159 protein-coding genes, 2 tRNA genes and 8 pseudogenes are annotated in these 192283 nt (G+C 43.1%); 92 read left to right on the top strand and 77 right to left on the bottom strand.

Going from position 1 to position 192283, the window contains the following annotated elements:
• Positions 1-94 precede the first annotated feature (94 nt).
• Positions 95-337: a hypothetical protein gene (locus AB4512_RS16185; protein ID WP_017059085.1), complete on the bottom strand. Its 243-nt coding sequence runs from the start codon at positions 335-337 to the stop codon at positions 95-97.
• A gap of 406 nt (positions 338-743) precedes the next feature.
• Between AB4512_RS16185 and AB4512_RS16190 the strand changes: the two are divergent.
• Both AB4512_RS16190 and AB4512_RS16195 read left to right on the top strand, forming a co-directional pair.
• A pseudogene (locus AB4512_RS16190) lies at positions 744-1793 on the top strand (HlyD family secretion protein).
• Between the two features lie 12 nt (positions 1794-1805).
• On the top strand, positions 1806-2828 hold the full coding sequence (locus tag AB4512_RS16195) for a DUF2955 domain-containing protein (RefSeq protein WP_372175178.1): 1023 nt from the start codon (positions 1806-1808) through the stop codon (positions 2826-2828).
• Here AB4512_RS16195 and AB4512_RS16200 read toward each other — a convergent pair.
• Positions 2825-3709: a LysR family transcriptional regulator gene (locus AB4512_RS16200; protein ID WP_017059087.1), complete on the bottom strand. Its 885-nt coding sequence runs from the start codon at positions 3707-3709 to the stop codon at positions 2825-2827. The two genes, AB4512_RS16195 and AB4512_RS16200, sit on opposite strands and share 4 nt — an antisense overlap.
• Before the next feature lie 164 nt (positions 3710-3873).
• Between AB4512_RS16200 and AB4512_RS16205 the strand changes: the two genes are divergently transcribed.
• Both AB4512_RS16205 and AB4512_RS16210 read left to right on the top strand, forming a co-directional pair.
• Positions 3874-4374, top strand: a complete 501-nt coding sequence (locus tag AB4512_RS16205; RefSeq protein ID WP_372132510.1) for a nuclear transport factor 2 family protein — start codon at positions 3874-3876, stop codon at positions 4372-4374.
• A gap of 197 nt (positions 4375-4571) precedes the next feature.
• Positions 4572-5318, top strand: coding sequence for a nuclear transport factor 2 family protein (locus tag AB4512_RS16210; protein ID WP_017059089.1), 747 nt, complete (start codon positions 4572-4574; stop codon positions 5316-5318).
• 224 nt (positions 5319-5542) lie between these two features.
• On the opposite strand, the gene AB4512_RS16215 is transcribed toward AB4512_RS16210, so the two are convergent.
• From AB4512_RS16215 to AB4512_RS16265, 11 genes are all read right to left on the bottom strand, one after another.
• On the bottom strand, positions 5543-6613 hold the full coding sequence (locus AB4512_RS16215) for a diguanylate cyclase (RefSeq protein ID WP_372175179.1): 1071 nt from the start codon (positions 6611-6613) through the stop codon (positions 5543-5545).
• Positions 6614-6799: 186 nt separating this feature from the next.
• Positions 6800-7177: a hypothetical protein gene (locus AB4512_RS16220; RefSeq protein WP_231625616.1), complete on the bottom strand. Its 378-nt coding sequence runs from the start codon at positions 7175-7177 to the stop codon at positions 6800-6802.
• 249 nt (positions 7178-7426) lie between these two features.
• Positions 7427-8596: an MFS transporter gene (locus tag AB4512_RS16225; RefSeq protein WP_102333225.1), complete on the bottom strand. Its 1170-nt coding sequence runs from the start codon at positions 8594-8596 to the stop codon at positions 7427-7429.
• A gap of 128 nt (positions 8597-8724) precedes the next feature.
• The gene (locus AB4512_RS16230; RefSeq protein WP_102333226.1) at positions 8725-9633 is read right to left on the bottom strand and encodes a LysR family transcriptional regulator; all 909 of its coding nucleotides are present in this window, start codon (positions 9631-9633) and stop codon (positions 8725-8727) included.
• 200 nt (positions 9634-9833) lie between these two features.
• A complete protein-coding gene (locus AB4512_RS16235; RefSeq protein WP_017059095.1) occupies positions 9834-10013 on the bottom strand; it encodes a hypothetical protein in 180 nt (59 codons plus the stop codon).
• A gap of 63 nt (positions 10014-10076) precedes the next feature.
• Positions 10077-10802, bottom strand: a complete 726-nt coding sequence (locus AB4512_RS16240) for a metallophosphoesterase (RefSeq protein ID WP_372073996.1) — start codon at positions 10800-10802, stop codon at positions 10077-10079.
• A 79-nt stretch (positions 10803-10881) separates the two neighbouring features.
• Entirely contained in the window at positions 10882-11376 is a 495-nt protein-coding gene (locus AB4512_RS16245; protein WP_372115178.1) for a YcxB family protein, read from the bottom strand.
• Between the two features lie 467 nt (positions 11377-11843).
• Positions 11844-13838, bottom strand: coding sequence for a choice-of-anchor X domain-containing protein (locus AB4512_RS16250; RefSeq protein WP_050645342.1), 1995 nt, complete (start codon positions 13836-13838; stop codon positions 11844-11846).
• A gap of 12 nt (positions 13839-13850) precedes the next feature.
• On the bottom strand, positions 13851-15368 hold the full coding sequence (locus AB4512_RS16255; protein ID WP_372052219.1) for an esterase/lipase family protein: 1518 nt from the start codon (positions 15366-15368) through the stop codon (positions 13851-13853).
• A 488-nt stretch (positions 15369-15856) separates the two neighbouring features.
• Positions 15857-16900 carry a nickel/cobalt transporter gene (locus AB4512_RS16260; RefSeq protein WP_372175180.1) on the bottom strand — a complete coding sequence of 348 codons (1044 nt, stop codon included), beginning with the start codon at positions 16898-16900 and terminating at the stop codon, positions 15857-15859.
• A gap of 137 nt (positions 16901-17037) precedes the next feature.
• Positions 17038-17760: a DUF1007 family protein gene (locus AB4512_RS16265; protein WP_372175181.1), complete on the bottom strand. Its 723-nt coding sequence runs from the start codon at positions 17758-17760 to the stop codon at positions 17038-17040.
• Positions 17761-18235: 475 nt separating this feature from the next.
• On the opposite strand from AB4512_RS16265, the gene AB4512_RS16270 reads away from it, so the two are divergent.
• On the top strand, positions 18236-18682 hold the full coding sequence (locus tag AB4512_RS16270) for a NifB/NifX family molybdenum-iron cluster-binding protein (protein WP_017059102.1): 447 nt from the start codon (positions 18236-18238) through the stop codon (positions 18680-18682).
• Positions 18679-18876 carry a (Na+)-NQR maturation NqrM gene (gene nqrM / locus AB4512_RS16275; protein WP_009846971.1) on the top strand — a complete coding sequence of 66 codons (198 nt, stop codon included), beginning with the start codon at positions 18679-18681 and terminating at the stop codon, positions 18874-18876. The genes AB4512_RS16270 and nqrM overlap by 4 nt, the downstream gene beginning before the upstream one ends.
• A gap of 63 nt (positions 18877-18939) precedes the next feature.
• Here nqrM and AB4512_RS16280 read toward each other — a convergent pair whose 3' ends face one another.
• Complete coding sequence (locus tag AB4512_RS16280; protein ID WP_029235478.1) at positions 18940-19218, bottom strand: DUF134 domain-containing protein; 279 nt, start codon at positions 19216-19218, stop codon at positions 18940-18942.
• Positions 19219-19252: 34 nt separating this feature from the next.
• Between AB4512_RS16280 and AB4512_RS16285 the strand changes: the two genes are divergently transcribed.
• Positions 19253-19702 (top strand): PaaI family thioesterase, encoded by a 450-nt coding sequence (locus AB4512_RS16285; RefSeq protein WP_017065470.1) that lies wholly within the window; start codon positions 19253-19255, stop codon positions 19700-19702.
• A 34-nt stretch (positions 19703-19736) separates the two neighbouring features.
• Positions 19737-19865 (top strand): annotated as a pseudogene (locus AB4512_RS16290) (ABC transporter substrate-binding protein); the annotation flags it as partial.
• A gap of 42 nt (positions 19866-19907) precedes the next feature.
• On the opposite strand, the gene AB4512_RS16295 reads toward AB4512_RS16290, so the two are convergent.
• Positions 19908-20111 (bottom strand): hypothetical protein, encoded by a 204-nt coding sequence (locus AB4512_RS16295; RefSeq protein ID WP_017059106.1) that lies wholly within the window; start codon positions 20109-20111, stop codon positions 19908-19910.
• A 364-nt stretch (positions 20112-20475) separates the two neighbouring features.
• Here AB4512_RS16295 and pnuC point away from each other — a divergent pair, with 364 nt between their 5' ends.
• From pnuC to AB4512_RS16310, 3 genes are all read left to right on the top strand, one after another.
• The gene (pnuC, locus tag AB4512_RS16300; protein WP_017069647.1) at positions 20476-21210 is read left to right on the top strand and encodes a nicotinamide riboside transporter PnuC; all 735 of its coding nucleotides are present in this window, start codon (positions 20476-20478) and stop codon (positions 21208-21210) included.
• An 8-nt stretch (positions 21211-21218) separates the two neighbouring features.
• Complete coding sequence (locus AB4512_RS16305) at positions 21219-21947, top strand: nucleoside phosphorylase (protein WP_372175182.1); 729 nt, start codon at positions 21219-21221, stop codon at positions 21945-21947.
• Between the two features lie 125 nt (positions 21948-22072).
• The gene (locus tag AB4512_RS16310) at positions 22073-22753 is read left to right on the top strand and encodes a Crp/Fnr family transcriptional regulator (RefSeq protein ID WP_372175183.1); all 681 of its coding nucleotides are present in this window, start codon (positions 22073-22075) and stop codon (positions 22751-22753) included.
• Positions 22754-22898: 145 nt separating this feature from the next.
• Here the strand turns inward: AB4512_RS16310 and AB4512_RS16315 are convergent, their stop codons facing one another.
• The 6 genes from AB4512_RS16315 to AB4512_RS16340 form a co-directional block, all read right to left on the bottom strand.
• Positions 22899-24602, bottom strand: coding sequence for an FAD-dependent oxidoreductase (locus tag AB4512_RS16315; protein ID WP_065583695.1), 1704 nt, complete (start codon positions 24600-24602; stop codon positions 22899-22901).
• Between the two features lie 268 nt (positions 24603-24870).
• A complete protein-coding gene (locus tag AB4512_RS16320; RefSeq protein WP_372175213.1) occupies positions 24871-25773 on the bottom strand; it encodes a VirK/YbjX family protein in 903 nt (300 codons plus the stop codon).
• Between the two features lie 320 nt (positions 25774-26093).
• Complete coding sequence (locus tag AB4512_RS16325) at positions 26094-26237, bottom strand: hypothetical protein (protein WP_017059112.1); 144 nt, start codon at positions 26235-26237, stop codon at positions 26094-26096.
• Positions 26238-26262: 25 nt separating this feature from the next.
• Positions 26263-26538, bottom strand: a complete 276-nt coding sequence (locus AB4512_RS16330) for an HU family DNA-binding protein (RefSeq protein WP_017059113.1) — start codon at positions 26536-26538, stop codon at positions 26263-26265.
• A gap of 356 nt (positions 26539-26894) precedes the next feature.
• A complete protein-coding gene (locus AB4512_RS16335) occupies positions 26895-27590 on the bottom strand; it encodes a VC0807 family protein (RefSeq protein ID WP_017065484.1) in 696 nt (231 codons plus the stop codon).
• 321 nt (positions 27591-27911) lie between these two features.
• Positions 27912-28484 (bottom strand): YceI family protein, encoded by a 573-nt coding sequence (locus tag AB4512_RS16340; RefSeq protein WP_372175184.1) that lies wholly within the window; start codon positions 28482-28484, stop codon positions 27912-27914.
• A 276-nt stretch (positions 28485-28760) separates the two neighbouring features.
• On the opposite strand from AB4512_RS16340, the gene AB4512_RS16345 reads away from it, so the two are divergent.
• Positions 28761-29477 (top strand): DUF1826 domain-containing protein, encoded by a 717-nt coding sequence (locus AB4512_RS16345; protein ID WP_372175214.1) that lies wholly within the window; start codon positions 28761-28763, stop codon positions 29475-29477.
• 344 nt (positions 29478-29821) lie between these two features.
• Positions 29822-31708 (top strand): methyl-accepting chemotaxis protein, encoded by a 1887-nt coding sequence (locus AB4512_RS16350; protein ID WP_372175185.1) that lies wholly within the window; start codon positions 29822-29824, stop codon positions 31706-31708.
• A gap of 106 nt (positions 31709-31814) precedes the next feature.
• Here AB4512_RS16350 and AB4512_RS16355 read toward each other — a convergent pair whose 3' ends face one another.
• Both AB4512_RS16355 and AB4512_RS16360 read right to left on the bottom strand, forming a co-directional pair.
• Complete coding sequence (locus AB4512_RS16355; protein ID WP_102547849.1) at positions 31815-32216, bottom strand: ACT domain-containing protein; 402 nt, start codon at positions 32214-32216, stop codon at positions 31815-31817.
• 145 nt (positions 32217-32361) lie between these two features.
• Complete coding sequence (locus tag AB4512_RS16360; protein ID WP_372175186.1) at positions 32362-33255, bottom strand: LysR family transcriptional regulator; 894 nt, start codon at positions 33253-33255, stop codon at positions 32362-32364.
• A gap of 160 nt (positions 33256-33415) precedes the next feature.
• Here AB4512_RS16360 and AB4512_RS16365 point away from each other — a divergent pair, with 160 nt between their 5' ends.
• From AB4512_RS16365 to AB4512_RS16375, 3 genes are all read left to right on the top strand, one after another.
• Complete coding sequence (locus AB4512_RS16365; RefSeq protein ID WP_136978813.1) at positions 33416-34315, top strand: Vmh family MBL fold metallo-hydrolase; 900 nt, start codon at positions 33416-33418, stop codon at positions 34313-34315.
• 310 nt (positions 34316-34625) lie between these two features.
• Positions 34626-35441 carry a TauD/TfdA family dioxygenase gene (locus AB4512_RS16370; RefSeq protein ID WP_017059123.1) on the top strand — a complete coding sequence of 272 codons (816 nt, stop codon included), beginning with the start codon at positions 34626-34628 and terminating at the stop codon, positions 35439-35441.
• A gap of 256 nt (positions 35442-35697) precedes the next feature.
• Positions 35698-37746, top strand: coding sequence for a response regulator (locus tag AB4512_RS16375; protein ID WP_372175187.1), 2049 nt, complete (start codon positions 35698-35700; stop codon positions 37744-37746).
• A 211-nt stretch (positions 37747-37957) separates the two neighbouring features.
• On the opposite strand, the gene cqsA is transcribed toward AB4512_RS16375, so the two are convergent.
• Both cqsA and AB4512_RS16385 read right to left on the bottom strand, forming a co-directional pair.
• Positions 37958-39139: an alpha-hydroxyketone-type quorum-sensing autoinducer synthase gene (cqsA, locus tag AB4512_RS16380; RefSeq protein WP_372124755.1), complete on the bottom strand. Its 1182-nt coding sequence runs from the start codon at positions 39137-39139 to the stop codon at positions 37958-37960.
• Positions 39140-39414: 275 nt separating this feature from the next.
• A pseudogene (locus AB4512_RS16385) lies at positions 39415-40701 on the bottom strand (PLP-dependent aminotransferase family protein); the annotation flags it as partial.
• Here AB4512_RS16385 and AB4512_RS16390 point away from each other — a divergent pair.
• Positions 40692-41423, top strand: a pseudogene (locus AB4512_RS16390) (DMT family transporter); the annotation flags it as partial. The pseudogenes AB4512_RS16385 and AB4512_RS16390 overlap by 10 nt on opposite strands.
• A gap of 117 nt (positions 41424-41540) precedes the next feature.
• Here the strand turns inward: AB4512_RS16390 and AB4512_RS16395 are convergent.
• Positions 41541-41678 (bottom strand): annotated as a pseudogene (locus tag AB4512_RS16395) (GTP-binding protein); the annotation flags it as partial.
• Positions 41679-42127: 449 nt separating this feature from the next.
• On the opposite strand from AB4512_RS16395, the gene ihfA reads away from it, so the two are divergent.
• On the top strand, positions 42128-42424 hold the full coding sequence (gene ihfA, locus AB4512_RS16400; RefSeq protein ID WP_004734853.1) for an integration host factor subunit alpha: 297 nt from the start codon (positions 42128-42130) through the stop codon (positions 42422-42424).
• Positions 42425-42596: 172 nt separating this feature from the next.
• Here ihfA and AB4512_RS16405 read toward each other — a convergent pair.
• Both AB4512_RS16405 and AB4512_RS16410 read right to left on the bottom strand, forming a co-directional pair.
• Positions 42597-43591 (bottom strand): annotated as a pseudogene (locus tag AB4512_RS16405) (ABC transporter substrate-binding protein).
• Positions 43592-43784: 193 nt separating this feature from the next.
• Positions 43785-44561: a RelA/SpoT domain-containing protein gene (locus AB4512_RS16410; protein WP_017059130.1), complete on the bottom strand. Its 777-nt coding sequence runs from the start codon at positions 44559-44561 to the stop codon at positions 43785-43787.
• Positions 44562-44885: 324 nt separating this feature from the next.
• On the opposite strand from AB4512_RS16410, the gene AB4512_RS16415 reads away from it, so the two are divergent.
• Entirely contained in the window at positions 44886-45539 is a 654-nt protein-coding gene (locus tag AB4512_RS16415) for a thiopurine S-methyltransferase (protein ID WP_372175188.1), read from the top strand.
• 108 nt (positions 45540-45647) lie between these two features.
• On the opposite strand, the gene purT is transcribed toward AB4512_RS16415, so the two are convergent.
• The 7 genes from purT to AB4512_RS16450 form a co-directional block, all read right to left on the bottom strand.
• On the bottom strand, positions 45648-46823 hold the full coding sequence (purT, locus tag AB4512_RS16420) for a formate-dependent phosphoribosylglycinamide formyltransferase (RefSeq protein WP_017069826.1): 1176 nt from the start codon (positions 46821-46823) through the stop codon (positions 45648-45650).
• Positions 46824-46990: 167 nt separating this feature from the next.
• Positions 46991-47878, bottom strand: coding sequence for a cytidine deaminase (gene cdd, locus AB4512_RS16425; RefSeq protein WP_017086319.1), 888 nt, complete (start codon positions 47876-47878; stop codon positions 46991-46993).
• A gap of 357 nt (positions 47879-48235) precedes the next feature.
• The gene (locus AB4512_RS16430) at positions 48236-48913 is read right to left on the bottom strand and encodes an LrgB family protein (RefSeq protein ID WP_017059134.1); all 678 of its coding nucleotides are present in this window, start codon (positions 48911-48913) and stop codon (positions 48236-48238) included.
• Between the two features lie 2 nt (positions 48914-48915).
• Entirely contained in the window at positions 48916-49287 is a 372-nt protein-coding gene (locus AB4512_RS16435; protein WP_108100047.1) for a CidA/LrgA family protein, read from the bottom strand.
• Positions 49288-49312: 25 nt separating this feature from the next.
• On the bottom strand, positions 49313-50737 hold the full coding sequence (gene sbcB / locus AB4512_RS16440) for an exodeoxyribonuclease I (RefSeq protein ID WP_372175189.1): 1425 nt from the start codon (positions 50735-50737) through the stop codon (positions 49313-49315).
• A 206-nt stretch (positions 50738-50943) separates the two neighbouring features.
• Positions 50944-51792 (bottom strand): sterol desaturase family protein, encoded by an 849-nt coding sequence (locus AB4512_RS16445; protein WP_017059137.1) that lies wholly within the window; start codon positions 51790-51792, stop codon positions 50944-50946.
• Between the two features lie 87 nt (positions 51793-51879).
• Entirely contained in the window at positions 51880-52893 is a 1014-nt protein-coding gene (locus AB4512_RS16450) for a DUF2804 domain-containing protein (RefSeq protein ID WP_372175190.1), read from the bottom strand.
• A gap of 170 nt (positions 52894-53063) precedes the next feature.
• Here AB4512_RS16450 and AB4512_RS16455 point away from each other — a divergent pair, with 170 nt between their 5' ends.
• Complete coding sequence (locus AB4512_RS16455) at positions 53064-54098, top strand: AraC family transcriptional regulator (RefSeq protein ID WP_372175191.1); 1035 nt, start codon at positions 53064-53066, stop codon at positions 54096-54098.
• 4 nt (positions 54099-54102) lie between these two features.
• Here the strand turns inward: AB4512_RS16455 and AB4512_RS16460 are convergent, their stop codons facing one another.
• Together AB4512_RS16460 and AB4512_RS16465 are read right to left on the bottom strand one after the other, a co-directional pair.
• A complete protein-coding gene (locus tag AB4512_RS16460) occupies positions 54103-55053 on the bottom strand; it encodes a chromosome partitioning protein ParA (RefSeq protein ID WP_372175215.1) in 951 nt (316 codons plus the stop codon).
• A 39-nt stretch (positions 55054-55092) separates the two neighbouring features.
• Positions 55093-56427 carry a sphingomyelin phosphodiesterase gene (locus tag AB4512_RS16465; protein ID WP_372175192.1) on the bottom strand — a complete coding sequence of 445 codons (1335 nt, stop codon included), beginning with the start codon at positions 56425-56427 and terminating at the stop codon, positions 55093-55095.
• A gap of 415 nt (positions 56428-56842) precedes the next feature.
• Here AB4512_RS16465 and AB4512_RS16470 point away from each other — a divergent pair, with 415 nt between their 5' ends.
• Positions 56843-57364, top strand: coding sequence for a DUF2058 domain-containing protein (locus tag AB4512_RS16470; protein ID WP_010441213.1), 522 nt, complete (start codon positions 56843-56845; stop codon positions 57362-57364).
• Positions 57365-57492: 128 nt separating this feature from the next.
• Here AB4512_RS16470 and AB4512_RS16475 read toward each other — a convergent pair whose 3' ends face one another.
• The 4 genes from AB4512_RS16475 to AB4512_RS16490 form a co-directional block, all read right to left on the bottom strand.
• Positions 57493-57714: a hypothetical protein gene (locus AB4512_RS16475; protein WP_017059142.1), complete on the bottom strand. Its 222-nt coding sequence runs from the start codon at positions 57712-57714 to the stop codon at positions 57493-57495.
• A 218-nt stretch (positions 57715-57932) separates the two neighbouring features.
• Positions 57933-59405 carry an aerolysin family beta-barrel pore-forming toxin gene (locus AB4512_RS16480; RefSeq protein ID WP_372175193.1) on the bottom strand — a complete coding sequence of 491 codons (1473 nt, stop codon included), beginning with the start codon at positions 59403-59405 and terminating at the stop codon, positions 57933-57935.
• A 477-nt stretch (positions 59406-59882) separates the two neighbouring features.
• Entirely contained in the window at positions 59883-60644 is a 762-nt protein-coding gene (locus tag AB4512_RS16485) for a YdcF family protein (protein ID WP_017065514.1), read from the bottom strand.
• A 366-nt stretch (positions 60645-61010) separates the two neighbouring features.
• The gene (locus tag AB4512_RS16490) at positions 61011-61895 is read right to left on the bottom strand and encodes a LysR family transcriptional regulator (RefSeq protein ID WP_136974859.1); all 885 of its coding nucleotides are present in this window, start codon (positions 61893-61895) and stop codon (positions 61011-61013) included.
• Between the two features lie 132 nt (positions 61896-62027).
• On the opposite strand from AB4512_RS16490, the gene AB4512_RS16495 reads away from it, so the two are divergent.
• Positions 62028-63038 (top strand): aldo/keto reductase family oxidoreductase, encoded by a 1011-nt coding sequence (locus AB4512_RS16495; RefSeq protein WP_017059146.1) that lies wholly within the window; start codon positions 62028-62030, stop codon positions 63036-63038.
• A gap of 9 nt (positions 63039-63047) precedes the next feature.
• Positions 63048-63439 (top strand): annotated as a pseudogene (locus AB4512_RS16500) (GlcG/HbpS family heme-binding protein).
• Between the two features lie 112 nt (positions 63440-63551).
• Here AB4512_RS16500 and AB4512_RS16505 read toward each other — a convergent pair.
• The gene (locus AB4512_RS16505) at positions 63552-64925 is read right to left on the bottom strand and encodes an L-cystine transporter (protein WP_017059148.1); all 1374 of its coding nucleotides are present in this window, start codon (positions 64923-64925) and stop codon (positions 63552-63554) included.
• Positions 64926-65110: 185 nt separating this feature from the next.
• Positions 65111-65806 (bottom strand): NAD-dependent epimerase/dehydratase family protein, encoded by a 696-nt coding sequence (locus AB4512_RS16510; protein ID WP_372175194.1) that lies wholly within the window; start codon positions 65804-65806, stop codon positions 65111-65113.
• 718 nt (positions 65807-66524) lie between these two features.
• Here AB4512_RS16510 and AB4512_RS16515 point away from each other — a divergent pair.
• The 11 genes from AB4512_RS16515 to AB4512_RS16565 all read left to right on the top strand — a co-directional run bounded on the left by AB4512_RS16515 (position 66525) and on the right by AB4512_RS16565 (position 77781).
• Entirely contained in the window at positions 66525-67136 is a 612-nt protein-coding gene (locus AB4512_RS16515; RefSeq protein WP_017065519.1) for a flavin reductase family protein, read from the top strand.
• Positions 67137-67193: 57 nt separating this feature from the next.
• Positions 67194-68258 carry a nicotinate-nucleotide--dimethylbenzimidazole phosphoribosyltransferase gene (gene cobT, locus AB4512_RS16520; RefSeq protein WP_108194207.1) on the top strand — a complete coding sequence of 355 codons (1065 nt, stop codon included), beginning with the start codon at positions 67194-67196 and terminating at the stop codon, positions 68256-68258.
• The gene (locus tag AB4512_RS16525) at positions 68258-69064 is read left to right on the top strand and encodes an adenosylcobinamide-GDP ribazoletransferase (protein ID WP_372175195.1); all 807 of its coding nucleotides are present in this window, start codon (positions 68258-68260) and stop codon (positions 69062-69064) included. The genes cobT and AB4512_RS16525 overlap by 1 nt, the downstream gene beginning before the upstream one ends.
• 9 nt (positions 69065-69073) lie before the next feature.
• Complete coding sequence (cobU, locus tag AB4512_RS16530) at positions 69074-69694, top strand: bifunctional adenosylcobinamide kinase/adenosylcobinamide-phosphate guanylyltransferase (RefSeq protein ID WP_017059154.1); 621 nt, start codon at positions 69074-69076, stop codon at positions 69692-69694.
• Positions 69695-69703: 9 nt separating this feature from the next.
• Positions 69704-70321 carry an alpha-ribazole phosphatase family protein gene (gene cobC, locus AB4512_RS16535; protein WP_017059155.1) on the top strand — a complete coding sequence of 206 codons (618 nt, stop codon included), beginning with the start codon at positions 69704-69706 and terminating at the stop codon, positions 70319-70321.
• A gap of 139 nt (positions 70322-70460) precedes the next feature.
• Positions 70461-72257 (top strand): M3 family oligoendopeptidase, encoded by a 1797-nt coding sequence (locus AB4512_RS16540; protein ID WP_372175196.1) that lies wholly within the window; start codon positions 70461-70463, stop codon positions 72255-72257.
• A gap of 278 nt (positions 72258-72535) precedes the next feature.
• Positions 72536-73564 carry a succinylglutamate desuccinylase gene (locus tag AB4512_RS16545; protein ID WP_017059157.1) on the top strand — a complete coding sequence of 343 codons (1029 nt, stop codon included), beginning with the start codon at positions 72536-72538 and terminating at the stop codon, positions 73562-73564.
• Between the two features lie 133 nt (positions 73565-73697).
• Positions 73698-74693 carry a vitamin B12 ABC transporter permease BtuC gene (gene btuC / locus AB4512_RS16550; RefSeq protein ID WP_017096955.1) on the top strand — a complete coding sequence of 332 codons (996 nt, stop codon included), beginning with the start codon at positions 73698-73700 and terminating at the stop codon, positions 74691-74693.
• A complete protein-coding gene (gene btuD / locus AB4512_RS16555) occupies positions 74680-75438 on the top strand; it encodes a vitamin B12 ABC transporter ATP-binding protein BtuD (protein WP_017059159.1) in 759 nt (252 codons plus the stop codon). The genes btuC and btuD overlap by 14 nt, the downstream gene beginning before the upstream one ends.
• A gap of 29 nt (positions 75439-75467) precedes the next feature.
• Positions 75468-75827 (top strand): DUF6559 family protein, encoded by a 360-nt coding sequence (locus AB4512_RS16560; RefSeq protein ID WP_372175197.1) that lies wholly within the window; start codon positions 75468-75470, stop codon positions 75825-75827.
• Positions 75828-76314: 487 nt separating this feature from the next.
• A complete protein-coding gene (locus tag AB4512_RS16565; RefSeq protein ID WP_372175216.1) occupies positions 76315-77781 on the top strand; it encodes a lytic polysaccharide monooxygenase in 1467 nt (488 codons plus the stop codon).
• A 224-nt stretch (positions 77782-78005) separates the two neighbouring features.
• Here AB4512_RS16565 and AB4512_RS16570 read toward each other — a convergent pair whose 3' ends face one another.
• The 3 genes from AB4512_RS16570 to AB4512_RS16580 all read right to left on the bottom strand — a co-directional run bounded on the left by AB4512_RS16570 (position 78006) and on the right by AB4512_RS16580 (position 79956).
• Positions 78006-78239, bottom strand: a complete 234-nt coding sequence (locus tag AB4512_RS16570) for a hypothetical protein (protein WP_372175198.1) — start codon at positions 78237-78239, stop codon at positions 78006-78008.
• A 59-nt stretch (positions 78240-78298) separates the two neighbouring features.
• Positions 78299-79018, bottom strand: coding sequence for a hypothetical protein (locus AB4512_RS16575; RefSeq protein ID WP_102333261.1), 720 nt, complete (start codon positions 79016-79018; stop codon positions 78299-78301).
• Between the two features lie 98 nt (positions 79019-79116).
• Positions 79117-79956 (bottom strand): LysR family transcriptional regulator, encoded by an 840-nt coding sequence (locus AB4512_RS16580; RefSeq protein WP_017068280.1) that lies wholly within the window; start codon positions 79954-79956, stop codon positions 79117-79119.
• 193 nt (positions 79957-80149) lie between these two features.
• Between AB4512_RS16580 and gntH the strand changes: the two genes are divergently transcribed.
• The 4 genes from gntH (at position 80150) to AB4512_RS16600 (ending at position 83716) form a co-directional block, all read left to right on the top strand.
• A complete protein-coding gene (gene gntH / locus AB4512_RS16585) occupies positions 80150-81775 on the top strand; it encodes a guanitoxin biosynthesis MBL fold metallo-hydrolase GntH (protein WP_017068281.1) in 1626 nt (541 codons plus the stop codon).
• 126 nt (positions 81776-81901) lie between these two features.
• Positions 81902-82417, top strand: coding sequence for a hypothetical protein (locus tag AB4512_RS16590; RefSeq protein ID WP_017068282.1), 516 nt, complete (start codon positions 81902-81904; stop codon positions 82415-82417).
• Between the two features lie 185 nt (positions 82418-82602).
• Positions 82603-83112: a hypothetical protein gene (locus AB4512_RS16595; protein WP_017070904.1), complete on the top strand. Its 510-nt coding sequence runs from the start codon at positions 82603-82605 to the stop codon at positions 83110-83112.
• 115 nt (positions 83113-83227) lie between these two features.
• Entirely contained in the window at positions 83228-83716 is a 489-nt protein-coding gene (locus AB4512_RS16600) for a GNAT family N-acetyltransferase (protein WP_017068284.1), read from the top strand.
• Between the two features lie 156 nt (positions 83717-83872).
• Here the strand turns inward: AB4512_RS16600 and AB4512_RS16605 are convergent, their stop codons facing one another.
• Entirely contained in the window at positions 83873-84448 is a 576-nt protein-coding gene (locus AB4512_RS16605) for a nucleoside triphosphate pyrophosphohydrolase family protein (protein WP_017059167.1), read from the bottom strand.
• A gap of 213 nt (positions 84449-84661) precedes the next feature.
• On the opposite strand from AB4512_RS16605, the gene AB4512_RS16610 reads away from it, so the two are divergent.
• The gene (locus AB4512_RS16610; protein ID WP_372112782.1) at positions 84662-85732 is read left to right on the top strand and encodes a diguanylate cyclase domain-containing protein; all 1071 of its coding nucleotides are present in this window, start codon (positions 84662-84664) and stop codon (positions 85730-85732) included.
• A gap of 38 nt (positions 85733-85770) precedes the next feature.
• Here AB4512_RS16610 and AB4512_RS16615 read toward each other — a convergent pair whose 3' ends face one another.
• Positions 85771-86337: a DUF1415 domain-containing protein gene (locus tag AB4512_RS16615; RefSeq protein WP_065584218.1), complete on the bottom strand. Its 567-nt coding sequence runs from the start codon at positions 86335-86337 to the stop codon at positions 85771-85773.
• An 85-nt stretch (positions 86338-86422) separates the two neighbouring features.
• A complete protein-coding gene (locus AB4512_RS16620) occupies positions 86423-87622 on the bottom strand; it encodes an MFS transporter (protein WP_372175199.1) in 1200 nt (399 codons plus the stop codon).
• Positions 87623-87732: 110 nt separating this feature from the next.
• Here AB4512_RS16620 and AB4512_RS16625 point away from each other — a divergent pair, with 110 nt between their 5' ends.
• On the top strand, positions 87733-88605 hold the full coding sequence (locus AB4512_RS16625; protein ID WP_017065533.1) for a LysR family transcriptional regulator: 873 nt from the start codon (positions 87733-87735) through the stop codon (positions 88603-88605).
• An 89-nt stretch (positions 88606-88694) separates the two neighbouring features.
• On the opposite strand, the gene AB4512_RS16630 is transcribed toward AB4512_RS16625, so the two are convergent.
• Positions 88695-88931, bottom strand: a complete 237-nt coding sequence (locus AB4512_RS16630) for a glutaredoxin family protein (protein ID WP_016786183.1) — start codon at positions 88929-88931, stop codon at positions 88695-88697.
• Between the two features lie 137 nt (positions 88932-89068).
• On the opposite strand from AB4512_RS16630, the gene AB4512_RS16635 reads away from it, so the two are divergent.
• Together AB4512_RS16635 and rlmF are read left to right on the top strand one after the other, a co-directional pair.
• Complete coding sequence (locus AB4512_RS16635) at positions 89069-89566, top strand: YgjP-like metallopeptidase domain-containing protein (RefSeq protein WP_004734935.1); 498 nt, start codon at positions 89069-89071, stop codon at positions 89564-89566.
• Positions 89567-89570: 4 nt separating this feature from the next.
• Positions 89571-90893, top strand: a complete 1323-nt coding sequence (rlmF, locus tag AB4512_RS16640) for a 23S rRNA (adenine(1618)-N(6))-methyltransferase RlmF (protein ID WP_372175200.1) — start codon at positions 89571-89573, stop codon at positions 90891-90893.
• A 90-nt stretch (positions 90894-90983) separates the two neighbouring features.
• Here the strand turns inward: rlmF and pilW are convergent, their stop codons facing one another.
• Positions 90984-91751 carry a type IV pilus biogenesis/stability protein PilW gene (gene pilW / locus AB4512_RS16645; RefSeq protein WP_017065536.1) on the bottom strand — a complete coding sequence of 256 codons (768 nt, stop codon included), beginning with the start codon at positions 91749-91751 and terminating at the stop codon, positions 90984-90986.
• Between the two features lie 168 nt (positions 91752-91919).
• Positions 91920-92861, bottom strand: coding sequence for a homoserine O-succinyltransferase (gene metA, locus AB4512_RS16650; protein WP_017066439.1), 942 nt, complete (start codon positions 92859-92861; stop codon positions 91920-91922).
• A gap of 275 nt (positions 92862-93136) precedes the next feature.
• Here metA and AB4512_RS16655 point away from each other — a divergent pair, with 275 nt between their 5' ends.
• A complete protein-coding gene (locus AB4512_RS16655; RefSeq protein WP_102479099.1) occupies positions 93137-93505 on the top strand; it encodes an ATP-binding protein in 369 nt (122 codons plus the stop codon).
• Positions 93506-93579: 74 nt separating this feature from the next.
• Positions 93580-94002: a DUF3859 domain-containing protein gene (locus AB4512_RS16660; RefSeq protein WP_017065538.1), complete on the top strand. Its 423-nt coding sequence runs from the start codon at positions 93580-93582 to the stop codon at positions 94000-94002.
• Between the two features lie 108 nt (positions 94003-94110).
• Here the strand turns inward: AB4512_RS16660 and AB4512_RS16665 are convergent, their stop codons facing one another.
• On the bottom strand, positions 94111-95217 hold the full coding sequence (locus AB4512_RS16665) for a M20/M25/M40 family metallo-hydrolase (RefSeq protein WP_017059177.1): 1107 nt from the start codon (positions 95215-95217) through the stop codon (positions 94111-94113).
• Between the two features lie 260 nt (positions 95218-95477).
• Between AB4512_RS16665 and AB4512_RS16670 the strand changes: the two genes are divergently transcribed.
• The gene (locus AB4512_RS16670) at positions 95478-97436 is read left to right on the top strand and encodes a GGDEF domain-containing protein (protein ID WP_102427817.1); all 1959 of its coding nucleotides are present in this window, start codon (positions 95478-95480) and stop codon (positions 97434-97436) included.
• Between the two features lie 135 nt (positions 97437-97571).
• Here AB4512_RS16670 and AB4512_RS16675 read toward each other — a convergent pair whose 3' ends face one another.
• Positions 97572-97757, bottom strand: a complete 186-nt coding sequence (locus AB4512_RS16675; RefSeq protein ID WP_017059179.1) for a hypothetical protein — start codon at positions 97755-97757, stop codon at positions 97572-97574.
• 273 nt (positions 97758-98030) lie between these two features.
• Here AB4512_RS16675 and AB4512_RS16680 point away from each other — a divergent pair, with 273 nt between their 5' ends.
• Positions 98031-98690, top strand: coding sequence for a DUF2726 domain-containing protein (locus AB4512_RS16680; protein WP_017065541.1), 660 nt, complete (start codon positions 98031-98033; stop codon positions 98688-98690).
• Between the two features lie 127 nt (positions 98691-98817).
• Here AB4512_RS16680 and AB4512_RS16685 read toward each other — a convergent pair whose 3' ends face one another.
• Positions 98818-99831, bottom strand: coding sequence for a porin (locus AB4512_RS16685; RefSeq protein WP_136974913.1), 1014 nt, complete (start codon positions 99829-99831; stop codon positions 98818-98820).
• Positions 99832-100589: 758 nt separating this feature from the next.
• On the opposite strand from AB4512_RS16685, the gene AB4512_RS16690 reads away from it, so the two are divergent.
• The 4 genes from AB4512_RS16690 (at position 100590) to AB4512_RS16705 (ending at position 102610) form a co-directional block, all read left to right on the top strand.
• A tRNA-Val gene (locus tag AB4512_RS16690) sits at positions 100590-100666 on the top strand.
• Between the two features lie 69 nt (positions 100667-100735).
• A tRNA-Val gene (locus AB4512_RS16695) sits at positions 100736-100812 on the top strand.
• A gap of 186 nt (positions 100813-100998) precedes the next feature.
• Positions 100999-102240, top strand: a complete 1242-nt coding sequence (locus tag AB4512_RS16700; RefSeq protein WP_017104409.1) for an integrase domain-containing protein — start codon at positions 100999-101001, stop codon at positions 102238-102240.
• A 178-nt stretch (positions 102241-102418) separates the two neighbouring features.
• Positions 102419-102610 (top strand): AlpA family transcriptional regulator, encoded by a 192-nt coding sequence (locus AB4512_RS16705; RefSeq protein ID WP_012604100.1) that lies wholly within the window; start codon positions 102419-102421, stop codon positions 102608-102610.
• 38 nt (positions 102611-102648) lie between these two features.
• Here the strand turns inward: AB4512_RS16705 and AB4512_RS16710 are convergent, their stop codons facing one another.
• Positions 102649-103605, bottom strand: a complete 957-nt coding sequence (locus tag AB4512_RS16710) for a hypothetical protein (RefSeq protein WP_017104408.1) — start codon at positions 103603-103605, stop codon at positions 102649-102651.
• A 392-nt stretch (positions 103606-103997) separates the two neighbouring features.
• On the opposite strand from AB4512_RS16710, the gene AB4512_RS16715 reads away from it, so the two are divergent.
• Positions 103998-104636, top strand: a complete 639-nt coding sequence (locus AB4512_RS16715; protein WP_017104407.1) for an inovirus Gp2 family protein — start codon at positions 103998-104000, stop codon at positions 104634-104636.
• A 39-nt stretch (positions 104637-104675) separates the two neighbouring features.
• Here the strand turns inward: AB4512_RS16715 and AB4512_RS16720 are convergent, their stop codons facing one another.
• From AB4512_RS16720 to radC, 6 genes are all read right to left on the bottom strand, one after another.
• Positions 104676-106148, bottom strand: coding sequence for a hypothetical protein (locus AB4512_RS16720; RefSeq protein ID WP_017104406.1), 1473 nt, complete (start codon positions 106146-106148; stop codon positions 104676-104678).
• Between the two features lie 56 nt (positions 106149-106204).
• A complete protein-coding gene (locus tag AB4512_RS16725) occupies positions 106205-106891 on the bottom strand; it encodes a hypothetical protein (RefSeq protein WP_372175201.1) in 687 nt (228 codons plus the stop codon).
• 107 nt (positions 106892-106998) lie between these two features.
• On the bottom strand, positions 106999-107334 hold the full coding sequence (locus AB4512_RS16730) for a hypothetical protein (RefSeq protein ID WP_004734952.1): 336 nt from the start codon (positions 107332-107334) through the stop codon (positions 106999-107001).
• 576 nt (positions 107335-107910) lie between these two features.
• Complete coding sequence (locus AB4512_RS16735) at positions 107911-108351, bottom strand: DUF2787 domain-containing protein (RefSeq protein WP_004734954.1); 441 nt, start codon at positions 108349-108351, stop codon at positions 107911-107913.
• Positions 108352-108400: 49 nt separating this feature from the next.
• A complete protein-coding gene (locus AB4512_RS16740; RefSeq protein ID WP_017104403.1) occupies positions 108401-108829 on the bottom strand; it encodes a DUF2787 domain-containing protein in 429 nt (142 codons plus the stop codon).
• Complete coding sequence (gene radC / locus AB4512_RS16745; RefSeq protein ID WP_017104402.1) at positions 108826-109296, bottom strand: DNA repair protein RadC; 471 nt, start codon at positions 109294-109296, stop codon at positions 108826-108828. The genes AB4512_RS16740 and radC overlap by 4 nt, the downstream gene beginning before the upstream one ends.
• Positions 109297-109444: 148 nt before the next feature.
• Here radC and AB4512_RS16750 point away from each other — a divergent pair, with 148 nt between their 5' ends.
• From AB4512_RS16750 to AB4512_RS16785, 8 genes are all read left to right on the top strand, one after another.
• Complete coding sequence (locus tag AB4512_RS16750; protein WP_029223194.1) at positions 109445-109630, top strand: AlpA family transcriptional regulator; 186 nt, start codon at positions 109445-109447, stop codon at positions 109628-109630.
• Between the two features lie 77 nt (positions 109631-109707).
• The gene (locus tag AB4512_RS16755; RefSeq protein WP_017104400.1) at positions 109708-110148 is read left to right on the top strand and encodes an RNase H family protein; all 441 of its coding nucleotides are present in this window, start codon (positions 109708-109710) and stop codon (positions 110146-110148) included.
• Between the two features lie 349 nt (positions 110149-110497).
• The gene (dptF, locus tag AB4512_RS16760; protein ID WP_017104399.1) at positions 110498-112090 is read left to right on the top strand and encodes a DNA phosphorothioation-dependent restriction protein DptF; all 1593 of its coding nucleotides are present in this window, start codon (positions 110498-110500) and stop codon (positions 112088-112090) included.
• Positions 112087-113499 (top strand): DNA phosphorothioation-dependent restriction protein DptG, encoded by a 1413-nt coding sequence (gene dptG / locus AB4512_RS16765; protein ID WP_017104398.1) that lies wholly within the window; start codon positions 112087-112089, stop codon positions 113497-113499. Before dptF ends, dptG begins: the two co-directional genes overlap by 4 nt.
• Positions 113480-118612: a DNA phosphorothioation-dependent restriction protein DptH gene (dptH, locus tag AB4512_RS16770; RefSeq protein ID WP_017104397.1), complete on the top strand. Its 5133-nt coding sequence runs from the start codon at positions 113480-113482 to the stop codon at positions 118610-118612. Before dptG ends, dptH begins: the two co-directional genes overlap by 20 nt.
• Entirely contained in the window at positions 118602-119471 is an 870-nt protein-coding gene (locus AB4512_RS16775) for a phosphorothioated DNA-binding restriction endonuclease (RefSeq protein ID WP_017104396.1), read from the top strand. Before dptH ends, AB4512_RS16775 begins: the two co-directional genes overlap by 11 nt.
• 45 nt (positions 119472-119516) lie before the next feature.
• Complete coding sequence (locus AB4512_RS16780; protein ID WP_017104395.1) at positions 119517-120797, top strand: ATP-binding protein; 1281 nt, start codon at positions 119517-119519, stop codon at positions 120795-120797.
• Positions 120797-121780: an O-methyltransferase gene (locus AB4512_RS16785; RefSeq protein WP_017104394.1), complete on the top strand. Its 984-nt coding sequence runs from the start codon at positions 120797-120799 to the stop codon at positions 121778-121780. The genes AB4512_RS16780 and AB4512_RS16785 overlap by 1 nt, the downstream gene beginning before the upstream one ends.
• 108 nt (positions 121781-121888) lie before the next feature.
• Here the strand turns inward: AB4512_RS16785 and dndE are convergent, their stop codons facing one another.
• The 5 genes from dndE to AB4512_RS16810 form a co-directional block, all read right to left on the bottom strand.
• The gene (gene dndE, locus AB4512_RS16790) at positions 121889-122236 is read right to left on the bottom strand and encodes a DNA sulfur modification protein DndE (protein ID WP_017104393.1); all 348 of its coding nucleotides are present in this window, start codon (positions 122234-122236) and stop codon (positions 121889-121891) included.
• Positions 122236-124254, bottom strand: a complete 2019-nt coding sequence (gene dndD / locus AB4512_RS16795; protein WP_132968427.1) for a DNA sulfur modification protein DndD — start codon at positions 124252-124254, stop codon at positions 122236-122238. Before dndD ends, dndE begins: the two co-directional genes overlap by 1 nt.
• A gap of 8 nt (positions 124255-124262) precedes the next feature.
• A complete protein-coding gene (locus tag AB4512_RS16800) occupies positions 124263-126068 on the bottom strand; it encodes a DNA phosphorothioation system sulfurtransferase DndC (protein ID WP_017104391.1) in 1806 nt (601 codons plus the stop codon).
• The gene (gene dndB / locus AB4512_RS16805; protein ID WP_017104390.1) at positions 126065-127144 is read right to left on the bottom strand and encodes a DNA sulfur modification protein DndB; all 1080 of its coding nucleotides are present in this window, start codon (positions 127142-127144) and stop codon (positions 126065-126067) included. The genes AB4512_RS16800 and dndB overlap by 4 nt, the downstream gene beginning before the upstream one ends.
• A gap of 184 nt (positions 127145-127328) precedes the next feature.
• A complete protein-coding gene (locus tag AB4512_RS16810) occupies positions 127329-129356 on the bottom strand; it encodes a DNA phosphorothioation-associated putative methyltransferase (RefSeq protein ID WP_017104389.1) in 2028 nt (675 codons plus the stop codon).
• Positions 129357-129526: 170 nt separating this feature from the next.
• Here AB4512_RS16810 and AB4512_RS16815 point away from each other — a divergent pair, with 170 nt between their 5' ends.
• The 3 genes from AB4512_RS16815 to AB4512_RS16825 all read left to right on the top strand — a co-directional run bounded on the left by AB4512_RS16815 (position 129527) and on the right by AB4512_RS16825 (position 140963).
• Entirely contained in the window at positions 129527-130420 is an 894-nt protein-coding gene (locus AB4512_RS16815; protein WP_017104388.1) for a YeeE/YedE thiosulfate transporter family protein, read from the top strand.
• 324 nt (positions 130421-130744) lie between these two features.
• A complete protein-coding gene (locus AB4512_RS16820) occupies positions 130745-138295 on the top strand; it encodes a sacsin N-terminal ATP-binding-like domain-containing protein (RefSeq protein ID WP_017104387.1) in 7551 nt (2516 codons plus the stop codon).
• On the top strand, positions 138288-140963 hold the full coding sequence (locus tag AB4512_RS16825; RefSeq protein ID WP_017104386.1) for a DEAD/DEAH box helicase: 2676 nt from the start codon (positions 138288-138290) through the stop codon (positions 140961-140963). The genes AB4512_RS16820 and AB4512_RS16825 overlap by 8 nt, the downstream gene beginning before the upstream one ends.
• A gap of 771 nt (positions 140964-141734) precedes the next feature.
• On the opposite strand, the gene AB4512_RS16830 is transcribed toward AB4512_RS16825, so the two are convergent.
• From AB4512_RS16830 to AB4512_RS16840, 3 genes are read right to left on the bottom strand one after another with little or no spacing between them, the layout of a single operon-like run.
• Positions 141735-142043, bottom strand: a complete 309-nt coding sequence (locus tag AB4512_RS16830) for a hypothetical protein (RefSeq protein WP_102321029.1) — start codon at positions 142041-142043, stop codon at positions 141735-141737.
• Positions 142044-143255, bottom strand: coding sequence for an Arm DNA-binding domain-containing protein (locus AB4512_RS16835; RefSeq protein WP_372056573.1), 1212 nt, complete (start codon positions 143253-143255; stop codon positions 142044-142046). It lies immediately after the preceding gene.
• The gene (locus tag AB4512_RS16840; RefSeq protein ID WP_102321027.1) at positions 143248-143484 is read right to left on the bottom strand and encodes a hypothetical protein; all 237 of its coding nucleotides are present in this window, start codon (positions 143482-143484) and stop codon (positions 143248-143250) included. The genes AB4512_RS16835 and AB4512_RS16840 overlap by 8 nt, the downstream gene beginning before the upstream one ends.
• Positions 143485-143544: 60 nt before the next feature.
• Between AB4512_RS16840 and AB4512_RS16845 the strand changes: the two genes are divergently transcribed.
• The gene (locus AB4512_RS16845) at positions 143545-143775 is read left to right on the top strand and encodes a helix-turn-helix transcriptional regulator (RefSeq protein WP_102393890.1); all 231 of its coding nucleotides are present in this window, start codon (positions 143545-143547) and stop codon (positions 143773-143775) included.
• A gap of 201 nt (positions 143776-143976) precedes the next feature.
• Here the strand turns inward: AB4512_RS16845 and AB4512_RS16850 are convergent, their stop codons facing one another.
• Positions 143977-144831 carry a WYL domain-containing protein gene (locus AB4512_RS16850; protein ID WP_102321025.1) on the bottom strand — a complete coding sequence of 285 codons (855 nt, stop codon included), beginning with the start codon at positions 144829-144831 and terminating at the stop codon, positions 143977-143979.
• Positions 144832-145052: 221 nt separating this feature from the next.
• Here AB4512_RS16850 and AB4512_RS16855 point away from each other — a divergent pair, with 221 nt between their 5' ends.
• The 8 genes from AB4512_RS16855 to AB4512_RS16890 all read left to right on the top strand — a co-directional run bounded on the left by AB4512_RS16855 (position 145053) and on the right by AB4512_RS16890 (position 159965).
• Complete coding sequence (locus AB4512_RS16855; RefSeq protein WP_372154881.1) at positions 145053-148712, top strand: ATP-binding protein; 3660 nt, start codon at positions 145053-145055, stop codon at positions 148710-148712.
• The gene (locus AB4512_RS16860; protein WP_102321023.1) at positions 148709-149347 is read left to right on the top strand and encodes a hypothetical protein; all 639 of its coding nucleotides are present in this window, start codon (positions 148709-148711) and stop codon (positions 149345-149347) included. The genes AB4512_RS16855 and AB4512_RS16860 overlap by 4 nt, the downstream gene beginning before the upstream one ends.
• A complete protein-coding gene (locus AB4512_RS16865; RefSeq protein ID WP_102321022.1) occupies positions 149347-150645 on the top strand; it encodes a hypothetical protein in 1299 nt (432 codons plus the stop codon). The genes AB4512_RS16860 and AB4512_RS16865 overlap by 1 nt, the downstream gene beginning before the upstream one ends.
• Positions 150642-151487 (top strand): hypothetical protein, encoded by an 846-nt coding sequence (locus AB4512_RS16870; protein ID WP_372175202.1) that lies wholly within the window; start codon positions 150642-150644, stop codon positions 151485-151487. Before AB4512_RS16865 ends, AB4512_RS16870 begins: the two co-directional genes overlap by 4 nt.
• A gap of 286 nt (positions 151488-151773) precedes the next feature.
• Positions 151774-153420 carry an N-6 DNA methylase gene (locus AB4512_RS16875; protein ID WP_372175203.1) on the top strand — a complete coding sequence of 549 codons (1647 nt, stop codon included), beginning with the start codon at positions 151774-151776 and terminating at the stop codon, positions 153418-153420.
• Positions 153410-154684 carry a restriction endonuclease subunit S gene (locus AB4512_RS16880; protein WP_372175204.1) on the top strand — a complete coding sequence of 425 codons (1275 nt, stop codon included), beginning with the start codon at positions 153410-153412 and terminating at the stop codon, positions 154682-154684. The genes AB4512_RS16875 and AB4512_RS16880 overlap by 11 nt, the downstream gene beginning before the upstream one ends.
• 169 nt (positions 154685-154853) lie before the next feature.
• Positions 154854-156536, top strand: a complete 1683-nt coding sequence (locus AB4512_RS16885; protein WP_102427826.1) for an SWIM zinc finger domain-containing protein — start codon at positions 154854-154856, stop codon at positions 156534-156536.
• Between the two features lie 132 nt (positions 156537-156668).
• Positions 156669-159965 (top strand): type I restriction endonuclease subunit R, encoded by a 3297-nt coding sequence (locus AB4512_RS16890; RefSeq protein ID WP_372175205.1) that lies wholly within the window; start codon positions 156669-156671, stop codon positions 159963-159965.
• Between the two features lie 85 nt (positions 159966-160050).
• Here the strand turns inward: AB4512_RS16890 and AB4512_RS16895 are convergent, their stop codons facing one another.
• Positions 160051-161310 carry an adenylosuccinate synthase gene (locus AB4512_RS16895; protein ID WP_050612858.1) on the bottom strand — a complete coding sequence of 420 codons (1260 nt, stop codon included), beginning with the start codon at positions 161308-161310 and terminating at the stop codon, positions 160051-160053.
• A 218-nt stretch (positions 161311-161528) separates the two neighbouring features.
• On the opposite strand from AB4512_RS16895, the gene AB4512_RS16900 reads away from it, so the two are divergent.
• The 4 genes from AB4512_RS16900 (at position 161529) to AB4512_RS16915 (ending at position 166408) form a co-directional block, all read left to right on the top strand.
• Complete coding sequence (locus AB4512_RS16900; RefSeq protein ID WP_017068305.1) at positions 161529-162401, top strand: LysR family transcriptional regulator; 873 nt, start codon at positions 161529-161531, stop codon at positions 162399-162401.
• A gap of 276 nt (positions 162402-162677) precedes the next feature.
• On the top strand, positions 162678-163673 hold the full coding sequence (gene dmeF, locus AB4512_RS16905; protein ID WP_017059184.1) for a CDF family Co(II)/Ni(II) efflux transporter DmeF: 996 nt from the start codon (positions 162678-162680) through the stop codon (positions 163671-163673).
• Positions 163651-164067 (top strand): MarR family winged helix-turn-helix transcriptional regulator, encoded by a 417-nt coding sequence (locus AB4512_RS16910; RefSeq protein ID WP_017059185.1) that lies wholly within the window; start codon positions 163651-163653, stop codon positions 164065-164067. The genes dmeF and AB4512_RS16910 overlap by 23 nt, the downstream gene beginning before the upstream one ends.
• A gap of 616 nt (positions 164068-164683) precedes the next feature.
• Entirely contained in the window at positions 164684-166408 is a 1725-nt protein-coding gene (locus tag AB4512_RS16915) for a methyl-accepting chemotaxis protein (protein ID WP_372175217.1), read from the top strand.
• A gap of 145 nt (positions 166409-166553) precedes the next feature.
• Here the strand turns inward: AB4512_RS16915 and AB4512_RS16920 are convergent, their stop codons facing one another.
• Positions 166554-166793, bottom strand: coding sequence for a PAS factor family protein (locus AB4512_RS16920; RefSeq protein WP_004733935.1), 240 nt, complete (start codon positions 166791-166793; stop codon positions 166554-166556).
• 239 nt (positions 166794-167032) lie between these two features.
• Here AB4512_RS16920 and AB4512_RS16925 point away from each other — a divergent pair, with 239 nt between their 5' ends.
• The 4 genes from AB4512_RS16925 to AB4512_RS16940 all read left to right on the top strand — a co-directional run bounded on the left by AB4512_RS16925 (position 167033) and on the right by AB4512_RS16940 (position 174070).
• Complete coding sequence (locus AB4512_RS16925; RefSeq protein ID WP_102321015.1) at positions 167033-168031, top strand: acetyltransferase; 999 nt, start codon at positions 167033-167035, stop codon at positions 168029-168031.
• A gap of 487 nt (positions 168032-168518) precedes the next feature.
• Positions 168519-170708, top strand: a complete 2190-nt coding sequence (locus AB4512_RS16930) for an immunoglobulin-like domain-containing protein (protein WP_372175206.1) — start codon at positions 168519-168521, stop codon at positions 170706-170708.
• A 229-nt stretch (positions 170709-170937) separates the two neighbouring features.
• Positions 170938-171858: a LysR family transcriptional regulator gene (locus AB4512_RS16935; protein ID WP_048611266.1), complete on the top strand. Its 921-nt coding sequence runs from the start codon at positions 170938-170940 to the stop codon at positions 171856-171858.
• Positions 171859-172039: 181 nt separating this feature from the next.
• On the top strand, positions 172040-174070 hold the full coding sequence (locus AB4512_RS16940; RefSeq protein WP_372175207.1) for a TonB-dependent receptor domain-containing protein: 2031 nt from the start codon (positions 172040-172042) through the stop codon (positions 174068-174070).
• A gap of 130 nt (positions 174071-174200) precedes the next feature.
• On the opposite strand, the gene AB4512_RS16945 is transcribed toward AB4512_RS16940, so the two are convergent.
• Entirely contained in the window at positions 174201-174944 is a 744-nt protein-coding gene (locus AB4512_RS16945) for a class I SAM-dependent methyltransferase (RefSeq protein WP_029235856.1), read from the bottom strand.
• Between the two features lie 459 nt (positions 174945-175403).
• Here AB4512_RS16945 and AB4512_RS16950 point away from each other — a divergent pair, with 459 nt between their 5' ends.
• The 7 genes and pseudogenes from AB4512_RS16950 (at position 175404) to AB4512_RS16980 (ending at position 183370) form a co-directional block, all read left to right on the top strand.
• On the top strand, positions 175404-175928 hold the full coding sequence (locus AB4512_RS16950) for a GNAT family N-acetyltransferase (RefSeq protein WP_017059192.1): 525 nt from the start codon (positions 175404-175406) through the stop codon (positions 175926-175928).
• A 14-nt stretch (positions 175929-175942) separates the two neighbouring features.
• The gene (locus tag AB4512_RS16955) at positions 175943-176539 is read left to right on the top strand and encodes a LysE/ArgO family amino acid transporter (protein WP_017059193.1); all 597 of its coding nucleotides are present in this window, start codon (positions 175943-175945) and stop codon (positions 176537-176539) included.
• 13 nt (positions 176540-176552) lie between these two features.
• Positions 176553-176726: pseudogene (locus AB4512_RS16960) on the top strand (porin family protein); the annotation flags it as partial.
• 213 nt (positions 176727-176939) lie between these two features.
• Positions 176940-178193, top strand: coding sequence for an exonuclease subunit SbcD (gene sbcD / locus AB4512_RS16965; protein ID WP_017067000.1), 1254 nt, complete (start codon positions 176940-176942; stop codon positions 178191-178193).
• A gap of 5 nt (positions 178194-178198) precedes the next feature.
• Positions 178199-181915: an AAA family ATPase gene (locus tag AB4512_RS16970; protein WP_372175209.1), complete on the top strand. Its 3717-nt coding sequence runs from the start codon at positions 178199-178201 to the stop codon at positions 181913-181915.
• A gap of 275 nt (positions 181916-182190) precedes the next feature.
• A complete protein-coding gene (locus tag AB4512_RS16975; RefSeq protein WP_081324519.1) occupies positions 182191-182325 on the top strand; it encodes a DUF2256 domain-containing protein in 135 nt (44 codons plus the stop codon).
• Positions 182326-182485: 160 nt separating this feature from the next.
• The gene (locus AB4512_RS16980) at positions 182486-183370 is read left to right on the top strand and encodes a PA4780 family RIO1-like protein kinase (protein WP_029235559.1); all 885 of its coding nucleotides are present in this window, start codon (positions 182486-182488) and stop codon (positions 183368-183370) included.
• 147 nt (positions 183371-183517) lie between these two features.
• Here the strand turns inward: AB4512_RS16980 and AB4512_RS16985 are convergent, their stop codons facing one another.
• The 3 genes from AB4512_RS16985 to AB4512_RS16995 all read right to left on the bottom strand — a co-directional run bounded on the left by AB4512_RS16985 (position 183518) and on the right by AB4512_RS16995 (position 186545).
• On the bottom strand, positions 183518-184258 hold the full coding sequence (locus AB4512_RS16985; protein WP_372175210.1) for an SDR family oxidoreductase: 741 nt from the start codon (positions 184256-184258) through the stop codon (positions 183518-183520).
• Entirely contained in the window at positions 184258-185829 is a 1572-nt protein-coding gene (locus tag AB4512_RS16990; RefSeq protein WP_372175211.1) for a cryptochrome/photolyase family protein, read from the bottom strand. The genes AB4512_RS16985 and AB4512_RS16990 overlap by 1 nt, the downstream gene beginning before the upstream one ends.
• A 293-nt stretch (positions 185830-186122) precedes the next feature.
• A complete protein-coding gene (locus AB4512_RS16995) occupies positions 186123-186545 on the bottom strand; it encodes a universal stress protein (RefSeq protein WP_017063967.1) in 423 nt (140 codons plus the stop codon).
• Positions 186546-186780: 235 nt separating this feature from the next.
• Between AB4512_RS16995 and AB4512_RS17000 the strand changes: the two genes are divergently transcribed.
• The 6 genes from AB4512_RS17000 (at position 186781) to glpQ (ending at position 192115) form a co-directional block, all read left to right on the top strand.
• A complete protein-coding gene (locus AB4512_RS17000) occupies positions 186781-187911 on the top strand; it encodes a PcfJ domain-containing protein (RefSeq protein ID WP_017059201.1) in 1131 nt (376 codons plus the stop codon).
• A gap of 23 nt (positions 187912-187934) precedes the next feature.
• Positions 187935-188069, top strand: a complete 135-nt coding sequence (locus AB4512_RS17005; protein ID WP_017059202.1) for a hypothetical protein — start codon at positions 187935-187937, stop codon at positions 188067-188069.
• A gap of 66 nt (positions 188070-188135) precedes the next feature.
• Positions 188136-188570 (top strand): GNAT family N-acetyltransferase, encoded by a 435-nt coding sequence (locus tag AB4512_RS17010; RefSeq protein WP_017059203.1) that lies wholly within the window; start codon positions 188136-188138, stop codon positions 188568-188570.
• A gap of 242 nt (positions 188571-188812) precedes the next feature.
• Positions 188813-189067, top strand: coding sequence for a DUF3297 family protein (locus AB4512_RS17015; RefSeq protein ID WP_017059204.1), 255 nt, complete (start codon positions 188813-188815; stop codon positions 189065-189067).
• Positions 189068-189608: 541 nt separating this feature from the next.
• Positions 189609-190982 (top strand): glycerol-3-phosphate transporter, encoded by a 1374-nt coding sequence (gene glpT, locus AB4512_RS17020; protein WP_029235174.1) that lies wholly within the window; start codon positions 189609-189611, stop codon positions 190980-190982.
• A gap of 77 nt (positions 190983-191059) precedes the next feature.
• On the top strand, positions 191060-192115 hold the full coding sequence (gene glpQ / locus AB4512_RS17025) for a glycerophosphodiester phosphodiesterase (RefSeq protein ID WP_372175212.1): 1056 nt from the start codon (positions 191060-191062) through the stop codon (positions 192113-192115).
• Positions 192116-192283 lie beyond the last annotated feature (168 nt).

The raw sequence follows: 192283 nt of genomic DNA on the forward strand, positions 1-192283 counted from the left end.
GCTAATCCGCGATGAACCATAAAAAAGCACCCAGCTGACTCAATAGTCGGTAGGGTGCTTTCTCGATGATCATATTGGTTTACCAAGTCACTTACTATTTAGGCTGGTGGCCTGTCTTCTTCGCAAGTTCTTGCATAGCCTCGGCAAACGTAGTTGTTCCGCCTTTCGCTTTAACCTGAACCACCTTATATCCTTGGCTTTCCAGCGCTTGGCGCTCTTCTAAAACGGCTTTGTCATCTGGTTGACTGCCTTGCACAGGCTGATGAATGTAATACCCTTCTAATTGACCATCTTCGACCAGTTGGTGGTGTTTCAGTGCATTGATATCAAAATTCATAGTAAGTCTTTTCGCTTTAAATGGAGAGTCTCTGTGGCAAAGGCCGCGAGTCTTTATAATTTTATGGTTTGTACAATAGGCATTTTAACCATAAGAAGCTAGCGAAAATTAAGCAATCCAATGGAATGAAGTCGGGTGGTCTTACTTCTTCAATCTCTTATTGAACGCTGGGAAGGAAAGGGGAGGAACTGAATGCGAACGTTTCAATACACCCTTATCTGACCTTTTCGTTCAACCATTGAGCGAAATCGGTACAAATCATCAACCTTTCCAAATGTGGAATCCTCACTTCTTTTATTGGCTCTGTTTTCCATTTGTGAATGGTTGTAACCTAGTTTTCGTAGAAAAGAGAATCGAATAAGCCGTGAGCGCGGCGCTTTATAACGAATGAAAACTAGGTACAAGCATGAACGAAAACTTTTATAGATACGCGATTTACACTGTTTTTTCAGCGGCAGCATTGTTCTCCGCTTTTTTAGTCACCTCAGATAATGTTTCCCCTTTTACCACTCAAGCGACTTTGTATCGTAACGTCGCGACCATTGCGCCAGAAGTGTCCGGCGTAATTACCGACGTCATGGTTAGTAATGGCGAGTTGGTTGAAAAAGGTCAACCATTATTTGCTATCGATGCCAGTAGCTACCAATTGAAAGTGGCACAAGCGCAAGCCGAACTGCATCAAGCGCGTGATTCTGACTCAGCGAAATGGCAGCAATTAGCAGCAGCGAAACAAACACAAAGCCAACGAGAATTCGAATATCACAACGCGAAACAGAAACTCGCACGTAACCAAAAACTGCGTAACAAAGGGCTTGCGACTGAACAAGATCTTGATGATGCAATCACCAATACATAAGTTGCGAGTAGTGCGGTTGAAGCTGCGAACGCGGAAGTGAAACGCATTGAGGTTGAGTTATCGACCCAAGACCGCACAGCGGCCATTGAATTAGCAGAAGCAAAACTTGCCAGTGCGGAACTGGATTTAGGCCACACTCAAGTCGTCGCGCAAACGGAAGGTGTCGTGACCAACTTACAATTGCAATCGGGCAGTTATATCACTCAAGGCACTTCATCATTGCTGCTGGTGGACGAAGCTCATGCGTGGATCAGTGCAGACTTCAATGAGAAAGGCATTGATAAGCTTACTAATGGCCGCGAAGTTTTGGTCTCTTTTGATGCGCTACCGGGCAAAGTCTTTACGGGTGAAGTGAGTAGCCAAGAGCGTGCGATTTACGACACCAATAATGCCAATGGCAAGCTGTCTAGCGTGACTAATGATACGCGTTGGATCCGTGAGCAACAGAAAGTACGTACCCGCATTACAGTTAACGAACTGGATCCTTCGATGATCTCAGGTTCACGAGCGAGTGTGATTGTTGAAAGCGGTAACCCAATAATGCACGTTATTGGCTCGGCTTGGATTCACTTGGTTTCAACATTTCGCTACATCTATTAATAGGAGATGACTATGTGGACATTCGAAAACACTGCACAGGGTCAGTCTCAACGTAATGAAGCGCTGCGTGTCGCACTTACTGTGACGATTTGTATGGTGTTGGGAAAGCTACTAAACCTAGACTCTCCCGTTTATCTGGCGTTGTATCCAACCATCATCATGACCAAGAATAAAGATTACTCTTGGCTTGGCCTGATCCGTACTTTGTCACCCACTTTATTGGCTGCAAGTACAGCGCTGGTGGTGACTGAGGTATTTTCACAGCATCCGTTTGTGGTGTGGACCATTAGCCTGTTCTTCTTCGATTTTATGCGTCGTCGAGCTACTACACCGGCAAAGAAAGGTCAAATGTTGATGCCAACTTTCAACTGGATTTTGATTGTCGTGTTTGCTCAGCACACCACCATGGATATGCCGATGCGTATTCATGAAATTTTGTTATCCATGTTGATTACCATGGTAGTAGCAAAAACCATGGTGGCTCTGTTCCCTGTTGAGCAAGGAAGCAAGCCTCCTGTATTTAAAGAACAGCCTGTCACATTTGAGAACAGAGCAATTTCACTCGCGTTGATTGGTCTTGGTTTGGCATTCTTGATGATTGTCGACATCATCTCTGCAACGTTCTGCATGGTGCCAGTGATTGCTGCTGCAACCCAAACCACACACAAAAGCTTTATCGACGTGGTTGACCGCCGTTTTCAAACTCAAGTAGGCGGCTGTGCAGTAGCCGCGGTGTTCACCTTGTTGATGGCAGGGCATCAGTCTACATTCGGTTACTACACCATAGTGTTGGGTTTATTTGCCTTTATGATCACCGCATCAATGGCCAAAGCGAAAGGTTCAGCCAGAGACGTTCATGCCGATGCGTTATTAGCGACCATGCTGCCGATTCAGTTGTACATGACCAGTAGTAATTTGGGGTTGGAAAGTACCTTCCTACGCGCTTGGGAGCTGACTGTGACTTTGTTTGTGCTGTGGGCTTTGTGTCATTTTGTTCGTAAGTCTAATGGTGAAGAGCCGGCACTCGTTCTCTAATAATCAAATCCGGCCAACCGATTATGGTCTGATTTGATTGCGCCTTTCATAAAATTAAAAAATGCTTTTACTTTGGCTGAATCTTCTAAATCTTTATGAGTCATCATCCATAGGTCTGTATTTTGGTGCATCACTTCCATATCTACTCTTTGCAGAGTTCCCTTACTGTTACCTAAAAAGCAGGGTAAGTAGGCTAACCCCATCTGATTTTCAGCCGCGATGATCAGGGGCTCAAAAGAGTCGGCTTTCATGACAATTTTGTCTTCCGAAATCAGTTCAGAAACCTGTAGCGAAGCACTGCCTCTATGCATCATTAACCAAGATGCAGACTTTAAGGGGTGCTTACTCTTAAGGCCATTTATATATTCTGGCGATCCGTAAACACCAAAGGCAATTTTACTTAACTTGGTCCCAACTAAATGGGCTGGCAACTCATTTGCCGGGCGAATCGCGATATCTGCATCTAGGTGTGAAATATCCAATTGACGAGATGTGAGGCTGAGTTCTAACTGAATTTTTGGATAAAGCCGATGAAAAGCAGCCAAATGAGTACCCAGAATGAGGCGAGATAACGCATCGGTCGTCGTTATTCTTAGCGTACCTTCTAGCTTCAATTCCTGTCCAAAAACCTTGTGCTCCAATTCTCTTACTGTGGATTCGATAGCGAGAGCTGACTCCAGAAGCTTTTGCCCTTCAACCGTTAGTTTGTATCCGGTAGGAAGTTTATGGAAAATTCGTAATTTGTGACGATACTCAAAGGTGTCAATACGACGTAAAACGGTGCTGTGGTTTACACCAAGTGCTCTTGCCGCGGCCGACAGGGATCCTTCATTCGCCACTGTTAGAACATATTGCAGGTCATCCCATCTTATGTTGTGCATTTGCGCATATCCAACGTGTTCAATTAGTGAGTTTACCAAAAATTTAGCACAGCTATAGTTATCTCAACAAGGCAACAAACAGAACTGAAGTTCAAAGCATGCACTGATGGCACTTTTAATCTCCCACGCATTGAGCTTCAAAATTGACAATCAGGAGAAAGAAAATGTTAAAGAAAAATCTACTTATCGGTCTAGCGAGTCTTCTGGCTTTCTTTCAATTCACTCCAGCCCTTGCAGATGAAACAAAAGCAGTCGATTCAGCAAAGACACTAGAAACGGCTCAAGCATTCTTATGGGCGGCAGGCTCAGGTGATATGGCAAAACTCGAGTCATTAATGGCCGATGATTTTGTCTGGCACAACGAAGGTGACGCCGACATCCCTTGGATCGGTAACTGGGAGTCAAAAGAAAAAGTGCTCAACACTTTCTTTCCTCTATTTGGCGCAGGTTTGAAAGTCACAAGCTGGTCAACAGACTATAGTTTTGTAAACGGCGACCGAGCAGTATTCATGGGCAGCATGAGTGCCATTGCGAATGAATCTGGTGTAGACACGGGTAAATTCAGCTGGGCGGTTCGAGTTCAGGTTGAAGATGGCAAAGTGAAGAGTTGGAACTGGTTTGAGGATAGCTACGCAGTATCTAAAGCTTATCACGCCAAACAGTAACCACAGTGACCAATTAGGTTGTAAAGGCTCGATATGCTGTAGACGTATATCGAGCTTAACTTGGTTTTGAATAGCGACGCGAAGAGCCTATTCAACAATCCGACTGTTAAAAGGACACCTGAGACAATCTAGTTCTGAGTTTCAGTGTACGAGCCAAATAACGTACTTTGGCACTATTAAGTTTGGAGAAACTATCTATGAGCAATAAGCTAGCGAATGCGACTAATCTGTATATGGAAGGTATCCGAGATGGTCATGCATTAGAGGCGGTAACGAAGTACACCGGTCAACGTTATACTCAACATAGCACTGGGGTTCGCAACGGTATTGATGGTTTTGTTGAGTTCTTCGAACCGTTCTTAAAACGCTGCCCTGTTAGAGACATAAAGATCATACGTTCAATCGTCGATGGCCAATTCGTGTTTGTTCAAGCATTCCAAGATATTAATAATGGCGAATATAAGTGGGTGACTACGGATCTATTCGATACCGATAATGACGATAAAATTATTGAACATTGGGATGTGATTTCTGCCTTCGAAGCTCAACCGACGGAAGGGGAAGGTCGACTGCAAGGGCCAATCAATCATACTGACTTAGATAAAACAGAGGAGAATAAGAACCTTATCCGTGATTTTTTATGTGATGTCATGGTACTAGGGCAGAAAGACAAGCTATCAAAGTATCTCCAGCACGAAGAGCTAGCCGTTTATCAAGCCTCAGATGTGAGCCCTTTAGATAGCTATATTGGTGGCTATGACCAAGTGTTCAAGATTGTCGGTCAAGGTAACTTCGTAGCAGCTTACAGCCGAGTTATTGATAATGGTCTCGAGGTTGCGCGTTTTGATCTATTCCGAGTTGAGGGAGGTCAAATTAAAGAGATATGGGTAAACCAAGAGCCCGTGCCACCAAAAGCAGAATGGGTAAATGGCGGGAAGTTCTAGAGTCGCTTTAAGGGAGTTACGCCAATAATGCTATCGCTAAAACAAACCGAAAAAGCGCATCCTTGCTAACCTTACTGGTTGTGTGTGTTTAACCTCTTGAATCTTAGCCAACATGTTTTGTGATGGAAGAATATTTACACTGTTTTACAACTCGGCTTAACGCTCCACAATGCAATCGCGCCCTTGAGATTTTGCGTCGTATAGGGCGTTATCCGCTCTTTTAATTAATTCCAGTCATCGTTTATGAGGGCTTGAGTCACTCCAATGCTGACAGTATACGTGCCAGAAGAGAGCTCTTGATTGGAGTTGTGTTTTGCGTGGTTTCTTATTCTTTCAGCTATCTGCATTGCTTGAACTTTATTCGCTCTAGGTAACATGACAACAAACTCTTCTCCACCATAGCGAAAACAGAAATCGCTTGTGCGGCATGTATCTTCAAGAATTTGACCAAAGTGCTTAATCACATCATCTCCCTTGTCATGACCATAGGTATCATTAATTTTTTTGAAGTGATCTAGGTCGGCAATCAGTACAGAAATGTCACTCTCTCGGCCTGGTTGAACAAGCTTGGGTATCAGTTCTGCTAGGCCTCTACGGTTATAAAGGCCGGTTTGTTCATCAGTGATCGATGAACGATAGGTCTGCTTCAACAAACGATCAGTTAAGATCCAAAACACTGAAAATGCGAGGCTAACAATTGTGATTGTCATGATAACGAAAGACAATTTATGAATATCTGATATCAGGTAATAGTTCGAATTCGTTCCTTTGGTATGAGCAAGTACGCCCCTAATTGCCATATAGAGAATGTTGATAAACAGGGTCAGATTCAACAGACACTTTGCTTCTCTGTTATCGTGCTTTTCCCCTGAATAGTTTGCACAGAGGGCTAAGATACATATCGTCACAACGAGAATACTTCGAGCCTCGATCCTAGAAGTAACAGAAGGCGCAATTAGGGCGCTATAAAGGAAGAAGCTAATGCCAAGGGAGCTAATGATGATTGATATTACGAGAAAAGATCGACTTGCTCCTCGTAACACGGTTATGCCGACGAGTAGTAAACCAAAAGCCGTTGCGTATGCACCATTGGAAAGAAAAACGATGGATTCTGAAGATTGAGTAACGCCGAACGAAAGTGGGGTAACACTGGCTCCTAACAGCAAAGCAGCATAAGCAATATAATTCACCCCTAACGTGGTGCCTGCGAGTATATATTTATGCGTTAACAACATAGCGCTCGCAACCGTGGCTGCTAACAAAGAGGTATATATAGCTAAGGTGTGAACATCCATGAAATCACCAACAACGTAAAAAATGAACTCCTCAATTCAGTATTGCGCAATTTGTATTATGAATGTTTAGTAGTTAATCATTATTAAACCATATGCTAATGCAGATCAATTTTTGCTCAGGTGCATTTGTAAGCGTTGGGCAATGTACGAGTTGTTCCAGAGCCCGACCTTGGCTTTGTTATACTTTTATTTTAGATTCTCTAAACCCGATGTATCGACGCCTTTTAAGGTGTCTTTTGCTACTTCATCTAAATCTGTCGTTGTCGATTTTTGAGGATAACCAGCAGCGGCACCTTTACCGATCGCTGTTGCTTCTGCTTGTAGTTTTTTCCCCTCAGATTCACCCGCGATCCAGCCTTGTTTGTAGTCACTGTCTGACTCAAAACGCTTCCCATCTTTTATGTAGTTTTCGAAGCTATTGCCGCTTTCTTGCATGCCGCTATGCCTACCGTCATGAAAGCCCTGTATGTAAGAGGTGTTGTGACCACTCTCAATCAAAGCACTATCACTTGTTCCGCATCCGGACAAAATAAAAACTAATAAGATTAAAAACAGTTTATTCATACTCAAAGCCTCGGAACTCAGTCGTCTAAATGATAAGAATAGACCAAGATCATCTCGCAAAGGCATAACAGCGCTCTAGGCGGGAAAGCTTGTTTGAGAATCATGATATTCAAAACTTGAGAGAGTAGAGTTACTACTGCCTTATTAGATCTAGAACGATAGCAAATCACTGGGTGGTAATTTGCTATCAATTACAGAGTGAATATCCGTTGTGCATATTGGTAAGTTCAAGAATTAAGACGAGGTGACTTATTGCTTATTTGAACGGTTAACGATAAAACTCAATATCACGACTGCAATACTAAAGCCCACAACACCAATCCAACCCGCACGTTCAAATACCTGAATTCCCACAAATGAACCAAACGCACCACCGAGATAGTAGCCAAGCATATAGATTCCGTTGATACGACTTTGAGCTTGTGGGTCAATTGAGAATACGCGTACTTGGTTCGATACTTGAGCGCTAAATACCCCAAGGTCGATGAGAATGATACCGACGATCAATCCAGCCAATGTGTCAGCGAAAAGCCCCGATATAATAAAACCAGCAGTAATAATAACTAACGCCATACTGATCATGTTTCGAGAGCCAAACTTGCTCACCAGTGACCCTGAAACTTTTGCTCCAATGACTCCAGCAAGAGCAATAACACCAAACATTCCTGCCTGTTGTGCATTGTAGTTAAACGGAGATTCACTGACATGCAGAGCTAACGTCGCCCACAGCGCATTGAACGAAGCAAACCAAAGCGCGCCAGTTAAAGCGGAAGTACGCAGTGTCGCATGCTGCTTGATTAACGTGGCCATGCTCGCAACCAGTTTAAGGTAAGGTATTTTCGTTGTCGGCGTGTTCGTCGGTAAAAAGGCATACAGCAACACACCAAAGACCATCGCAATAATTGCTGACATCATAAATACCGCGCGCCACCCAAACTGCTCACCGATGAACCCACTGAGTGTACGCGAAAGCAAGATGCCCACAGTTAGGCCTGTCATTAATGTGCCAATGACTTTTCCTTTCGTTTCTGGAGTACTTAGTGACGCTGCAAATGGAATCAGCTGTTGAGTGATGTTGGCACTCAAACCAATCGCAAAACACGCAACAACCAGAGCCACTAAGCTAGATGCAGTAAACGCGACAAAAGATGACAACACCAACATGACAGACAAGATCGCTATTAGGCGTCTGCGGGGTAACGTGTCTCCTAAGGGCGATAAGAATAGCAATGCCACGGCATAACCAATCTGACCGGCAGCTGGCACTGCGCCTAGCTGTTCGCTTGTTAACCCTAGCTCTGCGCCGATCTTAGGTAAGATGGGTTGGTTATAATAAAGGTTTGCAGCAGTTGCCGAGACTGCGCTCGACATCAGTAATAAACGTCCTGTGCTCAACACTTCTGTAGTCAATTTTGACATGGTGACACCTTAACTTTGGTTCATCGTTTTAATGAATGATTTCGATGAGCTAAGTCTAAGGTTAGCGATTGAATAACAAAAATAACCATTTGATTTAAATTCTATACGAATATGGTATAGATAACTTTCTAAGCCATGTTTTGTTGAATCGCCTCAATTTCACTCTGTACGACAGCAACAAAGACACTGGCTGTAGGGGATAGAGTATGCGAATGGTGTGTCATCACTAATGGCATTTGTACGTCCACAGATTCAAGATTAACAAATACACATCCCTCACTGCGTAAATCACGAATTGCATGCGGTGCGATAGATACACCTAAGCCAGAAGAGACTTGGGTTAACACGGTTTGCATGTTGTTGGGTTGTTTTTTTATATTTGGAGAGAATCCAGATAGGTCACATTGAGTAATGATGGAGTCAAATAATCCTACCGCTTGTTCACGTTCAAATAAGATGAAAGGGTCTTGCTGCAGTTGTTTCATTTGAATGGTGGAGTATTTAGCCAACTCGTGGGTGACGGGCAAAACAGCAACAAGCTTATCTGTATAAATCGTCACCGAGGTGTAATCATCAACAAGCAGGTTCGGCAGTGGGCGAGAGAAGCTAATATCGATCTCTCGTTTGTCCAGAGCTTCGATCTGTTCAGAAGCCGTCATCTCAACAAGATCAACATCAATATTGGGGTTTTCAGCAATATACTGTCGAACTAAACGAGGCAAAAAGCTCAGAGTTGCGCCTCCAAGATAACCAATAGTTAAAGTACCAATACAACCAGAAGAAGCTCGAATCGCGGACTGTTTTGCTTGTTCCGTTTGTTCGATGAGTCTAATCGCATCTTTAAGTAAGTGCTGCCCTGCGGCGCTAATGACGACTTCGCGAGATGTACGGAAAAATAGGCTCACTCCAAGTTCGTGTTCAAGGCTTGTGATATGGCGGCTAATGGCAGGTTGAACGGTATTTAACTCTTTTGCAGCTTTTGAAAAACTGCAATGTGTCGCGACAGCCACAAAGCTTTTTAGTACTTTGATTTCCATATAGCCTCAATATAAACCTAGGTGATAAAAAAGCGCTAACTTGCGCCTATATTGCTTTTATTATCAATCACCAAGACCTTGCTAGCAAACCTTAGGGTAATAACGTTTGCAAGGCTCTGGTCACTTGTGAGAGTGGGGCGATAATCCTACGTATTCAGCTTTCAAGCTTTCTGTTTTCTAGATAATTCTTTTTCAAACTTTTAGTTTTCGAGCTCTTCGTTTTCGAGATTGCGCCGAACTAAATCGTGCATTTGTTTTACAGTCATCAGTGCTAACCAGGTAATTTCTTCTACTGAACGTTGACCCGTTGTGGAAGTTGGGTTGTGGGCTTCAATCACAGATTGATAAATTGAATCGCCGCAAGCCTCTTCTATTGGCATAGCTCTATATAGTTTGGTTTATTTGAAAGCTAATCTATGAGGTTTAAGACAGTAAGATAGGGTTCAAAAATAGACAGCTTGGTAGTTGATGGAATCAGTACAGAACGAGATTCGACTTAATCCTATCTTCTCGCTGCGATTGTATTCATTGATCGAGTGGTCAAAGCCATAGGCTGTCGACGGGGCCATATATTGAGTTATGCCTTGCTGTGTCGCTGTTATTTCATCATGGCCATGACCGCAGAACACGTCACGAACGCGATATTTTCGAAGCACTTTCATCACATCAGTATCGTTCTCTAGGCGGATCGCTTTCATCCAATCTGCACCGACTTGAATGACAGGGTGGTGAACAACCACGATAGGATCATTGGCCTTTCTCAATTGTTGTTTTAGCTGAGCCATGCCGCGGTTATCAATACGCCCTGAACCAAGTGGGTGGCGGCTGTCTAGCGGCTTGAAGCTTGAGTCTAGGAACACAAACTCTCGTTCACCGATGGTGGCTTTGTCGGTGACATAAATCGTCGAGCCTTTTAGCTCTGTGCGCATTAAGCGAGAGTCATCATGATTACCCGCAATCACGTAAATGGATTGGTCGCTAATGTGTTGCCTAATGAATGCCTCTAATCGAACGTAGTCGCCATACTTTGGGTTACAACAAATATCACCAGTCAGAAAGATGGTCTTGCATGCCGTGTCTTTGTTGACGTATTCCAGTGCTCTGCGCAGGTTCTCATAGCTGGATTCATCGGAAAGGTGGCAATCACTGATTTGGTACACGGTATTCATTGTTATTGTCCGGTAATTCGATACGTAGAATTAAAAGTGATAGAAAAATGCCTGCTAAATCAGCAGGTATTTATTGGTGTTATTTCGCTTTTGATGCGGCGTGGTGTTCAATCATGAAGGCAATAGCTTCATCGTTTAAACAAGATTTACTCACATATTGGCGCTGTTTACCGATATGCAGGATAAAACCAAGATCGGTCTGCTCAAGTTGGTCGATGTCACTCCACGCGATGGTGTTGGTCGCTTTGTGGTTTTTGTAACTTACTCCGTTAGCGTCACCTTGAAAGACGATTTTGCTGCCTGCGCCTGAGCTGATTTTTTGTCGCCATAACCACCAGGTTCTTTTGCAGTACACACTGAATGCTTCAATCACACTCAAAACAATAAAGAACCAGCCAACATAGCCGTTAGGTAATAGTTCAAATTCCAGTAGAACCACACCAAAAATAAGAAACAGTATTCCTTTTAAGTAGGCTTTTGGAAATTGAGTCGTAAGGCTAGTTTGATCATAACACTCCGCGAAAAACGTCTTGTCGAGTTTGTATTCTGTAGTGAAACCGGGTTCTTTAGACATGTGAGGCTACTTTATGGTTCTCTGTGAATGGGCTGTCAGTGGGCAGGTGTCCCACGCTGCAATTTTACAACTTGATTATTGTATCGCTTCTCACTGTTTTTATTTAGATATTTTGGCTCTGTTTTGTAAATCGATGATACTTAACGGGTCTATTCTAACTTTAGCTATCAGACTAGTGTAGGGGCATCTTTAAAGTCACCTAAAAAATTGGTGATGGGATGGATAGATCTGTGGAGTCACCCGGTTGTTGGGACTACTGGCCTTTTTGGATAAAACTTCGATCTCATTTTGTTGGTTGATGGAGTCTATAGTGATTAGCGTGCTTTATCACTACTGTTGAGGGGCTGGCATAGTCTGCTCTAACAGAATAAACATATGAAGCTTGCAAAGTTCATCACTGTTCACTCTGAGAGGCCATGCCCAAAGCGATACCTTGGGCATGGCCTTATTCTATTTCAGTTTTAGGATCAGTACTCGATGAATAATGACACCTGCTTAACGTTAATGAAGAAACTTCTTTCATAGGGAGAAGAGGTAAGAGCAATATCTAGTTTGTTCAACCCAGACACTCTCTTCTCATTTAATGCTTCTAATAGTTTAGAGTTGGTAAACCTAAGCGTTTGACCGGCTTCTACGTTGTTGAATGTAGTGAGTGGATTACTCCATGCTGCACATATTGTAAAAGACTCACAGAACGTGTCGTAATCCAGTGTGTTTGGAGACCAAGTTTGATTAACGATATGCGCAGTTACATTGTTGAATGGAAATTGAAGAGTTGAATCTCCGAAATCAACAATAAGCGTTGCCTGTTTAATTTTCCCTCGAACCTCACTTAAGTCAAAACTCGCTAGTGTTTCGTAGTCGTATGGGATTGAAGCCCCCGCTCTCAAGTAACCACCGACACGATGTTGCGTGACTTGTGTTGCCGGGGTTGCTTGCCAGTTTTCTCTTTCCAAACCGAATAGGTTAGAGGGGAGGGTCACATTCACTGGCGGACTGAAATCAGAGGCTTGGTATGGTGGAGTTTGACCGAGAACTCCTTGTCGATAGGAGTCAACGCCACTGTAGATTAGCAGTGCGTTCAGTTCATAAGGACCATCGGCTTGCTTAAACGTGTCACCAGGAACGGTAAACTTGATGGTGTTTTCGCCAGCCTCAAGCGGTTCTTGGAAACTCACTAGCTCTAAATACTCTCCGGCTGCACCAACGATATTTACCGAACCTGTGTAAGTTCCACTGCGCGTAACATGGATAGGAAACTCAAAACTCAGCGAATCAATGTAGGTTCCATCTTGCGACATAGTCGGTGTGGTGACTAAACTCCCCGTGACTTCAATCGGTTCGCGGCAACGCTCAAAAGATGCTAAATCAATAAATTCTTCAAACTGAATTCGAGGGGCTGAAATTCGTATGTCATCTTGAGTGATTGCGTAGATGATCGTCGGGTTGGAGGTCAAAGTAGACGCTGAATCAAACGCGCCAAAAATATCTTCAGTTGAGTACTGTAGAGTGACGATTTGCTTCGCAGGTTTGAGTTGCAGACGTTTGCTTGTGTTCAGCTCGTCAATTCCATCGGTGAGGTAACCATGAATGGCAAAATCCCCCGCGGATTTAACATCAAGTTCCAAGCGCTGCTCTAAGGCAATAACACAGCCTTCAGAGGAAAACAGTGGAGCGAGTGAGAGGCTGACAAATTCAATGTCAGAGGGTAGTACGTGGATTTTTTTACTTGTCTGGCGAGTGATAGTTGTTCCATATTCTTCAAAAGACGTTATGCCTTCAATTAGATAATCCCCTTCAGCGGGTGGAACGAAAATATTGCTGTAGACACCATCTTTAGCAATAGCATCGAAATTGACACCCTCATCTTTAAGCGTCAGGCGTGTTTTTATTCCAGCTTCATCAATGATCACTGCGCTGGTTTGGGCACCTGTGATTGGATTCCCTTTGTTTGTCAGTAATGCAGAAACGGGAACTGGTTCACCGACCACAAATTGGTTTGCAGCTATCGCCATGCCAAACGCAATAGGGGATTGGATCGCAACCTGAGCAATAATTACTGTGTTGTAACTTGGGTTTGGAAAATCAACGACGATCTTCCATTCGCCAGGTTCAGGGTTAGTTACTTCAGGCAAAAATAAATAGCTGCCCGGTAGCGGCGGACTTTGTGTGTCACCTGAAAGTATGTTCGCTTGCACATCATTGGATGATGTTGCGACTTGCCCGTTAGGCTTGACTAAATATACGGTTGCATCATCCAACGGCACGATGATTTCTGCTTTTAGGGCTTCCGCTTTGTCGATGGTAAATAGCATTGTGACTTCGTTATCGTTACTAGTCACTGGTTGAGATAGTGTCGTGCTTGTACTCATCCCAACGGGTATTGCATTACTGGCGATAGCCGGTGTGATGAAGGTACAGAAAAGACTGAACACCATCACTAATTGCTTGATGAATTTCATTGTGGCCACTCCTTAGCGCATTGAAATAATTTGTTGTAGAAAACGTTCAACGTTTTGTCCCGTTTTCATTGTTGAGTGGTTAGCCAATACGTTACCCAATGCATTGGTATAACTTGGGTTAGCGCTTGCCAAGGTCACAACAACATCATTTTCTTGCGGTACTGTTTGAATGGCTTGGTAACTGACTATGGTGATTGGATGAGCTTGTGGTCCATGCACACTTGGCATTGTGACCGGTTGAGTTTGAGTATCGAGGTAGGCCGCAGAACTAAAGCTTCTTAGCGCCTGCCAAGCGGTAACGCCTGCCCAACGCGATCCCCATGGGAATAGGCCAACGATATCGGGATCTTTCTCAATAACACCGTCTTGGTTGAGATCGGCATTTGCCCCAATAGAAAATGTATTTGCAATATTGCCGCGAGTACGCATTTGGATCGCGTTTGATGCTGTATCCGTTGTTAGATCACGGATACCAGGCATTTTAGGACCCGCAAACGGAATATTTGGGAGTTGCATGTACTTGCCAGCGTAATTATTTGGATCGGTACTGACGTTACTGTAGATATCGGCGTAGTGGTCCATTTTTATCACCGACAAATCTGCTGCGACGCTACCAAGGTGAGGTGTGGAGAAAGTAGAAAGGGAGGTTATCTCAAAGGAAGGGCTAAGTGCTTTGAGGTTTTGGGTATCTAGCCCGCCTTTACTGTGTGCAATGACGTGAACTTTGTCGGATTTCAACTCATCGAGAAAACCCTGAATTTTGTTGTTCAAGATATTAGCGTTAGTCGCTGTGGTTCCATTTTTGTCAGCAGAGAAACGAGTATAACGAATGCCATAGTCATCAAGTGTAGAAAGCACGCCTGGAGCCGTATCATCATCCCAAGTGTCTGATTGTGCAGCAATGCCATGAGCAAGAATCACAGGAATGGCAACATCAAACTCGATTGAGACCCAATCGACAGACATACACCAGTTGTCTCCCGTATTGCCAGTATCAATATCGACGCGAATCTCATTGTTTTGGCCGAACTTGACATCACTGATATCGACTTGAAGGTTAGTATCCGTCCAACGGTTATCAGCGCCTTGCAGCGTACCTAAAGACTTTCCGTTAAAAGATACGATATCTATTTCTGGAGCAATATTACTGACGTTGGCATTGGAGTCTATGTCGAAGACCGGCATGCTGATCCTTGCGTTAGAACCGATAACGCCTTTTTGCTGCATATCGCCCAGTTTACTCGGAGCAATTCTCCCGTCACTTTGTAAAACGTTGGGGCTGACGACCATAGGAACAGGTAAAGAGATAAGTAGAGGTCCGCCAGAAGCATAGGTACAACCGGTATCCAGACCAGGACCCGAATTCACAACATAAACGCCGAGTTCTTCTTGCGGTGGGGCTATCCCAGAGCTTTGTGAGCGCATCGAAAAATTACGCAATTCGTATGAATCAGGTATATCTTCGGCACTCGCGAAACTCGGAGAAAGTAACAAAACACTGAGCGTGGCGCTCGGAATGTATAGTTTCATTTGTTTACCTTTGAGTATAGGTTATCCAAGAATTTGGTTGAAGAAAGCTCTATCTGTAGTTGTAAGGTAAAGGCTTGGAGTTTGATGTGAAATTTATTGGGTATAATTTCGGCTTGTTACTCAATTGATAAAACTGCTGCTCTATTTTTTTCAAAATAGGAAGAGTGCGATCGCAGTTTCTGGATTGCGGAAGTTATGTCCTTATTTTCAAAAGGAGGGGGATAGTGCTCTAATATTGTTAGAACAATCTAAGTTAGTTTATGAAAGAGTAGCTAAGAATAGGAAAATCAAAGTTGGATGTAGGTTTGTTACAGAACTACATAGAGCGCGCTGTTCTGAATGGCTGACTACTAACCTAACTGGCTGTGCAAAGTTAGGTTAGTAGAAATTATGTGGCTGTTAATTCAGATTTGAGAGATAAGGGCTAGTGTTTTTTAGTAAAAATGGTAAAGGTCGCAATAAACTGAGGTTTGTTATTACATCGTTCGCTACATAGTGAAAACAGGCGACATACCGCTGTCTTGTCCACTCATTAGCAACAAGCCAATTAAGACAAGCAAAACCCCACCAAAGAGTTGTAAATAATGACCTGCGGCTTTCAGTGTCGCACTGTTACTCTTGCTACCTGCAGCCAAATAGCGTTTTACCAAGTTCTTGCCTGTTAGTGTCATTATAGCAATCGTCGAGGTTGTGAAAGCAGTACCAATCGCCATTGCAAAGGCACTGACAACCCCCATCCAATATAAGCCAACCATGTTTGCGAAAAGCAGAACCATAATCGCGCCAGTACATGGTCTCACGCCTATCGTCACGATGATTCCCGCATATTCTCGGAGCGTTGAGGCTTTGTTAATTGCGTCTGCATCGGCAACATGCTGGTGGCCGCACCCACAGTCGGCGTGAGAATGATCTGCATGAGTGTTAGCTGCGGCTTGCATTGTGCTAGTAGCGTCGATTATCGGAGAAGGGGCTGATATTGATGAACGAAGTGCCATTGGCGAACGCGCTGAAATTGTCGCAGCTGTGTCTGTTGCGAGTGTAGTGATGGCTTTCACTTTCAGCTTAGGCTTACGCATAGCGGTGTAGATGTTTTTCAAAGCCTTCCAACATATAAGCGCGCCGACGACCGCGACTAAGGCAAAGCTTAATGAAACAAACATATTCGCTTTGTCATTCACTACTCGCATGGAAGCACTAAAGCCCCACAGCAACACGCTTACTAGTAAGATTGCGACCAATGCTTGTAAAAAAGCGGAGACGACCGTAAGCACTAAACTCGCCTTGGCTTTGGTTGGGTGAGTCGCTAAGTAAGTCGACACGATAACTTTGCCGTGCCCAGGCCCCAAAGAATGAAGCATGCCATAGATAAAGCTGAACCCGATAAGGTAACTGCCTGCGCCCCAAGGGTTGGATTTAGCTTCATAGAGCAGGTCTGCAAGTTCTGAATTGACTTCTCTTTGCCATTGAATGCTAGAGATAACTAACGATGGCCACATGGACCACAGTTGATACGCACCAATAGCAATAAGCACGAACGCGCCAGCACCAATGAGGTAGTGATTGATTTTTCTTCATTTAACAAGAACCTATATCTGAAATCTTTCTGTTAATTAGTTGCCATGCTTAATCAGCTAGACGCTGACTTAAAGGCTGAAACGAATCACTGCGACTAAGAAGCGGGAACCGCCGCACAATGAAGCTCAACCGATTGTGTAAACAGTTGGCCTAGCGTGTTATCTGGATCTGCATCGACAGGTAAAGACATTGCATAACTCATTTGCTCTGGCGTCGGGTTAGGCTCGATTAATTCTAAATGGCATTGTCTTGCTAGTTCAGGTGACAATGTCACGTCGCTGCTGGATAGCCACGACATGTCGACAAAGTAACTAGGGTCAAAAATCAATACGCGAAGCGAGTTTCGTGTCACAGGCTTAGGTTTAGAAAGTGGTAGGTCAAATGTTAGAACCATCTTGGCTTTATCACGCTCAAACTTTGCGTTCTCAACCACCTGATATTTGATGGGCTCTTCACCATCATAAAAGTACGTGAAGTAGTGCTCGTACATCATGTTTTCGATTACAGACGCAGCGAGCTTTTTGAATGTTTCAGTTTCTGTATCGGCAGAGACGTCTTCTCCATCCAACATGTACATCGAGGTCATTGCATCAAAAGACCACTCCATAGAGAGACCGGTGATCATGCCATTCTCTCCCTCAATATGAGTTTTCATCTCTATCCAAGAGTGAGGGTGGGCATATAGATTTGGCGCAAAACACAATAATGCTAGGCCAACAGTCAAGCCCTTGAGAGAGCGAAAGCATGTCGAGAAACGGCTTACATAGCGTGTGGAGAGGCGATTGATGGCATCGATTAGAATAAATGGCTGTTTCATGAGAAATGATGGTAATTTAGTGTGATGTTATATTATAACAACTCGATGCGTTGTTCACTTCAAATTATAAGCTTGTTTACATTGAAGCCGACTGCAATTCTTGATTTTCAATCCAACCTATTTTTCCTATAAACATCTTTGATTGGTCCCTAATTCGACATTATTCAGACTAGTGTGTGACGTTGAATAGTCGATTAAGCTCTCGGTTGTGCGAGGCCTTTTTGTAATGGGTTTGAGCTTGGCTCTTGATAACAGGCATTAACAACGCAAAAAATACCCCCAATAAAAATACTACCCCCTAGTATATATGGTTATTTGAAAGGTAACTGAGATAGGCTGAAGATGACGGTAAGTTTGGGTGCTTGTGATCTTAGTTATCGATCCAGTAAATCTTATTTTTCACATGATAGTTATTGGCATATGCCAGTAATGGGGCGTATGCTGAACTCCTGATCATCAATAACAGGAAGTTACTATGTTATACGCAGTACCTTGTCGCGACCTTCATGTTGGCAACCACTTTGCTCGTTCCCCACAGATCGCGATTGTCGATGAACAACGACAGATAAAACAGATTGTTCCTTTGATTGACTCCGACACCTCTTGCAATAAAAAGAAGCAATGGATTTCGGTTCTCCGTTCTTACGATGTGAAATCTGTGGTGGTTCGTTATATTGGTAAGAAGATGCTAGCGCACTTGTTCAATAACGATATTCGAGTCTTGGCATCGACAGGTAAGGCAGAAATCGGGGCTTTGGATTTCGACAATCTACGGGAAGTGACCGATCTCGATTATGGTCGCGAGCCGAGAAATAGTGGGTGTGGCAATAAAACGTGCGGCGAAAACGGGCACAAAAAACAAGCTTCGATTCTAATGGTACAGCCTAATCAGCTAGGTGCTATTCGAGGGTTCCGACAATGACCTTTTTGTTGACGCTATTGGGGTTTGTCGGAGTCGTTACATTGATGGCGATAGGCGTGATTTTTTCGCGCAAGCCAATCAAAGGTAGTTGTGGAGGACTCGCACAGTTAGACATTGAGCGCGAATGCAATTGCAAGGATGTGTGTGAAGGGCAAAGCCGAAAGTTATATCAGATTACTGAGCCATCAAGCTAAGTATCGAAGTAAGCATCAGAGTTCTCGCTCACTGAGTTAAATAACTTCTGGCTAACACGTTAATTAACTACTTTGAATCACCAACGCGTGACCATTGACGATGCACTTGGCGACTTTAGCTCGTGCACGCTTGATAATGTTGCCGAACGTTTGGCGAGACACCTGCATTTGTTCAGCGGCTTCAAGCTGGCTCAGGCCTTCTTGATCAGCCAAGCGCAAGGCTTCGAGCTCTTCCAATAGCAATTCTTCTTTATGAAGCTCGTCCATAGGAACACCATTGGGCTTAAAACAAGAGTAAGCCGTACGGGTACACAACTGGCGATGTTTTTTTGGTCGAGCCATATCAATCTCTAGCAATCTATGGGTAAAGGTAAGTATGAAGGTTTTCATTCCACACAATCATCGGCGTTGCCAAGTGTGCAGCCAAGGTTTTTTCAACGACAGCGCCATTTGTTTTGAAGCTATTGGCGAGCATGACACTTTAACTAAGCATGAGGCAGTAGCTAAATATAAAACCAGAGCCAAGATTGTACCAACAGATAAAGCTGAGGGCTACGATGGCATCATGCAAGGTGGCATTGTCACTACACTGCATGACAGCGCGATGTTGCATTGTCTATTTCAGAATGATATCAAGGCGATGACGGTGAGTTTAACCTCTCGTTTTCATCATCCGATTTTGATTGGTCAAGAACTGGAAGTTCGTGCCCAGTGGGTGAAAAGTAGACGTAATATCTACTTCCTAGAAAGCCAAATTACTCAGTGCGGAAAGTTATGTTCGTCGGCACAAAGTCAGTTTATGTCAGTTTCTAGCTATCAAACTTAAGCTTGGTATAGCGGTGTTGTTTTATCAGTTATAAAAGTCCAACTACGGTTTCATAGTCACTGAAAATAACGTGTACGAAGAAGAGATTAACCGCGCCCTGTTGAAGATTCGTGAGTCACGAAAGTGGCGTAAAATCTTGGTCGATTATTTCGCAGATCAGTAATCGAAATTAGAGGCTTATTCAAAAGCTTTTGGACTTTCGCCGTTACAGTTGATCTGAATCTGAGGCCTTGATCTTTTTGAAGTATTTAAATGCACTCCAAACCGCGTAAGCCGCAACCCCTACAATCAATGCCGAGCGAAGGAGAATAGGCGCATCATGCTCAAGTTGACCAACATGAGGAACAATACTGGCAAACAATCGACTGGTAAAAAGCAGCCCCATTACTAACATAATTACTTTATTCATGTGACCTGCCATTCAATTGAGTACGTTGCACAGAACGAGTTTTGGGGCGATTACACGGTTAACACGCCAGACAACGATTCTGCTCGAGATAAAATCATGCGCTTCTCAAACGTAACCGTCAATGCGATATCGGCGTTAAGCCAGTAAGCTAAAATTTCGTTTTTGGAAGGGGGCTGTTCTGGTGCTGGAGTTTCGAGTTCGAGACTGTGGAAGGGCTATGACATCTTCCCGTGAAATTGATTTTCCGGATTTAATATTCTGATTTATGATCGCATGCATTCTAGGGTGGACAAATGTCCTCCTTTTTATTTGGAGAGGCGCAATAAAATAGGTGCCACTAAAACAATTAATAAAGGACACATCTATGGACCTATTCGCTCTACTTGATATCAACAATACTTTAGTCAATATCCCAATAGGGGATGGCTACGCAATGAGCTGGATTGAAGCATTCGGCACCGTGTTTGGTTTGTTGTGTATTTGGTTTGCAAGCCAAGAAAAAACCATTAACTACCTGTTCGGATTGCTGAATGTCACCTTATTCGCGGTTATCTTTTTCCAAATTCAGTTATACGGACTGTTACTTCTACAACTCTTTTTCTTTTGCGCCAACATTTACGGTTGGTACGCATGGACACGTCCTAATGAGCAAGGTGAAACGCTAGAAGTTCGTTGGTTGAGCCAAAATAAACTAGTAGCAACGGCCGTAGCGTGTGCGATTTCTATTGCTTTGTTAACTATGTACATCGACCCATTCTTTTTTGCGCTAGCAAACATCGCGGTAGATAGCCTGAATCTATTTGGTGCGGATTTAGCGGAGCCAGTGCTTGAACCGGATGCGTTCCCATTCTGGGATGCCACGATGACCATTCTATCTATTGTTGCTCAAGTTCTTATGACACGTAAGTATGTTGAAAACTGGATACTGTGGATTGTGATTAACATTATCAGCGTTGGTATTTATGCGACGCAGGGTGTGTACGCAATGTCTGTTCAATACGCAATCTTAATGTTTATTGCGGCAAACGGTACTCGTGAGTGGGCACGCACAGCTAAACGAAACAGTGATAAATCGTTAACTCAAGCAACGGCTTCTTAGGAGTGAAGATGGCAAAGCAACCTCATATCTGCGTTGATGAAACGCAAATTGCTCCGTTAGTTATTGTTTGTGGTGAGCCAGATAGAGCGAATCGAATCGCGAGCTTGCTTGAACATGCTGAACTGGTCTCTGAAAACCGTGAATATCGAATCTTCACTGGTCAATATCAAGGTAAAGCGATATCGGTTTGCAGCACGGGCATTGGTGCACCTTCAATGATCATTGCGGTAGAAGAGCTTAAGTTTTGTGGTGTGACTCATATTGTCCGAGTAGGGTCTGCAGGCGCAATGCAGTCACATATCGGGCTTGGTGAGCTAATTATTGCAGAGGGCGCGGTTCGTGATGAGGGGGGATCTGCGGCTTACGTTAAACCGTCGTATCCCGCTTATGCAAGCTTCTCCCTGCTCAAAGAGCTAGATGGGTTCTTGCAGCAGCAGTCAACACCTTACTATTTAGGAACAGTGCGCTCACACGACAGTTTTTATACCGATGATGAACAGGCGCTTTGTCAGTACTGGAATGGCAAAAGCATTTTAGGTGCAGACATGGAAACATCCGCGTTGTTTACCGTGGGACGCTTGAGAGGGCTTAATGTAGCTTCTATCTTGAACAATGTTGTCTTGTATGAACAAGATGTAAAAGAGGGCGTTGGGCAATATGTCGATGAGGCTGAGGCAATGATGCAAGGAGAGCGGCTAGCGTCATTAGCGGCACTGGAAGCATTAATTACTCAATAAGAGCCTGAATAAATGCAAGACGAAAGCGATGGGAGACCGTCGCTTTTTTATTGGGTTCTCTCCTGTGGTTTAAGTGGTTACAATCGTTTGAATATAAACAGCAGTAATGTAATGAGAGAGTAAGTATGAAGATTGCACCATACTCAAGCGGACGCTTTAAAAACTACTTAGAACAAAAAAGCTCTGAATTTAGAGATCTCATCTACCAACACCAAGTTAACTCTCGTTACTTCAATCAAAATGATGAAATCCTACGTCAAGGTGAGCAGCTTCAGTATCTTTATGTAGTGCCCGCAGGAAGAGTCTCTATGAGTATTTCCGCGGCTAATGGGCGACGCTTTCAATTGGGCGAAGTGAATTGTGATTACCATATCTTCGGTGAGATGGAGTTTTTCACGCAGACCCCTTGTCAGTGGAACGTAGTGGCTGATGAACACATGCAAGTTGATGTTATTTGCATTCAGAGATTAGCAGAAGCACTACTTGAAAATCCGGGGATGATGTTCTTCTTTGCCTCTGCATTGGCGGAAGATTATCAAGACTCTATGGGTATTTACACTAACCGTCTTTTACACTCAATTACCTACAATATTGCGTATGATTTATTGGTTCAAAGCGAGACTAACACTGTGTTAGGCGGTTTCGATAAAGTGAATCAAGAAGCAGAACGATTTGGTACATCGAGCAGAGTGTATCGAAGAGCGGTTAAAGACCTATTAGCAAAGGGTTTCATCAGAAAAGGAGAGCAAGGGTTAGAAATTGTCGATCAGCGAGCACTGCAAGCTTTTATTGACTCCTACGAATAATAAAAGAGCTTGGCACTTACTTAAATGCCAAGCTCGGTTTTTCAATGTTTACTATTAACTACTCGCATCTATTTATGAGCGACTTTCTCTCAGCAACTAGCCCGTAAGTGTCCGCGCACCATTACCGGCGACTAAGTATTAATCCTTAAGCTTTTGCATACATGAGTGTTCTATAACCACCGATTAAGTTGCGTGCTTTAAAGCCGTTGTTGACGAGTTGGCGATAGGCCACGTTACCACGTAACCCGACTTGGCAGTAGATTACAATCTCTTTGTCTTTTGATAGTTCGTCCATGCGGTGACGCAGTTGGTCGACAGGAATGTTGATTGCGCCTTCAATAAAGCCACCATTTTCTAGTTCGCCAGGGTTACGAACATCGAGTAGGAGTTGGTTGTCGCTTAATGTTGCAATCTCATCGAAATGAATAGGTGTCGCGTCACCTTTAATAATATTGTTGGCAACAAATGCGGCTTGGTTAATCACGTCTTTGGCACTCCCGTAAGGTGGTGCATAGGTTAATTCAAGGTGTTGAAGCTGATCAACGGTCATACCTGCACGTTGAGCTACTGCCATAACATCAATGCGTTTATCAACGCCATCTTTACCGACGGCTTGCGCACCTAGTATTTTCCCTGTCTTAGGGGCGAATAACATCTTGAACGAGACAATCTCAGCGCCAGGATAGTAGCTAGCGTGGCTTGCGGTATGCACATAGACTTTTTCATAGTCGACGCCTTCACGCTTCAACTGTTTTTCGTTTTTCCCTGTTGAGGCAACGGCTAGGTCAAAAATCTTACAGATAGCTGTGCCCTGTGTACCTTGATAGATTTCATTGCGTCCGAGCATGTTGTCGGCAGCCATACGACCTTGACGGTTAGCAGGGCCAGCAAGCGGAACTAGAGTTTGTGCACCTGTGACAAAGTCTTTTTCTTCGACCACATCACCCACAGCGTAGATGCTAGGATCGCTAGTCTGCATCATTTCATTGGTGTAGATACCACCTAGTTCGCCAATTTGAAGTCCTGCTTCTTTTGCTAACTTAGTCTCAGGACGCACACCGATAGCCATGATTAAGATATCAGTAGTTAATGACTCGCCATTATTAAGTGTTAATTCTAATTCACCCTCTATGTGTTGGTGCTTCTCGCTCTCGCCTGAATCAAAACTTGCGATGTGTTCGTTAGGTATATATTTCACAGACTCAAGCGCGACGCCGAGTTTTAGGTCGATGCCTTTGTCACGAATCTCCGCATGGGCAAAGCCGGCCATTTCCCGGTCTACTGGCGTCATTACTTGGTCAGCCATCTCAATCAACGAAGTCTTTATCCCAAGCTGATGAAACGCTTCCATCATTTCCAAGCCGATAAAGCCACCGCCAACAACTGTCGCGTGCTCAGGTTTATTCATTTGGATTGTTTCGATGATGCGATCCATATCTGGAATATTGCGTAGTGAATGGGTGAGGGGGTTATCGATTCCTGAGATGGGAGGAACGACGGCACCGGCTCCAGGGCTGAGTAATAAGAAGTCGTAACTCTCGCTGTAGTGATTACCATCAACAAGATTTTTGACTGTAACGGTTTTATTGGTGCGATCAATAGAGGTAACTTCGTTCATCACTCGTGCGTCAACGTTGAAGCGAGCTAAGAAGCTTTCAGGTGTTTGTAACAGAAGCTTGCTTCTATCCTCGATATCGCCACCTATGTGGTATGGCAATCCACAGTTGGCAAAAGAGACGAATGGTCCTCGTTCAAACATTATTATTTCGGCTTCTTCACTAAGACGACGAGCGCGTGCAGCAGCTGAAGCACCTCCAGCTACGCCACCGATGATTACAATTTTAGTCATACGTTTACCTATTACTGTCTCTAAGTTTAACTATACAAATTGCCGAGCATAGAGCTTGTATCTTCTTAATGATCAGTACTGGCTGGTCGCCGGCGATTGAGTAGTTTTCGAAATACCTAGATACTATAAAGATGTAAATTAGCATTGTCTAATATTTATTTTGAAGCTATCACCTCGGGATTGAGCGTTTGGTCCAAGGGCTGTGATTAGACTAAAGCACGCTAGTAAAGGTAATACGCGTTAGCGAGTCGAGTACAGGTTAGCCAAATTAACTGTCATGAGCATAATGAACAGGATCACGGATGTGCTGACTGATTACGTTCTTCAGATCTTGTTCATACAGATCTAGCCAGGCATAACGCTCGCGATACAACTTACGCTTTTGACGTTTTAGAGCTTCAAGATCTTTCCTGTTCGGGTTTGTCGGGAGACGATAGAAATAGTTATCATGCACCTGTCCATCGTGCTCTTCCCACAGACTGTCGTATTTAAGGCTGATGTCTTTGTTTTTCTTACCGTAGCGTAATGAGTTCGAGACATGACCAGACTCTTTTACCGCATAGATATTGTCGATACCCAAGTTAATAGCGAGCAGTCGTAGTGTTTCTACCATGAAGGATTTAGGTCTTAAACCGTAAAAAGCTTTGGTGAATGTGCGGGTAAATCCATTGTCATTGGCGCCACCCTGTATACCGCCGATGTAGATGTTGTTGTCGAAAACAGTAAACGAAATGGTATACATTTTTTCGAGTTGAGAGTTGGTCAATGAAATTGTCAGTTCACCTTCTTTTCTCGCGTTTCTTTCGAAGCTGAGATTAACCAGATAAACGTTGTCATCTATCTCAAGTTTTAAAAGATTGAGCCTTTCGTTATAGATTTGGTGTCTAGCTTCTGTTGCGAAGGTGTTTTCAAACCAGTCGTAGTGTTTGGATAAGATATCGATCTTTTCTTTATTGCTAAAGCCAGTACATAAGTAGGGAGTCACAAATTTAGAAAGGAAGTTGGGTTGCTTGATAAATAATAACTTTCTCTCTTCAGAGTTGAAATTATTACTCATTTTTCGAGTAGCTGAATAATAAAACAGGGCTCGAATAGTAAACTTAACTATCGCTTTGTACTTACCCTTATTTTTATGGGTATTTGCTTCAATCCCCATGCGAACGACATTCATAATCACCTCAAAGAAGAAGGATTGCTCGAACATAGTCGTGTCATGAACCCTTCCAATAATCTCACCAATAACAAGAAAATGATGATAGTGAAAAAGGTGATTTGGGTAAGTATGGATATGTATAGCTATGTAACTCAATCAGTTACTTAGCGTTCAGATTTTGGACAGATGTGTTTGTCGCTTTAGTGGGGAGGGGTATCAATGTTATTTATTAGAGGCGCTTGCTCCTAAATCAAAAATGCCACTACAAATCTGCAGTGGCATTAGAACGATAACAAACTATCACCTTGCTTAAACCTAAACTTTAGTTCTTATATAAACTAAAGTTCTAACAGTTTAGCCAGTTCACGCTCTTCGAGAAGCTCTTCAATGCGTTGACGAGTCTTAGGCGTTTCGGCTTGCGCTTTAGTCGACTTGCCTGCTTTTTTGCTTCGGCTCGTTTTCGCTTTTTCCTTAGTCGTCATCGTAATCTTCCTTGTGTTTTTTGTGTTACAGGTTGCACGTCTCTTTTAGTGCCTTGCCCGCTTTAAATGCTGGCGTCTTTGATGCGGCAATCTGAATCTCTTCTCCGGTTCGCGGGTTACGACCAGTGCGAGCAGCTCGAGAGTTAACTTTAAAGCTACCAAATCCAAGGATCGATACGTCATCACCGTTCGCAAGCGAAGTAGAGATACCTTCAACTAGCGCATTTAGTGCTGTGCCTGCTTGGTCTTTTGAGATGTCTGCAGAAGTCGCGATGTGTTCAACTAATTGAGATTTGTTCATAATCTATATTCCTTATTGAGTACGGCTGGCGTCTACCTTTAGCACCTAGCTTATGCGATCTTATCAACAGCAATTGAAATAATGTCAGTGAGCGGGTAGAGCTTTGTAAAGTAACCAACAGAATTGACTATAAAAGCATCTGTCGGTTCAATCAATGCAATTCATTGATTATTATTGGTTTATAGACATGTTGCCCAAATTTACTTGAGAAAAGAGCATTAGGGTTGCCCGTTCGATTCATAATCCAAATCGAAGCTGTCATCTATCACGTTGATAACGAAAGAGTAAAAACAAAGAAGCCCAGCTTAATTGCTGGGCTTCATGTTGTGCTGTCAGAGCGATTTGTTAATTCAGAACTATTTAGTAATAAAAATTTGTTCTGTTTCTAGTGATGTCATCGTGCGAACTTGACGCCAAATGTAGTAGAAAATACCTAACATCATCAGCATGCTTGGGATGGCGATTGCTGGGTAGCTGTAAAGTGTCAGCTTGCCAAGTTCTTCATTAAAGGCAGCGGTGCCAGCAGGGCTAGTCACAATCCAAGTCGCTAGGAAGTAGTTCATAGCTGAAGAAAATGCGAAAGTACTCGCGAATAGGTAGTTGGATGTCATTAGACAACGATCAAACTTTGCTTGGTTACCGAACTGCTTTAGGCGCTCTTCAATAAGAGAGATATTTAACAGGGCCGGTGTGAAGATAACTTTCTGGATAAACGGGTAGCGGGTGAAGGTAGAGCCAAGAACCGCCAAACCAATTAGACCAGGGATTAATGCTTCTTTTAGTGCTAACCAACGAGTGTCTAGCTCAAAGAAACCAATACCGCCCGTTAATAGCACGCTGACGAAGCCAAGCGCCGCTATGAAGTTGAACTTCTTGTTGCGGATCAACTCCATGCCACCGTAAGCAATAGGGAAGGCTAGTGCGACAAGTAATGCTAAGCCTGTTCCGAGAAGCTCATCTCCACTGAACTTCATTAAAATGAATGAAGGAAGAAAGACGTTAAACACGACTTCGAAAAGAGGACTCGATTTTTTGTTTTCTGTGTTACTCATAATTTCTAAATACATTATGTTATGGATTTATTCTCAGGGATTGTTGTTTACCTTGCCCAAGATGTAAAGCCTTAAGGCGTCATGCTGTGTAACGACATGTGACATCAACGACATCTCTGAGCCTATATAACGCTCAATTTAATACTTTGTGAGGGATGTTTATCTGGCCGACTTGGGGAAATCGAGTGGAAATTTTGGTTTAGTTTATTCAAACCTAATTCAGTTTATTGCGTTGTCGCGTACTCTTACTCACATTCACCGCTCTCAAACGATTGATGAATGTGAAATGAGGGAGAATAGAAAGGAATAGTTATAAGTCCATTATTGGTCGAAAAGTAGGTTAAAGCTTAAAGGGATTTGGTCGGAAATCGCTAATCCACCCACGGTCGCTGAAAGTTTGTTTAGATTCTCTGTCGATATCCCAAAATCAGCGCCGTTGACGATGAGTGTCGAAGCTGAGCTAACCATGACAAACCCTGAGGATGGAACCACCACAACTGGGAAGTCGATCGTTTTGGTTACGCCGTGTAAAGTAACTTCCGCTGCTACTGTTGTTCTTTTTGGATCACCAGATAGCATCGACGGTTCAACCTTCCCAGAGATCTTCACTTCAGGAAAAGTCATCGATTCAAAGTAGAGTTCATTCAGTCTCTGGTCACGAATAGCGACTCCGGTGCTCACGCTTTTCAAGTCCAATACTATTGAAAACTGACCCTCTTCGGTAAGCCCTCCAGACATAGGTTTGATGGATGCGGGCTCGACAACAAACTGCTTTTTAATGGTCGCGAATGTGATGTTCGATAACTTCGGATCTAATGTGTAGCCCGACTCCGCGAAAGATTGAGCGGAGATAACGGTGCATAGGAGGCCGAATGTAGAGATTAGTTTTTTCATAAGTTGTCACCAGATTGATGAGTTCACAGGTTTACGTTCTTGAGTCGTACGTTTTTAAAATGACTTTTTGGAAAGAGTGATTGAGAGAAGCTTAGTTCAGCATTCGAAAAATTACCGCAGGAAAAGAAGAGCGTCGCTGTATTACTGGAATCATGATCGACGAAGTGACTTGTTTATTTTTAGCTATGTTATAACATAACCAAAATTACTCTGGCCAAGAATAATTATTCTGTTGGTAAAAGGGAAGCGATGAGCATGTATCAAGGAGACGACGTAATGAATGCCGTGTTAACCAAGCCTTTGGCTACCAATAGCAGCCAGCCACTCAACATTAGTTCAGCTGTGAGTATTCAGGATAAGGCAAATCACAAGCCAAGCTTGAGTGCTTCTGAGCAGCCAACGGTATTAGCGGATATCTACCAAAGTGATATTAATATAGCGGTATGGCAGCGACAGTTTGATGAAGGCTTAACGACGGCAATTAGTGAATTTATCGCCTTGAATCCAAACTTTAGTAAGTCTGTTAGCGTGTCACCTGAAAATGCTTTCGATAAGTTGGAATTTGCCACCGATGGCACCGCCTCTAAAGCGCTGTTAGAAAACATGTCAGAGCTGGTGGATATGTTCTGTTGTTTGTTTGAGCTTGAAGAAGTCGGGTTGCGTTTAGCCGTTCTGAATAAAGCGATGTGTCCACGTTTCCATTTTGATCAAGTGCCTTGCCGCTTGGTGACAACTGATCATGGTGTTGCGACTCAATGGTTGCCAAACGACTTAGTCGACCGTTCTAAGCTAGGGCTAGGGGCTAACGGAAAGCCTGATTCTGTTTCAGGCCTGTACAACGACGAATCTGACATCCAGAAAATGGCCAGTGGTGATGTTGCGTTATTAAAAGGGGAGCGTTGGAGTGGCAATGAGAATAGAGGCCTTGTTCACCGTTCACCAGTCACTTCATCTGACGAAACACGATTGCTGTTAACGTTGGACTTTGGTTGATCAACTTTTGACTACTTTGTCCGCAACCTGTTTCTATTCAGACGTTCAACACGTTTAAATACCTTCCTAATGATCTAACGGTATAGCGCGATCTGTGCCGTTATTACTCTCAAACAGAGACACTCATCAGCTGACCATGTTTAACACATTAATTCAAAATTTAGAGTTTACCATTCTCTAAATCAATGGGTTACGATGCGTGCTCTTACTCACACATATGAATAATTCAACCGGTTAGCTGGTTTCTTAATTTATTTTAAAGCGTAAAATATATCCCGCTTGCAAACCGCTTTGGCAATCAATTTGTTCGCCACGGTTTATTACTTCCAAATTATAGGTTTCCTATGTTCAAGAAACTCTCGCTTAAAAATAAGCTGGCGATTTCAGCCAGTATGGCCATTATCCTGGGGGGGATTTTGGTCGAGGCATTGTCTTTTCGTGCTTCACTGCAAAGGTTGGATATTGAAGTTGAACAGCGCTTAGAGGGCGCATCGGCTTCGTACAATCAATATGTATCGGATTGGATCTTATCCAAAGAGCGTGCGCTTACTTCTCTTTCGAAAGAGTCCAAACAAGAAAGCTTGGTGACTCATCTAAAACAGGTTCGTGACTCAGCCTCTTTTGATAATGTCTTCTTGGCATTTCCTGATGGTTCGCAAAAGAACGCGAACGGTGTTGTGTTGCCACCGGGCAATGATGATCCACGCGTATGGGGTTGGTACACCAATGCGGTTGCGAACCCAAGCAAGGTGTTCATGGATAACCCAACGGTTGCTGCAGCAACTGGGGCGAACGTTGTTTCATTAGGAACAGCAATGCAACTGCATGGGCAACAGGTTGTGTTGGGTGCTGATGTAGAAATTACAGACATCTTAAACAGTCTAGAGCAGGTGATTCTTCCAGGTGAAGGTTACATGTTCATCGCGACCAACAAAGGAACGGTTTATACGCACCCTGACACTAAGTTACTGAACAAGAATATCAGTTCACTTGGGTTAAATTTCTCCGATGTACAAAATGCTCTGACTAGCGGTAAAGACACTTCTATCGAGTTGAATGGCAGCGACTATGTTCTGTACGCACGTGCGATTGATGGAACGAGCCTGATTACTGTGAGCGTTGTTAACCATGACTCTCTGGTTGCGCCACTATTTGATGCAGTGATTGGTCAAGTGTTGGTGACGCTACTTGTGGTGATCGTATGTACCATACTGTTTAACCTGTTGTGTACGATTCTATTCCGCCCGTTGAACCACGTTTCTCAAGCACTGGCGCAAATCGCGAATGGTAGTGGTGATTTAACTCAACGCATTCATGTTGAAAACCAAGATGAAGTGGGCGAGTTGGCTCATAACTTCAATACCTTTGTTGGAAGCTTACAGCAGTTGATTGGCCATATCCGTGGGCAGTCAGAACAGCTAAACAGCCAGTCAGAGCAAAGTGCTCAGCGTGCGAACCGTTCGGTGGATGAGCTTAATCATCAGCAGCAAGAAATCACTATGGTCGCGACGGCCGTAACTGAAATGGCGAGCGCCACGCAAGAGATAGCATCGCATGCCGAGCAAACAGCAAAAGCGGCGCAAGATTCAGCGACAAGCACTAACAGTGGTCACGCTCTGGTTGTGGATACCAAAGGTTCAATCAATAACCTAGCCAATGAAGTTAATGAAGCGGGTAGTGTGATTAGCGAACTTAACAAGCATGCTCAAGAGATCTCGACTGTACTCGCAACGATTCAAGGCATTGCAGAACAAACCAACTTACTTGCTTTGAATGCAGCGATTGAAGCGGCTCGTGCTGGTGAACAAGGTCGTGGATTTGCTGTGGTAGCGGATGAAGTACGTGTGCTTTCACAGCGTACCCACTCTTCAACGGAAGAGATCAAATCAACAATTGATATCCTGCAGCGTACAACGGCGCAAGCGGTTGAGCTGATGGAGAGCAGTTCTAAGTTGGCAATACATTCAGTAGAAGATGCCGATCGAGCTTCGCATGCGCTTGAAGAGATCAATACTGCAGTTGCTTTGATCAGCGATATGGCGACTCAAATCGCGACGGCTGCTGAAGAGCAAACACATGTGACGGGTGAAATTACCCAGAACGTGACGACCATTAAAGATGTTACCGACCACTTAGTTGTGGGCGCACAGGACAGCTTAACTGAGTCGAACGAACTTAAGAGCCAAGCCGCTGGCTTAAGTGACAAAGTGGCGACTTTTAAGCTTGCTTAACTGGTTCGCTCACTGATGCCTGATCAGTGAGTGCACGTTAAGCAATAAGCCAAAGCGACGTAGATTACGTCGCTTTTTTTGTGTCTGTGAACAATCGAATTCTTTACTAATCCGCTTCTGAAAATTCTCTAAGCGCACTCATTGCGGCTTCAGCTTTGTCTTTCTGAACGAAGATATGGTCGTGATAAAAGCCAGCAATCACGTTGGCGCTAATGCCGTAAGAACCAAGCTTGGTGGCAAAGGCTGCTGTTAATCCAACCGCTTCAAGACTGGAATGTACCGACAATGTAATCAGGCTAAACACACCATCGAAGTCTAGCTGAGCTTTGGTCGCAACTTCTTCTTTCAGAACCAGTGTTAAACCTTCTTTCTCACGAAAAGTCGAGATTGGATTGAGCTGAACATAGTCTGCCAATCCCCCGCCTACAGTACAAAAAACATAGCTCCCGTCGATTAATTCTGGTGACATGGATTTCAGTAGAAGGTCTAGGTCGGTAATGGCAGCCATAGTCAGTTTCCCTGCGTGAATAAGCTAATTGATGATGTATGCAGTCACGATAGAAGCAACTGACAGTTAAGTAAAATTAATGATTTTAATTCTGCATCAGTTTTACTAATGGCAAGTTTTCCTCCTTAGTGATGGCATCGTACTTCTACCAACTTGTCGATTGTTCCATCTCGTCAGATAAATGGTCGATAAAGGCTCTTAACAGCGGTGTGACTTGTTTACGCGTTCCATAAATAGCATGAACACCGAGCGTTTTAGGTTGCCATTCAGAAAGCAGTGGCACTAATAGACCATCACGCATCAAGGTTTCCACTGAAGGGAAGGGCAGTAAACAGATACCGTTGCCTTTGAGTGTGGCAGAAAGCAGAACCTCTGAGGTGTTTGCACTGATATTCCCTTTAATCGGAACCGATTCGAGCCCATTGGGGCCATTGAACGTCCAAGCGGTTTTGCCAAAGTAACTGAACGATAAACAGTTGTGGTGCGCTAGATCTTGGGCTTCTGTGGGTGTGCCTTTCTCTTTTAGATATTGAGGCGATGCGCAAATCACGGAGCGGCATTCACCGATCTGCTTCGCGACAATATTGGGCGTCAGTTCGTTGGTTATGCGAATGGCCAAATCGATGCGTGACTCAACCAGGTTGACGGTCTGATCAGTCGAGATAATGTCGATAGAAACCTCTGGCCATTTGGCGATGAAGCGACTAATTGATTCCATCAAGAAGCTATCGACAATCGAGTAGCTCGCAGTAATACGCAGCTGACCTTTTAAATGCTCTCGGTTTTGGTTTCTGATCCTAGCTAGGGATGTTTCCAGTGCCAAAAGTTCTCTGGCGACCTCAAGTGTTTCTTTACCTGCGCTGGTTAAACTCAAGCTTCGTGTTGTTCTGTGAAGCAAGCGTGTGTCCATCCATGCTTCTAACTCACCCAAATAACGAGTGACCTTGGTTCGTGAGAGATCAAGGTGCTCTGCCGCAGCGCTTAAACTGCCACGTTCCACTATGGTGACAAAGACATTCATTGCCTCGAGTTTATCCATTGTTTTATTGCCTAGAGAATTAAACCGACCTCAGTATATGTCCGAAAACTGCAACAGTTAAAGTTAATTTGATGTCTATTTCATCTAAAAACAATCAAATAAGATATTTGGACATTCAGCGAGTTGGCAGGTGTTCAACTCCAAATATCGGAATAAAGCCATGAATACGTTATCGAAAACCCTGTTATCAAAAAGCATGCTTTTAGGAACCATAAGCCTAGGAACCGTGCTGGCATCAAGTGTTGCGCTAGCGACAGAACTGAACATTACTCACTATAACCCCGGCGAGAACGCGATATTCCCGGCAAGCTCGGTATTGGTCTCGGGTGAGAAAGAAGTGATTCTGTTTGATGCGCAATTTAGTGTGGCTGATGGACAAAATTTGGTGGAGCAAATCAAAGCCACAGGCAAAAAATTATCGATGGTTTACATCAGCAGCGGCGACCCAGATTACTACTTTGGTTTGGAACCGATAGTTTCGGCATTTCCTAACGTTAAAGTCGTTGCCAGTGAAGCCGTTGTCGCGCATATCAAACGCACCAAAGATGCAAAGCTTGAATACTGGGGGCCTATATTAGAAGGCAACGCGCCCTCTAAGGTGATTGTTCCAATGGTGATGAACGACACAACATTAAGCATCGAAGGTGAAACCATCGAAGTGAAAGAGATAAATACACACCAAGCTTACCTATGGGTTCCGTCTGAAAAAACGGTGTTTGGTGGCGTGTCGGTGTATAGCGGTGTGCATGTATGGATGGCAGATACTGCATCGAAAGAGATTCGTAGCCAGTGGTCACAATCGTTGGAGCGTATGAAAGCACTAGAGCCAGAGGTTGTAATTCCGGGTCACTATTTAGGTGAAATGCCAACAGGAATAAATGCAGTTCACTTCACGAAGGATTATGTGGCTGATATTGAAAAAGCGTTGGCGAGCAAAAGTAATCCAACATCGGTCGAGATCAGTGATTACATGAAGAAAGCCTACCCGAAATTTGAGGCTACGGAAGGCGATTTAGAACTTGGCGCGAAAGTGCTAAGCGGTGAGATGGCTTGGCACTAGAGTTGATTATCTCGGTTGTCTCCCAGAACAGTCTGAAGATTGTATGCTAGATTTATTGGTGATACACAACTGGAGATATCGATGATCTGGCTTTCAGTGAAAGTACTACAGATTGGACTTGTCTATGGATACAGGAAGTATCAAAAAACGAAAAGAGCTCCAGCTTAGGAGCTCTTTTTTTGTTTCGGAGAGACGACTTTCTATTTCAAGTGAGAAAGAAAATCAGCATTTACCCGGTTTACTGTTAGTAGTCAGATTAGCCTAGTAGCCAGATCCGCCCTGCAACTCAATATCACCAATAAGCGAAAGTATGTTGAAAATAGAACCCATTACTCCTCACATCGGCGCTCGTATTCACGAACTAGAGCTTTCTACATGCAGTGCTGATGAACTCGATAAGGTGTATCAGGCACTTATTGCCCATCAAGTGATCTTTCTCGACGGGCAGACTTTGTCTCCAGAACAACACTTGATGATTGCACAGCGCTTTGGAACGTTAGAACCTGCACATCCTTTCTTCCCTCGCGTGGAAAGTGCGCCACAGGTGAGTGTGATTGAAACAACCCGTGGCAATGCGCCAAAGGAAAGTTATTGGCATACCGACTTAACGTGGCGCAGCTTGCCGTCGAAAGCTTCCCTGTTGCATGCTCAACACATTCCAAGCATTGGTGGTGACACTATCTGGTGTTCTATGACTGCGGTTTTTGAATCTCTACATGAAGATATGAAAGCTAAGTTGAGAGGGTTGTCGGCGACTCATTCGCTTGTGGCCTTTGAAGGTATAGAATCAGAAGACATTGATCTCGATTGGCACAAATCCTTGATTAAAACAGCACAGGAGAATCCGCCAGTGGTTCACTCTGTTGTTCAAGTTCATCCTGAAACGGATAAAGAAACGCTCTGTATCAATGAACAGTTTACTCGTTATATCAACGAACTCGACCGCAAAGAGAGTGATGTTTTACTCAGCCAACTGTTTGAAATTGCGAGACGCCCTGAGTTTCAAGTTCGTTTCAAATGGGACAACGGCTCAATGGCGATCTGGGATAACAGGGTAACGCAACATTACGCAGTGATAGATTACGGGGATACTCCAAGAAAAATGCATCGAGTAACAGTGACATAGCGGTAAGCTGAACACAGTTATCAAAAGAACACCGCGCATGCCCATCCCTGAACCAAGCACTCGTACTTAAATTTAAGCGTCAGCAGGGTGCATCATTCATCTACGCTTAATAATAAAAACAAATGCGTTGGTACATATTTGATTGAAACCTCACTGCTCGGACGTGATGTGTAATATAATCGGCGCCAAAATATAAGTATAAAAACCAAATCATAGAATTAATAAACGTCAGGGCTTAGAGAGCAAAGTATTTCGTATGAACGCGATTCGTAAAGTTTACCAGTACGCAGAACCGAATTTAACCCTCGTGGGTTGGATGGGCTTTGTCGGCTTCCCAATTTACTACATTGTGTGGGAGTTTTTGTTCCCGCAACCCTACGAAAACTTAGCGCTTCGCCTGTTTTGCTCGGTATTGTTCTTTGGCATTATATTTCGCAATCGCGTCCCATTTGAATGGCGAAAATACCTTCCGGCTTATTATCAAGTTGCCGTAACTATCTGTTTGCCAGGTTTCTTCTTCTACATGCTGCTAATGAATAATTGGTCCAACGTTTGGGTTATGTCATTCATGTCGGCTATTTTCCTCCATATTTTATTGGTGCACGTGACGAGAGTGATGTTTGCACAAACCTTTGCCGGTATTGGGATTGCTACCTTGTGCGCTTGGATTGCACAAGGCTTCTACCTCGAACTCACAATGGATTGGACGCATGTGCCAATCTTTTTGTTTATCTACTTATTCGGCAACTTGTTCTACTTCCGCAATCAGGTGGAACATGAAAACAAGGTGTCATTGGCGAAGTCTTTTGGTGCGGGTATTGCCCATGAGATGCGAAACCCTCTAAGCGGATTACTTACCTCTATTGATGTCATGCAGTCCATATTGCCGAACCCTAAAAGTGGCGATCAAAAAGGGCAATATGCGTTAAGCAATGAAGAAGTGATTCAGTTGCGTGAAGTGGGCGATGAAGCGATGGAGATCATTCATTCCGGTAACGAAACGATAGATCTGTTACTGACTTCAATTGATGAAAACCGAGTCTCTCGATCTACGTTTAAGAAGCATTCAGCGCAAGCGGTGGTTGAGGATGCGATAGACAGTTTCAATTACAAGCGCTCTGCTGATAAATCAGCAATCTCTTTAGACGTACAGAGTAACTTTGATTTCTTGGGTAGCGACACTTTGTTGAAGTACGTGATGTATAACTTGTTCAAGAACGCATTCCACCATCGCAGCCCTGAAGATTTTCATATTCATGTCACCATGTGTAGTGATGAAGTGGCCAATCAAATAATGGTTACCGATAACGGATCAGGCATCTCAAATGATGTAATTCGACGCATTTTTCAGGACTTTTATACTACTGGCCAATCGGGTAATTACGGCTTAGGTTTGCCATTTTGTCAGAAGGTAATGCGCTCGTTTGGTGGTGAAATTAAATGTCAGTCTGAAGTGGATCAATGGACACAGTTCACGATGACTTTTCCGTCTTTGTCTTCCCATTCGGTGAAAGAAATCAAGAATGAACTGACTAAACTTAAGACTGTGCTAATGGTGAGTGACCAGAAAGTTCTCACCAATAAAATGACTGAGGTAGCCCGTTTTATGGGGTTTGAGCTCACGGTGTTGGATGTAGCATCAGCGCTTAAAAATAAGGAATACCAGTTCGAATTCGACTTGATATTCGTTGACATGGAGAGCTTGGATTTAAGAGCAAGTTGCCTCGATAAGATTGAATCGTTACTTTCGTTCACTGAGGCGCGAATCATTTACTTGTATGAGCGTCATCCTATCAAGCGTGTACGTAACATTTCTTTCGAGCCTATTTGGGTGGAGACACAAGTTTGGCTACTGAATACCAAGGCGACCATCGAACGCTTACTTTTCGACTCCAACTATGTGATGCCATCAGTTTCTGTAAAACCGTTAGAGGCTACCAATAAGCGCACGATCATGGTGGTCGATGACAACGAATCTCTGCGCCGATTTACGGCAATGTTATTGGAAAAGCAGGGTTTTGATGTCGTACAGAAAGAAGATGGGCAACAAGCCTTAGACGCGTTGGATAGCGATGATATTGATTTAATTCTGATGGATATCGAGATGCCAATCATGGACGGTGTTGAAGCTTCTCGTCGAATTCGAAGCGCTAACAAAGCATACTCTTCAGTGCCAATTATTGCTCACACGGGTGACAGCTCGCCAGTCACTTTAGAGAAAATGGAATCGTCAGGCATGTCAGACTTTATCGTCAAACCGGCAGACAAAAACCGACTGTTCGACAAAATTGCTCACTGGATTTGATTTGTTGCACCGTCCGGTTATCCAGCTGAACTAGATAAACAGATAAACAGATAAACAGATAAACAGATGAACACAAGAAAAGAGCTCAGCAATTCGCTGGGCTCTTTTTGTATCGCGACATGATAGCGTCCATTCAGTCCTGCCGTTTATATTGATTATCGGAAGGGATCTTATCTTTCAAAGAATCCTGTTGTGTGAATTGCCCTTACAATCACACGAACTCTAATTCCGGATGATTGTACGCTTCATGACAAACGGTGAGCACATGGTCAATATCTCTTGGTGTCATGTCGGCATTGACCGAAAAGCGGATGATGTTTTTGTTCTTGCCCGTCGCGGGGCGGCAGAAAACCGCACCGAATACATCTCGTTCTTCGAGGAAATCACGAACACGTTCGGTGTTTCTTTCACTACCACACTCTAGTGCCACAATTTGAGACTCGCTGCGGATGTTAAAGCCAATCCGTTTGAGACCGGTAGTAAGCGATTTAGCGCTTTTGAATAAGGCTTCTCGTTTGTCTTCTGCGCCTTTTATTACCTCTAATGTTTTCTCTAAACGAACCACCTCTTGTGGTAACACGGTCGAGCTGAAAATAGCTGGATACGCGACAAAAGGTAAGGTTTCTGAAAGCTGCTTCGGCCCAAGAATAGCGCCTGCACGATAAGCAAAGGTTTTAGCCAAGCTAACGGTAATGAAGTCGACTTGGTTAGTGATACCCAATGCGTGAACTAAGCCAGCACCATTTTCCCCATGCGTACCCAGTGAATGCGATTCATCAACGACAACGGCACAATCAAACTCCTGCGCCATTTCGTAGATGTCGCGTAGTGGGGCGATGGTGCCGATTGTGCTGTAAATCGAATCGACCACAATAACGCCGGAGCCGTGGCGCTCTAGCTGTTTGCGCAGGTGATTCATATTGTTATGCATAAACGGGTGGGCGAGGGCGCCTGCAGCGCGAATGCCTTCCCATAGCGACATGTGTGCAAAGAAGTCAATGTACACAGGTGTGCCCGGTGGGCAGATGGTTTGCAATAGCCCAATATTAGCAGCCCAGCCAGACTGAGAAAGCAAACAGCTCTCCATTCCGACATAGTTCGCGAGCTCAGTTTCAAACGCAGGTTTAGACTGCTCATCTTGTAAGAAAATTGCAGACATCACTACGTTGTCATCTTGTTCGACAATCGCCGCTTGATGGGCTTGTTGGATCTGTTTGTTGTGTGACAGCGCTAAGTAATCATTGCTCTGCATCACAACGGAATTACGCTGGGGGCGTTTACCCAATACTAAATGCTTCTGGCTTTGGTTCTGGGTAATCAGGTCTTGAATATAGAAGTTCAAGCGTTCTTCGATAAAGGAAGGTAGTGGTTTGTTTTTTGTTTTATCACTCATAATAGTTCTCTTCAAATACAGGAAAACGCCAGCGCTGACGGCTGTATATTGACGATAAAAAGTGATGTGTCATTAGCCAAGTTGCATAATTTTGTGGGTGCTTGCAAACTCAGCATTTAAGGGTTTTGAGGCGAGTGGGTTTCCTTACGGTTCGGGGCTTTACCCGAATTAAGATAGGAATAATAGCCTTCTTTTTTATGACAAAAGGCTATTAGAATTCGGCATTCGAAGGCATTTAAAAAAGCGGATTTTGAAAGGCTACGTGCTACGTGCTGTTAGCTGTGAATATGGATAAGCTCGATTAAGGCATCCAATTGCTGCTTGGCTCCACCCTCTAACGAATACCCAATATTGATGCGTAAGCAATTGCTGTAAAGGTCGAGAGTGCTGAACAGGTGTCCAAGCCTAATATCAATGTTCTTCTCGGTAATGCCCTGAGCAAAGGCTGACTGGTTCAAGCTTGGGATTTGCAGCCAAAGCACCATGCCACCTTGTGGATTACTTATCTTCACATCTTGAGGAAGGTGCTGAGCCAAATAACTTAGGTATTGTTGGCGCAAAGACAAGATCTGAGTGCATCTTCTCCTCACGTGCTTAGCGTATTGGCCAGATCCAATAAAGTCAGCAACCGCAAGCTGAGTGGGCAGGGCAACGCCGTAGCTCGCAGCTGAGAACTGAGCCTTGTATTCGTTGATAAACCTGCCCGGCAAGCACCATCCCAAACGGTAACTCGGTGACAAACTTTTCGATACTGATCCACACCATAAGACAAAACCGCCTTTGTCGTAGTATTTCGCGGGGAGCGGCGTGTGTGAGGAGTAGGACAGTTCCAGATACACATCATCTTCAATGATCGGCACTCGATAGTGATTCGCTAATTCAGCCAGTTTCTGCTTTTGAGTGGCTGACATGTTGATCCCTTGAGGGTTCATATGAGAGGTACAAAAGATCGCGGCATCGACTTGTTTATTTTTCAAATGCGCTTCCAGTTGTTGCAAGTCGACACCATCATCTAGAGACGGGATCTCGATGATTTTTCGCGACATTTGTCCGAGCAATTCCAGAATACCGTTGAAACATGGCGAGCTAATAGCGATGGTGTCGCCTTCTTTAGTGCAAGATTCAAGTGCGGCCTTAATCGCAGACATACAGCCAGCCGTAATCACCATCTCTTCAGGTGAAAAGTGCACATCGAGCTTGGCAAAATGAGTGGATAATGCCTGTCGTAAAATCGGCTCACCTTGTGTATCTGGGTAATGGTTAAGCCTGTTGCTCATACGCCTAATAGCGCGACGAAAACTTCGTTCCAGTTCAACGATCGACTGCTCATCATTAGTGGTGCTCGAAACCCCTAAAGGCCCATTGATTGAGTTGTGAGTCGATGAGGTTTGCCTAACGCTGGACACCTTACTCTCAAACTGTGCCCACTCTGGGGTTGAGTGAGCAGGTTTATGAGGAGAAACAAAATATCCCGCTTGCGGTCGAGAATGAATCCAACCTTGTGATTCCAGTTTTTGGTAGCAGCTCACCACGGTCGACATGCTGATCGCCTGTTGCTTGGCGCTACTTAGTCAGTTAAGGCTTTGTGTTCGGTGTGGGTATCTGGGGTATGGCTTCATGGTCGATCACTGCTGGTTTATCGTCTGGGCTTTCATCGGTCTTGCTTTCAACCAACGTATTAATCGGCATGGCGGTTGGCGTGTGGGTGTTCAAGGAGAGTGCTTCCGTACGTAAATTAATGGGTGCGATGCTAGCCATGTGTGCGTTGGCGGTATTGGTATCTGCAGCAACGGGCAATGTCACCGTTAATGGCGTGATCTTGATTATGATTGCGGCGTGCAGTTGGACCTTGATGGGCGTGATCGTTAAGGCATCGAAAACCACTCAAGCTTTTGCGTTCAATGTCTGGGGGATGCTGTTTGCTCCAGTGCCATTAGTGTTATTTGCCGTGATGTTACATGGTGACCAAATTATCTGGCAGGGCATCGAACAATGGGATTGGAACACGACGATTGCGGTGCTGTTTCAGGCTTACCCAACCACGCTATTTGGTTATTGGGTATGGAATAAGCTGCTAATCCAATACCCTTTAAGCACGACCGCGCCGTTAACCTTGTTAGTGCCTATCTTCGCATTGATTAGCGGTTACTTTATGTATGATGAGGTGCTGTCTGTGGCTCAGGTTGTTGCATCAATACTGTTTCTTGTCGGAATTGGTTTGATTGTGAAACCTGCGAATGTAACGAATACCAAAGCGACACAAACACTTGCTGAACAAAAATGATTGAAGAAAGCTGATATTGCATGAGCAGCTTTGAATGACAAATAAGACCTCGCACTTGTGAGGTCTTATTCTATGTCGAAGAAGTGAAGTTATTTAAATAACCAACTTACTAAGCAATCAACTAACCATACACGCAAGTAACTGGCTCTCAAGATCATCGTCTATTTCTAGACCGATCATTTCTATTCTGATTTCGATACACTCATCGAGTTCTGATTCCGTCAAGCCATCCTCTGTTAAGTTGTAACCGAAAACCTCAAAAGAACATAGGCTTTTATAAGTGAATTCGAATTAAATTCTGAAATGATACAAATCTTATATTTAATAACGCTTATTTAGTAACCTCTGTTGAGTCCCATATCAAATCAAGTGGCTGATTTTATTGGGTATCGGAGAAAAGTCTCAAAAATTATTATTTAGTTCGCTAAAGTTTTAAATTCTATTAATGGTTGTTTGTATGGAATATAACGCCATTTCGTTACTGTTGAGTAGATGGTTTTTAGCTATATATGTGAAATTTGAAGCGAGTTATCTTTCTGATTTGAAAGAATAATTAAATAGTTAAGATAAAAAAGTTGGCGAAAATCAGAAGCTTGGCATACACTTTCCTAGTAAATGACCTTATCTCATTGATTGAATAGGGTAAATGCTTTGGCGCTACTGGCGATGGTAGCAATGTTTAACATAGCTTTGAGGAAAGTTTTATGGCACTCACGAAGGCCGATTTGGCTGAGAACCTGTTTGAGACACTCGGATACAGCAAGCGGGATGCCAAGGAAACGGTGGAAGTGTTTTTCGAAGAAGTTCGTAAAGCGCTCGAAAATGGCGAACAGGTAAAACTGTCTGGTTTTGGTAATTTTGATCTTCGCGAGAAAAACGAGCGACCTGGTCGTAACCCGAAAACTGGTGAAGACATTCCAATTTCTGCTCGACGTGTTGTTACTTTTAGACCGGGACAAAAACTAAAGGCCCGTGTCGAAAATATTAAAATCGAGAAGTAGCCAAGCAATAGACCACGCCTAGCGTGGTCTTTTTGTATCTGCATAGAGTTTAAGCTAAACGCATTTCTTTAATTTTTAGTAACCTTTCTCAAACTCCATCTATTTACTGTCCGGTAAGAACTTGCTTTAGATGCGAAAACAGAGGCTAGGCCTCTGACTTTGAATCTTCACTCTAAAGGGCTTGTTGAACCTTACTTGCGATGTCTTCAGACACCCAAGGCTTCCATACCTGTGGTGAGCTTTCTAGAAAGTAATACATGGCTTCTTCGGCGTCGGCTTGGTTGTCTTCCATCCAGGCCAGCAACTCACTCATTTGTTTATTGGTAAAACCACGCTTTTCAAAGTATTGGTAGGCAAGAGGTTCGTTATTAGCAAAGGCTTCTGTGGTGATTGTGTGAACCGGTGCTGGTGGATACATGGTCACTTTAGGAGATTCACAATCAGGTTGTGTCGTACAGTTACGGAATTCCTCAGTGTCAGTACCACTTCCGAAATCAACCTTCACCATTTCATACTTACCTAGCACAGGCGTAGGCGACCAGTAATATCCAAACCATGCTTTTTTGCGTTCGTAAGCTTTCGCTATCGTACCTGCTAAAGCGGCGCCTGAGCCGGGATCAACCATTTCAAAATTGTGATCTTCTAACTTAAGCGCATCGAACAGGTGACCGGAGGTAATCTGACAAGTCCAACCCGCAGGGCAGCTATAAAACGCAAACTTCTCATCATCTTCTGGGTGTTCAAACAGCTTTGCGTTTTTAATCACACCTTCAATGGTTGTAAGCTCTGGGTACTGTTCAACAAGGTAGTTTGGTACCCAGAAACCTTCTTCACCGCCGTTGACCAAAGACTTGCCCGCGTAACGTAGACGCTTATCCGCAACACCCTTATCCAACGCTTCTTTGATGCCATTAGTCCAAAGCTCTGGCGCAACATCAGGTTGACCTTTTTCAATCATTGACGTGCCCGTAGGGACGCTATCACCGGGGATTAAGTCCGCTTCACAGCCGTAGCCGTTATTCAAAATGAATTGGTCGACATGAGCAATAGGCTCGCCGAGTTCCAGTTCATGTCTGCAATGGTGATCTTTCCGAATTCGTCAGCACTAGCGTGTACAGAAAACGCAGCAAGTAGCGCGATGGAAAGCATGGATTTGTTATTCTGCATTGACGTAATTCCTTTTCTTGTCAGAAGCTTATTCGCTATAGAAACAGAAATGTTCGACGGAGAAAAGAGACTGAGATCTAAATTTAAACGATCTGATTATTTGGGATAGGAAGTGGAGAGGCTACTCAACAAGTACTAAAAAGGGCTGCGAGTGCAGCCCTTGTGATGTTTATTGGAATAGCCTATCTATGTGTTAAGCCGCTTTAATGTGCGTTGTAATGTACGGTTGCCATGCTTGTTGGTAAAGCTCTAAAGATTGGCGTCGTAGGCTATTGATTTGTGCCGCTTCGATATCGTTGATTGGGCGATGTTCTGCAATTGCGTGACGCTCAATACCTTGGATAATTTCGTACAGCTCGTGCTCAGGACCACTTTTCACATCAGCAATCGCTTTTAAGTGAAGTTGAACCTCTGCAATGATGTTGGTTTTAGGCAAACGAACCAACAAGTTAAGGTCACGGTAACCAGAGTCAGCCGGCGATTTAAACTTATTTTTCAGCTTAACAACGTCTGCTTCACGGCTTAGCGCTTCGTAAACTTCAACCAAGCTCTCTACATCGTTCGCGATGATAGTTGCACGGGCTAAGTCGGTAATTTTTGTCACATCACCATCAAGCTCAAGGGCGATTTTTTCTTCTGCGCGAGCTTGAGATTTAACGCCAGCAAATAGCGCTTCAGAATTGGTGAGTAGGGCAGTACTTTTACAGATAGTTTCTAGTTCAGCTTGGCCTTGATGCGCTTTGCTGTACAAAATATCGAAGTCGGTGTAAGGCTGAGTCGGGCGTGAGTCGAAGGCTTTGATGCCGTAAAGGCCGCTCAAACTATGACGGAATACGTTTGAAGATACTTGGTTTTGCGCAGGAGTGCGCGTTTGATCTGTTGAACTTGTTGAAACAGGTGCTGCTGCGAATGCAGGCGCTCGGCTCAATACCAAAAGCATTAGGGCCGTCGTACGGAGAAATACACTCATTCAAACTCCAAAATACAAGGTTACAAAAAACGGGTAGTCAAAAGGGGTAACCAGTAACGCACAAGAGTAAAAACAGCTTAACTAATTTCACTACATATTAAATGAGGCTAGCTAAGACAGAAACCAATTCTAACGTTTAATATTGCTTTAAAATGTGAAGATATAGCCAAATAACCCAACCGTTAGTTCCGCAATTATCAGAACTTTGAACTTAGCCAGTTTCTGATTTTATCGAAATCAATTTAGTACTTTAAACCAAGCTAAGGTTGCTCTTACCTCTCTATACTGTACCCTTGCATTATGACTGTTTAACATGAACGAAAGATGAATAATCCTGAATTTTGGCACAATAAATGGGCAGCCAACCAAATTGGTTTCCACCTCGAAGATGTAAACCCACTTCTGATTAAATTTTGGGAAAATACTGAGCCTAGCTACGAGAAGAGTGTGTTTGTTCCACTTTGTGGCAAAAGTGAAGATCTGATTTGGCTAGCTTCAAAGCATGAAGATGTTCAAGGTGTCGAGTTAAGCCAGATTGCGGTTCGCGCATTTTTTGCAGAGCACCTTTATACCCCGACTGTGACTCAAATTAGCGGTCAGCACGAGCTCTACCAATTCGATGAACTGAACATCTACACGGGCGATTACTTTTCAGCGCCAATCCAACCTGTCGATACCATTTATGATCGCGCGTCTTTAGTCGCATTGCCTGAAGAGATGCGAGTGCAGTATGTAGAGCGTTTAAAACAACTGCTGAAACCGGGTGGTAAGATCCTTCTGGTGACTCTAGATTATGACCAAAGCGAGATGGCGGGGCCTCCGTTTAGCGTGCCTAAACTAGAGATCGATCAGTTGTTTGCGGGTTACAAGATTACGTTATTGAACCAAGACATTGCAGACCAAGAGCACCCTAAGATTGCTAAGAAAGGTTTGTCTCGATTCAATGAGGAAGTGTACTTGATTGAGTCGGAAGTCTAAGCTCAGTTTGCTTACGAAAAGATAACACTAACAAAAAGACGGGCTCGATAGCCCGTCTTTTTTATTGTTCAGATTTGAACTCGTGATTGTTCAGAATTGAATAGCAGGTTAGTAAATCACTTTTACTTTTGACGCGCTCTCAATTGCATCTTCAATCGCTGTCTCAGTGCTGTTGCGACGAGTAAGCGCCACACCAAGACGACGGCGACCATCGATATCAGGCTTACCAAACAAGCGAACTTGCGTTTGTGGTGCGTCTAGCGCTTCTGCAAGGCCTTCAAAGCGGATATTCGTTGATGTGCCTTGACCAAGGATTACGGCAGAGGCACAAGGGCCATACTGAGTAATTGATTTGATCGGCATACCTGTAAATGCGCGTACGTGTAGTGCAAATTCCGATGAGTCTTGAGACATCAGAGTAACCAAGCCAGTATCATGTGGGCGAGGGGAGACTTCATTGAAGATCACGTGGTCGCCTTTAACGAACAGTTCAACACCAAAGATGCCGTGACCGCCTAATGCGTTAACCACTTGCTCTGCCGTGTATTGCGCCGCTTTAAGTGCGTTGTCAGACATGACCTGTGGCTGCCATGACTCGCGGTAATCACCGTCTTCTTGGCGGTGACCGATAGGCGCACAGAAATGCACACCATCAACAGCGCGAACGGTAAGTAACGTAATTTCGTAATCAAAGTCGATGAAGCCTTCAACGATTACACGACCCGCGCCAGTACGACCGCCTTCTTGTGCGTAGTCCCAAGACTTCTGAATGTCTTCTTCTGTTTTGATCACGCTTTGGCCTTTACCTGAAGAGCTCATTACTGGCTTAACAACGCAAGGCATACCAACAAATTCAACGGCTGCTGAGAAATCTTCAAAGGTATCTGCAAAGCGGTAAGGAGAAGTGCTCAGTTTTAGCTCTTCTGCAGCTAGGCGACGGATACCTTCGCGGTTCATCGTTAGCTTGGTCGCATTCGCAGTTGGAACGACATTTAAGCCTTGCGCTTCTAGTTCTACCAGTTTGCTGGTGGCAATAGCTTCAATTTCAGGAACCACATAATCTGGCTTTTCTAGTTCAATGATCGCTTGAAGTGCATCGCCGTCTAACATGTCTAATACATGGCTACGATGCGCAACTTGCATCGCTGGTGCGTCTGCATAACGGTCACAAGCAATAACTTCCAAACCTAAACGTTGGCACTCGATAGCAACTTCTTTGCCGAGTTCACCTGAACCTAATAGAAGTACACGAGTAGCATTTTCACGAGTAGCAGTACCAAACATAGAAATTCCTTCCGATCTTTTGAACGATTGATTGAAAACGGGGTGATCATACTTATTTCAATGATAAAAGCAAACGTTTGCGCAAGTTGTTGCGTTAATTACAGGTATAAAAAAAGCAGCCCCGTTAAATAGGACTGCTTATTTAAAATTTTGTTAATTAGATGTAATTAGATTGCTAAGTAAGTCACTGGAATGTCGGGATTAATCGCTTCTAATGTAGATTGCGTATCCGCTAGGTGACTGATGCTACCTTCGGCAATTTCAACCAACGCTGCACTTTCAATCTGTTCAAAATCGAAGCCAGCCAGTTTAAGTTGAATCAACGCCACTTGTAGAGGAGGTAAGCTCGGGTTGAACGCTGCGTTTTCAGCGTAAGCACCGGTGAAAACCTCGCCTGACGTCAATTGCAGTGAAACACCACTTAGGTTTTTGGTGTAAGGCGCATGGCTGCGGTTTAGTGCTGCTAGCGCTTCTACAACAATAGGCGTTGTTTCTTCAGTCGTGTGTTTATGATCAAGCTTAGTCATTAGGCCAGTCGTCACACCTAAGTCAGCAGGGCCGAATGAGTCTGGTAGGTACTCTTGCAGAGACATTTCATCACGTTGTGGAAGCTGAACTTTAAGTTCTTTTGCTGTGGTCAGTTCGTTCATGAATTGACGACAGTGACCACAAGGGCTGAAATTGATTGTGATATCAGAGATACCTTGCTCGCCTTTCATCCAAGCGTGGCTGATTGCAGATTGCTCAGCGTGTACTGTTTGGCCAAGTTGAGCACCAGCAATTTCAAGGTTTGCACCAAAATACAGAGTGCCAGATAAACCACGCACGATTGCACCAACATAAAAGTCAGATAACGGAGCGTAAGAATAAGCTGCGGCAAAAGGAAGTAGCGCAATACGTAGCTCGTCATCCGCTAAACCACTTGCTTGCAGTAGGCTAGCAAATTGTTCTGGAGACAATGTCGCGTCAAAGTTGTCTGCTAATACGATGTCACTCAAAAGTGCTTTGATTGCTGTTGGAGCACTTTCCAGCGCCAGGGTAATACGACTGTTCATGTTGAATCCTTAATTGACCTTAGGCTTTAATTCTATGCAATGCTCAGGAATTTTCTGTGACTTTGATCACTACTGTGTTGTTGTTGTTACATTGGTTTGCATAATTAGAGTGAGGTCACAGATGAAATCGATTGCAAGAGTAAAAACTACCATTGATATCCCACTTATTGGCCTAAACAGGGCGCGATTTGACTGCTATTGCCGAGTAATTGCGAGAAAAAAGCCCAAGCTATCACTGAAATAATCAGGTTATGCTTGGGCTTATTGATATCTGTAACGCCTAAAAGCCGCGAACCAGTGAGTTTAGCTATTTACCAACTCATCTATTAGAGCGCGTATAAACTGTAATCAAAGTGGTTAAGAATAGAACCAAACCACGAGCGAAAATATACTCGGTGCAATGATTGAGGTAATGACGCCACAAAGCACAAGAGCCAAAGAACTGAATGCTGCATCTTCCTGATTCTTTTCCGCACAAGTCGCGGTGCCTAAAGCGTGAGACACGGTACCCATGGTTAAACCACGGGCGATCGGGCTCTTAATACCAATGAGGTTGTAGATTGGGTAAGCAAAAATTGCCCCAAATAGACCCACAATCAATACCAGTATTGCCGCAATCGCTGCTTCACCACCTAAATGGCTCGATACTTCCATTGCAATTGGCGTGGTGACTGATTTGCCTAACAAGCTCGCAATCAAAGTTAAGTCCGCTTTAAATGCTACTGCGATCACTGCCGTTGTTGTCATCGACATCACACTGCCTAGCGTGCACGCAAAGGTAATGATGCGCCAGTTGGCTCTGATTTGAGGTAGCTGCTCATAAAGTGGGTAAGCAAGTGCAACAACCGCAGGCTGCAGCATGTAGGTAATCCAAGTGTTGTCGGCATAGTAAGTCTCAAACGGTACTCTAAAGAACGTGAGTATCGGAATGATGATACCAATGCTGATAAGCAGGGGATTACAAAGCGGCGAGTTTACTTTTTGACTTACCCAGCGAGCAAACAGGAATACCACGATGGTGAGTAGAATCCACATGATCAGTTACCTCTCGATAGCAAGCGGTCTAAGAACCATGATAAGGACACCAACACCAGTAACGTGCCACCAACGGCGCTCGCCATAATTGGCAATGCGTTCGCGATGAGCATGTCGAAGTGATCCATCAACCCAACACTGATCGGAACAAACAGTAAGATCATTAGGCGGATAATCAAGCTTGCACCGGGTTGTACCCAGTGCGAAGGAACAATACCAATCACCATGGCGGCAAACAGAATCAACATGCCAAAAATACTGCCTGGGATTGAGGTATCCAAAAAGTACTGTAACGCGTTACCTGCTGTAAGTGCACCTATGATTAAGGTGAAGGAGATTAAGCAGTAAACCAGTTGGATCAATCTTTCTTTCAAAGTGTTACGTCTCTTGATAATGGAATTAGCTAGCTAACTTTTCTACGTATTGATAAACCGCCTTCAAGATAGCCATTTTCTTCTCGTCGCTTTCATGTTCGTGCGCGAGGTTTTCAAGGTTGAGCATGTACTCTTCTAAACGGCATTCATAAAACTCACGACAATGGTTCGCCCATTTTAATTGCTCAGCTTCGTCGAGCGTCCATGGGAAGTTACGCGCACGGTAACGGAACAGTAACGGTTTAATTCGTTCGTCGCTGAAGGTGATATCCAAAGCTGCCAAGTTGTTCGGGTCAGTTTCACGAATGATGTTCATCGCTGTTTTATCAGCAGGTGAAAAGAAACCGTCGTAAAGGTGTGTATCAACATCATCGCTCTTTTCGTACTCGCGTTCTTGTGAGTACAGGCCGATCAGTTTTTCGCGGATCTCTGGGTGTTCGCGCAGCAGTGCCAAGTTTTTCAGGCATTGTTGGCGATCGATACCGATGGTTTCAGCATTTTCAGCCGTTAGCGTTTTGGCTGGAGCAAGAATAGGGCACTTGTTTAGCTGAACCAATTTGATGGGTACGGGTAGTTCGTCTTCACCCAGTTCACTGCGTTTGGTATAGAGCCTTTCTCTGAGTTCATCAGCGTCCAGTTCTAACAGTGGGCTTGGATCTTTGGCTAAATCAACCACGATAACCGCATTTTGATTGGTTGGGTGCCAAGCCATAGGCACAATCCAGCTGGTGTAGTTGCAGTCACGGCCAAACATGCCTGAAACGTGCATTAATGGTGTCATGTTTACGATATCAACCAGATCATTCAGCTTACGCTTATGACGCATGTTGTAAAGGTAATCGAACATCTTAGGTTGCGCAGCTTTCAGCTTCTTCGCTAACTCGATGGTCGCAATAACATCGGCCATCGCATCGTGCGCGTTCTCATGTTCAATGCCGTTTGCCACAGATAGGTGTTCCAGTTTGAAGCTTGGATAACCTTCTTCGTTCTCTGGCCAAACAATGCCTTCAGGGCGCAGTGCGTGAACAGCGCGCATTACATCTAATAAATCCCAACGCGAGTTGCCGTTCTGCCAGCTCCACGCATATGGGTCGATGAAGTTTCGGTAGCAGGTGTAACGCGTTACCTCGTCATCGAATCGAATACTGTTGTAGCCAAGGCTTGTGGTGTTTGGTTTGGCTAACTCAGCATGGATCTTAGTGATAAACTCTGGTTCAGGAAGACCTTGTGAAGCCGCTTTTTGTGGTGTGATACGGGTGATCAGTGCAGCTTCAGGCGCAGGGAGGTAATCAGCGGGAGGTTGGCAATAGATAACCAGAGGCTCTCCAATAACATTGAAATCTTGGTCGGTACGAACACCCGCAAACTGACTCGGACGGTCTTTTGCTGGGCTAACGCCCCATGTTTCGTAATCGAAAAAGAAGTAGGTTGGCTGATTATCTGAACTCATTGAATTTCCTGAACAGCAAGCGCGGAACGTTTACTGTGGCTGAAGGTTAGTTTTGTTCAGTATCTGATAGTATGCGGTACGCGTGCAACCCAGATCACAAATAAATTGCCGGAAAACGGTGCTTTACTATTCAATCGAGTCAGTGGGGAAGGTTTTGAAACCAATTGAGGCGGTTTCTTAGTTAATACAATCTGTCTATCGTCCGTTTAATCCGATGGAGGCGAGAGTATCAACTGGACTTTCTGCTTCATGGTTAACTCTCGGTTCTTCAAATCTTTGAATATGGCCTTCCATTCTTGAAAGGTGACCACTATCGGATTAAAACTGTTCACGGGTTTGGTGACGCCATAACGTACAGTTTCAACTTCAGGTTCGAATGTACCAAATAACTTATCCCAGATAATAAGAACGCCGGCGTAGTTCTTATCAATGTATTGCGGGTTTTTGCCGTGATGTACTCGATGATGCGAAGGGGTATTAAAGATGTATTCAAGTGGCCCCAAGCTTCGTATCCATTGTGTATGGACGAAGAACTGCAAACCTAGATTGAGAAGCACCACAAAGATGACCCACTTAGGGGCAAAACCTATGATGACCAACGGTATCCAGAAAAGCCACATCCCAGCAAGTGGATACATTAAGCTTTGACGGAAAGCCGTACTGAAGTTCATGCTTTCTGAACTGTGGTGTGCCACGTGTGCTGCCCACATCCAGCGAACACGATGGCTTGCTCTGTGGAACCAGTAATAGCAAAAGTCTTGCAACACCATCAATACAACAAAACTCAGCACGCCCATTTCAATGTCCATTAAGCGCCAACCAAACATCCAGAGATACAGCTGCACGACCAATAACCCGGTGAGCAAATCGGAGAGTTGATGCATTCCCGCCAGCGTGAAATTACACATCACTTCTGAAAGCTTATAGCTGGAGTTATCAGGCAGTCGACCTTGCTTCTGACCGATAAAATACTCAGCCAACATGCACACCACGAACAAGGGCGCTAATACCAGCAGTAGCCATTCTGGGTAATTGATTAATGCGTCGATATTCATGTTTTATCCTTGTTGAGACGCCATACGCGTTCTTAGTATCAAGTTTACTTAGACTTGCTCGCCTGAAATTCAGTTAGCAAAATTTCGCTACCAGCGAGCAAAGTGATCTTCTGTTAGGCCAAGAACACCATCGAGTTGATGTGTCACTCCATTGTTGTCTTCAATCGAGCCAGAAAAGTGACCAATGAACTGACGAAAGTTACTTTTTAACAGCCATAAATTGAGCTTTTCGCTGCGATTATTTAAGGGCGTAAAGGTCAGGTTTATACGTCCATCTTGTGATGTTATCTGCCAAGGTAAATTGGTGTCTTGGCGACTAAACGCAAACTGTACCGGGTTAAGTAAGTGCCGAGTTCCATTGATCCATAAAACGTTCTCGCAGCCTCCGGTTTCATTGACGCCTGCTGCGAGGTTCAAGCCAATATCTGTCCCATTGGATTGCGTGTTGATGCTTGCCCAGCGCCAACTGGTTTCACGTCTCATGTAACCCGCTGAAAAGTCATAACCGGCACGAGCTTGTTCGAGAACGAGTGATTCTCCCTTGATTTGGATTTCACCGCTGATGCGCAAAGCATTGTGCTTTTGGGTGTAAGTCCAACCTGAATAACCCGTTGGGCTGCACATCGCCATGGGCAAGCTGTCGGTTTCAGGCTCTAAAGAAATATCGGCCTTGATGAATTTCGTATTCAAGCGAACTCGCCATTGTCCGCCCTCGATATAGAAAGCAATGCTTTGATCTGCAATGCTTGTCTTTCCTTCAAATGGTGAAGGCGTTACATGCTTATCAAACCCTAATGGCCTCAACCAAGATGACTCTTGCAGATGGTTGTTTTCTATGTCGTACAGATAACAAAATGCCGAGCCTAAGTAGCGAATATCCGCGATAGCGACGCCGATAAGATGTGTGTCGGTGACGATGCTGACAAACTGGAATTGCTTATAGTGGAAGTGCTTCTGCCAAGGGTTTGCTTTTGAATCCATCGAGTTTCGGTAGTCAAAGTTCTCGATGTTTAGGTGTTTAAGGATGCCATCGAAATGCCCAATGATCGGCTGACCATTAGAATTAATCAAACTGTGTGGGGCTGGGTTGGTTTTTATCATTGCGATGGTTCACATTATTTTAACAACTAAAGCCATTGTGCGATGAGTAGCGTAGAATTGGGAGGTCATATTCGGACAAGAGCGCGTTACCAATCACGATTTTGTCAGCATGTGTTGTTAAGGCTGAGTAGTCATGTTGATGGGAATGGGCTCGATATAAGGAGAGACGATTGGAGATTATCGCGGAGTATAAGCCAACCGGACATAGGCACCAGTTGGGTACATTAGATATCGCGCTGCTGTTGAATACGCTAGAGCAACGAGGTATCGATATTGAAAGGCTACTCAATGATGTGGGTTTGCCGAACATGGATTGGCGAGATCCGAATGGAAAACTGACTTACGCTGACAAGCTTTCGTTGTTTAGCGCGGCTAATCAGAGTTTTCCTCACGATGGTTTGGGGCTTTGGTTGGGAGAGCACGCTAGCTTGAGCCACTTTGGTGTGTTGGGTTATGCGCTATCAACCAGTCAAAATGTCGGGGAGGCCATCAAGTCGGGCTTCAAGTATTTGCGCCTGAACGGTCCTATCTTCTCGGTTAAATTGTTTCTAGATTCCGAGCAAGCAGTGATTCAGATTGAGAACACATTGGAAGTGGGCGATCTGCTTCCTTTCTGCAGTGAATATTTCTTGAGTTCAATCGTCTCTTTATTCAAAGAACTGACGGGTCATGAGTTGGATATTCACACTTTGGCTTTGCCTTATGCTCGTCCCAATTACGCTAAGCTCTATGACGACCGTTTCCAGTGCCCTGTAGTTTTTGAGCAGAGCCATTGTGAATTGCGTTTTGATGCCTCGGTTTTATCACAGACCTTATTGACTCATGATGCCGCGACACTGAAGCGCTATCTTGCGTCTTGCCAGTCGATAATGGAAACGTTGGACTCTGAGCATCTGCTGACTAACCAGATCAAAACGATCTTTTATCAAACCGCAGGCAGTTTCCCGAATATTGAACAACTCGCGGATGAGTTTGGTTGTAGCTCTCGTACACTCAGGCGAGAGCTAGTGACCCATGAATCCAGTTACCAAATATTGCTTACCGGAGTTCGAGTGGAGCTGGCCAAAGAGCTATTACTCGGCACAACCATGAGCATTGATGACATCGGTGAAAGGCTCGGTTATAGCGACCCTGCAAATTTCAGAAGGGCGTTTAAAGGTTGGCTCAATAAAACGCCCGCTCAGTTTCGTGATGGTTTAAGTTAAGGCGTTACTTGCTAAAGAACTGCTCCCTGAAATCGGTGACTTGCTGTTGATAATAACTGTCCCAATCTTGTTGAGTCCAAGTGGCATAACTTGATGAGCGCTGAGAGTCTAAGGTTACTTTGAGCTGATCCAGTTGCTCGTGATAACTCATCACGGTTTGTTGCTGTTGTGCGACTTGTTGTTCTCGCGCGGAAATGTTGCTGGCCTGCGCTTCATCTAAGTAGGCATCTTGAAGGTCGGCTTTGACTGATGCTACTTCAGCAGGGCTATAGCTGCTGGGTATCAAAGATACTGCCAGTTCATATTTTTGAAGCTGTGTTTCGGCGTTTAACGTGCCCGTATTGTTTTGCCATTCACTAAGCAAATCTTGATAGTTGGCCAAAAACTGGCTCGCTTCGTTCTTTTCAAGGGTGTTAGCGTCAAGCGTAAAATCCAGATGAGCAAACTGGTCAGCGAATAGCTGGTGGGCCAACTCTCCCCATACTTGTTGTGCAGATTGCTTGAATAAGGCAACACGATCTTCAAGAGTCTCTATGGATTCAAGTGGGATAGTGCTTTGTGTTAATTGCCAGTCAGCCGATAGCTGCGGATAGTCGCTCAGTAACTCAAACCATATGCCCGGCAATTCTGATTTCAATCGTGCGAGTTGCTCTGCGCAGTCATCGCGTTGTTGGCAAAGCTTCCAGAACCCATCGAGTTCAACGAACAAAGCCTTGCCTTCAAGCTCACTCAAGTTTTCAGCAAGAATTTTACCGTCCAGTGCTCCAGCTTGGGCTTGATTGCTGTGCGATGCGGAGTTTTCCGAACTAGCGGTTGCAGTAGGCGTGGAATTATCGTCATTAGTTGTCGTAGAAACACGCGGCTTAGGTTCTGTGTGTTGAGCAGAAGATAGCGCTGTTTCGTTCGTTTTTGATGACCACGAATAGCCAATAATACTCGCCGTTAAGACGAGCATTAGGGTTAATATAACTCGATGCATTATGCGTTCACCGAGTTACTTAATGACGGCGCTAACAGGGAAGTGGTCTGAAAGGTTGTAGTGCTTCCATAACTCACTGCTTGTTGATCTTGGGACATCCACACGATTGTCGTTATGAGCTTTGGCGGCATATTCCGAGCTAACTACCACATAATCGAGATACTCAACGTTTTCACCACCCGACATAGGTTCACCCGCAAAGTTGTTGATGCGTGGGTCAAAGGTAGAAGCGGTGTAACCTGAGTAGGTTGGTTCGTCAGCTTGCAGGTTAGCGAACATCTGTTGGTAGTCGTCTGGGAACTTGAGCTTGTTCACGTTGAAGTCACCGCTGTAAACCACAGTTTCTGATGCCGGGATATTCAGAGACTGCGCCAGTGCACGCATCTGCTTGAATTGACGTTGTCGGTAATCACGAGCGGTGTCCGTATCGAATGATGCCGTGTGGGTACCGAAAACATGGTAAGCCTGACCATTCTTGATCACTTCCGCGTAGTTAACACCTTTATCAGCAAAGCAATCTGTGCCCGTGCAATCAGGGAAAACATACTGCGCTTCATTAACGATAGGATAGCGGCTGACAATGAGCACACCACCGTCGTATATGTTAATCCCATCTTTATCGAGCATTTTAGTTTGATAAGGATACTCTTTCGCAAGCTCACGCAAGAACTCATCTCTGCCGTTAGCAAACACCTCTTGAAGCGCCAACACGTCATAGCCCTTTACATATTGAGGGAGTAGGTCATAGCGGTCACCAATATGTGAAGCGATGGCAGGCAGCGCCCAGATGTTGTAAGTCATGACCTTGAGTGTATTGGCATCCGGCTCTGGTTGCTCATCCACTTTTGGTGGGGTGATGGTGTAATAAATATCATCATAGCGCGCTGTAGAATCGGCTTTGAGGGCTAGCTCTGCATTGACCCCGAACGCATCGGTTGTGCTGCGATGAATATTACGATCGTCATGCAATGTTAGGTTGACGTCTGCGGCACTCAAACCATGTTGCAGTGTCGAGTTATACCAATGTCCCTTCATGGTTTGGTTGAGCGTGACACTTTCGCCCACAGCGTTTGATACCACAGTGTCAAACTCATAGGTCTTCCCAGATTTCACACCAGTCCAGCGGTTGAAACTTATCAGCTTCTTCGTCTCCCAAGGACCAATCTGTTCAACATGCTGTTGCCACTCATCACCGAGTTGAAGCAGGTCGGTACCAGTGTGGTTGGCTTGAATGGTCATCACTTGATTGGTGTTATTGGTGAGATACACGTCGGTGTCTGCGATCGCAGAGGTCGAAGCGATTGATGTGGATGCCACAAGTGCAGCTAACCAAGTCCATTGAGTTTTCATCGTTTACGTTATCCTTATTGATTGATGTCTAGAATAACGTAGTCAAGAGTTATGACATTGGAGTTATAACTCTATGGCATTTATTCAAATATGAGATATATGCCAAGGTTTTATAAAATTGATTAACCATTGAAAATTAACATATTGTCTTATCGGAATGATAAGTGGTACGCGCGCGAATAATAGGGTCAGTTAATGCTTTCGAGTCGGTGGAACAGCCAATATTGGCGTGCTTAAGTGAAAACTGTGTGTCGCGGTAAAGTGGAGGTTGTGAGCAACAAGAAGGGAATATGGACACAGCTTAGAGCTATCAGCATAAATTTTGCGATTGTTCTGTAATTTACTCTTGTTCAGTAAACAGAAACCTCAAAAACAGGTATGATAGTGCCGTTTTTAATCCTGAACTGGGAAAGTCATGGCAAAGTTAACACTCCAAGAGCAGATGCTTAAAGCTGGCTTGGTAAATGAGAAAAAATTAAAGAAGGCGAAGAAAGGCTCTAAAAAGTCTCGCGTTCAGTCTCGTGAAGCAAAAGCGGCAGCTGAAGAAACTAAACTGGCGCAGCAAGCGAAAGACAAAGAGCTAAACCAACAGTTGAAAGAACAACAGTTGAGCAAAGAAATTAAAGCTCAAGTGAAGCAACTGATTGAGATGAACAAGATCGAACAGAAGAACGGTGAGATCAAATACAACTTCACCGACGGTACGCTAGTTAAATATCTTTACGTAGAAGAGCTGACTCAAAAGCAACTAAGTAAAGGCATTCTAAGTATTGCTCGTCAAGGCGAGAGCTATGTTGTTATTCCAACAGCAGTAGCGAACAAGATTGCTATGCGCGACGAAGAATCTATCGTTGATACGCAGGCAGGTAGCACAGACGAAGTAGACGAAGATGACCCGTACAAAGACTTCGTGATCCCAGATGATCTAATGTGGTAATCCGTTTTACCTAGCTCCATTTTAATGGTTAGCTAAGTTTACAGGATCTAAGAATGCAGCGAACAATCACTCGATTGGCGCTGCATTTTTTTTGGCGCGAAATGACTTCAACAAATCTTGAATAAAGCTTAGTGTTCTGACATGCCGTAAACAAGGCTATCATTGGCACTTGCATGATCGATAAAATCGGTATTAGCGCGCTGTTCGTGTTGGTCATAGCCATCGAAGTAACAGTCGCCAATTTCATTGCGCGGGCAAACGTGAATGTGGTCTTTGATGACCAGTTCGGTAGAGCAGCATGGGCAGTGTTTTACATGTCCAGTGAGTACCGTAGATCGATTTGGTTTCATACATCCTCCTGATAGGCACTGTAATCTGATTGCCTATTTGCACCATAAGTTACGCAAATTAGTGTGTCGTTATGATTTCATTTTTAAGTCAATGAAAAACGATTCAGAAAGTGAATACTTAGCGGCTAATACAGATGTATGACTGAGAGAATGTAAGACGAATCAAGCCCAGAGCAGACGCAATGGGCTTGGAATAACAGCTGAAACTTTCTATGGGCTTATGGCTGCATTGGGGTAAGCGTTAGCTGAGCGCTGTTATAACCCAGTTGCGCTAGGGCTGCAGGGTCGAAGTCAGTCAGAACCTTGATGTCACCAGCGTAGTAGGGTGTGTAATCGCCTGAAGGTGTCATGGCGTTAAATGAATCAATAGAGTGCTCGGTACCAATATCGATCATTCCAGAATATTGTGACTCCGCACTAAACTGGCCTGAAACATAGGTGTAGAAAGGACGGACACTGGCACCTGCGGCGTACTGCATGCTACTTAAACCATTGGTGTTGATTGCCCAGCTCCAATCCCACCATTTCATCTCTCCAGGAATATAACGGTGATCCCATTGGTAGCGGATATTGGCTTGATCTTCGCTGGTGGTTCCCATGGTAAAGGTGTGAGAGACCGTCGGGCGGTTTGTTGGGTGTGAGCTTAGCGCATTGCCGCTATAACGAAGGAAACCTGTGAAGTTCACGTCGTAACTCATGCTGGTTTTGATACGGTATGGGTAAGTGATGGTAGAGCGTAAGAACTCTACTTGAAAAGGAAGTACTGAGTGAGCAGGCACGGTGATGATGGCTTCCAGTTCTGTTGGTTCAAAACGAGCACCATTGTTGGTATCGGAGAAACGTTGGCCATCTTCTAGCGCTACTCTTACTTCTGTCTTTCCAACTTGTGGCCAATGAAAGGTTTCATCAATGACGACTGAATCAGCAAGGTCGAAGCGTTGGGTTTTACTCCATTGTGTGGATTGCTCAAAATGAAGGTCAACGACGATTTGTTTAGACTGATCTTCGTCATTGATTGCATAAGCCGAGACGGTTTCAATCAGTTCTTGGTCGGTCTCTGTCATAGAACCGTGTAAAAACGATGTGTTATCGAGCGTGTAAGCGAAGTTATCAACAGTGATGCTTGTCTTCTCATCACAGCGATCACCGGCACAGCTTCCATCGTTATTGCCTTTAATCTCCCAACCATTGTTAAGCGGTTTTATTGCCATGTCTTGGCCGACGTAACGCGCGCTATCGCCTCCAACCCAAGCGTAACCGAGGTTATGGGCCAAGTAACTCAGTGGCCTGATAAAGTTCGTGTTGTCGCTGACTAAGGCGCGTTGAATATCAAGGTTATTGTTCGTTTCGATAGCTTGCGCTTCGTAGTAAGGCAGGCCTGCGTCTGGGGTATTGGGGTAGCACCAAGTATTGTCACTTGGTTGTCCTTGTTTGATGAGCCCGTGGTAGCCAGACCCCATGATCACCCAGTCATTTTTAAGGCCAGCAATGTCCCACACATTCATGCGAGATAGTAGGGCGGTTTTGTGTTCTTGAGCTTCTGTATTACTGAGCGGACGATAATCGGAACGGCAGATATCTTCACCGAGGTTATCCAATACGATTTGGTCTGAATATATCTTGGCATGAGTGGCAAAAGAGATGAAACAGAGGGCAGAGCTAAATAGAACGGTTTTACTGACGTTAAGCATGAATAAGTTCCTAAATGCCATTATTTGGCTATTTTTATTAGAATCGAGTTATTAGATTTTATTGATATTATTTAAAGCCGAGGGGCTCTAGCGGGGTGTACTTTGTCATATAAAACAATGCCAAAAATACTGAAATGAATTGAAAATAAATACTTATAGATATCAGGAGGTTGTACTGATTAACTTGTTGTTTGATAAAGACTTATCTTGATGACTTCAATTAGTTTCAACAATCCAATCTATGGGTGATTAATTGTTGAACGTTTCTGTTTTTGAAGCCTCGTTATTTGGTATGTTGGCTTGGAAAATTTAGGCCAGCAAGATGGATTAGATAGGTTTATTGTTTAAAGGAGGGGGAAGTACTGAGTAAGCCAAATAAGGAGGGATGTTGTGATAAGCAAGATCGAAAAATGCAGCCAACAACCGTTCGATTGCTGCTGCATTTTTTATTGTTCGAGTTAACCTAATTGGAAGAGATTAAGCATCACCTGGTTTTTCGCGTTTGCTGTTCCAACCCATAAAGTTGTAAATGTTGTAACGAGCAAAGCCAATCTGTTCATGCAAAGCAAAATCTGTGACCGCAAAGTTGTACCACAATGGCAACCATGAAATTTGAGCAGCCATATAGTCGGCTCTCACTGGAATAACATTCAAGCCGAAGTGGTTGAAGTAGAGCTCGCTACGACGAATATGTAGGCCAGATGAAACCAACACAATGTTGTCGAATTTATGATGCTTCATTAGGTCACTAGTGAGCTGAGCGTTCTTCCAAGTGTTGACGCTATTTGGCTCTTGAATGATGTCACCCATCGGAACGCCAAGTCTCAGCAATTGTTGCTGATAAACTTCTGCTTCGGCAACACCGTTATTTTGTGCATCGCCACCACTGATGATCACTTTGCATGTGGTTTGGGTTTTGGCGCAATCTTTATATTGGCTGGCGGTTTCACTGATTCGGCCAAAAGAGAAAAAGGCTGGCTCGAACTCTTGCGTGCTTTTAATTAACTGCGTTCCCGCACCTAGAAGAACAATGGCGTTATTGTCAGACCATTGGATATCAGGCTTATTTTCGTAATCGGCTTGCAGATCGTTCAGTAAATAACGAGGAATTAAACCTGAACCAATCAGCACAAATGACGATATAAGAACAAGAGATAAAAACAGAGAGGTTTTTCGCCACTGAAGTAAACGTGTAAAGCCTACGAATAGCAGAAGAAGTAATAATATAATAAAGCTCATGAGGATCCTGTTATCGAACTGGTGCCAAGATGATGTGACATACTGAAGCGGTGCATCATATATCAGTTATGTTAATCATTCATAGGTAACTCATTGTATTATTAAACAAATGCACGATTTCTTTCTATCAAGAACAATCATCGATGAGAGCATTCGAAAAATCGCTTTATTATTGTTCGATAATCCCATTTTAAATATAGGTATATAAATCAAGAGGGTTATTTAAAGCTTATTTCGTGTTATTTGATTTATCTGTTCATCGGTTTCCGTTTCTTCAACTCGTTAACTCAGCTTTCATATTCTTAAACTACCAAATCTTCAAGCTCTTAAATGATCGAGCTCTCCAGTTTTCAAGATCTTAAACTATCAAGCTCTCAAGTTTTCAAAGTAATGCTGAACAAATTTAACGAACACTTGGTGTTTCTTTGCCGGATAAATAACTTGCGGATAGAACAGATAAATACTGTTGCCTTGTTGCAGACATTCATCAGGCAGCACTCGCTCTAACTCTCCAAGCTCGATCTCTTTCGCAACGTAGTAACTTGCAATACGGATGATGCCACTGCCTGCCATGGCTTGTTGCTTAAGCAGGTGGTTGTCATTACTTGAAAGCCAGCCGGACACATCAATATTTACCGATTTTAAAGGCCACTCGGTTTGGTGCAGAGTTGCTAAGCATTGATGATCACTTAAGTCACTCACATTGGTAGGGCGACCAAATTGGTTAAGATAACCGGGAGTCGCGACTAAATCATGTTGATAGCTAATCAAGTGTTTCGCCACCATGTTGTCAGGTGGCGTATTGGTGGCACGAAACGCGATATCGATATCATCTTGATTGAGATTAAAGTTGGTGTAGCTACTGTTTATCTCGAAACGAATCTCAGGGTATTGCTGCCTAAACTGTTGGCAGATATCGAATAGATATACCTCAGTAAACATCTTTGGCGCAGTGAGGCGTAATAGGCCTTTGACGATGTCGTGTTGCTCTGAAACGCTGCGTTCAAGTTGTAAGACTTGCGAGCGAATCGTTAAGCCTTGTTGTAACGCGCGTTCGCCTTCTTGGGTTAAACGAACACTGCGCGTGGTTCTGACCAAAAGCGGGCACTGTAAATCATTCTCTAGACGTTTGATCTGCTCAGAAAGGTAGCTCTTAGAGATACCGAGCTTTTCGGCTGCCTTGGTAAAATTAAGTTGCTGAGCAAGTTCTACAAACAGGATCAGTCGTTCTATTCTTTTGTGTTCGTTCATTCGCGCGTTCCTACCAATCTATTGTTCGTCATATCAAACAATCATTTCGTAACTAGCATATTCTGTTTTTTAAAAAGAACAATATGATAGAGGCATATTTCTGGTCAGCAAATCTTCTAAGCGAGAATCGATATGACGAACAGCACTGAATCTACAAACAAAACGAATGACAAAAAACGTATCCCATTATCAAATTATCTACCGAATGTTGGGCAAATTGCCTATGGCTGCATGGGGTTAGGTGGTGGCTGGAATGATAATCCAGTGACGAGTGCGGATGTTGCTCAAACACGAAGCGTAATCGGCACCGCACTAGAATCGGGCATTAACTTATTCGACCATGCGGATATCTATACCTTCAGCAAAGCTGAGCAAGCCTTTGGTCAAGCATTACAACAAGCGCCTGATCTGCGTGAACAGATGTTCATTCAATCTAAGTGTGGGATTCGTTTTGAAGGCGAGGGCAATGTTGGTCGTTATGATTTCTCGGCAGATTGGGTAGGCCAATCGGTAGACGGTATTCTCAATCGATTGAATACTGAAAAGCTTGATGTGCTGTTATTGCACCGCCCTGATCCTTTGATGGAACTCGATGAGCTAGCAAGAACGTTAGAGAACTTAAAAGCGCAAGGTAAGGTCGATTATTTTGGTGTGTCGAACATGAACAGCCATCAAATTCAGTACCTGCAATCTGCGCTTGGGCAACCCATCGTCGCGAATCAAGTTGAGATGAGCTTAGCCAAATTGGATTGGTTGAATGATGGGGTGATGATTAACTCGCAAGGGCACCATCAATCAGACTTCGCCGCAGGCACTCTTGAACATTGCCAATTGAATAACATCCAACTGCAAGCTTGGGGCTGTTTGGCACAAGGCCGATTTGCTGAGCAAGGTTTGTATTCAGAACATGAAAACGTGAAAAAGACAGCGCACTACGTGGCTCAGTTAGCGAACCAATATGGCGTAGAAAGTGAAGCGATTGTGTTGGCATTTTTGCTTCGTCACCCTGCTCGTATCCAACCTGTAATTGGCACCACAAATCTAGAGCGAATCAAAGCTTCGGCAGTCGCGACTCAGATAAACCTGTCTCGTGAAGAGTGGTACAACCTATACGTGTACTCACGTGGTCAAGCACTGCCATAAGGAATGAATATGTTGAATCAAAAGATCGCGCAACAACTGGTGTCTAACGCTCTAGACATTGCTGAGCGTAATCAACAAGCAATCGCGGTGAGCGTGTGTGATACGCACGGTGAGTTACTGGCGTTTATTCGCATGGATAATGTGAGTGTTCAAGCCGGATTGTTAGCACAGAACAAAGCTTATACATCTGCAAGAGATAGACAGCCAAGCGGTAACTTAGGTGCTTGGGCGAGAGAAACTGGTAAAGACTTAAGTTACTGGACTGACCCAAAGATCACTGGCTTTAAAGGCGGTTTCCCATTGAATTAAATGGGCAGGTGATTGGCGCTATTGGTGTCAGCGGATTAAGTGAAGACGACGATGAAGCACTTGCCGAAAAAGTCATTCAACTTGTGTTCTAAGCTGTTGCTCGTGAAGTAATGGAAGTTAGAAGTAACAGATAATAAAAAACCGATGCATGTGCATCGGTTTTTTTGTTTAACGAGACTCAAGTGCTTGAATCAATCGAACCCATTAAGCGTTCGCTTGTTCCAGATCTTGTTGCTTGTCTTTCTTGCCTAATAGGCGGCTTGTGATCGTACCGGCTGTCATAGCACCAGATACGTTAAGCGCCGTACGTGCCATATCGATAAGTGGCTCGATAGAGATAAGCAGTGCTGCAATCGTTACAGGAAGGCCCATAGCAGGAAGTACGATAAGCGCCGCGAACGTTGCACCGCCACCTACGCCAGCAATACCGAATGAGCTCACTGTGATAATAGCAATCAGAGACAGAATGAAGTTGATGTCCATTGGGTCGATGCCAACTGTAGGCGCAACCATGACTGCTAGCATTGCAGGGTAGATACCCGCACAACCGTTTTGACCAATCGTCGCACCGAAAGAGGCAGACAGGTTAGCAATCGCTGGTGGCACGTTTAGCTTAGTGATTTGAGCTTCAACGTTCAGTGGAATTGTTGCTGCAGAACTACGAGACGTGAAAGCGAACGTCAGTACAGGCCAGATCTTTTGGAAGTACTCTTTCGGGTTTACACCAACAAAAGAAACCAACACACCGTGTACGACGAACATCAGTAGAATCGCAACGTAAGATGCAACGATGAAACCCAGTAGGCTGAGGATGTCAGAAGCACTTGATGTTGCAACTACCTTCGCCATTAACGCTGCGATGCCGTATGGCGTTAGTGCCATGATCATCTTAACTAAGCGCATAACGATAGATTGTGACGCTTCAACGAAAGTACGGATTGGAGATTCTAGTTCTTCTTTCTCTGCCATCACTTTACGAGCAGCGATGCCCGTTAGCACACCAAAGATAACAACCGCGATGATAGACGTAGAGCGAGCCCCCGTTAGGTCTGCAAATGGGTTAGTCGGAATAAAGCTGATCAGCATTTGTGGAATTGTTAGGTCTGAAACGCTACCGATGCGGCTTTCAAGTGTTGCGATACGTGCTGTTTCGCGAGCGCCTTCTGTTAAACCTTCAGCAGACAGGCCGAATGCTTGCGTTACAACAATACCAACAATCGCAGAAATCGCGGTTGTTGCTAACAGTACAGAAATGGTGATACCAGAAATCTTGCCCAGTGAGCCGCCTTTTTCAAGCTTCACTACTGCTGCAATCATTGAAACCAATACTAATGGCATGATCACCATTTTCAGTAGGCCAACATAACCACGGCCAACAATATTTACCCAGTCTAGTGTTTCGTTGATGACCGGATTGCCTTCACCAAATAACAGCTGTAGACCAAGACCAAATGCGCTACCAAATACTAAACCGAGTAAAACGAGGCGAGAAAGTGTGTTTTCTTTTTTCTGCTGTCCGTAGAGAAAAAAGAGGATACCAGTGAATACCGCTAAGGCAGCGATAGCTGAAAATGACATTTGTTTTCCTTATGAATCTCTTTAAATCGATAGGGCGCTTAGATATATGGGCGCAAATACTGTTAGCTACAGTAGCGACCTGTAACAAAACGTAAAATAAGGAAAAGTAATTTATTAGAACGATTAGTAATATCCACTCAATAGGATGGGTGGATATTCAACATTGTGATGAATAGGTGAGCTTTTTAGCGATATTTTGCCAATAAATTGAGCATGTCACTTGACGAGTAAATTTCGATATTTTGGAAATTATTTTCGAATAACCGGAACAACATTGCTTTGGCTACGTCTTCCGACTGAATAGGGCGTAGGTTTTTGAACTTACCAAGCATAAATGGAGACAGCAGAGGAAAGACACTTTGCAGGAGTTTTTCATCAGCTCTAGGTTCATCACGCTCACCCACCAGAGGCCCAGGGCGTGCGATGAAAAGCTGCTTGAAGCCAATACGTTTTAAATTTTGTTCCATTTGTGCTTTACAGCGAAGGTAGTGCGAATAGGAATCTGGTGAAGCGCCATAGCTAGAAACGACCGCTACGCGTTGAACCCCAAGAAACTTCATCGACTGTGCGACTTGGCTAACCAGTTCCACATCGATTTTGCGAAGCGCTTCTTTTGATCCTGCCTTTTTCTTAGTCGTACCTAAGCAGATAACGCCAAGATTAGGCGTCGCATTCGTGTCATCCCAACTGGTAACTTGCAGGTCGCTGTGAATGAGTGTGTGGAGCTTGTTGGAATCAAACTGTGAATCTAACGCTCGGCGAGATAGGGCATAGATATGATCAACGGCGGGTTCATCGATGAGCAACTTCATCACATGATGACCAATTAACCCGGTTGCACCAGCCACCACGACCGATGTTTTGTCTCCAGAAATGCTCATTTTAATCCCTTCTTCACTCCACAAGTGCTTGTTTAATATAAACAGTGTTTGAATTTTAAGCGAATAAAAGTTTGTTAAACGAGTGGTCAGTAGTATGTGGGGAGTCGCCTGTTTATGGAAAAAGAGATGATTTAGTTTGGCTCGACACATAAGTACGGTCTGAAGCATAAGTACGATATGAAACATAATGGCGGTGGGAAAGATAAATGCGGTTTGAAACTTAAGTTAGGCGTTAAACATAACAAAGCCCGCTGGGCGACGGGCTTTGTTACTTTTCTTGCTTCTTACTAGGTAAAGGACAGTGGGATTTTCCTTACCTTTTTGCTAGCTTTCTTACTTGATTTATTTGGTTTTCTTTTACTTGAATTTGGAATCATTACACCTCCTAAATCGTTGTTCTGTTTTGTCTTTCAATCGATTGTCTTTCTTCGTGTAGCGTCAGTGTTGTGGGCATTCACTGTATGGGTACTTATCAATGGAGAGATTAATAAGTAATTTAGATAAGGCATAAACGATGCCAAAATGTAAGTTATTGATAAATCTATTATCAGTATTATTTGTGTTTTAGGGTTCGTCAATTTGACTGTCAATCTGAGAAAAAACCAGTGTGATCTGTTTAAATTAAGAACACTCTCTGCGGTTTCTGCCACATAGCCATAGATACAGCCTTGCTTAACACGTAAACTGAGTCGTAATTCACATAGACCAAGGACGTGCTATGAACCTCAAGCTTGATACTCTTGCTCCCACTCAGATTTATCACCTGATGACACAAACCGTTGTTCCTCGCCCGATTGCGTGGGCATTGACGGAATCTTCTGACCAAGAGTACAACCTCGCGCCTTTCTCTTATTTCACGCCTGTTTCTAGTAATCCGCCGTTACTGATGTTATCGGTTGGGAAGAAGCCGTCCGGCGAAATCAAAGATACCACTCGTAATGCCCTAGAAACGGGTAAGCTAGTGATTCACATTGCTTCTTCAAGTTCTGCCGAAACCATGACGGCGACAGCAGCTACCCTTGAACATGGTGATTCGGAAGTCACCGCGAATAACATTGATCTGGTTGAATTTGAAGGCTTCTCTTTACCGAGATTGAAAGAGTGCGCGGTCGCTTTTGGATGCACCTTGTACGAAGTAAAAGAGGTTGGAGAAGTGCCACAAAGCCTTATCTTTGCTCAAGTCGAAACCGTGTACATTTCCGAAGACGTGATCGACAAAGACAGTGAGCGTCTTAAGATCGACGCGTTAGCACTTGATCCTTTATCTCGATTGGGTGGCGGTGAATACGCCACGCTTTCCAATGTGTTTTCTGTCGCACGCCCTAAGTAGCAATACCTAAGTAGCAGCCCTATATCAACGTACCCAGAATAAGCGTTTTTAAAAACTATGTTAGATACCCAATACTCGCAGTACATCCAACACCGAATTGACCAAAAAACCAAGCCACTTGGCGCACTTGGCTTACTAGAAAAAGTCGCACATCAACTGGCTTTGATTCAGAGCCAAGGCAAAGAAGCTGCGGTTGAACACATCGAATTGAATAAGCCAAGTATCATCATTTTTGCTGGCGACCATGGCATTGCTGACGAAGGCGTGAGTATTGCTCCAAGCGCGGTAACACAACAGATGGTGTTGAACTTCTTAAGCGATGGCGCGGCGATCAATTGCTTCTGTGCGGTGAATAATATCGATATCACGGTAGTCGACACGGGGATATTGTTGCCTGTGGAATCAGACAGTGACATGTTGATCTCTCAGCGTTTGGGTACGCGAACCAATAACTTTGCCAATGAAGCGGCAATGAGTTTAGAAACGGTTGAACGTGGGATTGAACTGGGTACAGATCTTGTCTCTAGAACCATTTCGAATGGCACCAATATCATCATGTTTGGTGAAATGGGTATCGGAAATACCAGCAGCGCATCAGCGATCTTAAGTGCATTAGCGAATCGTGCTGCAGCGGAGTGTGTTGGCCTAGGCACTGGCATCAACAATGAACAGCTTGCACGTAAAGTGGCTGTGGTTGAGCAAGGTGTCGCGCGTTGCAAAGATTTAGATGCGAAAGAAGTTAAAGAGCTTACAGATCTTAAAGATATTAAAGAGGTACTCGCACAAGTCGGTGGCTATGAAATCGTTCAAATGGTCGGTGGCTTCCTTGGCGCTTACCAAAACAGAACACCAGTGTTGGTCGATGGCTTTATCGTGTCGGTTGCGGCGTATGTCGCGACTTTAATTGAACCAAACTGCCGAGACTATATGATCTTCGCACATCGCTCTGAAGAGTCGGGGCACAAAATTCTTTTAGAACTGCTCGACGCTGAGCCACTGCTCGATCTTGGATTGAGATTAGGTGAAGGCACAGGTGCTGCGCTAGCTATGCCAATCATTCGTGCGGCAGCCGAGTTCTATAACAATATGGCGAGCTTCGAAAGTGCTGGAGTCACGGTTTAATGAGTGATGTACCAGAAAGATCGTTGAAAGATCGAGTCACCCATCAGTGGGAGCTTTTTGCGCTGGCGATGGGTTTCTTTTCTCGCTTGCCAATGCCGAAAAACACGCCCTATTCTACAGAGCGAATGAACCGTTCTGGTCGCTACTTTTCAACGGTTGGTTTGTTGCTTGGTGTTCTGTGTGGCGGTGTGTTCTTGCTACTTGATGTGGTACTGCCGAGTGCAGTAGCGATCTTTTTGATGATGAGTTTTAGCCTGATGCTCACTGGCGCATTCCATGAAGATGGTTTGACTGATATGGCCGATGGCATTGGTGGCGGCATGACCCTAGAACGCCGTTTGACCATCATGAAAGACAGTCGAATCGGTACTTATGGTGCGTCTGCTCTGATTATGGCTCTGCTTGGCAAGTGGGTGCTGTTGAATGAACTCATAAGCATGACGGGACTGTTTATGGTAATCGTGACCAGTTATACCTTTAGCCGCGCGATTGCTGCATCGCTAATTTACGACATGCCTTATGTCAGTGATTTAGATACCAGTAAAAGTAAACCATTGGCCAACAAGCAAACCAAAGGCGAACTTGTCTTCTTGTTGCTGGTAGGCGTGCTGCCTAGCCTGTGGTTTGGTCTTGAATTCGCTTTGGTTTTATCTGTCGTCGCCTATCTGTTCAGAACAGGTTTTAAAACGTGGTTAACGGCTCGAATTGGCGGCTTTACTGGGGACTGCTTGGGTGCGGCTCAACAGTTAATGGAGTTGCTGACTTACCTTGTATTCATTACTGCATTTTACAATGGCTTTCTATAACGGCTTCCTATGACCAACACGAATGAAACTATTCAAGCTAATCAAATTAATCAAGCAAGTCAGCGAAACAGCCATTTGGTATTGGGTGGAGCTCGTTCTGGCAAGTCGAGTTTTGCAGAGCAACAAGCATTATGTGCGCTTGAAGCATGTTCAAATGGACGCCTCAATTATATTGCGACAGCGACATATCTTGATGATGAAATGCGAGAACGAATCGCGCACCATCAACAACGTCGTGGCGAGCAGTGGATTGAGCATGAAGTACCCGTCGAATTAGCCGAAAAACTGCAGTCTTTTGAGAAAGAAGATGTGGTATTGATTGATTGCCTAACCTTGTGGTTGAACAACATCATCTTTGAACTGGGTGATGACGCAACTAATGAACAGGTTGAAGCCGTGGTTGAAGTATTGGTCAAAAGCGTCGAGCAAAGTCCGGCGCAAATTATCATGGTCTCTAACGAAGTCGGTTTAGGTGTGGTGCCGCTGGGTAAAGTGTCTCGCTTGTTTGTGGACAATGCAGGACGAATGAACCAAGCGCTAGCTCGCGTCGTTGAGCGCGTCACGCTGGTTGCTGCCGGATTGCCGCTGCACTTAAAACCATCTAATCACTTGCTTGATATTCAAGGCTAGGTCGCACACATGGTCAATGGAACAACCAAAAACATCTATTTGTTAAGACATGGCAAAGTCGAAGGAAAAGCTGCGCTCAATGGTTTATCTGATGTGCTGGTCAACTCTGATCTTCAAGAACAGATATGTGAGGCACTAACTACACAAGACATTACCTTTGATAGCGTGGTTAGCTCTCCACTAAGACGATGTGGTGATCTCGCGAGCTTGTTTGCAGAGCGTATGTCTGTGCCTTTATCAGTTGCATCGGGTTTTCAGGAAATGAACTTCGGTGAAGTAGATGGTGTCCCATTTGATGAACTTGAAGACAAGTGGGGAATGTTAGAAACCTTTTGGAAAGACCCTGCTAATCATCAATTAACTGGCGCAGAAAGTTTACAGAGCTTCCACGACAGAGTAACTCAAGCTTGGTCGCAACTTTTGAATGATTCAAGTGACAACATATTGTTGGTTACTCATGGTGGTGTGATTCGCATACTGCTAGCGCACTGCCTTAATATTGATTGGAAAAACCCGAGTTTGTACTCGAAGTTATCGATAGAAAACGCATCGATAACGCATATTCAAATCACTCAGTTTGCGCAGAGCTTTATCAGCGTTAAATCGATAGGGATACCTGTTCTCTGAGTGTTCAAAAAACACAGTTTAAGAATTAACAATCTTTTAGATCTGTAAATAGAAACAGAAATATAAATAGAAGTATAAAGCGGCGTTCACAGCCGCTATACCTGATTGGTATTACTACCTACGTGAAAGGAATTTAGTCATGACAACACCAAGTTGGGATCTAAGCATTGCTTATAGCGATCTTAATGATGCAAAAATCGAACAGGACATTGAACTCATTCAGCAGTGCATTGAGCTGTTGAACCTACACGTTGAAAAGCGTCATATCATTCTAGCGATGCAAAACGCGATTCAGACTTCAGAAGCGGCAGGCACGTTACTGAGTACAATCAACACCTTCGCTAATTGCCACGCATCGGTCGACGCGACACACACAGAAGCGAAAGCATTGCTTGGTCGTGTAGCGAAGCTGAACTCTGAAATGTCTCAAGCGTTCAGCCCTTACGAAGATACGCTAATTCACGCAGAACCAGAATTTATTGATGCAGTATTAGAGCATGATAGTGCGGACGTAGCAGGGCAGCGCTTTGCGATTGAAAGCTCTCGTAAGTTATCAAGCAGCCGACTCAGTGTTGCTGAAGAGCAGTTATTGGCAGCGATGAAGGTTGATGGTCGTGACGGATGGGGTCGTTTATACGATAACCTAACCGGATCTTTAAAACTGTCGCTAAAGCTGGACGGTGAAGAGGAAGCCCTAGGCTTTTCACAAGCCGCGAGCCTGTTGTACGGCAGCGAATTCGACAAACAAGAACCAGCATGGCGCGCGGTTCAAGGTGCGATGAAAACGCACCAAGAGTCTTTTGCTTCGATTCTAAATGCATTGGCGGGTTGGCGACTGACTGAAAACAAAAAGCGTTCGAAGATTAGCGATGTGCATTTCCTAGATCCAAGCCTACACGGCAGCCGCATTGTGCCAGAAACGCTAGACACCATGATGTCGGTAGCGAAAGCTAATCGAGCTGTTGGTCAGAAAGCAGGTTTGTTAATGGCAAGAGTTCATGGCTTAGATGAAATGAAGCCATGGAACCACTTAGCTGCGATGCCGCCGCTTGGTGACGCTGAATCTAAGGTTTATCCATTTGATGAAGCGATTGAAGTGATCAAAACTGCCTTCGCTGAAGTGAACCCAGAGATGGCTGACTTCGTTGCTTTGATGGTTGAGAATGGTTGGATTGATGCCGCATCAGCAGCCAACAAGCGTTTAGGTGCTTACTGTACTAAGTTTGCCGCGACACGCACACCGCTTGTATTCATGACGTGGAGTGGCAGCCGCTCTGACTTAATGACATTGGCACACGAGCTAGGCCATGCGTTCCACAACTGGGTAATGAAAGACATGCCGTTGTGTCAAACACGCTACCCAATGACGCTAGCAGAAACCGCTTCTATCTTTGCTGAAAACATCGTTCGTGATCACTTGTTAACGCAAGCACAAACACGTAATGAGAAACTTGAAATGCTGTGGGAAGAGCTTTCTTCTTCTTTGGCATTAATGGTGAACATTCCCGTTCGTTTTGAGTTTGAAAAAGCCTTCTACGAGCAGCGTGAAAAAGGCGAGCTAACGGCTCAGCAGCTGTGTGACTTGATGGAAACGACTTGGAAAGAGTGGTATGGCGATGCAATGACAGAAGCTGACCCTTACTTCTGGGCGAGCAAACTGCATTTCAGCATCTCTCAAGTAAGCTTCTACAACTACCCATACTTGTTCGGTTACCTGTTCAGTAAAGGTGTTTACGCTCAGCGCGATGCGAAAGGTGAGCAATTCTACGGCGATTACGTTTCGTTGCTTCGTGATACGGGCAGCATGATGGCGGAAGAAGTCGTTCAAAAGCACTTAGGAATGGACCTGACTCAAGCTGATTTTTGGCAACAAAGCATCGACATGGTCAAAGTTCAAATCGATGAATTTGAAAGATTGCTCGATCAGGAAGATTAATTGATCTCAATCTGTTCATAGCAGGTAAGAGCTGTGTTAGCTTACGTGGCTCTTATCTTGCTGGCATAACCTGAGATAAGCCGAAACAACCAAAAGTCTCTTTAAATAGAGAAAGTTATTTGGAACAGATGTCGGTTAGTAAAGTCAGCAGGTAATATAAAAATATATGGGTAGTATTTGTGAGTGATAACGGAGTTTCTGTTGATAAGTGCGATCCTAGCAACACAATTTCTATGTACAATTTATTAACATACGGCCGTGCAATTAAGGAGTAGCGCATGACGAAGACCCTCTTTCGCCAATCATTTCTTTTTGACAGCCTAGATCTTGAGCAAGAAGTGTTTGCAGGACAGACCGTACTGAGTAACGGTGTTCAAATTAAGCTTCATCAACGCGGTGTCTTGGAAGTGATTCCCGCGGATTTTAATTCTGAAACCAAGAACATCATTTTTTCAACCGGTGTTCATGGCGACGAAACTTCACCAATGGAGCTGATCGATAAGCTCATTGAGGATATTGAAACAGGTTTCCAAGTAGTAAACGCGAGATGCTTGTTTATCATAGCTCACCCAGAAGCCACTAACGCGCATACTCGTTTTCTTGATGTGAACATGAATCGTCTGTTTGATGAAAAGCAGTACGAGAGCAATCGAGAAGTGGATATCGCGAAGAACTTGAAGTTCTTGGTGACTGAGTTTTACAAAGAAACGGAACCTGCCACTCGTTGGCATCTAGATTTGCACTGTGCAATCCGTTTATCTAAGCATTACTCGTTTGCAGTGAGCCCTAAAGTTCGCCACGAAGTACGCAGTAAAGAGCTGTTTGATTTCATTAACAGTGCGCACGTGGAAGCAGTGTTGTTGTCAAATGCGCCAACCAGTACATTCAGTTGGTACAGTGCTGAAAACTTCGAAGCGCAAGCACTGACAATGGAACTAGGGCAGGTCGCGAGAATTGGTGAGAACCAACTTGATAAGCTAACGGCTTTTGACTTGGCGATGCGTAACTTGATTGCTGAAGTTGAGCCAGAGCATTTACCTAAGCGAACCATCACTTATCGCGTGAGCAGAACCATTGTTCGTTTACATGATGACTTCGATTTCATGTTCTCAGATTCTGTAGAGAACTTTACCGCGTTCAAGCACGGTGAAGTATTCGGTCATGATGGTGATAAACCGTTAATGGCTAAGAATGAAAACGAAGCGGTGGTGTTCCCTAATCGTAATGTTGCTATCGGTCAACGAGCAGCCTTAATGGTGTGTGAAGTTGAAACGCGATTCGACCATGGTCAGCTTGTGTACGATTAATATCGACTCGGGTTTAAACGACGAAAACAACCGCTCAACTGGTTGAAATATCAAGGTTCACATTACGGTGTGAGCCTTGAGTTTATTTGGGGATACAGGTAAGGTTACGCGAACATTTTCAAAGTAGCTTGATATGGATTTCCAACAACTTCTTCACCAAAAACAGCGCAAATGGACTAGAGCCATTTATCTGATGGCAGCACTGCTTGTCGCGCTGAGTGCGATTTACCTAATGGTTGGCGATCTTTTCATTTCCCCTCTGGGCACATTGTCCACGTTAGAACAAAAACTACTGATTGATTTACGCTTACCTCGACTATTGGCGGCTATTGCTATCGGGGCAGGGTTAGCCGTATCTGGCGCAAGTTTACAAGTCTTATTGGGTAACGTATTAGCAGAGCCCGGTGTGCTCGGCATTTCTGGTGGTGCAAGTTTGGCGATGGTTATCGTGCTGTTCTTCTTGCCGTTTGCTCCGACTCCAGAACTGTTCATGATTGCCGCCGTTTTAGGCTCGCTCTGTTTCACCGTGATACTGGTGAGCATGGTAAAAACGATGCGACTCACCACGGCTAAATTACTGCTGGTGGGTGTCGCGTTAGGCATTCTTTCTGGCGCGATGGTGACATGGGCGTTCTATTTTAGTGATGACTTAAGTCTACGTTTATTGATGTATTGGCTGATGGGCAGCTTAGGTGGCGTCACTTGGTATCAACACTCGCTCACGTTGGTGATGATCCCCGTGATTATTTGGCTGTGCCTGCAAGGTAGTAAGCTAGATAAGTTAATGATTGGCGAAACGCATGCCGCACAGTTAGGCGTAAACGTACCGAGATTGCGCTGGCGTCTAATTTTCGCCGTGTCTATTTTAGTCGGCTGCGCGGTAGCTTTAGGTGGCGTGATCAGCTTTGTTGGCTTGGTTGTGCCACACTTATTGCGTTTAGCGATTGGTACTGATAACAAATACCTTCTTCCTTTGTCTGCCGTTGCTGGCGCTGCGTTGTTGGTGTTTGCTGATATCTGTGCAAGAACCTTATTAGATTCCGCAGAGCTGCCTTTGGGTGTGATGACCACCAGTATCGGTGCGCCTATCTTCATTTGGATGTTAATTAAAAATCATGATTCAAATTAAGAGCCTGAGCGTCGGCGCTCGTTTATTACCACTATCATTTGAGCTCAAGCAAGGGCAGGTGACTCACGTTATCGGCCCTAATGGCAGCGGTAAAAGTACCTTGCTCGAAGCGATATCTGGAATTGGTGATGGTTACAAAGGCGATATAAAGATCGACGGGCAGGATTTGTCGGAGCTGTCTTTACAAGATTTATCATTGCATCGTGCTTACTTGTGCCAAAGCGCAAGGCCAGCCTTCAACTTAGAAGTGTTCCAATATCTTGCATTGTCACTGCCAAGCTCCTCACACGGCCTTGATGTTGAAATCAACGCAGCTTTGGAAGAAATCAGCCAGATGCTAGACATTGCAGACAAACTTCATCGCTCAATTCAGACACTGTCTGGTGGTGAATGGCAACGCGTACGTTTGGCGGGAATGTGCCTGCAAATTTGGCCGACACTTAACCCATACGCGAAGCTGCTGATCCTCGACGAACCCGCAGCTCCGTTGGATATTGCTCAAGAAGCCTTGTTGTACAAGCTTATCGAACGAGTGGCTGAGAAGGGCATCGCCGTGATCATGGCTAACCATGATTTGAACAGAACACTAAGACACGCAGACCAAGTGTTGTTGCTCGATAAAGGTGTACTTCAAGCATCAGGCTCAGCTGATCAAGTGCTTACCCCTGAGCAGCTAGAGTCCGTGTTCAACACCGAAGTCAAAAGTATCTCAGTCGACAATCAGACCTATCTGCTGTTTGGTTAACTTAAGCTCATCAATACAAGGCAATCTATATGTTTAGATATATTCAACGACGACGAATCAAGAAAGTAATCAAATCACTTTCTGCAAAGTTGGTGAAAGCGTACGGAAGCAGTGACTTTTTCTCTATTGGGCAGGTTGAAACAAGTTCTCGTGAGTTGAGTAAACGCCAACAACAGATTGCTTTAGCCTTGTTTGCGGATCCACAAGATCTTGCTGTTGAATTAGCTCCAGCCATTCAATTGCTGCGTAATAATGTGTCTAATGACTTCTTCGGTGGTGAGGAATATAACGCGCGTGATGTACTTAATTTGTTGGGCGGTGGCGGTTGGAAGGGCGGTCGTATGGACGATGATATGTCGAATCGATTTGGCATGAATAGCCGCTATTAGTTTAGCTCGTTCAAATTAACGTTTAATGATTTATCCATTTATAAACGTATACGCTCAATAGCTTAGCGACTTTACAGCAGTCTCAACAACGTAATAATAATGATGATAAAAAGCACTCAATATCATTATTTATGCGAGCGTTTCACTCCAATTAATTCAATGAAAAAATACCTTCCTAGCGATCTATTTTCTTAGGGAATGCGTAATTTTTGTCGGTAAAAATTGATAATTCGAACCAATATCATCTATCTACAACGCATTTGTTTGAGTTGTGTGATGCTGATTCCTATTAATATAAAACCCGCTGTTATTGATAAAATTGACGTATATATTTTTCGTTTTTCTTTAAGTCAGAAACTATAAACCTTCGAATTACAGTGCTGGTTGGTTAGTAACCAATTGGTTTTGTGTTTAGGGTAAAATAATAGAGAGTGGGAAAGTGACAACAATAAATAATAATATTCTAAAAATAGCAGTGGGTATGGCTATGCTATCGAGTGTGCCGTCAGTGGCAAATGCTCATGGTTGGTCTGAGTTTCCAAGCGCGCGTCAGAACACGTGTTACGAGCAAGGCGGGATTTGGTCGGGTACACCACCTAATGCTGCGTGTGCTCAAGCAAAAGACATTTCGGGTTCATACCCGTTTGTTCAACGTAACGAGTACGCGAAAAATGTCCAAGATTTCAATAATATCAATGCTGTAAAAGCGGCGATTCCTGACGGCACGTTATGTTATGCCAACGATTCGCAAAAACGCGGCATGGGTGCGCCTCATACTGGTTGGACTCGTACCGAGCTAAATACTGGTACGTTTGAATATGTATTCAATGCGACAGCGCCACACAACCCTTCTTTCTGGGAGTTCTACCTAACGAAACCAAACGCGGACCTAAGCAAAGGCCTAGCGTGGGGAGACTTAGATCTTATCCAAGAAGAGGGTAACGTTCCGGTTAATGGCGGCAAGTACCGCATTAATGTCACTATTCCTTCAGACCGTTCTGGCGATGCGATTCTATTCGTTCGTTGGCAACGTGATGATGCTGCGGGCGAAGGCTTCTACAACTGTTCAGACATCACTATCGCGGGTGGCACAACCCCTCCACCAGAGCCGGGTCCAGAGCCTGATCTAGTGCGTGGTGACCTATTCATTTCAGAAGGTTTTGGAACTCCACAAGCTGGCGACACCGTAAAGTACGATATCATCAACAAGTATGGTGAAGTAGCGCGAAGCTTCGACATCGTCATTGATGCTTCAAACGTTAACGATTGGGCTCGTTTGTTGGCTTCAGAAATTAACGGCTGGCATGAAGAGTTTAAAGACGGCGCGATCTTCATTGGTGATTGGCACGCTGAAATGCAGCACTACATGTACTTCCAAAACGATCCTTCACGCAACTTCTTCAACTCAAAAGATAGCCGTGCTTCTGGTCAGTTAACGTTGATTGATGGTGGCGACGGTGGTGTTGAACCATTGAAAGGTGACATCTACGAGCTAGTGAAGAGTGACAATGTAGTCAATGCTGGCGATAAGGTTGTGATTGCAACAAGCGAAGCCGCGACATTGACTCAAACTCAAGGTTCTTCAGTAAGCATCCAAAATAACGGCACGGCTTCTATCGTAGTTGATACCACTGGCATCACTGCAAACGAAACTCTATCGTTTATGGCTAGCTCGATTGAAAGCGAAAGTGTTGAAACCTTCACTTTTGAAGTAATTGCTGATGACGGTGGCGTAACACCAGACCCAGATCCAACGCCGGATCCAGATCCGACTCCTGACCCAGACCCTACGCCAGATCCAGGTACGTGGGACTCATCAGCGACTTACCTTGGTGGCGAAGTCGTGACTTACTCGAACCAGTCATGGAAAGCACAATGGTGGGTTCAAGGTGGTACTAACCCTAAAGCGACTTACGAAAATGACAAATGGGGCGTTTGGCGTCCAGCCAACTAATCTTAACTATTGTTAGTTAATTAGCCTTGCAATAATAACCAAGACACCACACTTTTTGACGAGTGTGGTGTCTTTTTTAGCGTCTGCATTTGCGGTTTTGAATGTCATCAGCCTAGAAAAAGTGATTCAGGAACGGAGTCTTAATCACTCAGCACGGCTCTATAAGAAGATGAGAGTTATATAGAAAACAAGAGCTATATAACGTTTTGTAATGTGTTGACGAATTATTCCAGAATAAGGTTTTCTTTAATCTCATCGTTAAGATACCCCTGATCAAAATCTGGTGTCATGAATTCGACGAAGGAGGAGTCTAGATAGCTGGTTTCTAGATAACTCGGCTCTAGATAATGGGAGTCTAAGTGATCAGCACTTACGTAGGTGGGAATCGCAGAAAACAAAACGATACTGATCGCTGCAGCGATATTAATGGCTTTGTTACGTTGAGAAGTAATTTTCATAGTAGTGCCCTCGAAAGGTGGGCAAATCCATCTGCCTATGAGAATTGAATCTGAGATATTTAGAAGTCGTAAGACAAACCAAGTGTGATGATGCTGTCGTTGTCGATCGGGCCCATCGATTGGCCGTTCAAGTAAAGGTCACCTTCGTTGGTGTTGAAATAGGTGTATTTCACGTAGGGTGTCCAGTCGTCGATGCTCTTAGAGAGAACGACTTCGTGTTCATTGGTACGGTAGTCGCCTTGATGAAAGATTACGTTGTCATCGTTGTGGGTAAACCCGCCATTGGATCCATCACTGTTTTCGTGAGTGTATTGGTAAGCTAAATCCCAGCCTGAGAGTGAGTACCCCGCACCGGCGATGAACTTATTAGTGTTGATCGTGGTGTCGCTTACATTCTCGAGTACTTGCCCTGACTGGTTATATCCCAATCCACTGAATACATTGAAGTTATCATTGACTTGGTAATCAATAATACCTTCGATTAATAACTCTTCACCGTTGTCCCATTTACCGAGTTCACCGTATAGGTTGAACGTGAAGGACTCGCTGATGTGAAAGTCGTGGCCGTAACCCGCTGCTAACCAACCTTGGTCATCAAAACCTATATAGACTTGTCCATTTTCTGAGGTATCGATTAATGCGCCAGCTTCTGTGGTGTAGACACCGTTATCAGCAGCATTAGAGGCAACGTTTTGTTCGATGTAAACTTGAGTCGAAGTCGCAAACGCTGCGCTGCTGAGTAACGTAAGTGGTAGAGCAATAAGGTTAAGTTTTTTCATGGATTCTCCAGTGTCGTTCTATTGAATTAACTTGCTGGAGAGTATGTGATTAAACTGAATTTATATTAATAGGGTTAACTTTAGTTAAAACCTCAGTTTCATTTATGTTTCCTTAATGCTGATTTGATTGCTTCACGGGTTTTGATGTGCTGTTCGTCTTTAGCGTAGCGGCGGTGATAGAGCATTCGAAACGTGATCGGTCTTAATTTGATGGGGATAGGGTGAACGCGTAAGCCAAGCGCCGGTGCGAGCATTTCTGCAAAAGAACGAGTAGAAGCGGCGATATAATCTGTCGTGCTTGCCAAAATCAGCATGCTTGAAATTGAGCTGGTTTCAATTCTGACTTTTCTCGGCTCGATATCGCTCTCTGATAAAAACTCGACCGTGTTCATGTTGGCGCGTTTGATCTTGAGCGCAATATGCTCCTCTTGGAAATACTCTTCTTTACTTAGTGTCTCACCAATTCGAGGGTGGTTGATTCGAGTCAGACACACGGGCTCCTCATCGACGATGGTTTCTTCAATCAATGAGTGTTTCTTACTCGAAAGTACATCAATGACGATATCCACTTTTTGTGCAGTAAGCGCATCAAACAGTTCTTCCTCTTCGAGCGGCGCTTCCGTGAAGCTTACGCCTTCAACCTGGCTAACGAAATGAAGCAAGCTCTCTGTGCAATAGACTTTAAGGTCATTCTTTTGCTGCTCAACCGTTCCAATGATGTTCAATGGGTCTTCTATCTTATTAGCGAGTGATACCGCTGCTCCAGTGGGCGCGATACCTCGTCCTTCTCTCACAAATAAAGCCTTGCCCACGACACCTTCGAGTCTCTTAATCGCCGCACTTACCGCGGGCTGAGAAATATCGAGCTGCTCTGATGCCACGGTGATAGAGCTGTGTTTGTAAACGGCCAAAAATGTCGTCAGTAGATTAAGGTCCAAATTCAGTTCCCTCTATTCTTATTGCCACTCATCCAAATCATGGTGGAGTCGTTATTAACTCATAAATGAAATGGAGGTTTTAAGTAAAGTTTACACTATATATCAAGGTTCTGTTTATTAATAAACTTGTTTGCATCGGAGTGAGGAAGGAACTTCATTCATTTACTAAATACTCAGACCGATAGGTGAAACTATGAGAACTTTCGCAAAATTATCAATCATCTCTACAGCAATGATCATCACGACCACCGCTTTTGCTGCTGACCCAATGATGCAATACAACACCAAGCAAACTAACTCTGATATTCAAAAACTCGAGAAATTTGAATATCACGAGGGTGAAACCCTTGAAGAGTATCTGAGCACTCAACCTAAGGGGAACTTGTACTCTTCAGAAGAAGAGGTGCTTTCTGTGTTAATGGGCGGTGTAAACAATGGTGACTATCGCAAAGAAACCAATTCAGGTTGGAAAGAAGGCCTGATGTTTGAGGGCATTGCACCTTATGGCGATCACATGGTGTCGGGCGCCAACTGGTTCCCACGCACTGAAGAAGTTCAACCGGATGAAATGCGTGTCACGTTCATGGGGACATCACCAATGATTCGCCCGGGGCAGGCAAACACCTCGATATACGTCGAATTGGGTAACGGCTCTAACTTTGTCTTTGATTTAGGTGAAGGATCAATTGCGAACTACGTAGCGGCGGGTGTCGCGATGAATGAACTCGACCATATCTTCATTACTCACTTACACGTAGACCATTACGGCTCGTTACCTTACCTGTATCAATTTGGTGGTTGGAATGGTCGCTGGGAAAAGCCGCTTAACATTTATGGTCCGAGTGGTGCGACTCCAGAATATGGCACTCGTCATATGATTGAAGGCATGCAGCAAATGTTGAACTGGCACACCGACGCATTTGATGTGTTCCCATCAGGCAACGACATAGTGGTACACGAGTTTGATTTCCGCGACGACGGAGGTGTTATCTATGACCAAGACAATGTGGAAGTGATTCACTGGCGACGCAGTCACGCAAAAGATGGCGCGTCTGGTTACCGCTTGAATTGGACTCAAGATGACGGTCGAGTGCTTTCGTTTGTTTGGACAGGAGACGGTCGCCCAACCGAGTTGGATTTGAAATACGCAAAAGGTGCAGACTTGTTCATTACTGAGCTGCAAACCGAAACGTTCGGTGTGTCTTCGATTATTCAAGGTGTGCCGCCATTCTTAGCACGTTACACCGTTGATACTCACCATACACCAGCGTACGCGGCGGGTTATGTGGCGAATGAAGTACAACCGCGCTTGTTCATGACAACGCACATGACATTCGACCCATATCTCAATGAGGAAACCGTTGCAGAGGTTCGACACCATTGGCAAGGGCCTTACCACTTCGGTGCGCCAGATGGCATTGTCGTTAACATGACTAAAGATAATGCGTGGGTTCGTGAAGGTATTTTACCTGATTTCCCGAATGCGCGAGCGCCACAATTTGATATGGCCGATGGGTCTGACTTTAGAATCCCGCTGCCGAAAAACAGCCGTGAAGACATACAAGAACAAGAGATTCGTGATTTAGAGTTGGATCCAAAACTGTACTACCCAGAAGGCTACCACCCAGAGCTGTTGACTGAGTGGCCAGTCGACCGTGACATCGTGATCCCAGCTGAACAAGTACCAGAAGCAATGAAGCAAGGTATGAACACCAAACAAGAATACATGGATAGAGTGCGTGCTCACCACAACCTTGAGCGCAAGTCGGTAAGTCGTCCAACTGAGCCTGGTGAAGGAGCAGGAACCGACAACAAATAGGGTATTTGCAGTGAGGGCTGATATTGCCCTCACATCCTAAAAAGTTAGGTAAATAAACCCATTCTCTTACTCAATCATAAAAACTATTGCTTACAACATCTTTGCTTAGAATATCTGGAGTTCATTATGAAAAAATCAATTTTAGCGGTCGTCATTCTATCTTTAGTGTCAGCGTCTGTTTTCGCTAACGGACAATCCAATGCTCACAACTATCAACCTGGTGCGACGAATAACTCAGAACGTTTAGCGGATATTGATCCTAACTACGAACTGACCTTACCTTCAGAAAAAGAAGGCTACACCATGTATGACAACCAATCCATGTCAGATGGTGGGACCTACACAACGTATGTCAAACCGAATCCTTCCGATGCAATGCATGTCGCCGATGAAGGCTCGCTAAAAATAACGCATGGAGAAGGTGGTGTCATTATGACGGAATACACCACAAAGAATGGGCAACACACGTTTTCAGTGATGTGCGGCTACACTTCGGGTCCATCATACTGGGCTGACGGAAAACCAGCGAAGGTATGTGAAGAGGCGCAAGCACTAGCGGTTGCATTGGAAGCAAAAGGTGAATGGGAGGTGAAGCCAATGACTTACACCATCGCACCAGCAAGAATCGTAGTTGATAAGTGATTTTTGTCTATAGAACGCTCGTTATATCGAGCCTCGTTATCCAATCATATTGATTATTTGTAGTGAGACAGAGGGGTACTCAGGCTGAAATGGTCTTGAAGTTCCCCTTAACTTAGCTCATCTCACAAGAAGCTAAGTCAGCCAACTAATCAAATTTGTATTCGAAAATACAGAAGGTCTATCCCATGAAAAATACCATTAAGCTACTGGCTATCGCATGTGTTTTACTTACTCCAATGCTTGTCGCCGCTGCCGAACATAATCATAGTCACAATCATTTTAACCCTGAATTAGAGAAACTTGGCGACGATATTATTGGTCTAACCGTGTGTTACAAAAATGGTCATCTATCAGATGAGAATCAAGAGCCTGCGTTTATGAACCTTATCAACCACGCCAATGTAGAAGGTGAGGAGCTGGGGATGTTCTACATGGACAAATTGGGCCCTAAAGCCGAGCAAATCATGAGTGATGATGAGGCTCGACGTTTATGGACCGAAGAATATTGTGCTGATTTAACTGATACCTATTTGGACTCACACAAGTTAGCTCAAAGAGCAAATGAACACAAAGGTTACTCCCACGGACACGATCATGGTCATCACCATAATCATGACCACCATGGACATGGCGATTTAACGCCGGAGGTACTTGAGCAAGATATTGAGAGAGGGCGTTTACTCAGCATCAACTAAGCCCAATAAAATAAGTCCATCCAACCTATTGTTAAATATTTACTATTTGATAGTGTGTCTAGGTGCACATTGAGGATGTGTTTCATATTTAGCGATGAAAATAGTAGGAGTTGCGATGAGTATTATAGTGAGACGGTCTGAACCGTCAGATGCAAAGGGAATAAAAGAAGTTTACGAATGCACTAATGCTTATACCGGTACGCTGCAACTCCCAAATCCATCTCTGGAAAGCTGGCAAAAACGAATCTCTAATATGCCTGATAACGTGTACTCGTATGTCGCGATGATCGACGATGAGATTGTTGGCAACTTGGGAATGGAAGTGTGCGTGAATCCAAGAAGACGACATGTGGCTTCATTTGGTATGGGTGTTAAAGACGATGTGCTAGGCAAAGGTGTGGGTAGTCAGCTGCTCGCGACCGCGATCGACTTGTGTGATAACTGGATTAACATCAAGCGAATGGAGTTAACGGTATACACCGATAATGAAAGAGCGATCAGCCTGTATAAGAAGTTCGGTTTCGTGATTGAAGGAGAGTCCGCAGGGTTCGCTTTCAGAAATGGCGAATATGTGGCGGCTTATCATATGGCTCGACTGGTATAGCATTTAGCTACGATTAACACACAGCTACGATTAACACAGTTAGAATTAACTGACAGATAATAAAACGCCACGTTATTTAAACGTGGCGTTTGCTATTTTGGTGCGCTGGTGCTTTAAAGAGCTACAGCCATAACCTTAGTTCAGTCGTAAACTTAGTTAAGCCGTTAGTGGCTCAAGGTTCGCAGGACGGTAGTGTACAGATTTTAGTACTTTACCTTGGCGAACTGTCTTGCCTTCCGATACGAAATCTTCCGCACACTTAGCGATGATGTATTCGCCTTTTTGAACCGCCATCAGCTTGATGTTCTGCTCAGCATAGAAAGCTTCTGTTTCAGCATATTCTGTTTCATTACGGCATACTTTGCTCATGTTGCTTGAGTGTACTTCGTCCCAGCAAGGTAAGAAGTCAATTGAGCGGTTTTTAGAAACATTCAACAGTAGGTCGATCAGGTAGCTGATTGCTAGGTTGTCTTCAACCTTAGCTTGGCCAAGGTGAACCAGACGTCCCATCAAAACATAAACGCTGTCTACGATAGCGTCCGCTTGTTCGATTTTAGAGTCAGCTTCTGCAAGTTCTGTTAGTTCTTCGATCGCTAGAGAGGTATGTAGCGTATCGCCTTTTTCGTCCATTGTTTCAGGAGCAGCAACAGGCAGATCAAAAGTACTGCGGAACTCTTCAATGTCGCGGTAAAGGTGATCGTAGATTTCTTGGCTTAGTTGAGAAAGGTTCATTTTCCTATCCATTCTGTTTCGTTAATGGATTATTTTACCAAAGCTAGGAATAGGGTGCTAACGCAAAGTCGAAGAAGTCGACTTTTATTCATTGGACCAATGAGGTATTTTGCATACAAACCAATTGATTATTATGTTTTTTTACACTTTACTCTTCTTAATATACCAAATATTAATGTTGCCATTAACTTCGGCTGCAGTGGGATCCCAGTTATGAACCAAGCCAGTGAAAGCGAAATTGTTATACGTCGCTTGTATCAAATCACCAATGATTACCGGAAGGGCTTCGATATTCAGATCGCTCAGCTGCTTATCATGGGGCTTGAACGCTTCAACCTTGATATCGGTATTTTATCTAAAGTCGAGGGTAATTCTTATTTAGTCGAGCACTGTGTTACGCCAGAAGGGGTTGAACTCAATAGCGGTGACACCTTCGATTATCGTTCAACCTATTGCGAAATTACATGTAAATCGATTGGTCCTATCTGCATTGAGCATTGTGGCAAACACGATAAGTATGCGACGCATCCCGCTTACCAGTCTTTTGGTTTAGAGTCTTATATTGGCATCCCGATTTTCGTTAATGATGAGCTTTATGGCACTTTAAACTTTTCAAGCCCAGCCCCCTATCATCGCGAGTTCAAAGAGTTCGATGTCGACGTGATGAGACTAATGGCATCATGGATTGAAGTGGAGCTGGTTAGAAGACAGCAAGAACGAAAACTCAAAGAGCTGAATGAGAAGTTAGAGTACCAAGCTCTTTATGACCCTCTTACACACTTACCGAATAGACGTTGCTTGTTCAAAACGTTGAACGCAGAAGTGGAGCAATTAAAAGGCTCTTTAGGAAAGGGAACCTTGGCCGTTGTCGACATCGATTTCTTTAAACAGGTCAATGACACTTATGGCCACCAAATGGGCGATGTTGTCTTAAAGAAAGTGGCGAACGTGCTGAGCAATAACACTCAAGAGGGTGAGTTTGTGGCGCGTTTTGGTGGTGAAGAGTTCATTCTTTGGTATCCAAATAAAACACCAAGTTGTGTTGAAGATAAGTTCATGACTCTTTTGCAAGAGATGAAGAAAATCACACTGGATAGAAAGCCTGTCACTATATCAATCGGTGCGTGTCATTTTGAGTTGAGTACCGGGGATACCAAAGGGGAAAGGATGTCGGCACTCGACTCTTTGATCAAAGTGGCTGACGAGTGTTTATATATCGCCAAACAAAATGGACGAGATCAGTTTGTATCTCGTCCATATCATCAAGAACGCGCAAGTTCGTAAATACAGAAAACGTATTGCATTTTCCGATTCGGAATAGCTTAACTGAACAGGTAAGGGAACAGTTTACGACGCTCTTCTGGCGTTAAAGACTCAACTCTTGCGATGTTGGTGTCTGGGATCGCTTCAGGGTTAGGGTAGTGCTTCAGTACCTTTTCCATGCTTGCTTCACGAATCAAATGGTAAACAGGGTATGGAGAGCGATTCGTTAGGTTTTCATCGTCTTCTGGATCCGCACCACCAAAGCAATAGTCAGGATGGAACGTTGCCACTTGGTAAACGCCTTCCCAGTCTTGCTGTTTGATCAACGCTTCAACCCAATCAATGAACATGTTGTAGTCGAAGAAGTCTTGCAGCATGTTAGGAACCACCACTAAAGTCGTCTCTAATTCAGCAACTGGCGTATTATCTAACTCTACGAAATGCGTCATGATGTCTTCCAGTAACGCTTCTTCCGTATTCGCTTCACTCACAAAGATCTTAATCTGTTTATTACGTTGTGGCTTGGCTGCGAATGGGCACAGGTTTAGGCCAATAACGACATCGTCTAACCATTGTTTTACTTGGTCGTGGATGGTTTGAAGATCTGTGCTTTGAGTGTTCGACATAACAGGTTCCGAAATGAAATTTTGCGTAGGATATCAGAACGGACGTTAATCAAAAGCAATAATTGAGTTACAACCCTAGTCGTACTTATGCTTGTGCGAGTTTAGAGGCCGATACTTGAAGTTGTTTTAATTGGTAGACCCAAGCAAATATCGCAACATAGAAGATTGAACCGCCCGCAATCACGCCATTCCAACCGAATAGTTGCCAGCAATACAAGAGTAAGAAACCACCTAAGCTCCCGCCTATGTAATAGTGTACTAAGTAAAGAGCGGTTGCCGTTGCCTTAGCGCTCGGTGCTTTTTGACTTACCCAAGAGTAGGCAAGGGTATGGGCTAAGAACGCGCCGCCACTAATCAATAACAAGCCTGCTAGCATGAACGGAACTTTGTCGACTGCAGAAATTAGCATTCCGATTAAGCTAATACACACGCCCATCAATATTCCGCTTAACGGGTCAAAGCGAAGTGTCCATTTGTTGGAGAGCTTAGAGCTTACCGTACCGGCCAAGTAACATAGGAATATCAGTGAAGCTAAACCAACGGGTACCGAGTGAGGTTCGGATACTAGCCTAAAGCCCATTACAGAGTACAGGTTAACAAACAGCGCGAAGTTAGCACCACCAATCAACATGGCAAGCCACAGTGTGCGGTTTCTTAAGTGCATTACAACGGAGCGGTTGTGATGAAAGAACAGCCCTTTTTGAGGTTTGAAGTTCTGTTGGTCAGGTAGGCGATAGGCAATAAAGAGTGCACCAAGCAATGAACCGACAACGAAAAACAGTACAGTTGCATGCCAATCGAAATAGTCTGTAATTAAGCCGCCTAATACACGTCCGAAGATTCCACCCAATGAGTTGGCCGCAATATAACCTCCAATCGCGACAGCAAAGGCTTTGGGTGTTAACTCCTCAACCATATAGGCAACCGCCACGCCTGCAAAAGCTGCGACCGCAATTCCCATGAATGCTCGGGCAATAACGAGTTGCAACAAGGTAGTCGTGAACACCATGCTTAACCCTATTAATGGGATAGCGAACAGACTGAACAGAATAATGGGTTTACGACCAAAGGTTTCAGAGGCAATTGCCCAAGGTACCAAGCTAATCGAAAGGCCGAGTGTTGTAGCAGCAAATAACCAGTTGATCTGAGTTTCAGATACTTGGAAGTGCTCCGCCATGTGCGGCAAGATTGGCTGAAAGAGGTAAAGGTTACAGAAAATGATAAACGAGCCAATCGCCAATGATTGGGTGATGCGTTTGTATTGAGGACTGCCTTTATCAAACATTTACGTTGTGCCTGCACGAGTTAGTAAGCTATTTGTGAACAAGTTATCAGTACAAGTGTGATTAAAGAAATATATTAAAAATATCACCTCTATATATTTAATATATCGCCATGCTTGAATCAAAACCACTTCGACATTTTCTGGCTGTTGCGCAGTTTGGTAACTTCACTCAGGCCGCCAAAGCGCTGCATATCGCTCAGCCCGCATTGAGCATTTCTATTAAAAAACTAGAACAGACGCTTGAGTTGATTCTATTTCGTCGAGGCGATAAATCCGTCACTTTAACGGAGGAGGGCAAAGTACTGTTTGAGCATGCAAAGCGAATCGCCCAGCAGTTTGATGATGCTCAGCTCGCGATGAATGAACTAAAGGGGCTAGAAAAAGGCGAGGTTCGATTAGGCGCTCCAAGTATGATGGGCAGTTACTTTTTCCCCCAAGTAGTGATGGCATTTAAAAGCCAATACCCAAACCTAAAGTTGACCTTGATTGATGCTGGCACCGCATCGATTCGTGAAATGCTGTTAAACGGCGAACTCGATATTGGCGTAATTAATCATGAGAACGTTCCAGATGATTTGGAAACGGATCATCTGTTAAGCTCAGAAATGTTAGCTGTAGTTGGCAAAGATCACCCACTGGCAACGCAACCATCCATCACCTTTGAAGAATTTTTTGCTCAAGAGCTGATCATGTTCAAATCGGGCTACTTCCACCGCGATTTTATCGATGCGACTTGTAAGAAGTACAATCTCGATATGACCATTGCGTTCGAAACCAATTTATTGCCAATGATTCTTTCTATCGTGAAGCGAGAGTTTGCCATCACCGCGTTGCTTAGCTTGGTGACAGAATACGAGGAAGATGTCGTAGGCGTGCCATTTAAAGACCCTGTGAAACTGAACCTATCTTTGGCGTGGAGAAAGGAAGGGTATCTGTCAAAAGCAGACCGAACCTTTATTGATTTCGTTAAGCGGTATGTGTGATTTAGTAAGATTTAAATAAACAAAGCCCGAACATCCTAGATTGGATATTCGGGCTTTGTTGTATAGAAGTATGACTGGCTCAGAGCACGTTAGGTGTTCTTTGAGTTATACATCTTATCGAAGTTCTTCTGATTCCAGCCGACCATCACTTGATCGCCGATCTTAAGCACGGGGATAGAACGAGCACCCATCGCTTGTAATTCTTTACGACCACGCTGCATCTTTGCATTCGTCAGGCGGTAAACAATTTTCTTAGAGTCTAAATACCTTTGGGCATCTTTACAGTGCGGGCATTTGTCTGCGACGTACAATACAACACGTTTCATTTTTTCATTCTCTTGGTGAATCTCGCTAAAGTGTAACGAATCCTAGGTGATTAGAAAAGTGTGATCAGTTACACTATGCGGCTCAATTTTCAAGACCACAACGTATTGTCGTGGTGTAACTTGTACGGTCTTTCAGCATGCATCCTTCTTTACGCTATATTCAAGGCTATCCTAAGCACATTCTTGATCCTGTTACTCAACTTGTAGAGTCGGGTAAATTGGTGCCTTGGTTTGAAGCTCGCTACCCAAAGAATCATGAAATAAAAAGCGAGAAAGCCCTGTTTGACTATGCGATTGAGATAAAAAATCGCTACATGAAAAAAACACCACCGATCAGCAAAGTGATTTACGACGGCAAGATACACCTAATCAATAATGCGTTAGGTCTGCATTCTTACGTTGCTAAGAATCACGGTGGAAAGATCAAATCAAAGAATGAAATTCGTATCGCCAGTGTTTTTAAAAATGCACCAGAACCTTTGCTAAGAATGCTGGTGGTACACGAACTGGCGCATATCAAAGAGAAAGAGCACGACAAAGCCTTTTACCAACTATGCTGTCACATGGAACCGGAATATCATCAACTTGAGTTGGATGCCCGTTTATTCATGATGTATTTAGATTTAAAGAAGTAGCCCAATGAGCCAATCACAAAATAGAACGACGCTAAGCCTGTCGAAAAACAGCACTTCATCAGCAAAAACAAAAGACAACCAAGCTGATGTTAAGCCAAGTACAGCTAAGCCAAGCAGCGACAAGCGTATTTCTACAAAGAACACATCTGATAAAAGCCGCAAGAATAGTGCACCTAAAGGCGCGGGCAATAACAAAGCAAGGCGACCTTTTGCAAAAGATAGCAGAGGTAAACCGGGTGCCAATAAAGGATCATCGAATAAGGGTTCTTTCAATAAAACGGCTTTTAACAAGAACGCAGCTCAGAAAAGACGCTCGGCTGAAAAACCTCAAGGTGGATTACACCCAAGAAACCAGCACACTGGCCGCTATAACTTCGAGTTACTAGTTGCAGCCTTGCCTGAGCTAAAAGAGCATCTGATCAAGAATCCGGTTGGCGAAGACACCATTAATTTCTCTGATCCATTGGCTGTTAAGCTACTCAACAAAGCTTTGTTGGCGCATCACTATGGCGTTAAACATTGGGATATTCCTGCTGGTTACTTGTGCCCGCCAATTCCTGGTCGTGCAGACTACATTCACAGAGTGGCCGACATCCTTAATAGCGATGGCCAAGGTGAACCCTATAACCACGCGTCTGTGAAAGCATTAGATATTGGTGTCGGTGCAAACTGTATCTACCCAATCATTGGTGCGACAGAGTATAAGTGGCGTTGTACAGGGACAGATGTTGATTCAGTCTCCATCAAAACAGCGAACTTCATAGCGGAAAGCAACCCTAATCTAAAAGGTAAGATCCGCGCTCGCCTACAAGCTGACTCTGAATCTATCTTTAAGGGCGTGATTAAGGATAATGAACGTTACGATGTCACTATTTGTAATCCTCCATTCCACAGCTCTCTTGAAGAGGCTGAAAAGGGGTCACAACGTAAACTGGATAATCTAGCGGCGAACCGTGCTAAGAAAGCCGGTCAGTCATTCAAGCCTGAAACGAACAAGAAGCCAGTTAAGTTAGATAAATCAACTAAGCAAGCTAAACCAACCTTAAACTTTGGTGGTCAAAAAGCCGAGCTTTGGTGCCCAGGTGGTGAAGCCGCTTTCATTATGAAGATGGCAAGAGAGAGTCAACTTTTTGCTACTCAAGTTTTGTGGTTTACGACATTGATTTCTAAGAAAGATAACGTCGATATGGTTCGTTCAGAGCTTGGCAAGCTTAGAGCTAAACAAGTGAAAGTCGTCGAGATGTCACAAGGCCAGAAGGTAAGTCGCTTTATCGCATGGACCTTTATGGACGATGAGCAAAGACAAGAGTGGATCGCGCTAAAATAGGGGCTGCACTTAGTTAAGATATTAAGCTGAAATACGGACGGGCTTGTTGTTAACGCAACAAGCCCGTTTTTTTTGTGTTTTGCATATAACCTAAGCAGAAAGCAACTCATCTAACTTACTCTGATATTTCTGCTCTAGAGCTTTGTTACCTGCTTTGTTTTCGAGATCGACCAAGATTTTAAGCGATGGAATTTGATAGCCATAACGCTGGTGGAATTTGAATAAACGGATTCGAGCGTCATTGTAATCGGCGTCACTCACTTCAATTTTTGATAACTGTAGTATCGATTTTACGCGGTTTGGATCGTGGTCAATCGCTCTGCTGAAGTAGTACTTCGCTTGGTCGGTATTGCCAGCCTTAAATGCGCAAAACGCGGCGTTTTCATAACTTGCAGACACCAAGTAGTAGTAGGGTTGGTCGATGGCGCGATTGAAGTAATTATCGGCTTGTTCGTATTCGCCCTGTTTACACAAGAAGGTACCGTAGTTGTTCAATACATTGCCATTTCTTGAATCAAGACTGAGTGCTTTGCGGTAAGTGCTTCTCGCTTCATCTACTTCACCCACTTGTTCGTAGTAATGCGCCATTGAAAGCCGAGCACGGTAGTAGCTAGGTGCGTGTTTAATCGCGAGCTCAAGGTTTTCACGCGCTCTCACCATATTGCCTTGTCCCATATAGCCCAAACCTAATTCGATTCGAGATTCAGACATCGCGATAGGATCACTTTCAATCTTTGGCGGTCCTTCAGTGACAGAGACACAACCGGCCAAGGAAAGCGAGGCAAGTAGTACCACACTTGATAACGAAAGAGGGCGGGACAACGAAATCGGATTTGAAAATGATGGCTTGGCAGGCATGTGAAGCTCCTTATGAACACCAACCCATCATATGAAATCAAACCCATTGAAGTCGTAAATCTATCATGGAATGCGACCCACACACCATAAAAAAACCGCGTCCAATTCGTCGTTTTATCAACAACATACTGAACACGGTTTATGTGTTTGTGAATCGGAAGAAAGAACTTAATCGTCTTTGGTAAAGTTGTCTTCGCTGAAATGATCCAGATCGTAAGGCGTTTGTTGGTAAACGCAGTAGTTTAGCCAGTTTGAGAACAACAAGTGTCCGTGGCTGCGCCAGCTTGCAACCGGTTTGTTGTCTGGATTGTTATTCGGGTAGTAGTTGATTGGTATCACAGGCTCCATGCCTTCACCCAAATCTCGAATGTACTCATTGTGAAGTGTGTGAGAGTCGTACTCAGGGTGACCCGTTACAAACACGTTTCGCTTATCTTTGGTTGCTGCTAGGTATACGCCTGCAACATCAGAAGTTGCAAGAACATCAAGGTCAGTATGTTCCGCTAAGTACTCTTGAGAGAAGTCCGCATAGCGAGAGTGCGGAGCTAAGAATGTATCGTCGAAGCCACGTAAAATAGGGTGGTATGGGTTATGTATCTCGTGGTTATAAACACCAGACAGCTTCTCTTTACGCGTGCGTTTTGGCAAATCATAGAGTAATTTCAAACCAGCCTGAGCCGCCCAACACACGTATAGCGTTGAAGTAACGTGCTTGTTTGCCCATTCCATGATGGTTTTCAGGTGATCCCAGTAGATCACATCTTCAAATTGAACCAAGCCAAGCGGCGCACCAGTGATGATCAATCCATCAAAGTTTCTTTCTTTGACCATTTCAAATTGGCGGTAGAAGTTATCAAGGTGTTCAGTCGGTGTGTTTTTACTTGGTCGGTCATCAATGCGCAGCAGCTCTACATCCACTTGCAATGGGCTGTTCGATAGTAGGCGTAAAAATTGAGTTTCAGTTTCAATCTTCTTCGGCATTAGGTTGAGGATCAAGACTCGAAGTGGACGAATTTCCTGTGTCGATGCTCTTGATAACGGCATAACGAAGATGTTTTCTTCACGAAGAACATCGGATGCTGGCAATTGGTCTGGAATGCGAATAGGCACAGCTTTCTCCCTAAGCTAGATATGTAGACGTCTATACATCTAAATCTATAGTAGTTTGATACGCTTGTCGATATGCAAAATGGATAGATGTAAATTATTTGTGTTTTCTATCAGAAGCAATCCACGCGCTTCGAGGGGAGTCTCATTGTATTCAGTGATTGTCTGAGTCGTGTGTAAGTACTTGGTTTTCGTATGCTGAGCAGAGGCAGTTATCAGAGCAACTCGTTACTATTTACGATAAACTCATGTTTTCAAATTAGCCTGTACAGTGACAGATGAAGTTAATACTCATTCGAGGGTTGCCCGGTTCTGGCAAATCAACAAAAGCAAAAACCTACGATGCATTGCATGTCGAAGCCGATATGTATTATGTGAATGAGCAAGGTGAGTACCATTTTGATCCTAGGCAGCTGCAACAAGCTCATGAGTGGTGTCAAAACACAGCTGAAAACGGCTTAAAGCAAGGGCTTGATGTGGTTGTTTCAAATACCTTTATTAAGCATTGGGAAATGAAAGCCTACCGCCAACTTGCACGCAAATATAAAGCAGAATTAATTATCGAAGTCTGCCGAGAGCAATATGGCACGATTCACGACATTGAGCCGTCGGTGATTAAACGTATGGCGAAAGACTGGCAAGAATAGCCTCGTGCTTATCCAGCTTGGCTGAATGGAAAATTGAATCAAATTAATAGAACAACTTCAAGGTAACGATTGAAATGGCAAAGCGCTCTGTTGTGGTCGACATGACTTCTTATGGTATCTATTCCACATGGGATTCCAAATCTAAAGATCTTCCAAAAATCCAAAAGTTCACCACTACCGTTGATGCCGAAATCGATGTGGAATTTGGCTATATCTTGAATATCAAGAAAGCCAAAGGCGAAAAGATTCGTTACTGCATTTATCACCCAAACATCACCACAGACAAAGGTGAAGTGCTCGAACCGTTCGATGGTGAAGAGTATGTCGGCAACAATGACTGGGATTTCTACTTAGGTGACACTATCTGGGCACCTGTCTCGAACAAGTTAGGTAAATGGCGCATGACGGTTGAGCTAAAAGGCAACATTATTGCTGATAAGACATTCGACCTCGTAGCAAAAGACGAAGGCCAATTCTGGAAGCGTAGAGGGTTTTAGATTCGACCTTCTATGTTCACCTAAATAGCAAAAAGCCGAGCATCGTGTTGATGTCTCGGCTTTTTTCATTGTGCTAGATAGAAGTGACTACCCAACTAATGGATTCGATTATTGCGTTACGTAAGCCACAACAAACTCAGTGATTGCGACCATGTCTTTCACTGCAATGTACTCTTCAGTGGTGTGAACTTTCGCCATACCAGTAGAAAGGTTAACTGTTGTCAGGCCTTTTGCGTTGAAGTTGTTTGCATCGCTACCGCCGCCAGTGCGTTTAGTGTTCGCTGTGACGCCAAGCTTCTCAAACGCCGATTTGATAGAAAGAATGTGCGGATGATCGTCTGCAATAACGAATGCATCGTAAGCACGAGTTGATTCGATTTCTACTTCAGCGCCGAACTGCTTAGCACTTTCTTGGAATGTAGAGATCATATGTTCAACTTGAGCCGTTAGCTTTTCGCCGTTTAGAGAACGTGCTTCAGCCACGACTTTAAGCTCTGGCATTACGATGTTAGTTGCTTGACCACCTTCAACAATACCAACGTTTGCTGTCGTTTCTTCATCGATACGAAGTAGGTTCATCTTAGTGATAGCGTCTGCAGCAACTTGAATTGCGCTGATGCCTTCTTCTGGTGCTAAACCAGCGTGAGCAGGGCGACCTTTGATTTTAGCAACAATCTTCTGCTGGCCAGGCGCTGCGTTTACGATAGTGCCAATTGGACCGCCTGTATCAAGTACGATTGCGTGCTCAGATTGAATGTAAGACATATCGAAGTTCAAAGAGCCGAACAGACCGCCTTCTTCGAATACAGTAAATGCAATCTCGATAGTTTTGTGCTCTTGTCCTTCAGCTTTAATGCAACGAACCGCTTCCATGATAGCTGCGATACCAGACTTGTCGTCACCACCTAGAATTGTGTTGCCTTTTGAACGGATGATACCGTCTTCGATGATTGGCTCAATGCCGATGCCTGGCGTTACTGTGTCCATGTGGCAGCTGAACACTGTGCTACCTGGAAGAGTGCCATCTAGACGAGCGTAGATGTTGAAACCATTAGACACTTCTTCAGGAACCGCCAGTTTGTGAACTTCAAAACCTAGTTCACCGAGTTGCTCAGCCAAAGCTTCAGCAATCGCTTTTTCGTTACGAGATTCACTATCAATTTTCACTAGATCGCAGAAATGTTCTACAAGACGTTGTTCATTAATTTGGGTCATTGTTAATTCTCATTATGCTTCCGCTTGTTCAAAAAGAAGCCGCGGAGGTAGGAACAGGAAAATCACTATAACGCCAATGAGGTAGATGATTGTCTGAGTTAAATCAAGAAAGTTGCCTGATTATTCTAATTAATGAGAAAAACCCAATTCAGATCCACCAGTGCGCAGGATTTTAATCTGTATATCTGTCGGGTATAATGTTTGACCGCTCTTAAAAAACGTCAATAAAATTGGAATTCAATCAATAATGGCCCTGATAAATGAATAGAAACAATGTGTTAGGTTCATTCCTTTTCGTGGTGCTGATGAGTATTGTGCTGGGGCTGTATTTGCTCTATCCAACTTATGACGACGATTTAAAGCATATTCGCCCTGAAAACCCGAGTGTTTATAGTCCAGAGAAAGAGTTATCACTCTCTCAATATGGATCTGCGTTGATCGATATTCTCGATGTATCTCGTGGTGACCCTAATTTAGCTTCCCTACAACTTGAGGCTCTCCAAGCCAAGTTCCCAGACCAAGATAAAGCCATCTATCGTGCTTACGAATTGATGATTTTGTCGAACCTCGCGCAACATAAGTTGGATACCAAAGCGGTTTCCGAATACGTCAGGCAGATTAAAGCACTCGCACAACACGAACATATGGGTTGGTTAAAGGCCCAATCTCTCGTTGAATTAGCGATCGAATACATCAGTACGGGTGAGCTAGCGGAATCTGAAATCCAAATCAGAGCTGCGATAGATATCGCAGAATCGCTTCACTATGAAGAGTTGTTGATTAAGGCCTATAACACGGCTGGTGTCATCAATAACATCCGCAATGACTTTCCTGAAGCTCAATACTTTTTCCATAAAGGTTTAGACCTTGGTAAGAAGTACCCTCATCACATCTACAACAGCAAGTTAGTGTCAAATATGGCACTGCTTTATATCTATTTGGAAGACTGGCCTAAAGCGCTCAAGCTGATTAAAAGAGCCAAAAAGCTCTATTACAAGAGTGGACTACTCGAAGCGTCTACCATCGGCGTGCTGCATGTGAATGAGTCTTTTGCTTATCTGCGCAGTGGTGATTTAGTCAAAGGCCGAGAAGCATATCAAAGTGCGGCTAAGCTAAATGGCGATAACGTGAGTGAACGATACAAAATCATCCTATTAAAAGCAGAGAGTGATGTGTTGTTGGCGGAAAAGAACTTTGAGTCAGCACGACAAGTCGCAAACTTGTGTCTTAGATACCCAGGCGTGGACAAATACACACTTCAATTGGGGCAGTGTTACCTAAATAGAGCCTTAGCGAACATTGGTTTGAACCGAGATAATTTTGTTTTTGCTGATCTAAAGCGATCGTCTGCAATGTTCGATGTTGTGGGGACTCGCAGCTGGAAGGTCCTCGGCTTAAGAACACTTGCTGAATACTATGATTCGAGAGGCGACAGCGAGAACGCACTTCGTTACTTCAAACTCTATTACAAGGGCAACAAAGCGCTGCTATTTGATAAGCGCCAGAGTGATATCTTTTTACTAGAGCAAGATTTCGCTACGGCATCATTAGCTCAAGAAAACGAACTGCTTAACGCAGAAAAAGAGTTGGGTGAGCTGACATTAGATAAGCAGCAATTACGGAATCGAATCGTCGTCGCTTTGGGTATCATGGTGATGATAAGCGCCACGTTACTATTGATAAGGTTACGCTCGATCCAGAAGACCAACAAAGAACTACTTAAGCAATCAACAAGATGCGAACTGACAGGCTTATACAATAGGCGTTACTTAGAGCAACGGTTAACTCAGCCGATGCCACATCATTTGTCGTCGTTTGGGTATACGCTCGCTATTCTAGATTTAGACCGCTTCAAACAAGTTAATGACACTTATGGGCATGATATTGGTGACCAAGTGCTGGTGGAAGTCGCTAAGCGTTTAGAGAAAATCTTATCAACAAACGATGTAGTGGCAAGATGGGGTGGGGAAGAGTTTGTTTTGTTGCTGGCTGGGAATCAAGATCCTAATAAAGAGCTTAAGCTTATAAGGCAAGCGATCGCTGACCGAGCGATTGAAACGCATTCTGGCCCATTAGAATTAACCACATCGATTGGTGCGACGACTCATCTAACGGAGCAACAGTTGAATAGCCGTACCTATAAGAAACACTTGAAATCGGCAGACGATGCTTTGTATCAAGCTAAGCAGTCAGGGCGCAATAAAGTCGTTATCATTTGAGTTCCTAAACTTAGTTAATCCCCTGCAATCAAGAAACCTGAACTTCAATAACTAAGCGAATAAGAGTGCTTATCTGAACTAATACGGCTATTTACTCTTATTCGCTTAATTCATACTGTGATTTGGCTTGGTGGGTTACTTAGCGACACCTTGAAGCATTTCAACCAATTCGCCTTCTGTCGCTGGTTCGCTAGCGAGTTCAATCACAGCCGAAGCTCCTCCCTTTAACATGTAGGCTTGGGTTCCGCAGTGGTCATAGTGGAACCATTTACCATCTACACATACGTCGGTATAACATCTTGGGTCTTGTTTAAGTTCCATATCAATTTCCTTATTAACATTTGCCTAACGTTTTTCAGACTAGTTGATCACAAATCTAGGTAAATTGATCTAAATCAATCTAGAGTGTAATTGATGATTTAATTATCAAAATAAGAGAGGTGTGTCTAGCGAAGGAGCGACCTCTCGTTGGGCACTGCGCTCAAAGGTCGTGATTCTGGTTGGCAACTCTCGCTCTTTTGCTTGCCAGGTGATGCTTTTCTACATACGCTAGCTACTTTCTTAATCCCTATACAGACTTGATTGTGTTGGAAAATGACTAATATCTTTATCGTTGTAATTGTTCTGGTTGTGTTCTTTTACTTTATTCAAAAGTATGTGGTGAAACACGATGACACCAAAGACCACGCTTATCAGAAGAAAGGCGCGTTAATGTCGGCGCAACAGGCGACATTCTATAATGCGCTAAAATCAGCTGTGGGCAACCATGGGGAAGTGTTTGCTAAAGTCAGCATGTCGAACGTACTTGTTCCTGCTAAGACGAACAATAAGAAGAATTGGTTTATCGCCAACAACAAGATCTCACGTAGTTACTTCGACTTTGTTGTTTGCGACCCGCGAACGCTAGAGCCCCGCGTTATTATCGAACTTGATAACGGCAAAGAGCTCAATAAAGGGAAAGTCGATCGCGAAAAGCTACTAATTCACGTGTGTAAATCGGCAGGTTTACCTCTGATTGGTGCATCTATTAAACACAGCTACCAAGTGAGCCGTTTGAAGAGGTTACTGGCAGCACACATCGATTTAATCGAGCCATCAAAAGAAGTGCGATTTTGTAAGAAGTGTGGTAGCCCAATGATCATCAAACTGGCAAGCCAAGGCGATTACAAAGGCCGACGCTTCTTCACTTGTAGCCGCCAGCCAAACTGCACCTATACCGAAAACTACAACGTTGTATTCGATGTTGAAGAATAGTTGGTATCGATAGTAATGCATCCGGTTGGACTCCATTCAATCGCTTAGATACGAATAAGTTATACAAACTAAAAAGCCGAGCATTGATTATGCTCGGCTTTACTAATATTAAGTGGATTGGTTTAGACTAAAACGCGTAACGCATACCGAGCTGTAGCTCATCTTCGTCGTTATCGCCTTGCCCACCTTCGCCCTCGTCTAACATGTTAAACTTATAACTACCAAAGAAGGCCACATCGCCAATATAACGTGCGTATTCTAGACCGATAAAGTTAATGTCGTAATCTGCAATATCGTCAGCTTCAAAGTAGCTGTAGGTCAGGTTGACGGTGTTGGCACCAAACGAGTATCCCAAGTAAGCATCGGCAGAATCGTAGTCTGAATCTTTTACGCCTAGACCTGAAATACTACCAAATTGATAGAGTGCGGCGAACCAAACCCCCTGATCGTTGGTGTACTTAACCGCACCAATATAGGCATCAGAAGTTTCTGTATCTGTCCCAACGCCATAGGTTTCATCACTTGACGCATAACCGACGCCAATATCTAACCCAATCGAAGTGCTGCCGGCGACAACTGCACCGAAGCCGTCACTTTGTGCTGATTCACTATCTGAATTGAAATTGCCATCAATTTGAAAGGTGATGTTGTCGCTTGTCAGTTCATAACGTAAAACATTTTTTGCTCGATCAGCAGTCGACACCGTGTATTCATTGATATAGCCGCTGAAGGTTTCAGCCATATCCGTCCAATCGGTTAAGTAGGTAACGGCATTATTTTGGTGGCCATAATAGACGTTACCGTGATTGGTTTGAACACCCGTATATAAGAATCGAGTGTTAATGCCGATATCATCTGATGCGCCATCTTCAGACTCTGTTAGTTCGAATTCATATTTCCCAAAAAAGGAAATATCGTCCGACGCTTTTTGTGTGCCATCGACACTTAAGCGGACACGTGATCTATCACTATAGGTGCTACTATTACCAGCACTTTTATTCGCATCAGAGAAATTCCCTCGAACTTCTGCGCGGCCGCCGATATTGAATACTGTTTCATCTGTCTCATAAATGGTCGCTGCCGATACGGCAGATGTCGATAGTATGCTCACCACTGCAATGGCGATATGTGATTTTTTCATAATTTATTCCCTATTTTTCACACTTGTATTTATCGTAAACCATAAATTCACGTATAGCATTGAATTTAGATTATTGATTCCTACAGATTATGAATATAGGCGCGCTTTACCATTATGCAAATTTCATTATGTATTACTGTGCTGTATGTATTCAAAATAGCTATGATGTGTGGGGTTGGGTTTTGAATTGCTTATAGATTGTTGCTCTTGAGGGAGATTAATTGTAGCTGATGTTTTTCGACTATAGAGTGCTATCGTATTTATGTATGTTGGTAATAACCCGGCCACTTTATATGAAAAATCCGAATTTAGTCATTGCGGCCTAGTAATTCGATGACGACGATTACAAAATCGTGGTGATTTTTATGAATGATGTATTTCAGTGAGTTACAAAGCCTCTGCGTGCCTTTCACTTATAATGATCAAAATACTACGGTAACCCAATGGGCAAGCAAAATTTTTGACACTAAATATAGGCATTGATCTATACCTGTATGGTTACTGTAAAGGCCAAGAAAAACGGTATAGACAACAAAAATCCCAAATTGAACACATTAGGTTAGTTAATTGGTTGTCATCAAGGATTAGAATTTTTTCTAACTAAACTTTGTTTTTCAGCGGTTTGACGATAATCTGGGTGTAAAATCGACATGTTGTTATGTCTTTGATTGCAAAGTGAGCAAACGAATCGCAAGATGCCAGTTAATACTTGCACCATCTGTTTATCATAGATATCATCGTTGGCGTTCTAAGGGAATGCGTCCGTAGCTCAGTTGGTTAGAGTACCGCCTTGACATGGCGGGGGTCGGTGATTCGAGTTCACTCGGACGCACCATTCCTTATTTGTTTTTATTGCATAACTATTGAGTTTGTCACAATGGTAGTAATAAGAAATTAGAACATCGCCCGCTTAGCTCAGTTGGTTAGAGTACTTGCATGACATGCAAGGTGTCACTGGTTCGAGTCCAGTAGCGGGCACCACATTATACGAAAGAGCCCACCTAGTGTGGGCTTTTTTGTGCCTGTAATTCCTTGTTTTATCAGGCTCTTAGCCATTTTTTGGTCCCAAGAGGTCCCGTGATGTGTTGTAAAATCCACCGTTTAAAGTAATCTCTGAAGTAGTCTTTTAAGATCTAAGCAATTTCGAGGTTACTTCAGGGGGTTACGATGGCGAAAAAAGTACAGCCTTTAACGGCAACTCAAATCAAACAAGCAAAGCCTAAAGAGAAAGAATATAATTTAGGTGACGGTGATGGATTATCATTGAAGATTAAGCCTATAGGAACAAAACTATGGCGTTTCTCTTACTATCATCCCATTTCACGAAAGCGCTTGAACCTAGCCTTAGGTAAGTACCCTGACGTCTCACTAGCCAAAGCAAGAACCAAAGCGATTGAGGCAAGAGAACTACTCGCTGATGGTATTGACCCGAAAGAGCACCGTGATACGACTCTCAGAGAAAAACAGTTAGAATTGGCGAATACGTTACAGTCGGTATTTGATGACTGGATTGAAGTGAAAAGAACAAGCGTCAAAGAGCAAACGGCTAAGAAGCTAAAGCAACGAATTGAGAAGTACCTCTTACCTGATCTTGGTAAGTTCCCCCTTGGTGACATTACGGCACCACAAGCGATAAAAACAATTAAACCCATTGCGAATCAAGGTAAATTAGAAACAGTAGGGCGTTTGTGTCGTAACCTCAATGAGATAATGACCTTTGCAGTCAACACGGGTGTGATTGAACACAACAAGCTTGCTGGCATTGGTAAAGCATTTGAGACTGCTAAGGTAACCAACCAAGCTTCGTTAGCCCCTGATGAGCTTCCAGAGCTTCTCAAAACAATCAACTACGCATCCATTAAACCCATCACTCGCTGCTTGCTAGAATGGCAACTTCATACCATGACAAGACCGACTGAAACGGCTGGGGCACGTTGGGATGAAATTGACAGAGAAAAGATGCTTTGGGTCATTCCTGCTGAACGAATGAAAAAGGGAAGAGTTCATACTGTTCCTTTAACAAAACAAACTTTAGACCTATTAGAGACGATTGATTTCATCACGGGTGAGAGTGAATACCTTTTCCCTGCTGACAAAAGTAACAAAAATCACATCAACAAAGAGACAGCAAATAAAGCATTGGTACGAATGGGCATGAAGGGTAGGCAAACTTCTCACGGTTTGCGCGCATTAGCCAGTACCACCTTAAATGAGCAAAACTTCGATCCAGATATTATAGAAGCCGCACTTTCTCATGTGGATAGAGACAAGGTAAGAAGCGCATATAACCGCACTGATTACCTTGAACACCGTAAAGTTCTCATGGCGTGGTGGAGTGATCATATCGAAGAAGCTGCTTCGGGGAGCTTGTCGATGAGTGGTAAAAAGAGCCTGAAGGTTGTGAGTTAATAGGTACATGTAATTTGATTTCAGTAAACTCATGTTACACTGTAACACACGTTCTTCACTGAATTTAGAAGTCGGGCAGGGATTGGCATAGGGTACGGTTTTTCTATGGTGCATATAACCTAAATAATTTCAGACATATGTCATTTAAGTGAAATCCACTCACTTGTAAGGTGTCAATATGCCAAACGTAACCACTCGCTTAATTCGTCTCAATGAAGTACTAGTAATGACTGGCTTATCAAGGTCGGGAATGTATCGCTCTATAGAAAAACAGCAGTTTCCATCACAGGTGCCAATTGGAGATAGGGCCGTCGCATGGGTAGAAAGTGAGGTTCAAGACTGGGTCCGCCAAAGAGTGCTAAACAGGTAAAATTAAATATTGGAGAGCTTTATAGCTCTCCAAGCATGCTATAGAAGCTTAGAGAATTGTGTGGCTTTATTTTTTTTATCTTCTTCAATGCTTCTCATTAATTCTTCAGATTTACTAGCAAACTGATTGGTCATCAAAGTGATTACCTGGTTGATGGGCATGTCAAATTGTTTGGAAAGCTGATGAAGCTGGATTGATACCGTTTCGTCAACAACGATATTTAAGGTTTTTTTGTTTTCCCTTGTGGTTTTTTCCCTATATTTCTTCTGCGACCATGCTCTTTTGAAGTTCATCATGATCAGTTTTTTTTCAGCGTTGCTAATATCTAGTGAATGAAAAATAGCCGGAACGACTTTAGTGTGACTTTCATTGATGTTCATTACGTTTGGCAATTTAGCAACGATGCTCTTTACTGAGGATATTTTGGGAAAATAGTCAACTACCCACGCCACCTGGTCATTATTTTTATCATCAAGCCAGTTAAATTTAAACACTTCTGATGAGCTGTAGTACTCGTCAATTATACTATTGATTAACTCTCTTTTTTTCTCGATTTGTATTTGTGATGAGATAAATGCATTGATGAGGTAATTCAGCATCGAATTAATGTCGGTGATAGTGTTTGGCGGTGTTTCTGGTAAATGTTGAATGAGGTTATTTGTCACAATTTTTGTAAATATGTAGATTATAAGTCGAGTGTCTTTTGTGGTTGAAAACCGCATATCGCTCAATGAAAGTACATCATAGGAGATCGTTCTGACTTTTGACTCTGGTGTATTGTGTAACCCGCCTAGCATGTCCGATGCATTCTTGAAGTACCCCACTATTTCTGATTTATACCTTTCCGAAGTTAATTTTGGGCTCGATTGGAAATTAAAGTCAACGCTTTGCTTGTGATTTAGATGTTGGGAAATTCCCGCAAGTTGATATATGTCATATTGTTCAAGGAACTCAAAGCACATTACTTTTTCTGGCGGATTATCAAATCTTGGCATAGTGATTACTTAGTAGTATTTTTGTGTGATTGCTGGGTGATTTATAAGCTATTTTCTGATTGTTTTACAGTGTTTTTTGATTGTATATAGAGCTAGTTCAAAGTGTTTCATTCACGACTGTACCTAGGTTTATGCACGACGTAGCCTCTTGAGGGGGAGTTAGATAACTTCAGAGTTATCAGTTTTGCACTGATTGGCCGGTAACTTACACCACTACGCTCATCTGAAATGTTTTGCCAGGTCTAGCTTTGAGGTGGGTAAGGAACAAGTCTTTCCTTATCCAAAGTTGAGATTGGGGATTGCGGTTATGGTTAATATACCTCCATGGTGGGGTGAAATTATTTTTAACAATCATCCACCTTTCTATACCGAATTAACCAGAGGTATAGAAAATGAAAACACTAAAAAAGAAAGTCACTCATAATGATGAGTTCAATGGCCTACCTGTTTTGAAACAGAAAGAAGGCCTGTTAGTTGATTATCTACAAAGGATTTATGACACGCTGGATTTAGCTTTGGATGATCATCCTAGAACGATGGCGGTAAGAGTTGATTTGCGATTACCGCTTTTAATGGTGATGGAAGAATCAAATTTGATGAAAAACTTCATTGCTTCGTTGGATGCGCAAATACAGGCTGATTTAAGAAGGAAAGAAAGAGCAGGGAAACCGAAACGGAAATGTCGATTAAGATATGTATGGGTGAAGGAAAAAGATAAAGCGTTACATCATCACTATCACCTTGTTCTGCTGTTTAACAAGGATGTATATAACAGCCTGGGGTCATTCTCTAACCGAAACAACCTATCTCACAAAATTAAAACGGCATGGTGTCGGGCATTAGATACTGATCTTGATGATGGTGGTCGTTTAGTGCACTTTCCTGACAATTGTGTATACCACATCGATGTAAATAGCCTTAGGTCTTCTTCTGTTCTTGACGAGCTATTTCGTCGTCTCAGTTACTTTGCCAAAGTACGCACCAAGCAATTTGGTACTGGAAACAGAAATTTTGGTTGCTCAATAAAATAAAAAAAGAGAGGGGATACATCCCCTCTCGACTCGTTATGATTAGTTAGCAGGCACTATGGGCAGTTCTTCACACCCCCCCATATGAGCCACGTCCACTAAAGTATCTAGAGAGTCACCACACTGCGTTTGGTGAGTGCCGTTAGGGTAAGTGGTACGTACAATCCAGATACCTTTGCTATTCACGTCTGTGATGACATTTTTCTCAGCTGTACTTACAACTGATGTACGTGTCCAACGTGATGCATCGTAAGATTCAGTTGAGTCCAGTGAGTAGTTCCAAGTTGAGAACTGGTCCAGCACTGTTGGGTCTGTGATGTTAGAGTACAAACCATCGTTGATTAGGTCATTGATAACAGCATCGTCACCAAAGTCAAAACCCCACATACCAGCTTGTAGTAACACATTGCCGTCTTTCAATTCACGAATGACGTTAGCGTAAGGTACGCTAGAAGAGTACACGAGTGTATCTGCACATGCAGTATGGTCGTCAACTAGAACAGAAGCGGATACAGAGAATGTAACAGTGTCGTTGCCGTAGTTTTTTGAGTTCTGTACGTAATCATTAGTTAAACCACAACCGTATTTGCTGATTTCTGGTAGGTAGTCGATTAGGTCATCAGTGTATTTTTGCACTGCGCCTTCTTCGGCTTTGATTTTGTTACGGTAAACGATGAGGCGGCCTACAGTTTCTAAGTCAACAGAAACTTCAAATACACGTAGAGAATGTGTGTCGGCATCAAACACGCGTTCTTCACGATACCACTTAGTGAAATTCCCTGCGTCGTCTTTCTCAACGTAGTACTCAACTGTAGCTTTCCAAGCGTTAGGGTTCGCATCGACTAGAGCTGAAGTTTCAGCATAGCCTTTTGCTAGACCGCTGGTTAGAAGCTGGGCTAGTTGATGCTGCTCGGTGTTACCAGAAGCGATGAAGTCTGCGTATAGCTCGTTAGCAGGAATGTTGTAGCGGTTACCCAACTCGTATTCCTTCTCGGCGACTAGACGTACAACTTTGTTTTGCGCTTCAGTATTCGCAGCCAACTCTTTACAGTTGCTTACGCCACTTTGTAATAGGTCTGTTTCAACAGCTGACCAAATCACTGTAGTGAATGGAGTAGTAGCAAATACATCTTCGCCTACGTTGTCAGATGAGAATGAGGGCGGAAAGGTTAAGCTATAAGGTTTATTAACTAACCCATAATCGCTATCGTATGCACCAGTAGGCACATTGACGATAATTGGTGAGTACTCTTTACAAATTAAGTCATCTTCTTCAATAGCAAAATCGAAACGACCGTTCTGATCTGTGGTAGAGCTAGGTTCATTATCGTCTTGTACACCATTGAAGTTGTAATCTAGGAACGCAGTAGCACCCTCGACATAGCCATCGATAGCCACACCTGCGATTTGAGCAGACGGAGTACCTGGATTAGTACCGCCACCCCCTCCGCACGCTGTCAGAGCTAAAGCGATAGAGCTGACAAGAGTTGTCCTCAATAACATTGTATTTTTCATAATCCTTCCTTGTGTGGTTAGTTGAACATGTTGGTCTTGATCTTGAGTGTTGAGTTTTATTTAGAGGTAATGGCCTCAGATAGTAAAAACCCTTCAGGGTAGGTGAACTCGAACGTACTGACGTGGATGTCTTGAATTTGGTTGAGTGGGGCTGAGCAAATACGCTTTTTGAATTGGTAGATCAATTGAAGGCAATCATTCTCTAATACCAACCCAAGTGGACAAACGTATTGAAGCACTTGTTCGTTACGTAGATAGAGCCGAGCTTCGCGTTGGTGATAGATGGATAGACAAAGTTTGTCAAAAAGAGCCTCGTTATAATCATCTTTGTTACCAAGCCGTTTATGCCGAACATGAGTACGTGAGGTTTGGTGATGATTCGCTGACAGTAACGGAGCAAAACAGTCCTTAACACTTGAACGACAACTTTCAGGAAGCATCGATCTTAAGCTCTCAAAAGCGAGTTCAATAAGTAGAGACTCGCTAGGGCCAATAGCATATTGAGAATGAGCTCGTCGATGGTAGCTATAAGGGAGGCTTCTATCGTCTTTTTCCACATCTAGATAAGTCGTCAAGATGTTCAAGCAGCGTTGTACAGTGCGTTTAGAGCGTTCAATGCCCGTATTTGTTAGTCGTTGATGAACTTCGTTCGCCGTGATCTTTCGTTGAGTAGGGATGAGAGAGTAAACTTCAAACACCAACTCAATATGTTCGATGCGTTGCTTGTTGGGTTTAGAGGGCATGGGACCACCAAAATTGAAACGTGATCAATCGCCTCAACACTTTTGAGTGATGAGTTTAAGAATCAAGTTGATTAGGGATCGGCTGGTGGCCACACAGCCTGATACGATTACTTCTTGTAGTTAATGACGAGTTTGTCTGCGAAAGGGTATTTAGCTATTTCATAGTCTGGGTTTCTTGTGGCTAAATTATGCGCCGATATTGCGGCTGCTGAAGCTAGGCCAAAAATGACAGCGGGGCCGGAAGCCAAGGTGGCAGCCATCGTTGTAGAGCGACCTGCTGTGTATATTCGACATGATAGATTTTGAGCCTCTATAAGCCGCTCAATCTTTTTCACCGTCTGAGAGAAGTTTTTTACCCGAGTTAAGGTGAACGACTCTTTTCGTTGGATTAAAGCGATGAGCTCTTCATCATTGGTATGATGCAGTACATTACTTGTGGTCATTGTGAATCCTTAGTTGGGTGTCTATGAACCATCACTGATGGCATTAGAATAAGGATGGGTGAGACAAATAACGTCTCACTCAAATGGCGGATAATGATTATGTGAAATGGGCTGTATATTTGAATTTAAATGACCTCGGGAAAGGCCATTATTTATCCTTTGCTGCTTCTAGAATTTCACTTAGTAGGTAACCTCTATTCATCAACTCAATAGTGGCTAAGAGCCGTTTTAGGTGAGCCGAAGAAAGGCGTTGAACGAATTCAAACAGTTCGTGATCTGAGCTTTGCTCTACCTCCTTTTTAAAGTGCTGATACTGTTCATTAAGGTAATGACAACTCGCGAGAGCGACTCTGATGAGCGCTTTTGTGAGCTGCTCTTTTAATGGGGAGATATTGGGCATGATTGGTATCACTTATCGGTAATGTAGTGATAAGTCGTGGGGTGGGAGTCAATGATGAAAAGTCATTCAGGCCTTGCTACATATAGGGTTAGCTCTCTCCGAAGCACGACTTTTGATGGCTGTAGTGGTCCGGTGCCTTTGTATCGTGACATAGACCCGGACGGGTTGTTCTCTCATTACGAAGTGATAGATATAGAGTCAAACGCTTCCATATCGATGTAGTTTAAGAAGTTATCCTGCCAAAGCTCGAACATCTCTACAGCGGAATAGTTGCCCTTGATTGGGCTCCATCCCCCGAACTCTGTAAAGAACGCTTGGTCTCGAAAATCAAAGTCTAGACATCGCGCCAATTCTGGATACACATTCCCAACGTAAGCAAAATCAGTGATGTATTCGACATTCCATAGACCACTGGAGATCTGTGTCATCGCGATTTCAACAGGGTGAAATCCACCAGCTTCTGAGCTGTATGAACTATCTCGAAAGTTGAACGTCAGGTAAGTACTTTGGGCTATTGACTCACACTGGGTTAATTGTTGTTGAAAATGGTTGTTTAACAGTGCGTGAAGTTTGTCAGACACAGGTAAACTTGATGGGTGAAAGAGCAGAGTAGACATATTGATGCCTCCTTGAATTTAGATGAAAGAGTGTGGTGAGTGGTTAGCCTTAGCGGACTTGAGTGAGTTGTATGTCATCGAAGACATGCTGAGTTAAATGCTCATGGAAAGCGCACATCCAGGCTTGGAACACTTTTGTTGTGATTGGATGGCTCAGGCTCGCTGCCCCCGCATCTGGTTGATAGCACCAGTGATTAAGTAGGTGGAAATAGAGATACACATCGAGCGAGTCGGTGGTTTCATCTTGATAAGTGAAATTGGCCACAAAAACCAAATTCCAATGAGAGCGTGAATTCTCCCGCTTTAACTGAATCTCTACAGGGGCGACCCCTTCCTTTGTTTTGTAGTAGCTTGTATTTCGGCAGTTGAGTGCAATGCGTGTCGTGTCTTTAGGGATCGAGTAGCGAGCGATGGTTTGCTCTAACTGCTGGTGGAGTTTGCTATTGAGGGTGATGTCACCATAGTGTTTCTCAATCATAACCAGCCCCTTTCCGCAAACGACGTGCATTGTTCCCCAACAACAATATGATCCAGAACTCGAACATCAATGAGCGCTAAAGCATCTTGCAATCTCGTCGTGATGCGCCTGTCTGCTTGGGACGGCTCAGGATCGCCTGATGGATGGTTGTGAGCAAAGATAACCGCCGCCGCATTGGCTTTAAGAGCAGTCTTTACTACCTCCCTTGGATAGACGCTTGCCGCATCAATAGTCCCTTGAAACAACTCCTCAAACTCAATTAATCGGTGTTGGTTATCTAGCAACATGACGGCGAACACTTCGCGTTCACTGCCGCCTATCTTAAATCGCAAATAGTCTCGGGTAGCTTGTGGATTGGTAAATACATCGCCTCGTACATAACGATCTTCTAGTATCTCAGCGGCTTTTTCTAGAACACGATGTTCATGCTCTTGCTGCGAGAGTAGTGGTGGTGAAAGTGTTCTCATTTTGGTTCTCCTTTAATCAGGCTTTAGGTCATTCACTTTAATGACATATACCTCAAAAAGGTTTGAATCAGAGTAAGCCGAGCCAGCCTCATTTTTTTTAACACTATCTCCTTATCCCATGAGGACCACAGGCATAGGAGAACGTCCCATGAGATTTTTAAAGCTAAAAGAAGTGATTGAGAAAACCGCATTAAGTCGCTCGGCGATATACAGAAAAATGGACGAAGGTAATTTTCCTGTATCGGTAAGCTTGGGAGATAGGGCGGTCGCTTGGGTAGAAGAAGAGGTGAATAACTGGATGGAAATGCGCTTGGCTCAAAGACCAAGCCATTAAGACTGAATCAACGCTACGACAAAAAATTAAGGCTTTACCAAAATGGTGGGCCAAAACTTAAAAAGAGGAACAAAATTATGAATGAAGAAAACTGTGCAATCTACATTGCTATCGCGACTTCGAAAGACAATACATCAAACCTACAAGGTGGGATTGGTATCAGTGTTTATAACTACGATGGGCAGTTAGTTGACGAAAATAATCTATTAGTCGGTGAGATTGCCGATAGTGCTGAGTTAGAGCTTATCGCATTGATAGAAGCTATAGCTTATGCCAGAGATGGAGACTGCCTGTATTCGAGTAGTGAATATTGTGTGAAAGGGTTCAATGAATGGTTAGATAACTGGAAAGCAAAGGGGTGGCGAAAATCTGATAAGAAGCCAGTAGCTAACCGTCATTTATGGCAACAAGTTGATACGTTGAGATCAAGTAAGTTTGTTGAAGTAAGGCGTGCGCATAAGGTCGGAGATTTTGAACAGATGGGGAGAGCGGGGGATATGGCTAGGGAAGCACTTTGAGTGTTCGGTCACACGGGGTGAAAAGGTGTTGAATATGAAGTCTGGGTTAGGAAGTGCTTAAGCTGACCTACCCCAGCACAATTATAAGATTGCAGTAATTGAACGTGTTGTGTTGGCTATGAAGAGCCCAATGTTTGCCAACGTACTGATAAAGCTTGATATCTAACTTTCTTCGCAAAAACATAAAAGATGTGAATTTCTCCAGGAAAAATTAGCGGAATATGAACACGTACACACTAAATTAGGTAGAATGCTTAGTTATACAGTATTGAGTCTGAGTAACAGCGTAAGCTATCCTGGTTATCACCTGTACTTCTGTCTACCTAATATTTTCATGGGGTTATAAAACTTGATTGATTTACGAACCGCACTTAGTGTGATGTCAAAATCGTCGCCATATGCAGTCTCTACAGAGCGAGACGCAACAATATCAACTGACTTAGATGCGGTAAAAAAGTATCTATATGTACAAACGGATATAGAGGCTGACTTTGTTAAACAATTGAAAGGACTATCCTCAACCGATAAGAAAATCATTTTTTTATGTGGTAGTAGTGGTGATGGCAAATCCGAAATACTAACAAAGTATAAGAAAGAGTATCAAAATAGAGCTGACTTCCATCTCGATGCAACCCACAGTTTTCGTCCGAGTGATTCGGCTATTGAAACGCTGAATGAATTGTTTACTGAGTTTAACGCTACACCGAAGCCGCTAGTTGTAGGCATCAATACAGGTATGTTGGGTAACTATGCTGAAGAAGGCACGGTGACCGAAGTAACATCATCAATCAAAGCTTTTTTAGAGAAACAGCCGACCTCAGAAAATCATATCTTTTTAGATTTTGAAGACTATCCTAAATTTACGTTAGAAATTGACGGTCATACTTCTAAGTTTGCAAAAGAGCTGCTTCAGAAAATTACTGAAAAAGATGAAAATCTAATTCGCCAATACTTTGATGTTGAAATGCACAAACAAAGCCCGGATAAAAAGCTTTGTGCAAACTATCAATTACTAGGGCGTGAAGAAGTTCAAGATGTCATTGTCGATCTATTGTTCAAAGCGCGTTTAATGAAAGATCAATTCTTAACAGCGCGAGCATTATTGGATTTCATTTTTCATCTGCTTGCTGGGCCTGGCTATTTGTTTGATAACCTATTCAAAAAAGGTGAAAACGAGCTGACCAATATTATTTCAGACTTTGACCCATCGATTCAACGTACACAAAAAATCGACAAATTTATTTTGTCTCACTCATTGCAGCTACCAGACGTTAACTTTGACGATTATAAAACCGCATTGACTGCTTTTGGTATACGAAGGGGACTAAATGCCGAGTCCTACTTGCGATTGTTTTATATTCTAAGGAAGTCGGACTATGGGAATGAATACCATAAGCAGTTTTCGAATGATTTTGATGAGCACCTAATAGATAATTATTCAGAAGTTTGGCAGTTGCATACTGCTTTTGATAGCTCACCAGAACAAAAAGAAAAACTGCGTTATTTTTATCGCCAAACAGCAATTACAGCTATCCATAAATATAACAATCGAAATGCACCTAAATTGGCGAAAGGGGAGTTTTTCATTTCTGAGCATAATGGTTATTTTTTAGCATCATCCCTAGAGTTAAAGGCTGACGTTAAAGCGATTAAAAATGACCACAAAAAAAATACTGCCTATTTCACTGCTTATTTTCGAGTTGGGGATAAAACCTTATCGTTGATGGTCAATATCAATTTGTTGAACTTAATGCAACGTATCGTTTCCGGTTATCGCCCTAACAAACATGATAAGAATACTGTCGTGTTACTGGATGAGTTGGTTGATGAAATTGCGGACATCGCAAATAGTGCAGATACCCTATATATCGTTGGGAAAGGTAACAAGCAATACAAAATAACCAACGTAGATAATGAAGATTTTGAGGTGAGTGGACTATGAGTTTAATGCTAAGAGCTGACTTGCCCCAGTCTAAAGATGGGGTGAAAAATAACACTTTAACTACCTACTTCCCAATTAACACAAAGGATAGAAAAGATATCTTTAATTGGGACAGTGTATTAGGTTATGTGGTTAAAACATCATATCGAAAAGAATTGCACCTAGAAAAATTAACTGATGATGAAAAGTTAGCGATTAAAGAGGGTGAAACAACTGAATCAGAAATAGCGCTCACAACATTTAAGTTGAGCTGCGAGCGTAGTTTTAAAACAAAGTTAGATGAAAGTGATTTCTGGCCCATCCTAGAAAAAATGTACTTTGAAAATGACCAGCTTTTTAAAATATCGCCTGAGTTTTTATTGTTTAAGACTATTAAGCAGAAAGGCAGTGCAAGGGATGCAAGCTTAGGTGGAATGTTTTCTAATTTATTGCAAAACTTCTTCTTTAATGAAAAACCAAACAATCAATTTAACTTCTTAGAGGAGCAGCTGTACTCAGAACTATTGAAGTTAATGAAGCCAAGCAATAAAGAGAAAGATGGAGTTTTGACTTTTTCTGAACCGAGTGAAGCGCCATATCTACCATTTATAGCAAAGCAACTACAGCAAGATCTTCGTTTTCTAGGCAAAAGACCAAAATACCTATTATCAATCTTCAAAGAGTTTTTACACCTTTACGCACATCTTTATACGGCGCAGCTAGCGCTTAATTTAAAAAGGTGGCAGAAGGGGGAGCCGGTAGCGCAACTATGTTATTACATATTAGACAGCGAAAAAGCCAGTGATGAGCGTTATCTGATAAAAGACTATGGCTTTAAACAATTGTCAAAGTCGTTGTGGAATATCTTTCCGTACCTCTCAATGAATGAAAGCCTGCAATCTAAAAAGATTGATAATGCAGTGAACACCATTCAGCCATTATGGGCCTTAGCTGAAAATCTCCAGCAAACTCCTAGCTCCGCTACTTTACTGAAAAACTATGCACAGGCATTTAAAGAGAGTCGAGATTTACACCTCGACTTGAGTGACAGTGAAAACCCACATGATGTGCTAGCAGATTTACTTCAGTTGAGCAGAATGCAGTTTGGTTCAAAAGAAACGCGTCATGAGATTAATAAGCTTTACGTCAAAGCAACAGAATCTGAGTTTTGTAGCCATTTTGCACAATCCCGTGGCCGTGCTGGTCGCGTATTAGTATTTAATCAGGACTATCTATTGTTATTAACCAACTTAGCCATTGGTGAGCAAGATAAACTTCGTTTCCACGAGTTAATCAAAGCCTTTGAATCAAGAGGTGTATTTTTCGATAAACAGAGCCAACAAGCCTTAATTAAATTCTTTGAACGTATTGGTAATGTTGAACGTATGAGCGATAGTGGAGATGCAGTCTATGTTAGAAAAACAATTTGAGAACTTTTTAACTGAGCAGTTTTTAAAGTTAAACGAGACAAAACTGCAGCATGGTTACCGTTATCAGTTCCAATCGCCGGATAACAAGAATAGCCAGCGTTTATACAATGCGTTTATCCGAAAATGTGATGATCAATTAACGGTCAAAAACACTACCATCAGAGCATTGAAGTGTGGTCATACCAAGCTTTTACCTGTACTACACAGTGAAAATGACATTGGTTATTCTGAGAACTTTATCTCACATTTACGTGATGAAGTGGCTGGACAGCAAGGTGATTTTAAAGGTTGTGCATTGTTAGTTATTCATAACAGCATGCTAGACACACTAATCAACTCTGCTGAAGATATCGCTCAAGACAATAGTGTTTGGCACCCAGAAAAAATCAAAGATGCTTTAAAAAGTCTAATCGATCCCAACGCAAAAGACCGCAAAGTTTCTGAATGTTTGCTAGATCACCGTTTTTCACAAATAGTGGATGATGGTGCAACCATGTTTGGCTTTGAGGAGCTTTACACAGCGATCTTAGATGGGGATTTGAAGTTTCATGAGCTTGGTTTGTTAGATGACCCTGAAATATTGAATTGGAGTGGTAAACCAGAGCAGATTAACAACCGTTTAGAAGAAAATAAAAAGCTATTTGATCGTATCAATACAGTAACTGAACGTTTTTCAACAGAGCTTGAAGAGAAGTTTGCGGAGAATGATTTTAGTGAAAAGTTTGTTGCTAAACATTTTAACGATGAAAATTTGGAAAGTTGGAAAACAAAGCTTACTTTTGCTGATTGTTTAAATGAGAAAAAAAATAACGTAAGCAATGTCCTTGAGCTCGAGTCGATTGATTCTCAGCAAATAGATAGGCTAGCTAAGAAAAGTAAATCAGATAGTAAAGCAGGGAAACGTGAACAACATATCATATTGCCGTTGCAACAGGGCCTGCAGAGCTTTGATCTGTCACTTACCTTTTTAGGTGGTAAAGTCGAGAAAAATCAACTTACTCTACAGCATAACAAAGATCCAAGCATTGAGATCCAGCAGCCTAATAATAGTGGTGGAAAACGTAGTAAGGTTACTGTTACGGGGGCATTTACAGGTGAGCCAACGTATTTTAGTTTGGTCTTAAAAAGAGATAAAACAGCAGAGTGTTATAAATTTCGTGTTTTGGTCTTAACAGCAGATAGTTTTTACTTACCTTCGTTTGAAAATATCTTCCTAATTGAACCAAATAAAAAACGTATAACGCTACAAACAGAAGATAACAGCTTTGTAATTGCAGAGCAGGGCAATAAAGCTAAACTAGAGCAGTCTGGGCAATTATTCGACAATCAAGAAATCAAAGAGATCGACTTTGAATTATTAGCTAATGAGTCAAATGATGTGGTCTTTGAAGTGACTAGTCCGGTTGGTAGCTTAGTCTTTAATGTCGAAGGGGCTGTAGCGTCTGATTCACTCTCGTTGCCGCTCATGTTAGATACAGACCGTTTCGTACATTTATTTAACGACGACTATTTTGCATGCTTTAACCGTAACAAAAACAAAGTGCTACTAGACAATAAAGAAGTTGCACCTAAAGGGCGACGTTTAACACTGTTACAACGTGAAGCAGACTTTTTAGATAAGCAGTTATTAAATCAACATGTTGACCCACAAAACAGCGTAGAGCTAAAAGCGATTGAAGCAAACTACCCTGAAGTTTACCTGTCATACCTAAAGTTATTTGAATACTGCACAATCAATAAAACACTACCGAGTTTATCTAGTTGGGGTGACGAGTTTAGAAAGGTTGTCTCTCAATTGGTTGATGCATACAACCAAGCGATAGCTGAAATTGGTTATGATGTAATGTTAACCAAAGCAGAAAAACTTCTCGTTAATATCGGGTATGCACAATACCAAGAAAACGAAGAATATCGGGAATATATAACTCCATTCCACCCCTTAGTGTTGGCTTATCACTTGAGCCTAGCTGAAGCAATAGTTAGTGATAACATCAATGATAACAGCAGTTTTAAAACACTACCCAAAGTGACGTTAAAGCGCTTGAATGCGCGTGGTTTATTGCCTTTTCTGTACCACCCTAAACATGAGTTTGCTTTTACCAAGCTAGAAAAAGACAACTCTATGTGGCTTGAGCTAGTGCCTCATCAAGAAACAAGTTACAGCTACGTACGTAAATTGGTGAAAGATAAGGTCACAGAGTTTAAAGATGCCTTTAGTTCACTATTTACTGCAGGTAGCAAAGCCACACTGATTATCAACTCGGTAAATAACCATAAAAATGTTGAACTGTTTATGGGGCTGGTGGATTACGTTAAAACGCAAAAGGACAAAGTCTGCCATATCCATGTGAACTTATACGATGATAAAGAGACACGCTGCGAATTTGACCGTTTTGCAGAAACAGCCAGTTACGACGAGTTGAAAAGGTTATATGGATTAGATAAAGGAGCACTGAAAGAACAAGCAGATGCCATTATCGACCTATTACGTACACGCTTAACTTACAGTAAGTTTCGTAACGATGAATGTGAGACTAAACCGCAAGCGTATGCACACCTAAGTTTTTTCAGAAATCATCATAAAGTAGAGCCAACAGATGTAAACGTGCTAGAAGAGCTTAGTGGCGTAGTTTGTCACGGCTTATTGGCGGGCGAAGCAGCCGACAACAAAGAGGAAAGCTACTTCACTGCATTTGGTTTGAAGAATGTTGAAACTAAAGATAATTCGCACCTTAGCATGGCGCAGCGCCTTAATGGTTTGATTAAACCTGCCCGTAAAACGAATGTGCAACACGGTCGTGCTAACTCTTTAGCTTTAGCGGTGAGTGATGACTTTAAAACACTACTTGAGCGCTCTTACGATAATTCAATATGGACCACAATTATTGACCCTAAAGTCACCTTAGACTTTTTTGAAAGCGCTAAAGATATGGTGCTGATCCATTACTCAGATAATTACACTAACTCAACCAACTACGATGCGATCACAGTTACCAAAGAAACGGACCTGTATAAAAAAGTATTAGAGCAGGACGAAGGTGGCATTATTGAGGAGTTCAATGCCTTCAACGGTGAGTGGTTACTCAAAATGATCACTGCTAATAGCAATGAGCGAAAAGAGAAAAAGGGTATTATTGGCGCCTATAAATACATCAATTGCTTATTAGCAAAGTCCGATATTATTTGGGTTCCGTTATCAGTTGCTGAGATGGTTCGTGTAGCCGGTAATATTGGCTTGAAAATGAATGACAGTGATTTTTCACGTAATGTAAATGGTTACAAATCCGGTGCAATTTCAGACGATGTGCTGTTTGTTGGCTTTAAAGACAATCAACTTTACTTACTTCCACTTGAAGTAAAAGCAGGGCTAAAACAAACTCACAATAAAGGGGTAGAGCAAGCCAAAGAGCTAAAACGTTATTTAACTGAAGATATTTTAGGTCGTGATGATTTAGCAGGGCATCTTTACCGCGGTTTGTTTATGCGTCAGATACTAATGCAGATTGATAAATACAAACTGTATAACCTTTATCAACCAGATTACTTTGAGCCACTCTTAAAACAACGTGAATGGTGGCTGCAGGGCGATTACCAATTAGCTGAACTGCAAGAGTACCCTGAAGGGTTCTTGGTAGCGATGGTAGAGAATGACACCTTCTTTGAAGCAAGCTTTGAGGAGGTGAAAAATATTCTTAAAATTCAACTACCAAGCGCTAGTTTAAATCACTTAGTAAGTACTCGGCTAACAGACCTAATGGCAGATGCTTGCTCTGATACATTAAGTAAAATCCCAGAGCAATATCTGTTAGCTGAAACTACTCATGTAAAAGTGGTAACAACTAGCTCTGTAGAAAATAGTAATGAGATTGTTAATACTAAAATTGAACCTGAAGAGGTCATAAATACTCCAACAGTTGAGCGATCGTCAGAAAATCAGACAATTAACGTACCGGATTCAACCATAGCGCATGATCCAAACGATAACCTAAAGGTCCTGGTTGGTCATAATGTACGTGATGATGGGGCAGTTTTCTGGGAACCGACTAATACTGCCAAATTCATGAATACCAACTCTGGCATTATAGGAACAATGGGCACGGGGAAAACACAGTGTACGAAAGCGGTAGTGACACAGCTTTATCGTGATCAACATAAAAACGTAGATGGCAGTCCAATCGGTATTCTGATTTTTGATTACAAGTCAGACTATGTTGACGATAAGTTTATTAGTGCGACAAATGGGAAGAAGTTTAAGCTGTTTAAACTTCCTTATAATCCACTAAGTCTATTTGGTGATACGCCAATGTTGCCAATACATACAGCAGCTGGTTTTTCTGAAACTATGTCAAAGGCTTACGGATTAGGGAAAAGGCAACAACTTAAGCTTGAGAACCTTATTTTAGAGGCTTATGAAGCTGCCGGTATTCGCCCAGAAGATCCGAGTACTTGGTCAAAACCCGCGCCGACTATCGAACAGGTTTGGGACCTATTTCTAGATCAAGAAAAAGTAGAAGAAGATTCTCTTTATGCCGCTTTATCCAAGTTGGCTCGATTTAAGATATTTGAAACTGAACCAGAAAAAATGGTGAGCTTATATGAGCTAGTTGATGGCATAACTGTTGTTGAGCTTGCAGGGTACCCTCCTGAAGTACAAAACCTTGTCGTAGCACTAACTTTAGATTTGTTTTATTCACAGATGCAGAAGAAGGGGAAACCTGAAGTGCAGGGTGATTTCCGCCAAGTGACCAAGTTGGTGCTGGTGGATGAAGCAGATAACTTTATGTCTCAGAACTTCCCGAGTTTACGCAAAATCTTGAAAGAAGGGCGTGAATACGGGGTTGGTGTGATTCTATCAACGCAAGATATTACCCACTTCAAAACCAGCGAGAATGATTATTCAAGTTATGTTCTTAGTTGGATTGTTCACCGTGTGTCACAGATAAAAAATCAAGATATCAAGTCGATTTTTAACAAAGATGATAGGCAAGAACAAGAAAACCTGATGAAGTCTATTCGTGAGTTAGAAAAACACTACAGCCTCTACGTGGATGGAGATAAGAAGATAACAAAGATTAAAGACAAAGCGTTTTGGGAGTTACTGAGTGACGCCTGATCAGCTTAAAAAAGCAGTTTTGGGTGTTAAGCGCTGGTCGCGTAGTGACCAACGTGCACCGAATAAACCAATTATGATGGCGTATGTTTTGTCTCAGTATTTACATGGGCATGATCAGTTCTTCTTATATGAAGAGTCGTTCCATAAAGAGGTACAAGATCTGCTAAAACGTTTTGGGCCTCAACGTTCCATTTATCATCCTGAATATCCATTTTGGCGTTTAAAAAATGATGGTTTTTGGACTGTAAATAATGATGAAGATTGCAAGTCTCGCAAGAGTAATACAGATCCATCAAAAGCTGAGTTATTTAAACATGGAGTAACTGCTGGCTTTAACGACCAAGCTTATGCCGTTTTAAAAGGAAATCGCCAATTAACTTTAGAGTTGATTGAACTGATTTTAAGTGAGAGCTTTCCTGAAAGCCTTATCACGGATATTGCTACACAGTTAGATGTTGAATTGGTGACACGGAATGTGCAAAAGCGCGATCCTAATTTTAGAAAAGAAGTACTCCGTGCTTATAACTATCAATGTGCTGTGTGTGGCTATGACCTTAAAATGGATGAAGTAACTGTTGGTTTAGAAGCTGCACATATCAAGTGGAAGCAGTTTCATGGACCCTGTGATGTAAACAATGGGCTAACACTCTGCGCAGTGCATCATAAAGCTTTTGATAAAGGGGCGTTTTCAATCACTGAAGATTTTAAAGTGAAGCTGTCAGAAAGTCTTAATGGTGGAGAGCAAGCACAACGTCTATTTTTTGATTTCGATGACAAATTCATACGATTACCAAAAAGAGATAAGTGGTTGCCAAACGTAGCGTATTTGAGTTGGCATCAGAAAGAAGTATTTAAGTAACTCAGGTAATTAAATTACTAATAACTTTATAAATAAGGTAATGAAATGGTTGTTGAAACGCAAATTGATGCAAGTCCAACAAAAGAATTTTTTATTGAAATGTTAACTCGAGATATACCTCTTGATCGCTCAATCCTTGATTTGATTGATAATAGTGTTGATGCTGCAAAATCAAATGGGACTAAAGATCCTGAAATAAGAATTACAATGAATGAAGATAAATTTCTTATTTGGGATAATTGTGGTGGAATTCCATTAAAAATAGCAAAGGATTATGCTTTCCGATTTGGCAGACCAAAAGAAAGAGAAAATACATCATTTTCGGTAGGTCAGTTTGGGGTTGGAATGAAGCGAACTTTATTTAAGTTAGGTAATAGTTTTCGTGTGATGTCTAACTCTGAAAATAATCCATTTTCTGTAGATGTGGATGTTCAGCAATGGAAAGGATTGGATGAATGGAAATTTAACTTCACTGAACAGATTGCCGAAAGTTTGCGTTGTGGTGAAACGATAATTGAAGTAAACGATTTATTCCCATCGGTTTCTGATCAATTTAATCTTGAGAATTTTGTTTACATTTTAGGTCGAGAGTGTTCCGTTGCTCACTTTAAATCGATAAACTCTGGTTTGAAAATATATATAAATGACAAGTTGGTCGATAATTTTGAAATTAAGCTAAAGTCTTCGGAAGAATTGAAACCAGTTAATTTTAATTTCGAAAAATCAACTGTTAAAGTTAAAATTACAGCTGGAATATCAGAAAGGAGCTTGAAGGATGGTGGTTGGTATATAGTTTGTAATGGGCGATTAATATCTTCTGCAGAGCAAACCACTATTTCAGGTTGGCGCCTTGACGGTATTCCACAATATCATCCCGATTATGCTTTTTTCCGAGGGATTGTAGAGTTTGAGGCTGATGACTCGAGCTTGTTGCCTTGGACAACAACAAAAACAGGTGTTGATAAAGATAACTTCATATATAAAGCTGCATTATTCGAAATGAAAAAGGTAATGAGAGAAGTTATCCCATTTCTACGACTTAGAGCTAAAGAAGATAAGGATTTTAAAGACAACTATATTGAATGTAAGCCTTTAAATGACGCAATCGAGGTTGCCCCATTATTACTGACTGGCGATATTAGTGATGAAGTGAGCTTCACCTTCCCCGAGCCTGCAATTCGCAAAGCTAAGCCTAGCGAAGCAACAATCCAATACAAGGTTTCGTTAGAACAGTTAAGTGCAGTAAAAAAATCACTAGGGGTTACTACCAATTATGAAGTCGGAGAAGAGACTTTTAAATATTATGTACAGTATGAGTGTGATTAATGAGTAACAGTGGGAAACTGATTAATTATGGCGTGAGGCCTGCTAAAAACATCGAAAGAAAGATGATGAGAGATATGTTTTTACGCTTGTTTCCTTTTTGCCCTCTGCCTGACTATCAATATGTTGGTTTGGGTGCCAAATACTTCGTGGATTTTTTCTTATTCCATAAATCATTGCACATTGACAAAATGATTAGTATCGAAGGGGACACCAATAATCGGAAAAGGTATCATTTTAATAAGCCGTTTGATTGCATTGATATTAAATTCGGGCATTCAAATGCAGTTCTTCCAAAAATTAATTTGGATTCAAAAAGCATCATTTGGATGGATTATGACTCTCGATTTAATATAAGCATGTTGGATGATTTATCTATCGTCATATCAAAACTACAAAGTGGTTCAATTTTTTGTTTAAGTTATAACTCAGAAGTATATACACGTGATGAGTTAAAAGATTCTTCTGGAAAATTAGCAGCCGATGCTTATAAACAAAAATTTACCGAAATAGTTGGTGAAGATAACATTCCGCAGTCATTTGATGAACGAGGTTGGACAAGACAAAGTAACTTCTCAGGTTTTTTGTATGATTCAATAATTGCAAGACTGAACCGATCATTACAAGAAAGAAATGATCGACTAGTAAATGATGAAGAAAAACTACAGGTCAGGCAAGTTATGTATTTTGATTATGCAGATGGTAGTAGGATGGAAACATTAGGATTTGTATTATATAAAGTAGATGACCTAAAATTAGTTGATGCTTGCAACTTTGAAGGTTTGCCTTTTTTTAAATCAGGAAAGGAGAGTTTTACAATTAAAACCCCAAACTTAACACAGAAAGAAATCAGACATTTGTCAGAAAAGATGCCAAATTTTGATATAAGTCTTCTAGATGAAAATATATTTTCTGTAAAGGATGTTACTGCTTTTAGTGAATTGTATAAATATTTCCCTGCATTTAATGAAATTGAAGTAATGTAGAGGGTAAAGCTTACAGGAGTTTTATTGCTTAATAGTGAAGCAATTCCATTTTTAGGTTGGAATTCAAACAATGGTCATATGTACCATTGTTTGAATTTTGGTATCTGGCTATAATTTACTTGCAAGCACTTCTATAGATTTGTGATTTCTCAGTGAAGCAATTCCATCCTCAACATGAGCAGCCCAAGCTTGTTGGTATTGCTTGGCTTCTAATTCTGGGTAGTACATCTTTAAAACTAACTCAGTCACATCACTAGTTTCACCTAGCCACGTAAACTTATCCAATACTAATGAGCCATCGAGTTTCGCTTCGATGAAGTTGTACCTAAAATCACTCTCTACAGAGCGAAAAAAAGCAATACGCGCAGATACGTTTGGAGTAACCCCTGTATAGCCTTTTAGCTTCTTCAGCTGTTCTTCTGTAGTGCGGGTCAAGTTCATGCGATTAGGTAGCATTATACAGCCTCCTTGGTAGGCTCTTTCCAGAAGTAACCTTGTTTCAGTGATGAAGACTTGGTTGCACCATCAAAGCAGATTTCGTAAGTGCGAGCGATATCATCTTGAATCATGCGGGTGTAATTTTTATCGATCTCGGTGTCTGTCGATAGAATTACAACCTGGTGACTTGCTGTTGGGAAGTAGTTCTCAACCAGCTTATCACGGTGGTGCGAATCCAATCGGCCAAGCGGCGTATCGATAATAATTGGCAATTTACGGCCTGATGTTTTACCTAGCGCTTCAAGGATAGAAATAGCGTAAATTTGCTTTTCACCAGCTGACATCGCTTTACGATTGATCTTAATACCGTGCTCGTCGATTAACTCAACATCAAATGTTACTGGATTAATCGTAGCTGAGATTTTTAAATCTTCTTTTCGTGCAAGATTTTTATATGAAGCCACAAATTCGGATTCAAGTTGTTTTACGCGAGCTTTAGTTAACTGCTCTGAAAACCTATCTAGAAGTAGCATTGCATTTTGGGCATTTGCGACGCTACTGTCTTTATTTGCCTGATCTCTATTTTTGTCATGAAGCTTTTGAATTTGTCTCGCTGTTTCAAGCGCTAGTCGAAGCTCTCGTTTCGCATTTTCTAATAAGTCATGGTACTTAATAATCAGTTTTTCTTTCTTTTTATCAAGATCTCGTACATCAGAAAATAGTCCTTGGACCTGCTCTTGCTCTGGAGCACGTGCAATGTTGTTGGATGCATTATCAATGTCATCTTCAACTTGTTTTAAGCGAGTTCTAGCTTCATCAAACCGGCGGAGTGACTCTGAGGATTGCTGGTTTACTTGGTAGTCTATGGTGGCGGCCTGACGGTCAGATATATCAAGCAACAGACTTTGCTGAGAAATATCACCTAAATGGTCTGCGAGGCTATCTGTGATGGCTTCCATTGCAGCTGGAGCCGACCCACTTAGGTTGAAGGATAGTTTAGCTCGTAGTGTCTCAAGGAATGAATCTAGTTCTTGGCCAAAGTTTTGTTTTTGTTTGATGCTCTGTTCTTGCTTGATCTTCTCAAGTAATGAAAACATTGTATTTGGAGCAAGTGAAAACGGTAAGCTAGTTTCCATTTCCATACGGATCTGTTTTTCTAACTCGACTTTCTCTTTTAGTAACTCATCAACTTTTAGTGTTTCGGCTTCACGGGTTTTCGCCCATGCGCCACCACTTTGTGAAAGTTTGTTCTCTAAGTTGAGAATGTCATTTGATGTGAGCTCTATTTGAGCGTCAACAATATCCGCTTCTCCACGTAGCCTTTCTGAATTACGCTCATGTTCGATACGCTTGGTATCGAGCGAATCCATTTCTTCGCGGATTGATTGAGTAAGCGTTGAGGAGCCTTGTTTCTTTAGGTAAATACTTAAATCACTCTTAAGCTTCCCAATAACATCTAGCCCTAGTAGGCGACGAACTGCCGTCTTTAAAACCTTCCCTGATTCATCTTCAGCCAAATCAGCGATTTTTTCACCATCAAAGAAGAAAAGATCAGCGATGCCAGTTGGGATTAATTCGTTTAAGAAACCTTGGCATTGTTCGTAATTGAGCTCGGGAATGGGAAGGCCATCTTTTTCGAGGGACAAATTGTCCTTCTTGTCTTTTTTCCAACCACGAATAACTTTGTATGTGTTTTCTTCACCGTTTTGGCTGTATTTAAATTCCAGTTCAATAGATGCATTGTCTTGAACACCACCGTGCCCAACACCCTTATGGATCAAATCACCTAAAGCTTCAATATACTCGCCATTCGACATCAATTGGCCAAACGATTGACGACCAAAAAGAGCCAAACGAACGGCAGTTAGAATTGATGTTTTACCTGCACCGTTTAAGCCACCGAATAAAATGATCGGGCGTTCGGTGCCTTCAATAGCGCCGTTTAAACTAAGACGAGCAGGCGCCGGACGTAAATCTATTTCGTGGTATCCACGAAATACTCTGAAGTTGTTTAACGTTAATTTAGTAATCAGCATGACTTTAATTAAAACTCTTTTAGTAGCTGCTTATCGATATCAATCAATTGTTGATTGTAACGGTCAATTTCTTGCTGGTGAATATCAAACTCTGCCTTGCTTTGTAGTGAGGCATGCTTTTGTTTGATCTCTTCAAGGCTTCCCCAGTCTTGCTTCAGTAGTGAAGCAATCTTATTGTTGATTCCGCTACGTCGACTTAGACCTTCCATTGAGACTTCAAGCTCAATTAGCTTCATTATCATTTCAGGTGCAATATCGAAATCTTCACTTAGCTCGTTGATAATTAGGGCATCATCTTTACCAAAACTTGCATTGTCGTCATAAACCCAATCAAGATCGTAGCCATAAACCTCATTGAAAATAGTCGGTAGGGAGTCATCCCAGTCAGGCTCGTTTGGATCGTGGATCCATTCTTGGCGAATAGCATGTAACTCTGGAACTGTTATAAGCTCAATTTCACGACCTTCAGATTTGTATTTCTTATCGAGCTCCAACAATTCACGCAACCACTGGCGACGATATTTTAGCCAGTAAGGGCCGGGAATAAATCGGATTAAATGCCAAGCAAGTTCTGTAGGATTCGGGTGAGCAGGGGTGCTTTTAACTAACTGATAGGAGTAGTGTTCAAGCAAGTGACCGTCTTGATACAGTCGAACCTGGGTTCCATCATCAGAAATTTCAAGGTGTTGCCCTTCGCCAAGAGTAATGCTACTTTTTACATCCTCAAGAGTTTTTAGCTCGTTACCTTTGTATGATGCTTGGTTTGTCACTTTCCCTGTACGACGCTTAAAGTTTCGGTATTCATCCTTATTTTTTGGAATCCCCGTTTCAGCGAGCATATCTCTGAATTCTAATAAAGGTGACATCCAAGATTCACCGTTTTGAATCAAACTTTCCATAGCGCGGTCTTTAGTTACCACGGTACATGTCCAGCATCCAAAACGAGAATTACCACAAGATGGGGTGGTTTCGTCAATAACCATTGGGCATTCCCCCTGGCCTGAAGAGTCTTTATAAAGATTCCAAAGAACTAAGTTTTTCCCTCCCCAAGGGTTTTCCCACTCAAGATCGTACCGATTGCTCCAGATGTTTTTGATGCCATAAGGTGTTTTTTCGGTTGTTAGATGGCAGAGCCTTAAAATTTTCCACACGTCATCCACACCCCAAGTATCGATGGGTGTAAAGATAAACGCATTGGAAAGAGTTGTATGGCGAGCCAGACGAGAGCCGTCAATTTTATGCTTTGCAATTACTTGAGCACGAGAAGCACTTTCATCACTACGCGAACCTAAAACCACAATAACTTCATCAAACTGAGATACTTTAGATTTTATGAAATCACTGACAGGGTTTATTTTCATTCGCTCTGTACACCATCGGAAAGAACGTGTGGGTGCAGGGTAACCTTTGCCTAATAGACTAGACCAAAAGGTTTGAGAATCTTCAGGGACAACTTTGTGACAAGTGATCGGCAGGTTGTCTCGCTTGGCCCCTTTGCTAATAGCGTCTAAAGAATTGTTAATATGATTAACAACCACAGGGGTTTCGACAAGCGTATCGGAGGTCACAACAAAAACAGGTTTTGAGCGTTCTTCCTCTTTAAGGCCAAGTAGTGCCATGTAGATCAAGGTCATTATTGCAGATGAGTCTTTACCTCCGCTGTAACCAATCACCCACGGTCTTTTATCTGCACAATAGACGCGTTGGACGTCAGCAATATAGTGACTGAGTTTATTGTTTGCGAAATCTTCAGTGTTGATAAATTCTTGATATTCTTCGGCGAGATCTTCCGCCAATTGTAGCTCGTGTATCATGATAACTGCTTCTCTAGAGCTTTTTCTTCTGGGGTTAGTGGTAACCCCAGTTCAATTTTTAGTGCGTTGGCAGTTAGCTGAATATTCATTGTCGACTTACTCAGTTTGCCATGGTTCATACTGCGTTTTATCCATTCAGGATTGGTCTTTAACCAGTCTACGTCAGCTAGTTTTTGTAATTTCTTTTTCCAATCTTTAGGCTCTTGGCACAGAAGGTGTTTTCCTAATACGCCAATTGCATGTAAACCAACACCGTGTGCATGCAAGTACTCTTGACGAAGTTGTGCTGGTGAAATTTCTTTATCGATAACTAGTTGCCAATCTTTGATGTACCGTGTCACTTCTTCCCAAAATTCCGCAGCTAATTTTTTTTCTTCTTCGGTAAAGCCGTCTTTTGGTCCTTTGCTTAAAAGTGCTCTAGTAGATTGCTTTATGCTACTTAAGGTAAAGAGCTTATTCGATTTAGGACTGATGTTGGATTTTTCCATTTCGGTTAGACCAACAAATGGCTTTATATTTTTTGCCAATTCCCTTGCTAGTTCTGAACTTTCATCACGATGATCGTACAACGTGCCCAACGATGGGCTTGGTTTAACCGCATATTTATTTAAGTCCGCGAACATTTGTTGGCTGCGGCCCAAACCTTCATCAATGAAAAACAAAACAGGGATATTGTCTTGGCCTAAATCAGGGTTTTCTCGAAGTGCTTCTTCAATCGCTTTGCGTCGGTGTTGCCCATCATTAATCAAAATTTGAGCATCCATAGGGATCTTAAGTGTTCCTAGATTTGGTGCTCCATCATGATCATCGAACGATATATCAACACCTACCGATGCGGTCAAAGCGGAGAAGACGTATTCTTTGGGATTGTCTAACAAGTATTTGACCATCTCAGGAATACGAGTTTTATTTAGGGTTCTTTGAGCTCTCAGCTCGGGTGGAACGTCATCTTCGTTGTAGCTGAAAATTTTAGGGATAATCCTAAGAGGGCAAGTCGCAATATAGAAGGGGCGTCCTGCTTGAATACCTCTAACGGCAGGGAAAGAGTAACAGTAGCCTGAATCCTGATTTAGCATATTAGCCTCTATATATGTCATTTTAATATGACATATATATTAGTCGGTACGTTATTTTTTGACAAACTAAAGTTTGAGTTTGTTATGTTAGGGCTGGTTTTGTGCGATAAATAACATGAGTATGCCAAAATTAGCGTCGTATTTTACAGCGATGTAATTGAGATTTCCATGTTTTACCTAATTTTTATGAAGGTTTCTTCGTTACCAGATTGAAGCCTTTAATGTGCTTATTGTGTTTACCCAGTAGCGCTTCAAACTCTGCTCTGTTCATTTGCGCTTCTTCGTTGGAATCATAATCCATTAGCAACGCTAAACGCTGGTCAAAATTTTTCTGTTTTTTATACTTCTTATCGTTAGTTTGTATGTATAAGTGTTTGTTGAGTAGTGGCGGCCTACGCTGTTCATTTACGTAATCGAAGAAGTCGATGTCTTGCTCAGCCATCTTGATTTTTATACGCTCAGTTAAAAAGGGCACCGACTTTTCAAAGGCATCATAAGCGGCTAGGGTGAGTTTTCCTGATGTGATGTGAATCTTTATGAGATCAATTTCGTCACCTAGTTCGCCATACATTTGCAACCCTGAACCTACGTATACTCGTAGCAGTAGTGGTAAGTCATCGATAAGGTCTCGATGTAGGATCAGTGAGTGCCCTTCGTTTAGCAGGCTTGCTGGTAGTTGGCCGTGTGCTTTCTCGCATTGCTGATGAATTAAGTCGGTGTCGGCAATCGCAAACAGTAATTCCGCAGCTAGGTTGATTGCGGTTTTGTAATCATCAAACAAGGCTTTGATGTCGCGCTTTAGGGGTTCTGGTTGCAGCGTATAGGGTTTTCTTTTTTCAAACAGTCCCATAGCAAAGTAGAGGAGAAGATCTTCTTTTCGGCTCTTTTCTGCTTGTTTAAATTCTTTGGTATCAAACATCTCTTGCAGTAAGTTAAAGGTTTTTCTGTGTGAGCCTATTAACTCAAGAATTTTGTCAGATTGTTCAAATTCATCATTGGCAGGAATACGCCCTAGTTCTAAGCAGGTGTTCCAAAAGTCATTAAACAAGTCTTGATGTTGAGTAATAAGCAGTTTGGCTTTGTCTTTGGCTTCAATAGGCTCTGGTGACGTCAGTTGCTGCCATTTGTGGCGGCGTTTGTATTTACTTTGCAGGTACTGTTGCTCTTCCAATTTGTCTTTGAAGATATAGAAAATACCAGGTGCGACGGTAATGGCTTCTTCTTGTAAGCTTCTCTCTATGTACGCTTTGATCTCTGATTGCGCGTAGTATTTTTGGAAGGTGTTACGAGAGGTGATGACCCCATCTTTATAAGGTTTGAACTGAGCAATGTAGTTTTCGTTAGCCAGCATGACAGAAACCACTAGAAACTTGTCTGCTAGCTCCCATGCGTCTAGTAGGGCTTCGAGTCTGTCATCTTGATCTTCTATTACGTTAAGAACAAACCCTATGTTTACGATATCAGAACTGGATTTGTCGTTGTCGGGTTGAAAGTTCGGATCCCAACCCAGAGCATCGAGGCCATGTGCTTCGAGCTCTCTTAAATCGTCTCCGCGGCCACAGCCATAATCGAAAATTGAGTGTTCGCCTTTTAAGTAGCCATGTTTAACGAGAGTCTTCATTGGTGCGGAGAGTTCATGACGCACGATGGCGGTTCTGTACCTATCAATCCCAGTTTCTTCTTGCGTTGTTACAGAGGAGCATCGGAATAGTCGACCATCGACAAGCTCGTAACCATTGCGTGCTATTAGGTTTTCCCAAGAACGTTTAAAACCAATCAAACGGCTGTTTTCGTACAGGCCTGCATTCTCGCCTTCTTGTGTGAGTGAAACGAAATGTTCGTAATATTCACTTGTTGGTAAAACCATGGTCTCTTTTCTATGTAAGATCGGTGGGTTTTCAGATTCGCGATAACCTGTAATTTTGTGGCTTAGTTTAGAGAGGTCGACATTGAGGCTCTGTTCTAATGCGGGATAGGAATCAGTATAAAAATTAGGGTAGTGGAGAAGAGATAAACGGAACTCTTTTTTAAACAGCTTAACGAGGTTCCAATCATCTTCATCTAAGTTAACGGCTTTTGCTACGGCAGGAATGAACTGTATCAGTGCATTAGGTAGCGCACTGAATGCATCTTTATGAAGGTAAATCGCATTGGGCAGTTGTTTGCCCATGTTAACCTCAGCCACTAATTTAGAGAATTGATTCACATCCATGTTAGTTGCTCTTTTTAATGTTTATTAGTTTAAAGTACCGAATAGATGCTGTGTGCATTTGAGACATGTCAGTTGATGAGTTGTGAGTTCATGGCGAATTCTTCCAAGAATTGAAGATTCTTAACTATAGTGTTTAGTAATGTCTTTTCAATACCCCCTAAGGCACAACTATGTTGCTTCTATCACTTTTCTTCATCACGGTCATTGGTTTTCTAGCCCAAACTACCGGGCTTTGTATGGTGCGAGGAGTGAAAGAAGCGACAAGCGGAAAACCAGTATTTTTAATCTCAATTCTTTTAAGTGGGTCGTCTGTTTGGTTAGCAATAGCTATCGCATATTTTCTGGAGCAGCCTATTCGCTTGAATAGTAACTTTCCCACGATATTGACGGCTCTTGGAGGGTTTATTTTTGGTTTAGGTGCGGCATTCAATGGCGGGTGCGGAGTATCGACCATTAGTCGTTTTGCCCGAGGTCAGGTAATGATGGTAGCAACAATTCTAGGTTGGCTGGTGTCATGGCTTTTATTCGTTGATCTCTTTACTGATAGAGCAGGGAAGGCATATTTAATCTCCCCCGTTTTGCACATAATGATACTAATTGGTTTATCAGTAATACTACTTGTTGTTGCTTCAAAAAGTGATACTAAAACTCGTAAGCTTTGGTTGTCTATGCTGGGGATCGGTGTCATGGCAGGGCTAGTATTTATTTATGAACCTCATTGGACTCCCAGTGGGTTGTTAAAATCTGTCGGGCTATCGGTATGGAATGGAAATGGAGCTGCTTGGCCAAGATCTGAAAGGTTCTACTTATTCTTTTTTCTTGTGCTTGGCATGGCCATAGCGGCTTTTGTAACGAAATCATTTAGGTTTGAATTTGTGTCATTGATTCAGCTAACTAAGTATTTCTTTTCAGGAACATTAATGGGATTGGGAGCAGTTATGGCCGGCGGCGGAAATGATTCACAGTTACTAGTCGCATTACCTGCGCTATCCGCTGCTGGTCTTGTGGCTACATTGAGTATTGTTATTGGTATTTTTATAGGATTGAAGTTGTTGGATAAATGAGGTGTTAGTAGTGTGCCATTTATCTATTTTAGTGCCGACGCTCTTCAGCTAGGTAGCCACTATTCATTGTTACCTACTCCAATCGATTCCGATACGTGCTTTCAAACAAGGTCTTGTAAGGCCTATCGTATTATTATCAAAAGCATCGCACCTAGTTTGGAATATTGGATATTCCAGCCTGACTTTGGTGGTTGCGATAGAATCACTATCTAATTGTAATGTGACGTAAATGATAAGTTAGGAAGCCATCCAAAGGTTACCCTAGCTTGTTCTCTTTGGCTTTTCTCTGTTCTTTCTAATTATACAAATAGGCGAGTTCTAACTATGGCAGGTGCTTCAATAGATGCGATTGGTGTGATCAACCAAATCAAAGATAATTTGACCGATCGCTATGATAATGGTTTTCCAGTGCTTAAGGAGATCATTCAAAATGCCGATGATGCTGGTGCAAATACCTTAACAATAGGTTGGAGCCAAGGTTTTAAAGACGCCGATAATGAACTGCTTAATGCTCCAGCGATTTTCTTTGTCAATGATGCGCCTCTAGAAGAGGAGCATCGCGATGCGATCTTGTCTATTGCACAAAGCTCAAAAGCCGCTTCAAAAACATCTGTTGGCAAGTTTGGGTTAGGTATGAAAAGCTTGTTTCACTTAGGTGAAGCTTTCTTCTTTATGTCGGAACAGTGGCTACAACAAACTTGGGCTGCTGATGTGTTTAATCCCTGGGATAAGTATCGCCCTAAATGGAACGAATTCGATCGTTCAGATAAGTTACGTATCGAAAAGCAATTAGCACCTTTGCTTGGCGAGAAAGACAAACCATGGTTTATCGTGTGGGTTCCACTGAGAACTCAAGCCCTTGTTGATGCCAAAAACAACAATATGATTATCAACAATATCAGTGATGGCCATTCCTTACCTGATTTCTTCTCTGAACAACATCTAGCTGAAAAAACATCTGAAATTTTGCCTCAACTCAAACATCTCAACGACATCGTTTTTTATAAGGAAACGTTACGTGGTGAGTTTGAAACTATTACGCACATTACTTTGGAGCCAGAGTCGAGTCGAAGCGCTTTTAATGGGGAAGAGATACTTTCTAACGGAAGTATTAATGCGATGTTCAGCGGCCAAATACGTGCCCAAGTACAAGATAATAGCCATGTTTTAGAGTATGCGGGATGTGAGCAGATCATCGCTGATTCACGATTGAAAACACTGAAAACGGCAGAAATGGGCTGGCCTAAAAGCTACCAGTTTGATAAGCACGCACAAGAGCCTGTAGAGGCACTGGATAAGGCTGAGCAGCATGCAGCGGTTACCTTTTCGCGTTATAAAACCACTGGGCAAGCGTATTTACGAGCCAACTGGGCTGTTTTTCTACCTCTTGCAACTACTGATGAATTAGTCTCGGTTCCCATTGATGGTGACTATGATTATAACCTTTACCTCCATGGTTATTTCTTTGTCGATGCTGGTCGAAAAGGCTTACACGGACATGAACAATTAGGTCAATCGGTTAAGCTTGACGAAGTCAAAAACGACGAGAAGCGTCTAAGAGAGGTATGGAATGTAATTTTGGCCAGTGAAGGGACGTTTAATCTGGTCTTAAGTGCATTAGATGCATTTTGTCGTCAATTTAATCTTTCTCATAAAACTACTTCAACTCTAACTGAAGCACTGCATCAGCTATTTGTAACGAAAAATACTTACAAGCGTGAAGTCGTAAAACCAAATAACTGGTTACTTGATGTCGATGAAGCTCAAACGTCATGGAAGTTACTTGATTCACTAGCGCATTGTATACCAATACCTAAACCTCAAAATAATGATCAATCACGTATTTGGTCTACGTTGCCAATATTAAGACAACTTTTGAAAAGTAAAACCTTATATCAGAAGTGTGGGTATGAATTTTTGACCACACGAAATACCGATACAAACTGGACGCCTACACTTGTGGCAGAAGTGTTAGGTGAAGATATAAATCATGTGTTTGAAAAGTCCATTTATATTGAGTATTTAAGTCAGTTTGTTGATTTAGTGAGCAGAGAGATTACTGAGGTTGAACTCAATACCTTGTTGTTACCTTTATTCAAAAAAACCTTAGCTGAGCAACCTTTAGTAGAGCTTTCGACTAATAAAGGACTGGTGGCTGTTTTGCTTACACACCTTAGTAAAGATCAATCAGTGGCTATCCCGATTGATAAAGATGATCAAGATATTTGGGATGTGCTCTCGGGACTAAAGACAGACAAATTATTGGTTCCGAGATTTATTGCCACAGATAGTGATGGTGAATATGCAGTTCTGGCACAGGATGAGCTGTTATCTCTGCTCGCTTGTATAGACACCTATATCAATCAGCACCAGTCTAACTTTAGCCAACAACAGTCCTCAGCTTGCGATAGGATAATCGACTTTGTTATTTCTAATGCTGACTCTAATATTGAGATCAAGATTTCGACGTTTTTTCAGCTATGTAGACACCTGAAACTGTTCAAAGTCGATGCCATTGGCTCGATTCAAAAAACCAAATATCGCTCTTTGAATGAATTATTGGACTTGAAAAGCAAGCGACAGCTATTTGTTAAAAGGGGCGAGCGAGCATTTGGGATGGGGTTCGCTAAAGAGTTGGCGTCAGCAGCGCCTGATATCGAGCTGTGTTTCTTGAATCAAAAGCTGGTAAGTATGTTAGAAGAGTTCAAAGAAATTGGTGGCTGCACAGAATCCAATTGTTTATCTCTGCTTGCTACGTATCCAGCCCTCGGTTCCAAGTCAGGTCGTTTGACATTGCTCAAAGAGTTGTCTGATGAGTTTAAATCGCTGGATGAAAAGCGAGGTTTGCGGTATCTGATTCACGGCAATAAAGAGGATGACCTCAAATATCCTCTTTGGAAAAGAAACAAAACCACAAAAGCCGTGTGGATGAAAGTATGGAAGATGTGTCAAACAGGCGAGCTCCCTGGTTGGTGTCAATTGGACCCAGAATTTGAACAGGTATTGAGAGGTCCGCATGAAGAGTTTATCGGTATTAAGGAACAGTCTTACCAAGGCATTATTGATGTCTATCGGTTAGCGTTACCTATGTGTGACTTTTCAGCGTTTGATGACTGGGAATTAAAAACACTCCTGTCTGATATAGGGGCTGAAGAGCAAAAGGATTTATGGCGTTCAATGCCGATACACCTCACTAATACCGGGGAGCATGTAACGATAACTACTGATTGTTTGATGGAAGGGAGCTCGGACGTACCGTCTGAATTAAATGTCACTATCATTCAGCGCTCTGAACTAAGTGAAGTTGCAGCATGTCAGAAAAAGTGGGTAAACAATGGCCAACCTATTGAACTAATTGATATTGCATTGATGCAAGAACAGCCAGCAAACTTCGCCTCATTCATTCTTGAACAGCTGTGCATTATTCGAGATGAGAAAACGGACGTTTCCGATGAACTTCACGGAAAAATTGAGGAAACACCGTGGTTAACACTAGAGGAACCAAATCATTGTGTTGCACCTAATCAAATATTGAAGTTTGGACTGAGTGAGCTACCTGCTTCAACAAAATTATGCAGTGCTTCAGACAGCATGATTTATCATATTTCACAATTGTCTAATGGACTTGTTCAAGACAGTCAGACTAAAAGCGAATTGGAACGCTGGATTATAAATAACAAGGCTGCAGTTGGTACACGATTGGTCTCTGAGGCTGCGAAAAAACAAAACTACGCTTTGGGCAAGTTGGAAACCGTGACAGAAACGGTTGTTGTACAAGCGTGCTGTATTCCATATTTGTCGGAAAATCTTGTCGGTTGGCTGCTTCTTTCCGAGCTGTTTGAGTCCAACTATCTTGTACCTTCAGAAAATAAACAACAAATGCTATGCAATGAAGTCGATGCTAGTATTTTGTTTACTTCGCTAGAAAAAATTGCTGACCGTGGTCAGGATGATTTCGCAGCTGAATTAAGAACACAACTGCTTGGTGCACTGTGTAAAGCGCAAGCCGGTGTCGAGTTATTGCCTCAAGTACGCTTTCGAAATCAACTTGGATTATATGTTAACGGGTCAAACTTAGTGTCTGACGTCCCTCAAGTGGCACCAAAGTTTCTTATCGATCCCGTTGAATATAAAGTCGTTGAACCCTATTGCAGTAAGTCATTTGAGCAGAGCTCTTCGAATCAGGCCACAAACATTGTTGAAGATGGTAGCAATGCAGAAATACTGAGAAGTTATTTTGAGGATTGGGAAAGGCGTGTACCAATGGACGCTATTGCCACTTTTATGACGCTGTTTACCAAGCAAGAAAGTGTTGAAAGTTTGGCAAAGGGTTATCTAGTGAATAGCAACTTTGAAGCGATTCGTAAAATATATCAGAACAAGTGGGACCCGATTAGCCGAGGGAGAGGGCCGTATTCTGGTCAGCCCTTTAATACCTTATACAAAAGTATCGACTTTGAATTGTCGATATGTGCTGAAAACGCGACATTTATGAATTCCATTTTTGGTCATCGAGTTGAGGTTGAGCTGATAGGAACACCAAACTCGCTGCTTATACACCAAAAATCTAACGCCAAGCTCAAACGGGTTGAGCTTAGAAAGGTGGATACAAACAACATTGATAAGGAGCGTTTGATTCGTCTGTTGGCGAAAGGCGTGGAAGATCTATTCCAAGAAGTATTTGGCGCTGTCTTGCGTTTTGAAAATGATTTTCTCAAGAGTTTTGGGCACTCAGAACAAACGGATATTCAAGTGACCCGTCAAATTATACTCAATAATTTGGTGCCTTTGTTGGAACGTTTACAGGTAAGAGAGGAAGGGCTGTCGGACTTGCAACTTGAGTACAACAGGGAAACTCGAGTGCTTGCGTTAGCGGACCAATCGGTGAAGCAAGATCGGACTAAACTTTCAGTAGTTCTGGCTAAAATACAAAAGGTGATGGAAGATAATGCCAAAGTTCAAACTCTAGTGCTTAATTCGGTACGTAAAGAGATTAGCAAGCATTTTCAGTACTCTCCAAATAGTGTTCCTTTTGAGCTGTTACAAAATGCTGATGACGCATTGAGTGAACTTTCAGATATGACCAAAGGTAAAGCTGAGATTGTTCCGAGATTTGACGTTAACCTCGAAAATGGCAATGAATTAAATTTCTGTCATTGGGGGAGAGAAGTTAACTACTGTTCGAGTAACTATTCAGCTGGAAAAAATAGGTTTGAACGCGATTTAGAGAAAATGGTGAGCCTGAATGTTTCTGACAAAGCCGAAGGTAAAACAGGTAAATTTGGATTAGGCTTTAAGAGTGCACTATTGCTTTCAGACACACCACGTATTGTGAGTGGTGATATTTGTGCCGAAATTCAAGCAGGGGTTCTACCCAAAATACCAGAAAAAGCACTAATGGCATCGTTGACAGAAGCCACAGAAAGGTACGCGTTCAATAATCAAATTCCAACTCTGATTCAACTACCAAATTGTAAAGTACCAACAGAACAATTAGCGTCGATTCTAAGGCGCTTTGAGAGTAGCGCGGGCCTTTTAACAGTGTTCTCTCGCCATGTTCGCCAAATTAATATTAACGGTAAGCGTTTCGAATGGATGGGTGCAGCCGTTAACAATCTGCAGGGGGTAGCAATTGGTGACGTCAAACTGCCAACAAATAAGGCCACTCAAGGCGAAGTAAACCTTCGAAGCAGTAAGGTACTTTCGGTGACGACTGCTTCTGGCCAGTTTATATTTGCGTTAGATAAAAGTGGCTTGGTTTCTTTGGAGGACCGAAAGAAGCTAAGTAGCTTCTGGGTACTCAACCCTATTGATGAAGAACTCAAACTAGGCTTTTGTATTAATGCTCAATTTTCGGTAGACATAGGTCGGTCTCAGTTAGCGGTTGATAATGATGACAACATTGCGTTGGCTAAGCTGCTAGGGCAGGAGCTTACTGTGGCCTTAGAGGAAATGTATCAGAGATCATGCCAGTATTGGGATGAGTTTGCAGAGGAACTGGGACTAGGTGAAAAAGCAACATTTACTGGTTTCTGGCGAACGGTTTGGAATGTAATTACGACACAATGGCCCAATCAACTAGGTGATCATAGTTCGAAAGCTGAATTGATAAAGAGTATGTTCACTTGCTCGAATGGCCTTATTGATTTCTATAAACGTCATCCAGCACTTCCGACGAAACTTGCTGGTGAAGAAAGTAAACTAATCGATCTGAAAAGTGTTGAAATTGGAGCAGGACGTTTGCTCAGTGCTGTATATTCTTCTCTATCTGGGCATGAGCGACTATCTAGGTTATCTGAACAAAATCGAATCGTTTCTAATGAAGTTTTTGATGTGCTTGAGCGAATAGGATTTTCACCACTTAGTGGTAACCTAAAAAAACTGGAATTAATTGAACTCATTAAAGACGATCTTCCGAATTATGAAGTTCCACCTACAAAAGCGTCTTATTACGGTCGCTTGTTCGACGGTAACTTTGAAGAGCGAATCTCAAAGTCTAATGCCACCATATCAGAGACACGAGAATTAAAAGAGCATTTCTCGCAAATGCGTTTTTTGAACAACAATAAGATTGGCGTTTATGTTCCATCTAACAAGTTGCTATTTAAGGGAGTAAACGAATACAGCTTATTGAATCGTTTTGCACCAACCACTTCGATTCTCAGCGAGGAATACGACAGTGATGGTGAAAAACTTGCTAATTTAGCTCGCTCTGAATCCGAGTTCGAACCTTATTCTTGGGCACATCAGATAGAAAGTGACGATAAAGGCAAGGGTGGAAAGCAAGACGGTTTGTGTTCTTACATAGTTGATGGAACCCACACTGCGACCCTGCTCAGCAAGCTAAAACAATCTCGACCTCATTTCCTCAAAGAGGGTATATTTGACCCTAAGGTTCTTGATAAATGGCAATGGGATATTGATAAGCAGTCTCGCTTTATTCGCCTTTGGATCGACTCTGAAGCTGATAAGGCGCAACACGTCAGAAATGCCCAGAAAGAGTTTGTTCCTAATGTTGATGATAGTAGCACTATCCTAGAGAACATCGTGGAGTGGTGGAACGAAACAAAGGATTACCACTTAGTTGAACACGATAAATTGCTGTATGCCCAATCTATGCCATGGGAATTAATGGCAGAAGATTTTGCTTTAGAGCAGATAGAAACACGAAAAGGTTGGTTAAAGTTGTTCTACCTAGGCTGTTGCCAAACCTTGGCTTATTCTAATGACGCAGCGAATAGAAATGTCATTGAATGGTTTGAAAATCATGGGTGGTGGGACAAGTTAGCTCAACCTGGTGGGCCAAAGCCGGACTATTGGAACCAATTGATGGAAGAGTACCTGAAAACAGCAAAGGTTAATGAGCGCTATAGAGTATGGGTACAGATTCTACCTTTGTATCGTTTTGCTACAAAGCTAACAGACTATGTTAACTTGTTTAGGAATGCATCGTTCATAAATAACCTCAATGACCTATTGCAGCCCAATAGTTCAAGCCTACTATCCGGCTCGGGTATTGATGTCGCTGAACTCAAAGGAACGTTAGGAATTGGAATCAATTTTATTCTACGAGAACTCACAAGGCACTATGTTATCGAACAGGAATTTAGCTCTTCGACTCATAAATATGCATTTGTTTTACCTCTGAGGCTTAGAACCTTGTTAAACAAAATCGGAGCTGGTTTAAATACAGAAGCTAATCCGACTAATTCAGAGCAGCTCTATAGTTTTTTCTTAGAAACGCTTGTTGAAGATGATAGCCACTTTGGACTGAGTTTTGATATCCCTTTTAGAGTACTTTTGAATGATAGAAAGGCGTTTAAGCGCTGCTTTGATTTTGAGCCATTAGATTTAGGTGAGGCTGAACATGGATAACGTAGCACGCGTCAATCATCCGAAATTTGGATTAGGGAAGATTGAATTTGCCAAACAAGAAACATCACTGGTCAGATTTGAACACGGTTTTGAGGAGTGTTTAAACAGTGACCTTGAGCCTGTTGCTGATCTCAAATCAGATATTCAGTCTGGGAATGCCGTGAAAGCTACGGATCTGGCTTTAAAGTCTTTAGCGAGCTCACTCAAGAGTATCAATGAAAGTTGGAGTGTTTTCTCGAAGTCGAATATCAATTTGTTACCTCATCAGCTATGGGTTTGTCATCGTGTACTCAGGCAGTGGCCAACCAATCAGTTAATCGCAGATGATGTAGGGTTGGGGAAAACGGTTGAAGCGGGGTTGATTCTTTGGCCTTTGATTGAAAGAAAAAAAATCAAGCGTTTACTCATATTGACCCCTGCGCCTTTAGTTGAGCAATGGCAACTGCGGATGCTTGAGATGTTTGATATTAGGTTAAGCATGTATGCACCGGAAAATGACACTGATCGAGTGGATTATTGGGGTGCAAATAATATGGTTGTGGCATCTCTACCCACGTTAAGAAATGACAAAAATGGTCGGCAAGAGCGCATGCTCAATGCCGAGCCTTGGGACATGCTTATTGTAGATGAAGCACATCATCTGAACTCTACAGAGGATAAAGGCGGAACTCAGGGATTTAGGTTGATCCAGAGCCTTGTTGATAACGGTAAGTTTGAGTCTAAGTTATTTTTCACTGCAACGCCTCATAGAGGGAAAGAGTATGGCTTTTTCTCGCTGCTTCAATTGTTAAGACCAGATATTATCAACGCTAGGAAAATGTCTGAACATGAAATGCGTCCATTTGTGAAAGATGTCTTAATCCGAAACAACAAACAGTCGGTGACGGATATGAATGGCGAGCGACTTTTCAAGCCATTAACGGTTTCCTCACGAACTTATGCGTACAGTGAACAAGAGCAGAACTTCTACGATCTACTCACGAAGTTCATCGTTTCTGGTCAGGCATATGCCTCCTCATTGAGTTCTCGAGATCAGCGAGCGGTAAAATTAGTACTAACAGCGATGCAAAAGCTGGCTTCAAGCTCTGTTGCTGCTATCGAGCGAGCATTAAAAGGTAGGATTGAGAAACAAAAACAAGGTCAGAAGCGACTTGAAGATATCGAACAGTTACAAAGTGAGTTAACTGAACAGTTAGAAGTGGATGATTTGGGAGCTGCAAACCCTAGTTTTGCTGAAGAGCTGGCTCTTTTAGAAATTGAATTTATCGAAACCTCGACTCGTGTTCAGTTAATGACTGATGAACTTCCACGTATTAAGGAGCTGCTGCAAGCCTGTCAGGATGTTGAATTTGAAACTCGAATTACGACTATTTTAGATATTCTGGAGACAGAGTTTAAAGATAGAACCGTTGTGTTCTTTACTGAGTACAAAGCAACACAGTCTCTATTGATGGGGGCGTTAAACAAAAAATATGGGGACGGTTGTGTAACTTTCATCAACGGCGAAAACAAGTTGTATAACGTGGCTACTCAACAAGGAGAGAGTGCCGATTACAATACAGACCGTTATACAGCCGCAAAAATGTTCAATGAAGGCAAAGTGCGTTTTATTATCTCTACTGAGGCTGGTGGGGAGGGGATTGATCTTCAAAAGAACAGCTACTCCATGATCCATGTAGATTTACCCTGGAACCCTATGAGGCTTCATCAGCGTGTAGGACGTCTCAACCGTTACGGGCAACAAATGCCAGTGGAAGTCATTACGTTACGGAATCCAGATACAGTAGAATCCCGCATTTGGGATTTACTAAATTCAAAGATTGACCTGATAATGCGCTCAGTTGTTGGTGCAATGGATGAACCAGAAAATCTTATGGAGCTTATCCTGGGTATGGCTGATAGTTCCCTCTTTAATGAGCTATTTGCAGAAGCTGTTATACGGGATAATCCAGACTCATTGGCTTCTTGGTTTGACCATAAAACTAAAACGTTTGGTGGAGAATCTATTGTACAGAAGGTGCAGGATTTAACAGGACGAGCCGAACGGTTTGATTATCAGGACTTAGAGGATGTTCCTCGTTTGGATCTTGCTGACATGAAGCCATTTTTTACCCAAATGTTGGCTATGAATCAGAGACGCTACAAGTTTGACGAGCTAGGTGGGATGTCATTTATTACTCCCGTTAGTTGGTTAGGTGAGTTCCGAACCAAGCGATCTTACGACCAGATCTACTTTGACCGTAAAGCTAAGCAAATAGATAGCCAAGCAGATATTATGGGGTTCGGCCATCCGATGTTGTCTAAGGCAATTGCTCAAGGTGAACAAATTTCGGGAAGCTTTACTTACGTTGAAAACCTAGCGAATGATTTGATTATATTCAAGGTTCAGGACCAAATCACAGGTACAGATGCGTCGGTGAAAAGCAGCATAGTTGGAATTACAGTTGATGCGGAGATGCATTGCTATATTTTGAAAGATGAAGAGCTAATTCATTTGTTAAACGATATTGTGAAAAGTAGCGCTTTAGAAGGTGTGGGGAAAGAGCATAGTGAAATGCTATCTACTCTTGAAGTTGCAAAAGGTTTCTTGTCTGAGCATGTATCTCGCCTAGGGTTACCGTATAAATTGCCTGCTTTAGAGCCTTTGACTGCCTTTTATAAAGCTTAAAAGTTAAAGATATACCTTAATCTATAACTCAAATTGTACTTACTAAGAGCTGGGAGCGTAGTATTTTATTGCTCTAGACTAGGTGGCATGAGGTAGTTTTTAGGTCAGTTTTTTCCAAAGTAACACCAGAAGTAACATCTTAAAACTCTATTTTTATATTATTTAATTTAATCAATTGGATAAGTTGGATAGTAGAGTCCAGTAGCGGGCACCAAATTCGTTCTTTCTGAACAAGCAAAAAGCCCACCTAGCGTGGGCTTTTTTGTGTCTGCGTTTCTGGAAAGTACCTTAAATAGCATCATTCTTGTCTGCCTCCCCGTTGAATAATTATTGGATGGGCTAAGTGACTCATATCTCTCAAACTCGATTTGTGACCGCGTGGTGACCATGCTGTGACAACCTTCTAAGCATCTACAGTTGGGAGTAACAGAACATTTAAGAAATAGTCATCAGCACATTTTTAAAAAGAATGCTCTCGTTAATCTGAGTCTGGTGCGGTTTGAAGGGTCCAGCACTACGGTTAATGCAAAACTACTATAGAACTTAGGCTCAAGTTATCAACGTTAACTTTGTGCGGCCAGTGAAGTGGGTGTGCAACAAATAATAGTGTTCTTGTTAACGGGTGATGGCTGATGAGTTATTTCAAGGTGAACTAGGCGCCAGTTGTAGGTGAGGGTAGATTCAAGCAGAGTATGGAAATGTTCAAAAATGGGAAATAGAAAAGAGCCAAATAAACATGGGTTCATTTGGCTCTTTTTTGAGTAGCTCTCATTAATGCAATTGCTTCAAAGAAAAACTGATCCGTGATTGCATTGCAATCAACAGCCAACTGGCATCTCGATTATTTGGCTTGTCTTTACATAGATGTAGTGCTTTTAGTACACCGCGCGTGACTGAATCAATAAAGACATGTTCATGATGGAATTTATCTGGCCACAGTTCAGTACGTTGCTTGATAAGTTCGTAAATTTCATCGTATAGCCAATCAATATCTTGATGAGAGATTTTCTGAAAACGCTGAGCCTGAAGAATGTCACAGCACAAACTGGTGCAGTGAATAGCTAGAGGTGAATAAGCCATTTACTTCCCTCCATTTAAATTAGCATCTAATAACTTTTCAAAAGCACTGCCGTCTTGCCTGGTTAGGTTTGGTATATATCGGCTGTAAACTGTGAACAGCATCTTTGTAGTGGTATGGCCCATTTGGCGAGCTATCCACTCAGGTGCTTCTCCGGCTGCTAACCATAATGTTGCAGCCGTATGTCGAGTCTCATAAGGGCGGCGATATTCCATTCCCAAGTTTTTAAGTGTCGGCTTCCAGATTCGGTCTCTGACGTTACCTTTATCTAAAGGGTTTCCAGCTGCATTGCAGAACACATACTCCTTAGTACCAGTCACTTTGTATTGGGATTTTATAGCTTTAAGTACAACAGATGACATTTGAATGTCTCTTGTTGAACCCACCGTTTTCGTTGTGTCTGAACGGCCGTGTACAAACGTTTCTCGAACTGAAATTAAACCACGCTCAAAATCTACGTACTTCCATTTCAGACCATCGATCTCTGAGGTGCGCATTCCGGTGAAGAAACGAACGGTGAAGTAATCTTTAAAATCGGAACGTACCGATGATAAAAACAAGTTCACTTCGTTAAAATCAAACGGGTTTACATTAGTGCGTTCAACACGTAGTGGTTTGATGTTTTCAAACGTCGAACGAAAATCATAGCGATCTCCGGCTTCGCTCAAAATCATGCGCAGTGGTGTCATGACATGATTAATGAACTCGGCAGATAATTTTTTGCCGTTGTTACGCGGTTTCACTAAAGAAGCACGGTACTTTAAGATGTCAGGTCGAGAGATCTTCGCGACGTCTAAATGCCCGAAGTGAGGTACAAGGTACGACCATAAGTAGATCTTCATACTGTCCTTATAGCTCTCTTTCCAACGCACTTCGTTTTCGTCGTACCACTCCTGTGCGAAGCTTTCGAACAAGACAGTTTCAATTCCTTGTAGCCCTTGTACTGCCGTTTTGTAATTACCAAGTAATTCCTGTTTGCGTTTTTGAGCTTGGATGTCTTGTTTCAAAAATGTTTGAGCTTTCTTAGACTCAGGGAAGTACTCACTATATACAAAACAACTCAGGCGAATGTCCGCTTCAATTTGATTTAGCAGTTTCTGTAGCTTGCGTTGGTTTACTTGAGTTGCAGGCAGTGCAGTTTGCTCACGGCAACGCATACCTTCATATCGGAAGTCGAGATAGAGCTTACCGCTACGTGAATTGATACTACCCATGACACACCCTCCCGCCAGCCATTGGAATATACTGAAGGTTACGTGATGCAGATTGGTATAATTCTGCCTCTACCTCTTCCCAAATGTAGAGAATTTTTCTACCATTGAATGGTCGAATGTAGTGTTTACCTTCGATGAAAATTGAATCTCGCAGAGTCGAATTGATATAGTTGGCGCTAAATTTGATACGACCTGCAAGCTCTTTTGCTGTAAGTAATAATTGGTCCATTTGACCTCCATTGTTTGTGTTTTATCAAGACACATTATTATATCTTTTAGGAATTGATGTGTGATTAGATATAACTTAAAGGAACTTATAGATAAAAAATCAGCGGAAGAGGGACGGAAGATCTCTGGAGCTCAAATTGCTGCCGAAATAGGTATTCAGCGTTCGGCCATGGCGAAAATGATCCGAGATGAAGGGTACACTACAACCACAAAAACTCTTGATGCCTTGTGTCAGTACTTTGATTGTGATGTGTCAGAGGTTATTTGGTATCAGAAAAGGAATATTAGCTAAAAACTTATCGAGTGAAATGTAGGGTGTTTTTAGTCGTCACTTTACAATAGGTGTAGGCTGCTGTTTTAAAGCATTCAGCAAGGAGCGTTTATTCATGGATCTTTACACCATAAATACAGTCAGCCCTAGTTTCGAGTAGACAGATAATGTTCCATCTAGAACATCACCAATCTTATCGGGTTGTCTCGAACGAACCTTGATTTATCTAGGTAGACTTTCGTCAAAGTGAGCAGTCAATTGATAGGCTTCTGGTTGTTCTTTTAGCAGCTTTTGGTCTTGTATGACGCCCATACGTCGCAAGTAATAACTGACTAAAGCTCCACGAGTTACTATTTCCATCTTCTTGTTTTTCATAGCGTAGTCGTCAGCAACAACAACTTGTTGTTGCTCAGACAAGTAAGGGTTAGGTGTAATCATTAACTTAACTTGATGGTTCCAGTTGTCATCATGTTCTCGCATTTTTGGTGACTTATCCATTAAGTCAGGTTCGTTCCTAAAGCGACTTAACACGAAATCTCGAAATTCATTTTTCTCTTCACAATATGCTCTTACATGCCACCTGATCCCATCATAGACTAAGCTGTGAGGCGCAATAATTCGACCTCGAACCTCAGGTGTAGAGAGCGATACATAGTCAATATCGACGCGAAGGTTAGCCCTTGCTGCCGCAATTAATCCTCGAACAATGCTTGGTGATATAGCCCTTTCAGGAACGTTCAATACGGTCGATTGAGCTTCCCCCCAATTAAAGAACTCGAAGGTCTCTTCTTGGTTATATTGCTGATGAAGCATAAGTAGATACTCATGAGCAGTGCCTTGAGTAAATAAAGGCTTAAAGTTGTCTGCTGGCCTATAGCCTTTAATTGTTCTATCCAGTATCAATTGACCTTGGTCAGTTAAGCTAATGTACTTGTTGATATCCCTAGAAGCTTGTTGTCTCCCTATGTGAAAAGCATCACATAGGTGATTTGTCGTCAATCGACCCTCCCAAAGAGCAATGATCTCAATTAGTCGAAATCGTACTTGTTGGTCCCATTTGATATCTGCTTGACTCATGTTCGTGCTCATAAATGTTACATGTTGATGTATACAGTATATACATGTAGTGAAAAAGTACATATATTTATTGTGGATATTGGCAAGGGCAGGAAAAGTCAGGAATCTTTACTGTGAGAGAGTCGATGGTATTGAAAGCTGTAACCTGATTTAGTGGCCACAAATTCAAACTGGTTGATTTTCAGTCAAGAAAAACAACATAACTCGAGATAGATACGATGATGTATGCCGGATTGACCAAAGTTATCGCAATAAATTCTTATCAGAAAAACAAGATGTTTTCTGAGTATTCTTTTGACGCTCCCACTCAGATCACTGGCGGTAACGGAGAAGGCAAAACATCACTTTTAAGGCTCATTCCGTTCTTTTATGGAGCGACTGGCACGCAGATCGTCAGGAAATCGAATGTCAATAAGCCCTTTGCAGAATGGTATTTACCACACAACAACAGTTATATTGTTTTCGAGTACATTACTGCTCGTGGTCAAGTTGCTCATGTCATTTGTTATCGAAACCTTAGTACTAAAGGTGGCATTGTTTACCTTTTCGTTAAAGGTCAGTTTGAGCAGTCAGTGATCATTAAACAAGACAGCGAAGATAAGCCTTACGCTATCGGCTGTACAAAGCTGGCCGCGGAGCTGAACGCTAACGGCTTAGAATACGAGTCGCGTATTACTAGCGTCAAAGAGTACCGCGAAATTATCCAAAATATTAATGCAGGGAATTTGAGCAATCAGTTCCTGAGCTACTCTTTGTGCTCTGGTCGTCATGATGTCCGTCACATTGAAAAAATCACAGCGGCGTTGATTCAAGGTGAATTCAATATGGCCGACACAAAGGCGCTTTTCCTGGATATCCTCGAGCAAGGAAATAGCACATTAGAGTTTGGTGTGGATGCAAACAGAATTGAACAATGGTGTGATGACTACAACGGCCTAACAGCGTTCCTAGCCAAAAAAGAAGCGTTCATTGAAGCTATTGCGAACAATAAGCAGATTGCCTATCTAACCACTCAGCTCGCCAATGCCTTAACAATCATTCGTGAAGCCTCTGAAAGCCTTGATGAATCTCTTAAGAAAACCGAAATCGAGCGCTCAGATTTTCTTGAAAACAGTGACAAGCAGATTGGCGAAATTAATCAAGATAAGCTTGATAAAGAGGTTCAAAAGAGCGCTCTTCAACGCTCTATCACAAGTATTAACTCTGAGATCGAAGTACATCACAGCAAGCTTATAACATACGAAAATAGTGGTTATCCAGAACTGTCCGTTAAGCTAAAGCAATTGCCAGAAATGGAAGACAGGGTGGCACAACAAAGACAAAGTTACGCCGATCTTGAAACTAAGGTAAATGATGCGAAAGCAAAGTATGAGAAAGACAAACAAAACCTTGTTAGTAAGTTCAATAAAGAAAAGTCTGACCTAACAGAGCAAAAACTTGATGCCGAGAAAGAGTGCAAGGTTAAAAAAGACAAGATAGACGATGTATATCAGCCACAGTTAAAGGAACTGACCCAAACCCATACGATTTTTACAGCGGATAAATCTCAGGCTCTTATGGAGCATAGGGCTGAACTCGCTACTCAAAAGCAGCGACTAAAGAACCCAGATATTGATGAGTTTCTCATTGAGCAGAGAGAGCAGTTGGAGTCTGAGAAGGACAGATTACAAGAACAAGTAGACACGTTAAAACACACGACAACTTTGAGTGAGAAGGAAGGAGTCAACTTACAAACTAAACGTGAAAAGCTACTCGAAAGATTAGAGGCCACTCGTCGAAATATGCGCGATGCCGAAACCAGGCTAAAAGTAGTCAGTAACCGATTAGACCCAGATTCAGGAACCTTGTTCTCGTTCCTGGAGGCTAATCGACAGGGGTGGCAAAGCTCTCCACTTGGTCGTGTTCTCACCGATGAGCTTTTGATGGACACGACACTCACACCATCAATGACTGAAGATTCAGGTTCAATGTACGATTTATATATCGATACGAGCAACCTAGCAGATTGTAGTGTCACCAACAAAGCTGATGTGGAAGAGCAGGCTCACTTGATGGACCGTATCGTTGAGCTTGAAGACGCAGAGGCTGATTTCAATAAGCAAATTTTGAAAAATGATTTTGCTGTTAAGCAGTCAACGCTTGAGTTATCACGATTACGCAATGAACTGCGAAACGCTGAGGGTGACCTATCACAAACTAAGGTTAACCTTAAAAACAAGAAAATAGAGATTGCCCGTGCAAAAGAGGGCTTAGTCGAAAAAATTAATATAAACATCAAATCGATTGAGAAAGCTATAGCCCTGATTGATAGGGAAATCTCAGTAACGCTTGAACGTTTTGAAGAAGCAAAATTAGAGCTAAACAACGACAGGCTTACTCAAATTAGCAATGTTGAATCATCACTTGATCTCACGATCGGAGCTATAGATGAACTACTGGAAAAAAGTACTCTGACGTTGGGCGAGAACAAACAGCGTATCAAAACGGAGTATGAACAGCGGTTGAGTGATCAAGGTATTAGCGGTGAAATCTATCAACGCTACAAAGAAGAAATTGAATTGCTTGATAATGAGATCAAAAACTTAAAAGTGAAGTCTCATAAAATCAAAGAATACGAGATATGGCTTGCTGTTTATGAAGTGGATGATCCTAAGAGACGTGACGATCGAAATACTAAGGTCAAAGAACTTGAAACGGTGCATCAAGAGTTTGAATCTTTTGAAACTAAACTGAAAGAGTTGAGAGCCAAAGCTCATCGAACCAAAAAAGAGTTTGATGAGAAGCTCTCTATCTTGAGAAACCACAAACAGCGAGCTGACAGTGCAATCTCTCGCCTAACTAACTATGTGATGTTTGAGGGCGAAGAAGGCAGCCAAGAAGCGCTCGATTATAACGGCGATTTAAATTCACTCTTGAGCTATGTAGAGAGCAAACTCCCGGAGTTAGAGAGGCTTACTAAGCTACGTAAAAAAGATATACAACAGATGGAAACTATCACTCTCAACCTTGGTGACGGGGAGCTGTATCGTTTCTGGAATGAAAGCAGCCGAAACGCCATTACAGAGGATATTGTTGCTAGTGACTCTAAGCGAATAGATATTCTAGAAATCATCATGAATGACATTATTCCTCAGGTGACCAGCATAACAATTGAAAGCGCGGTCAACATGGGGCGCATGCTCGTTGACTTCAAGCATCGGCTACTCGGCTTCGACCGTGACATTAAGAAACTTGGTCGTAATATCTCTGAACAAGTAAAGCTCAATAACACGTTCTCGGTGGTTGGTTCTATTGACATTAACGTTGAAAGTTCACTTTCCAAACTACAAGGTTGGCAAGATATTATTAACTTCTCTGAGATTTACGAAGAGTGGGATAAAACGGGATCTGCTGAGCTACCAACCAAAGAGTTTTTCAACGCTTTAAGCACACTGACATACCATATTAGTGCCGAGAAAGTTAAAAAGCCTACTGAGCTGTTTGACATCAAATTTGAAGTCATCGAGAACAACCAGCGTAAAACGGCCAAAACAGATAAAGATATGCGTGATTTGGCCAGTAATGGTACGAACTTGCTCATTCAATCCATGTTGTATTTAGCACTTCTGACACAACAACGTGGAGCAAGTCGACTATCAATAACTTACCCAACCGATGAGATTGGTAAGCTGACGGCAGAAAACCAAGCCAAACTGCTCAAAATGATGGGGGCACACAACTTCAATGTTATCGCGGCTCAACCCGATGGCAATAATCGTACGGCCAACTTATTTAAGTATCTGTATCACTTAACGCCTTACAAGAACATTTTCAACAAACCTAAAGTAAGCAAACTTGCGTTAGCTAAAGCCGCTGAAACTAGCACAGGAGTAGAAGCATGAAGCCAGTATCACAAGTCTTAGAATCTCTACTTAGTGGTAGCTTTATCTGCCCAGCAACGGATCGTGAAGCTTACAAGACGCTTAAAGAGGATCGTACACGCCGAGAAATCAATCAAGCGTTGACTCTTATGGGGCGCGAGCTCCAATGTACGAGCAGAACCAGCGCCTATTATGTTACCTATAAAAGTATCGACGACCACAATCGTCGTCAGGTGACCGCGTTGATGAGTAATGTACACGGTATCATTCGACCTGTGGTTAAGTTCGTAGCGACAGTCAGTGAGGCTGCTCAAGTTGAAGCTGTGATGGTTGGTGGTGATGAGTTAAATGTGCCTGTGCTGAGTGCGCAAATCCAATCGTCTCCTAGCTTGATGGAGAAACTCGATAGTATTTATCGACTTCCAAAAGTGAGTCGGAAAAAAGTGCGTGACAGTGCAGCGGATAAACTCAATGTAGTTGTCGAATTTCTGGTTAAAGAAGGGGTGGCTCATTTAGTAAACAAAGAGCGCCAACTCTATGTGATGACGGGAAAATTAGACTTTGTCTACGAGGTGCTCGATTTCATCGATACGCATGAAAAGATCGTTGAGACAGTTAACAAAGCAAACGAGAACCAAGGGGAGTTCGACTTTTGATGAGCCCTCAAAACAATGGGAAACATGGTGGTGTTAACCACATGCTTCGCTTAATCAGCCAAGCAAAGGACACATTAACGCATGTTTTTGAAAATGGCACGATACGTGAGACTCATGAAAACGCCAATGACCTACGTAAATTAAAAGAAGCCCGTGTTGTTATCGTGACAAGCCGCGGCTACCGCGTGCACCCTAAGATGGAAGCATTGATGAACTACTTCCTTGAAACGGAAGCGAGTTCATTTCTTGGGACTCAACATGCTGAGCGCATTCCAGAAATTCAGAGCTTAGCGCAAGAATACCTGGAAGCTAAATTAAATGGCAAAAGAGAACAAGAGGCGGATAGGTTTAATAGCCTTGAAGGTGTGGTTTATGAAATCACAATGGACTTGCAAGAGTCTTGTCGTCGCTTAAGAAACCGTATCAGTTATGATTTTGGCTATGGCCATACGCTCGCTCAAAAACAAAAAGAGAACCAAGTTGCTATAGAGCAAGCTGAAAAGCTTGTTACTGGCATGAAAGCTTTCTCTTTTAAGTTGTTGAGTGAAATGGCTGGAGATAACTCCGAGCTCAACACCTTGTTTTGTGCTGAAATGCACAGTGCGATTCGTAGTTGCCAACAAGAGCTCGGATCTATCCTAATTCAACTCCGAGCTTTGATGCTGAAGTATCGTAACCGCGAACGCGATAAGGACCTGATCAATGCCTTTGATCGGTTTATTGATCAAGAGCCACACTGGACACCAAGTGACGATTTGATTTTGCCTGATGAGGTAGCAAAGCACGATGGTATACCGATGTTTTGGCTTTCAGAGCCGTTACAATTTGCGCATCACCCAAATCCTGATGATATGGACCAAGAGCCGGAATTGGCTGATATTGTTGAAAAAATTACGGCACAGCCTGCAGAACAAGAAGAGCTTCCGGTTGTTGAAGAAGCTGAGCGACGAGAATTGACTCTTGATGTTGAAATACAAGAGCTGATTGAAGCGGACATTGATTCTCATTGCGATACCTTTTTTGCTGAAGCCTTTATTGGTAAGGGAAAAACCAGCATTTCCGCTTTGGAGTATTACGAGCAAATCAATAGTGACTTACCGGAAGATCTTGACCAGCTCACTTGCGCTAAAGACGTGTGGCTATTTAGCGTGCTTAATTTCCATAGTTCAATGCTTCCCGAAGATAGCAAAGGCTTTACCGTTGAGCCTATCGGGTCTTATACCTATTTAGCAAAAGGTAGCAATATAGGTTACGGCAACCTTCACTTAGAAGATGTGTCTATAGCGAGGAAACTGTGAGTAGAATTATTGATGATATAACGGGTAGTGATTTATATCGGTTAAAGCAACTCTTCTCTCCTGCGAAGGTTAATGAAGGTGCCAGTGTAGCGCTGAGTGGCGTGTTTGATACTTTTCATCGCGACTTTAGTGTTGGGAGCGCCAGAGGAGAACATTTGCAGCTGACGCCTAGAGATATACGTCAAATTAGGAAGGTGATTAAAGAGCAATCTGGTTTTGATCTTTTAACTGATCCCATCCCTAATTCTCGAACGGATATGGCTCAGTTCTTTCCTAACGAGAAGTTAAGCTCAAGTCCTGTCAAAGACAAGGTCATTAAAGTTTATGGGATTTTGTCCACGAACATAAATGGTAAATCATATGACTTACAAGAGGGCATGAACATTGAGGTAGCTCTAAGTCATTTGACGAGCATTGAGCACAGCCAAGTTGTGATTGTTGAAAACTATGAAGCATTTTCTAAGTTTAGATTAGTACAAACCGACATAGGGCCTAACCCTCTTATCGTTTACCGGGGGGATAAGGACACGGGAGTAATCTCAAAAGAAATTGCGTTGGCTTTTCCAGACGTAGAGCTTATAGCTTGGTTTGATACCGATCCTAAAGGTATTTCTTTAGCTTTATCATCGGGAGCGACTTATATGCTGCTACCAAATTTATCTATGGGTTCTCTCAAAAAACATGGTCGTTCAGACTTGTTTGCAGACCAATACCAAAACTGGGATCGTGTCTCAAAACTTATCCCCCCTAAGTTAGAGTCCATAATGTCTGAACTGGAAAAAGGGATAACCCAAGAGTCAATCATGGTAAATCAAATAGCCGTAAGGTTACATCAAATTTAGTCACCTTTACCCTGGGGTAATCAATCAAATGTTGTGAAGCTCATGCAGAGTGCCTACAAGACTGTTAAGTGCTGCTAATCTAGCCACTGAATTATTTATAAAGATTAAACGAATTTTGTGGCTTTTTTAAAATGCTCGATCATTTGGATATTTCCTTATCTTAAGGCACGTAAAAAGCGCCTAAAATCGGAGCTTTATCAATTCAACTCATTCAATTTCATATATAATCGCCCTCAATAGTCTGCGCTTGAAAGCAGAGTCCTACATTATTCGAGTAATTAAGAACATGGCAAAAGCACCCGCTAACAAGAAACCCGCCTCAAAAGCTAAGCCTGCGTCAAAAGCTAAAAAAGCGACCAAAGGCTTTGAAGAGACCCTTTGGGATACCGCTAATCAGTTGCGTGGCAGTGTTGAGTCATCTGAATACAAACACGTGGTATTAAGTCTTGTGTTCTTAAAGTTCATCAGCGACAAGTTTGAAGCACGCCGTCAGAAGATGATAGACGATGGGCAAGACGCTTTTGTTGAGATGAAAGAGTTCTACCAACAAGACAACATCTTCTTTTTGCCAGAAGATGCGCGTTGGTCATTTGTTAAAGCGCGCGCTAAGCAAGACGATATCGCTATCATCATTGATACCGCTTTATCGACTATCGAAAAAAACAACCCAAGCTTAAAAGACGCTCTGCCAGACAACTACTTCTCGCGCCAAGGTCTGGAAGTGAAAAAGCTGGCGTCACTTATCGACAGCATTGAAAATATTGATACGCTGGCGAACGAATGTGACATGAGCGAAGAAGACTTAGTCGGTCGTGTTTACGAATACTTTCTAGGTAAGTTTGCAGCAACCGAAGGCAAAGGTGGTGGCGAGTTCTATACGCCTAAGTCAGTGGTAACGCTATTGGCTGAAATGCTAGAACCCTTCCAAGGTAAGATCTACGATCCGGCTTGTGGCTCCGGCGGTATGTTTGTTCAGTCTTTAAAGTTCATTAAAGAGCATGAGGGGCGCACCAAAGACATCGCTATTTATGGCCAAGAGCTGACCTCGACTACTTATAAACTGGCGAAGATGAACTTAGCCATTCGTGGTTTATCGGGCAACTTAGGTGAGCGTGCAGCCGATACCTTCTTTGCTGACCAGCATAAAGACTTAAAAGCCGATTACATCATGGCGAACCCACCGTTTAACCTTAAAGGTTGGCGTAATGAGGCCGAGCTAACCGATGATGCGCGCTTTGCTGGCTATCGCACACCGCCAACAGGCAATGCCAACTACGGTTGGATTTTGCACATGCTCTCTAAGCTAAGTGAAACAGGCACTGCTGGTTTTGTTCTGGCGAACGGCTCTATGAGTTCAAACACGTCCGGCGAAGGTGAGATCCGCCAGCAGCTAATCGAGAACGATCGCGTTGAATGTATGATTGCTCTGCCGGGGCAGCTGTTCTTCACTACGCAGATCCCTGTGTGTATCTGGTTTATCACAAAAGACAAAACCGAGAACACCACCAAAGGTTTCCGTAACCGCCAAAAAGAGACTTTGTTTATTGATGCTCGTGAAATGGGCACCATGATTAGTCGCACCAATAAAGAACTGACCAAAGACGATATCGCGCTGATTGCCGACACTTACCATGCTTGGCGTTGTGATGAAGCAGAACTTAAAGCGCGTATTGAGCGTGGCGACGGCAAAGTCGAGAAGTATGAAGACCAAGCAGGCTTTAGCAAATCAGCGACCATTACTGATATCAAGGCTAATGACTTTGTACTGACTCCGGGCCGTTATGTTGGTTCAGCTGACGTGGAAGATGACGGCATTCCGTTTGAAACCAAGATGAGTGAGCTCACACAAACCCTGTACAGCCAAATGAAGCAATCCAAAGAGCTAGACAAAACCATTCGCCAGAACTTGGAGGCATTGGGTTATGGGGAATAAGTTCAAGTTAGGTGAGTTATTGGAAGTATTGACTGATTATCATGCTAATGGCGCATACAAGAAGCTAAAAGAGAATGTTGAGCTATTGGATAGTCCTGATTATGCAGTGATGATTCGGACGACCAACTTCGAGCAATCTAACTTTTCTGACAGTCTTAAATTTATAACCAAGCACGCATATGATTTCTTGGCGAAATCGAAAGTTTATCCTAACGATATAATCATGAATAAGATTGCTAATGCTGGCTCATCATATTTGATGCCAGATTTAGGAAGACCTGTATCATTGGCTATGAATTTGTTTTTGTTGCGTGTAGACGCTGAGAAAGTAAACCCTAGATATTTATATCTGTTTTTGAAAATTAATGAAGCGTACGTTAAGTCCTTTGCGAATGGCTCTGTTACTAAAACGATAACAAAAGAAGCTGTTCGAAATTTAGATATTGAGCTGCCGAGCAGGCTTATACAAGATAAGATTGTAAAGCAATTTAGTGATATTAATGAAAAAATCACCATCAACAGCCAAATCAACCAAACCCTAGAGCAAATAACGCAAACGTTGTTCAAATCTTGGTTTGTTGATTTCGACCCTGTAAAGGCAAAAATGAATGGCGAACAGCCAAAAGGGATGGATGCGCCTTTTCTTTCAAAAGAAGTTGCCTCGCTTTTCCCAAAAAAGCTTGTTGAGTCTGAGTTGGGTTTGATTCCTGAGGGGTGGGGTGTTGGTGAATTATCAAAGCTGTTTGAACTCCACAGGGGATTCGACTTACCAAAATCTAAACGCCAAGACGGGGAATATCCTGTCTATGCTGCGGGCGGTTATCATGGTGCCCACAATGAGTTCAAAATGGAGCCTCCGGGTATCATAACTGGGCGAAGTGGCGTGATTGGGAATGTATATCTATCTCTTGATAAGTATTGGCCACTAAATACAACGCTTTATGTTCGAGAGTTTAGAACATGCGGGCCATATTATGCCTACCACTTACTCCGTTCACTAGATCTAAAGTCCTTAAACTCTGGTTCGGCAGTACCGAGTCTAAATCGTAACTTTGTACACTCAACAAATGTGTGTCATCCGGACTCTGATGTATTGGCGAAGTTTGAAGAGATTGTTACTCCTCTGTTTGAAAAGATGGTCGCTAATAATGAACAAAATAAGTCTCTCTCAGAGCTACGCGATACTCTTCTTCCTAAATTGCTTTCCGGCGAAATCGACTTAGAAAACGTGCAAGTAGAACAAGCTAAAGCACTAGCAGAGTAACCTTTCGTCATTCCAGAAAGTGAGGAACGAACTTATCAGGAATCTCGTTTTTGACGGTGGTGAAAAGCGAGATCTCAGATACCTCGCGCCTCGGTTCTGAGATAACGAAGGTGGGAATTAGATGAATCCGAAATAGAACAAAGCAAAGCGTAGGTGGAACCATAATATAATGAACGCAACTAATACTCGTGAAATCGACATTTCTGAATTGACGACACTGTGTGAAACAAGCACTTTGCAAAAAGGCATCTTGCTTTCACGCAGTGGTGCAGTACGCAAGCTTAACCTTGTTGGCAACACCGCGACCGCACAGGTCAAAGGCAGCCTCAATTATCAAGTGAGCCTCGATTTCACTGGCGATCTGGTTGGCACTTGTACTTGCCCTGCGGCGCAATATCAAATGTTGTGCAAGCACGGCGTGGCGGTTGCCCTTTGCCTACAAGACCAAGAACAAGCTTTAAACCAAAGTAGTGAACGAGATACCATAAAAAATCACCTGCAAAGCCTTGGTGAAGAGGCCATGGTAGAGATGCTACTCGAATACCTAGAAGAAGATGAGTACACATGGAATGCACTGCTGACAAAAATTGAAATACGCGAAAAGCCAGCCGTATATGGCGAGCTGAAAAAGTTGGTTACCCAAGCCTTACCGCGAGAACAGCTCTGGGATTGGCGAGAAAGCCATGATTATTTCAACTCAGCAGAAATTCAATTGAACATGATCATTGAATCAATGCAAAGCCTTAACGCCGATCATCAATGGAAATTAATCAACTACCTTGTTGAACGGTTGAATAAGGTGCTAGAGCAAATTGATGACTCCAATGGCGATCGTTATGGCATTGAAAGCATGATTAACGAACACATGCCAAAGACGCTGGCAAAGCTTAATTGGAGTGAGCAAGAGAAAGCGCAGTGGATGTTTGAGCGTTTGACCCATTACGAATTTGACGTATTTCCTTCGATTGAAGAGAGTTTTGGAGCGATTTGGCAATCTAACACCCACTTTCTAACCTTATGCCGCCAAGCGATAGATCAAGCATCGCAAGATGAGAGTAGCTGGAACTTACGCTCATGGGCAGTTCCGTTAATGAAACACAGCTCAGATTGGCGTGAAGTGGCGGAAATTAAACAAAAAATAGCACGAACGTGTCGAGATTATCTTGAAGTTGTTGATATGTTCATTGATGAGCAAGAGCCGTTAGAAGCTGAGTTTTGGTTAGCTAAGGCGAAAAAAATGGCGAGTGATTATGAACTTCGTGCGTGCGAACAAGCTCAATTCCGTCTTTATGTTGAACTAGGTGAAATCCATTCTGCATGGGTATTAGCTAACCGTTTGTTAGAACAATCACCAAGCTTTCAATATTATCAACAGTTAGCGAAGTTTAAAGCCAATTACCAAATTGATGATGTTGAATTTTTCTCCCGCACTGAACTGCTACTTGCCAATGCCTATCAACAACCAGACCGCTATAATCAAGCTTCTGATCGTACGGATGCCTTGGTTCTGTTCTATATCGATAACCAGCAATTAGACAAAGCGTGCGAATGGGTTGCCGAACATAAAATATCAATACAAGGACTTATTTCGCTTGCCGATCAAATTGTGGATGATAAACCTGAAAATACGCTGGATTATTATCTGCGAGCAGTCTCATCTTATATCGAACAGACCAATAATACGGCTTACGATCAAGCTTTAGAGTTACTTCGACGTTTAGAGAATATGCTGAAATCGCATCCTACTCAATTGGCGACATTTTATAGTCAGGTGGCGCAACTCGCTACCACGTACAAGCGTAAGCGTAATATGTTCGCTTTAATTCAGAAATATTATTCAAAATATATCTGATTCTGCGGAGGTGACAAGATCTGCGGTGTTGAGAAAATGGAACAAAGCCCGAAACCGAGTTACTACAAAACAAATTTAAATAACTCAATTTAGAAAACAACAAACAACGTCAAACAGCAGTAGGAAAAGGCGATGAGCTTAAAATTCACAGAAGCCAAATTAGAACAGGCCATTATTGAGCTATTGGGTGAGCAAGGCTACCCACACGTAGTGGGTGAACAAATAGCGCGTGAAGACAAAGAACAAGTACTCATTGTCGATGACTTACGACGCTACCTTGCCAAGCAGTACCGAGGCGATGCTATAACCGAGAGCGAAATTGACACCATTGTTCGTATGATCTCAACGTTGCCTGCCAGTGATTTATACCATAGCAATAAAACCTTCTGCCAATGGCTAACCAATGGCTTTCTGTTTAAGCGTGAAGATCGCTCAAAGAAAGACCTCTATATTGAGTTAATCGACACAAGACATTTGGCACAAGCCTTACGCTTGATGTTTGTCCCGTTGCTAGAGAATAAATCTAAATCAGATAATACTGATAGAGAAGTTGCAGAGGGTAATGTTAGTTACTTAGAAACATATCGCCTAGACCCGACTGATACCAATATCTATAAAATCGTTAACCAGCTAGAGATTGAAGGTGTCGATGAACAAGTTCGAATCCCTGATGGTATCCTTTATGTGAACGGCTTACCGCTGGTGGTGTTTGAATTCAAAAGTGCCGTGCGAGAGAAAGACGCGACCATCTTTGATGCATGGAAGCAAATTTGCGTTCGTTATCGCCGTGATATTCCCAAGCTGTTCGTCTACAACGCGATGTGCATCATCAGCGATGGCGTGAACAACAAAATGGGCAACCTGTTTGCGCCGTATGAGTTTTTTTACGCGTGGCGCAAAGTAACGGGCAACGAGTCTACCGAAAAAGAGGGTATTAATTCCCTCTACACCATGATTGCCGGGTTGTTTAACCAAACTCGATTACTTGATGTAGTGAAGAACTTTGTCTTCTTCCCTGATACCTCTAAGAAAGAGATAAAAGTCTGTTGTCGTTACCCGCAGTACTACGCAGCGCGTAAGCTTTACTACAACATCGACAAAGAACGTAAGCCATACGGTAGTGGTAAAGGCGGTACTTACTTTGGTGCAACAGGGTGTGGTAAGAGCTTTACCATGCAGTTTCTATCTCGCCTATTGATGAAAAGCATCGATTTTGAAAGCCCGACCATTGTACTTATTACCGACCGCAACGATCTCGATGACCAGCTTTCTAAACAGTTCTGTAATGCCTCTGATTACATTGGTGATGAGATGGTGGTGCCAGTTAAAAGCCGTCAAGATTTAAGAGATAAGCTACAAGGCATCAAGAGTGGTGGTGTGTTCCTGACTACCATTCATAAGTTCACCGAAGACATCGAATTGCTTTCAGAGCGTACAAACATCATCTGTATTTCTGATGAAGCGCACCGTTCACAGGTCAACCTCGATAAGAAAGTGGTGATCAAATATCAAGATGGTGTAGCCGTCGATGTGAAAGAGACATACGGCTTTGCTAAGTATCTACACGACTCTCTGCCAAGCGCGACTTACGTTGGCTTCACCGGAACGCCGATCGATGCCACCCTTGATGTATTCGGTGATGCAGTAGACAGCTACACCATGACAGAATCTGTTAATGATGAAATTACGGTTCGTATTGTTTATGAAGGCCGAGCCGCTAAAGTCATTCTTGATAACAGCAAGCTTGAAGAGGTCGAGAAATACTACCAAGCGTGCGCAGAAGCGGGCACCAATGAACATCAGATAGAAGAGAGCAAGAAAGCTTCTGCCAATATGAACGCGATTCTTGGCGACCCTGACCGTATTGAAGCTTTGGCGAAAGACTTTGTTGAACATTATGAAGGGCGAGTTAAAGAAGGTTCTACGATAAAGGGCAAGGCGATGTTTGTCTGTGCGAGTCGTGAAATCGCGTTTGATTTTTATAAGCAAGTCAAAATCTTAAGGCCAGAATGGTTTGAGGAAAAGCTATCAATTGATGGCGTCGAGCTGACTGATAAAGAGAAAGAAGAGTTAAAGCCACTTGCGATGGTGCAAATGGTGATGACGCGCGGCAAAGACGATGATCCTGATCAGTACAGCCTGTTAGGAACCAAGGAATATCGAAAATCGCTCGACCAGCAGTTTAAGAGTCCTAAGTCGAATTTCAAAATAGCCATTGTAGTCGACATGTGGTTAACAGGTTTTGACGTTCCTGAATTGGATACTATCTACATCGATAAGCCGTTGCAGAAACACAACCTGATTCAAACCATCTCACGTGTTAACCGTAAGTTTGAAGGCAAGGCGAAAGGGCTGGTTGTCGATTACATTGGTATCAAGTCGCGAATGAATCAAGCCTTAGCAATGTATTCAAAGGCTGATGAGACTAACTTTGAAGATATTCGTTTTTCTGTCATTGAGGTGAAGAACCACCTCGATCTATTAAGACAGATGTTCCACAAGCTCGATACGTCAGGTTATTACACAGGAGAGCCGTGTAAGCAGCTGGAGTGCCTTAATCAGTCGGCAGAATACATCCTTCAAACCAAGAAAGGCGAAACCCGATTCATGGCTTTAGTGGGCCGTATGAAGGCGGCTTATGATGTTTGCTGTGGTAGTGAATTGTTATCTCAGCAAGAGCGTGACCAAATTCACTTCTATATCGCAGTGCGCTCTATCATCTTTAAGCTAACCAAAGGTGATGTACCAGACACGGCACAAATGAATAGACGTGTTCGTGAGTTAGTGGCAGAAGCACTTCGTGCCGATGGAGTAGAAGAGATCTTTACGATTGGTGATGAGCACGCCGAAGCTATCGATATTTTTGACGAAGATTACCTAGCTCGTATCAACAAGATTAAGCTGCCAAACACCAAGATTCAGTTGCTTCAAAAGCTGTTAGAGAAGGCGATAAGTGATTTTAAAAAGGTCAACCAGCTGCAAGGCATGAACTTCTCTAAGCGCTTCCAATCGCTGGTGGAGCAGTATAACGAACGCCGTGAAAATGATGTGTTGAATGGCGAGGAGTTCGATACCTTCTCTCAAGAAATGACCGACATTATCTTTGATATCGTGAAAGAAATGGGCTCGTTTGAAGACCTAGGCATCGACCTAGAAGAGAAAGCGTTCCTCGATATCTTGAACCACATGCGCAAGAAGTACGATTTCACTTACGACGATGACAAGATGCTCGAACTGGCGAAGGAGATGAAAACCACAGTAGACAATGTCGCTCAATACCCAGACTGGGCAGGCCGCGATGATATCAAAGCCAAGTTGAAAGTGGATTTAATCTTACTGCTACACAAATACGGCTTCCCACCAGTTGCCAATGATGATGTTTACAAAGGCGTGCTAGAGCAGGCTGAGAATTATAAGAAGAATGTGTAGTCGCTTTAAATTTGATGACATTTGATTTTATCAATGAGTATTTCAGCTAAAACAATCACTTTAGCTGAAATACTCGAATAGAGATCTAACCTCGAATGATCATTTGCTCGCGCTCAGGACCTACCGATACCATCACGATTGGAACACCCATTAACTCTTCGATACGAGTAACGTAATCTTGTGCTGCTTGAGGAAGGCTCTCAAACGTGCGGCAACCCGTGATGTCTTCATCCCAGCCAGCCATATCTTCATATACGGGCTTTAGCTCAGCCGTTTGTGGCCAAATCGGGTTCTCTGTGTGCTCTCCTGAGTAAGCAGTACAGATCTTAAGCTCAGACAAACCAGACAGGCAATCAATCTTAGTCAGTGCGATTTCCGTTGCAGCTTGCAGGTCAACACCGTTGCGAGTTGCCACTGCATCAAAGTAACCCATATCACGTGGTCGACCCGTAGTTGCGCCGTATTCGTTAGAGCTTTCGCGGAAGCTGTCTTGTTCTTCCATTGCAGTTACTAGCGTGCCAGTACCAACAGACGAGCTGAATGATTTAGCAACAGCGATAACACGTTCAGGACGAAGTGCAGGTAAACCGCTACCAATGCCAGCATAAGCTGCGGTTACATTCGAAGATGTTGTCCAAGGGTATTCACCGTAGACAAGGTCGCGACCTGCGCCTAACTGAGCTTCAAACAGTAGGTTTGCGTCTTGTGATTGCAGCGCTTTAAGCGGCTCAGTTACGTTGCAGATGAACGGGCGCCACGCTTTAGTTACTTCAAGTAGCCATTCTGTCATTTCAGAAGCAGTCTGGGAGAAGTCACATTGAGGGTAGAGCGCTTTAAGCTGAGGCATCTTCCAATCAAGTAGGAATTGAATACGCTGCTCTAAAATTTCAGGTTGATTCAGCCAACCGACAAGAATGCCTTTCTTCATTACACGATCGCCGTACGCTGGTGCAATGCCTTGACGTGTAGAGCCGTAAGCGCCATCGCCCAAACGCTCTTCTTCAAGCGTATCTTCAAGAGCATGTAAAGGGAGGCACAGTGTCGCACGATCTGAGATCGCCATTTTCACTTTGATGCCAGCCTCTTGAACTTCTGCAATTTCTTGAGTTAGCGCAGCAGGGCTGATCACCATGCCTGGGCCAAGAACCGCCGTACAATCAGGATTAAAAATACCACTAGGTAGTTGGTGCAGTTTGAATGTACCGAAGTCGTTTACTACGGTATGGCCTGCATTGTTTCCGCCTTGAAAACGAATGCTAGCAGAAGCTTGGTCTGCTAAAAAATCGACGATGCGGCCTTTGCCTTCATCACCCCAGTTTGCGCCCACAACAACGATAGATGGCATAATTTTTCTCCTAACTGATTGAGGAATCATGTTAGGCCTACAAGGTGGATAAGAGAAATTAATTATCTTTATTATCTTGATAAGGATTTCATATATCCTTAAAGTCTTAAGCTACAAACGAGATTCCCTATCACGTTCGTTCCTCACTCACTGTAGGGAATGACGATGGGGCATTCTTTACTTTTAGGGAATGATATTAGTGACACGAGAGAGAGGACATGATGCTCGATATTAATTTGTTGAAGACGTTTGTGACGCTTGCGGAGTACAAGCATTTTGGGAAAGCGGCCAATGCACTGCACATGACACAACCCAATGTGAGTTTGCACCTAAAACAACTGGAACAACAAACACGCATAAAGTTGATAGAGAGAAGCCCTTTTCAATTGACTCAAGCGGGTGAACGGCTATTGGAAACAAGCCAAAGAACGCTACTCGAACTGCAGATTTGTCAGGCCGATCTCAATGCCATTAACGACCTTAAAATAGGGACGTTAACCATTGCCGTAAGTGACATCATTTCTCGATTTTTGCTAATTCGTCCGTTCCAGAAGTTCAAAGCGCAGTATCCCGGTATTGACCTTACGCTCTTGAATACCACGTCATCTCAGGCATCGAATTTAGTTAAAAATGCTCAAGCGGATATTGGTTTTGTTATCGCCAAAGAGCAGCACAACGAGTCTTTGTATTTCACTAAGCTGCAAGAGCTTTCTTGGTGTGCGCTTGGCGATGGGGTTGATATCCGAGACTCTGATGCAGAGCTCACTTTGATTCTACTAGGTCATGATACGAGAACGCGTGACTTTATTGATGAAGGTTTACCAAGCCTTAATCTACCTAATTATAGGGTGATGGAAGTAGGGAGTGTCGATGCTCAAATCGACTGGGCAGAAGCGGGATTTGGTGTGGCTATTGTCCCGGAGTTTGCGGTATCAACCAAGCAGCACCTGCATTCGAAAGTGACACCATTGACCAACTTCTCGAGCACCAGTCTTGGTTATATTGTTCGGCAGAACCAAGTCTTGTCGAAAGCAACCAAGCAGCTGTTAGGTTGGGTGAATGATGAGATTATTTCATTGCAAAACAAATAAATACAATCATTGAGTTTGACTCAATCAGCCCACCTCGAGTGGGCTTTTTTGTCCCTGGAAAGCCTCGTTTTTACTGAATCAATAATCTTTGGAACAAACTAGCGCTCACCATCAACTATTCGTCCCGCAAATCAGAGTTTCAAAATTCATCGTTGACAAAGTTTGATAATCAAACTAAATTTCAAATTATTACTTTGATTGTCAAATTACTTGTCAATCAAAGGGCTTTTATTTGCAACGATCATCTAACCACAAACACAAGCTAAGGACGCCATTTTGAGTTTTCCAACACGTCACCAACACAACTTTTCTTCACATAACAGTCAAGGTGAGAAACGCACGTTCTATGTCCTGTTATTGACCGTCGTTACCATGGTTGTCGAAATTGTTGCAGGTACTATTTACGGCTCGATGGCATTGCTTGCCGATGGTTGGCACATGGGGACGCACGCCGCAGCGTTTGGTATCACCTTATTTGCATACCGTTATGCGAAGAAACATGCCGAGAGCGAACGTTTCTCTTTCGGTACTGGCAAAGTCAGCGTGTTAGGGGGCTACACCAGCGCGATTGCATTGGGGATTGTGGCATTGTTGATGCTGGTGGAATCAGTACATCGTTTGTTTAACCCACAAGCGATTCAGTTCAATGAAGCGATCATCGTTGCTTGTATTGGTTTAACTGTGAATGTGGTGAGTATGTTTTTACTTGGCGATCACCATCATGATCACGGACACGAGCATGGCCACAATCATAGTAAGAATCACGGTCATTCACATAGCCATGAGCACGACAGCGACCATGGTCATAAACATGGCGAGCATCACGGACACCATCATGATCACAACCTACGCGCAGCCTACATGCATGTGTTGGCGGATACTCTAACTTCGCTGCTTGCGATTGTTGCGCTGCTATTTGGTAAGTTTTACGGTTGGAACTGGTTAGATGCAGCAATGGGAATGGTTGGCGCATTCGTGATTGCTAAGTGGACGATGAACCTTATGAAACAAACCAGCCCAATCCTGCTGGATGAGAATATCGACCAAGATTATCGTGACTCAGTGACCAAAACCTTAACGCCTTATGCGTCGGTCACCGATTTCCATATGTGGAAGGTGAGTGGGCATCACTATTCAGCAGCGATTACTCTTGAATCAAACAGTGATAAAACCGTCTCTGAATATAAACAAATGCTCGCCAAGTTTGATAAGATTAATCATCTTACTCTTGAAGTGCATTCAAACGACCATGCGAAATATAGAACAGCTTAACCAAATACTGACTGAGTTCTACGATAAAATGTCTTCGTGGGAGCAGTCTGTTGTCAAAGAGACGGGTTATTCCCTGGCTCAAGTACACACCATTGAAGTACTTGGTATGCATGGTGCGTTAAGAATGAAAGAGCTCGCTGAAAAGTTGGGTATTACCACGGGTACACTTACTGTTCAAATAGAAAAGTTGGTTAAAGCTGAATTGATTGAGCGCCATGAACACCCAACAGATCGTCGTGCGATTGTGGTTGCCTTGACGGATGAAGGGCAGAAGATCCACGTTCACCACAATCAGCTTCACTTGAATTTGGTTAATGAGCTGACGCAAGATATCGAAGAAGACGAGAAAGCGGTGTTATTGAAGTGCCTAACCAAGATGGTAAAAGCGTTTTAGCCAGCCTTGAATTCGCACCTAACTCTTTAGCTGCAAAGCGATTGACTAGAAAATCAAAAGATGGACCTGACTCGAATTGAGTAGGTCCATTTTTTTCGCCGTTTACGCTCTACTGTACAATCATCAATAGACGGATTCATTGTTTAAAAACCAAGTCAAAACCTCCAATATTGCGCTTCGCTCGTGCTCTTCTGGAGAGCCAAAAAAATGTCATCATAAATAATGCATCCAAATGTGCGTCAAAGTCTTTTAATTCAATGCCTTGTATACCATGACATTCAAGCCATTTATGTTCCGTCAAATAGCTGTCTCTCACTTTTATCATTCAACTAATGTACATGTATTCAATTTGTGTTATTGATGCTTTTATCTTTAGTGAAAAGATTCATTCTCTGTTTGAATACCATTGAGAATGTCACTGCTGGTGGGCTGAACAGTCGCTAGATTTAGTGCTCATTACTGATACAAAAAATATAACAATAACCAGGTCGCGCAAGTTGTATTCCATGCTTCGATGCGATCAATTAGATACTCATAGTTAATTTAGTAAAGACGAGCCACGTATATGAATATAAAGAAAAAGCTCTATTCGTTGGGGATGTTCTCCATCTTCGGCATGATTTCACTGCTGTTTACCACATCGCAATTTGCAGACACCACCGCTCAAATGAGCGAAGCCAAACAAATCACCAAAGAACTTGAAGTGCGACTACTCAATCTTCGCCGTAACGAGAAAGATTTCTTACTGCGTAGCGATATGAAATACCTCGCCAAGTTCGACGTAAACTACAACAAATTCTTAGCGTCTGAATCTGAGCTAGATACAGTGCTCAGTGATTTAGGCTTAGCCAACAGCACACACCTACGTGAAGACATCGAAACTTACCACACCAGCTTTGTTAACCTAGTTAAAGCGAGCGAAGTCTATGGGCTAGCACGCGACAAAGGCATGCTAGGCGAGTTTCATGTTTTGCTCGATAACATCAGCGCGACAGCCAGTGCTGAACAAAAAATCGAGCTTTACCTGTTCAATGACTTAATTGAAAAGGGTGAGTTCGATCCGAGTGTTCTTTCTATTACTTCTAATGTTGGAAGCTCAACTGCTTTGATAGATGCTGCACGTCAAGTGGTTGAACAGAAGCGAGTGATTGGCTTGAAGCACAACGAAGGTCTGCTTGGGCAAGCTCGCTCGGGTTCTCATGCTATCGAAACTCAATTTAAAGAATTCTCGGCGGTGCTAGACCAACAAACGCAGCAAGAGATGGACAAACTATCGCTGATCAACAACATCCTTTGCGTCACACTACTTGTGTCGATCATTCTGTTCAGCTGGTTAATCGTCCGTTCTATCATTGGCAAAATTGAGTCACTGCTTTCGGTTATCCGTAATATCGTTAACTCAAACGACGTGTCTATTCGCTCTCACCTAGATGGTAAAGACGAACTCAGCACGCTAGGCCAATACTTCAACCAACTGTTGGATCAACTGGAAGGGCTTATCGCTGCCTCTCAATCTAAGTCACTGCAACTGACACAAAGCACATCGAACATGCATGATGAGCTAGAGTCAGTAATCAAACAGTTTGAAGTTCAAGCAAATCACACATCTACAATGACAACGTCAGTTCAAGAGATGGTACTCACCATTGGCGAGATCTCTGAAAGCACATCGGTTGCCGCTGAAGGTGTACATCAAGCGAAAGTGAATGCCGATAAAGGCCGTGAAGTGGTGGTTGAAACCATCAGCAACATCACCCAGTTGTCTGAACGTCTTTCAAGCAGCCAAGATTCGATCAGTTCACTGAACCATCATGTTGACCAGATCGGCGATGCAGTAAACATCATCCAAGGCATTGCAGAACAAACTAACCTATTGGCATTGAACGCAGCAATTGAAGCAGCACGTGCGGGTGAACAAGGTCGTGGCTTTGCGGTAGTTGCCGATGAAGTACGCGCACTAGCAAGCAGAACGCATCAATCGACCACAGAGATAACTTCCGTGGTGAGTGCAATTCAAAGCCAGATGCAGGCGTCGATGGCAGAGATTGGCGAGTGTAATCAACAAGGTCAACTAACGCTGAAAGATTCGGAAGAGCTGGATGCGAGCTTGCAACTTATCTTGAGCGACATGGAAAGCATCCAAGGTAATTCAGAACGTATTGCTTCAGCGATTGAAGAGCAGGGCGCAGTAATGGCGCAAGTGAGTGACTCAATTACTGAGCTGAACACTATCTCGAACGACAATAACGCTTCGGCGCAGCATTGCTTAGTTGAAGTGGACAAGGTAGCAGAGCAAGCGAACGATATGGACCAAGCGGTCGCGCAGTTCAAGACTTCATAAACAACATAGAACTTACTAAAACAAAAGGCGTGGATCATCTACGCCTTTTTTGTGCCTGAAATTCAAATAGATAAATGACGAGAATAAAAAAACGGCCCGATCTGGGGGAAGATCTGGGCCGTTATATTACGTATTAAAGGGGGGACTACTTATTTCGGCCTTCCAGCACATCCAGTGCCAGTTCAACCGCTTTATCAATATTGTCGCATCCCGCTAACTTACCTGAGCTGATAGGACCAAGCACATTAGCGTATAACGAGAGCTGCTTGTTAAATGGCAGGCTCAACTGCTCATATAAACGCTGGCGAATCTCGGCATGTTGCTCAGGAGCGTGAGCAGCAAGGCTTTTCAAAGTGTCATAAACAAGAGTGGTGGTAGTGTTCATTCGTCTCTTTATCATTAAGTGGGAGGCGCTTATTTTATAATCTTTTCGTATTCTTTTACTGTGACATAAGTCATACAATATTATTAATGTGTTTATCTTTTCAATCTAATGAGAATAAGGCATTCCAAAATAGACTTAAGTATCTGTGAAATATAACTAAAATAATGACAGACTATCGAACACACAAACGAATTGGCGCGTTTCTGGCAAACGGTTAAATCTATAGGAAGAGGAACAACATGCACTACGACGTATTCAACGGAGACGCAGATGGCATAATCGCGTTGTTACAGCTGCGATTAAGTGAGCCAAGAGAGAGCGTGCTCATTACTGGTGTTAAGCGTGATATTAAGTTGGTCTCTCAAGTTGTTACTCAAACTATGGAGCCGGGTAAGCAAGGTGATGTTTCTTCCGTTACCGTTTTAGATGTATCGATGGAGAAAAACCTGCCTGCACTGCACTCACTGCTAGACGCAAACATCAATGTATTTTATTGCGATCACCACCGAACAGGGGATGTCCCAACTTCTAGTCATTTAGATACTCTGATTGATACCGCGCCAGAGAGCTGCACGAGCTTGCTGATTAACCAGAAGCTGAATGGTGCGCATGTGGCTTGGGCAATCGCAGCTGCCTTTGGCGACAATCTAAAAACGGTGGCGGCGCGGCTAGCGGATGAAAATGGATTCGCTCAATCTCAAAAAGAGTTTCTAGAAGAGCTAGGTACCTTGGTTAACTACAACGGTTACGGTTCGTCACTGAGTGATTTGCATTTCACGCCAGCTGAGCTCTACAAAACCCTTTATCAATACCCGAATCCGTTTGATCTTTTGGATGATAAAGACTCTGTGTTTTATCGACTACGAGATGCTTATCAAAATGATCGCCAGCAGTTATCAAACCTTGCTCCTGTTTATGAAAGTGAAGTCGCACGTGTGTTTGAACTGCCAGGTGAGACGTGGGCAAGGCGCATCAGTGGCGTATTTGGTAATGAAATCGTTAATCAAGATCCAAACCGAGCGCAAGCAGTATTAACGAAAAACCAAGACGGCGAGTCTTACACGGTGAGCTTACGTGCGCCATTATCAAATAGAACGGGTGCAGACGAAATTTGCTCAAGTTTTGCGACTGGCGGAGGAAGAAAAGCAGCGGCTGGAATTAATCAACTTAATGAACTTGATAAGGTGAATTTTATTTCACTATTGGATGCATATTATTCATCTGGCACTGATGGTTAACTGAAAAACTCCCGGCGTATACATTCAAAATCCTACAAATTCTTGCTCCTATATTCCGTTATACGTGTGTATTGCTAGCACATGTATGATGGCTATATACAGGCTGTTTTAGTGATATCACTCGCAATGGTATCTGGTCTGAGGTCAGTAATTACGGTGTTTTTGGATCGATTTTTGTCGATTTAAAGTTAGTTTTTTCCTATTGGTGATTTTTTATATTTTCGGTTAATTATCTATGTGAATTAAGGTTGATTAAATATTTGCATGGTCAATGTGCTCGGCCGAAAATAACAGATTTTAGCATTTCATTTTGAATGAAAAGTCAAAATCATATTGATTCTGATATTCAATCTGTGACTTAAAATCACAAGTTAAATCAAAGGTCATCTTTTCCTAAAAATTCCATTACTTTTCTATAAATATTCATGGTTACAATGAATTGGTTCGGTTGTGATTGGCACAGCTGTTAAGTAAGGAAGTGGGACTAATGTTGAAACGTAAAGCTCTACAATTAGCAGTATCGCTCGGCATGGCGGCAATGTCTGGCGCTGTTTATGCGAATGGTTCAGATATGACGAATCCAGACTCTGGCGTGGTGGTTGGCTATTGGCATAACTGGTGTGACGGTGGCGGCTACCAAGGTGGTAATGCGCCATGTGTGACGTTGGATGAAGTGAACCCAATGTACAACATCGTGAATGTGTCATTCATGAAGGTTTACGATGTGGCTGATGGTCGAATCCCAACTTTTAAACTGGACCCAACCATTGGGCTTTCAGAAGAACAATTTATTGACCAAATCTCTGAGCTCAACAAGCAAGGTCGCTCTGTACTGTTGGCTTTGGGTGGTGCTGATGCACACGTAGAGCTAGAAACCGGTGATGAAAGAGCCTTTGCTGATGAGATTATCCGTCTTACCGAGCGTTACGGCTTCGATGGCCTAGATATTGACCTTGAACAAGCAGCCGTAACCGCCGCAAACAACCAAACCGTGATTCCGGATGCACTTAAGCTAGTGAAAGATCACTACCGCGCAGAAGGTAAAAACTTCCTTATTACAATGGCGCCTGAGTTCCCGTATCTAACGACAGGCGGTAAGTACGTTCCTTATATCGATAATCTAGAAGGCTACTACGACTGGATTAACCCACAATTTTACAACCAAGGTGGCGATGGTATCTGGGTTGAAGGCGTGGGTTGGATTGCTCAAAACAACGATGCGTTAAAAGAAGAATTCATCTACTACATTTCTGATTCTCTTATCAACGGAACGCGTGGCTTCCACAAAATCCCACATGACAAGCTCGTGTTTGGTATTCCTTCAAGTATCGATGCTGCAGCGACAGGTTTTGTGCAAGAGCCACAAGATTTATACGACGCATTTGATAGCCTAACGGCGCAAGGCCAACCGCTACGTGGTGTAATGACTTGGTCTATTAACTGGGACATGGGCACCAACAAAAACGGCCAACAATACAACGAGCAGTTTATTAAAGACTACGGCCCGTTTGTACACGGTCAAGTAACGCCACCACCAGTAGAGGGTGAGCCTGTTCTTAAAGGTGTCGAAAATACGCGTGTTCTTCACGGAACAACGTTTGATCCTATGGATGGCGTAACGGCAACAGACAAAGAAGACGGCGATCTAACGTCATCAATCGATGTTGAAGGATACGTCGAAACGGCGGTTATCGGCACTTATGTACTGACTTACCGTGTTAAAGATAGCGATAACAATGAAACCACTAAAGCAAGAACGGTAGAGGTTTACAGCCAGAAGCCAGTATTTAATGGCGTATCTGACACAACAGTTGTGTTGGGTACTGCGTTTGATGCTATGGCTGGCGTGACGGCGAGTGATGCTGAAGATGGCGATTTAACAAGCACCATCACACACACTGGCAGTGTTGATGTAAATGAAATCGGCAACTACACGCTTGTGTATAGCGTGACAGACAGCGCGAACCAAACTGTAACCGCTGACCGTAAAGTGTCTGTGACTGATGGTTCTAACTGTGCTGCGGCATGGGATGCAGACACCGTTTATGTTGAAGGTGATCAAGTATCTCACGACGGTTCAACGTGGGGAGCAGGGTGGTACACTCGCGGTGAAGAACCTGGAACGACAGGTGAGTGGGGCGTTTGGAGAAAAGTTTCAGACTCTTCATGTGGTGGTAACCCAGATCCGGGCGATGACTTAGAGCTTGCAGTTTCAGGCCTTCAGTCAGAATATGCGCCGGATAACGGCAATGTTCGTTTAGATCTGACATTGACATCAAATGAAGCATTAGATGTTACGGCTATGGTGATCAACAGTGCAGGTACTGTGGTTGAGCAAACTAAGGTTAACGTAACGGACAGCCGCGCCATTACCATCGACTTATACGATGTAGCGGAAGGGCAATATGCACTTGAAGTGGTCGGTAAAGCATCTGACGGTGAAATGGTGATGGTAAACGATTCGTTCGCTGTTAAAGACGGTGGCGGTACAACACCTCCTCCAGGTGATTACCCTCCGTATGAAGCGGGCACAAACTACGCATCGGGTGACATTGTGGTCGGCAGCGATAATGGCTTGTACGAATGTAAGCCTTGGCCATACACGGCATGGTGTGCAAGCGCGTCTTACGCTCCAGCAGATAGCCAATACTGGCAAGATGCTTGGACAAAGCTGTAGTCATATAGCTCAACGCTAGTTATATAAAGTAGACGATCAAAGAGAGGCCATGGTGCCTCTCTTTTTTATGTTTAAACATTTCTGACTTAGAGCTTTAAAACCCACTTAACCTTAAACTCTGCTCTGCATATTGCTCTAGATCAAAATAGGAGTGATTATCAATTGTATTACTTGTTAAGAAATAGCACTATGCGCACATTGAATTTTCTATATTGTTAATATTTGCATAATGAATCTTGCTCAAGTCGACCTCAATCTACTCGTTATTCTTAAACACCTTCTTGAAGAGAAGCACGTTTCCAACACGGCATTGGCGCTGGATATGAGCCAACCTACGGTGAGCCGATCTCTGCAAAAACTGCGTACCGTTTTCAATGATGATCTATTGGTGCGAGCGGCTTATGGCTATGAGTTAACGCCAAAAGCAGAAGCCATTAAGCAAGATCTCAATTCGGTACTGACACGTTTAGAAAAGCTGGTACATGGCGATGTATTCGAACCACAAAGCAGTGACAGTACGGTTCGTTTCTTTGGTTTAGTACCTAATGTCGCGCACTTGCTGCCCAAGGTAGTTGCGGAGATACGCCAACAAGCGCCGAACATGACTGTTGATATCGACTCGATTCCTAAACGACACTTTGAGCCTCTGTTATCTGGTGATGCGCACTTTGTGTTGTCGACCCACGAGCCATTAAGTTCAGAGCAAAATTTGTATCGAATGTTCGTGATTAGCCGAGATTACCGTTTGTTGATGAGTAAAAACCATCCTCTGGCAGATAAAGAGATCACCGTTGATGACTTGTTGAATAGCCAACTTGGTCAAATCTCACTGCAAGGGGATAAGAAGCTCTCGATCGAAAGTCGATTTAAAGATCTTGGCTTGATTGATAAGCAGCGCCAGCTGTCCATTCCAATTCAGCTTTCCAATTTTAACGTCGCGCCGGATATGGCAGAAGCAACCGACATCATCTTTCATTTACCGACACCTTTTGCTCAACAAGCCGCTAAGCAAAGAGATCTTGTTTGTAAACGCGTGCCTAAAGCGTTGCGCCACCCATCAGAAGACGTCTATCTATATTGGCATAAGCGCTTTCATAACGACCCGATGTGTCGCTGGGTTCGCAACATATTCAAAGAACTTTATACATAATTCATCTGCAGGGTGAATGAAAATTATGAATACCTATCGAGTTGAATATAGATCTCTTTCGTTATTTGAATGGTGAATAACGAGAATCGATTTTTGGTATGAAACTTTCGTTGATAAGAATGGTAGTCGGTTGTTTAATGCAAACCATTATCATTACTAATCACATATAAGAATGAATATCATGTCTGAGAGATCTCTTTTGATTCGCAAACCCCTTTTGGTTCGTAAACCCCTTTCGATCGCAGTCGCTGTTATTTGTACCTCATTTTCGGCTAACGTGTTGGCGCAAGAAGAAGCGCAAGCAACAGATGAGCAAATGGTTGTTACGGCAACTCGTACCGAGATGGCACTAAAACAAGCGCCAGCTTCGATGTCGGTTATCACCGCGCAAGACATTGAAGACAGCCCTGGTATTACCTTGGCAGACATCGTTGCCGAATCAACGAGTGTTGAGTCTGATTTTGATAGCACACGTGCTGGCCGTCAGATGATCTCTATTCGTGGTATGGATTCAGATTACACTCTTATCATGGTGAACGGTCGTCGTTTAAGCTCTGCAAGTGCCATCATCCGTGGTAACGACTTCGACCTATCAACGATTCCTGCTGATTCGATCGAACGTGTTGAAATAATCCGTGGCCCAATGTCTGCACTTTACGGTTCAGATGGTATGGGCGGTACAATCAACATCATCACTAAGGCTCCAGAAAACGATTGGAGCTCTACTCTAAGCATGGACACTTCATCTCCACTTGACGGTGATGGAGGGGAAGAGTACTCGTTGGGCTTCACGACATCTGGTGCATTGATTGATGACGAGTTGTTTGCTCGCCTTTCTGTTAACCAAACAAGCCGAGATGGCTGGCAGCCTTATACAGGTAATGGTCGAGAAGACATAACGGCTTTAGAAGAACGCGATACTTTGAGTTTGTTAGCAAGCTTGACGTGGCACGCAACAGACAACCAAACCATCGATTTTGATTTTGGTTACAGTGATGACAAACGAGATGGACTAGCGGAACACGCTACAGGTGTTAACCCGGTCGATACAAAGGTTGTACGTAATAGCCAAGCTATTACGCACAGTGGTTTTTGGAGCTGGGGTGATACGCAAGTTCGCTACTCTCGTGAAAACGTCACCGATAACGATGCTGCGGATGCTGATACCACCTATAGCAGTGATATCGAAGAGTTAACTCAGATCGTAGAAGCGTCGGCGACCACTTATCTTGGTGATAATCACACGCTTACGTTTGGTATGGACTACCAATTGAGTGAACTAACCAACAAAGAAAACTTGGTCAATGACACATCAGAAGCGTATCAAGGTGCGTTATTTATTCAAGACCAATGGCTGATGACTGATCAACTAACAGCAACCATCGGCGGTCGTTTAGATAAGCACGAGCAGTACGGTGAAGAGTTCAGCCCACGTGTGTACTTGGTTCATCAAACAACGAATGACCTGATCATCAAGGGTGGTGTGGGTAAAGCATTTAAAGCTCCAACTTTGACTCAAAACCAAGCCGACTATACAGTTAACAGCTGTAAAGGTTGGTGTGATATCGTGGGTAATGAAGACCTAAACCCAGAGACAAGCTGGAACTATGAAATCGCTGCGCTTTACACTCAGCCTCGTTGGAATGTTGAAGGTGCTCTTTTCCGTAATGAAATTCAGGATTTGATCGACCGTGGTGATACTGAATGTAGGTCGGGCGGTACTTGGGGTGGGAATGGTTTCGGTTGTGTTGATACTGGTGGCAACTTTGTGAGTAAAGGTACACGTAGCTACGTTAACGTTTCAGAAGCTGTTATCCAAGGTGCTGAGCTTACTGGCCAATTCCAAATTACTGATGAATGGGGTGTGTCTGGTAATTACACATTCTTAGACACTGAAGATAAGTCTACTGGTGAAGAATTACTTGAGCGTTACAAGCATTCGGGTTTAGTTAAACTGAACTGGAGCCCAACTTACGACCTGAACACCTTTGTTAGTGCGCGTTACCGTGGTGAACGTCAGATCGAAAGCGACCTAACTCAAGACGCTTACACAACGCTGAACCTAGGTGCTGTCTACAACGTGAATGCTTCAGTACGACTGCGTGCAGGTATCACGAACTTAACTGACGAAGCTGTATCACAAGAGCTAGAGAGCATGGGCTATGTTGAAGAGCCACGTACTTACTACGTAGGTATGACAGCGGACTTCTAATCGAGAGTTCAGTAACTGATAGCTTGATACAAAAGAACTCAAACTGGCTGATGCTCTATAAGGAGAACGGCGAGTGTGGGTTCTTTTTTTGATCTATAGGTTTGGCTTAACTCGCCACGTATCTACTTATCTAGATTTTGACACATGTGATCAGCGCATTGCCGGACTGAGTATCCCAAGGAATCAGCTTGTCATAATCGTGCTCGAAGATATTAACCTCGAAGTAGGGCTTCAATATCTCGATTAACTCTTTAAACGAGAATGCCACCATTGGGTGTTCATCATTCCACACTTGAGTTTCACCAGCAGTCGTCTTTTCGATACTAAGCTTTAGCGCTTGCTTATCACCCTGACCAGAGTAATACCAACCAGAACGGAACGTGAAATCGTCTTTGTCTTGGTTTGTTGTGTGTCTAACAAACAGGTCGTTGCTAATCTTGTCTTTATCAACAACGTTAAAACAGAAAATACCTTCTGGCTTTAACGCGCGATGCACACTTTCAATACACTCTTTAAGCTTCTCTAGGCCATCGTTGTAATGGATGGAATACAGGAAGCAAGTGATAAGATCGAGTGGTTCCGTGACCTCAAAGTTACTCATGTTTTGTACTGAGAACTTGGCTTCCGGGCAGCGAACTTCTGCGATATCTAACATCGGCTTGTTAAGATCTAGGCCACCGCTTTGGTAACCGAAATCAATAAAATGACGAACGTGTGGGCCAGTGCCACAAGCTAAATCGAGGTGTGTTTTTCCTTCATTTCCAAAGATTTGATGGAGTCTACGTACGCAGTTACTTTGCGCTTGGTAGTCAATATCTACACACATTAAATCATAGTAACCGGATAGGTCGGTATAGAGTGCGTTGGCGGACATATTTGCCTGCAGCATAAGCTGAAAAATTAGGGTGGCGCATCATATACCGAAATTGGAAAATCGCAATCAAATATTCGGTCAATGAAAGCGTTTTATTTTCTAACTTATGGTCGTTTTAAATGAGACCGTTTAAAGGGATGTTTAAGCTGCCAACAACATCAGTACGCGTGTCATCGCTATTCACTTTGCCCTGACTACTTATTCGTTAACTAAAACAGGTGTTGCTCCCTCAATGCAGCGACCATACGGGCTTTGCGGAACGCTTTTATCACGAGACGAGATAGGAAAAATATGGTATCTAGGTAAACCCAGTGTGACATTTATAATTTTATGATTAATCGTTAATTTTACTGATTCAAACCGAGTTCTTGAAAAGGAAACAATTCAGGAAAGTGGGCTGTTGATAAAAACCAAATCACTCAAGCTAAATAAGCGAACTAAACAAGGAGAGTTGAAACAATGACATCAGCAATAAATGCACAGGGTTCAATGGAAAATAGAACAGCATTGGAAAGCAGTGCTTCAATAGAAATTAAGGTGGATGACTTGTCGGGTGGGGAAGTCATTGAATTACTTGAAGAGCACCTCGCTGATATGTACGCCACTTCGCCAGCCGAAAGCGTTCATGCACTGGATCTAGATGGGCTCAAGTCACCAGAGATTACTTTTTTCAGTGCTTGGAAAGACAGCCAACTACTTGGGTGTGTTGCCATTAAAGAGCTAAATACCCAACACGCTGAACTCAAATCGATGAGAACCTCACAGTTTGCTCGAAAGTCAGGTGTTGCGAGCCAACTTTTACAGCACGTATTGGATACAGCAACCGCCCGCCAGTATCAAACAATCAGTTTAGAGACCGGCTCAGAAGACTACTTTAAGGCTGCGCGTAACCTGTATGAAAAGTTTGGCTTCGGATACTGTGAACCCTTTGCTGATTATGTGTTAGACCCGCACAGCCAGTTTATGAGTATTGAGTTGCGTTAAGAGACTAGCCTTAGATGTCGACTTACTTTGCAGGTTTCTCCCTTGGCCTTTCGCTGATTCTTGCGATTGGCTCTCAAAATGCGTTTGTTTTAAAGCAAGGGCTTAAGAACCAACACGTATTGGCAGTTTGTGCTGTATGTGCCATTTCTGACGCCTTACTGATTAGCTTTGGCGTGACGGGCTTTGGCGCAATCGTTAAGCAGTTCCCACAAATTGAGCAGTTCGCCCGTTATGGTGGCGCTATCTTTTTGGGTGTCTATTCATTCTTAAGCTTCCGATCAGCATTTACCGAAAACCACGCCTTAGAAGCCACGGCAGAAACTAAAGACTCATTAACCAAAGCGATTGCGATGTGTTTGGCGTTCACTTGGCTTAACCCGCATGTGTATTTGGATACTGTGGTATTGCTGGGGTCTATCTCAACTCAATATCAACCGGATCAAATGTTGTTTGGCGCTGGGGCGGTATCGGCGTCATTCGTGTTCTTCTTTTCACTTGGATATGGCGCTCGCTTCTTGGCTCCAATGTTTAAGAACCCGAGAGCGTGGAAGGTGTTGGAATTTGTCGTTGGCGTGATCATGGCATCTATTGCAATATCTTTGATTGTCTAGCTGCGCGTAATTAGGCTTCCATTTTGGTATAGGTGTTGAATACACGCCAGTAGAAAGCCTAACCTTACGTTTAATCTCACAAGCAGATGCAGTAAATATCGAATTCTTCGGCCCGAATGGTAATAGACTGGCAAGCCGTGATTTAGCGTTTAGCACAGTAACTCTGGGCGCTTCGTACAATTTTTGACGACCTCTGTGAAATAGCTTAAAGCTAAAGCTATGGACACCTAAAACCGCTCTAACGTTGAGCGGTTTTTTTATGTCAAAAATAACGATTGGTCACGCTATGGGCGGAGTTGGTCCAAAGCCTGAAATTAGTTGGTTTTCACAAGCTTATAAAAGGGAATTATCTCGACTATTTTGGTAGATTAAAGGTATTACAGACTTCCAGTGAGCAGCAATGAAGATTCTTCACACGTCCGATTGGCACCTTGGCCAAAACTTCTACAATAAAAGCCGCAAGAATGAACATGAACGGTTTTTACAATGGTTACTTGAGCAAGTTACAGAGCACGACATCGACGCGATCATTGTTGCTGGCGACATTTTCGATACCAGTACACCGCCGAGTTACGCTCGTGAGATGTATAACAAGTTTGTGGTCGATTCGAACAAGATCGGTTGCCAATTGGTGTTATTAGGTGGAAATCACGATTCAGTCTCTGTGCTTAAAGAGACACAACAGCTGCTCAAATACATGGGCGCAGACGTGATTCCTAATACCAATGAAGATCATGCGACTCAGGTTGTCGAACTAAAAGGCAAGAACGGCGATGTAGAAGCGCTGGTTTGTGCCATTCCTTTTATTCGCCCTCGCGATGTGTTGATGAGCCAGGCGGGTGTCACTGGCGTTGAGCGTCAGAAGCAACTCGGCGATGCAATCAAACAGCATTATCAAAGTGTTTATGATGCGGCGGTTGCTAAGCGCGCGACGTTTGTAAACAGCGAGCACATGCCGATTATCGCTACCGGTCATTTAACGGCGATGGGTGTCCAACAATCGGATTCTGTGCGTGATATCTATGTCGGCAACCTTGATGGTTTCGCCGCTGATGGCTTCCCAGACGCAGACTATATCGCACTTGGTCATATTCATCGCCCACAAGTGGTGGCAAAGCGTGAATACATTCGTTATTCAGGCTCTCCAATCCCACTAAGTTTTGATGAACTTAAGTCTCAGAAACAAGTGTGTGTTGTTGAGTTTGTTGAAGGTGAGCGCACCATTTCTCAATTGCCTGTTCCCACATTCCAACCTCTAGCTGAAATCAAAGGCGACTTGAGCGAGATCGAATCTCAGCTGAACCAATACATAGGTTTAGATAGCGAGCAAAGCGTGTGGTTATCGATCGAAGTGCAAGCGCAAGATTACCTTTCAGATCTCCAAGAACGTATGCGTGCATTGACCGAAGGCTTGAACGTTGAAGTACTTCAACTGCGCCGTGCAAGAGAGCGTCGTAATCAAGCATTAGAGCAAGAGTCGGCAGAAACCTTATCTGAACTGAGCCCGATGGACGTGTTTAGCAAGCGTATTGCCTTAGAAGAGTTTGAAACGGATTCTGAAAAAGCGCGTTTAGAGCGCATGACGGTGAAGTTTAAACAAGTGATGGTTGAAGTGTCTGAGAGCGCTCAAGCGCCAAACAAAGTAGAAGAGTAACCAGTATGAAGATTTTAAGCCTAGAATTTGAAAACCTGAACTCTTTGAAAGGACGTTGGAAGCTCGATTTTACCCAATCACCGTTTGCGGAAAATGGCTTGTTTGCGATTACTGGCCCAACAGGGGCGGGTAAAACCACCATTCTTGATGCGATTTGTTTGGCATTGTTCCACCGCACACCGCGTTTAAAGAGCATCGCTAAGGGCAACAATGAATTAATGACGCGTGGCACGGGTGAGTGTTTTGCTGAGCTGGAGTTTGAAGTGCAGGGCAAAACGTATCGCTCTAACTTCCACCAAAAGCGAGCGCGCGGAAAACACGATGGCGCATTACAAACGCCAACGTGTGAATTTGCGGATGCGGACACCGACAAAGTCTTAGAGACGATGCTGACCAAGAAAACCAAGTTGGTGGAGCAGGTAACAGGTCTCGATTTTTCACGCTTCACTAAATCCATCATGTTGTCTCAGGGTGAGTTTGCAGCGTTCTTAAATGCCAATGCTAACGACCGTGCAGAGCTACTTGAAGAGTTGACGGGAACAGAAGTTTATAGCCTGATTTCAGAGCGCATTTACGATCATTTTAAGTCGAGTGAAGAGTCGCTTAATCACCTTAAAGCGAAAGCTGAAGGGGTGAGCTTACTGTCTGAAGAGCAAGTCCAGGAGCTGACCGCAGAGCGTGAAACGCTAGAAGTAGAGCAGAAGCGTTTAGCCGAGCAATTAAAAGAGTGGCAAGCCCATCTTAGCTGGTGGAAAGACGTGACCAAAGCTGAGCAAACTATTGCGGCCAGTGAGCTCGATCTGAAAACCGCTCAAGATGAACTAGACCGTAACCAACCGTCACTAGAGCGCTTGGCAAACAGTGAGCCGGCTGAAAAGCTGCGTCCAGTACACAAAGATTTAAAGCGTTGCGAACAAGAGGTGAACACTACTCAAGCTCACCTAGATAACAGCACCAAGTTACTTGCCGTTCGTGATGCAGAAATGCAAGACGCGCAAACTAAACTGACTCAAAGCAGTGCGATTGTCGAACAGGTAAAAAGTGAGCAACAAGATCAAGATAAGATCATCGATCTCGTGCGTCCGCTAGACAACCAAATTGCCGTACTCAAAGATAAGCAAACTGCGACCGTTAATGCAGCGAACACGCTAAACGAGCAACATACGCAGCAGCTTAATCAACAGGTCGTTTTGGTTCAAAAAATAGATGCACTAAAGCAACAAGATCAACGCAGTACTGAGTACTTAAATACGCATCAAGCTGACCAGCATTTGGAAAAATACCTAGGTCAGTGGCAAGCAAAGGTCGAGCAAGTTCGTACTCTAGAGCGCCAGCATTCAGAGCAGTTGAATTCAGCGAAGCAAGCGTTGTCTACGGTTGATGCACAGCAAACGATTATCAAATCTGCTCAAGACGCTAAAGCAACGCAAGATAAAACTTTAGCTGAATTGGTTGTGCTAGAAAGTAGTGCAAAGCAACAGTGGGAAGCCTTGAAAGGCAACACTAGCGAGCAAGTGTTGAATTCGCAAAAAGATCTGTTGGAGTTTTGGAATCGCAATACGCACTCATTACTCGAGATCAATCGTGGTTTCCTAAATGCCCAACAACAGCTGCACGCAAAAACACAGGCACATCAAACCAACACCCAGTTGGTCGACAAGCTTTCGAAAGAGCGTGAAGTGCTGGTGGAACGATATAAAGAGAGAGAGACTTCGCTTGAGCGATTAACGCGTTTGATTGATCAAGAAGGCGAATTGGCGAAATACCGTGCAGCTCTAGAATCTGGGTCTGAATGCCCACTGTGTGGTTCAACAGACCATTCGGTTGAACAGTCGCAAGACATTGCAAATTTGGTCGCTCAAAAAGATAGGGAAAACCTAGAGCTAACGGCTATCAAAAAAGAAGGCCAAGAGCATCGTCAGCAGTTAGATTCTCTTACCCTTGTGATTGTGGCGCTTAACGATGACATTCAACGTGCGCAAGCGGATATTCAACAAGCTCAGCTGAATTGGCAAGGCGTTGTCGGCAAGCTTCAACAGAGCTTATCGGATTTCGTTGGCACGGCTCCTGAACTGGCACTGCTAACGATTAACGATTTAGGCAATGAAGCTACAGTCGCGACCTTTGCTCAGCAGTGTGAACTTCAACTAAGTCAGAGCGCGCAGCAACTCAAAGCGTTGGGTGATGCTAAAGCGCATTACGCTGAAGCTGAGAAACAACGCCTGTCTGTAAGTGTTATGGCTGACAAGGCGCAGTCTAATCTCGAGTTGGCCGAGCAACGCTTAGCTGATTTGAATAAGCAAAACCAAGTCGCAAACGAGCAAGTGACTCAAATAGCTCAAGCGAAAGGCCAGCAATGGAACGCTTTGAAAGAGAGCATTGTTCAAACTTCTATCGAAGCACCTGAACTTGAGCATATCGATGATTGGTTTACTGCGAAATCGCAAGCATCAAGCACATGGCAGCAAACCAAACAGCAACAGGCCGATATTGAGAAGCAACTGATTACTCAAAATGCCGAATTGAAAACGTTAGACGACAAGCTAAGCAGTGTTGAGAAAGAGCTCGCGACACTGACGCAAGAGAGTGAGTCTTTAGTGTCAGAACTCACTCGTGTAACGGCTGAAAGAACAGAGTTGTTTGGTGACAAAGACATTCAAGCCACCAGCAATGCGATGAAGCAAAGAGTCACTGAAGCAGTAAATGCATTTGATGCCGCGCAGTTAGTGCTTAACCGCAGCGAACTTGAACATCGAACCGAGCAAACCAAACACACTGGTTTCTCGGACGAGTTAGTCAGTAAGCAATCCAGCTACACACAAGCGTCGAATGCTTGGTTAGAAGCGCTGAAAACTAGCCCGTTCGAAGATGAGGCTAATTTTGAAGCAGCGTTGTTAGATGAAGAGGTTAGAACTCAACTTCAAAGCCTGAAGAAGTCTTTAGACGAAGCGATTGTCAGTGCGCAAGCTAGGTTGAACGCCGCCAAAGCGACACAAGTGGATCTACTAAATCACGAAAATGCGAAAGCATGGCAAGAGCAAGACCAACAGCAAGTTGAAGAAGCGACTACTGAGTGTCAAAACGCACAGCAAAGCCATGCAACCAAGATCGGTGCAATTTCTGCCAATCTTGAAACGGATAGCCAGAACCGCAGTAATCAGCAAGATCTGTTTAAGCAAATTGATGAGCAACAAGTCGAGTTTGATGATATCTCTCGTTTGAACTCACTTATTGGCTCTAAGAACGGCGACAAGTTCCGTAAGTTTGCCCAAGGTTTAACATTGGAAAACTTGGTGTACCTTGCGAACAAGCAGCTACAACGTTTGCATGGTCGTTACGAGCTTAAACGTAAAGCCGACGATGGTTTAGAACTGCAAGTGCTCGACACATGGCAGGGCGATGTGATGCGTGATACAAAGACTTTATCAGGTGGCGAAAGCTTCTTGGTGAGCTTGGCGTTGGCATTAGCGCTTTCTGATCTTGTGAGCTACAAAACCAGTATTGATTCTCTGTTCTTAGATGAAGGTTTCGGCACGTTGGATAGTGACACATTGGACATTGCCCTTAACGCGTTAGATAACTTGAATGCATCAGGCAAGATGATCGGTGTCATTAGCCACGTTGAAGCACTGAAAGAGCGAGTGCCCGTTCAGCTTAAAGTGACAAAACACTCTGGCTTAGGTGTGAGTGAGATGGAGAAGCAGTACAAGGTTGTCGCTTAGGTTGTTACTTTGGTTCTTGCTAAATTTATCTGCGCAGAAATAGAAACAGAGCTAGATGAAGCAGATCCCCGACTCAGTCGTTCCTCCTTCTCGAGGATGACGGAGTCGGGAGTAGTCACAAATCACTACGCAGTCACTCCTTAAAGTCAGGAACGAACGTCATAGAGAACTAGGCTTTGTTCGTATTGCCTTCGTCATTCTCTAAAGCGAGGTACGAGCGTAATAGGGAATCTCTAGTAAACGCAGGAAGTGGATGCTTCAAGAAGGGAACGGCCATGCACAAGAAACCCCATTTACCGACTAAGATATGTCCTGTTTGCCAAAAGCCTTTCGCATGGCGTAAAAAATGGCAGCGCTGTTGGGATGACGTGATCTACTGTTCTGAACGTTGTCGTCGTAATAAGTCTTAGTCCCATAATCTGAATAGATCAGGTCAATCCTCATGATCTAAACCCGTTAACTCCAATATTTCCTTCCTTTGTCGTAATTTTGATGATCCTTTAATCGTTTCGTCATTCATTTCTCAAGTTAATATTTCTATCTGTAAGATAAGTGATGTATAAAGGCGGCATGAAGATACCTAAAAGAATACAGCCTTTAGTTGACGACGGTTTAGTCGACGAGGTGACAAGCCAACTCATGAGTGGCAAAGAAGCATCGGTGTACATTGTGCGCTGCGGCGATACGATCCGTTGTGCCAAGGTATATAAGGAAATAAGCCAACGCAGCTTCAAAAAAGCGACCGCGTATCGTGAAGGCCGAAAAGTCCGAAATAGCCGCCGCGCTCGAGCGATGGAAAAAGGCTCTGGCTTTGGTCGTGAACAACAAGAAAAGGTTTGGCAAAGTGCTGAAGTGGATGCCTTATATAAACTGGCAGAAGCGGGTGTTCGTGTGCCTGTCCCTTATGGTTGCTTTGATGGCGTACTGCTTATGGAGCTGGTCACTGACGATGAGGGTTACGTTGCACCACGTTTGAACGATGTGGTGATGTCAGCAGAGCAAGCGATCGAAGACCACGCCGTGATGATGACTTACGTAGTTAAAATGCTGTGTGTTGGTTTGATCCATGGTGACTTGTCTGAGTTCAACGTATTGGTGGATGAGTACGGTCCAGTAATTATCGACTTACCACAAGCGGTTGACGCTTCGGCTAACAACAACGCTGAGTGGATGCTGGCTCGTGACATCAATAACATCCGTGACTATTACGCTCAGTTTGCTCCTGAACTGGCAAAAACCGAGTATGCCAAGGAAATGTGGGCGCTGTACGAGAAAGGCGACTTGAAGCCAGACAGCAAACTGACGGGTGAGTTTACGGAAACCGACGACTTGGCTGATATCGAAGCCATCATGCAAGAGATAGACGCTGCGCGAATTGAAGAACAACATCGACGCGAGCGAGCTAAAGAAGAGAAAGAAGGTGTTGACGATACTAAGTTCAATTGGGCTGAATAATCGTGATGATCAGTTTTGATCTTTAGCTAGATATCAACCAAACGCCTTTTAAAACAGAGGCGTTCTTTCTAAATAAAAACCCAATGGAGCTTCAACTCTGTTGGGTTTTCTTTTTTAGCACTAATGAAAGACGGACACTCGTATCAACTACCAATTTAACTGTTCACCATCGTAAGCGTAGAAGTGCCCACTGTTATCCGGTGTGGCAGTGCGAATAATATCGACCAACTGATGGGCGACATAGCTTGACTCAAACAACTTACCTTCAAGGACATTGGTCTGAAAAGGCTTCGACAGAGCTGTGTCTGTCGTGCCCGGGTGCAGAGCCAACACGGTGCCTTTCTTAATGGTGCGTTGCCATTCGATCGACATGGTTTTGATGAACATATTTAGGGCTGCTTTCGATGAGCGGTAGCTATACCAACCGCCTAATCTGTTGTCTGAAATACTACCTACTTTTGCGGATACCACAGCAAATTTTGGATTGTCACTCGCTCTAAGAATCGGCGTGAAGTGCTTTGCCAATAATAAGCTCGGTAGGGTGTTCACAGAGATGTTTTTGAGGAAAAAATCAGGGTCGATGGACGACAAGTTTTTCTCCGGTCCAAGATCTGGAGTGTGGAGCATACCCACGCAGTTGATCAACCAATCAAGTTGTTCAAACTCAGAACTCAAACGCTTGATATCAGCTTCATTGGTCGCGTCGACTTTGTGCCAGGTCAAGCGATTGTTTTCTAGTTCCGGCTGTTGAGAGTGGTAAGTCGCGTCTACATGCACATCAAGAAAATCAAACCGAGAGAGCTCAGATAATAGGTGTTTAACCACAGCGAAACCAATACCGCCGCTCCCACCGACCACCAATATGTGTAATCTGAGTTGCTCCACCATTATAAGTTCTCCAAGTTTGTGATTCGTTGTTCAGCAGTATCGAGAATCGCTTGTTGTGATTGCTCATCCATGTTGTCCCAAGAGCGATATAACATGCCCATACGTGGGTTGCGGTTTAACGCATCGCGGTGCTGGTCCATAAAGCGCCAATACAAGCTATTGAAAGGGCAAGATTGCTCGCCGCTGCGTTCTTTTATCTTGTAGTGACAGCCTTTGCAGTAGTCACTCATGCGGTTGATATAGGAACCGCTGGCAGAGTATGGTTTGGTTCCTACGATCCCGCCATCCGCAAACAGTGCCATACCTCGCGTATTTGGCATTTCAACCCACTCAATCGCGTCGACGTAAATACCGAGGTACCAACTATCGACTTGGTCTGGGTCTATACCCGTGATTAAACAGAAGTTGCCAGTGATCATTAACCTTTGGATGTGGTGCGCGTAAGCAAACTCAAGAGACTGGTCAATCGCATGCTTCATGCAGTTCATCTTGGTTTGTCCGTCCCAAAAGTAATGGGGCAGGTTATTATGTGCTGAGTAATGGTTTTTGTTGGCGTAAGCAGGCATGTTTGCCCAATAGACGGCGCGTATGTACTCTCGCCACCCCAGTATTTGGCGTACAAATCCTTCGACCTGTGCAATATCGATGCTTGGCTTATCTGGTGAGCTGTCTCGAAGACAGGATGCTTGGTAGGCCGACAGTGCTGCATCAATCACTTCTTTAGGGCTCAGCAGTTTACTGTTCAGCGAGAACGATATACGGCTATGATACAAGCTCCATTTAGAGTCGTGCTCTGTCGTCATCGCATCTTGAAACTGCCCAAATAACGGCAAGCAGACTTGGCAGAAATGAGCGAGTAGAGACAAGCTTTGTGCGCGGTTCACCGGCCATAGTAACTGGTTACCGACTTGACCAATGGTTTGTACTTGGTGACGTTCGATACGTTGCAAAATGTCGGTTATATCATTGGTAAACATCAGCGGCTGAGGTAGGTTTTCGATGTCTTGTTTCTTGAGCTTATTTCGATTGTTCGCGTCGTAATTCCATTTTCCGCCAACGGGCTTTCCGTCTTCTATCAAAATGTCGAAACGTTTTCTCATTCGGCGATAGAAGTGTTCCATCATGATGTGTTTGTCTTTTGGAAACTGTTGTTCGATCTCTTCGAATGGAAAGAGGAAGTGTTCTGTATCACAACAACCTTTGGTCGCATTGGTGAGCTTGAGCTTGTTCATCTGCTCTAAAAGGCGATATTCATCTGGCCTTTGATATTCGAATTTCTCTGCGCCGAATTCGTGTACATAGTGCTTTAGAAGTGTGTCTAGGTTTTCAAATTGCGTTGTGTCGTCAAGAGTAAGGTGTAGTACTTGATGACCTTGTTCTTTGAGTTCGTTAGCGAAGTAACCCATCGCACAGAAAAACGCGGCCACTTTTTGAACGTGAGAGGCAACATAATCTGTTTCTTGTTTTAGCTCAGCAATGATGTAAATAACGTCATCGTTAACCTGTCTAAACCATGAATGCTCAATGTTGAGTTGGTCACCTAATACAAGTCGTACCGTTTTAAATTTCATAATGCGTCCTGGTTTGTGAGGCTTGTTGTGACTGCGTTACCGCCTGTCCATTGATTGATGAAGGCATGGTCTGGGTCGTACATTTCAGTACGTTGATTCAAATCGAAATGACGTGATTTGTTAATTATTAGACGCTTACGAGTTGATAGGCTGACAAGATCACAAATGATTACTCTAAGTGGGAAATAGGAGATTTCGGTCAGGATGAGTGTGTTGAAGAGGATATCAAGCCAACCAATAATACCGATAGAGGTTGGCAAAGCCGGTTATTTTTGAGTGTCGAACTGGAGCTTCTATTCCATAGGAACAACGAGAATATCGATAGGGGAAGTATCGATGATCTGTTTAGAATGGGAGATGAGCTTATGCCAAAAATCATGGTGATGGCCGCACAGCAATAGGTCAACGCCGTTTGCTTCGATGGCATTTTTGAGCTTATCGTTCAAATCACCCGTTCCCACGAAAATGTGCTTGATTGGGTGTTTGGCGTAGGCTTCAAACTCTTTCAAATGCTTAACGGCATCTTCATTGATGGGTAAATCACCGTCATTTCCCTGAATATCAACGAGCTCTGGATAAATTTCTCCATGCGTACCATCGATATAAACAAATGAAATGCCAGCCTCCAGTTTATCAGCGAAGAAGGTCGCTCTATCAATGAGAATCTTGGTGTCGTCAGACAGTTCAAGTGCGACCAGAATATGTCGGTAATCCATAATTAAAGCCTCTTGTTGTGAGTTATGTAACAAGCATAGTTTCTGTTGACGCAAATGATATCGAAGAGATCTCATATTCCGTAAAATCATCATTCAATGTTCTTCTAAGCACTATCGTATTTATATCGCTTTGATTGGTAAGAAATTTACAAAAGGTTGATATAGTGGTTGAAGCGCTAGCTTATGCTGTTAGATAGGCTTGATAGTTCAATGCGCCAATAACGAAGAGGCATCAATGACAGCACTACTAACCATTCCCACTCGAACTTTAGGTTTCGACTACGATATTGAGATCCGAGACTGGTCTCAAAAGCTCGTCGGCTTTCATGTGTTTGAAGATGGTAGACGACCGCTTGATGGAGGCATTGGGCTGAGCCTCAACCTTGTTGAACAGTTTGACGTGAATGGTCGTTGGCTAAATTCATTACCTGCGCGTTATCGTGAAATCACCGACGACTTTCCAGAATACCAATACCAGATGTTGTGGCTTGCTGCGAATACTTATGAAGCCGCGCAATTGCTTGAATTAAGGCCTGTTATTTTGGCTTTGATCTGCATGAAATACAGTGTAGACAACAAGAAAGCACTGGCACTAAGTCGCTTAGGGCAGAAGAAGATCCTTACCAAGTTGGGCTTAGACGGCAGCAAGGCGACACTCAAATTCATCGACAAGCTAGAGCTTCATTACAATGTTGGTGATGAACTCGACCACATTGTTCGCATTCTCGAGCCACTGCAAAGACGAGTTCTTAAGTTTAAGCATTACTCAAAAGTTGGATACACAGCCCTGCGTTTGGACCAAGTTCATCCATTTCTAACTGGTAGCAGGCTAGGGATTGCAATGGTGGAAGAGGGCAGACTTAACGCACCGTCGAAGATGGCGATGTTCCAAGATGCGATATTGCTAGGGCAAGATTTGGAGATGGATGATCCACTGCGCGCGATTACCAGTCAGAACTCTTTTGCGATGTTTGAACAACTCCATGACCGCTGGACGGAGCAACGCCAATTACGTCGTTTGGAGGGTAACTGCCCAATGGATAAAGACATCCCTTATCCCGTTCCTTTACTTGGCAATGACAACATTCATCCGCTCACGGATTATTACGACCTTGAACACGAAGGCATCGAGCAGAAGCACTGTATTGGCGTGTATCACAACCGAATCATGAGCGATCGTTATGTGGTGTTCCGCATGCTCAAGCCTCAGCGTTTAACCATAGGTTTACGCCGCGTCCCGAGCAAAGCATTTCCTTTTGAAATAGACCAAATCTGCGGAAAACGAAATGCACCTCCGTCGGAATCCGCTCGCCAAGTGATTCACGACTGGCTAGAAGCGAGTAAGCAAAAATATCCTAAGCAATAGCCATTAAGTAGAAGGAATACAGGATGTTTCAACAAGGCGATCTTTGCCCTCATTGTGGTTTGATTATTGTGATGCCTACGGATCTGCAAGGTGAATGCCTAGGATGCGGCGAAGAAATTAATCAAGACCCAGCAGACGATTACGACGAAGAAGAGTAGCTTTACCTACACTTAGATTAAACAAGGCTAGGATAGCCGAATTACTCTCTTTAAAAGGACGGAAAAATGCAGAAAGTAATCTTTAGAAATTGCGATGAAAACTCACCTTATTGGCATGAGTTAGAGGGCTTATTTCAAAGTGAATGGTCTGATTTCAAGTTTAAAGATACATATAAAGAAAACGTACAACTCCCTCCAGTAATAACAGTACTTCGCGATAATGTGGTCATTGGTGGCTTGGCGTATTCCTATTTTCAAGAACCTCACCAAGTTCGTGATGTAGTGTGGATCAACGCTGTGTTTGTCGACCCTCAATGGCGCGGTCAAGGCATTGCCAGTGAACTGATTAATCGTGGTGTCAGACAGGTTTCTTCTGCAGTGCAAACTCAACTCTACGCGTACACCAATATCATGGGTCTCTACCAAGGGCTAGGTTGGTCAATCGTAAATATCGAATCAGAACCGAACCATAAAGTGATGAGTATTGAGCTTAATCGATAAGCTCGGAATAAAAGCCTGATATTAGTTTATCTGCCGTTCGAGTAATGAATTTCTCCCTTTCATCCATAATGCATAAGCCTGTTAAATTTTCGTTGAAACTCATGCCGATATCGCCTTTAAATCAAACAACTAGCTGTTGATTAAAACGATCAAGGCGATTTATTGCAGCAGTTGTTGAGCACAAAGCCTATATTGACTAGAATGACGCACTTTTTTTATTTACGTACATACAGGTAATGAACATGAGCGATACTAATTCAAGACCAGCTTTACCAGATCATCTTGCAGGCAACCCACGCAGCCCACACCACGTTGCTGAGTGTTTCGAATACCCAATCGGCATTCGTCTAAATGGTAAAGAGCGTACTGATGTTGAAGAATACTGCATCAGCGAAGGTTGGGTTAAGATCCCTTCTCCAAAAGCGCTAGATCGTTTTGGTCAGCCAATGCTTATTACTCTAAAAGGCACTGTAGAAGCTTTTTACATCGACGCATAATCATGTCGTGTGGCTAGCTAATACATCGACGCATAATCACGTCGTGTGGCTAGCTAATACTTCGAGTAATTAGCTAATGTTTGCTTAATTAGCCAACATCAAGCCACCAAGCGTTATTACCTAAAAGGGTCTAGAGAAATCTAGACCCTTTTTGTTTGCATTGATTTTAGCGAACTTCTTTAACCAATAGCCCAAACCACCTTCATAACTCCACAGATTCAACCAAAATTGTTGTTATTCACTATGCATTCGCAGTAATAACAAAGTTGTTGTTGGTTGATTTATGTTCGCTCGCTCTTTTTGGATTTATTCGTACTCGAAAGTTCTGATGTTTAATTAAACAGATACAAACAAAAATATGAAGCGCAGTCTAATTAAATGAAACTAATATTCTGTATTTAAAGTTATTTTTTGTTAATAACTACCTCTATCACAGAAATTAATCCTGAAGCACATACAATTCCCTTGATTTCGAATGAGCGCTAAATTTTTTCGTTCGAGCATTTAAATTCTTCCTTCGCCCAATAATTATGAGGTTCCTATGTTTGGAATATTCAAACCTATGGCGCATATCGATCGCTTGTCATCAGATAAGATCGATAGCACCTACACACGACTACGATGGCAGCTGTTTCTTGGCATCTTCGTTGGCTATGCGGGGTACTACTTAGTCCGTAAAAACTTTAGTTTGGCGATGCCTTATCTCATTGAACAAGGTTTTAGCCGTGGAGAACTAGGGGTTGCATTAGCGGCGGTATCTATCGCTTACGGCTTATCTAAGTTCTTAATGGGCAGTGTTTCTGACCGTTCTAACCCTCGTTACTTCCTCAGCGGTGGCTTGTTAATGTCGGCACTGGTGATGTTCTGCTTTGGCTTTATGCCTTGGGCAACAGGCAGCATCACTGCGATGTTTATCCTGCTGTTCTTGAATGGTTGGTTCCAAGGTATGGGTTGGCCAGCTTGTGGACGAACCATGGTCCACTGGTGGTCACGCAAAGAGCGTGGTGAGATAGTGTCAGTATGGAACGTTGCTCACAACGTGGGTGGCGGTTTGATTGGCCCAATGTTCTTGTTGGGGCTGTGGGCTTTTAACGACGATTGGCGAACCGCTTTTTATGTTCCTGCATTTTTTGCCACTCTCGTTGCTGTCTTTGTTTGGTTTACTGTAAGAGATACACCTCAATCTTGCGGCTTACCACCGATTGAAGAACATAAAGACGATTACCCAGACGACTACGATACGTCTCATGAGAAAGAAATGACGGCGAAAGAGATCTTCTTTAAGTACGTTTTCTCTAACAAACTGTTGTGGTCAATCGCTATTGCCAATGCGTTTGTTTACCTTATCCGCTATGGCGTACTCGATTGGGCTCCGGTTTACTTAAAAGAAGCAAAAGACTTCTCTGTAGATAAATCATCTTGGGCTTACTTCTTGTATGAGTGGGCAGGTATCCCTGGCACCTTATTGTGTGGTTGGATTTCAGATAAGTTATTCAAAGGCCGACGTGCACCTGCAGGTATCTTGTTCATGGTTCTAGTGACAGTCGCTGTGTTGGTATATTGGCTGAACCCTGCGGGTAACCCAACGGTTGATATGTTGGCACTGGTTGCGATTGGTTTCCTTATCTATGGTCCTGTAATGCTGATCGGTTTGTATGCACTGGAACTTGCACCTAAGAAAGCTGCAGGTACAGCGGCTGGTCTAACAGGTTTGTTTGGTTACTTAGGTGGCGCGGTTGCTGCGAACGCAATACTCGGCTTTATGGTTGACCATTACGGCTGGGATGGCGGCTTCATTATTTTGGTCGGCGCTTGTGTGGCTTCAATCATCTGTCTGCTTTACGCCTTCTTAGGTGAGCGTGCGCACCATAAACAAAAAGATCTCGAACGAGAGAGAGAAGCGCTAGCTCAGTAGTGTATTTACTGAATCACATCTATAAATAACAACAGAGGCAGGTATATCCTGCTTCTGTTTTATCAAGGGAAACAATAATGAAAACAACGTCACTGTCTCTGACCTTATTAGCACTAAGCTTATCTGCAAATGCATTAGCAGATCCTTTAGTGATTGCGCATCGCGGCGCTTCTGGTTATTTACCTGAACACACTTTACCCGCTAAAGCGCTCGCTTATGCGATGAAACCCGACTACATCGAACAAGATGTCGTGATGACCAAAGACGACCAATTGGTGGTTTTGCATGATCATTATCTAGACCGAGTCACCGATGTCGCGGATCGCTTTCCAACACGTGCTCGCGCAGATGGCCGCTACTACGCGATTGATTTTACGCTCGCTGAGATTAAATCCCTGAAAGTGACCGAAGGCTTTAACCTCGATGACCAAGGTAAAAGAGTGGCAGGGTACCCAACGCGCTTCCCAATGTGGCAGTCTGATTTTCGTGTCGCTACCTTTGCAGAAGAGATCGAGCTGATCCAAGGCCTAAATAAGACCTTAGGTTATGACGTGGGCATCTATCCTGAAATTAAAGCACCTTGGTTCCATCGTCACGAAGGCAAAGACATCTCCAAATCGGTACTTGCGACCTTGCATCAATATGGTTACCTATCGAAAGACGACAAAGTGTATTTGCAGTGTTTCGACGCCAATGAACTTCAACGCATTAATGATGAGCTCATGCCAGCGATGGAAATGGACCTTAAGCTCGTTCAGTTGATGGCCTATACAGATTGGAATGAAACCATGACCTACCAAGGCGACAAAGCAACGCCGTACAGTTACGACTGGATGTTTGAAGCTGGTGGCATGGAAAAAGTGGCGAGTTATGCTGAAGGAATTGGTCCTTGGAAGCCAATGTTGGTGGACAATGCATCGACCAAAGATAACATCATCATTAAACCGTTAATGAAGTCAGCAAAAGACGCGGGCTTAGACGTTCACCCATACACGTTCCGTGCCGACCCAGGAAGAATCCCAGCTTATGCTGATAACTTTGATGGCATGTTGGATGTCTTCTACAACCAAGTCAAAGTTGATGGTGTGTTTACCGACTTCCCAGACAAAGCGGTCGACTTCTTGAACCGTTAATACCCCGTCAGTTACGAGCTATTAGTAACGAGATACTAAGAGCCAAAAGCACCGACTAAAGGTGCTTTTGGCTCTTCTTTCACTTTTGGATCTCCTTGTACTGGCCTCGAAATCCTACCTATATTCTTCTTTCTCAGCCCACATTTTGATATTCACTCGGTTTACAGC

This window comes from Vibrio sp. 10N.222.52.B7 (assembly GCF_041474275.1).
Classification (GTDB): domain Bacteria; phylum Pseudomonadota; class Gammaproteobacteria; order Enterobacterales; family Vibrionaceae; genus Vibrio; species Vibrio crassostreae_C.

What these genes read in the sequence shown, in the direction of transcription:
- AB4512_RS16545 (WP_017059157.1), top strand. Translation starts at nt 72,536, where the DNA reads ATGACGAAGACCCTCTTTCGCCAATCATTTCTTTTTGACAGCCTAGAT.
- AB4512_RS16785 (WP_017104394.1), top strand. Translation starts at nt 120,797, where the DNA reads ATGAGTAACAGTGGGAAACTGATTAATTATGGCGTGAGGCCTGCTAAA.
- AB4512_RS16925 (WP_102321015.1), top strand. Translation starts at nt 167,033, where the DNA reads ATGCACTACGACGTATTCAACGGAGACGCAGATGGCATAATCGCGTTG.
- AB4512_RS16780 (WP_017104395.1), top strand. Translation starts at nt 119,517, where the DNA reads ATGGTTGTTGAAACGCAAATTGATGCAAGTCCAACAAAAGAATTTTTT.
- AB4512_RS16725 (WP_372175201.1), bottom strand. Translation starts at nt 106,891, where the DNA reads ATGCCCTCTAAACCCAACAAGCAACGCATCGAACATATTGAGTTGGTG.
- AB4512_RS16720 (WP_017104406.1), bottom strand. Translation starts at nt 106,148, where the DNA reads ATGAAAAATACAATGTTATTGAGGACAACTCTTGTCAGCTCTATCGCT.
- AB4512_RS16310 (WP_372175183.1), top strand. Translation starts at nt 22,073, where the DNA reads ATGAAGATTGCACCATACTCAAGCGGACGCTTTAAAAACTACTTAGAA.
- AB4512_RS16465 (WP_372175192.1), bottom strand. Translation starts at nt 56,427, where the DNA reads ATGAAAACTCAATGGACTTGGTTAGCTGCACTTGTGGCATCCACATCA.
- AB4512_RS16215 (WP_372175179.1), bottom strand. Translation starts at nt 6,613, where the DNA reads ATGGATGTTCACACCTTAGCTATATATACCTCTTTGTTAGCAGCCACG.
- sbcB (WP_372175189.1), bottom strand. Translation starts at nt 50,737, where the DNA reads ATGAGTTCAGATAATCAGCCAACCTACTTCTTTTTCGATTACGAAACA.
- AB4512_RS16495 (WP_017059146.1), top strand. Translation starts at nt 62,028, where the DNA reads ATGACGAACAGCACTGAATCTACAAACAAAACGAATGACAAAAAACGT.
- AB4512_RS16660 (WP_017065538.1), top strand. Translation starts at nt 93,580, where the DNA reads ATGGCAAAGCGCTCTGTTGTGGTCGACATGACTTCTTATGGTATCTAT.
- AB4512_RS16850 (WP_102321025.1), bottom strand. Translation starts at nt 144,831, where the DNA reads ATGAGTCAAGCAGATATCAAATGGGACCAACAAGTACGATTTCGACTA.
- AB4512_RS16250 (WP_050645342.1), bottom strand. Translation starts at nt 13,838, where the DNA reads ATGAAATTCATCAAGCAATTAGTGATGGTGTTCAGTCTTTTCTGTACC.
- AB4512_RS16185 (WP_017059085.1), bottom strand. Translation starts at nt 337, where the DNA reads ATGAATTTTGATATCAATGCACTGAAACACCACCAACTGGTCGAAGAT.
- pnuC (WP_017069647.1), top strand. Translation starts at nt 20,476, where the DNA reads ATGGACCTATTCGCTCTACTTGATATCAACAATACTTTAGTCAATATC.
- AB4512_RS16235 (WP_017059095.1), bottom strand. Translation starts at nt 10,013, where the DNA reads ATGCCAATAGAAGAGGCTTGCGGCGATTCAATTTATCAATCTGTGATT.
- rlmF (WP_372175200.1), top strand. Translation starts at nt 89,571, where the DNA reads ATGAGCCAATCACAAAATAGAACGACGCTAAGCCTGTCGAAAAACAGC.
- AB4512_RS16415 (WP_372175188.1), top strand. Translation starts at nt 44,886, where the DNA reads ATGAATAATCCTGAATTTTGGCACAATAAATGGGCAGCCAACCAAATT.
- AB4512_RS16945 (WP_029235856.1), bottom strand. Translation starts at nt 174,944, where the DNA reads ATGTCCGCCAACGCACTCTATACCGACCTATCCGGTTACTATGATTTA.
- btuC (WP_017096955.1), top strand. Translation starts at nt 73,698, where the DNA reads ATGGATTTCCAACAACTTCTTCACCAAAAACAGCGCAAATGGACTAGA.
- dndD (WP_132968427.1), bottom strand. Translation starts at nt 124,254, where the DNA reads ATGCTGATTACTAAATTAACGTTAAACAACTTCAGAGTATTTCGTGGA.
- dndB (WP_017104390.1), bottom strand. Translation starts at nt 127,144, where the DNA reads ATGCTAAATCAGGATTCAGGCTACTGTTACTCTTTCCCTGCCGTTAGA.
- AB4512_RS16655 (WP_102479099.1), top strand. Translation starts at nt 93,137, where the DNA reads ATGAAGTTAATACTCATTCGAGGGTTGCCCGGTTCTGGCAAATCAACA.
- AB4512_RS16525 (WP_372175195.1), top strand. Translation starts at nt 68,258, where the DNA reads ATGAGTGATGTACCAGAAAGATCGTTGAAAGATCGAGTCACCCATCAG.
- AB4512_RS16875 (WP_372175203.1), top strand. Translation starts at nt 151,774, where the DNA reads ATGGCAAAAGCACCCGCTAACAAGAAACCCGCCTCAAAAGCTAAGCCT.
- AB4512_RS16280 (WP_029235478.1), bottom strand. Translation starts at nt 19,218, where the DNA reads ATGGCTCGACCAAAAAAACATCGCCAGTTGTGTACCCGTACGGCTTAC.
- AB4512_RS16620 (WP_372175199.1), bottom strand. Translation starts at nt 87,622, where the DNA reads ATGTTTGATAAAGGCAGTCCTCAATACAAACGCATCACCCAATCATTG.
- cqsA (WP_372124755.1), bottom strand. Translation starts at nt 39,139, where the DNA reads ATGAGTGATAAAACAAAAAACAAACCACTACCTTCCTTTATCGAAGAA.
- AB4512_RS16890 (WP_372175205.1), top strand. Translation starts at nt 156,669, where the DNA reads ATGAGCTTAAAATTCACAGAAGCCAAATTAGAACAGGCCATTATTGAG.
- AB4512_RS16885 (WP_102427826.1), top strand. Translation starts at nt 154,854, where the DNA reads ATGAACGCAACTAATACTCGTGAAATCGACATTTCTGAATTGACGACA.
- AB4512_RS16630 (WP_016786183.1), bottom strand. Translation starts at nt 88,931, where the DNA reads ATGAAACGTGTTGTATTGTACGTCGCAGACAAATGCCCGCACTGTAAA.
- AB4512_RS16560 (WP_372175197.1), top strand. Translation starts at nt 75,468, where the DNA reads ATGTTTAGATATATTCAACGACGACGAATCAAGAAAGTAATCAAATCA.
- AB4512_RS16490 (WP_136974859.1), bottom strand. Translation starts at nt 61,895, where the DNA reads ATGAACGAACACAAAAGAATAGAACGACTGATCCTGTTTGTAGAACTT.
- AB4512_RS16855 (WP_372154881.1), top strand. Translation starts at nt 145,053, where the DNA reads ATGTATGCCGGATTGACCAAAGTTATCGCAATAAATTCTTATCAGAAA.
- AB4512_RS16240 (WP_372073996.1), bottom strand. Translation starts at nt 10,802, where the DNA reads ATGAATACCGTGTACCAAATCAGTGATTGCCACCTTTCCGATGAATCC.
- btuD (WP_017059159.1), top strand. Translation starts at nt 74,680, where the DNA reads ATGATTCAAATTAAGAGCCTGAGCGTCGGCGCTCGTTTATTACCACTA.
- AB4512_RS16590 (WP_017068282.1), top strand. Translation starts at nt 81,902, where the DNA reads ATGAAAAAATCAATTTTAGCGGTCGTCATTCTATCTTTAGTGTCAGCG.
- ihfA (WP_004734853.1), top strand. Translation starts at nt 42,128, where the DNA reads ATGGCACTCACGAAGGCCGATTTGGCTGAGAACCTGTTTGAGACACTC.
- AB4512_RS16820 (WP_017104387.1), top strand. Translation starts at nt 130,745, where the DNA reads ATGGCAGGTGCTTCAATAGATGCGATTGGTGTGATCAACCAAATCAAA.
- AB4512_RS16325 (WP_017059112.1), bottom strand. Translation starts at nt 26,237, where the DNA reads ATGACGACTAAGGAAAAAGCGAAAACGAGCCGAAGCAAAAAAGCAGGC.
- AB4512_RS16575 (WP_102333261.1), bottom strand. Translation starts at nt 79,018, where the DNA reads ATGAAAAAACTTAACCTTATTGCTCTACCACTTACGTTACTCAGCAGC.
- AB4512_RS16880 (WP_372175204.1), top strand. Translation starts at nt 153,410, where the DNA reads ATGGGGAATAAGTTCAAGTTAGGTGAGTTATTGGAAGTATTGACTGAT.
- AB4512_RS16515 (WP_017065519.1), top strand. Translation starts at nt 66,525, where the DNA reads ATGAACCTCAAGCTTGATACTCTTGCTCCCACTCAGATTTATCACCTG.
- gntH (WP_017068281.1), top strand. Translation starts at nt 80,150, where the DNA reads ATGAGAACTTTCGCAAAATTATCAATCATCTCTACAGCAATGATCATC.
- dptH (WP_017104397.1), top strand. Translation starts at nt 113,480, where the DNA reads ATGTTAGAAAAACAATTTGAGAACTTTTTAACTGAGCAGTTTTTAAAG.
- AB4512_RS16735 (WP_004734954.1), bottom strand. Translation starts at nt 108,351, where the DNA reads ATGTCTACTCTGCTCTTTCACCCATCAAGTTTACCTGTGTCTGACAAA.
- AB4512_RS16680 (WP_017065541.1), top strand. Translation starts at nt 98,031, where the DNA reads ATGACTAATATCTTTATCGTTGTAATTGTTCTGGTTGTGTTCTTTTAC.
- AB4512_RS16315 (WP_065583695.1), bottom strand. Translation starts at nt 24,602, where the DNA reads ATGACTAAAATTGTAATCATCGGTGGCGTAGCTGGAGGTGCTTCAGCT.
- AB4512_RS16860 (WP_102321023.1), top strand. Translation starts at nt 148,709, where the DNA reads ATGAAGCCAGTATCACAAGTCTTAGAATCTCTACTTAGTGGTAGCTTT.
- AB4512_RS16605 (WP_017059167.1), bottom strand. Translation starts at nt 84,448, where the DNA reads ATGAACCTTTCTCAACTAAGCCAAGAAATCTACGATCACCTTTACCGC.
- AB4512_RS16715 (WP_017104407.1), top strand. Translation starts at nt 103,998, where the DNA reads ATGAAAACACTAAAAAAGAAAGTCACTCATAATGATGAGTTCAATGGC.
- AB4512_RS16950 (WP_017059192.1), top strand. Translation starts at nt 175,404, where the DNA reads ATGACATCAGCAATAAATGCACAGGGTTCAATGGAAAATAGAACAGCA.
- AB4512_RS16350 (WP_372175185.1), top strand. Translation starts at nt 29,822, where the DNA reads ATGTTCAAGAAACTCTCGCTTAAAAATAAGCTGGCGATTTCAGCCAGT.
- AB4512_RS16705 (WP_012604100.1), top strand. Translation starts at nt 102,419, where the DNA reads ATGCCAAACGTAACCACTCGCTTAATTCGTCTCAATGAAGTACTAGTA.
- dndE (WP_017104393.1), bottom strand. Translation starts at nt 122,236, where the DNA reads ATGCTACCTAATCGCATGAACTTGACCCGCACTACAGAAGAACAGCTG.
- AB4512_RS16360 (WP_372175186.1), bottom strand. Translation starts at nt 33,255, where the DNA reads ATGGATAAACTCGAGGCAATGAATGTCTTTGTCACCATAGTGGAACGT.
- AB4512_RS16570 (WP_372175198.1), bottom strand. Translation starts at nt 78,239, where the DNA reads ATGAAAATTACTTCTCAACGTAACAAAGCCATTAATATCGCTGCAGCG.
- cobU (WP_017059154.1), top strand. Translation starts at nt 69,074, where the DNA reads ATGACCAACACGAATGAAACTATTCAAGCTAATCAAATTAATCAAGCA.
- AB4512_RS16230 (WP_102333226.1), bottom strand. Translation starts at nt 9,633, where the DNA reads ATGGAAATCAAAGTACTAAAAAGCTTTGTGGCTGTCGCGACACATTGC.
- AB4512_RS16800 (WP_017104391.1), bottom strand. Translation starts at nt 126,068, where the DNA reads ATGATACACGAGCTACAATTGGCGGAAGATCTCGCCGAAGAATATCAA.
- AB4512_RS17015 (WP_017059204.1), top strand. Translation starts at nt 188,813, where the DNA reads ATGAGCGATACTAATTCAAGACCAGCTTTACCAGATCATCTTGCAGGC.
- AB4512_RS16595 (WP_017070904.1), top strand. Translation starts at nt 82,603, where the DNA reads ATGAAAAATACCATTAAGCTACTGGCTATCGCATGTGTTTTACTTACT.
- AB4512_RS16505 (WP_017059148.1), bottom strand. Translation starts at nt 64,925, where the DNA reads ATGTCATTTTCAGCTATCGCTGCCTTAGCGGTATTCACTGGTATCCTC.
- AB4512_RS16955 (WP_017059193.1), top strand. Translation starts at nt 175,943, where the DNA reads ATGTCGACTTACTTTGCAGGTTTCTCCCTTGGCCTTTCGCTGATTCTT.
- AB4512_RS16205 (WP_372132510.1), top strand. Translation starts at nt 3,874, where the DNA reads ATGTTAAAGAAAAATCTACTTATCGGTCTAGCGAGTCTTCTGGCTTTC.
- AB4512_RS16830 (WP_102321029.1), bottom strand. Translation starts at nt 142,043, where the DNA reads ATGGCTTATTCACCTCTAGCTATTCACTGCACCAGTTTGTGCTGTGAC.
- AB4512_RS16355 (WP_102547849.1), bottom strand. Translation starts at nt 32,216, where the DNA reads ATGGCTGCCATTACCGACCTAGACCTTCTACTGAAATCCATGTCACCA.
- AB4512_RS16295 (WP_017059106.1), bottom strand. Translation starts at nt 20,111, where the DNA reads ATGAATAAAGTAATTATGTTAGTAATGGGGCTGCTTTTTACCAGTCGA.
- AB4512_RS16930 (WP_372175206.1), top strand. Translation starts at nt 168,519, where the DNA reads ATGTTGAAACGTAAAGCTCTACAATTAGCAGTATCGCTCGGCATGGCG.
- AB4512_RS16665 (WP_017059177.1), bottom strand. Translation starts at nt 95,217, where the DNA reads ATGACCCAAATTAATGAACAACGTCTTGTAGAACATTTCTGCGATCTA.
- AB4512_RS16320 (WP_372175213.1), bottom strand. Translation starts at nt 25,773, where the DNA reads ATGAATGTCGTTCGCATGGGGATTGAAGCAAATACCCATAAAAATAAG.
- AB4512_RS16980 (WP_029235559.1), top strand. Translation starts at nt 182,486, where the DNA reads ATGAAGATACCTAAAAGAATACAGCCTTTAGTTGACGACGGTTTAGTC.
- AB4512_RS16600 (WP_017068284.1), top strand. Translation starts at nt 83,228, where the DNA reads ATGAGTATTATAGTGAGACGGTCTGAACCGTCAGATGCAAAGGGAATA.
- nqrM (WP_009846971.1), top strand. Translation starts at nt 18,679, where the DNA reads ATGACCTTTTTGTTGACGCTATTGGGGTTTGTCGGAGTCGTTACATTG.
- AB4512_RS16685 (WP_136974913.1), bottom strand. Translation starts at nt 99,831, where the DNA reads ATGAAAAAATCACATATCGCCATTGCAGTGGTGAGCATACTATCGACA.
- AB4512_RS16755 (WP_017104400.1), top strand. Translation starts at nt 109,708, where the DNA reads ATGAATGAAGAAAACTGTGCAATCTACATTGCTATCGCGACTTCGAAA.
- AB4512_RS16675 (WP_017059179.1), bottom strand. Translation starts at nt 97,757, where the DNA reads ATGGAACTTAAACAAGACCCAAGATGTTATACCGACGTATGTGTAGAT.
- AB4512_RS16910 (WP_017059185.1), top strand. Translation starts at nt 163,651, where the DNA reads ATGCGAAATATAGAACAGCTTAACCAAATACTGACTGAGTTCTACGAT.
- AB4512_RS16270 (WP_017059102.1), top strand. Translation starts at nt 18,236, where the DNA reads ATGTTATACGCAGTACCTTGTCGCGACCTTCATGTTGGCAACCACTTT.
- AB4512_RS16410 (WP_017059130.1), bottom strand. Translation starts at nt 44,561, where the DNA reads ATGAGTGTATTTCTCCGTACGACGGCCCTAATGCTTTTGGTATTGAGC.
- AB4512_RS16990 (WP_372175211.1), bottom strand. Translation starts at nt 185,829, where the DNA reads ATGAAATTTAAAACGGTACGACTTGTATTAGGTGACCAACTCAACATT.
- AB4512_RS16540 (WP_372175196.1), top strand. Translation starts at nt 70,461, where the DNA reads ATGACAACACCAAGTTGGGATCTAAGCATTGCTTATAGCGATCTTAAT.
- AB4512_RS16245 (WP_372115178.1), bottom strand. Translation starts at nt 11,376, where the DNA reads ATGTCTAAAGAACCCGGTTTCACTACAGAATACAAACTCGACAAGACG.
- AB4512_RS16565 (WP_372175216.1), top strand. Translation starts at nt 76,315, where the DNA reads ATGCTATCGAGTGTGCCGTCAGTGGCAAATGCTCATGGTTGGTCTGAG.
- cobT (WP_108194207.1), top strand. Translation starts at nt 67,194, where the DNA reads ATGTTAGATACCCAATACTCGCAGTACATCCAACACCGAATTGACCAA.
- AB4512_RS16940 (WP_372175207.1), top strand. Translation starts at nt 172,040, where the DNA reads ATGTCTGAGAGATCTCTTTTGATTCGCAAACCCCTTTTGGTTCGTAAA.
- AB4512_RS16265 (WP_372175181.1), bottom strand. Translation starts at nt 17,760, where the DNA reads ATGAAACAGCCATTTATTCTAATCGATGCCATCAATCGCCTCTCCACA.
- AB4512_RS16730 (WP_004734952.1), bottom strand. Translation starts at nt 107,334, where the DNA reads ATGACCACAAGTAATGTACTGCATCATACCAATGATGAAGAGCTCATC.
- AB4512_RS16285 (WP_017065470.1), top strand. Translation starts at nt 19,253, where the DNA reads ATGAAGGTTTTCATTCCACACAATCATCGGCGTTGCCAAGTGTGCAGC.
- AB4512_RS16470 (WP_010441213.1), top strand. Translation starts at nt 56,843, where the DNA reads ATGGCAAAGTTAACACTCCAAGAGCAGATGCTTAAAGCTGGCTTGGTA.
- AB4512_RS16710 (WP_017104408.1), bottom strand. Translation starts at nt 103,605, where the DNA reads ATGCCAAGATTTGATAATCCGCCAGAAAAAGTAATGTGCTTTGAGTTC.
- AB4512_RS16460 (WP_372175215.1), bottom strand. Translation starts at nt 55,053, where the DNA reads ATGCTCGTCTTAACGGCGAGTATTATTGGCTATTCGTGGTCATCAAAA.
- AB4512_RS16920 (WP_004733935.1), bottom strand. Translation starts at nt 166,793, where the DNA reads ATGAACACTACCACCACTCTTGTTTATGACACTTTGAAAAGCCTTGCT.
- AB4512_RS16370 (WP_017059123.1), top strand. Translation starts at nt 34,626, where the DNA reads ATGTTGAAAATAGAACCCATTACTCCTCACATCGGCGCTCGTATTCAC.
- AB4512_RS16255 (WP_372052219.1), bottom strand. Translation starts at nt 15,368, where the DNA reads ATGAAACTATACATTCCGAGCGCCACGCTCAGTGTTTTGTTACTTTCT.
- radC (WP_017104402.1), bottom strand. Translation starts at nt 109,296, where the DNA reads ATGAGAACACTTTCACCACCACTACTCTCGCAGCAAGAGCATGAACAT.
- AB4512_RS16985 (WP_372175210.1), bottom strand. Translation starts at nt 184,258, where the DNA reads ATGGTGGAGCAACTCAGATTACACATATTGGTGGTCGGTGGGAGCGGC.
- pilW (WP_017065536.1), bottom strand. Translation starts at nt 91,751, where the DNA reads ATGCCTGCCAAGCCATCATTTTCAAATCCGATTTCGTTGTCCCGCCCT.
- AB4512_RS16365 (WP_136978813.1), top strand. Translation starts at nt 33,416, where the DNA reads ATGAATACGTTATCGAAAACCCTGTTATCAAAAAGCATGCTTTTAGGA.
- AB4512_RS16935 (WP_048611266.1), top strand. Translation starts at nt 170,938, where the DNA reads ATGAATCTTGCTCAAGTCGACCTCAATCTACTCGTTATTCTTAAACAC.
- AB4512_RS16750 (WP_029223194.1), top strand. Translation starts at nt 109,445, where the DNA reads ATGAGATTTTTAAAGCTAAAAGAAGTGATTGAGAAAACCGCATTAAGT.
- AB4512_RS16825 (WP_017104386.1), top strand. Translation starts at nt 138,288, where the DNA reads ATGGATAACGTAGCACGCGTCAATCATCCGAAATTTGGATTAGGGAAG.
- AB4512_RS16635 (WP_004734935.1), top strand. Translation starts at nt 89,069, where the DNA reads ATGCATCCTTCTTTACGCTATATTCAAGGCTATCCTAAGCACATTCTT.
- AB4512_RS16225 (WP_102333225.1), bottom strand. Translation starts at nt 8,596, where the DNA reads ATGTCAAAATTGACTACAGAAGTGTTGAGCACAGGACGTTTATTACTG.
- AB4512_RS16840 (WP_102321027.1), bottom strand. Translation starts at nt 143,484, where the DNA reads ATGGACCAATTATTACTTACAGCAAAAGAGCTTGCAGGTCGTATCAAA.
- AB4512_RS16445 (WP_017059137.1), bottom strand. Translation starts at nt 51,792, where the DNA reads ATGAATATCGACGCATTAATCAATTACCCAGAATGGCTACTGCTGGTA.
- AB4512_RS16835 (WP_372056573.1), bottom strand. Translation starts at nt 143,255, where the DNA reads ATGGGTAGTATCAATTCACGTAGCGGTAAGCTCTATCTCGACTTCCGA.
- glpQ (WP_372175212.1), top strand. Translation starts at nt 191,060, where the DNA reads ATGAAAACAACGTCACTGTCTCTGACCTTATTAGCACTAAGCTTATCT.
- AB4512_RS16915 (WP_372175217.1), top strand. Translation starts at nt 164,684, where the DNA reads ATGATTTCACTGCTGTTTACCACATCGCAATTTGCAGACACCACCGCT.
- AB4512_RS16610 (WP_372112782.1), top strand. Translation starts at nt 84,662, where the DNA reads ATGAACCAAGCCAGTGAAAGCGAAATTGTTATACGTCGCTTGTATCAA.
- AB4512_RS16340 (WP_372175184.1), bottom strand. Translation starts at nt 28,484, where the DNA reads ATGAAAAAACTAATCTCTACATTCGGCCTCCTATGCACCGTTATCTCC.
- AB4512_RS16485 (WP_017065514.1), bottom strand. Translation starts at nt 60,644, where the DNA reads ATGAGCTTTATTATATTATTACTTCTTCTGCTATTCGTAGGCTTTACA.
- AB4512_RS16210 (WP_017059089.1), top strand. Translation starts at nt 4,572, where the DNA reads ATGAGCAATAAGCTAGCGAATGCGACTAATCTGTATATGGAAGGTATC.
- AB4512_RS16220 (WP_231625616.1), bottom strand. Translation starts at nt 7,177, where the DNA reads ATGAATAAACTGTTTTTAATCTTATTAGTTTTTATTTTGTCCGGATGC.
- cdd (WP_017086319.1), bottom strand. Translation starts at nt 47,878, where the DNA reads ATGAACAGTCGTATTACCCTGGCGCTGGAAAGTGCTCCAACAGCAATC.
- AB4512_RS16815 (WP_017104388.1), top strand. Translation starts at nt 129,527, where the DNA reads ATGTTGCTTCTATCACTTTTCTTCATCACGGTCATTGGTTTTCTAGCC.
- AB4512_RS16450 (WP_372175190.1), bottom strand. Translation starts at nt 52,893, where the DNA reads ATGATAAAAACCAACCCAGCCCCACACAGTTTGATTAATTCTAATGGT.
- AB4512_RS17000 (WP_017059201.1), top strand. Translation starts at nt 186,781, where the DNA reads ATGACAGCACTACTAACCATTCCCACTCGAACTTTAGGTTTCGACTAC.
- AB4512_RS16510 (WP_372175194.1), bottom strand. Translation starts at nt 65,806, where the DNA reads ATGAGCATTTCTGGAGACAAAACATCGGTCGTGGTGGCTGGTGCAACC.
- AB4512_RS16375 (WP_372175187.1), top strand. Translation starts at nt 35,698, where the DNA reads ATGAACGCGATTCGTAAAGTTTACCAGTACGCAGAACCGAATTTAACC.
- AB4512_RS16895 (WP_050612858.1), bottom strand. Translation starts at nt 161,310, where the DNA reads ATGCCATCTATCGTTGTTGTGGGCGCAAACTGGGGTGATGAAGGCAAA.
- glpT (WP_029235174.1), top strand. Translation starts at nt 189,609, where the DNA reads ATGTTTGGAATATTCAAACCTATGGCGCATATCGATCGCTTGTCATCA.
- AB4512_RS16195 (WP_372175178.1), top strand. Translation starts at nt 1,806, where the DNA reads ATGTGGACATTCGAAAACACTGCACAGGGTCAGTCTCAACGTAATGAA.
- AB4512_RS17005 (WP_017059202.1), top strand. Translation starts at nt 187,935, where the DNA reads ATGTTTCAACAAGGCGATCTTTGCCCTCATTGTGGTTTGATTATTGTG.
- AB4512_RS16995 (WP_017063967.1), bottom strand. Translation starts at nt 186,545, where the DNA reads ATGGATTACCGACATATTCTGGTCGCACTTGAACTGTCTGACGACACC.
- AB4512_RS16700 (WP_017104409.1), top strand. Translation starts at nt 100,999, where the DNA reads ATGGCGAAAAAAGTACAGCCTTTAACGGCAACTCAAATCAAACAAGCA.
- AB4512_RS16625 (WP_017065533.1), top strand. Translation starts at nt 87,733, where the DNA reads ATGCTTGAATCAAAACCACTTCGACATTTTCTGGCTGTTGCGCAGTTT.
- sbcD (WP_017067000.1), top strand. Translation starts at nt 176,940, where the DNA reads ATGAAGATTCTTCACACGTCCGATTGGCACCTTGGCCAAAACTTCTAC.
- AB4512_RS17010 (WP_017059203.1), top strand. Translation starts at nt 188,136, where the DNA reads ATGCAGAAAGTAATCTTTAGAAATTGCGATGAAAACTCACCTTATTGG.
- AB4512_RS16305 (WP_372175182.1), top strand. Translation starts at nt 21,219, where the DNA reads ATGGCAAAGCAACCTCATATCTGCGTTGATGAAACGCAAATTGCTCCG.
- dptG (WP_017104398.1), top strand. Translation starts at nt 112,087, where the DNA reads ATGAGTTTAATGCTAAGAGCTGACTTGCCCCAGTCTAAAGATGGGGTG.
- AB4512_RS16615 (WP_065584218.1), bottom strand. Translation starts at nt 86,337, where the DNA reads ATGTCGAACACTCAAAGCACAGATCTTCAAACCATCCACGACCAAGTA.
- AB4512_RS16480 (WP_372175193.1), bottom strand. Translation starts at nt 59,405, where the DNA reads ATGCTTAACGTCAGTAAAACCGTTCTATTTAGCTCTGCCCTCTGTTTC.
- AB4512_RS16345 (WP_372175214.1), top strand. Translation starts at nt 28,761, where the DNA reads ATGAATGCCGTGTTAACCAAGCCTTTGGCTACCAATAGCAGCCAGCCA.
- AB4512_RS16430 (WP_017059134.1), bottom strand. Translation starts at nt 48,913, where the DNA reads ATGTGGATTCTACTCACCATCGTGGTATTCCTGTTTGCTCGCTGGGTA.
- AB4512_RS16670 (WP_102427817.1), top strand. Translation starts at nt 95,478, where the DNA reads ATGAATAGAAACAATGTGTTAGGTTCATTCCTTTTCGTGGTGCTGATG.
- purT (WP_017069826.1), bottom strand. Translation starts at nt 46,823, where the DNA reads ATGTTTGGTACTGCTACTCGTGAAAATGCTACTCGTGTACTTCTATTA.
- AB4512_RS16740 (WP_017104403.1), bottom strand. Translation starts at nt 108,829, where the DNA reads ATGATTGAGAAACACTATGGTGACATCACCCTCAATAGCAAACTCCAC.
- AB4512_RS16330 (WP_017059113.1), bottom strand. Translation starts at nt 26,538, where the DNA reads ATGAACAAATCTCAATTAGTTGAACACATCGCGACTTCTGCAGACATC.
- AB4512_RS16335 (WP_017065484.1), bottom strand. Translation starts at nt 27,590, where the DNA reads ATGAGTAACACAGAAAACAAAAAATCGAGTCCTCTTTTCGAAGTCGTG.
- AB4512_RS16200 (WP_017059087.1), bottom strand. Translation starts at nt 3,709, where the DNA reads ATGCACAACATAAGATGGGATGACCTGCAATATGTTCTAACAGTGGCG.
- AB4512_RS16475 (WP_017059142.1), bottom strand. Translation starts at nt 57,714, where the DNA reads ATGAAACCAAATCGATCTACGGTACTCACTGGACATGTAAAACACTGC.
- AB4512_RS16975 (WP_081324519.1), top strand. Translation starts at nt 182,191, where the DNA reads ATGCACAAGAAACCCCATTTACCGACTAAGATATGTCCTGTTTGCCAA.
- AB4512_RS16900 (WP_017068305.1), top strand. Translation starts at nt 161,529, where the DNA reads ATGATGCTCGATATTAATTTGTTGAAGACGTTTGTGACGCTTGCGGAG.
- AB4512_RS16810 (WP_017104389.1), bottom strand. Translation starts at nt 129,356, where the DNA reads ATGGATGTGAATCAATTCTCTAAATTAGTGGCTGAGGTTAACATGGGC.
- AB4512_RS16970 (WP_372175209.1), top strand. Translation starts at nt 178,199, where the DNA reads ATGAAGATTTTAAGCCTAGAATTTGAAAACCTGAACTCTTTGAAAGGA.
- cobC (WP_017059155.1), top strand. Translation starts at nt 69,704, where the DNA reads ATGGTCAATGGAACAACCAAAAACATCTATTTGTTAAGACATGGCAAA.
- AB4512_RS16865 (WP_102321022.1), top strand. Translation starts at nt 149,347, where the DNA reads ATGAGCCCTCAAAACAATGGGAAACATGGTGGTGTTAACCACATGCTT.